The sequence below is a fragment of the Bordetella genomosp. 2 genome (genome assembly GCF_002261345.1).
In the GTDB taxonomy this organism is placed as follows: domain Bacteria; phylum Pseudomonadota; class Gammaproteobacteria; order Burkholderiales; family Burkholderiaceae_B; genus Bordetella_A.
Genome location: NZ_NEVT01000007.1, coordinates 55827 through 279402 on the forward strand (window position 1 = coordinate 55827; position 223576 = coordinate 279402).

Annotated in this window: 210 protein-coding genes, 3 tRNA genes and 6 pseudogenes (1 of these 219 running past the window's edge); 104 read left to right on the top strand and 115 right to left on the bottom strand. The window is 70.0% G+C overall.

All coding sequences use genetic code 11. The annotated features are described in order from the left end of the window. Positions 1–193: 193 nt before the first annotated feature. From CAL24_RS16980 to phnG, 7 genes are read right to left on the bottom strand one after another with little or no spacing between them, the layout of a single operon-like run. Positions 194–1381, bottom strand: a complete 1188-nt coding sequence (locus tag CAL24_RS16980) for an alpha-D-ribose 1-methylphosphonate 5-triphosphate diphosphatase (protein ID WP_028353145.1) — start codon at positions 1379–1381, stop codon at positions 194–196. Positions 1382–1383: 2 nt separating this feature from the next. Further along, positions 1384–2100 carry a phosphonate C-P lyase system protein PhnL gene (phnL, locus tag CAL24_RS16985; protein WP_028353144.1) on the bottom strand — a complete coding sequence of 239 codons (717 nt, stop codon included), beginning with the start codon at positions 2098–2100 and terminating at the stop codon, positions 1384–1386. A gap of 4 nt (positions 2101–2104) precedes the next feature. Further along, positions 2105–2881, bottom strand: coding sequence for a phosphonate C-P lyase system protein PhnK (phnK, locus tag CAL24_RS16990; protein WP_028353143.1), 777 nt, complete (start codon positions 2879–2881; stop codon positions 2105–2107). Beyond that, positions 2878–3780 (bottom strand): alpha-D-ribose 1-methylphosphonate 5-phosphate C-P-lyase PhnJ, encoded by a 903-nt coding sequence (locus CAL24_RS16995; RefSeq protein WP_094807338.1) that lies wholly within the window; start codon positions 3778–3780, stop codon positions 2878–2880. The genes phnK and CAL24_RS16995 overlap by 4 nt, the downstream gene beginning before the upstream one ends. Continuing rightward, positions 3777–4925, bottom strand: coding sequence for a carbon-phosphorus lyase complex subunit PhnI (locus CAL24_RS17000; RefSeq protein ID WP_028353141.1), 1149 nt, complete (start codon positions 4923–4925; stop codon positions 3777–3779). The genes CAL24_RS16995 and CAL24_RS17000 overlap by 4 nt, the downstream gene beginning before the upstream one ends. A 1-nt stretch (position 4926) precedes the next feature. Further along, positions 4927–5535 carry a phosphonate C-P lyase system protein PhnH gene (gene phnH / locus CAL24_RS17005; RefSeq protein ID WP_094807339.1) on the bottom strand — a complete coding sequence of 203 codons (609 nt, stop codon included), beginning with the start codon at positions 5533–5535 and terminating at the stop codon, positions 4927–4929. A 1-nt stretch (position 5536) separates the two neighbouring features. Further along, a complete protein-coding gene (phnG, locus tag CAL24_RS17010) occupies positions 5537–6004 on the bottom strand; it encodes a phosphonate C-P lyase system protein PhnG (RefSeq protein ID WP_094807340.1) in 468 nt (155 codons plus the stop codon). Positions 6005–6197: 193 nt separating this feature from the next. Here phnG and phnF point away from each other — a divergent pair, with 193 nt between their 5' ends. The 4 genes from phnF (at position 6198) to phnN (ending at position 9547) form a co-directional block, all read left to right on the top strand. Beyond that, positions 6198–6923: a phosphonate metabolism transcriptional regulator PhnF gene (gene phnF / locus CAL24_RS17015; RefSeq protein WP_028353138.1), complete on the top strand. Its 726-nt coding sequence runs from the start codon at positions 6198–6200 to the stop codon at positions 6921–6923. Positions 6924–7000: 77 nt separating this feature from the next. Beyond that, the gene (locus tag CAL24_RS17020; protein ID WP_094807341.1) at positions 7001–8197 is read left to right on the top strand and encodes an alpha-D-ribose 1-methylphosphonate 5-triphosphate diphosphatase; all 1197 of its coding nucleotides are present in this window, start codon (positions 7001–7003) and stop codon (positions 8195–8197) included. Between the two features lie 13 nt (positions 8198–8210). Further along, positions 8211–8945 carry a DUF1045 domain-containing protein gene (locus CAL24_RS17025; RefSeq protein WP_094807342.1) on the top strand — a complete coding sequence of 245 codons (735 nt, stop codon included), beginning with the start codon at positions 8211–8213 and terminating at the stop codon, positions 8943–8945. After that, positions 8942–9547 (top strand): phosphonate metabolism protein/1,5-bisphosphokinase (PRPP-forming) PhnN, encoded by a 606-nt coding sequence (gene phnN, locus CAL24_RS17030; RefSeq protein WP_051439291.1) that lies wholly within the window; start codon positions 8942–8944, stop codon positions 9545–9547. Before CAL24_RS17025 ends, phnN begins: the two co-directional genes overlap by 4 nt. 373 nt (positions 9548–9920) lie before the next feature. Here the strand turns inward: phnN and phnE are convergent, their stop codons facing one another. From phnE to phnC, 3 genes are all read right to left on the bottom strand, one after another. Then, on the bottom strand, positions 9921–10715 hold the full coding sequence (gene phnE / locus CAL24_RS17035; RefSeq protein ID WP_028353134.1) for a phosphonate ABC transporter, permease protein PhnE: 795 nt from the start codon (positions 10713–10715) through the stop codon (positions 9921–9923). 64 nt (positions 10716–10779) lie between these two features. Further along, positions 10780–11763, bottom strand: coding sequence for a phosphonate ABC transporter substrate-binding protein (gene phnD, locus CAL24_RS17040; RefSeq protein WP_028353133.1), 984 nt, complete (start codon positions 11761–11763; stop codon positions 10780–10782). Between the two features lie 37 nt (positions 11764–11800). Then, the gene (gene phnC / locus CAL24_RS17045; RefSeq protein ID WP_094807343.1) at positions 11801–12643 is read right to left on the bottom strand and encodes a phosphonate ABC transporter ATP-binding protein; all 843 of its coding nucleotides are present in this window, start codon (positions 12641–12643) and stop codon (positions 11801–11803) included. Between the two features lie 177 nt (positions 12644–12820). Between phnC and CAL24_RS17050 the strand changes: the two genes are divergently transcribed. Continuing rightward, entirely contained in the window at positions 12821–13231 is a 411-nt protein-coding gene (locus CAL24_RS17050; RefSeq protein ID WP_028353308.1) for a GFA family protein, read from the top strand. A 65-nt stretch (positions 13232–13296) separates the two neighbouring features. Here CAL24_RS17050 and CAL24_RS17055 read toward each other — a convergent pair whose 3' ends face one another. Beyond that, complete coding sequence (locus CAL24_RS17055; protein WP_094807344.1) at positions 13297–13719, bottom strand: YciI family protein; 423 nt, start codon at positions 13717–13719, stop codon at positions 13297–13299. Positions 13720–14317: 598 nt separating this feature from the next. Between CAL24_RS17055 and infA the strand changes: the two genes are divergently transcribed. Together infA and CAL24_RS17065 are read left to right on the top strand one after the other, a co-directional pair. Continuing rightward, positions 14318–14581 carry a translation initiation factor IF-1 gene (gene infA / locus CAL24_RS17060; protein ID WP_028353130.1) on the top strand — a complete coding sequence of 88 codons (264 nt, stop codon included), beginning with the start codon at positions 14318–14320 and terminating at the stop codon, positions 14579–14581. Positions 14582–14625: 44 nt separating this feature from the next. Then, a complete protein-coding gene (locus CAL24_RS17065; protein ID WP_249278583.1) occupies positions 14626–14901 on the top strand; it encodes a hypothetical protein in 276 nt (91 codons plus the stop codon). A gap of 45 nt (positions 14902–14946) precedes the next feature. Here the strand turns inward: CAL24_RS17065 and CAL24_RS17070 are convergent, their stop codons facing one another. Genes CAL24_RS17070 through mog form a run of 3 tightly spaced genes read right to left on the bottom strand, consistent with a single transcriptional unit; the run spans position 14947 to position 16851 of the window. Beyond that, entirely contained in the window at positions 14947–15789 is an 843-nt protein-coding gene (locus CAL24_RS17070) for a M23 family metallopeptidase (RefSeq protein WP_081760344.1), read from the bottom strand. A 35-nt stretch (positions 15790–15824) separates the two neighbouring features. Beyond that, the gene (locus tag CAL24_RS17075; RefSeq protein ID WP_028353127.1) at positions 15825–16163 is read right to left on the bottom strand and encodes a hypothetical protein; all 339 of its coding nucleotides are present in this window, start codon (positions 16161–16163) and stop codon (positions 15825–15827) included. 52 nt (positions 16164–16215) lie between these two features. Further along, positions 16216–16851 (bottom strand): molybdopterin adenylyltransferase, encoded by a 636-nt coding sequence (mog, locus tag CAL24_RS17080; RefSeq protein ID WP_170947116.1) that lies wholly within the window; start codon positions 16849–16851, stop codon positions 16216–16218. Between the two features lie 146 nt (positions 16852–16997). Here mog and CAL24_RS17085 point away from each other — a divergent pair, with 146 nt between their 5' ends. Continuing rightward, positions 16998–18476, top strand: coding sequence for an inorganic phosphate transporter (locus CAL24_RS17085; RefSeq protein WP_094807347.1), 1479 nt, complete (start codon positions 16998–17000; stop codon positions 18474–18476). A 15-nt stretch (positions 18477–18491) separates the two neighbouring features. Here the strand turns inward: CAL24_RS17085 and CAL24_RS17090 are convergent, their stop codons facing one another. Both CAL24_RS17090 and CAL24_RS17095 read right to left on the bottom strand, forming a co-directional pair. Next, on the bottom strand, positions 18492–18833 hold the full coding sequence (locus CAL24_RS17090) for an AzlD domain-containing protein (protein ID WP_094807348.1): 342 nt from the start codon (positions 18831–18833) through the stop codon (positions 18492–18494). Further along, the gene (locus CAL24_RS17095) at positions 18830–19549 is read right to left on the bottom strand and encodes an AzlC family ABC transporter permease (protein WP_038853028.1); all 720 of its coding nucleotides are present in this window, start codon (positions 19547–19549) and stop codon (positions 18830–18832) included. Before CAL24_RS17095 ends, CAL24_RS17090 begins: the two co-directional genes overlap by 4 nt. 141 nt (positions 19550–19690) lie before the next feature. On the opposite strand from CAL24_RS17095, the gene CAL24_RS17100 reads away from it, so the two are divergent. The 6 genes from CAL24_RS17100 to CAL24_RS17125 all read left to right on the top strand — a co-directional run bounded on the left by CAL24_RS17100 (position 19691) and on the right by CAL24_RS17125 (position 25339). Then, positions 19691–20176: a GNAT family N-acetyltransferase gene (locus tag CAL24_RS17100; protein WP_094807349.1), complete on the top strand. Its 486-nt coding sequence runs from the start codon at positions 19691–19693 to the stop codon at positions 20174–20176. Positions 20177–20179: 3 nt separating this feature from the next. Further along, positions 20180–20749, top strand: coding sequence for a DinB family protein (locus tag CAL24_RS17105; RefSeq protein WP_094807350.1), 570 nt, complete (start codon positions 20180–20182; stop codon positions 20747–20749). Further along, positions 20746–21075 carry a DHCW motif cupin fold protein gene (locus CAL24_RS17110; protein WP_028353120.1) on the top strand — a complete coding sequence of 110 codons (330 nt, stop codon included), beginning with the start codon at positions 20746–20748 and terminating at the stop codon, positions 21073–21075. The genes CAL24_RS17105 and CAL24_RS17110 overlap by 4 nt, the downstream gene beginning before the upstream one ends. 113 nt (positions 21076–21188) lie before the next feature. Continuing rightward, on the top strand, positions 21189–21845 hold the full coding sequence (gene yfcF, locus CAL24_RS17115) for a glutathione transferase (RefSeq protein WP_094807351.1): 657 nt from the start codon (positions 21189–21191) through the stop codon (positions 21843–21845). After that, the gene (locus tag CAL24_RS17120; protein WP_028353118.1) at positions 21845–22237 is read left to right on the top strand and encodes a VOC family protein; all 393 of its coding nucleotides are present in this window, start codon (positions 21845–21847) and stop codon (positions 22235–22237) included. Before yfcF ends, CAL24_RS17120 begins: the two co-directional genes overlap by 1 nt. A gap of 795 nt (positions 22238–23032) precedes the next feature. Further along, positions 23033–25339, top strand: a complete 2307-nt coding sequence (locus CAL24_RS17125; protein ID WP_094807352.1) for a DUF3141 domain-containing protein — start codon at positions 23033–23035, stop codon at positions 25337–25339. Positions 25340–25405: 66 nt separating this feature from the next. Here CAL24_RS17125 and CAL24_RS17130 read toward each other — a convergent pair whose 3' ends face one another. From CAL24_RS17130 to tkt, 3 genes are read right to left on the bottom strand one after another with little or no spacing between them, the layout of a single operon-like run. Then, entirely contained in the window at positions 25406–26599 is a 1194-nt protein-coding gene (locus CAL24_RS17130; protein WP_094807353.1) for a phosphoglycerate kinase, read from the bottom strand. A gap of 5 nt (positions 26600–26604) precedes the next feature. Then, the gene (gene gap / locus CAL24_RS17135; RefSeq protein ID WP_028353110.1) at positions 26605–27615 is read right to left on the bottom strand and encodes a type I glyceraldehyde-3-phosphate dehydrogenase; all 1011 of its coding nucleotides are present in this window, start codon (positions 27613–27615) and stop codon (positions 26605–26607) included. Positions 27616–27629: 14 nt separating this feature from the next. Beyond that, on the bottom strand, positions 27630–29696 hold the full coding sequence (tkt, locus tag CAL24_RS17140; RefSeq protein ID WP_094807354.1) for a transketolase: 2067 nt from the start codon (positions 29694–29696) through the stop codon (positions 27630–27632). Between the two features lie 240 nt (positions 29697–29936). On the opposite strand from tkt, the gene CAL24_RS17145 reads away from it, so the two are divergent. Continuing rightward, positions 29937–30671 (top strand): 16S rRNA (uracil(1498)-N(3))-methyltransferase, encoded by a 735-nt coding sequence (locus CAL24_RS17145; protein WP_094807355.1) that lies wholly within the window; start codon positions 29937–29939, stop codon positions 30669–30671. 60 nt (positions 30672–30731) lie between these two features. Here the strand turns inward: CAL24_RS17145 and CAL24_RS17150 are convergent, their stop codons facing one another. The 4 genes from CAL24_RS17150 to CAL24_RS17165 all read right to left on the bottom strand — a co-directional run bounded on the left by CAL24_RS17150 (position 30732) and on the right by CAL24_RS17165 (position 35690). Further along, the gene (locus tag CAL24_RS17150) at positions 30732–31196 is read right to left on the bottom strand and encodes a barstar family protein (protein ID WP_028353107.1); all 465 of its coding nucleotides are present in this window, start codon (positions 31194–31196) and stop codon (positions 30732–30734) included. After that, positions 31193–32356 carry a patatin-like phospholipase family protein gene (locus CAL24_RS17155; RefSeq protein ID WP_094807571.1) on the bottom strand — a complete coding sequence of 388 codons (1164 nt, stop codon included), beginning with the start codon at positions 32354–32356 and terminating at the stop codon, positions 31193–31195. The genes CAL24_RS17150 and CAL24_RS17155 overlap by 4 nt, the downstream gene beginning before the upstream one ends. A gap of 43 nt (positions 32357–32399) precedes the next feature. After that, positions 32400–34688, bottom strand: coding sequence for an NADP-dependent malic enzyme (locus CAL24_RS17160; RefSeq protein ID WP_094807356.1), 2289 nt, complete (start codon positions 34686–34688; stop codon positions 32400–32402). Positions 34689–34820: 132 nt separating this feature from the next. Then, entirely contained in the window at positions 34821–35690 is an 870-nt protein-coding gene (locus tag CAL24_RS17165) for a hypothetical protein (RefSeq protein ID WP_094807357.1), read from the bottom strand. 31 nt (positions 35691–35721) lie between these two features. On the opposite strand from CAL24_RS17165, the gene CAL24_RS17170 reads away from it, so the two are divergent. Continuing rightward, positions 35722–36876 (top strand): pyridoxal phosphate-dependent aminotransferase, encoded by a 1155-nt coding sequence (locus tag CAL24_RS17170; protein ID WP_094807358.1) that lies wholly within the window; start codon positions 35722–35724, stop codon positions 36874–36876. 25 nt (positions 36877–36901) lie between these two features. Here the strand turns inward: CAL24_RS17170 and CAL24_RS17175 are convergent, their stop codons facing one another. After that, positions 36902–37738 (bottom strand): lytic transglycosylase domain-containing protein, encoded by an 837-nt coding sequence (locus CAL24_RS17175; RefSeq protein ID WP_028353102.1) that lies wholly within the window; start codon positions 37736–37738, stop codon positions 36902–36904. A gap of 81 nt (positions 37739–37819) precedes the next feature. Between CAL24_RS17175 and CAL24_RS17180 the strand changes: the two genes are divergently transcribed. Continuing rightward, positions 37820–39364, top strand: coding sequence for a UbiD family decarboxylase (locus tag CAL24_RS17180; protein WP_094807359.1), 1545 nt, complete (start codon positions 37820–37822; stop codon positions 39362–39364). 23 nt (positions 39365–39387) lie between these two features. On the opposite strand, the pseudogene CAL24_RS17185 reads toward CAL24_RS17180, so the two are convergent. From CAL24_RS17185 to CAL24_RS17200, 4 genes and pseudogenes are all read right to left on the bottom strand, one after another. Beyond that, a pseudogene (locus CAL24_RS17185) lies at positions 39388–39738 on the bottom strand (hypothetical protein); the annotation flags it as partial. 1 nt (position 39739) lies between these two features. Next, positions 39740–40156, bottom strand: a complete 417-nt coding sequence (locus tag CAL24_RS17190) for a phage holin family protein (protein WP_028353099.1) — start codon at positions 40154–40156, stop codon at positions 39740–39742. Positions 40157–40196: 40 nt separating this feature from the next. Further along, positions 40197–40514, bottom strand: a complete 318-nt coding sequence (locus CAL24_RS17195; protein ID WP_028353098.1) for a DUF883 family protein — start codon at positions 40512–40514, stop codon at positions 40197–40199. 81 nt (positions 40515–40595) lie between these two features. Further along, complete coding sequence (locus CAL24_RS17200) at positions 40596–41321, bottom strand: hypothetical protein (RefSeq protein ID WP_038853108.1); 726 nt, start codon at positions 41319–41321, stop codon at positions 40596–40598. Between the two features lie 210 nt (positions 41322–41531). On the opposite strand from CAL24_RS17200, the gene CAL24_RS17205 reads away from it, so the two are divergent. Further along, entirely contained in the window at positions 41532–42242 is a 711-nt protein-coding gene (locus tag CAL24_RS17205) for a hypothetical protein (RefSeq protein ID WP_249278567.1), read from the top strand. Between the two features lie 13 nt (positions 42243–42255). Here the strand turns inward: CAL24_RS17205 and CAL24_RS17210 are convergent, their stop codons facing one another. From CAL24_RS17210 to CAL24_RS17235, 6 genes are read right to left on the bottom strand one after another with little or no spacing between them, the layout of a single operon-like run. Then, positions 42256–44979, bottom strand: a complete 2724-nt coding sequence (locus tag CAL24_RS17210; RefSeq protein ID WP_094807360.1) for a nitrate reductase — start codon at positions 44977–44979, stop codon at positions 42256–42258. A gap of 5 nt (positions 44980–44984) precedes the next feature. Next, positions 44985–45323: a nitrite reductase small subunit NirD gene (gene nirD, locus CAL24_RS17215; protein WP_028353095.1), complete on the bottom strand. Its 339-nt coding sequence runs from the start codon at positions 45321–45323 to the stop codon at positions 44985–44987. An 8-nt stretch (positions 45324–45331) separates the two neighbouring features. After that, the gene (gene nirB / locus CAL24_RS17220; protein ID WP_028353094.1) at positions 45332–47770 is read right to left on the bottom strand and encodes a nitrite reductase large subunit NirB; all 2439 of its coding nucleotides are present in this window, start codon (positions 47768–47770) and stop codon (positions 45332–45334) included. 31 nt (positions 47771–47801) lie between these two features. Continuing rightward, positions 47802–48647 (bottom strand): ABC transporter ATP-binding protein, encoded by an 846-nt coding sequence (locus CAL24_RS17225; RefSeq protein ID WP_094807361.1) that lies wholly within the window; start codon positions 48645–48647, stop codon positions 47802–47804. Positions 48648–48650: 3 nt separating this feature from the next. Then, positions 48651–49478 (bottom strand): nitrate ABC transporter permease, encoded by an 828-nt coding sequence (ntrB, locus tag CAL24_RS17230; protein WP_028353093.1) that lies wholly within the window; start codon positions 49476–49478, stop codon positions 48651–48653. Between the two features lie 12 nt (positions 49479–49490). Next, the gene (locus CAL24_RS17235) at positions 49491–50789 is read right to left on the bottom strand and encodes a CmpA/NrtA family ABC transporter substrate-binding protein (RefSeq protein ID WP_249278585.1); all 1299 of its coding nucleotides are present in this window, start codon (positions 50787–50789) and stop codon (positions 49491–49493) included. Positions 50790–51145: 356 nt separating this feature from the next. On the opposite strand from CAL24_RS17235, the gene CAL24_RS17240 reads away from it, so the two are divergent. Next, positions 51146–51742: an ANTAR domain-containing response regulator gene (locus tag CAL24_RS17240; RefSeq protein WP_028353091.1), complete on the top strand. Its 597-nt coding sequence runs from the start codon at positions 51146–51148 to the stop codon at positions 51740–51742. Positions 51743–51865: 123 nt separating this feature from the next. Then, positions 51866–53281, top strand: coding sequence for a siroheme synthase CysG (gene cysG / locus CAL24_RS17245; RefSeq protein WP_094807363.1), 1416 nt, complete (start codon positions 51866–51868; stop codon positions 53279–53281). 45 nt (positions 53282–53326) lie between these two features. Here cysG and upp read toward each other — a convergent pair whose 3' ends face one another. Continuing rightward, on the bottom strand, positions 53327–53965 hold the full coding sequence (gene upp / locus CAL24_RS17250) for a uracil phosphoribosyltransferase (RefSeq protein ID WP_094807364.1): 639 nt from the start codon (positions 53963–53965) through the stop codon (positions 53327–53329). A gap of 82 nt (positions 53966–54047) precedes the next feature. Continuing rightward, positions 54048–55493, bottom strand: coding sequence for a D-alanyl-D-alanine carboxypeptidase/D-alanyl-D-alanine endopeptidase (gene dacB, locus CAL24_RS17255; protein WP_094807365.1), 1446 nt, complete (start codon positions 55491–55493; stop codon positions 54048–54050). Positions 55494–55644: 151 nt separating this feature from the next. On the opposite strand from dacB, the gene queA reads away from it, so the two are divergent. The 6 genes and pseudogenes from queA to CAL24_RS17285 all read left to right on the top strand — a co-directional run bounded on the left by queA (position 55645) and on the right by CAL24_RS17285 (position 62233). Continuing rightward, the gene (gene queA / locus CAL24_RS17260; protein ID WP_028353087.1) at positions 55645–56697 is read left to right on the top strand and encodes a tRNA preQ1(34) S-adenosylmethionine ribosyltransferase-isomerase QueA; all 1053 of its coding nucleotides are present in this window, start codon (positions 55645–55647) and stop codon (positions 56695–56697) included. Positions 56698–56699: 2 nt separating this feature from the next. Beyond that, a pseudogene (gene tgt / locus CAL24_RS17265) lies at positions 56700–57827 on the top strand (tRNA guanosine(34) transglycosylase Tgt); the annotation flags it as partial. 309 nt (positions 57828–58136) lie between these two features. Continuing rightward, the gene (gene yajC / locus CAL24_RS17270) at positions 58137–58478 is read left to right on the top strand and encodes a preprotein translocase subunit YajC (RefSeq protein WP_028353085.1); all 342 of its coding nucleotides are present in this window, start codon (positions 58137–58139) and stop codon (positions 58476–58478) included. A gap of 66 nt (positions 58479–58544) precedes the next feature. Then, the gene (secD, locus tag CAL24_RS17275) at positions 58545–60425 is read left to right on the top strand and encodes a protein translocase subunit SecD (RefSeq protein WP_094807366.1); all 1881 of its coding nucleotides are present in this window, start codon (positions 58545–58547) and stop codon (positions 60423–60425) included. A 50-nt stretch (positions 60426–60475) separates the two neighbouring features. Further along, a complete protein-coding gene (gene secF / locus CAL24_RS17280; protein ID WP_094807367.1) occupies positions 60476–61408 on the top strand; it encodes a protein translocase subunit SecF in 933 nt (310 codons plus the stop codon). A gap of 87 nt (positions 61409–61495) precedes the next feature. Next, on the top strand, positions 61496–62233 hold the full coding sequence (locus tag CAL24_RS17285) for an ABC transporter substrate-binding protein (RefSeq protein ID WP_094807368.1): 738 nt from the start codon (positions 61496–61498) through the stop codon (positions 62231–62233). Positions 62234–62285: 52 nt separating this feature from the next. Here CAL24_RS17285 and CAL24_RS17290 read toward each other — a convergent pair whose 3' ends face one another. Next, complete coding sequence (locus tag CAL24_RS17290) at positions 62286–62987, bottom strand: phosphatase PAP2 family protein (RefSeq protein WP_249278568.1); 702 nt, start codon at positions 62985–62987, stop codon at positions 62286–62288. 231 nt (positions 62988–63218) lie between these two features. On the opposite strand from CAL24_RS17290, the gene miaB reads away from it, so the two are divergent. The 9 genes from miaB to CAL24_RS17335 all read left to right on the top strand — a co-directional run bounded on the left by miaB (position 63219) and on the right by CAL24_RS17335 (position 70404). Continuing rightward, the gene (miaB, locus tag CAL24_RS17295; RefSeq protein WP_028353080.1) at positions 63219–64637 is read left to right on the top strand and encodes a tRNA (N6-isopentenyl adenosine(37)-C2)-methylthiotransferase MiaB; all 1419 of its coding nucleotides are present in this window, start codon (positions 63219–63221) and stop codon (positions 64635–64637) included. Next, positions 64634–65668, top strand: coding sequence for a PhoH family protein (locus CAL24_RS17300; RefSeq protein WP_094807370.1), 1035 nt, complete (start codon positions 64634–64636; stop codon positions 65666–65668). The genes miaB and CAL24_RS17300 overlap by 4 nt, the downstream gene beginning before the upstream one ends. Further along, entirely contained in the window at positions 65658–66125 is a 468-nt protein-coding gene (ybeY, locus tag CAL24_RS17305; protein ID WP_094807371.1) for an rRNA maturation RNase YbeY, read from the top strand. The genes CAL24_RS17300 and ybeY overlap by 11 nt, the downstream gene beginning before the upstream one ends. A gap of 81 nt (positions 66126–66206) precedes the next feature. Beyond that, positions 66207–67106, top strand: a complete 900-nt coding sequence (locus tag CAL24_RS17310; protein ID WP_094807372.1) for an HlyC/CorC family transporter — start codon at positions 66207–66209, stop codon at positions 67104–67106. Continuing rightward, a complete protein-coding gene (gene lnt / locus CAL24_RS17315; RefSeq protein ID WP_094807373.1) occupies positions 67103–68743 on the top strand; it encodes an apolipoprotein N-acyltransferase in 1641 nt (546 codons plus the stop codon). The genes CAL24_RS17310 and lnt overlap by 4 nt, the downstream gene beginning before the upstream one ends. Positions 68744–68910: 167 nt before the next feature. Next, positions 68911–68986 (top strand) — tRNA-Ala (locus tag CAL24_RS17320). Between the two features lie 41 nt (positions 68987–69027). Beyond that, positions 69028–69103, top strand: a tRNA-Glu gene (locus tag CAL24_RS17325). Between the two features lie 28 nt (positions 69104–69131). Then, positions 69132–69208, top strand: a tRNA-Asp gene (locus CAL24_RS17330). Between the two features lie 227 nt (positions 69209–69435). Beyond that, positions 69436–70404 carry a LysR substrate-binding domain-containing protein gene (locus CAL24_RS17335; protein ID WP_094807374.1) on the top strand — a complete coding sequence of 323 codons (969 nt, stop codon included), beginning with the start codon at positions 69436–69438 and terminating at the stop codon, positions 70402–70404. Here the strand turns inward: CAL24_RS17335 and CAL24_RS17340 are convergent. From CAL24_RS17340 to CAL24_RS17375, 8 genes are all read right to left on the bottom strand, one after another. Further along, the gene (locus CAL24_RS17340) at positions 70401–70784 is read right to left on the bottom strand and encodes a RidA family protein (RefSeq protein WP_028353074.1); all 384 of its coding nucleotides are present in this window, start codon (positions 70782–70784) and stop codon (positions 70401–70403) included. The genes CAL24_RS17335 and CAL24_RS17340 overlap by 4 nt on opposite strands. Positions 70785–70845: 61 nt before the next feature. After that, on the bottom strand, positions 70846–71628 hold the full coding sequence (locus CAL24_RS17345; protein WP_038853022.1) for an ABC transporter permease: 783 nt from the start codon (positions 71626–71628) through the stop codon (positions 70846–70848). Between the two features lie 8 nt (positions 71629–71636). Next, positions 71637–72512 (bottom strand): ABC transporter permease, encoded by an 876-nt coding sequence (locus tag CAL24_RS17350; protein WP_028353072.1) that lies wholly within the window; start codon positions 72510–72512, stop codon positions 71637–71639. Continuing rightward, complete coding sequence (locus CAL24_RS17355; protein ID WP_038853020.1) at positions 72505–73530, bottom strand: ABC transporter ATP-binding protein; 1026 nt, start codon at positions 73528–73530, stop codon at positions 72505–72507. Before CAL24_RS17355 ends, CAL24_RS17350 begins: the two co-directional genes overlap by 8 nt. Next, positions 73527–74606, bottom strand: coding sequence for an extracellular solute-binding protein (locus tag CAL24_RS17360; RefSeq protein ID WP_081760331.1), 1080 nt, complete (start codon positions 74604–74606; stop codon positions 73527–73529). Before CAL24_RS17360 ends, CAL24_RS17355 begins: the two co-directional genes overlap by 4 nt. 13 nt (positions 74607–74619) lie before the next feature. Next, complete coding sequence (locus CAL24_RS17365; protein ID WP_094807375.1) at positions 74620–75855, bottom strand: NAD(P)/FAD-dependent oxidoreductase; 1236 nt, start codon at positions 75853–75855, stop codon at positions 74620–74622. A gap of 300 nt (positions 75856–76155) precedes the next feature. Next, on the bottom strand, positions 76156–77037 hold the full coding sequence (locus CAL24_RS17370) for a MurR/RpiR family transcriptional regulator (RefSeq protein ID WP_094807376.1): 882 nt from the start codon (positions 77035–77037) through the stop codon (positions 76156–76158). Positions 77038–77065: 28 nt separating this feature from the next. Continuing rightward, complete coding sequence (locus CAL24_RS17375) at positions 77066–78397, bottom strand: aspartate aminotransferase family protein (RefSeq protein ID WP_094807377.1); 1332 nt, start codon at positions 78395–78397, stop codon at positions 77066–77068. Between the two features lie 145 nt (positions 78398–78542). On the opposite strand from CAL24_RS17375, the gene CAL24_RS17380 reads away from it, so the two are divergent. From CAL24_RS17380 to CAL24_RS17390, 3 genes and pseudogenes are all read left to right on the top strand, one after another. Further along, complete coding sequence (locus CAL24_RS17380; protein WP_170947118.1) at positions 78543–79361, top strand: carbon-nitrogen hydrolase family protein; 819 nt, start codon at positions 78543–78545, stop codon at positions 79359–79361. Between the two features lie 49 nt (positions 79362–79410). After that, entirely contained in the window at positions 79411–80403 is a 993-nt protein-coding gene (locus CAL24_RS17385) for a Bug family tripartite tricarboxylate transporter substrate binding protein (RefSeq protein ID WP_094807379.1), read from the top strand. A 68-nt stretch (positions 80404–80471) separates the two neighbouring features. After that, positions 80472–81779, top strand: a pseudogene (locus tag CAL24_RS17390) (M81 family metallopeptidase); the annotation flags it as partial. Between the two features lie 188 nt (positions 81780–81967). Here the strand turns inward: CAL24_RS17390 and CAL24_RS17395 are convergent. Then, positions 81968–82861 carry a LysR family transcriptional regulator gene (locus tag CAL24_RS17395; protein ID WP_051439279.1) on the bottom strand — a complete coding sequence of 298 codons (894 nt, stop codon included), beginning with the start codon at positions 82859–82861 and terminating at the stop codon, positions 81968–81970. A gap of 135 nt (positions 82862–82996) precedes the next feature. On the opposite strand from CAL24_RS17395, the gene CAL24_RS17400 reads away from it, so the two are divergent. The 9 genes from CAL24_RS17400 to CAL24_RS17440 all read left to right on the top strand — a co-directional run bounded on the left by CAL24_RS17400 (position 82997) and on the right by CAL24_RS17440 (position 92698). Next, positions 82997–83968: a Bug family tripartite tricarboxylate transporter substrate binding protein gene (locus CAL24_RS17400; RefSeq protein WP_094807381.1), complete on the top strand. Its 972-nt coding sequence runs from the start codon at positions 82997–82999 to the stop codon at positions 83966–83968. A 1-nt stretch (position 83969) separates the two neighbouring features. Then, positions 83970–85142: a CaiB/BaiF CoA transferase family protein gene (locus CAL24_RS17405; RefSeq protein ID WP_094807382.1), complete on the top strand. Its 1173-nt coding sequence runs from the start codon at positions 83970–83972 to the stop codon at positions 85140–85142. A gap of 10 nt (positions 85143–85152) precedes the next feature. After that, on the top strand, positions 85153–86028 hold the full coding sequence (locus CAL24_RS17410; protein WP_094807383.1) for an HpcH/HpaI aldolase/citrate lyase family protein: 876 nt from the start codon (positions 85153–85155) through the stop codon (positions 86026–86028). Positions 86029–86201: 173 nt separating this feature from the next. Further along, on the top strand, positions 86202–86486 hold the full coding sequence (locus CAL24_RS17415) for a hypothetical protein (RefSeq protein ID WP_094807384.1): 285 nt from the start codon (positions 86202–86204) through the stop codon (positions 86484–86486). Beyond that, the gene (locus CAL24_RS17420) at positions 86476–86784 is read left to right on the top strand and encodes a hypothetical protein (RefSeq protein ID WP_141218095.1); all 309 of its coding nucleotides are present in this window, start codon (positions 86476–86478) and stop codon (positions 86782–86784) included. Before CAL24_RS17415 ends, CAL24_RS17420 begins: the two co-directional genes overlap by 11 nt. Positions 86785–86793: 9 nt before the next feature. Beyond that, complete coding sequence (locus tag CAL24_RS17425; protein WP_094807386.1) at positions 86794–88419, top strand: PepSY-associated TM helix domain-containing protein; 1626 nt, start codon at positions 86794–86796, stop codon at positions 88417–88419. After that, positions 88416–90539: a TonB-dependent receptor gene (locus CAL24_RS17430; RefSeq protein ID WP_094807387.1), complete on the top strand. Its 2124-nt coding sequence runs from the start codon at positions 88416–88418 to the stop codon at positions 90537–90539. The genes CAL24_RS17425 and CAL24_RS17430 overlap by 4 nt, the downstream gene beginning before the upstream one ends. A gap of 276 nt (positions 90540–90815) precedes the next feature. Continuing rightward, positions 90816–91844, top strand: coding sequence for a biotin synthase BioB (bioB, locus tag CAL24_RS17435; protein ID WP_094807388.1), 1029 nt, complete (start codon positions 90816–90818; stop codon positions 91842–91844). After that, positions 91841–92698: a DMT family transporter gene (locus tag CAL24_RS17440; RefSeq protein ID WP_170947124.1), complete on the top strand. Its 858-nt coding sequence runs from the start codon at positions 91841–91843 to the stop codon at positions 92696–92698. The genes bioB and CAL24_RS17440 overlap by 4 nt, the downstream gene beginning before the upstream one ends. Before the next feature lie 850 nt (positions 92699–93548). On the opposite strand, the gene CAL24_RS17445 is transcribed toward CAL24_RS17440, so the two are convergent. Together CAL24_RS17445 and CAL24_RS17450 are read right to left on the bottom strand one after the other, a co-directional pair. Then, positions 93549–94907 (bottom strand): MFS transporter, encoded by a 1359-nt coding sequence (locus CAL24_RS17445; RefSeq protein ID WP_028353054.1) that lies wholly within the window; start codon positions 94905–94907, stop codon positions 93549–93551. 77 nt (positions 94908–94984) lie between these two features. Then, the gene (locus tag CAL24_RS17450; RefSeq protein WP_028353053.1) at positions 94985–95488 is read right to left on the bottom strand and encodes a peroxiredoxin; all 504 of its coding nucleotides are present in this window, start codon (positions 95486–95488) and stop codon (positions 94985–94987) included. 189 nt (positions 95489–95677) lie between these two features. Here CAL24_RS17450 and CAL24_RS17455 point away from each other — a divergent pair, with 189 nt between their 5' ends. Continuing rightward, positions 95678–96091: a hypothetical protein gene (locus tag CAL24_RS17455; protein WP_028353052.1), complete on the top strand. Its 414-nt coding sequence runs from the start codon at positions 95678–95680 to the stop codon at positions 96089–96091. A gap of 37 nt (positions 96092–96128) precedes the next feature. On the opposite strand, the gene CAL24_RS17460 is transcribed toward CAL24_RS17455, so the two are convergent. Then, positions 96129–99614 carry a DUF748 domain-containing protein gene (locus tag CAL24_RS17460; protein WP_094807390.1) on the bottom strand — a complete coding sequence of 1162 codons (3486 nt, stop codon included), beginning with the start codon at positions 99612–99614 and terminating at the stop codon, positions 96129–96131. A 129-nt stretch (positions 99615–99743) separates the two neighbouring features. On the opposite strand from CAL24_RS17460, the gene moaC reads away from it, so the two are divergent. Genes moaC through CAL24_RS17480 form a run of 4 tightly spaced genes read left to right on the top strand, consistent with a single transcriptional unit; the run spans position 99744 to position 102180 of the window. Further along, positions 99744–100232, top strand: a complete 489-nt coding sequence (gene moaC / locus CAL24_RS17465; RefSeq protein ID WP_028353050.1) for a cyclic pyranopterin monophosphate synthase MoaC — start codon at positions 99744–99746, stop codon at positions 100230–100232. Next, positions 100213–100464, top strand: coding sequence for a molybdopterin converting factor subunit 1 (gene moaD, locus CAL24_RS17470; RefSeq protein WP_028353049.1), 252 nt, complete (start codon positions 100213–100215; stop codon positions 100462–100464). Before moaC ends, moaD begins: the two co-directional genes overlap by 20 nt. 3 nt (positions 100465–100467) lie before the next feature. After that, complete coding sequence (locus CAL24_RS17475; protein WP_028353048.1) at positions 100468–100941, top strand: molybdenum cofactor biosynthesis protein MoaE; 474 nt, start codon at positions 100468–100470, stop codon at positions 100939–100941. Positions 100942–100974: 33 nt separating this feature from the next. Next, the gene (locus tag CAL24_RS17480; protein WP_094807572.1) at positions 100975–102180 is read left to right on the top strand and encodes a molybdopterin molybdotransferase MoeA; all 1206 of its coding nucleotides are present in this window, start codon (positions 100975–100977) and stop codon (positions 102178–102180) included. A gap of 17 nt (positions 102181–102197) precedes the next feature. Here CAL24_RS17480 and CAL24_RS17485 read toward each other — a convergent pair whose 3' ends face one another. The 9 genes from CAL24_RS17485 to CAL24_RS17525 all read right to left on the bottom strand — a co-directional run bounded on the left by CAL24_RS17485 (position 102198) and on the right by CAL24_RS17525 (position 110919). Further along, complete coding sequence (locus tag CAL24_RS17485; RefSeq protein WP_028353046.1) at positions 102198–102818, bottom strand: cysteine dioxygenase; 621 nt, start codon at positions 102816–102818, stop codon at positions 102198–102200. Next, on the bottom strand, positions 102818–103810 hold the full coding sequence (locus tag CAL24_RS17490; RefSeq protein ID WP_094807391.1) for an MDR family oxidoreductase: 993 nt from the start codon (positions 103808–103810) through the stop codon (positions 102818–102820). Before CAL24_RS17490 ends, CAL24_RS17485 begins: the two co-directional genes overlap by 1 nt. A gap of 101 nt (positions 103811–103911) precedes the next feature. Beyond that, positions 103912–104658, bottom strand: a complete 747-nt coding sequence (locus CAL24_RS17495; RefSeq protein WP_028353044.1) for an enoyl-CoA hydratase/isomerase family protein — start codon at positions 104656–104658, stop codon at positions 103912–103914. Beyond that, positions 104655–106166 (bottom strand): class I adenylate-forming enzyme family protein, encoded by a 1512-nt coding sequence (locus CAL24_RS17500; RefSeq protein ID WP_051439276.1) that lies wholly within the window; start codon positions 106164–106166, stop codon positions 104655–104657. The genes CAL24_RS17495 and CAL24_RS17500 overlap by 4 nt, the downstream gene beginning before the upstream one ends. After that, positions 106163–107134 (bottom strand): tripartite tricarboxylate transporter substrate binding protein, encoded by a 972-nt coding sequence (locus CAL24_RS17505; protein ID WP_028353042.1) that lies wholly within the window; start codon positions 107132–107134, stop codon positions 106163–106165. The genes CAL24_RS17500 and CAL24_RS17505 overlap by 4 nt, the downstream gene beginning before the upstream one ends. A 65-nt stretch (positions 107135–107199) precedes the next feature. Next, positions 107200–107541 (bottom strand): carboxymuconolactone decarboxylase family protein, encoded by a 342-nt coding sequence (locus CAL24_RS17510; protein WP_028353041.1) that lies wholly within the window; start codon positions 107539–107541, stop codon positions 107200–107202. A gap of 55 nt (positions 107542–107596) precedes the next feature. Then, the gene (locus tag CAL24_RS17515) at positions 107597–108799 is read right to left on the bottom strand and encodes a mandelate racemase/muconate lactonizing enzyme family protein (RefSeq protein ID WP_094807392.1); all 1203 of its coding nucleotides are present in this window, start codon (positions 108797–108799) and stop codon (positions 107597–107599) included. A 294-nt stretch (positions 108800–109093) separates the two neighbouring features. After that, on the bottom strand, positions 109094–109870 hold the full coding sequence (locus tag CAL24_RS17520) for an IclR family transcriptional regulator (protein ID WP_028353039.1): 777 nt from the start codon (positions 109868–109870) through the stop codon (positions 109094–109096). Positions 109871–109938: 68 nt separating this feature from the next. Further along, positions 109939–110919, bottom strand: a complete 981-nt coding sequence (locus CAL24_RS17525) for a tripartite tricarboxylate transporter substrate binding protein (protein ID WP_094807394.1) — start codon at positions 110917–110919, stop codon at positions 109939–109941. Positions 110920–111046: 127 nt separating this feature from the next. On the opposite strand from CAL24_RS17525, the gene CAL24_RS17530 reads away from it, so the two are divergent. The 5 genes from CAL24_RS17530 (at position 111047) to CAL24_RS17550 (ending at position 116594) form a co-directional block, all read left to right on the top strand. Continuing rightward, on the top strand, positions 111047–112207 hold the full coding sequence (locus tag CAL24_RS17530; protein WP_094807395.1) for a CaiB/BaiF CoA transferase family protein: 1161 nt from the start codon (positions 111047–111049) through the stop codon (positions 112205–112207). A 5-nt stretch (positions 112208–112212) separates the two neighbouring features. Further along, positions 112213–112935, top strand: a complete 723-nt coding sequence (locus CAL24_RS17535; RefSeq protein WP_419670590.1) for an enoyl-CoA hydratase/isomerase family protein — start codon at positions 112213–112215, stop codon at positions 112933–112935. 33 nt (positions 112936–112968) lie between these two features. Next, positions 112969–113796 (top strand): CoA transferase subunit A, encoded by an 828-nt coding sequence (locus CAL24_RS17540; RefSeq protein ID WP_028353035.1) that lies wholly within the window; start codon positions 112969–112971, stop codon positions 113794–113796. After that, complete coding sequence (locus tag CAL24_RS17545; protein WP_094807396.1) at positions 113793–114527, top strand: CoA-transferase subunit beta; 735 nt, start codon at positions 113793–113795, stop codon at positions 114525–114527. The genes CAL24_RS17540 and CAL24_RS17545 overlap by 4 nt, the downstream gene beginning before the upstream one ends. A gap of 579 nt (positions 114528–115106) precedes the next feature. Further along, positions 115107–116594: a class I adenylate-forming enzyme family protein gene (locus tag CAL24_RS17550; protein ID WP_094807397.1), complete on the top strand. Its 1488-nt coding sequence runs from the start codon at positions 115107–115109 to the stop codon at positions 116592–116594. Positions 116595–116602: 8 nt separating this feature from the next. Here the strand turns inward: CAL24_RS17550 and moaA are convergent, their stop codons facing one another. Then, positions 116603–117703 (bottom strand): GTP 3',8-cyclase MoaA, encoded by a 1101-nt coding sequence (moaA, locus tag CAL24_RS17555; protein ID WP_028353032.1) that lies wholly within the window; start codon positions 117701–117703, stop codon positions 116603–116605. 21 nt (positions 117704–117724) lie between these two features. Beyond that, on the bottom strand, positions 117725–118819 hold the full coding sequence (locus CAL24_RS17560) for a substrate-binding domain-containing protein (RefSeq protein ID WP_028353031.1): 1095 nt from the start codon (positions 118817–118819) through the stop codon (positions 117725–117727). A 160-nt stretch (positions 118820–118979) separates the two neighbouring features. On the opposite strand from CAL24_RS17560, the gene CAL24_RS17565 reads away from it, so the two are divergent. The 7 genes from CAL24_RS17565 to CAL24_RS17595 all read left to right on the top strand — a co-directional run bounded on the left by CAL24_RS17565 (position 118980) and on the right by CAL24_RS17595 (position 128420). Continuing rightward, positions 118980–119534 carry a formate dehydrogenase subunit gamma gene (locus CAL24_RS17565; protein WP_094807398.1) on the top strand — a complete coding sequence of 185 codons (555 nt, stop codon included), beginning with the start codon at positions 118980–118982 and terminating at the stop codon, positions 119532–119534. Continuing rightward, on the top strand, positions 119531–121099 hold the full coding sequence (locus CAL24_RS17570; protein ID WP_094807399.1) for a formate dehydrogenase beta subunit: 1569 nt from the start codon (positions 119531–119533) through the stop codon (positions 121097–121099). The genes CAL24_RS17565 and CAL24_RS17570 overlap by 4 nt, the downstream gene beginning before the upstream one ends. A 17-nt stretch (positions 121100–121116) precedes the next feature. After that, on the top strand, positions 121117–123993 hold the full coding sequence (gene fdhF, locus CAL24_RS17575) for a formate dehydrogenase subunit alpha (RefSeq protein ID WP_094807400.1): 2877 nt from the start codon (positions 121117–121119) through the stop codon (positions 123991–123993). Positions 123994–124007: 14 nt separating this feature from the next. Then, on the top strand, positions 124008–124844 hold the full coding sequence (gene fdhD, locus CAL24_RS17580; protein ID WP_094807401.1) for a formate dehydrogenase accessory sulfurtransferase FdhD: 837 nt from the start codon (positions 124008–124010) through the stop codon (positions 124842–124844). A 6-nt stretch (positions 124845–124850) separates the two neighbouring features. Next, positions 124851–125102 carry a formate dehydrogenase subunit delta gene (locus CAL24_RS17585; protein ID WP_028353027.1) on the top strand — a complete coding sequence of 84 codons (252 nt, stop codon included), beginning with the start codon at positions 124851–124853 and terminating at the stop codon, positions 125100–125102. Positions 125103–125236: 134 nt separating this feature from the next. After that, the gene (locus CAL24_RS17590; protein WP_094807402.1) at positions 125237–126367 is read left to right on the top strand and encodes a methyltransferase; all 1131 of its coding nucleotides are present in this window, start codon (positions 125237–125239) and stop codon (positions 126365–126367) included. Positions 126368–126503: 136 nt separating this feature from the next. Beyond that, positions 126504–128420, top strand: a complete 1917-nt coding sequence (locus CAL24_RS17595) for a bifunctional metallophosphatase/5'-nucleotidase (RefSeq protein ID WP_094807403.1) — start codon at positions 126504–126506, stop codon at positions 128418–128420. A gap of 823 nt (positions 128421–129243) precedes the next feature. On the opposite strand, the gene CAL24_RS17600 is transcribed toward CAL24_RS17595, so the two are convergent. After that, a complete protein-coding gene (locus CAL24_RS17600; protein WP_094807404.1) occupies positions 129244–130152 on the bottom strand; it encodes a LysR substrate-binding domain-containing protein in 909 nt (302 codons plus the stop codon). A gap of 102 nt (positions 130153–130254) precedes the next feature. Here CAL24_RS17600 and CAL24_RS17605 point away from each other — a divergent pair, with 102 nt between their 5' ends. From CAL24_RS17605 to CAL24_RS17620, 4 genes are all read left to right on the top strand, one after another. Then, a complete protein-coding gene (locus CAL24_RS17605) occupies positions 130255–133797 on the top strand; it encodes an indolepyruvate ferredoxin oxidoreductase family protein (protein ID WP_094807405.1) in 3543 nt (1180 codons plus the stop codon). An 88-nt stretch (positions 133798–133885) separates the two neighbouring features. Beyond that, complete coding sequence (locus CAL24_RS17610; RefSeq protein WP_094807406.1) at positions 133886–134788, top strand: LysR substrate-binding domain-containing protein; 903 nt, start codon at positions 133886–133888, stop codon at positions 134786–134788. Positions 134789–134910: 122 nt separating this feature from the next. Beyond that, positions 134911–135885 carry a Bug family tripartite tricarboxylate transporter substrate binding protein gene (locus CAL24_RS17615; protein ID WP_094807407.1) on the top strand — a complete coding sequence of 325 codons (975 nt, stop codon included), beginning with the start codon at positions 134911–134913 and terminating at the stop codon, positions 135883–135885. 12 nt (positions 135886–135897) lie between these two features. Continuing rightward, complete coding sequence (locus tag CAL24_RS17620) at positions 135898–137886, top strand: aconitase family protein (RefSeq protein ID WP_094807408.1); 1989 nt, start codon at positions 135898–135900, stop codon at positions 137884–137886. Between the two features lie 4 nt (positions 137887–137890). Here the strand turns inward: CAL24_RS17620 and CAL24_RS17625 are convergent, their stop codons facing one another. The 3 genes from CAL24_RS17625 to CAL24_RS17635 are packed head-to-tail and all read right to left on the bottom strand — an operon-like array spanning position 137891 to position 139594. Continuing rightward, complete coding sequence (locus tag CAL24_RS17625) at positions 137891–138451, bottom strand: hypothetical protein (protein WP_094807409.1); 561 nt, start codon at positions 138449–138451, stop codon at positions 137891–137893. A gap of 40 nt (positions 138452–138491) precedes the next feature. Beyond that, positions 138492–139022, bottom strand: coding sequence for a chromate transporter (locus CAL24_RS17630; protein ID WP_028353019.1), 531 nt, complete (start codon positions 139020–139022; stop codon positions 138492–138494). After that, the gene (locus tag CAL24_RS17635) at positions 139019–139594 is read right to left on the bottom strand and encodes a chromate transporter (RefSeq protein WP_028353018.1); all 576 of its coding nucleotides are present in this window, start codon (positions 139592–139594) and stop codon (positions 139019–139021) included. Before CAL24_RS17635 ends, CAL24_RS17630 begins: the two co-directional genes overlap by 4 nt. A 179-nt stretch (positions 139595–139773) precedes the next feature. Between CAL24_RS17635 and CAL24_RS17640 the strand changes: the two genes are divergently transcribed. The 3 genes from CAL24_RS17640 to hutG all read left to right on the top strand — a co-directional run bounded on the left by CAL24_RS17640 (position 139774) and on the right by hutG (position 142215). Continuing rightward, positions 139774–140592, top strand: coding sequence for an EamA family transporter (locus CAL24_RS17640; RefSeq protein ID WP_094807573.1), 819 nt, complete (start codon positions 139774–139776; stop codon positions 140590–140592). A gap of 72 nt (positions 140593–140664) precedes the next feature. After that, complete coding sequence (locus tag CAL24_RS17645; protein WP_094807410.1) at positions 140665–141369, top strand: SDR family oxidoreductase; 705 nt, start codon at positions 140665–140667, stop codon at positions 141367–141369. 51 nt (positions 141370–141420) lie between these two features. Next, positions 141421–142215 (top strand): N-formylglutamate deformylase, encoded by a 795-nt coding sequence (hutG, locus tag CAL24_RS17650; protein WP_028353015.1) that lies wholly within the window; start codon positions 141421–141423, stop codon positions 142213–142215. 13 nt (positions 142216–142228) lie between these two features. Here the strand turns inward: hutG and CAL24_RS17655 are convergent, their stop codons facing one another. From CAL24_RS17655 to CAL24_RS17670, 4 genes are all read right to left on the bottom strand, one after another. Beyond that, on the bottom strand, positions 142229–143041 hold the full coding sequence (locus tag CAL24_RS17655; RefSeq protein ID WP_028353014.1) for an anti-sigma factor family protein: 813 nt from the start codon (positions 143039–143041) through the stop codon (positions 142229–142231). Position 143042: 1 nt separating this feature from the next. Then, positions 143043–143555 carry an RNA polymerase sigma factor gene (locus CAL24_RS17660; protein ID WP_094807411.1) on the bottom strand — a complete coding sequence of 171 codons (513 nt, stop codon included), beginning with the start codon at positions 143553–143555 and terminating at the stop codon, positions 143043–143045. Between the two features lie 18 nt (positions 143556–143573). Continuing rightward, a complete protein-coding gene (locus CAL24_RS17665) occupies positions 143574–143954 on the bottom strand; it encodes a COG4315 family predicted lipoprotein (RefSeq protein ID WP_028353012.1) in 381 nt (126 codons plus the stop codon). Between the two features lie 72 nt (positions 143955–144026). After that, positions 144027–144509 carry a YajQ family cyclic di-GMP-binding protein gene (locus CAL24_RS17670; protein WP_094807574.1) on the bottom strand — a complete coding sequence of 161 codons (483 nt, stop codon included), beginning with the start codon at positions 144507–144509 and terminating at the stop codon, positions 144027–144029. A gap of 143 nt (positions 144510–144652) precedes the next feature. Between CAL24_RS17670 and CAL24_RS17675 the strand changes: the two genes are divergently transcribed. Further along, positions 144653–145120 (top strand): CopD family protein, encoded by a 468-nt coding sequence (locus tag CAL24_RS17675; RefSeq protein ID WP_028353010.1) that lies wholly within the window; start codon positions 144653–144655, stop codon positions 145118–145120. 222 nt (positions 145121–145342) lie between these two features. On the opposite strand, the gene CAL24_RS17680 is transcribed toward CAL24_RS17675, so the two are convergent. The 8 genes from CAL24_RS17680 to CAL24_RS17715 form a co-directional block, all read right to left on the bottom strand. After that, the gene (locus CAL24_RS17680; protein ID WP_094807412.1) at positions 145343–146332 is read right to left on the bottom strand and encodes a Bug family tripartite tricarboxylate transporter substrate binding protein; all 990 of its coding nucleotides are present in this window, start codon (positions 146330–146332) and stop codon (positions 145343–145345) included. Positions 146333–146401: 69 nt separating this feature from the next. Next, a complete protein-coding gene (locus CAL24_RS17685) occupies positions 146402–147631 on the bottom strand; it encodes a pyridoxal phosphate-dependent aminotransferase (protein WP_094807413.1) in 1230 nt (409 codons plus the stop codon). A gap of 43 nt (positions 147632–147674) precedes the next feature. Beyond that, positions 147675–148025 carry a RidA family protein gene (locus CAL24_RS17690; protein WP_028353007.1) on the bottom strand — a complete coding sequence of 117 codons (351 nt, stop codon included), beginning with the start codon at positions 148023–148025 and terminating at the stop codon, positions 147675–147677. Continuing rightward, a complete protein-coding gene (locus CAL24_RS17695; protein WP_094807414.1) occupies positions 148022–148945 on the bottom strand; it encodes an NAD(P)-dependent oxidoreductase in 924 nt (307 codons plus the stop codon). The genes CAL24_RS17690 and CAL24_RS17695 overlap by 4 nt, the downstream gene beginning before the upstream one ends. A 38-nt stretch (positions 148946–148983) precedes the next feature. Beyond that, positions 148984–149715, bottom strand: coding sequence for a GntR family transcriptional regulator (locus CAL24_RS17700; RefSeq protein ID WP_094807415.1), 732 nt, complete (start codon positions 149713–149715; stop codon positions 148984–148986). Positions 149716–149736: 21 nt separating this feature from the next. Then, entirely contained in the window at positions 149737–150531 is a 795-nt protein-coding gene (locus CAL24_RS17705) for an amino acid ABC transporter ATP-binding protein (protein ID WP_028353005.1), read from the bottom strand. Next, positions 150528–151193: an amino acid ABC transporter permease gene (locus tag CAL24_RS17710; RefSeq protein WP_028353004.1), complete on the bottom strand. Its 666-nt coding sequence runs from the start codon at positions 151191–151193 to the stop codon at positions 150528–150530. Before CAL24_RS17710 ends, CAL24_RS17705 begins: the two co-directional genes overlap by 4 nt. Positions 151194–151205: 12 nt before the next feature. Further along, positions 151206–152069 carry a transporter substrate-binding domain-containing protein gene (locus CAL24_RS17715; RefSeq protein ID WP_094807416.1) on the bottom strand — a complete coding sequence of 288 codons (864 nt, stop codon included), beginning with the start codon at positions 152067–152069 and terminating at the stop codon, positions 151206–151208. Between the two features lie 192 nt (positions 152070–152261). Between CAL24_RS17715 and CAL24_RS17720 the strand changes: the two genes are divergently transcribed. The 8 genes from CAL24_RS17720 to CAL24_RS17755 all read left to right on the top strand — a co-directional run bounded on the left by CAL24_RS17720 (position 152262) and on the right by CAL24_RS17755 (position 158762). Continuing rightward, positions 152262–153923: a thiamine pyrophosphate-binding protein gene (locus CAL24_RS17720; RefSeq protein WP_094807417.1), complete on the top strand. Its 1662-nt coding sequence runs from the start codon at positions 152262–152264 to the stop codon at positions 153921–153923. Then, positions 153920–155188 (top strand): NAD(P)/FAD-dependent oxidoreductase, encoded by a 1269-nt coding sequence (locus CAL24_RS17725; protein ID WP_094807418.1) that lies wholly within the window; start codon positions 153920–153922, stop codon positions 155186–155188. The genes CAL24_RS17720 and CAL24_RS17725 overlap by 4 nt, the downstream gene beginning before the upstream one ends. A gap of 32 nt (positions 155189–155220) precedes the next feature. Then, positions 155221–155961 (top strand): aspartate/glutamate racemase family protein, encoded by a 741-nt coding sequence (locus CAL24_RS17730; protein WP_038853008.1) that lies wholly within the window; start codon positions 155221–155223, stop codon positions 155959–155961. An 85-nt stretch (positions 155962–156046) separates the two neighbouring features. Beyond that, positions 156047–156736 carry a GntR family transcriptional regulator gene (locus CAL24_RS17735; RefSeq protein WP_028352999.1) on the top strand — a complete coding sequence of 230 codons (690 nt, stop codon included), beginning with the start codon at positions 156047–156049 and terminating at the stop codon, positions 156734–156736. A gap of 219 nt (positions 156737–156955) precedes the next feature. Continuing rightward, positions 156956–157273, top strand: coding sequence for a DUF4148 domain-containing protein (locus CAL24_RS17740; protein WP_028352998.1), 318 nt, complete (start codon positions 156956–156958; stop codon positions 157271–157273). Between the two features lie 79 nt (positions 157274–157352). Further along, positions 157353–157667 (top strand): DUF4148 domain-containing protein, encoded by a 315-nt coding sequence (locus CAL24_RS17745; RefSeq protein ID WP_028352997.1) that lies wholly within the window; start codon positions 157353–157355, stop codon positions 157665–157667. Between the two features lie 73 nt (positions 157668–157740). Then, a complete protein-coding gene (locus CAL24_RS17750; protein ID WP_094807419.1) occupies positions 157741–158073 on the top strand; it encodes a DUF4148 domain-containing protein in 333 nt (110 codons plus the stop codon). A gap of 116 nt (positions 158074–158189) precedes the next feature. Further along, entirely contained in the window at positions 158190–158762 is a 573-nt protein-coding gene (locus CAL24_RS17755) for a TetR/AcrR family transcriptional regulator (RefSeq protein WP_028352996.1), read from the top strand. Here CAL24_RS17755 and CAL24_RS17760 read toward each other — a convergent pair. After that, complete coding sequence (locus tag CAL24_RS17760) at positions 158740–159462, bottom strand: GntR family transcriptional regulator (RefSeq protein ID WP_028352995.1); 723 nt, start codon at positions 159460–159462, stop codon at positions 158740–158742. The genes CAL24_RS17755 and CAL24_RS17760 overlap by 23 nt on opposite strands. A gap of 125 nt (positions 159463–159587) precedes the next feature. Between CAL24_RS17760 and CAL24_RS17765 the strand changes: the two genes are divergently transcribed. From CAL24_RS17765 to CAL24_RS17775, 3 genes are read left to right on the top strand one after another with little or no spacing between them, the layout of a single operon-like run. Further along, positions 159588–160928 (top strand): class-II fumarase/aspartase family protein, encoded by a 1341-nt coding sequence (locus tag CAL24_RS17765; protein ID WP_028352994.1) that lies wholly within the window; start codon positions 159588–159590, stop codon positions 160926–160928. A 38-nt stretch (positions 160929–160966) separates the two neighbouring features. Next, positions 160967–161947, top strand: coding sequence for a Bug family tripartite tricarboxylate transporter substrate binding protein (locus CAL24_RS17770; RefSeq protein ID WP_094807420.1), 981 nt, complete (start codon positions 160967–160969; stop codon positions 161945–161947). A gap of 23 nt (positions 161948–161970) precedes the next feature. Continuing rightward, positions 161971–163464: a fumarate hydratase gene (locus tag CAL24_RS17775; protein WP_094807421.1), complete on the top strand. Its 1494-nt coding sequence runs from the start codon at positions 161971–161973 to the stop codon at positions 163462–163464. On the opposite strand, the gene CAL24_RS17780 is transcribed toward CAL24_RS17775, so the two are convergent. Next, a complete protein-coding gene (locus CAL24_RS17780) occupies positions 163451–164023 on the bottom strand; it encodes a TetR/AcrR family transcriptional regulator (protein WP_028352991.1) in 573 nt (190 codons plus the stop codon). The genes CAL24_RS17775 and CAL24_RS17780 overlap by 14 nt on opposite strands. Before the next feature lie 122 nt (positions 164024–164145). On the opposite strand from CAL24_RS17780, the gene CAL24_RS17785 reads away from it, so the two are divergent. Further along, positions 164146–164796 carry an HD domain-containing protein gene (locus CAL24_RS17785; protein WP_094807422.1) on the top strand — a complete coding sequence of 217 codons (651 nt, stop codon included), beginning with the start codon at positions 164146–164148 and terminating at the stop codon, positions 164794–164796. 458 nt (positions 164797–165254) lie between these two features. Here the strand turns inward: CAL24_RS17785 and CAL24_RS17790 are convergent, their stop codons facing one another. From CAL24_RS17790 to CAL24_RS17815, 7 genes and pseudogenes are all read right to left on the bottom strand, one after another. Continuing rightward, complete coding sequence (locus tag CAL24_RS17790) at positions 165255–165968, bottom strand: haloacid dehalogenase type II (protein WP_094807423.1); 714 nt, start codon at positions 165966–165968, stop codon at positions 165255–165257. 96 nt (positions 165969–166064) lie between these two features. After that, entirely contained in the window at positions 166065–166205 is a 141-nt protein-coding gene (locus CAL24_RS24350) for an alpha-hydroxy-acid oxidizing protein (RefSeq protein WP_249278569.1), read from the bottom strand. Positions 166206–166239: 34 nt separating this feature from the next. Further along, positions 166240–167232 (bottom strand): annotated as a pseudogene (locus CAL24_RS17795) (alpha-hydroxy acid oxidase); the annotation flags it as partial. Positions 167233–167240: 8 nt separating this feature from the next. Continuing rightward, positions 167241–168218 (bottom strand): Bug family tripartite tricarboxylate transporter substrate binding protein, encoded by a 978-nt coding sequence (locus CAL24_RS17800; RefSeq protein ID WP_038853002.1) that lies wholly within the window; start codon positions 168216–168218, stop codon positions 167241–167243. A 74-nt stretch (positions 168219–168292) separates the two neighbouring features. Further along, the gene (locus CAL24_RS17805) at positions 168293–169204 is read right to left on the bottom strand and encodes a fumarylacetoacetate hydrolase family protein (RefSeq protein ID WP_094807425.1); all 912 of its coding nucleotides are present in this window, start codon (positions 169202–169204) and stop codon (positions 168293–168295) included. Further along, positions 169201–170079, bottom strand: coding sequence for a TauD/TfdA dioxygenase family protein (locus CAL24_RS17810; protein ID WP_094807426.1), 879 nt, complete (start codon positions 170077–170079; stop codon positions 169201–169203). The genes CAL24_RS17805 and CAL24_RS17810 overlap by 4 nt, the downstream gene beginning before the upstream one ends. Before the next feature lie 27 nt (positions 170080–170106). Further along, positions 170107–171270 carry an iron-containing alcohol dehydrogenase family protein gene (locus CAL24_RS17815; protein ID WP_170947119.1) on the bottom strand — a complete coding sequence of 388 codons (1164 nt, stop codon included), beginning with the start codon at positions 171268–171270 and terminating at the stop codon, positions 170107–170109. 137 nt (positions 171271–171407) lie between these two features. Between CAL24_RS17815 and CAL24_RS17820 the strand changes: the two genes are divergently transcribed. From CAL24_RS17820 to CAL24_RS17830, 3 genes are all read left to right on the top strand, one after another. Further along, positions 171408–172325, top strand: coding sequence for a LysR family transcriptional regulator (locus CAL24_RS17820; RefSeq protein ID WP_094807428.1), 918 nt, complete (start codon positions 171408–171410; stop codon positions 172323–172325). A 139-nt stretch (positions 172326–172464) separates the two neighbouring features. After that, entirely contained in the window at positions 172465–173457 is a 993-nt protein-coding gene (locus CAL24_RS17825) for a Bug family tripartite tricarboxylate transporter substrate binding protein (protein WP_249278570.1), read from the top strand. A gap of 2 nt (positions 173458–173459) precedes the next feature. Further along, positions 173460–174536, top strand: coding sequence for an NADH:flavin oxidoreductase/NADH oxidase (locus CAL24_RS17830; RefSeq protein WP_094807429.1), 1077 nt, complete (start codon positions 173460–173462; stop codon positions 174534–174536). Positions 174537–174646: 110 nt separating this feature from the next. Here CAL24_RS17830 and CAL24_RS17835 read toward each other — a convergent pair whose 3' ends face one another. The 6 genes from CAL24_RS17835 to CAL24_RS17860 are packed head-to-tail and all read right to left on the bottom strand — an operon-like array spanning position 174647 to position 183387. Then, the gene (locus tag CAL24_RS17835) at positions 174647–175888 is read right to left on the bottom strand and encodes an MFS transporter (RefSeq protein WP_094807430.1); all 1242 of its coding nucleotides are present in this window, start codon (positions 175886–175888) and stop codon (positions 174647–174649) included. Positions 175889–175925: 37 nt separating this feature from the next. Beyond that, positions 175926–176672, bottom strand: a complete 747-nt coding sequence (locus tag CAL24_RS17840; RefSeq protein WP_094807431.1) for a peptidylprolyl isomerase — start codon at positions 176670–176672, stop codon at positions 175926–175928. Between the two features lie 8 nt (positions 176673–176680). Next, a complete protein-coding gene (gene narI / locus CAL24_RS17845; RefSeq protein ID WP_028352980.1) occupies positions 176681–177367 on the bottom strand; it encodes a respiratory nitrate reductase subunit gamma in 687 nt (228 codons plus the stop codon). 10 nt (positions 177368–177377) lie between these two features. Beyond that, a complete protein-coding gene (gene narJ, locus CAL24_RS17850) occupies positions 177378–178049 on the bottom strand; it encodes a nitrate reductase molybdenum cofactor assembly chaperone (RefSeq protein ID WP_094807576.1) in 672 nt (223 codons plus the stop codon). Between the two features lie 13 nt (positions 178050–178062). Continuing rightward, on the bottom strand, positions 178063–179613 hold the full coding sequence (gene narH, locus CAL24_RS17855) for a nitrate reductase subunit beta (RefSeq protein WP_094807432.1): 1551 nt from the start codon (positions 179611–179613) through the stop codon (positions 178063–178065). 15 nt (positions 179614–179628) lie between these two features. Then, entirely contained in the window at positions 179629–183387 is a 3759-nt protein-coding gene (locus CAL24_RS17860) for a nitrate reductase subunit alpha (RefSeq protein WP_094807433.1), read from the bottom strand. A 241-nt stretch (positions 183388–183628) separates the two neighbouring features. Between CAL24_RS17860 and CAL24_RS17865 the strand changes: the two genes are divergently transcribed. From CAL24_RS17865 to CAL24_RS17875, 3 genes are all read left to right on the top strand, one after another. After that, positions 183629–183979, top strand: coding sequence for a VOC family protein (locus CAL24_RS17865; protein WP_094807434.1), 351 nt, complete (start codon positions 183629–183631; stop codon positions 183977–183979). A gap of 6 nt (positions 183980–183985) precedes the next feature. Continuing rightward, the gene (locus tag CAL24_RS17870) at positions 183986–184552 is read left to right on the top strand and encodes a GNAT family N-acetyltransferase (RefSeq protein ID WP_094807435.1); all 567 of its coding nucleotides are present in this window, start codon (positions 183986–183988) and stop codon (positions 184550–184552) included. Between the two features lie 78 nt (positions 184553–184630). After that, on the top strand, positions 184631–185944 hold the full coding sequence (locus CAL24_RS17875) for a hypothetical protein (RefSeq protein ID WP_094807436.1): 1314 nt from the start codon (positions 184631–184633) through the stop codon (positions 185942–185944). Between the two features lie 17 nt (positions 185945–185961). Here the strand turns inward: CAL24_RS17875 and CAL24_RS17880 are convergent, their stop codons facing one another. From CAL24_RS17880 to CAL24_RS17890, 3 genes are read right to left on the bottom strand one after another with little or no spacing between them, the layout of a single operon-like run. Continuing rightward, positions 185962–186576: a hypothetical protein gene (locus tag CAL24_RS17880; RefSeq protein WP_094807437.1), complete on the bottom strand. Its 615-nt coding sequence runs from the start codon at positions 186574–186576 to the stop codon at positions 185962–185964. Then, positions 186573–187163, bottom strand: coding sequence for a hypothetical protein (locus CAL24_RS17885; RefSeq protein WP_028352972.1), 591 nt, complete (start codon positions 187161–187163; stop codon positions 186573–186575). Before CAL24_RS17885 ends, CAL24_RS17880 begins: the two co-directional genes overlap by 4 nt. Next, the gene (locus tag CAL24_RS17890) at positions 187160–187762 is read right to left on the bottom strand and encodes a hypothetical protein (protein ID WP_094807438.1); all 603 of its coding nucleotides are present in this window, start codon (positions 187760–187762) and stop codon (positions 187160–187162) included. Before CAL24_RS17890 ends, CAL24_RS17885 begins: the two co-directional genes overlap by 4 nt. Before the next feature lie 183 nt (positions 187763–187945). Here CAL24_RS17890 and CAL24_RS17895 point away from each other — a divergent pair, with 183 nt between their 5' ends. The 7 genes from CAL24_RS17895 (at position 187946) to CAL24_RS17925 (ending at position 197627) form a co-directional block, all read left to right on the top strand. Then, entirely contained in the window at positions 187946–189055 is a 1110-nt protein-coding gene (locus CAL24_RS17895; protein WP_094807439.1) for an NAD(P)H-dependent flavin oxidoreductase, read from the top strand. A 4-nt stretch (positions 189056–189059) separates the two neighbouring features. Further along, complete coding sequence (locus CAL24_RS17900) at positions 189060–189866, top strand: AraC family transcriptional regulator (protein WP_094807440.1); 807 nt, start codon at positions 189060–189062, stop codon at positions 189864–189866. An 82-nt stretch (positions 189867–189948) separates the two neighbouring features. Then, the gene (locus CAL24_RS17905) at positions 189949–190824 is read left to right on the top strand and encodes a DMT family transporter (RefSeq protein WP_094807441.1); all 876 of its coding nucleotides are present in this window, start codon (positions 189949–189951) and stop codon (positions 190822–190824) included. A 70-nt stretch (positions 190825–190894) separates the two neighbouring features. Then, entirely contained in the window at positions 190895–192301 is a 1407-nt protein-coding gene (locus CAL24_RS17910) for a cytochrome ubiquinol oxidase subunit I (protein WP_028352967.1), read from the top strand. After that, on the top strand, positions 192291–193298 hold the full coding sequence (gene cydB / locus CAL24_RS17915; RefSeq protein WP_094807442.1) for a cytochrome d ubiquinol oxidase subunit II: 1008 nt from the start codon (positions 192291–192293) through the stop codon (positions 193296–193298). The genes CAL24_RS17910 and cydB overlap by 11 nt, the downstream gene beginning before the upstream one ends. A 1-nt stretch (position 193299) precedes the next feature. Further along, positions 193300–193431, top strand: a complete 132-nt coding sequence (locus tag CAL24_RS17920; RefSeq protein WP_249278571.1) for a DUF2474 domain-containing protein — start codon at positions 193300–193302, stop codon at positions 193429–193431. Between the two features lie 74 nt (positions 193432–193505). Continuing rightward, positions 193506–197627 carry a CheR family methyltransferase gene (locus CAL24_RS17925; protein ID WP_094807444.1) on the top strand — a complete coding sequence of 1374 codons (4122 nt, stop codon included), beginning with the start codon at positions 193506–193508 and terminating at the stop codon, positions 197625–197627. 28 nt (positions 197628–197655) lie between these two features. Here the strand turns inward: CAL24_RS17925 and CAL24_RS24065 are convergent, their stop codons facing one another. Further along, positions 197656–198027: a hypothetical protein gene (locus CAL24_RS24065; RefSeq protein ID WP_141218096.1), complete on the bottom strand. Its 372-nt coding sequence runs from the start codon at positions 198025–198027 to the stop codon at positions 197656–197658. A 125-nt stretch (positions 198028–198152) separates the two neighbouring features. Between CAL24_RS24065 and CAL24_RS17935 the strand changes: the two genes are divergently transcribed. From CAL24_RS17935 to CAL24_RS17945, 3 genes are read left to right on the top strand one after another with little or no spacing between them, the layout of a single operon-like run. Then, positions 198153–198890 (top strand): gluconate 2-dehydrogenase subunit 3 family protein, encoded by a 738-nt coding sequence (locus CAL24_RS17935; protein ID WP_028352963.1) that lies wholly within the window; start codon positions 198153–198155, stop codon positions 198888–198890. Then, positions 198883–200655, top strand: a complete 1773-nt coding sequence (locus CAL24_RS17940; RefSeq protein ID WP_094807446.1) for a GMC family oxidoreductase — start codon at positions 198883–198885, stop codon at positions 200653–200655. The genes CAL24_RS17935 and CAL24_RS17940 overlap by 8 nt, the downstream gene beginning before the upstream one ends. Next, a complete protein-coding gene (locus tag CAL24_RS17945) occupies positions 200652–201545 on the top strand; it encodes a c-type cytochrome (RefSeq protein ID WP_094807447.1) in 894 nt (297 codons plus the stop codon). The genes CAL24_RS17940 and CAL24_RS17945 overlap by 4 nt, the downstream gene beginning before the upstream one ends. 4 nt (positions 201546–201549) lie before the next feature. On the opposite strand, the gene CAL24_RS17950 is transcribed toward CAL24_RS17945, so the two are convergent. The 9 genes from CAL24_RS17950 to CAL24_RS17990 all read right to left on the bottom strand — a co-directional run bounded on the left by CAL24_RS17950 (position 201550) and on the right by CAL24_RS17990 (position 208930). After that, the gene (locus tag CAL24_RS17950) at positions 201550–202077 is read right to left on the bottom strand and encodes a GNAT family N-acetyltransferase (protein WP_094807448.1); all 528 of its coding nucleotides are present in this window, start codon (positions 202075–202077) and stop codon (positions 201550–201552) included. 9 nt (positions 202078–202086) lie between these two features. Continuing rightward, entirely contained in the window at positions 202087–202662 is a 576-nt protein-coding gene (locus CAL24_RS17955; protein ID WP_028352960.1) for an XRE family transcriptional regulator, read from the bottom strand. Between the two features lie 92 nt (positions 202663–202754). Next, entirely contained in the window at positions 202755–203180 is a 426-nt protein-coding gene (locus CAL24_RS17960; protein WP_094807449.1) for a CBS domain-containing protein, read from the bottom strand. A 65-nt stretch (positions 203181–203245) separates the two neighbouring features. Continuing rightward, positions 203246–203551, bottom strand: a complete 306-nt coding sequence (locus CAL24_RS17965; RefSeq protein ID WP_094807450.1) for a hypothetical protein — start codon at positions 203549–203551, stop codon at positions 203246–203248. A gap of 105 nt (positions 203552–203656) precedes the next feature. Then, entirely contained in the window at positions 203657–205714 is a 2058-nt protein-coding gene (locus CAL24_RS17970; RefSeq protein ID WP_094807451.1) for a TonB-dependent copper receptor, read from the bottom strand. A 149-nt stretch (positions 205715–205863) separates the two neighbouring features. Continuing rightward, a complete protein-coding gene (locus CAL24_RS17975) occupies positions 205864–206253 on the bottom strand; it encodes a DUF2946 family protein (protein ID WP_094807452.1) in 390 nt (129 codons plus the stop codon). 108 nt (positions 206254–206361) lie between these two features. Beyond that, positions 206362–207342 carry a glycerophosphodiester phosphodiesterase family protein gene (locus CAL24_RS17980; protein ID WP_249278572.1) on the bottom strand — a complete coding sequence of 327 codons (981 nt, stop codon included), beginning with the start codon at positions 207340–207342 and terminating at the stop codon, positions 206362–206364. Positions 207343–207369: 27 nt separating this feature from the next. Beyond that, complete coding sequence (locus CAL24_RS17985) at positions 207370–208032, bottom strand: thiopurine S-methyltransferase (protein WP_028352955.1); 663 nt, start codon at positions 208030–208032, stop codon at positions 207370–207372. A 16-nt stretch (positions 208033–208048) separates the two neighbouring features. Further along, positions 208049–208930 (bottom strand): alpha/beta fold hydrolase, encoded by an 882-nt coding sequence (locus tag CAL24_RS17990; RefSeq protein WP_051439269.1) that lies wholly within the window; start codon positions 208928–208930, stop codon positions 208049–208051. Positions 208931–209008: 78 nt separating this feature from the next. Between CAL24_RS17990 and CAL24_RS24355 the strand changes: the two genes are divergently transcribed. After that, positions 209009–209629, top strand: a complete 621-nt coding sequence (locus tag CAL24_RS24355) for a CGNR zinc finger domain-containing protein (RefSeq protein ID WP_170947120.1) — start codon at positions 209009–209011, stop codon at positions 209627–209629. Here CAL24_RS24355 and CAL24_RS18000 read toward each other — a convergent pair. Beyond that, positions 209626–210633, bottom strand: coding sequence for a DMT family transporter (locus tag CAL24_RS18000; protein WP_094807454.1), 1008 nt, complete (start codon positions 210631–210633; stop codon positions 209626–209628). The genes CAL24_RS24355 and CAL24_RS18000 overlap by 4 nt on opposite strands. A 96-nt stretch (positions 210634–210729) precedes the next feature. On the opposite strand from CAL24_RS18000, the gene CAL24_RS18005 reads away from it, so the two are divergent. After that, complete coding sequence (locus CAL24_RS18005; protein WP_094807455.1) at positions 210730–211581, top strand: LysR family transcriptional regulator; 852 nt, start codon at positions 210730–210732, stop codon at positions 211579–211581. Here CAL24_RS18005 and CAL24_RS18010 read toward each other — a convergent pair. From CAL24_RS18010 to CAL24_RS18020, 3 genes are all read right to left on the bottom strand, one after another. Next, positions 211571–212023 (bottom strand): hypothetical protein, encoded by a 453-nt coding sequence (locus CAL24_RS18010; RefSeq protein WP_094807456.1) that lies wholly within the window; start codon positions 212021–212023, stop codon positions 211571–211573. The genes CAL24_RS18005 and CAL24_RS18010 overlap by 11 nt on opposite strands. Further along, positions 211998–212390 carry a phage holin family protein gene (locus CAL24_RS18015; RefSeq protein WP_094807457.1) on the bottom strand — a complete coding sequence of 131 codons (393 nt, stop codon included), beginning with the start codon at positions 212388–212390 and terminating at the stop codon, positions 211998–212000. Before CAL24_RS18015 ends, CAL24_RS18010 begins: the two co-directional genes overlap by 26 nt. Before the next feature lie 67 nt (positions 212391–212457). Beyond that, the gene (locus tag CAL24_RS18020; RefSeq protein WP_094807458.1) at positions 212458–213039 is read right to left on the bottom strand and encodes a YceI family protein; all 582 of its coding nucleotides are present in this window, start codon (positions 213037–213039) and stop codon (positions 212458–212460) included. 158 nt (positions 213040–213197) lie between these two features. On the opposite strand from CAL24_RS18020, the gene CAL24_RS18025 reads away from it, so the two are divergent. Then, positions 213198–213572, top strand: coding sequence for a hypothetical protein (locus tag CAL24_RS18025; RefSeq protein ID WP_094807459.1), 375 nt, complete (start codon positions 213198–213200; stop codon positions 213570–213572). Positions 213573–213594: 22 nt separating this feature from the next. On the opposite strand, the gene kdpE is transcribed toward CAL24_RS18025, so the two are convergent. The 6 genes and pseudogenes from kdpE to kdpF form a co-directional block, all read right to left on the bottom strand. After that, complete coding sequence (gene kdpE, locus CAL24_RS18030; protein WP_094807460.1) at positions 213595–214287, bottom strand: two-component system response regulator KdpE; 693 nt, start codon at positions 214285–214287, stop codon at positions 213595–213597. A gap of 7 nt (positions 214288–214294) precedes the next feature. Next, positions 214295–216779: pseudogene (locus CAL24_RS18035) on the bottom strand (DUF4118 domain-containing protein). 44 nt (positions 216780–216823) lie between these two features. After that, a complete protein-coding gene (gene kdpC / locus CAL24_RS18040; RefSeq protein ID WP_028352948.1) occupies positions 216824–217432 on the bottom strand; it encodes a potassium-transporting ATPase subunit KdpC in 609 nt (202 codons plus the stop codon). A gap of 23 nt (positions 217433–217455) precedes the next feature. Next, a pseudogene (kdpB, locus tag CAL24_RS18045) lies at positions 217456–219498 on the bottom strand (potassium-transporting ATPase subunit KdpB); the annotation flags it as partial. A 58-nt stretch (positions 219499–219556) separates the two neighbouring features. Then, positions 219557–221305, bottom strand: a complete 1749-nt coding sequence (gene kdpA / locus CAL24_RS18050) for a potassium-transporting ATPase subunit KdpA (RefSeq protein ID WP_094807462.1) — start codon at positions 221303–221305, stop codon at positions 219557–219559. Next, complete coding sequence (kdpF, locus tag CAL24_RS24070) at positions 221305–221394, bottom strand: K(+)-transporting ATPase subunit F (protein WP_038852987.1); 90 nt, start codon at positions 221392–221394, stop codon at positions 221305–221307. Before kdpF ends, kdpA begins: the two co-directional genes overlap by 1 nt. A 301-nt stretch (positions 221395–221695) precedes the next feature. Between kdpF and CAL24_RS18060 the strand changes: the two genes are divergently transcribed. Then, positions 221696–222415 (top strand): aldolase, encoded by a 720-nt coding sequence (locus tag CAL24_RS18060; protein ID WP_094807464.1) that lies wholly within the window; start codon positions 221696–221698, stop codon positions 222413–222415. A 15-nt stretch (positions 222416–222430) separates the two neighbouring features. Here the strand turns inward: CAL24_RS18060 and CAL24_RS18065 are convergent, their stop codons facing one another. After that, positions 222431–223576, bottom strand: partial view of an amidase gene (locus tag CAL24_RS18065; protein ID WP_094807465.1) — the 3' portion only. It continues 315 nt past the right edge of the window; only the last 1146 of its 1461 coding nucleotides appear in the window; the start codon falls outside the window, past its right edge; the stop codon is at positions 222431–222433.

A 223576-nucleotide genomic window follows, 5' to 3' on the forward strand; every position in this document is an offset into this window, starting at 1 on the left:
TGATTGGTTGGAGCCTTGCTGAACAGCGGGATTTTAGCCGGGATTCCGGCCGCCTCCCGGCGCGGGGCCGGCCAGGACGTAACCAACTTCATCAAAAGGACGGCACGCGGGCGCCGCGCTTGTCAGGGCTTGACCGTCTGTAAGGAATTTGCGCGGGCGCGACAGACAGCCGCGCCCGCGCCCAGGCGGCCGCTCAGGCGGCCACCGCCTCGCGCTGGACGGCGCGCGAAGCCGGGTGGTAGTGGGCGGCGAACACCAGGCGGCCGGCCGACCAGGCGCGGCTGACCAGCGGCAGTTGGCCGACCAGCGCGACCGCCACCAGGTCGGCGCGCAGCCCCACGGCGATGCGGCCGCGGTCGTCCAGGCCGCAGGCGTCGGCCGGGTTGGCGGTGACCAGGGCCACCGCCTGCGACAGCGTCAGGTCGCTCTGCGCCGCCACGGCGAACGCCGCGGCGATCAGGGTCGAGGGCTGGTAGTCCGAGCACAGGCAGCTCGCCACGCCGGCGCGCACCGCGTCGATGGCCCGCATCGAGCCGCTCTGGCTCTGGCCGCGCAGCACATTGGGCGCGCCCAGGATGGTCGGCAGGCCGCAGGACACCGCGGCGGTGGCGGTGTCCAGGTTGATCGGGAATTCGCTCATCGACACGCCCAGGTTGCGCATGGTGGCGATGCGCTGCACCGAATCGTCGTCATGGCTGGCGGTCGGCACGCCCAGGCGGCGCGCATGCGCCAACAGGGTCTCGACCCGCAAGGCGGCGCCGTCGCGCGCGCGCAGCTTGGCGCGGGCGGCTTCCTCGGCCTCGTCGCGGCTCATGGCGTGGTTGCCCATCATGTATTGCAAGTAGGCTTCCAGGGTCTTGAACTGGCCTTGCCCCGGCGAGTGATCCATGACCGACAGCAAATCGACCACGCCGTCGTCGAGCAGCGCCTGCAACACCGGCATGGCCGTCTCGTCGGTGATCTCGTAGCGGCAGTGCACCCGGTTGTCCACCAGGCTGTGGGCGCGGAAGGCATGCAGCGCGCGCGCCACCTGGGCGGCGGTCTGGTTGTTGCGCACGCCCCATTCGTTATTGGCGAACGACAGCGCGTGAAATGGCGTGGTGATGCCGGCCGCGGCGTTGCGGCGGTCCACCTGGGCCACGGCGAAATCCAGCGGGAACAGCACGCGCGAGCGCGGCTCGGCTTCCTTCTCGATGGCGTCGCAGTGCACGTCGATCAGCCCGGGCAGCAAGGTCTGGCCTTCCAGGTCGATCTCGGCCGCGCCGCGCGCGCCGTCGGGCTCGATGGCGGCGATCACGCCGTCCTCGATCAGCAGCGCGGCATCGGACAGTACCGCGTCGGGCAGGACGACGCGGGCATGGGTCAGGTACAGGGCGGACATGGTTACTCCAGGGCGTCGGCCGGGACGGCCGGACGGATGGGCAGGATACGCGTGGCGACCTGGTCGCGCACGGCCTCGTCATGGAAAATGCCGACCAGGCAGCGGCCGGCGGCCACCGCCTCGCGGATCAGGGCCACCACCACCGCGCGGTTGTCGGCGTCCAGCGAAGCGGTGGGTTCGTCCAGCAGCAGCACCGGGTGGCCGCCGATGAAGCCGCGCGCGATGTTCACGCGCTGCTGCTCGCCGCCGGAGAACGTCGCCGGCGGCAGGTTCCACAAGCGTTGCGGCACGTTCAGGCGCGCCAGCAGCTCGGCCGCCCGGTCGCGCGCCTGGCCGGCGTCGACGCCGCGCTCGCGCAGGGGCTCGGCCACCACGTCCAGCGTGGCGACCCGCGGAATCACGCGCAGGAACTGGCTGACGTAGCCGATCACATCGCGCCGCAGGCGCAGGATGCGCTGCTCCGGCGCGCCGGTCAGCTCGACCCAGTCGGCGCCGTCGCGCACGCGGATGCTGCCTTCGGTGGCCAGGTAGTTGCCGTACAGGCAGCGCAGCAGCGTGCTCTTGCCGGTGCCGGACGGACCCGCCAGCACCAGGCAGTCGCCCGGCCCGGCCTCGAAGTCCACGCCTTGCAACACGGGCAGCCGGATGCCGCCCTGGTTGTGCAGCGTGAACATTTTGCCCAGGCCGCGCACCTCGATCAGGGAAGTAGAGGCATTCATCGAATCAACTCTGCAAAATGGAGGACACCAGCAACTGGGTGTAGGGATGCTGGGGGTCGTCGAGGATCTGGTCGGTCAGGCCGCTTTCGACCACGCGGCCGCCCCGCATCACCAGCGTGCGGTGGGCCAGCAGCCGCGCCACGGCCAGGTCGTGGGTGACGACGATGGCCGCCAGCTTCAGGTCGGCCACCAGTTGGCGCAGCAGGTCGAGCAGGCGAGCCTGCACCGAGACGTCCAGCGACGCCGTGGGCTCGTCCATGAACACCATGCGCGGGTGCGTGACCAGGTTGCGGGCGATCTGCAGGCGCTGCTGCATGCCGCCGGAGAACGCCGCCGGAGCATCGTCCAGGCGGCCGGCGTCGATCTCCATCTTGTGCAGCCAGCTGCCGGCCACGCGCCGCAATTCGCCGTAGTGGCGCCCGCCCACGGCCATCAGGCGCTCGGCGATATTGGCGCCGGCGCTGACCTGCATGCGCAGGCCATCGCGCGCATTCTGCCGCACGAAGCCCCAGTCGGTCCGAGCCAGCACGCGCAGGTGCGCGGCCGACAGCGACGCCAGGTCGACGAAGCCGCGGTCGCGGGTGTCGTACCAGACACTGCCGGACTCGGGCCGGGCCTGCCACGACACTGCCTGCAGCAGCGTGCTCTTGCCCGAGCCGGACTCGCCCACCACGCACAGCACTTCGCCGGGGTGCAGGTCGAAGCTGATGTCGCGGCAGCCGTGCACGCCGTCCCAGGTGCAGGTCATGTCGCGCACGGAAAGCAGGGGTTGGCTGTTCATGCTGCGGCCTCCGGAGCGGCCGGCGCGGCGGCGCCGAGGTGGCCCTGGGCGCGGCGGTCGGCGCAGTACTCGGTATCCGAGCAGACGAAACGCCGCGTGCCCTGGTCATCCAGGATGATCTCGTCGAGGTAGCTTTCGCGCGAGCCGCACAGGTCGCAGCACTGGTCCCACTGCTCGACGCGGAACGGGTGGTCGTCGAAGTCCAGGCTCTTGACGCGCGTATACGGCGGCACCGCATACACGCGCTTCTCGCGGCCGGCGCCGAACAGCATCAGCGCCGGGCTGCGGTCCAGCTTCGGATTGTCGAACTTGGGGATCGGCGATGGCCGCATCATGTAGCGGCCGTTGACGATGACCGGGTAGTCGTAAGTGGTGGCGATGTGGCCGTGCTGCGCGATGTCCTCGTACAGCTTGACGTGCATGCTGCCGTACTCGGCCAGCGCATGCATGGTGCGGGTCTCCGTCTCGCTCGGCTCCAGCCAGCGCAGCGGCTCGGGAATCGGCACCTGGTACACCATGATCTGCCCTTCGCACAGCGGCGTCTCGGGAATGCGGTGGCGGGTCTGCACGATGGTGGCCGCGCGGGTGGACTCGGTGGTGCGCACGCCGGTGACGCGGCCGAAGAAACGGCGGATGTTGATGGCGTTGGTGGTGTCGTCGGAACCCTGGTCGATCACTTTGAGCACGTCGGCCGGCCCGATGATGGCCGCCGTGACCTGGATGCCGCCGGTGCCCCAGCCGTAGGGCAGCGGCATTTCGCGGCTGCCGAACGGCACCTGGTAGCCGGGGATGGCGACCGCCTTGAGCAGCGCCCGGCGCAGCATGCGCTTGGTGGACTCGTCCAGGTACGCGAAGTTGTAGTGGTCGTCGCGCGCGACCGTCTGTGTAGCGGAATTCATGACGACAGGGCCTCGTCGGCGAGGGTGGCGGGGGCCGCGGCGGGCGCGGCGGCGGAGGGCGCGGGCGGCGCGGCGGCGGCCTGTTCCTGGCGCAGGCGGCGCAGCAGTTCCAGGTTGGCCTGGAAGTCCACGTAATGCGGCAGTTTCAAGTGCTGCACGAAGCCGGAGGCCTCGACGTTGTCGCTGTGATACAGCACGAACTCGTGGTCATTGGCGGGCGAATCGGCGGCCTCGCCCAGCTCCGCGGCCTTGAGCGCGCGGTCGACCAGCGCCATCGACATGGCCTTGCGCTCGCCATAGCCGAAGGTCAGCCCGTAGCCGCGCGTGAACTTCGGCGGCTCGTGGGCATTGCCGGCGAACTGACTGACCATCTGGCATTCGGTCAGCTCGATCTCGCCCACGGTAACGGCGAAGCCCAGTTCTTCGATGAACATCTCCACCTCGAGCGTGCCATAGCGGATCTCCGCGGCGAACGGGTGGGTATTGCCGTAGCCGCGCTGCGTGGAATAGCCCATCGACAGCAGAAAGCCCTCGTCGGCGCGCGCCAGGTTCTGCAGGCGCGCATCGCGCCCGGCGGGAAAGGCAAGCGGCTGGCGCGTCAGGTCGAACGGCGCCGGATCGCCCGGCGGCACCGGCTCCTGGTCGATCAGGTCGTCGTGCTGCAGCAAGTCGGTGACGCGCGGCATGGACGCGGGCAAGGGCTGGTCGGCCGGCGCCAGCGGCTCGGCGGCCGCGCCCTCTTCTTCCAGCGAGAAATCCAGCAGCCGCTGCGTGTAGTCGTAGGTGGGGCCGAGTATCTGGCCGCCCGGCACATCCTTGAAAGTGGAAGAAATACGGCGCGCCAGGCGCATGCGCGCCGTGTCGACCGGCTGCGTATAGCCGAAGCGCGGCAGCGTGGTGCGATAGGCGCGCAGCAGGAACACCGCCTCGATCACATCGCCGGCGGCCTGCTTGATGGCCAGCGCGGCCAGTTGCGGATCGTACAGCGCGCCTTCGGCCATGACGCGCGACACCGCCAGCGGCATCTGCTGGCGGATCTGCGCCAGCGTCAGCTCGGGCACGCCGGTATCGCCGCGCCGGTAGGCGTCCAGCATGCGGTAGGAATTCAGGATGGCGCGCTCGCCCCCTTTGACAGCGACGTACATGTCAGTCCTCCACGATGACCGTGCGGGGCAGCCCGCACAGCCGGTTGCCCTGGATTAGGAACACGTCCACGCCCAGCGGAAACAGCTGATGATTGGCGCGCCACTGCGCCCAGAAGCCGGCCGGCAGGCCGGCCGCGCGCAGCGTGCGCCGGGTCGCGATGCCGGGGCCGGCAAGCGTCACGGCCGCGCCCGCCGCGAGCGATTCCACTTCCAGCAGCACGGTGGCCGACAAATCGGGATAGGCCGGCTCGCCCGGATGGCAATGCGCCAGGTCGGGCGCCGCCGCGCCGGCGGGCGCCACGACGAAGCGGGCCTGCGCCGGTTCGTCGACCAGCGGGCAGCCGCAATGAAAGCGCAGGAAGCGCCGCACTGCCTCGTCCACGCCGGCCGGCAGCCAGACGGGCGTGTCGACGTCGGCCAGGGCCAGCAGCATGGCCGTCATGGCGGGCGACAGGCCGGGCGGCACGCCGCATTCGGCGGCGATCTCCTGGATATCGCCGGGATGCGCCAGCGCATGCAGGGCGGCGCGGAAGGTTGCCTGGGACTGCGCCACGGCATCCTGGAAGCCGGGCAGCGGCGCGGCCTCGACGGCGCTCGATAAGGTTTGCATGTCAGTCCTCGCCTCGCACCATGGTGAAGAATTCCACTTGCGTCCGGGCCGCCACGCGCGAGCGCTGCTCGGCGCGCTCGGCCAGGTCGCGCGAAAGCGGCTCGATGACCTCGGCTTGCACCCTGGCGCGCCAGTCGTCGCGCTGCAGCAGCGCGTCCAGCAGCGCCGCCTGCTCGGCATGGCGGCGTCCGCGCCCGGGCACGTAGCTCACGCCCATGACGCCGCCGTCCAGCGTGACGGCGCAGCGGGTCACGCTCATTTCGCCCAGGTTGAACTGTGCGCCGGTGCCGCCGCTGCGGGCGCGCACCATGGCCATGCCGTTTTCGGCCGCCCGCAGCGTGCGGTGCGCCGGCAGGGGCCCCAGGCCTTGCACGGCCCGCTCCAGCGCGGCCGGCTCGGCCAGCGCCAGGACCCGCATCCAGGCAGCGCGAGCCGCCGTGTCGGCGGAGAGTGTCGGAGTCGCTTGCATTCGTTGGCTTCCTCTAAACGTCTAGACGACTAGATGCGCTATGATACGAAAGGAATGGCGGCCAGTACACCATCGGCGCGTGAATTTTTGATGACACCGTGGCAAGCTGTCACAGCGCCCCACGAAGGCGCGCGACTGATGCACAATCATGGCCGTCCAGCATGAAGCTGCCATTACGGAACGGATTATCACCATGGTCGAACGAGGCTCCGGTGTCGCGGTATGGCGACAAATCGGTGAACTGCTGGCGGACGAGATCCGCAACAAGCTCTACGCGCCCGGCGAACGCCTGCCGCCCGAGCCCGAGCTGGCGGCCAAGTTCTCGGTCAACCGCCACACCATCCGGCGCGCCATGGGCGAACTCGAGCAAAGCGGCCTGGTGCGCATCGAGCAGGGCCGCGGCACTTTCGTGCAGGAACACGCCATCGACTACGCCATCGGGCGGCGCACGCGCTTTTCCGAGAACCTGCGCAGCCAGGGCATGCTGGGCTACATCGAGGTAATGGGCAGCCAGAGCGTGCGCGCCGCCGAGGCCGCGCGCCACCTGGGCCTGGCCCGCACCGCGCCGCTGCTGCGCGTGCAGTCGCTGGGCAAGGCCGAGAACCGCTGCATCGATGTCTCGGAACACTACCTGGACGAAAGGCGCTTCCCGGATTTCGCCGACATCCTGCGCAAGCTGCGCTCCATTTCGCGCGCTTACGCCCACTATGGCGTGTCGGACTACACGCGCAAATGGTCGCGCATCACGGCGGCCATGCCCACGCCCGAAGTCGCGCGCCTGCTGGGCCAGCCCAAGACCCGCCCCATCCTGCAAGTGGAGTCGCTCAACGTCGACGGCGACGGCGCGCCCCTGCAATACAGCGTGACGCGCTTTGTAGGCGACTGGGTCCAGTTGATGGTGTCCGACGAGGCCGCCTGAACGCGCACGGGCCCGCGCCCGTCCGCCTATATTCATCTAGACATCCGGCTGTCATAGAACCTCGATAAATTGCCCGCATGAACCCCGACTCCCCCTCCCCCGCACTGGCCGGCATCTCCGGCAATCGCGTGTTGACGCCCGCCGGCCTGGGCGGCAGCCACCTGGTTTTTCGCGACGGCCGCATCGGCGATCCCGGCACGGCTCCCGCCGCCGGCGGCGCCTGGCTGGATGCCGGCGACCTGCTGGTGCTGCCCGGCATCGTCGACCTGCACGGCGACGCTTTCGAACGCGCCGTCATGCCCCGCCCCGGCGTGACCTTTCCGTACGACGCTGCCCTGCACGACGTCGACCGCCAGCTGCTGGCCAACGGCATTACTACCGAATTCCACGGCGTCACGCTGTCCTGGGAAGGCGGGTTGCGCGGCGAGCCTTACGCCGAGCGCATGTTCGAATGCCTGGAACGCATGCGCGAGGCGCTGGGCGCGCGGCACCACGTGCACCTGCGCTTCGAGACGCATCACGTCGACGGCGTGGGCATCGCGCAGCAGTGGATACGGGCCGGCCGCGTGCAATTCCTGGCCCTGAACGACCACTTGCCCGGCATGGCCCGCCGCCTGGGCGACGACCGCAAGCTGCTGCAATACGCCGACCGCGCCGAATGCGACCTGGACACCTTCCAGGCGCGCATCCGGCAAGCCATGGCGGCCGCCGACGACGTGGGCGACGCCATGCGCGAACTGGCCCGCAGCGCGCGCGAAGCCGGCCTGAGCGTCGCCTCGCACGACGATCCCGATGCGGCCACGCGCCGCTATTACCATCAGTTGGGTTGCCGGGTGGCCGAGTTCCCGCTTACCGCCGAGGCGGCCCGCGTGGCGCGCGACCTGGGCGACGCCATCGTGTTCGGCGCGCCCAACGTGGTGCGCGGCCGCAGCCACACCAATGCCCCCAACGCCGCCGAAATGGTGCGCGCCGGGCTATGCGACATCCTGACCTCCGACTACTACTATCCCGCGCCGCTGGCCGCCGCGCTGCGCCTGGCCGACCAGGGCATCCTGCCGCTGCCGCAGGCCTGGCGGCTGGTGTCGGCCAACCCGGCGCGCGCCGCCGGCCTGGCCGACCGCGGCACGCTGGCGGCGGGCCAGGCGGCCGACGCCATCGTGGTCGACGACAGCCTGCCGGGCCTGCCGCGCGTCTGCGCCGCCATCGTCGGCGGCGTGCTGCGCCATGCCACGCGCAGCTTCGAGGCCGCGCACGCGCAGCGCATCGCCGCCTGACCGGGGCGCCGCCATGCCGCAAGCGCACCGCTATGCCGTCTACCTTGCGCCGGTCGGACCGTGGCGCGATCTCGGCCGGCGCTGGCTGGGCCGCTGCGAGGAAACCGGCGCCTCGCTGGCGCCGCCCGCCGGCGCCGATCCGCGCCAGGCGGCCTGGACCCTGGCGCCGCGCCGCTACGGCCTGCATGCCACCTTGAAACCGCCATTCCGGCTGCGCGACGGCACGCGCCCGGCCGAGCTGGACCGGGCCATGCGCGCGCTCGCCGGCGGTCGCCAGGCGTTCGGCATTCCGCTGCGGCGCGAACGGCTGCGCGGCTTCCTGGCCTGGTGCATCGACGACGAGCGCGCGCGCGGCCGCATGAACGCCCTGGCCGCCGCGGCGGTGGCCGAGCTGGACACGCTGCGCGCCCCACCCTCGCCCGCCGAGCTGGCGCGCCGCCGGCCGCAATCATTGAGCCCGGCCCAGCGCGCGATGCTGGAGCGCTGGGGCTATCCCTACGTATTCGAGACCTTCACCTTCCACATCACCCTGACCGGCCAGCTCGACGCCGCCGAGCTGGCCGCCGCCGATGCGCAGATCGAGGCGCTCGGCGGGCCCGCGCTGCAAGCCCCAATGCCGGTGCGCGCGCTCAGCGTCTATGTGGAACCCGAGCCGGGCGCCGACTTCGTGGTGGCGCGCCACTACGATTTCGACGGGGCCACGCGCGACGGCGCGGGCGCGCGCTTCCTGGAGGACCGCACGCCATGAAGCAGGCGCTCGCCACCGGCCCGGCCGCGCCGGCCGCGCTCTTGCGCGGCAGCCGCCTGGTGTACCTGATGGGCGCCTCGGGCAGCGGCAAGGACACCCTGCTGCGCGGCCTGCGCGCGACCCTGCGCCCGGACGAGCCGGTACTGGTCGCGCACCGCTACATCACCCGCCCCAGCGGCGCGGACGAAGCCTCGGTCAGCCTCAGCGCGGCCGAATTCGCCCGCCGCGTGGCGCTGGGCTGTTTCTCGCTGCACTGGGACAGCCATGGCCTGCGCTATGGCATCGGCATCGAGATCGACAGCTGGCTGGCCGGCGGCGCCGTGGTGGTGGTCAATGGCTCGCGCGCCCACCTGGCGCAGGCCTGGGCCCGCTATCCGGACCTCGCCGCCGTCGAAGTGGTGGCGGACCCGCAAGTGCTGGCGCAGCGCCTGGCGCAGCGCGGCCGCGAGACGCGCGAACAAATCGCCGAGCGCCTGCGCCGCGCCGGCCGCGCGGTCGAGGCGCCGGCCGATTGCGCGGTGATCCGGCTGTCCAATGACGGCGCGCCCGCGGAAGCCGCCGGCCGGCTGCTGGCGCTGGTGCGCGAGCGGCTGGCGGCGTAGCCGGGCAAGCCCCGGAGCCGCTGCACGGCGCGGGCAGCGCAGTCCGTCATGCAGTCATGAGGTGTCAGACACCCGAAAGGGTGTCTGACACCTGGCCACGAGCGGCGGCGGCATAGCCTGGAAGCCCCAGGGCCGTTGCCGCGGCGTGGACAGCTCGGTCCGTCATGAAGTCATGAGGTGTCAGACACCCGAAAGGGTGTCTGACACCTGGCCACGAGCGGCCGGCGGCATAGCCTGGGAAGCCCCAGGGCCGTTGCCGCGGCGTGGGCAGCGCGGTCCGTCATGAAGTCATGAGGTGTCAGACATCCGAAAGGGTGTCTGACACCTGGTCACGTCGGCCTGGAGCGGCGCGTCAGCCGCGCCGCCGCCGACTCTAGATCAGCGTCTTCCGGATCCGCGCCGAAAGCAGGTCGATCACCACCACGAACGCGACCACGATGATCATCACGGCGCAGGTCTCGGCGTACTGGAAGCTGCGGATGATTTCCCACAGTACCGTGCCGATGCCGCCCGCGCCGACGATGCCGACCACGGACGCCGAACGCACATTGGATTCGAACCGGTACAGCGAGAACGAGATCCACAGCGGCAATACCTGCGGAATCACCCCGTACACCACCTCTTCGACCGCATTGGCGCCGGTGGCGCGCACCCCTTCGACCGGGCGCGGGTCGATGGCCTCGACCGCCTCGGCGAACAGCTTGGCCAGTACGCCGGTGGTGTGCACCCACAAGGCCAGCACGCCGGCGAAGGGGCCCAGGCCCACCGCCACGATGAACAGCATGGCGAAGACCATTTCGTTGATGGCGCGGCACGCGTCCATCAGGCGCCGCATCGGCTGGTAGACCCAGGGCGGCACGATATTGGCCGAGCACAGCAGGCCGCACGGCACCGCCACCACGATGGCCAGGAACGTGCCCCAGATGGCGATCTGCACCGTCACGAGCATTTCGCTCATGTACATGCGCCAGTCGCGGAAATTGGGCGGGAAGAAGTCGGCCGCATAAGCGGCCATGTTGCCGGACTCGCTCAGCAAGTCCAGCGGACGCATATCGGCGCCGCGCCAGGACAGCATCAGCAGCGCCAGGACCACCGCCCAGACCAGCAGGCCCGGCAGGGACGATCGCGCCGCGGCGGGATGACGGGCAGGAGAAAGAGCAGCGCTCATGAAGGGGAATCCGTGCTTGGGCAAAGGAAGGCGCCGGCCCCGCCGCCGGGGCCGGCGCGGCGGTTTATTGCGGCTTGGCGGCCAGCTTGTCGAGCTCGTCCAGCTTGCGGTCCAGCTCGGCCAGCTTGGCCTTCTTGTCGGCCGCGCTCAGCGTGGTGTCGGTCTCGACGTGGATCTTCTGCTTGGCCAGCTCCATCTGGCGGATCGGCACGAGCTGCGCGTTGCTCGAGGCGCGGAAGCCCTTGTAGGTCAGCCCGGCCAGGATCTTCTGCTCGCGCTCGGCGTCGGCTCCCTTGCCATAGTTGACGAAGAATTCCTGGATGCGCTTCTTGATGTCGGCCGGCACGTCGCTGCGCACGACCATCGGGTCGGCCGGGATCAGCGGCGACTTCCACAGCACGCGCACCGACTCGGTAGCGTCCTTGCCGGTATTCACGCGATACCGCTCCAGCATCTCGGTATTGTTGATGGCCACGTCCACCTGCTTGTTGATGACCGACAGCAGGTTGGTCTCGTGGTTGGCGGCGCGCACCGTCTTGAAGAAGGTCTTGGGGTCGATCTTGTGGGCGCCCCACAGGAAGTAGCCCGGCACCAGCGTGCCCGAAGTCGAGTTGGGATCGCCCGCGCCGTAGCTGAGCTGCTTGCCGTTCTTCAGCACGTCGTCCAGGGTCTGCAGATTGCTGTCCTTGTTGACCAGCAGCACCGACCAGTAGCCCGGGTTGCCGTCCTTGTCGATCACCGACGCGAACACTTCCCCGTTGGCGCGGTCCACCGCTTCCATGGCGGACTTGTTGCCGAACCAGCCGAGCTGCACCTTGTTGAAGCGCATGCCCTCGATGATGCCGGCGTAGTCGGAGGCGAAGAACGGCTTGATGGGCACGCCCACCGCCTTGCTCAGGTCGTCGATCAGCGGCTGCCAGGCCTGTTTCAGATTGGTGGACGATTCAGTGGAGATAATGCCGAAATTCAACGGCTTGCCGTCCTGCGCGAAAGCGGGGGACGACAGCGCCGCGGCGGCGACCAGGGCACAAAAGGTTCTGCGTAGCATGAGTCGGGATTCCGTCGGGTAACAGGGCTTGAAGGTCTCAGGCCGCGGCGGCCAGCGGCCGCGGCGTGATCAGGGGAGGCTGGGATACGGGCGCCGCGGCGTCCGGCGGCAGCAGCTCGGCGACGTCGGCGCCGCACAGGTCGCGCAGCATGGCTTCGGTCAGCGCCGCGGACGGGCCGTCGTACACCACGCGGCCATGGCGCAGGGCCACCACGCGCGCGCAATAGCGCAGCGCCACGTCGACCTGGTGCAGCGACACCACCACCGCCACCTGGCGGCTGCGGTTGATGTGCGCCAGCGTGTCCATCACGCGCCGCGAGGACTCGGGATCGAGCGAGGCGATGGGCTCGTCGGCCAGGATCACCCGCGCGTTCTGCACCAGCGTGCGCGCGATCGCGGCGCGCTGCTGCTGGCCGCCCGACAGCGTCGAGGCGCGCTGAAACGCGTAGTCGTCTATACCAACCTGGGCCAAGGCGTCGAGGCCGACCTGCACTTCGGCGCGGCGGAAGTAGCGCAGCAGGCTGCGCCACAGCGGCACGCGCGGCAGCATGCCGGTCAGCACGTTGGTGATCACCGGCAGGCGGCCCACCAGGTTGAACTGCTGGAACACGAAGCCGATGCCGGCGCGCGCCGCGCGCACGCGCGGGCTGATGCGGCCATCGCGCTGGATTTCCTGGCCGTTGACCGTGACGCTGCTGCTGCCGGGATCGGCGGCGACGAAGCCGGCCAAGTGGCGCAACAGCGTGGATTTGCCGGAGCCCGAGGCGCCCAGCAAAGCCACCATCTCGCCCGGCGCCACCGCCAGGCTCACCTCGTCGAGCGCCTTGCTGCCGGCGCGGAAGGACTTGCTGAGGCCGCGCACCTCGATCGCATAGGTCATGTGGGATCCCCTTGTCGAACCATGGAGGGCATTCTGTGGACAGGGGGTGACAGGGTGATGACCGGCGCCGCCATGCCGGGCGCCATGGCGGGCGGGGGACGCATATCCTGCAATCAAACGGTCATGAAGCGGCGCGGGCGCGCGCCGGTATATATTCGGGTTTTACAGGAGCGCGAGATGCTGAAAGGTTCCTGCCTGTGTGGCCGCGTAGCCTATGAGATAACCGGCCCGTTGACGCAGGCCGTGAATTGCCATTGCGTCATGTGCCGCAAGGCCCATGGCGCGGCCTTCCGTACCCGGGCGACGGTGCGGTCCAAGGACTTCGCCTGGACCCGCGGCGCCAACCACGTCACCTGGTACAGCTCGTCGCCGGGCAATTACCGGGGCTTCTGCGGCGCCTGCGGCACGCCGCTGCTGTCGCGCTTCGACCAGACGCCCGAGGTCTACGGCCTGCCGCTGGGCGCGCTGGACGACAACCCGGGCATCAAGCCGGCCTGCCACGTGCACGTGGCCAGCAAGGCGCCCTGGTACGACATCACCGACGACCTGCCTCAGTACCCGGAAGGCGGGCCCGGCCTCGCCGACTGATCCAGGCCGCCCGCCGTCCGGCGCCGCAGCCGGCCTCCCCCGGGGGAGGCCGCTTCCTGCCCGTCTTACTGCCCCTCCAGCTTTTCGCGCAAGCGATCGAACTGCGCCGTGATCTCCGGTGTCAGCGCCGCCTCGAAATCCGCCATTTCATAGAACGGCCTGATCTCGATCTCGCTCGGTCCGGGCATCGGGTTGGGGCAGCGCTTGACCCATTCGACCGCCTCGGCCAGGCCCTTGACTTCCCATACCCAGAATCCGGCCACCAGCTCGCGGGTTTCCGCAAAGGGGCCGTCGATGACGGTGCGGCGCGCGCCGTCGAACGCCACCCGCTTGCCGTACGACGAAGGCTTGAGCCCGTCGCCCGCCTTGATGATGCCGGCCGCCGCCAGCTGCTCGTTGAATTTGCCCATGGCTTCCAGCAATTCGCTGGAGGGCAGCAGGCCCGCCTCGCTGTCCGGGGTTGCCTTGACTAGAACCATTACACGCATGTCGTCTCTCCTTGGTGTCCGGGAAGGCCGGATCCGGCTTCCTGTCTACACGACGAATGGGCGACGGCGGAATCGACACCGGCCGCCACCGGCAGGCAAAAACACCACGCGCCCGCCGCCGACCACGGGAAAACCCTGGCCAAATGCGTGTGACAGGAGTATTATGTCTAGTTGTTCCGTGAATGGCCTAGCCTCATAAAGCACCCCTTGCTCCAGATCCGTCCCCATACCCGCTCCGTCCGGCCCCGCCGCCTTCCAGGCTGCCGCGGCCTGTCGTTCCAGGCGGGAAGCGCCGGCCCTGCAAGGCAAGGGAGCGCAAGGGGCGGAAACCTCACGGCCCGGTTCCAACCCGCTTCTTCCGTTGGCGCGCCCCAGGCTCGCCAACGCGACCAAGCCGCGCCCCGCGCGCACACCGCCCCAGCGGCGTGAGTACCCGCCCAGCGTCTGCCCCAGACCGCCACGGCCCGTACCCGTACCAGCCGGGACGTTCACGTTCCACCGCTGGCCCAAGTCCGCTTGGGTCCCGCGCATGCCGCCTCCGGGCGGCGCGTGCGCCGGCCTGCCGGCGCACGGGCGCATCGACCAAGGAGAGTAATACATGGCCAAAGAAGAATTGATCGAACTGGACGGCATCGTCGACGAAGTGCTGCCCGACAGCCGCTACCGCGTCACCCTGGACAACGGCATCGAAGTCGGCGCCTATGCGTCGGGCCGCATCCGCAAGCACCGCATCCGCATCCTGGCGGGCGACCGCGTCACCCTGGAAATGTCGCCCTACGACCTGACCAAGGGCCGCATCAACTTCCGCCACAAGGACGAGCGCGCCCCCAGCACCGCGCGTCCACCGCAGCGGCGCCGCTGAGGCCCGCGCCACGTCGCTGCCGCGCATGGCGCGCCATGCCTGTCATGGACACCGTCGAATCGCCGCAGGCCGCCGCCGAACGCGTGGCCCGGGCACGCCGCATCGTCGCACAGGGCGAGGAAGGCCTGCGCCTGCTGCGCCAGTCGCGTCCCGCCTTCATCCAGAGCCTGCGGGCCACCGGCCTGAGCTATGCGCAGGCTTGCATCAAGTACGACAATTGCCTGGACGAGCAGCTTCGCCTGCACCAGGCAGCCACCCACGAACTGCAATACGCCGAACGGCGCCAGCAGCGCCTGGCGGCATCCGCCGCCAACGGCTGACGCCCGGCCTGCCGGCGGCACGCGCCGGCCGCCCGGGCGGCGCGCTCACGGGCCAGTCGCGGCCCCGATGAAGATCGCGGGATCCACCCGCGCATCATTCAGGCTGACATTCCAGTGCAGGTGCGGCCCGGTCGCGCGGCCGGTGGCGCCGACCTTGCCCACCACGGCGCCGCGCGCGACCTCGTCGCCCACTTTCACGTCGATCGCCGACAAATGGCAGAACATGCTGATGAAGCCCTGCCCGTGGTCGACGAACACCGTGTTGCCGTTGAAGAAGTAATTGCCCACCAGCACCACGCGGCCGGCGGCCGGCGCCTTGATCGGGGTGCCGGCCGGCACGGCGAAGTCCAGCCCGGAATGCGGGTTGCGTTCCTGCCCGTTGAAAAAGCGCCGCAGCCCGAACGGGCTCGACAGCCGCCCGTCCACCGGTCGGTCGAGCATGACGTTGCTGGGAATGATGCCGGCGCGGAAGGTGCGATAGGCGGCGAGCTGCTCGTCCAGTTCGCGCTCGATGCGCTTGAGGTCGTCGGGGTTGGGCGTGACCTGCCGGCGGTTCTTCAGCTTGATGTGCTGCGCGGCGTATTCCTTGGGGCGCACCTGGAATGCCACCGGCGCGCCGCCCTGCACCTGCAGCGTCTGGCGGCCGGGCTCGGTGCCCAGCGGGATGCCGACCACGGCGATCCACTGCGCGTCGCTGTCGCGGATCACCATGACGCGGCGGCCGCCGTAGCTGGCCTGCGGCGCCTGCTCGCCCGCGCCCAGCCCCACCACGGCCACGCCGCCCGGCACCGGCACGTCGAGCTTGCGGCTGATGTAGCCCTGCGCATGGGCCGCCAGGGCGCCGCACGCCGTCACCGCGGCCAGCACCACGCGGGCCGCCAGGCGCACTATCGGGCCTGCGCCCGCCGGCTTGCGGATGCGGCCTACAGGCACAGGTTGGCGGCCTCGGAGAGCGACGTGCTGCGGCGCTGGATGCGGGTGGACAGGCGCACGTCGGTCTTGCCCTGCCAGGTGGTGGCGCTCAGCACGGCCTCGACGCCCATCGAGCCTTGCACCACGAGCTCGTAGCCGTTGTGGATGGGCTGCCGCTCGGACTCCGTGCCGATGCCCTTCCAGGCGGTGGCCACGCATTCGGTGTATTGCTCGGCGGGACGCGCGGTGGAACCGAAGAACACCGGATCGCGGTCGCGAATGTCTTTTACGCTGGCGCAGCCGGCCAGCACGCCGGCCAGCGCCAGCGGCGCAAGAGCACGCAGATTCATGAACGATTCATCCAGAAAAAACCAGGCCGGCCAACTATAACGCAGCGCGCCATCAGGCTGCCGGCTTGCGCAGTGCAGACTTCGGCCGGAACGCCTTGACCACGGCCTCGTGCGTTTCCGCATAGGGGCCGCCGATCAGGTCGATGCAGTACGGCACGGCGGCGAACACGCCGGCCACGCTCACCGCGCCGGCCTCGTCGCGCAGGCCTTCGAGCGTTTCCCGGATGGCCTTGGGCTGGCCGGGCAGGTTGATGATGAGCGCTGCGTGGTCGGCGGTCTCGCGAATGACGGCGACTTGGCGCGACAGGATGGCCGTGGGCACGAACTTCAGGCTCACTTGGCGCATCTGCTCGCCGAAACCGGGCATTTCCTTGGTGGCGACCGCCAGCGTCGCTTCGGGCGTGACGTCGCGCCGCGCCGGGCCGGTGCCGCCGGTGGTCAGCACCAGGTCGCAGCGGCAGGCGTCGACCAGTTCGACCAGCGCGGCGGAAATGGACGGCGCCTCGTCGGGCACCAGCCGCTCGACCGCCTGCCATGGCGAGGCCAGCGCCGTGCCCAGCCACTCACGCAGGGCCGGCAGGCCCTGGTCCTGGTAGACGCCGGACGAAGCGCGGTCGGAAATGGACACCAGGCCGACGACCAGTTCGTCGGGATGGCGGCGGACAACGGATTGTGCGGAAACGGACATGGCGGTGAGCAGGCGGGAAAAACCCCGATGCTATCGCACGCGGCGGCGCCTGTCCCGTGCCGGCCCGGCCAGCCCGGCGGGCGTCACAAATCTGCAATAATCGAGCCTATTGCCTGCCCACCGCCCCCATCCCCTTCCCCCTTCCCATGTTTCATCTCTTCTCCGGCCTGGATTTCTGGATCGGCGTCAGCCTGGTCCTGGCGCTGACGTTCGTCCTGGCGTTCGAATTCATCAACGGCTTCCACGACACCGCCAATGCGGTCGCCACCGTCATCTACACCAAGGCGATGCCGCCCCACCTGGCGGTCGTGCTGTCCGGCATATTCAATTTCCTCGGCGTGCTGCTGGGCGGCGTGGGGGTGGCCTACGCCATCGTGCACCTGCTGCCGGTCGAGTTGCTGATCAACGTCGATACCGGCCAGGGCCTGGCCATGGTGTTCGCCATGCTGACGGCGGCCATCGCCTGGAACCTGGGCACCTGGTACTTCGGCATCCCGGCCTCCAGCTCGCACACCCTGATCGGCTCCATCCTCGGGGTGGGCCTGGCCAATGCGCTGCTGACCGAACTCTCGGTGGCCGACGGGGTCAACTGGAACAAGGCGATCGACATCGGCCTGTCGCTGGTGATCTCGCCCGCCGCCGGCTGCCTGGCCGCCGGCTGCCTGCTGCTGCTGTTCAAGCACTGGTGGCCGGTGTCGAAGATGCACAAGACGCCCGAACAGCGCCGCGAACTCGACTCGAAAAAGCACCCGCCCTTCTGGAACCGCCTGGTGCTGGTGCTGTCGGCCATGGGCGTGAGCTTCGTGCACGGCTCCAACGACGGCCAGAAAGGCATCGGGCTGATCATGCTGGTGCTGATCGGCATCGTGCCCGCGCAGTTCGTGCTCAACGAGAACAGCACCACCTACCAGATCGACCGCACCCGCGACGCCGCCACCCACCTGGCGGCGTTCTACCATCGCAACGAGGCCGCCCTGGGCGACTACCTGGCCCTGTCGAAGGGCCGCAACGGCACCACCGACCTGCCCGAGCAGTTCCGCTGCCATCCGCAACTGACGCTGGCCACCATCGACGCCCTGCTGGAAGACCTGCGCGGCGTCACGCACTACGCCGAGCTGCCGGCCGCCAAGCGGGTGGACATCCGCCGCTATCTGCTGTGCCTGGACGACACCGCCAAGAAGGTGGCCAACCTGGACGGCCTGCAGGACCGCGACCGCGCCGACCTGCACCGGCTGCGCGCCGACCTGACCGCCACCACCGAATACGCGCCGCTGTGGGTGATCGTGGCGGTGGCCCTGGCGCTGGGCATCGGCACCATGGTCGGCTGGCGCCGCGTGGTGCTGACCGTGGGCGAGAAGATCGGCAAGCAGGGCATGACCTACGCCCAGGGCATGGCGGCCCAGCTCACGGCGGTGGCGGCGATCGGCATGGCCAATGTGTTCAGTCTGCCGGTCTCGACCACCCATGTGCTGTCGTCCGGAGTGGCCGGCACCATGATCGCCAACAAGAGCGGCCTGCACCACGGCACCGTCCGCACCATCCTGCTGGCCTGGGTCCTGACCCTGCCGGCGTCCATGCTGCTGGCGGCCGGGCTGTTCTGGCTGGGCGTGACCATCGCCGGCTGAACGCCCGCGGCCGGCCTAGCCGGCCGCCGCCATCAATACTCCATATACCGCCACCCCGACGATCACCGCCGCCCCCGTGTTGCCCAGCCGGCGCGCGGCCAGGGCGGTGGCGAGCAGCCCACCGGCATAGGGCGCCACCTCGGCCGCCCCGCGCAGCGCCATCAGATCCGGCACGATGACCGCCGCGGCGATGCCGGCCAGCAGCGCCGGCCCCAGCGCCGCCAGCGACGACCCCTCGGCCAGCCGCCGCTGCAGCCGGCTGCGCGCCGACAGCAGGAACGGCAAGGCGCGCGTCAGGTAGGTGATGACGGCCATGGCGATGACCGCGGCCCAGAAATCCAGCCCGGCGCCGCTCATGGCGCGCTCCGCGGACGGTGGCAGACGCAGCCGGCCACCGCCCCCGCCAGGATGGCCAGCGTGGCGTGGCCGGCCGCGGCAAAGGCGGCGCCGACCGCCAGCGCCGCCACGATCGGCCAGCGCAGCGCGCGGCTGGCGCTCTGGCACACCAGGGCCAGGAACAGCGCCGGCAGCGCAAAGCGCATGACCTGCGACAGCATCGGGAAATGGCGCTCCAGCCCGTCGCCCGCATATACCCCCACCGCCGTGCCGGCGATCCAGGTCAGCCAGGCGCCCACGCCCAGCAGCGTCATCCAGCGGTTGCGGTGCGCCGGGGCGACATGCTCGATGCGGTTGAGCGCGGTGGCGAACACTTCGTCGGTCAGCAGGAAGGCGATCTTCAGGCGGGCGCGCAGCCGCTCGGGCAGGAAGCGCGCCAGCAGCGGGCCGTACAGCAAGTGGCGGGCATTCAGCAGCGAGCACAGCGCCACCACCCACAGCCACGGCGTGCCGGCCTTGATCGAGGCCAGCAGCAGGAACTGGCTGGCGCCGGCATACACCAGCGCCGAGATCAGCACCACTTGCATGGGCGACAGGCCGGTGGCCAGCCCGGCAATGCCGAATGTGACCGCGACGGGAAAATACCCGATCATCACGGGCACACAGGCCTTCAGGCCGCCCAGGCCGGCGCCGGCCGGCAGGGCCAGGTGCGGCGCGGAAGTGGAGGGGCGATTCATGGACGGCAATGGTGCGATGAGGGTGCGGGCAGTTTACCCGCGGCGATGGCGAAACCCGCTCAGCGCGTCATAATAGCAACCGCCCTCATTCAATCCTCGGTCAATACGCGCCGCCACCGGCGCCAGGAACGGAACCCCATCGTGCTGGACATCATCGACGCCGATTTCACCAATCCCGCCCACGGCGACATGGTCGTGGCGCTGCTCGACGAATACGCCCGCGGCCCCATGGGCGGCGGCCAGCCGCTGTCCGACTACGCGCGCGCCAACCTGGCGGCCGAACTGGCGCGCCGCCCCGCCGCGGGCGCGCTGGTGGCGCTGCAGGACGGCGTCCCGGCCGGGCTGGCGATCTACTTCGAGGGCTTTTCCACCTTCGCCTGCAAGCCGCTGCTGAACCTGCACGACCTGATGGTGTCCGAGCGCTTCCGCGGCCGGGGCATCGCCCGGCAGTTGCTGGCGGCGCTCGACGAGCGCGCCGCGCGGCGCGGCTGCTGCAAGATCACGCTGGAAGTGCTGCAAGGCAACGAGCCGGCCAAGGCGCTGTACCGCAAGATCGGCTACCAGGGCTATGAACTGGCGGGCGACGCCGGCCAGGCCATGTTCTGGCAAAAGAAGCTGGCGGCCTGACCCATGCCCACGGTCGCCGACCTGCGCCTGCTGGCGGACTACAACGCCTGGATGAACGCGCGCATCTACCAGGCCGCCAGCCTGCCCGCCGCCGGCGCGGCCGCGCCGCGCGGCGCCTTCTTCGGCTCGCTGCTGGGCACGCTCAACCATATCGCGGTGGGCGACATCCTCTGGCTCAAGCGCTTCGCGCAGCACTCGGCCGACTACTCCGCGCTGGACCCGGTGCGCGCCCTGCCCATGCCGGCCGGGCTGGACCAACTGCTGCGTCCCGACCTGGCCGGCCTGGCGGCGCTGCGCCGCCTGCTCGACCAGGCCATCGTGGGCTGGTCGGCGCAAGTCCGGCCGGCCGACCTGGACCGCGAACTGGCCTACACCAGCTCGCGCGGTGTCTCGTCGCGCCGCCCGTTCGGCAGCGTGGTCATGCATTTCTTCAACCACCAGACCCACCATCGCGGGCAGGCCACCACCCTGCTCAGCCAGGCCGGCATCGACATGGGCCCCACCGACCTGCTGTTGCGGGTCCCCGACGCCCTGGCCGACGCGCCGCCCGCCCCTACCGAGATCCAACCATGAAGATGCACGACATCCCGTTCGGCACGACCGACTGGCAAACCATCGAGCGCACCGAACATCCCGGCGAGACCGGCACCGCCTACTGGCGCACGCGGCAGTTCGGCGACATCCGGGTGCGCATGGTGGATTACTCGCCCGGCTACCTGGCCGACCACTGGTGCAGCAAGGGCCATATCCTGTTCTGCCTAGAAGGCGAGCTGCACACGGAACTGGAAGACGGCCGCCGTTTCGTGCTGACGCCCGGCATGAGCTACCAGGTGGCCGACCAGGCCGAAGCGCACCGCTCGTCCACCACGACGGGCGCCCGCCTGTTCATCGTCGACTGAACGCGACACGCGCGCCACGGCCCGGTGGCCGGCGGCAGGCCGATTGCGTTACGCTGTAGGGCACGACGGCCGGCCCGCCGGCCGCCCCTCCCCACGCCGCACCGGAGACCGCCTTGCCTGCGCCGCTTGCCTCGCCGCTTACGCTGTACGTCGATTCCCAGCTGCTCAGCCCCTATGCCATGGCGGCTTACGTGGCGCTCGCCGAGAAGGGCCTGCCGGTCGAGCTGCGGCTGGTGGACCTCCATGCCGGCGAACAGCGCATGCAGCCATATACCAGCCGCGCGCCCACCTGTCGGGTGCCGGCGCTGGCGCACGACGCCTTCCACCTGACCGAGTCCAGCGCCATCATCGAATACCTGGAGGATGTCTTTCCAGCCCCGGACTATCCCGCGCTGTATCCGGCCGCGCCGCAGCAGCGCGCCCGCGCGCGCCAGATCCAGGCCTGGCTGCGCAGCGACCTGGCGGCGCTGCGCCAGGAGCGCCCGACCGAGGTGGTGTTCCATAATGCCGCGGGCGCCCCGCTGGGCAACGCCGCGCAAGCCGACGCCGCCAAGCTGGTGCGCGTGGCCCAGGCCCTGCTGCCCACGGAAGGGCAGTCGCAACTGTTCGAAGCCTGGTGCATCGCCGACACCGAGCTGGCGCTGATGCTGCGCCGGCTGGCGGGCCCCGGCGACGACCTGCCCGAGGCCCTGCGCGCCTACGCCGACGCCCAATGGCGACGCCCGCCGGTGCAGACCTGGCTGCAGTTCAACCAGGACGCGCGCGCATAGTGCAGTTGCTCGACCATGTCTCCATCGCTGTGCCCGACCTGGACGCGGCCCGGCCGTTCTACGATGCCGTGATGGCCGTCCTGGGCGCCGCCAAGGCCTACGACCGCCCCGACGGCCTGGGCTACGGGGAGCGCTGCAGCGCGGCGGCGCCCGGCCATACTTACCTGTCGGTGCTGCGCTCGGCCGCGCCCAACAGCGAGCCGCGCCGGCACTGGTGCTTCAAGGCCCCCAGCCGCGCCGCGGTCGATGCCTTCCACCAGGCCGCCCTGCGCCATGGCGGGCGCGACGAAGGCGGCCCCGGGCTGCGGCCCGATTACCATCCGCACTATTACGCCGCCTTTGTCACCGACCCGGCCGGGAACCGGCTCGAGGCGGTCTGTCACCTGCCTTAGCCCAGTTGCTTCAGTCGCTCGTTGCTTCCATGGATGGCGCGTGGCTGTTGTCTTCTTGGCGCTGTCTCCTCTTATGGACAAGGGCTTGCTCGTAGGGCGTCCTGGGCGGGGCTGGCAGTGCGGGCCGGCCACGTCGCTCGGCTCGGGCGCGCCACCAGGCGCCCTCGGCCCCCTGCGGGGGCTCCCCTCCCTCCAACTGGCCGTCCCGCACTGCCAGCCCCGCCCAGGACTCACAACGGTGGCATGCGGCGGTCCGCTGTAATGCATTGCGCGTTGGTGTTGGACGACGATGTTGCACGTGGGTCTTGCACGTCGGTGTCAGACACCCCTTGCGGCACTCCCGCCTACCTGCGCCACTGGTTCAGGGGGTGTCTGACACCTGGGAAATGCCTGGCCCGCATCGCCGTCATCACCACTGCCCACCCCAACGCAAGACCCAAGACCCGAACCCGAGATATTGCGAGCCCGCGCCTGCCGGTGAGGCCCGGGCGGCCAGTTGGAGCGAGGGGAGCCCCCGCAGGGGGCCGAGGGCGCCTGGTGGCGCGCCCGAGCCGAGCGACGTGGCCGCCCGGGCCTCACCGGCAGGCGCGGGCGCCCCAAGAACTCAAACCCTTGGCCATCCACCAGCCCAATCCCCCCGATACCCCCAAACAGCCCCCTCAAGACCATCCACAGAAACACCCCGATGTTGCATTGCAACATTGATTGCGCTGTAATTGAGTCCTGTTTTTCGTTCTGTTCCCCCGCCCGTACACGACGCGCGGCAGAACCTTCCCCCTTTCTACGGAGATCGCCGTGGCCGCAACCGCCAACGATCGCAGCGCCCCTCCCGCCTCGTCCGCCAACCCCTGGCTGGCCGCCTACGAATACGCCGTCGACACCCTGCAGCGCAGCGTCCTGTACACCGACGTCATGCGCCAGCGCGGCAACCAATACCATAGCCACATGGCCAAGCGCGCCCCCAACGTGCTCAGCATGAAATCCGAACTGATCCTGGACGGCCGCGAATTCGACCGTCCGGTCAACTACGGGTTGCTGCGCATCCTGCCGCCCGCCGACGTCCAAGTGGACCCGCAAAAGCGCCCCTTCCTGGTGGTCGACCCCCGCGCCGGCCATGGCCCCGGCATCGGCGGATTCAAGCCGGAAAGCGAAATCGGCGTGGCCGTGCGTGCCGGCCATCCCTGCTACTTCGCCTCCTTCCTGCCGCAGCCCACCGCCACCCAGACAGTCGAGGACGTGATGCGCGCCGAGGCCCGCTTCCTCGAGGAAATCATCGCCCGGCATCCCGAATCCGAAGGCAAGCCCGTCGTCGTGGGCAACTGCCAGGCCGGCTGGCAGATCATGATGACGGCCGCGATGCGGCCCGAACTGTTCGGCCCCATCATCGTCGCCGGCGCGCCCCTGTCCTACTGGGCCGGCTGGCGCGGCAAGAACCCGATGCGCTACAGCGGCGGCCTGACCGGCGGCAGCTGGCTCACCGCCCTGGCCAGCGACCTCGGCGACGGCAAATTCGACGGCGCCTGGCTGGTGCAGAACTTCGAAAACCTGAATCCCGCCAACACGCTCTGGAGCAAGCAATACAACCTGTACTCCAAAGTCGACACCGAAGCCTCCCGCTACCTGGGCTTCGAAAAATGGTGGGGCGGACACGTCTACCTGAACGGCCCGGAGATCCAGTACATCGTCGACAACCTGTTCATCGGCAACCGTCTGGCCACCGCCGGGCTGGTCACTTCCGACGGCATCCGCATCGACCTGCGCAACATCCGTTCGCCCATCATCGTGTTCTGTTCCAAGGGCGACAACATCACCCCGCCGCCCCAGGCGCTGGGCTGGATCCCCGACCTGTACCAGGACGACGCCGAAGTCGTGGCGCACGACCAGACCATCGTCTACGCCGTGCACGAAAGCATCGGCCACCTGGGCATTTTCGTGTCCGGCAGCGTGGCGCGCAAAGAGCACCAGGAATTCACCGCCAACATCGACCTGATCGACGTGCTGCCGGCCGGCATCTACCAGGCCGAGATCGCCGACAAGACCCCGGACACGCTCAACGCCGACCTGGCGCCCGGCGATTATGTGCTGTCGTTCGCGCGCCGCAAAGTCGACGACGTGCGCGCCATCGTCGAGCGCAAGGAAGAAGACGACCGGCGTTTCGCCGCCGTGGCGCGCATCTCCGACATCAACCTGGGCCTGTACCGCAGCTTCATGCAGCCCTGGGTACGCGCCGCCGTCACGCCGCAGACCGCCGACTGGATGCAGCGCCTGCACCCGCTGCGCCTGCCCTACGAACTGATCTCCGACCGCAACCCCTGGATCGCCCCGGTCGCGCAGGCGGCCGCGCAGGTGCGCCAGCATCGCCAGCCGGCCGCGCCGGACAATCCGTTCGCAGTCATGGAACGCATGGTTTCCAACACGATCGAGGCCAGCCTCGACATCTGGCAGGAACTGCGCGACGCGGCGGGCGAGCAACTGTTCATGACCGTCTATGGTTCCCCGTTGGTGCAGGACTGGGCCGGCCTCGGCGCCAAGACCGATGCGCCGCGCAAGCATCCCGGCGTATCGCCGGAGCACCGCCGCTTCATGGAAGAGCGCGCCGGCGAGCTGCGCGCGCTGATGGACCAGGGCGGCGTGCGCGAAGCGGGCATGCGCATGCTGCTGTACGTCGCCGGCGCCGAAGGCAGCATCGACGAACGCAGCTTCGCCATGCTGCGCAAGATGCGCGCCGACGCCGATTCCAGCCTGGCGCTGCAGGAATTCAAGAACGTGGCGCGCGATCAGGCCTTGATGATGCGGCTGGACGGTGCGGCCGCGCTGGACGCCATGCCGCGCCTGCTGGAGCAGGCCTCGGCCGAGGAAATACGCAATGCGTTCGGCACCATGCGCCACGTGCTGGAAGCCACCGGACCGCTCAACGAGCGGGCGCGCGAGTGCCTGCTCGAAATGGAACAGATCTTCCGCGCGGCGGCGCAGCGCGCGCTGGCGCGCGAGAAGAAAGCGCAGGCGGGCAGGCCGGCCGCCGCTCGCAAGGCCGCGCCACGGCGCCGTGCCGCGGCAAGCAAGGCTGCCAGTAGCCGGCGCCCCGGCCGCGACGACGCGTAACGCAAGAAAAACGGGCGCACAGGGCGCCCGTTTTTCTTGCCACGGCCGGAAACGACCGGACTGCGCTCAGTCCGCGCGCTCCTCCAGGATGGCCACCGCGGGCAGCGACTTGCCTTCGAGGAATTCCAGGAACGCCCCGCCGCCGGTGGAGATGTAGCCCACCTTGTCGGCGATGCCGTACTTGGCGATGGCCGCCAGGGTGTCGCCGCCGCCGGCGATCGAGAAGGCCGGCGACGCGGCGATGGCCTGTGCCAATACCTCGGTGCCGTGCGCGAAGGCGTCGAACTCGAACACGCCCACCGGGCCGTTCCAGACAATGGTGCCGGCTTGCTGCAGGATGCCGGCCAGGCGCTGCGCCGTCTGCGGGCCAATGTCGAGGATCATGTCGTCCTCGGCCACCGCGTCAGCCACCTTGACGGTGGCTTCGGCATCGGCCGCGAACGACTTGGCGCACACCACGTCGGTGGGAATGGGCACCTCGGCGCCGCGCTTTTTCATGATCTCGATCACGGCTCGGGCCTCTTCGACCTGGTCGGGCTCGGCCAGCGACTTGCCGATGGACAGCCCGGCCGCCAGCATGAAGGTGTTGGCGATGCCGCCGCCCACCACCAGCTGGTCGACCTTGTCGGCCAGCGACTGCAGGATCGACAGCTTGGTCGACACCTTCGAGCCGCCCACGATGGCCACCAGCGGCCGCTTGGGCTCGTGCAGCGCGCGGCCCAGGGCCGTGAGCTCGGCCTCGAGCAGCGGGCCCGCGCAGGCCACCGGGGCGAAGCGCGCCATGCCGTGCGTGGTGGCCTCGGCGCGGTGCGCCGTGCCGAACGCGTCGTTGACGTAGACGTCGCAAAGCGCCGCCATCTTGCGCGACAGCGCCTCGTCGTTCTTCTTCTCGCCGGGGTTGACGCGGCAGTTCTCCAGCAGCACCACCTGGCCCGGGTCGACGTTGACGCCGTCGACCCAGTCCTTGACGAGCTGCACGGGCATGCCCAGCAGCTGCGACAGGCGCCGGCCCACGCGGTCGAGCGAATCGGCCTCGGTCAGCACGCCCTCGGTGGGACGGCCCAGGTGGGACGTGACCATGACCGCCGCGCCGCCGTCGAGCGCCAGACGGATGCCGGGCACCGAGGCGCGGATGCGGGTGTCTTCGCTGATCTGGCCGGCGTCGTCGAACGGCACGTTGAGGTCGGCGCGGATGAACACCCGCTTGCCGTGCAGCGCGCCGGCCTTGGCCAGCGCGGACAGGGTATTGACCTTGGCCATGCCGCTTACTTGGCCGACATCAGCGCGACGGTGGTGTCGAGCATGCGGTTGGAGAAGCCCCATTCGTTGTCGTACCAGGACGACACCTTGACCAGCTTGCCCGACACCTTGGTCAGGGTGGAGTCGTAGGTGCTGGAGGCGGGGTTGTGATTGAAGTCGACCGACACCAGGGGCTCGGTGTTGTAGTCCAGGATGCCCTTGAGCTCGCCTTCGGAAGCGGCCTTCAGGATGCTGTTGACTTCTTCGACCGTGGTCTCGCGCTTGGCCACGAACGACAGGTCGACGATCGACACGTTGATGGTGGGCACGCGGATGGCGAAGCCGTCGAGCTTGCCGTTCAGTTCGGGCAGCACCAGGCCGACCGCGGCAGCCGCGCCGGTCTTGGTGGGGATCATGCTCATGGTGGCCGAACGGGCGCGGCGCAGGTCTTCGTGATAGACGTCGGTCAGGACCTGGTCGTTGGTATAGGCGTGCACGGTGGTCATCAGGCCGCTTTCCAGGCCCAGCTTGTCGTGCAGCGGCTTGACCAGCGGGGCCAGGCAGTTGGTGGTGCACGAGGCGTTCGAGATGACCGTGTCGGAGGCCTTCAGCACGCCGTGGTTGACGCCGTACACGATGGTGGCGTCGACGTCCTTGCCGCCGGGGGCCGAGATGATGACCTTCTTGGCGCCGCCCTTCAGGTGCGCGCTGGCCTTTTCCTTGGAGGTGAAGAAGCCGGTGCACTCGAGCACCACGTCGACCTTCAGCTCGCCCCAGGGCAGCTCGGCCGGGTTGCGGTTGGCCAGCACGCGGATCTTGTCGCCGTTGACCACCATGTAGTCGCCGTCGACCTCGACGGTGCCGGGGAACTTGCCGTGGGCGGTGTCGTAGCGCGTCAGGTGCGCGTTGGTCTTGGGATCGCCCAGATCGTTGATGGCGACGATTTCGATGTCGTGCTTCTTGCCGGCTTCGTAGTGGGCACGCAGGATGTTGCGGCCGATGCGGCCGTACCCGTTGATGGCGACGCGGATGGTCATGACTAGAGCTCCTTTTACAAAACTTGCTTGACGGCCTCGGCCACCTTGTCGGCGGTCAGACCGAAGAACTTGAACAAGGCCCCTGCGGGCGCGGACTCGCCGTAGCGGTCGATGCCGACCACGGTGCCTTCCAGGCCCACGTACTTGTGCCACAGGTCGGTCGTGCCGGCCTCGACGGCCACGCGCGGCAGGCCCGGGGGCAGCACGGCGCGCTTCCAGTCGGCGTCCTGGCGGTCGAACACGTCGGTGCTGGGCATGGACACCACCCGCACCGCGATGCCCTGCCCGGCCAGCTGTTCCTGCGCGGCCAGCGCGATGGCGACTTCCGAGCCCGTGGCGATGATAACGGCACGCGCGTCTTGTGCGTCTCGCAGAACGTAACCGCCGCGGACAATCGCTTTCAGCGTGTCGGCGTCGCGCGGCACGAACGGCAGGTTCTGGCGCGACAGCAGCAAGGCGGTCGGGCCGCCGTCATTGACATCCATGCCGATGCTGGCCGGGCGGGCGACGGCGGCGCCCCAGGCGACCGCGGTCTCGGCGGTGTCGCACGGACGCCAGACCGACAGGTTGGGGATCAGCCGCAGGCTGGCGGCGTGCTCGATGGACTGGTGGGTGGGTCCGTCCTCGCCCAGGCCGATGGAGTCGTGCGTGAACACGTGCACCACGCGCTGCTTCATCAGCGCGGCCATGCGGATGGCGTTGCGCGAGTAGTCGGAGAAGGTCAGGAAGGTGCCGCCGAACGGCAGGTAGCCGCCGTGCAGCGCGATGCCGTTCATGATGGCGGCCATGCCGAACTCGCGCACGCCGTAGTTGATATGGCGGCCGAACTGGATGCCCTGCGCGCCGGCGCGCACCGGCGCCACGCCCTTCCAGTCGGTGTAGTTGGAGCCGGTCAGGTCGGCCGAGCCGCCCAGGAGTTCGGGCAGAACCTCGGCCAGCGCCGCGATGGCGAACTGCGAGGCCTTGCGGGTGGCGACGGTCTCGGCCTTCTGGTCGGTGGCCTGTACGAAGGCCTGCAGCCTGGCGGCGAAGTCGGCCGGCAGCTCGCCCTTCATGCGGCGCGTGAACTCGGCGGCCTCGGCGGGATACTTGGCGGCGTAGGCGTCGAACGCGGCCTGCCAGGCGGCCTGGGCCTCGGCGCCCTGCTTGCGGGCGTCCCAGCCTTCGCGCACGGCCTGGGGAATCTCGAACGGCGCGGCGGTCCAGCCCAGCGCGGCGCGCGTGGCGGCGACTTCCTCGGCGCCCAGCGGCGCGCCGTGCACATTATGGGTACCGGCCATGGCGGGCGAACCCTTGCCGATGATGGTGCGGCACACGATCAGGGTGGGCTTTTCCGACTGCGCGCGCGCCTGGCGGATGGCGGCGTCGACGGCGGCCACGTCGTGGCCGTCCACGCCGCGGATCACATTCCAGCCGTAGCCTTCGAAGCGGGTGGCGGTGTCGTCGCCGAACCAGTGCTCGACATGGCCGTCGATGGAAATGCCGTTGTCGTCGTACAGCACCACCAGCTTGGACAGCTTGAGCGTGCCGGCCAGCGAGCAGGCCTCGTGCGAGATGCCTTCCATCAGGCAGCCGTCGCCGGTGAACGCATAGGTGTAGTGGTCGACGATGGGCAGGCCGGGCTTGTTGAACTCGGCGGCCAGCAGCGCTTCGGCCAGCGCCATGCCCACGGCGTTGGCCAGGCCCTGGCCGAGCGGGCCGGTGGTGGTCTCGACGCCGGGGGTGATGCCGACCTCCGGGTGGCCCGGCGTGCGCGAATGCAACTGGCGGAACTGCTTGAGCTCTTCGATGGGCAAGTCGTAGCCGGACAGGTGCAGCAGCGCGTAGATGAGCATCGAGCCGTGGCCGTTGGACAGCACGAAGCGGTCGCGGTTGGCCCAGGCCGGATCGGCCGGGTTGTGGCGCAGGTGGCCGAGCCACAGCGCCTGGGCGATTTCCGCCATGCCCATGGGGGCCCCGGGGTGGCCGGAGTTGGCTTGTTGGACGGCGTCCATCGCAAGGACGCGGATGGCATCCGCCAGGGCAAGTTGATGGGCGGTGGATTGGCTCATGCGGAAAAGGCTCGTAGGCTCCGGCAACATGTTCCGACTGGTGTCAGACACCCTGGCGAGCCCGTACCCGCCCGTGGGCGCGCATCGCCGCGCCGGGGTGCCCGGCGCCCGGGGAAATGGGGCCAGGTAGAGAGGTTGTGAAGCTCATGATTTTAGCATCCGGGAATAACCCGGGTCGGGAGGCCCCGGGGCCGCGCCCGGGCCGCGCGGGGGATGGTAGGCTACGCGCTTGACCGGACCTTGCCGCCCCGCCGCGGCCCTGATCGATCCATGCCCCTGCCGCGTTTTTTTTGCGACGCTCCCCTGTCCGCCGGCGCCCGCATGGCGCTGCCCGACGCCCTGGCGCACCACGCCGTGCGGGTGCTGCGCTTGCGCGCCGGCTCGCCCATCGTCCTGTTCGACGGCGCCGGCGGCGAATACCCCGCCACGCTCGAAATCGACGGCAAGGCCGCCTACGCCCTGCTGGGCGCGCACGACCCGCGCGAGGCCGAACTGGCCGGCCGCATCATATTGGTGCAAGGCCTGCCGTCCGGCGACAAGATGGACTGGGTCGTGGAAAAGGCGGTCGAGCTGGGCGCCAGCCGGGTCTGCCCGATCGCCGCGCAGCGCAGCGTGCTGCAACTGGGCGGCGCGCGCCTGGAAAAACGAGTGGCGCACTGGTCTCGCATTGCCCAGGCGGCATCGGAACAATGCGGACGCAATCGCCTGATGGCGGTCGATGCGCCGGTCGGCCTGCGCGAATGGCTGGAACAGCCGGCCGAGGGCCTGCGCCTGCTGTGCCACCCGGAGGCCGGGCCCGGCCTGGCCGAGGCGCTGCACGCGCAGCCGGGCCCGCGGACCTTGAGCCTGCTGGTGGGGCCGGAGGGAGGCTGGTCGGACGCCGAACTGGCCCTGGCGGCCGGGCACGGCGTGCAGGCCGTGCGCTACGGGCAGCGCGTGCTGCGCACCGAGACCGCCGGGTTGGCGCTGATCGCCGCCGCCACCGCCCTGCTGGGGTGGCAGTAGGCCGCGCCTACCGGTCTGCAGGTGCCTGACACCCAAGGGGTGTCGGCACCTCTTGCTGGCTCACCCTTCCCCGTAGGGCGCCGCGGCGACGCCGGGCTCCGGGTCGGGATGCTTGCCGGCGTGCTCGATGACGTAGGTGAAGACCCTGCCGTTGTCGCGCGCGAATTCGGCGGCGTCGGCGCATACGGCTTCGATCTGGGCGGCGTCGGCTTCCAGGGCCGGATCGCCCGAGTGCAGCTTGTACAGCCACAGCACCACGCCGGTTTTCTGGTCCAGCACGGTGTCGCACAGGCAGTCGTACAGGGCGTCCAGGTTGCCGCCGAAGTACTCGGGGAAATCGACCGCCTTGGCAATGGCGCGCAGCACCGCGGAACGGCTGCGCGCCCGGTCGCAGTCGGCCACCATGAGGGCCAGTCCGAGCTGATGCGCGGCCTCAACCACGGCTTCTTTCTGCAAACCGTCATGATCGATCGCGCCCCCGCGGCCCAATTGGCGCTGCAGAGCAGACTGGCCATTCCGCGTCATGCCTGGCCCTCCTTGAAAAAGCCAACCACCTCTTCGATACGCCGCATCGTATCGGCATAACCCAGTTCGATCAATCGTCGCGTGTAAGCGCTTTCAAAGAGCAAATAGGACATCAGCGCACCGCCGCCCGACCGGTCTGGGTCGGACGATACACCGAGTACGCGAAAAAGGGTACGTGCCTCGAGTGGCATTTCTTTCAGGTAATCGAGCGCGAGCAAATCCAGCGACTGGCTGGGGGTCAGCGTCAGCACGTTCACGCGCCGGACACTCAAGCCCGTGGCCGGGTCGCGCGAGGTGTGGTCGACCAGGTCGTTGATGCGTTCCAGGCGCTCGATGTCGGCCGACAGGCCGTCCAGGAAGATGCTCGACAGCACGTGCCCGCCCACCTGCGCCAGCGACGGGTACGGCGGCGCCTTCTCGCGCTTCTCGGGGTGCGTGTCGTCCCGGTAGCCGGTGCCGATCACCAAGACGCGCTCGGCCCCCAGGTGGATGACCGGGCTGATGGGCGCGAGCTGCCGCATCGAGCCGTCGCCGCACCATTCGGTCTGTCCCTGCACATCCACCGCCTGCGCCGGGAATACGAACGGGATGGACGACGAAGCCATCAGGTGCTCGACGCCGATGCGGGCGGGCACCGCGCGCCGCAGCGAACGATGCCACGGCTCGATCTCCCGGTGCGACTGGTAGAAAGTCAGGTGCTCGCCGCTGGTGAAACCCGAGGCGGTGATGGCCAGCGAGGACAGCGCATTGCGCTCCAGGTTGACGCCCAGGCGGTCGAAATCCAGCACGCGCGCCAGCAGGTCGGCCAGCGGCCGGTTGTCCAGCAGCGACTGGGGCCGCTTGCCGGACAGGCCGGAGAACATCCAGCCCAGCGCCAGCAGCCCGAGCCAGCGGACGCCGGTCTTGATCAGGCCGGGCGCGTCGGCGCGGTACACCATGCCGGTTTCGAGCGACTCCCAGAGCCGGCGGATGCGCCGCGCCGCCAGGTGCGGACGGTCGGCCCGGCACGCCAGGGCGGCGGCATTGATGGCGCCCGCCGAGGTGCCGCTGATGATGGGAAAAGGATTACGGAACTCGGGCCGCGACGCGGGGTCGAGGATCTCGAAAATGGCGCCCAGCACGCCGACCTGGTAGGCCGCGCGGGCGCCGCCGCCGGTCAGCACCAGCCCCGTCACCGGTCCGGACGGGGCGGCGGCTGTCCTGTTACCTGGGGACGTTGGCATCGACGACGACCAGGGCGGTCATGTTGACGATGCGGCGGACAGTGGAGCTGGACGTCAGGATATGCACCGGCGCGTTGGCGCCCAGCAGGAACGGGCCGATGGCGACATTGCCGCCGGCCGCCGTCTTCAGCAGGTTGTAGGCGATGTTGCCCGAATCGACATTGGGGCACACCAGTAGGTTGGCTTCGCCCTTGAGCGTCGAGGACGGCAGGATGCGCAGGCGCTGCGCCTCGTCCAGCGCGCAGTCGCCGTGCATTTCGCCGTCCACTTCCAGGTCCGGGGCGACGGCGCGGATCAGCGCCAGGGCCTCGCGCATCTTGGCGCCCGAGGCCGAGCTGCCGGTGCCGAAGTTCGAGCGCGACAGCAGCGCCACCTTGGGCGCCAGGTTCAGGCGCGTCATTTCCTCGGCCGCGGCGATGGTGAACTCGGCGATCTGCTCGGCGGTGGGCTCGTCGTTGACGTGGGTGTCGACCAGCGCCACCGTGCGCTCGTTGAGCAGCAGCACGTTCATCGCGGCATAGACCTTGGCGCCCGGCCGCATGCCGATGACCTGGTCGACGAAACGCAGGTGCTCGGCATACGAGCTGACGGTGCCGCAGATCATGCCGTCGGCGTCGCCCAGGTGCACCATCATGGCGCCGATCAGGGTCAGGCGGCGGCGCATCTCGACGCGCGCCATCTCCTTGGTGATGCCGCGCCGGCACATCATTTCCCAGTAGGTGGTCCAGTAGCGGTGGAAACGCTCGTCGTACTCGGGGTTGGTGACCTCGACGTCCTCGCCCAGCCGCAGGCGCAGGCCGTATTTCTCGATGCGGGCCGCCAGCACCGCCGGGCGGCCCACCAGGATGGGCTTGGCCAGGCCTTCGTCGACCACCACCTGCACGGCGCGCAGCACGCGCTCGTCCTCGCCCTCGGTGAACACCACGCGGGCCTTGCCGCCTTCGCGCACGAAGCTCTTGGCGGCCGAGTACAGCGGCTTCATGAAGGCGCCGGAGTGGTACACGAACTGCTGCAGCTGTTCGACGTAGGCCTCCAGGTCGGACAGCGGACGCGTCGCCACGCCGCCGTCCATCGCCGCCTTGGCCACGGCCGGCGCGATGCGGGTGATCAGGCGCGGATCGAACGGCTTGGGAATCAGGTAGTCGGGGCCGAAGCTGATGTCATACGTGCCATAGGCCGCCGCGACCACCTCGTTCTGCTCTTCCTGGGCCAGCTTGGCGATGGCGTACACCGCCGCCATTTCCATTTCGCGCGTGATGGTGGTGGCGCCCACATCCAGCGCGCCGCGGAAGATATACGGGAAGCACAGGACGTTGTTGACCTGGTTCGGGTAGTCGGAACGCCCGGTGGCCATGACCACGTCGTCGCGCACCGCGTGCGCGTCTTCGGGCAGGATCTCGGGGTTGGGGTTGGCCAGCGCCAGGATGACCGGGCGGGCCGCCATGGCGGCCACCATTTCGGGCTTGAGCACGCCGCCGGCCGACAGGCCCAGGAACACGTCGGCGCCCTGGATCACGTCGGCGAGCTTGCGGTGGTCGGTCTTCTGGGCGAAGCGTTCCTTGTCGGGGTCCATCAGCGCCGTGCGGCCCTGGTACACCACGCCTTCGATGTCGGTGACCCAGATGTTCTCGATGGGCACGCCCAAGTCCACCATCAGGTCCAGGCAGGCCAGCGCCGCGGCGCCCGCGCCGGAGGTCACCACCTTGACCTTGTCGATGTCCTTGCCCACCACTTTCAGGCCATTGATGAAGGCGGCCGAGACGCAGATGGCCGTGCCATGCTGGTCGTCGTGGAACACCGGGATCTTCATGCGCTCGCGCAGCTTGCGCTCGACCGTGAAGCACTCCGGCGCCTTGATGTCTTCAAGGTTGATGCCGCCGAAGGTCGGCTCCAGGCCGGCGATGATCTCGACCAGCTTGTCGGGGTCGGTCTCGTTGATCTCGATGTCGAAGACGTCCAGGCCGGCGAACTTCTTGAACAGCACCGCCTTGCCTTCCATGACCGGCTTGGAGGCCAGCGCGCCGATGTTGCCCAGGCCCAGCACCGCCGTGCCGTTGGTGATCACGCCCACCAGGTTGCCGCGCGCGGTGTAGCGCACCGCGTTGACCGGATCGCTGACGATCTCTTCGCAGGCCGCGGCCACGCCCGGCGAGTAGGCCAGCGCCAGGTCGCGCTGGTTGGACAATTGCTTCGTCGGGGTGACGGAAATTTTGCCGGGGCGGCCGGACTCGTGGTATTCAAGCGCGGCTTTGCGAAAGTTGGCGTCCATAAGGCGGGCTACTCGGGTGGGTACACGGAAAGTGAAGGATTCTAGCTCAGCGCGGCAGCTATCTTACTCCTCGCTTACTTCCATGCCGTGCCACGCCATCGCCGGGCCGGGCGCCCGCGCCGGCGGACGCCGTCAGGGCGCGTACAGGCCCTGCGGGTCGAAGGCGTCCTGCACGCGCATGGCGAGCCGGTGGGCCGCGGCGGCGACGCCAGGCGGCGGCGCCGGCGCGGCCGCCACCGCGCCGGCAGCCTGCCCGGGCGCCAGCAGCGCGCCCTCCACCCAGGCCAGCGTGCCGCCATGCCCCAGCAGCAATTGCGCCAGGTTCACGCCGGCCGGCGGCTCGGGCGCCAGCGCGTCCAGCCGGTAGCGGCACGGCCAGGCGGCATGCGCGCGGCAGGCCGCGGCATCGGCCGAGCCGGCCAGCTGGAACAAGGCGGGCACCAGCCGCTGCACCGCGGCCGAGCGCAACGGCTGCACATCGTCCTGGCCGAACGGGCCGAGCGTCTCGGCGGTGCCGTCCGACAGCAGCAGGTCGATGCCGACCAGGCCGCTGACGGCCGTGCCACCCGGCGGCCAGGCGCCGGCCCCGGCCAGCCAGCCGGCCAGCGTCTGGGCCGGCGGCGCCTGGGCGAACTGCGGCAACCCGGCGGCGGCCAGGTCCGCGGCCCGGCAGCCCGGCTGCGCGCGCCACTGCCCCGCGCGCGGCCCCGGCGCCAATTCCGTGAGCGCCGACGGATCCACTTCCAGCACCGCGCGGCCGGCCGGCGTGCCGGACGCGTCCGTCCCCGCCAGCACCAGCGCCACCCCGTACTCCACGCACAGGGCGCGCGCATGCCGCACATCCTCGGGCCGCGCCGGCCGCAGCCTGGCGCGGCCCGGCGGCGCCGCGTCGAGTTCCTCCAGCGGGCCATGCGCCGCGCGGGCCAGGCGCTGGCGGAACATGTCCCACGGCGTGCGCGGCAGCCGCCGGCCGAACAGGAATGCGCGCCGCGATGACTGCATCTACAATCCCTTTTTCGTTTTGAGAACCATCATGCTGCGCCTCGCATCACGCGCCCACGACTTCCTGACCTTTCACGTCGTCGAACTCTTCAAGCAAGCGCAGGCGCTGCAGGCGGCGGGCCGGGACATCATCAGCCTGGGTATCGGCGAACCGGACTTTACCGCGCCGCCCCAGGTCGTGGAAGCGCTCGAACGCGCCGCCCAGGCCGGCCTTAGCGGCTACAGCGCGCCGGCCGGGCTGGCCGCGCTGCGCGAGGCCATTGCCCAATTCTACGCAAGCGAGTTCGGGGCCGCGGTCGATCCCGCCCGCGTCATCGTCACGGCCGGCGCCTCCGGCGCCCTGTCGCTGGCCTGCTCGGCCATCGTCGAGCCCGGCGCCGAGGTGCTGATGCCCGACCCGTCTTATCCCGCCAACAGCAATTTCATCCTGGCCGCCGGCGGCCGGCCGCGCCTGATTCCCAGCCATGCCGGGCAGCGCTTCCAGCTGTCGGCGCAGGACGTGCGCGACCACTGGACGTCCGCCACGCGCGGGGTGCTGGTGGCCTCGCCTAGCAACCCCACCGGCACCAGCATCGCGCGCGACGAACTGGCGGCGCTGCTGCACGCAGTGCGCGAACGGCAGGGCTTCGCCATCGTGGACGAAATCTACCTCGGCCTGAGCTACGAGGGCCAGCCCCGGTCGGCGCTGACCCTGGACGACGACATCATCGTCATCAACAGCTTCTCGAAGTACTTCCACATGACGGGCTGGCGGCTGGGCTGGATGATCGTGCCCGAGCGGCTGGCCGCGCCCATCGAGAAAATGGCCGCCAGCCTGGCTATCTGCGCGCCGACGCTGGCGCAGCACGCGGCGCTGGCCTGCTTCGCGCCCGATACGCTGAAGATCTTCGAACATCGCCGCGACGCCTTCCGGCAGCGGCGCGACTACCTGCTGCCCGAGTTCGAGCGGCTCGGCCTGCATGTGCCGGTGCGGCCCGACGGCGCCTTCTATATTTACGCCGACATCGCCGCGCTCGGCGCCGACAGCGCCGCGCTGTCGCAGCGGCTGCTGCACGAAGCGGGCGTGGCCGTGGTGCCGGGCCTGGATTTCGGCCCGGCGCACGGCGGCCACACGCTGCGGTTCTCGTACGCCACGGGGCTGGACCGCCTCGAGGAGGCGGTCCAGCGCATGGGGAAAGTGCTCTAGGAAGCGGCGCCCGGCGCCGCGCCGCTTACTCGCGCGCCAGCGCGATGCCGGCGGCCAGCGCCAGGCGGCGGCGTTCGGCCTGCACCTTGGCGCCGTAGCCGCCGTCGCTGGGGCCGGTGGCGCCCACGTAGCAGGCCAGGCCGCCGTCGATCGAGCCGCGCCGTTCGATGCAGTCTTTCAGGATGGTGGTGCCGACGCGGATGTTCGCGATCGGGTCGAGCGGGTTGTTCATGCCGTCGCCCAGCCTGTCGAACTTGTCCTGGTGCACGCGCGTCATGACCTGCATCAGGCCCTGCGCGCCCACCGAGCTCTCGGCGAACGGGTTGTAGCGCGATTCAATGGCGATCACGGCCAGCAACAGCAAGGGGTCGAGCTCTTTTTCGCGCGCGACCTTGTAGACAGTACTGACGAGCACGGACGTCGCGTCATAGGCGACGCGATACTTGCGCGAGATATAGTTGCGCAGTGCCTCGACTTGCGGTCCGGACACGGTGCTGCGCGCCCGCTTCTTGGGCGGGGCGGGCGGCAGGTCGCTGCGCAGCGGCCCCAGGAAACCTGTGGCATTACTGACGGGCGCAGCCGGAATCGCCATGGCTACCGCTGAAGGGGTGTCATAGGCGGGGTCGTAGCCGGGTTCGGCGGATGAACCGGGCGGCACGGATGTAGGCGCTAGGGCGGTCAACAAGGCTTTGTGCACCTGCAAGGCCTGGTCGCGCAAACCAGGCAAGGCGAAGCCCATGCTTACCGTAACGATCACTGCGATGCCCAGATAGGTACAGCAGATACGCAACCACTCGGCAAGATGGTGGTGCACTCCTTGGGCGGTCTGGCGGAACAGGCCGGCCACTGACGCATCGGGCATGGGGACCTCCTGCGTTAAGAGAGGACTGGATGTTAACCTCTGTTCCACCGTAAAAATGTAACGAATTGACCGGGATCTGTAGTGAAATACCGCGACCTTAGAGACTTTTTGCAGCAGTTGGAACTGCGCGGCGACCTCAAGCGCATCGCCGCGCCGGTCTCGACCCGCCTCGAAATGACCGAGATTGCCGACCGGGTGCTGCGCGCCGCGGGCCCCGCCCTGCTGTTCGAGCATGCCACGCATGATGGCGAGCGGGCCGCCATGCCGGTGCTGGCCAATTTGTTCGGCACGCCGCGCCGCGTGGCCTGGGGCATGGGCGCCGACGAGGTCGGCGCATTGCGCGAGACCGGCGAACTGCTGGCCTCTCTGCGCGAACCGGAGGCGCCGCGCGGACTGCGCGACGCGCTGGGCAAGGTGGCCATGCTGAAGTCGGCGCTGTGGGACATGGCTCCCAAGCGCGTGCGCGGGCCGGCCTGCCAGGAAGTCGTCTGGGAGGGCGCCGACGTGGATTTGTCCCGCCTGCCCATCCAGACCTGCTGGCCGGGCGACGTGGCGCCGCTCCTGACCTGGGGCCTGGTGGTCACGCGCGGGCCCAATGCGCGTCGCCAGAACCTCGGCATTTACCGGCAGCAGCCCATCGCGCGCAACAAACTGATCATGCGCTGGCTCTCGCACCGCGGCGGCGCGCTGGATTTCCGCGATCACGCCCGCGCGCACCCCGGCACGCCCTTCCCCGTGGCGGTGGCGCTGGGCGCCGACCCCGCCACCATCCTGGGGGCCGTGACGCCCGTGCCGGACAGCCTGTCCGAATACCAGTTCGCCGGCCTGCTGCGCGGCTCGCGCACCGAAGTCGCGCAGGCGCTGGGCAGCGAGCTGTCGGTGCCGGCGCGCGCCGAGATCGTGCTGGAAGGCCACTTGCTGCCGGCGGGCGATCCGCGCGCCGTCGCGCCCAGCGTGCCCGACGGCGCGCCGCCGCCGCCCGACACGGGCTACGAAATGGCCCTGGAAGGCCCCTACGGCGATCACACCGGCTACTACAACGAGCAGGACTGGTTCCCCGTCTTCACGGTAGACCGCATCACCATGCGGCGCGATCCGATCTATCACTCCACCTACACCGGCAAGCCGCCCGACGAGCCGGCCGTGCTGGGCGTGGCGCTGAACGAGGTATTCGTGCCGCTGCTGCGCCGCCAGTTGCCGGAGATCGTCGACTTCTATCTGCCGCCGGAAGGCTGCAGCTACCGGCTGGCGGTGGTGTCGATCCGCAAGCAGTACGCCGGCCATGCCAAGCGCGTGATGTTCGGCCTGTGGAGCGTGCTGCGCCAGTTCATGTACACCAAGTTCATCGTGGTAGTGGACGAGGACATCGATCCGCGCAACTGGACCGAAGTGGTGTGGGCCATCACCACCCGCATGGACCCGGTGCGCGACACTGTCCTGGTGGAGCGCACGCCGATCGACTACCTGGATTTCGCGTCGCCGGTGTCGGGGCTGGGCGGCAAGATGGGAATGGACGCCACCAACAAGTGGCCGGGCGAGACCGACCGCGAATGGGGCCGCCCCATCGTGATGGACGCGGCGGTCAAGCAGCGGGTGGACCAGATGTGGGGCGACCTGGGGCTGTGATCAGGGGGCCGGCGGGGGGCGCCGGCGTCGCGCGATGAGCGCGAATCGCGCCAGCCCTTGAACACCTGCCAGCCCAGCAGCGCGCCGCCGGCCAGCCGCAGCAGGCGCGAGCGCTTGCCCCGCCCCATGATGAGCGCCGACAGCGTGGAACTGATGAACGGGTAGCGGCGCGCCAGCGAGACGCCCTGCCACAGCAGCCGCGACACGTTGCCCTTGGCCAGGCCGGGCAGCCAGCGCTTGAGCAGGTTGGCCGGCTCGAGCGAGCGGCCGGCCGCGGCGATGTCATGGGCCAGGGATTCGCGTTCCAGCGCGGCGCGAGCGCGCAGCAGCTCGATGCGCACGGCGCGGTCGATGGCGGGCGTGGACTTGGCCATGTCAGCGGGGCTCCCGGAGGTCGTCCTGGGCGTCCTGCTGCGCCTGCGCCACGCGCACGCTGTCGAGCAGGTCGGCATCGCGGCCGAGCTCCTCGAACGTGGCGGAGAACGGCACCGGGCCGGACACCAGCTCGCGCCGCACGGCCAGCAGCAACCCCAGGCCGATGACGGCATACAGCGCCGCCAGCAGGCCCAGCGCCAGGTAGCGGTCCTCGGTGGGCCAGAACGCCACCGCGATGGTGACGCTGAACACCAGCACCGCCAGCGTCAGGAACAGCAGCGCGGCGAATGCCATGCCGAGCAGCTTGACCAGGCGCGCCTTTTCCTCGGCGGCTTCCAAGGCGAACAATTCGAGGCGCGTGCGCAGCAGCCCGACCAGGCTGCCGGCCACGCCGAATACGGATCTGCGCAGGCCCATGGGCAAGAGCGGGCCGGCCGCCAGGGGCCGGCCCCGCGCTTCAGCGGCGGGCGATCAGCAGGCCGAGCAGCAGGCCGGTCACGCCCGCGATGCCGATGGCTTGCCAGGGATTGTCGTGCACGTAGTCGTCGGTGGCGCGCGCCGCCTTGCGGCCGCGTTCGAGCACGGCATCCTGGGCGTCGTAGAGCGCTTCGCGGGTGCGCTTGAGCGAGGCCATGGCGCGGTCGCGCAGTTCGGAGGCTTTCTCGCCCGAACTGGAGGCCGCTTCGCGCAGCAGGTTTTCTGCATCGTTCAGGCTGCTTTTGACGCTGTCGATGAGTTTTTCTTTGGCGACTTCCTCGGATCGTCGGGTGGTCATAAAGGCTCCTGTTGATGTGTCGAAGACGAGATCATCATACCAGCCGGGCAATACAATCGCAGCCCCGCTTGCTACCGGCTGCTACTTGATCTGCGTAATCTCAACGGCGGATTTCACGCCGTTCTGGTCGATGTCCTGGCGCATGACCAGGTTCACAGCCGGGCAATACCAGTCGGTCACGGTGGTGTTCATGCCCGGGATGGGCAGCGTGATGCCCTGGAACGTCGCCATGGTGGGATCGGTATTGCGCGCGTAGCGGATCGGCCAGCACGACTGGCGGCCCAGCGCCGTGTCGAGGGTCTGCCTGGCGCCGATGGATTTCTCGCCGATGCGCACGACGGTGGTGGGCTGGCCGCCCACCGGAGCGTCCTTGCCGATGTTCAACCGGTAGGTGGCGCCAGGCAGGCGCTGGCCTTCGGCGACTTTGCCGTCGTAGGCGAACAGCCCCAGCATGCGCAGGTCGAACTGGCCGCCGTCCTGCGGTTTTTCACCCGCCTTGGCATAGCGCACGAACTCCGCCTTGCCGCCCTTGATGGTCATCAGGTAGTCCAGCTTGGACTTGCCGGCCGGCAGGCCCGCGTAGCTGAAACTGGCGGTGCCCTGGACACGCGCGCGGCAATTGGCCGCGTCCGTCTTGGCGACTTCGGCGAAGGTCAGGTCGGCGCCCAGGCTCAGGTTGCCGGAGCCGGTCAGCTGCACGGCGCCGCCGTTGCGCATGAACTGCGCATCGCACACGCCGGCCAGGGCCGGGGCCGACAGGCTCGCCGCCCCTGCCACGAAGAGATAAGAAAAAAAGCGTGCCGCCACCGGGTGCTCCTGGAAACTCAAAAAAGCCATGCGCTCGGGCATGGCTTTTCGATACTACACCGGTTGGCCGGCAGGCGGCCAACGCGGCCAGCACCTCGGAAACAATGGATACCGATCGGCATGCAAAAGACTGAAATCCATACATTGATAAATTTTTTGTTCTATTTTGTATAGAATTGTGCCCCCGCCATCCTCCTCCTGCGAATTCCCATGTCGTTCTCGTCACGCCGCTTTTCCGCGCCGCTGCGCCGGGCCCTCTGCTGGGCCGCCCTGGCCGGCGCGGCAACCCTGGCCGGCTGCGCAAATGTGCCCAACACGCTTCCGGTTACCTATTCGCCGTCGTCGGTACTCAGCGCCGAGGGCGCGGTCGAGGTGGGCGCCTTCACCTACGAGCCGAACAAGGCCGACGACAATGCGCCGGCTCCCAAGAACGACCGCTATGCCAACGCCGGCCTGTCTTCGTCGCAACAGGCCAGCGGCGGCTCGCCCGGCAGCTACCGGCCGGCCAGGATCGAGCCGAACCAGATCCGCAACACGGCCATGGGCAGCATCCTGCTGGAAAAAGACATCAAGGACCTGGTGCGCGACGCCACCTTCGCCGAACTGCGCTTCATGGGCGTGCAGGTCAACGGCACCGCGCAGCCCGCCCGCCTGAGCGGCGACATCCAGGAATTCCTGATCGACGACCTGGGCTATTCGGTGGACTGGACCCTGCGCATTGCCTACCTGGTAGTCGACAAGGCCAGCGACAAGCAGGTGTACCAGGCCACCAAGGAAATCAAGCGCCGCACCACCAAGTTCGCCAATTTCTTCGGCGCGCTCAACGACACGATCCGCCTGAACATCGAAGAGCTGGTGAAAGATCCCGCCTTCCTGGCGGCCATCAAGCAGCCCCAGCCGGCAGCGAAAACCCAGCCCTGAAGCGCTGCGCGCGTCAGGCGCCTGCTGCGCTTGCCGCATGCGGCGCGGCCAGGCGGCGCACTTCGGGCATGCACGAGCCGCAACCGGAACCGCAGCCCAGGCGCGCCTTCAATTCCTCGGCGCCCAGGCCCCCATCGACGCCGGCCTGGATGGCCTGCTCGGTCACGCCGGCGCAGGCGCATACCGTGCGCGAACGCGGCGACGCCTGGGTGCGCCCCATCAGCAGCAGGGCCAGGCTGGCCGGCGCCTGGCCGCCGTCCGCCCAGGCCAGCAGGCCATCGTTGGCACGCACATCGCCGGCCAGCAGGAAGGCCGCGGGCGCGCCGGCCGACATCCGCACACGCCGCAGGATCCCACGGGCCGGGTCGTCGAAGGCGGCGTCGGGCTGCCCGACGTCCAGGACCTGGGCCAGGGCATCCAGCACATGCGCGGGCGGCGCCGATTCGGCGGCCAGCCGCAGCCGGACGCCCGGCCCGGCCGCGCAGGGCGCCACCACCGCATAATCGAAGCGCCGCAGCCACGGCGCCAGTACGGCGCGCAGGCGCGCGGCGTCGCCGGCCGCCCAGCCCATGGCCTGCCACGGCAGGCGGGCCGGCGCCACGGCCACGGCCGCGTGCTTGAGTTCGGGCTGGCGCGACACCGCGTCGCGGCTGGGATTGGTCAGCGCGTTCACGCCCAGGCCCGCCATGAAGGCGCTGCCCCAGTGCATGGGCAGGAAGGCATGCCCCGGCTTCAGGCTGTCGTCGGGGTGCGCCGGCAGCACGATCGCGCCGCGCCGGGAGCGGATGCGCGCCAGCGCGCCGGGCGCCAGTTTCAGGCGCTCCAGGTCGAGCGGATGCAGCGACAGCCCGGGTTCCTCGACATGGCGCGTCAGCGCCGGGGCCAGGCTAGTGCGCGCCAGGGTGTGCCAATGGTCGCGCAGGCGACCGGTGGTCAGGCGCAGCGGATATTGCGCCGAGACCGCCTCGGCGACCGGCGTATAGCCGGTATCGAAGAAGCGCGCCCGGCCGTCGTCGGTGGCGAAGCGCCCGTCGGCGTACAGGCGCGCCACGGCGGCGCCGGCCCGGTATGGCCATTGCACCGGGCCCTGGCGCTCCAGCAAGGCGTAGTCGACCGCGCTGTAGTCCAGGTCGCGCCCGGCGGTCATGCGCGCATGCTCGGCGAATACGGCGCTCTCGTCCGCGTAGTCGAACAGCGCCGCCTTGCGCGGCGCAATCAACCCGGCCAGCCGGCGCGCCACCGCGGCCGCCAGGCGCCAGTCCGGGCGGGCCTCGCCGGGTGGGGCCACGGCCGCGCGCACGCGGCTGATGCGGCGTTCCGAGTTGGTGACAGTGCCCGACTTCTCGGGCCAGGTGGCGGCCGGCAGCACCAGGTCGGCGTAGGCCAGCGTCTCGGTGCCGGCATAGGCTTCCTGCACGATGACGAACTCGGCCTGCTGCAGCGCGGCGCGCACGCGGGTCTGGTCCGGCAGCGACTGGGCCGGATTGGTGGCGGCGATCCACAACACCTTGATGCGCCCTTCCAGCACCGCGTCGAACATCTCGAGCGCCGGCTTGCCCGGGCTGGCCGGCAGGCTGTCCACGCCCCACAGCGCCGCCACCTCGCGCCGGTGCTGCGGGTCGGCGGGATCGCGATGGCCCGGCAGCAGGGTCGCCATGCCGCCGGCCTCGCGCCCGCCCATGGCGTTGGGCTGGCCGGTCAGCGAAAACGGCCCGGCGCCGGGCCGACCGATCTGCCCGGTGGCCAGGTGCAGGTTGATCAGCGCGCCGTTCTTCGCGGTGCCGCTGCTGGACTGGTTCAGGCCCATCGTATACAGCGACAGGGCGGCGCCGGCCTGGCCGAACCAGCGCGCCGCCTGCACGATGTCGGCCGCCGGCACCCCGCACACATCTTGCGCGGCGCGCGGGGTGAATTCATGCACGCGCGCCTTCAGGGCCGCGAAGCCCGCCGTGTGCGCCGCCAGGAAGGGCTGGTCCACCAGCCCTTCCCAGATCATGACATTGAGCATGGCATGAAACAGCGCCACGTCGGTGCCGGGCAGGATGGGCAGGTGCAGGTCGGCCAGCGCCGCCGTGTCGGTCCGGCGCGGATCGACCACCACGATCTTGAGCCCGGGACGGGCCGCCTTGGCGGCTTCCAGCCGGCGGAACAGCACTGGATGCGCGTACGCCATGTTGGCGCCGGCGATCAGCACCGTATCGGCCAGCTCCAGGTCGTCGTAGCAGGCCGGTGGCGCGTCGGCGCCGAGCGTCAGCTTGTAGCCGGATACCGCGCTGGACATGCACAGGCGCGAATTGGTGTCGATATTGTTGGTGCCCACCAGCGCGCGCGCCAGCTTGTTGAAGACGGCGTAGTCCTCGGTGAGCAGTTGGCCCGACAAGTAGAAGCCGATCGCATCGGGGCCGTGCAGGCCGATGGCGGCGGCGAGCCGGGCGGCGGCCAGGTCGAGCGCATCGGACAACGGTACCGCGACGCGCTCGCGGCCGCGCTCGGCGCGCCACTCCGCGCGCAGCACGCGCGCCGCGTCGCGTCGCACCGTGTCGGCCAGCGCCAGCCCCTTGCTGCACAGGCGGCCGCGGCTGGACGGATGCGCCGGGTCGCCGGCCACCGCCACGACGCGCTGGCCGCGCGCCGTCACGCGCACGCCGCAGCCGGTGCCGCAATAACAGCAGACCGAATCGACGGTGCGCTCGGCCGCGCCGGCGCGCGGATCGACAGGCAAGACGGCGGTGTCCATCGGGCTCAGCCCTCGCCTTGCAGGCCCAGATACACCGCGCCGCCCTCCAGCTTGACCGGCAGGGTGCGCACGCAGCCCTGGTCCGGCGCCTGGGCCTGGCCGCTTTCCAGGTCCAGCACCCAGCCATGCAGCGGACATGCCACCGAGCGGCCGTGCACCAGCCCGGCCGACAGCGGGCCGCCCTTGTGCGGGCAGCGGTCCACCACCGCGTAGAGCTGGCCGTCGCCGGTGCGGAATACCGCCACGTCGTCCTGGCCGGGCCGCCGCACCACGCGGGCGCCCTGGGGGGGAATGTCGTCGATATGGCAGACGTTGCGCCATTGGCAGGTAGCGGTTTGCGGCATGGTGGGTCTCATACGGTCAAGGATTGGAATTCGCGGGAAGCCGGCGCGGCGGCGCGGCGCGCTTGCCATGGGTCGGTTTCGAACGACAGGGCGAACTTCAGGCGCGCATAGAGCTCGGCCCGGTTGGCGGCGTCCTCGACCACGCGCGCCTTGGCGTACTCCAGTCCGACGCGCGCCAGGTAGTGGACGGTGCGCTCCAGGTAGAAGGCTTCCTCGCGATACAGCTGCAGGAACGCGCCGCTGTACTCCAGCACCTCCTCGGCCGTCTTCACCTTGGCGAAGAATTGCGCCACTTCGGTCTTGATGCCGCCGTTGCCGCCCACGTAGAGCTCCCAGCCCGACTCGACCGCGATGATGCCGACGTCCTTGATGCCCGATTCGGCGCAGTTGCGCGGGCAGCCGGAGACGGCCAGCTTGACCTTGTGCGGGCTCCACATGCCCACCAGGTCCTTCTCCAGGGCGATGCCCATGGCGGTGGAATCCTGCGTGCCGAAGCGGCAGAACTCGCTGCCCACGCAGGTCTTCACGGTGCGCAGGCTCTTGCCGTAGGCATGCCCGGAGGGCATGTCGAGGTCGGCCCACACCTTGGGCAAGTCCTCTTTCTTGACGCCCAGCAGGTCGATGCGCTGCCCGCCCGTCACCTTCACCAGCGGGATGGCGTACTTGTCGGCCACATCGGCAATGCGGCGCAGCTCGGACGGGTTGGTGACCCCGCCCCACATGCGCGGCACCACCGAATAGGTGCCGTCCTTCTGGATGTTGGCGTGCATGCGTTCGTTGGCCAGGCGCGACTGGCTGTCGTCGCGCGCCTCGCCGGGCCAGGTCGACAGCAGGTAGTAGTTCAGCGCCGGCCGGCAGGTGGCGCAGCCGTCGGGCGTGCGCCATTCCATGAAATGCATGGCATCGGCGATCGTCACCAGGTGGTGCTGGCGGATGGCCTTGCGCACCTCGCCGTGGGTCAGGTCGGTGCAGCCGCAGAGCGGCTTCTCCGACTTGGGCTTGACGTCGGCGGCGCCGCCCACGCAGTTGATCAGGATCTGTTCCACCAGCCCGGTGCAGGATCCGCACGAGCTGGCGGCCTTGGTGTGCTTCTTGATCTCATCGACGGTGAACAGGCCCTGCTCGCGAATCGCCTTGACGATGGTGCCCTTGCATACGCCGTTGCAGCCGCACACCTCGGCGCTGTCGGGCATGCCGATGGCGCGGTTCTCGCCGGCGTGGCCGGTGTCGCCGCCGATGGCGCTCTCGCCGAACATGAGCTGGTCGCGCAGTTCGTCCACCCGCTTGCCTTCGCGGATGAGCCGGAAATACCAGGCGCCGTCGGCAGTGTCGCCGTACAGGCAGGCGCCCACCAGCTTGTCGTCCTTGAGCACCAGTTTCTTGTAGACGCCGCCCACCGGATCGGCCAGGGTGATTTCCTCGGTGCCCTGCCCGCCCATGAAGTCGCCGGCCGAGAACACGTCGATGCCGGTGACTTTCAGCTTGGTCGAAGTGACGCTGCCCTCGTAGCGGCCGATGCCGTGCATGGCCAGGTGATTGGCCGCCACCTTGGCCTGCTCGAACAGCGGCGCCACCAGTCCATAGGCCGTGCCGCGATGGCTGACGCATTCGCCCACCGCGTAGATGAGCGGGTCATAGGTCTGCAGCGTATCGCTCACGACCACGCCGCGGTTGACATACAGGCCACAGCTCTCGGCCAGCTCGGTGTTGGGCCGGATGCCCACCGCCATCACGACCAGGTCGGCCTCGACCTCTGCGCCGTCGGCAAAGCGCACGGCGCGCACCCGGCCGTCGGCATTGCCCAGCAAGGCTTCGGTCTGGCGCGGCATCAGGAACTTCAGCCCGCGCGCCTCCAGGCTGCGCTGCAGCAGCAGCGCGGCCTGAGGATCGAGCTGGCGGTCCAGCAGGCCGGATCCCAGGTGCACCACCGACACGTCCATGCCGCGCGCGGCCAGGCCGCTGGCCGCCTCGAGCCCGAGCAGGCCGCCGCCGATCACCACGGCGCGCCGGTGCGCGCGCGCCGCCTCGATCATCAGGTTGACGTCGCGGATATCGCGGAAGGTCACCACACCGTCCAGGTCCTTGCCGGGAACCGGCAAGATGAACGGATTGGACCCCGTCGCCAGCAGCAGCCGGTCGTACGGGACTTCGCTGCCGTCCGCGCCGATGACGATGCGGCGCGCCCGGTTGATGCGCTCGACCTTGCAGTTCATGCGCAGGTCGATGCCATTGGACCGGTACCAGTCCACGTCATTGAGCACGATGTCCTGCAGGGTCTGCTCGCCAGTCAGGACGGGCGACAGCAAGATGCGGTTGTAGTTGGGATAAGGCTCCGAGCCGAACACGGTGATGTCGTACAGGTCAGGGGCCAGCTTGAGCAGTTCTTCCAGCGTGCGCACGCCGGCCATGCCGTTGCCCACCATCACCAGCTTCAGTTTCTTGTCCATGATGTCTCTCGTGTTGCTTGCGGGCCGGCCCTCAGGCGTCGGCCGTTTCGATGACGGCGGCCGGCTCGGGCCGCGCCGCCGCCTGGCCCGGCGCCGGATTGCCGTGGCGCCGGTGCAGGAAATCGACCACCGCGGCGCGGCAGGCCAGGTAATCGCGATCGCCGGCCAGCGCGACGCGGTCGCGCGGCCGGGCCAGGGGCACGGGCAGGATCTGGCCGATGGTGGCCGCCGGGCCGTTGGTCAGCATGACAATGCGATCCGACAGCAGGACGGCCTCGTCGACATCGTGCGTGACCATGATGGCGGTGCTGCGGGTGGCGGCCACGATCTTCAGCAGTTCGTCCTGCAGGTGCGCGCGGGTCAGCGCGTCCAGGGCGCCGAACGGTTCGTCCAGCAGCAGCACCTTGGGCTCGATCGCCAGCGCCCGCGCGATGCCCACGCGCTGCTTCATGCCGCCGGAAATCTCGCCGGGCAGCTTGTCCTGCGCGTGCGCCAGCCCCACCAGTTGCAGCGCGGCGCGCGTGCGCTCGGCCAGCTGCGCCTTGGTTTCCCGCGCGCCGAATACGCGCTGCACCGCCAAATGGACATTCTGGAAACAGGTCAGCCAGGGCAACAGCGAATGGTTCTGGAACACCACCGCGCGGTCGGGCCCCGGCCCGGCGATCTCGCGCTCGGCGCACAGCAACACCCCCGCGGTGGGCCGCGTCAGGCCCGCCACCAGGTTCAGCAGCGTAGACTTGCCGCAGCCCGAATGGCCGATCAGCGAGATGAATTCCCCCTGCGCGACGGTCAGGTTGATGTCGCGCAAGGCGACGAAGCTGCCCCGGGCGGTGACGAACGTCTGGCCGACATTCTCGATGCGCACGAACTTTTCCATGGCTTACTCCTCGGTATAGGCGAAGCGGCGGGCCAGGCGCACCAGGGCGGTCTCCAATGCCAGGCCAACGATGCCGATCACGAAAATGGCGACGACAATGTGCTCGACCTTCAGGTTGTTCCACTCGTCCCATAGCCAGAACCCGATGCCCGTGCCGCCGGTCAGCATTTCGGCCGCCACGATCACCAGCCAGGCCGTGCCGATCGACAGCCGCACGCCCGTCAGGATGTGCGGCAGCACCGCTGGCAGCAGCACCTTGGTGACCACCTGCCATTCCGACAGATTCAACACCCGGGCCACGTTCAGGTAGTCTTGCGGCACGCGCGCCACGCCGGCCGCGGTGTTGATCACCATGGGCCAGATCGAGCAGATGAAAATCGCCCAGATGGCGGCCGGGTCGGCGCCGCGGAACAACAGCAGGCCGAGGGGGAGCCAGGCCAGCGGCGACACCGGCCGCAGCAGGCTGACGATGGGCGCGAACATGGCGTTGGCGGCGGCGTAGCGGCCCATCACGAAACCGGCCGGGATGCCCACCACCGCCGCCAGCCCAAAGCCGATGCCGACCCGCCGCAGCGAAGCCAGGACGTTCCAGCCTATGCCCTGGTCGTTGGGGCCGTTGTCGTAGAACGGGTCGGCAAACAGCAGGCGCGCCGCGTCCCAGGTGGCGCCGGGAGTCGGGATGTCCGGAATCGCCATGGCGATGGCCTGCCACACCAGCACGAACAGCGCGAAGCCGGCCGCCGGCCCGACCGCGGCGCGCACCGCGCCTTCAAGGGTCCCGCGCCAGGCGGCGCCGCGCGAGAAAGTGGCGGAGAGTGTGGTCGTCGGCATAGGGCGCTCCTGTCAGGCCTTGATCTTGAAGCCGTCGGCGTAGGCGGCCGGGTCGCTGCCGTCCCAGCGCACGCCGTCCATCAGGGTGGACCCGCGCATTTCGCCTTGCGGCAGTGGCGCGCCCGCCGCGGCGGCGGCCTGCCGGTAGACATCGATGCGGTTGACGGCGCGCGCCACGCCCAGGTAATCGGGATGCGACTTCAACAAGCCCCAGCGCTTGTGCTGGGTCAGGAACCACATGCCGTCGCTCAGGTACGGAAAGCAGGCGGCGCCGTCGGCGTAGAAGCGCATGGGGTGCGCGTCGTCCCAGGTCTTGCCCAGGCCGTCGGCATAGCGGCCCAGCATGCGGTCGACGATGGCGTCGGCGGCGGTGTTCACGTACGACTTGGCGGCGATCGTCTCGGCGGTCTTGCGGCGGTTCTCGGCCGACGCGTCGATCCACTTGCCGGCTTCGATCACCGCCGCGGTGACGGCGCGCGCCGTATTGGGATGCGCCGCCACGAAGTCGCCCGTGGCGCCCAGCACTTTTTCGGGATGGTCGGCCCAGATCTGCTGGGTGGTCGCCGCGGTAAAGCCGATGCGGTCCATGATGGCGCGCGCGCCCCAGGGCTCGCCCACGCAGAAGCCGTCCATGTTGCCGACCCGCATGTTGGCCACCATCTGCGGCGGCGGCACGGTGATCACGCGCGCGTCGCGCATGGGATCGATGCCGTGCGCGGCCAGCCAGTAATACAGCCACATGGCGTGCGTGCCGGTGGGAAAGGTCTGCGCGTAGGTGTAGGCGCGCTGCTCGGCCTGCATATGTTTGCGCAGCGAATCGCCGTCGGCCACGCCGGCCTCGCGCAGCTTGGACGACAGCGTGATGCCCTGGCCATTCTGGTTGATGCCCATCAGCACCGCCATGTCCTTCTGCGGCCCGCCGATGCCCAGGTGCACGCCGTACACCAGGCCGTACAGCACATGGGCGAAATCCAGTTCGCCGTTGATCAGCTTGTCGCGCACGCCGGCCCACGAGGCCTCCTTGGACGGCACGATCCGCACCCCGTGCTTCCGGTCGAGGCCCAGCACCGAGGCCATCACCACCGAGGCACAATCGGTCAGCGGGATGAAGCCGACGCGCACCTCGGGTTGCTCGGGCGCGTCGCTGCCGGCCGCCCAGGCGCCGGCCCGCACCAGCGGATCGACCAGGCCGAGCAGCCCTGCCCCGGCCACGGCCTTGGCGGTATTGCCCAGCCACTTGCGACGCTGGGCATTGGCGGCCTCGGCCGGCTCGATGGCCGGCGCGGCGGCCGGTGCGGACTTGCGGTGCATCGCGGACATCGTTGCTCCATAAAAGAAAAGCGTTCCGCGCGCCGCCGGGCCGTGCCAGCCTGGCGGATCGCAGAACGCCGTTGTCCTGAGCGCGGCCGCCCCAGCGGCGGCCGTGGCGACCACCGTTGGCCGCCCTCCTCCACCAAAGCAAAGCCCATGCCAACTTCGCCCGCCCCGGGAACCGAGGGCAGCGGCGGCTGCCCGGCACAGAAATGGTGCAGGCGCACATGCCGCAGCGCACCATCGCTGTGCCGCGCGCCCCGCCGTCGCGCCATGCGCACCGCGCCGCCCGCGCCGCGGCCCGCGCGGGCCGATGGCATGGATGTTGCTTTTTCTCGCTACGAATGGGAGCCATCATGCTGAAGGTCATGCTTCTGAACGACGGGGACGGACGCGCGGCGGCCTTGCGCCAGACGCTGGCGGCGGCGGGCGTGCAAGTCGTGGCCGAGCGCGCCGCCGGCATGGACCTGGCCGAGGCCATCACCCTGCTGGCGCCCGACGTGGTGCTGATCGACGCCGACGCGCCGGCCCGCGACACCCTCGAGGACATCTGCGTGGCCAGCGAGCACAGCGCGCGGCCCGTGGTGATGTTCACCGACGACGGCAACCGCGCCACCATCCGCGCCGCCCTGCGCGCCGGCGTGGCGGCCTACGTCGTGGGACAAGTGCCGCCGGAACGCATCCAGCCGCTCTTGACCGTGGCCATCGAGCGCGGCGCGGTCGAGCGCGCGCGCCGCGAAGAGCTGGCCGAGGCGCGCCAGCGCCTGGCCGACCGGCAAGCGGTGGAAAAAGCCAAGGGCTTGCTGATGCAGCTGCGCGGTGTCTCGGAGGAACAGGCGCATCGCCTGCTGCGCGAGCGCGCCATGCAGCGCCAGCGGCGGCTGGGCGACGTGGCGCGCGAAGTGATCGAAATGGCGCAGTGGATGGGCGGCAAGCCGGGAGACGTCGGATAGGCATGCCGCGCTCCCTAATCACTTATCGCTATATCAATCCAATTAATCAAAAGTTGTAGGGATGAGGGGCTGTCCCTATGATCGATTGACATATCGCGGGCTCGTCCCGCCAGGCTGATCTTGATGAAGCTTTTCCCCTTATTCGCCGATCTGCAGGGCCGCCGTGTCGTGGTGGTGGGCGGCGGCGAGGTCGCCGCCCGCAAGGCGCAAGTCCTGCTTGAAGCCGGGGCCGACGTGCAAGTGGGCGCGCCCGCGCTCGCCCCCGAACTGGCCGGGCTGGCGGCAGAGGGCCGCATCCGCCATCTGCCAGGCGAGTTCCGGGCCGAATGGCTGGACGACGCCTGGCTGGTCGTGGCCGCCACCGACGACCGGGCGGTCAATGCCGCCGTCTCGCGCGCCGCCGCGCAACGGCGGGTATTCAGCAATGTGGTCGACGACGCCGAGCTGTCTTCGTTCCAGGTGCCGTCCATCGTCGACCGCTCGCCGCTGATCGTGGCCATCTCGTCGTCGGGCGTGGCGCCGGTGCTGGCGCGGCGCCTGCGCGAACGCGTGGAATCGCTGTTCGACCATTCGCTGGGCGCGCTGGCCGGGCTGGCGGCCCGCTACCGCCCGCGCATCCGCGAGCGCCGGCCGGACCTGAAACAGCGCCGGCGCTTTTACGACTGGCTGCTGGACGGGCCGGTGGCCGGGCTGCTGCGCCAGCAGCAGCCGGCCGAGGCCGAACGGGTGCTGAACGACGCGCTGGACGCCCCCGAGGACGCCAGCCAGGGCAGCGTGGTGCTGGTGGGCGCCGGCCCCGGCGACCCCGGGCTGCTGACCTTGAAGGCGCTGCGCGCCCTCAACGAAGCCGACGTCATCCTGTACGACCGCCTGGTCAGCCCGGCCGTGCTGGCGCTGGCGCGCCGCGATGCCGAGCGCGTGGCCGTGGGCAAGCGGCCGGGCGAGGATCACGACGCCACGCAGGCGCGCATCCACGCGCTGCTGGCCGAACATGCCCGCGCGGGCCGGCGCGTGGTGCGCCTGAAGGGCGGCGACGCCTTCATCTTCGGACGCGGCGGCGAAGAACTGGAATACCTGCGCGCCCAGGGCGTGCGCTACGAGGTCGTGCCGGGCATCACGGCGGCGCTGGCCTGTGCCGCCTACGCCGGCATCCCCCTGACCCACCGCGACCACGCGCAATCGGTGCGCCTGGTGACGGCGCATTGCCGCGAAGACGAGGACTCGCTCGACTGGCCCGGCCTGGCGCGCGAGCACCAGACGCTGGCGTTCTACATGGGCGTGGGGCAACTGGAAACCCTGTCGGCCCGCCTGATCGGCCACGGCCGGTCGGGCGCCACGCCGTTCGCGCTGATCGAGAACGGCAGCCGGCCCGAGCAGCGCGTGGTGACCGGCCAGCTGGCCGACCTGGCCGGCGTGGCGCGCAGCCACGAGGTGCGCGCCCCGGCGCTGCTGATCGTCGGCGAAGTGGCCGGGCTGGCGCGCCAGCTGCACTGGTTCGGCGCGTACCAGGAAGGCCGGCGCGAGCCGCTGGCCGCCTGACGGGCGCGCGCCGCGGCGGCGCGCCGGCCCGCCGTCAGTGCGCCGTCATTCGGTCTTCTGCTTGGTGCCGAAAATGCGGTCGCCGGCGTCGCCCAGGCCCGGCATGATATAGCCGTGCTCGTTGAGCCCCTGGTCGATGGAAGCGGTATAGATGTGCACGTCGGGGTGGCGGTCGAGCACCGCCTCGATGCCGGTCGGCGCGGCCACCAGCACCAGCGCGCGGATTTCGCGGCAGCCGGCGCGCTTGAGCATGTCGATGGTGGCCAGCATGGAACCGCCGGTGGCCAGCATCGGGTCGACGATCAGCGCCAGGCGCTGGTCCAGCTCGCCGACCAGGCGTTCCAGGTAGGTGTGGGCCTGCAGGGTTTCCTCGTTGCGGGCCACGCCCACCACGCTGACCTTGGCGCCGGGGATCAGGCTGAGCACGCCGTCGAGCATGCCGATGCCGGCGCGCAGGATGGGCACCACGGTCACTTTCTTGCCGGCGATCTTCTCGACCTGCACCGTGCCGCACCAGCCCTCGACCGTCGACTGGGCCAGCGGCAGGTCCTTGGAGGCCTCGTAGGTCAGCAGCGCGCCCACTTCCTGGGACAATTCACGGAAACTCTTGGTGCTGAGGTCGGCGCGGCGCATGATGCCGAGCTTGTGGCGGATCAGCGGGTGGCGGATTTCATGCACGGGCATGTGCGGCAATCTCCAGGATGCTAGGAACGGCGGCGCGCGGGCGCCGACAGCGCAATCGTAAACCGTTTGGGCGCGGCGCGGCTTACTGGGTGGCCAGCCAGGCGACCAGGGCGTCGTCGAAAGCGCGCACCGCCACCGCGTTGGGATGGTTGACCATGCTGACCACCACGTAGCGCTTGCCGCTGGCGCCCAGCACATAGCCGGCCACCGCCCGCACGTCGCGCAGCGACCCGGTCTTGAGATGCGCCATGCCGGCGGTTTCCTCGCCCTTGAGCCGGCGCCGCATGGTGCCGTCCACCCCGGCGATCGACAGCGACGAGAGGAATTCCGGCATCAGGGGCGAATGCCAGGCCAGCGTCAGCATCGACGCCAGGCTCTCGGCCGACACCCGCGCCGAGCGCGACAGGCCGGCCCCGTTGTCCATGACGAGCTCGGGCATGTGCAGGCCCTGCCCCGCCAGCACCGCCTTGGCGACGGCCTCGCTGCTCTCGGTGGTGGCGGGCCGGCGGCCACGCTCGGCGCCCAGCGTGAGCAGCACGGCGCGGGCCATGACATTGTTGCTGCGCTTGTTGATCTGCCGGATCGCCTCGCCCAGCGGCGGCGACTCGTGCGAGGCCAGCAGCACGGCGTCGGGCGGCACCATGCCGGCGCGGATCTTGCCGGAGAAGCTGCCGCCCAGCTCGCGCCACAGCAGCCGGAACAGGGATTCGGCGAATTCGGGCTGCGACACCGCCAGGCGGTACAGGCTGAACTCGCCGCACGAGCCCGCCACCGTCCCGCCCAGGCGGATCGACACGCCCTGCTGGGTCAGCACCGGGTCGGTGGTGACGACCGGCGGGCCGGGGCAGCGGGCGCTGCTCCATTCCACCTGCCCCTCCAGGCGCAGCCCCGGCAAGGGAGGATCGATGATGGGAATCCATTTCTGCGCCGCCGGGTCGGGGCTGAACAGCAGGCGCAGCGCACCGAACCCCACCATCAGGGCGTCGGGGCTGGCGTTGTAGGCGCGGTCCGGCGCCCCGTCGAAAGCGCCCGGGTCGGTGGCGACCTGCCCGAAAATGCTGCGGTCGACCACCAGGTCGCCGATCTTCTTGACGCCGCGCAGGCGCAGTTCGCGCAGCATGGTCCAGAGATCCTGCACCATCAGGTGCGGGTCGCCGGAGGCGCGCAAGTAGAGGGGCCCGGACAGGGCGCCATGCTGGTCGGGCCGCACGCCGGGCTCGGTCAGGAATTCGGTGCGCCATACGTAATTGGGCCCCAGCTCGGACAGCGCGGCCCAGGTGGTGACCAGCTTCATGACCGAGGCGGGGTTGCGCGGCTCGTTGGCGTTGATGGACAGCATGCGCTGGCCGCCCAGTTCCTGGACCACCAGCGACATCGACGACTCGGGCAGGCCCGAGGCCTTCCAGGCGCGCGCCAGCTCGTCGGGCAGCAGGCCCTGCGCCCGCGCCGCCATCGCGCCCGCCAGCAGCATGCCCGCCGCCAGCCATCGTTTCCATCGCCCGCCTCGTGTGTCCCTGGGTACCGCCATGCCGCGTCCGCCACGCATTGTTCCGATAAAGACGCAAGCATACCGAACCCGGCCGGCCCGTGGATGAAAGCGGCCCGGGCAGCCGGCTCCGCATACAATAGCGGGTTGTCCGAGCCCGCCCTGGCGGGCCCTCTTTCGAGTTGCCAGCCGCGTGTCTTCCTCCCTTACCGTTTCCGATTTCGACTATTTCCTGCCGCCCGAACTGATCGCCCAGACACCGGCGGCGCAGCGCGGCGGCAGCCGGCTGCTGCACCTGGATGCCGCCGGCGCGCTGCACGACCGCCAATTCCCCGACCTGGCCACCCTGCTGCGGCCGGGCGACCTGCTGGTGTTCAATGACACGCGCGTCATCAAGGCGCGCCTGACCGGCCAGAAGGCCAGCGGCGGCAAGGTCGAGGTGCTGGTCGAGCGCATCGTCGAAGCGGACCGGGCCCTGGCGCACGTGCGCGCCAGCAAGTCGCCGGGCGCGGGCACGACGCTGCGGCTGGCCGGCGCCTTCGACGCCACCGTGCTGGGCCGCGCCGGCGAGCTCTACGACTTGCGCTTTCCCGCGCCGGTACTGGACCTGCTCGACGCGCACGGCGCCACGCCGCTGCCTCCGTATATCTCGCACGCCGCCGACGCCACCGACGAAGCCCGCTACCAGACGGTCTACGCGCGCGAACCCGGCGCGGTGGCCGCCCCGACGGCCGGCCTGCACTTCGACGAGGCCATGCTGGAACGCCTGGCCGGGCTGGGCGTCGAGCGCGCCTTCGTCACCCTGCACGTGGGCGCCGGCACCTTCCAGCCGGTGCGCGTCGACAAGCTCGACGACCACGTCATGCACGCCGAGTGGTACACGGTGGGCCCGGCGGTGGTCGAGGCGGTCGCCCGCGCGCGCGCCCGCGGCGGCCGCGTGGTGGCCGTCGGCACCACCAGCGTGCGCGCCCTCGAATCGGCCGCGGCGCACAACCCGGCCGGGCCCGATGCGCCGCTGGCGCCGGCCCAGGGCGACACCCGCCTGTTCATCACGCCCGGCTACCGTTACCGGGTGATCGACGCGCTGGTCACCAATTTCCACCTGCCGCAATCCACCCTGCTGATGCTGGTGTCGGCCCTGGCCGGCATCGAGCCCATCCGCCGCGCCTACGCGCACGCCGTCGCCCAGCGGTACCGCTTCTTCAGCTACGGCGACGCCATGTTCATCGAATCGCCCGCCCCCTGATCATGCCCGGACTCAATTTCGAACTGCTGGCCACCGACGGCCAGGCCCGCCGCGGCCGCATCACGCTGAACCACGGCGTGGTCGAGACGCCCATATTCATGCCGGTCGGCACCTACGGCAGCGTCAAGGCCATGCTGCCGCACGAACTCAAGGATATCGGCGCCCAGATCGTGCTGGGCAACACCTTCCACCTGTGGCTGCGCCCGGGCACGGATATCCTCGACGCGCACGGCGGCCTGCACGGCTTCATGCAGTGGGACAAGCCGATCCTCACCGACTCGGGCGGCTTCCAGGTCTTCAGCCTGCAGGGCATGCGCAAGATCACCGAGGAAGGCGTCAAGTTCGCCTCACCCATCGACGGCGCGCGCCTGTTCCTGACGCCCGAGGAATCCATGCGCATCCAGCGCTCGCTGAATTCCGACATCGTCATGGTGTTCGACGAATGCACCCCCTACCAGATCGACGGGCGCCCGGCCACGGCCGAGGAAGCGGCCCGCTCGATGCGCATGTCGCTGCGCTGGGCGCGCCGCTCGCGCGAGGAATTCGACCGGCTGGGCAACCCCAATGCGCTGTTCGGCATCGTGCAGGGCGGCATGTACGAGCACCTGCGCGACGAATCGCTGGCCGGGCTGACTGACATCGGCTTCCATGGCTACGCCATCGGCGGCCTGTCGGTGGGCGAGCCCAAGGAAGACATGATGCGCATCCTGGCGCACGTCGCGCCGCGCCTGCCGGCGCAGGCGCCGCGCTACCTGATGGGCGTGGGCACGCCGGAGGACCTGGTCGAGGGCGTGGCGCGCGGGGTGGACATGTTCGATTGCGTCATGCCCACCCGCAATGCCCGCAACGGCTGGCTGTTCACCCGCTACGGCGACCTGAAGATCCGCAACGCCAAGTACCGCGACGACACCCGGCCGCTGGACCCGAGCTGCGCCTGCCACACCTGCGCCCATTTCTCGCGCGCCTACCTGCACCACTTGCAGCGCGCCAACGAGATCACCGGCGCGCGGCTCAACACCCTGCACAACCTGCATTTCTACCTGACGATCATGGCCGAAATGCGCGAAGCCATCGCCGGCGGCACGTTCGACGCCTGGCGGGAGCAGTTTGCGGCGGACCGGCGGCGGGGGGGGTGGAATAGTTTTTCTCGGCAGGTCGGGCTCTCTGCGAAAGGTGTCAGACACCCCTCGAGACGCTCCGGGCAGGCCTGCAGCGCCGCGAGGGTGTCTGACACCTGTCCCGCCCGATGAGGTGTCTGACACCTGCCCCCCGGGCGCCCCGCGAAGGCTGGCGCCCGAATCCGTCCCCCGGCAGGACGCCCTCCCCCCATAACCTAGCTACAATAGTCGGCTTGCCCTGTCCAAGGCTCGCGCGGGGACGGGCGCAGAAAACAAATTGCCATAACCTGCTCCCAACCATCCAAAATTCAGGAGATTTTCATGTCCGTTATCGATACCGCTGGCCTCGTCCTGGCCCAGGCTGCCCCGGAGGGCAGCGCGCTGATGGGGATGCTGCCCATCGTGCTGATGTTCGTGATCCTCTATTTCCTGATGATCCGTCCGCAGATGAAGCGCCAGAAGGAACACCGCAACCTGGTCGCCAACCTGGCCAAGGGCGACGAAGTCCTGACCGCCGGCGGCCTGCTGGGCAAGGTTTCCAAGGTCACCGACACCTACATCACCGTCGAAGTCGCCGAGCTGGCCGACAAGCCGGTCGAGGTGCTGATGCAGAAGACTTCCGTGTCGACCGTGCTGCCCAAGGGAACCATCAAGGCCCTGTAAGCGTCTTATCCGGCCCCCCATTCGCGGGGGCCTTTTCTCGCTCCATCTCGCATGAACTAGCCGCCAATGAACCGCTATCCCCTCTGGAAGTACATCACGGTGCTGGTTGCGGTCGTCATCGGCCTGCTCTATACCCTGCCCAATTTCTACGGCGAATCCCCCGCCGTCCAGGTGTCCAGCGCGAAAGCCACCATCAAGGTGGACAACGCCACGCTGGCCCGGGTCGAACAGATCCTGGCCTCGGCCAACGTGCCGGCCACCAACGTCTACTATGAACAGAACGGCACGCTCGGCACCGTGCGGGCGCGCTTCCCGTCCACCGACGTGCAGCTGCAGGCGCGCGACCTGCTCGACAAGGCGCTCAACACCACGCCGGACGACCCGCAATACACCGTGGCCCTGAACCTGCTGCCCGCCTCGCCCCCGTGGATGCGCGCGCTGGGCTGGTTCGAGCCCAAGCCCATGTACCTGGGCCTGGACCTGCGCGGCGGCGTGCACTTCCTGCTGCAGGTCGACATGCAGGGCGCCCTGACCGCCCGCTACGACTCGCTGGCGGCCGACGTGCGCACCGTCCTGCGCGACGAGAAAATCCCCGTCGCCGGCGTCGAGCGCGCCGGCACCTCGGTGGTGGCCAGCTTCGCCAACGCGGACGAGCGCGACCGCGCGCACAGCCTGCTGCGCGGCCGCCTGCCCGACCTGCAGTTCACCGAAGGCGAGGAATCCGGCCGCCCCACCCTGGTCGGCATGCTGAGCCCCACCGCCGTCACCCGCGTCCAGGACTCGGCGCTCAAGCAGAACATCAACACCCTGCACAACCGCATCAACGAGCTGGGCGTGGCCGAGCCGGTCATCCAGCAGCAGGGCGCCGACCGCATCATCGTCCAGCTGCCCGGCGTGCAGGACGTGGCCAAGGCCAAGGAACTGCTGGGCCGCACCGCCACCCTGGAAATCCGCATGGTGGACGACTCCCCGGCCGCCCAGTCGGCCCTGGCGGGCGGCTCGGTGCCGTTCGGCCTGGAGCGCTACACCGACCGCGACGGCCGCCCCATCCTGGTGCGCCGCCAGGTCATCCTGACCGGCGAGAACCTGCAGGACGCCCAGCCGGGCCGCGACTCGCAGACCCAGCAGGCGGCCGTGCACCTGACGCTCGACAGCAAGGGCGCGCGCATCTTCCGCGACGTCACGCGCGACAACGTCGGCAAGCGGATGGCCATCCTGCTGTTCGAGAACGGCAAGGGCGAAGTCGTCACCGCGCCGGTCATCCGCAGCGAGATCGCCGGCGGCCAGGTGCAGATCTCCGGCAGCATGACCGCCGAGGAAGCCGCCGACACCGCCCTGCTGCTGCGCGCGGGCGCGCTGGCCGCGCCGATGTCCATCATCGAGGAACGCACCATCGGCCCCAGCCTGGGCGCCGACAACATCGCCAAGGGCTTCCACTCCACGCTGTACGGCTTCCTGGCCATCGCGGTGTTCATCATCCTGTACTACCACCTGTTCGGCGTATTCTCGACGCTGGGCCTGACGATGAACGTGCTGCTGCTGCTGGCCCTGCTGTCCATGCTGCAGGCCACGCTTACGCTGCCGGGCATCGCGGCCATCGCGCTGACGCTCGGCATGGCGATCGACTCGAACGTGCTCATCAACGAGCGCATCCGCGAGGAACTGCGCAACGGCGCCTCGCCGCAGCAGGCCATCCACCATGGCTTCGAGCGCGCCTGGGGCACCATTCTCGACTCCAACCTGACCACGCTCATCGTCGGCCTGGCGCTGCTGGCCTTCGGTTCCGGCCCGATCCGCGGCTTCGCCGTGGTGCACTGCCTGGGCATCGTCACCTCGATGTTCAGCTCGGTGGTGGGCGTGCGGGCACTGGCCAACCTGTGGTATGGCCGCAAGAAGAAGCTCGCGAGCATTTCCATCGGCACCGTCTGGAAACCCAAGGCAAACTGACCCTGGCGGGCGGCCCGTCCGCCCGCCGTCGATAGGACTCAAGGCGAAACATGGAATTTTTCCGTATCCATCGCACCATCCCGTTCATGCGCCACGCGCTGGTGCTGAACATCATCAGCCTGGTCACGTTCCTGGCGGCCGTATTCTTCATTGCGACGCGGGGCTTTCACCTGTCGATCGAATTCACCGGCGGCACGGTCATGGAGGTCAACTACGCCCAGACGGCGCAGCTCGACAGCGTCCGCAGCGCCGTGTCCAAGCTGGGCTACACCGACTTCCAGGTGCAGAACTTCGGCACTTCGCACGACGTCATGATCCGGCTGCCGCTCACCGAGGGCCAGACCTCGGCCACCCAGAGCGAAGCCGTCATGGGCGCGCTGAAGGCCGCCGACCCGTCCGTCGAACTGCGCCGCGTCGAATTCGTGGGCCCGCAGGTCGGCCAGGAACTGCTGCACAACGGCCTCATGGCGCTGCTGTTCGTGGTGATCGGCATCATGGTGTACCTGGGCATCCGCTTCGAATGGAAGTTCGCGGTGGCCGGCGTCATCGCCAACCTGCACGACGTGGTCATCATCCTGGGCTTCTTCGCGTTCTTCCAGTGGGAGTTCTCGCTGTCGGTGCTGGCCGGCGTGCTGGCGGTGCTGGGCTACTCGGTGAACGAATCCGTGGTCATCATGGACCGGATCCGCGAGAACTTCCGCAAGTACCGCAAGGCCACCGTGCACGAAGTCATCAACAGCGCCATCACGCAGACCATCTCGCGCACCATCATCACCCACGGCTCGACCCAGATGATGGTGCTGGCCATGCTGTTCTTCGGCGGCCCGTCGCTGCACTACTTCGCCCTGGCGCTGACCATCGGCATCTGGTTCGGCATCTACTCGTCGGTGTTCGTCGCCGCCGCGCTGGCCATGTGGATGGGAGTCAAGCGGGAAGACCTGGTCAAGCCGGTCAAGAAGGAAGGGGATCCGGAAGTCGCCTGACGGCCCTCCAGGGTGTCTGGCATCCTTCGGGCGCCAGACACCGCGCTTGAGCTACGCTGCCCGTACAGCCCCGACCTGGACCCGACCATGACGCTCGACCCCACGATCATCCAAGCCTTCACCCCCACCGGCAAGCTGCGCGCCTCCATCAACCTGGGCAATCCCATCCTGGCCGGGCGCGACCCGGCCAGCGGCGAGCCCGCCGGCGTATCGATCGACCTGGCGCGCGCCTTCGCCGAACGGCTGGGCGTCGAGCTGGAACTGGTGGTCTGGGACAGCGCCGGCAAGTCGGTCGACGCCGTGACCAACGAGCAGGCCGACATCGGCTTTTTCGCCATCGACCCGGTGCGCGGCGCGGGCATCGCCTTCACCGACGCCTATGTCCTGATCGAGGGCGCCTACGTGGTGCGCGACGGCTCGCCCCTGCGCGAGCGCGACGCGGTGGACCGCGAAGGTGTCAGCGTCATGGTCGGCAAGGGCAGCGCGTACGACCTGTATCTGACGCGCGAACTCAAGCACGCGCGGATCCTGCGCGCGCCCACCTCGCCGGCGGTGGTCGAGGCTTTCCTGGCCGAGAACGCCGACGTGGCGGCCGGCGTCAAGCAGCAACTGGAAGCCGACATGCGGCGCCTGCCCGGCCTGCGCATGCTGCCCGGCAGTTTCATGACCATCCGCCAGGCCATGGGCACGCCCAAGGGCCGCGGCCCGGCGGCCGCGGCGGCGCTCGCCGCATTCGTCGAGGACATGAAGGCCGGGGGTTTCGTGGCGCAGGCCCTGCAGCGCCACGGCATCCAGGGCGCGGCGGTGGCGCCGCCCGCGGCCTAGCGGCCATCCGCGCGGCCGGCAGCCCGGCGCCGGGCGGGTGCCGGCGGCCGCCCTAGCGGCCCGGCGCCTCGCCCTGCCGCCAGCGCCACGGCGCGCGCAGCATCCAGCGATAGCGTTCGCCCAGGATGTACGGCGCCAGGTAATGCGCCACCATGATGCCGACGAAGGCCGCCGCGGTGACGTCCGACAGGAAGTGATCGCGGTTGATCACGCGGCTGGCCGCCACCACGGCGGCCACCAGCAGCAGCGGCAGGCGCCAGCGCGGCGCGATCTCGCCGATGACGGCGGCCACCGCGAAAGCGGTCAGCGTATGGCTGGACGGAAAGGAATCGTACGGGTCGCCGGCGAACGGCACGCCCAGGCCGTGCCAGCCCTGCTCCAGCAGCACTTCCGGGCGGGCGCGCGACACCACTTTCTTCAGCACCAGGGTGATCAGCCCGCCGATGCTCATGGTGGCCAGCAGCAGCATGCTGTAGCGCGCCAGGCGCTCGAAGCCGGCCCGCAGCGGGCAGGTCCAGCCGCGCCGCATGCCGACCAGCGACACCACGTACAGCAGCAGCCCGGCCAGGATGTAGCCCTCGCTGTCGCCCAGGTCGCCGATCTGGTCGAACACGTCGTTGACCAGCGGCGGCACGTGGCGCTCGATGGCGTGGGTCAGCGGCAGGTCGATCCAGCGGCTCATCAGCAGCAACAGCACGGCGAAGCAGGCGGTGAGCGCCACGCCGCGGAACGGCCGGTGGGGGAGCGGTGCCATGGGCAGCGGAGCGGAAACGGGCAATTGCGTGGAGGAAAGGCCGCGATCGAGGGTCATGGGCGTCAAAAAAGGGGGACGATATATCCCGCGATGCGCCTGGGCACAGTCGCGCGGCTGACATCGTATACGCCAATTGCGTCGGCACCAAGACTGCGATTGCATCCACGCGTTAAAATCCGCGTTTTCCGTCCATTTCCGCCCCCGGGATCTACACCCGTCACGGCGCACGCCATGCAAGAAACCTCCATCAAGCGCGCCGGCGCGCCCGCCGCCGCGTCCGGCCCTTCCGCCGCCTCCGCCCGCAAGCTGTACATCCGCACCTTCGGCTGCCAGATGAACGAGTACGACTCGGACAAGATGGTCGACGTATTGCGCGGCGACCAGGGCCTCGAACTGACCGACAACCCCGAAGACGCCGACGTCATCCTGTTCAACACCTGTTCGGTGCGCGAAAAGGCGCAGGAAAAGGTGTTCTCCGACCTGGGCCGGGTGCAGCACCTGAAGAAGCTCAACCCCGACCTGGTCATCGGCGTGGGCGGCTGCGTGGCCAGCCAGGAAGGCGAGGCCATCGTCAAGCGCGCGCCCTACGTCGACGTGGTGTTCGGCCCGCAGACGCTGCACCGCCTGCCCGAACTGATCGCGCGGCGCCGCGCCTCCGGCGCCTCGCAGGTGGACATCAGTTTCCCCGAGATCGAAAAATTCGACGCCCTGCCGCCGCCGCGCGTCGATGGCGCCACCGCGTTCGTGTCCATCATGGAGGGCTGCAGCAAGTATTGCAGCTTCTGCGTGGTGCCCTATACCCGCGGCGCCGAAGTCTCGCGCCCGTTCGACGACGTGCTGGTCGAAGTGGCCGACCTGGCCGACCAGGGCGTCAAGGAAGTCACCCTGCTGGGGCAGAACGTCAACGCCTACCGCGGCGCCATGGGCGACAGCGGCGAAATCGCCGATTTCGCCATGCTGCTCGAGTACGTGCACGAAATCCCCGGCATCGAGCGCATTCGCTACACCACCTCGCACCCCAAGGAAATGACCCAGCGCATGGTCGAGGCCTATGCGCGCCTGCCCAAGCTGGTGTCGTTCCTGCACCTGCCCGTGCAGGCCGGCAGCGACCGCGTGCTGGCGGCCATGAAGCGGGGCTACACGACGCTGGAATTCAAGTCGGTGGTGCGGCGCCTGCGCGCCGCGCGCCCGGGGCTGACGCTGTCGTCCGACTTCATCGTGGGCTTTCCCGGCGAAACCGAAGAAGACTTCCAGAAGACCCTCAAGCTGATCGAAGACGTGGGCTTCGACACCTCGTTCTCGTTCGTCTATTCGCGCCGCCCCGGCACGCCGGCCGCCGACCTGCCCGACGACACGCCGCAGGACGTCAAGCTGCGCCGCCTGCAGCAGTTGCAGGCCCTCATCAACCGCCAGGCCGCCGAGATCGCCCGGGCCATGGTGGGCACGCGCCAGCGCCTGCTGGTCGAAGGCCCCTCGCGACGCGATCCCAACGAACTGATGGGCCGCACCGAAAACAACCGCATCGTCAACTTCCCCGCCCCGCCGCGCCTGATCGGGCAAATGGTCGACGTGATCATCACCGAAGCCTATCCGAACTCCCTGCGCGCTCGGGTGGCGGACGTCGACGGCACCGCACAAGGCACCGCATGACGCCAACCCGTAGCCGTACCCGCCGCAGCATGCCCACCGTGATCAACCTCGAGGGCGACAACACGCACCTGGCCAACCTGTGCGGCCCGCTCGACGAAAACCTGCGGCAATTGGCCGACGGCATGGGCGTCACGCTGGCCCGACGGGGCAGCCGCGTCACGCTCGAGGGCGAGCGCGCCGAACTGGCCGGCCGCGCGCTGCGCCGCTTCCACGAACAGGCCGTGCACCGCGCGCTGTCGGTGGACGACATCCAGCTCGGCCTGGTCGAGATGGGCGTCGGGCGCGCCGACGCCCAGCAGGCCGGCGACGATGCGCGCGGCGTCGATCCGGCCGCGCTGCCGACCGGCGACGGCGAGGACGGCGACAGCATCGTGCTGCGCACCCGGCGCAGCGACCTGCGGCCGCGCACGCCGCGCCAGCGCGACTACCTGAACAACATCCTCAAGCACGACATCACCTTCGGCATCGGCCCGGCCGGCACCGGCAAGACCTGGCTGGCGGTGGCATGCGCCATCGACGCCATGGAGCGCGATTCCGTGCAGCGCCTGGTGCTGACCCGCCCGGCGGTCGAGGCGGGCGAGCGCCTGGGCTTCCTGCCCGGCGACCTGGCCCAGAAGGTCGACCCGTACCTGCGGCCGCTGTACGACGCCCTGTACGACCTGATGGGCTTCGACAAGGTGCAGCGCCTGTTCGAGAAGCAGACCATCGAGATCGCCCCGCTGGCCTACATGCGCGGCCGCACGCTCAACCATGCCTTTGTCATCCTGGACGAGGCGCAGAACACCACGCCCGAGCAGATGAAGATGTTCCTGACCCGCATCGGCTTCGGCAGCAAGGCGGTGATCACCGGCGACCCGTCCCAGGTCGACCTGCCGCGCGGCCAGCAAAGCGGGCTGGCCCATGCGGTGCGCGTGCTCGACGACGTGCAGGGCATCGCCACCACCCGCTTCACCAGCCGCGACGTGGTGCGCCACCCGCTGGTGGCGCGCATCGTCGACGCCTACGACCGCGCGGCCGAAGATGAATCCTGAGCTGTCGCTGTCGGTGCAATACAGCGTGGCCGAGCCGCGCCTGCCGCGCTGGCGGCTGCGCCGCTGGGCGCGCCGCGCGCTCGACGGCGCCGCGCGCGACGGCCTGGCGCCGTTCGCGCGGGCCGAACTCAGCCTGCGCCTGGTGGGTCAGGCCGAGGGACGCCGCCTGAACCGCGACTACCGCGCGCGCGACTACGCCACCAACGTGCTCACCTTCGAGTACGGCACCGACCCGCTGGGCACCGCGCGCGGCGATATCGTCATCTGCGTGCCGGTGCTGGCGCGCGAAGCGCGCGAACAGCGCAAGCCGCTGCTGGACCACGCCGCCCACCTGACGGTGCACGGCGTGCTGCACGCGCTGGGCTACGACCACATCAAGGCGCGCGACGCGCGCCGCATGGAAGCGCTGGAAACCGCCATCCTGGCGGCGATGCGCATTGCCGACCCCTACGCCTGAGACGGCCGGTCGCCGCGCCGTAACAATTGGCAGCCGATATTCGGTTATGCTGACCTTTCCCTAACTTGTCCGCTTTGGACGATGTCCGACCCTTACCCTGCCAACGACGCGCAACCCGCGCGACCCGCAAAAACCTCGACCAAATCCCTGCTAGACCGCCTGCTTGCCCTGGTGCGCCGCGAACCTGAAGACCGCGAAGGCATCAAGGCCGTGCTCGATGCCGCCCACGACCGCGACCTGCTCGACGTGGAATCCTACGGCATGATCAAGGGCGCGCTGGCCATGTCCGACCGCACCGTGGCCGACATCATGGTGCCGCGCTCGCGCATGGACCTGCTCGACGTGGCCCAGCCCCTGTCCCAGCAACTGGCCTTCATCATCGAAGCGGCGCATTCGCGCTTCCCGGTCTACGAAGACGACCGCGACAACATCATCGGCATCCTGCTCGCCAAGGACCTGCTGCGCTGCATGCTCGAACCCGGCATCGAACTGCGCTCGCTGATCCGGCCGGCGGTATTCATCCCCGAAGCCAAGCGCCTGAACGTGCTGCTGCGCGACTTCCGCGCCAGCCACAACCATCTGGCCATCGTCATCGACGAGCACGGCGGCATCTCCGGGCTGGTCACCATGGAAGACGTGCTGGAGCAGATCGTCGGCGACATCGAAGACGAATTCGACGATGACGACGAAGAGAGCATCTTCCCCGAAGGCGAGAACCAATGGCGCCTGATGGCCACCACTGAAATCAGCCATTTCAACGAGACGTTCGCCACCGACCTGCCCGACGACGAATACGACAGCGTCGGGGGCTGGCTCGGCGGCCAGCTGGGGCGCATCCCCCGGCGCGGCGACAGCGCGCGCCATGGCGACCTGCAGATCGAGGTGCTGCGCGCCGATGCGCGCCGCGCGCTGTGGCTGCGCGCCAAGCGCCTGCCGGCCTCGGCCCTGCCCCCGTCGGACCCGGCCACGCCCGGCCCATGAGCGCGCGTCCGAGCCGCGCCCCGCGCTGGGCCGCCATCGGCCTGCTGGCGGCGGGCGCCATTCATGCCCTGACCTTCGCGCCCGGGCCGCTGCCCGCCTGGGCGCTGGCCCTGGTGCAGGTGCTGGCGCTGGCCTGCGCCGCCCACGCCACCCTGCACGCTCCCGGCATCGGCCGGGCGCTGCTGCGCGGCTGGTGGTTCAGCTTCGCCAGCTACTCGCTGGGCCTGTACTGGATTTTCATCAGCCTGCACCGCTACGGCGGCCTGGCCGCGCCGCTCGCGGTGGCCGGGGTGCTGGCCTTGTCCGCCTTCCTGGCGCTGTTCCCGGCCGCGGCCTGCGCGCTGGCGCGCTGGCTCTGCCCGCCGCCGGCCATGGACGAGCCGGATCCGGCCCCGGCCCGCCGCATGGTGGTGGCGGCGCTTGCCTGGGCGGCCGCCTGGGCGCTGCTGGAGTGGCTGCGCGCCACGGTGCTGACCGGTTTTCCCTGGCTGAACATCGGCTACGCCCATGCCGACAGCCCGCTGGCCGGCTGGGCGCCCGTGCTGGGCGTGCATGGCATGGCGCTGCTGGCGGCCTTCGCCGCGGCCGCCCTGGCCGGACTGTGGCAGGCCGCGCGCGGCGCCGGCGCCCGCACCGACGCCCGGCGCGGGCTGGCATTGGCCGTGGCGCTGGTGCTGGTGGCCGCCGGCTGGCCGCTGCGCGGCATCGGCTGGTCGCGCCCGGCCGGCGAGCCGCTGCAGGTGCGGCTGGTGCAGGGCAATGTCGAACAGTCGCAGAAATTCGACCCGGCGCTGCTGGAACTGGGCGTGCGCCGCCACCTGGAACTGGCCTCGCTGCCCGCGCCGCCGGCCGACCTGATCATCCTGCCCGAGACCGTGCTGCCGGTCTTCCAGGACCAGCTCGATCCGCGCGTCTGGGAAGCCTGGCGCGAGGTCGCCGCGCGCACCCAGTCCACCATCGCCATGGGCGTGCCGCTGCGCGAACGCGCCCCGGATGGGCAGACCCGCTACACCAACAGCGTCATCGGCTTCGACGCCGCCACGCCGCTGGCGCAATTGCGCAGCGGCGCCACCCCGCTGCGCTATGACAAGCACCACCTGGTGCCGTGGGGCGAATACGTGCCGCCCGGCTTCCGCTGGTTCGTCGACATGCTGAACATCCCGCTGGGCGACTTTGATGCCGGCGCAACCCGCCAGCCGCCGTTCCAGGTGGCCGGCCAGTACGTGGCCTTCAATATCTGCTACGAAGACCTGTTCGGCATCGAGCTGCTGCCGGCGCTGCACCCCGGCCCCGGCGGCGAGCCGGGCGCGACCATCCTGGCCAACGTCAGCAACCTGGGCTGGTTCGGCAATACCTGGGCGCTGCGCCAGCATTTGCAGATTGCCCGGCTGCGCACCCTGGAAACGGCGCGCCCCATGCTGGCCGCCACCAACACCGGCATCACCGCCGCCATCGACGCGCGCGGCCGCGTCGCCGCGCAATTGCCGGCGCACCAAGCCGGCATCCTGCCGGTCTCGGTACAGGGCATGACCGGCCTGACGCCCTACGCGCGCTTTGGCGACACCCCGGTGCTGGCGCTGGTCGCCATGGCGCTGGTCGCCGCCGCCGCCCTGGGCCGCCGCAAGCCCGGCCGTTGAAGCGCAGGCTGGCCGGGAGTACATTTTTTTGGATTTTGCTGATTTTTCTTCGCCCAACTTGCACACCAAAAAAAACTCGTGCATAATCTCGTTTCTTCGCCAACGGCACTAAATAAAACCTGCAGCGACAGCGTAAAAACTGAAGTTTGCAGGCGGTTTTAGGAAACGGGGGTATAGCTCAGCTGGGAGAGCGCTTGCATGGCATGCAAGAGGTCAGCGGTTCGATCCCGCTTACCTCCACCAGTCGAAAGCGAAGTGGTAGTAAAGCAGTACAGTAAGTCCAAGTCCCCTTCGTCTAGAGGCCTAGGACATCACCCTTTCACGGTGAGTACAGGGGTTCGAATCCCCTAGGGGACGCCAGTCTACCTGGCATGTAGTACACCGCTGCGGAGCGGTAGTTCAGTTGGTTAGAATACCGGCCTGTCACGCCGGGGGTCGCGGGTTCGAGCCCCGTCCGCTCCGCCACCAATTCAAAGGGCCAGCGCGCTTCACGCCGCTGGCCCTTTCCCTTTTCCGGAAGCGGCATCTTCATGATACGGCCGCCACGCGCGGGGCCGCTCGGATGACGCGACAGCGGGAGGCAACCCCAATTGCGCCGCTCGCGGGGTGCTGCCTAGAATGCCATGCCCCCGCGGTAACCCACCAAAGCGACAACCATCCGCACGGGGTCTGTCATCCCAGGGGAGAATCGCTTGAGTCGAGGCCTGAGCTTCCGGCATGTGGAGGTCATCCGCGCAGTTGTGCTCACCGGCACGGCCACCGGCGCCGCGGCGCAACTGCACGTTACGCAGCCCGCCGTCAGCAATGTGCTGAAAGACGCCGAGGAACGCCTGGGTTTCGTCCTGTTCGAACGGGCCGGCGGGCGCCTCATCCCTACGGAAAAAGCAAAGCTGCTGGTCGCCGAAATCGAACGCGCGTTCACCGGCCTGGACACCATCAATGAAGTGGCGGCGCTGCTCGGCCACAACGAAAACCGGCGGCTGCACATCGTTACCACCCCCTCTTTTGGAGCCGCGGTATTGCCGCGCGTCATCCAGCAGTTCCGCGCACGGTATCCCAACGTGCGCATGTCGCTGTCTTCGCGGGCATCGAACTTGGTGCAATCCATGGTCGTATCGCAGAAGGCGGATATCGGTTTCGGGTTGGAAGTTCCCGCCATCCCGGGAGTCCGGCAAGAAGGCATCCTGCGCACGCCCCTGCACTGCATCGTGGCGCACGACCATCCGTTGGCCGGCCGCGACCGGGTCGATGCGCTCGACCTGCACCGCTATGACATGGTCAGTTTCTCGCACTTGAGTGAAGGCACGGAAGACCAGATATCGTGTCTGTTCGACCGGGCCCCCTCGCCGCCCGAATCGATTGTCGACTGCGCGACATCCATCACAGTCTGCGCCCTGGTCGAAAGCGGCGTCGGCTTTGCGCTGTCGCATTCCCTGGTGCTGCACCTGTTCCGGCATGCCGCACTGCGCGCGCTGGCCTTCTCGCCCGAGACCCATCTTGGCATTTGCGCCTACCGGGCCGATTGCAGCCAGTATCCGGCCGCGGAACTTGACTACCTGGTCGAGCTGGCGCGCGAGGAATCACGCGCCATCGATGTGGATTTTCACCGGCGCATGCAAGCCGCAAATGACCGGCCCGAGCCAGGCCGCGCCAGCCGTTAGCCGAGCATCGCGTGCGCCACCATTTCAATGCGCATGCCCGGGGCCAGTAGTTCTTTCACCACCACCGTGGCGCGATTGGGATAAGGCGGGGTGAAAAATTCGGCGTAGACGCGGTTCATGACGGGCGCGTCGGCGCCGTCGACCAGGTAGATCAGCACCTGCGCCACATTCGCCATCGAACCGCCTGCCGCTTCCACGGTCTGCTTCAAGTTGGACAACGCCTGGCGGGCCTGCGCTTCGATATCGCCCGCCACGATTTCCCCCGTGGCGGGATTCTTGGGCACCTGCGCCGTATAGAGGATGCGGCTGCCGGCAGCCACGACCGCGCCCGAGATCGGGCCCTTGGATTTAGCGATACCGGTATCGACGACTTCGATCATGAGAACTCCAGGTACAGTGGGGGAGAAAAAGGCGCCCTGCGCACGGGGCGGCACGCCGCGGTCAGAGCCGGCGCGCGCGCATTCGTCGCAGGCTGGCGTCCAAGGCCAGGAACAGGACCGTTGCCATGATGAGTAGCGCGCTGACAGCGGCGATGATGGGTTCGGCGTCCATCAACAGGCTGTTCCAGATGCGCACTTGCAGGGTCTCGGCGGACAAGCCCGCCAGGAACATGGCTATGATCAGCTCGTCGAACGAGGTGAGAAAGCTGAACAGCACGGCCGACACCACGCCCGGCAACGCCAGGGGAATCACCACGCGACGGAATGTGGTCCAGCGGCTCGCGCCCATGCTGTAGGCGGCGCGCTCGACGTTTTCATCCACGCTCTGCAGCGCCGACACCAGGATCAGCACTACGATGGGCAGGCCGATGACGGCATGGGCGACGCTGATCCATGGACGCACCCCGATCAACCCCAGCTTGCTCGACAGGAAGTACAGTGCGATGGCACTGATGACGTGGGGAATGATGAGCGGCAACAAGATGAACGACAGCGCCAGCTTCTTCGCCTTGAACTTGCCGCGCACCAGCGCATAGGCCGCCAGGAAGCCCACGCTGGTGGCGATCAGGCACGCGCCCAGCCCGATGACCAGGCTGTTGTACAGGGCATCGCGCCAGCGGCTGTCGCCGAAGAAGTTCTCGTACCAGCGCAGCGAGAACGAACGCGGGGGGAACTGCAGCAGCGCGTCGCCGCTGAACGACAGCACCATCACGATGAAGATGGGGGAAATCAGGACGACGCACAACAGTGCGGTAAACGAATTGACCCAGGGGAGTGCTTTCATGCGGCGCCTCAGTGCTTGCCCATCATGCGGTCGATCTGGGTGTAGCGGCAATAGATCACATACAACAGCATGGTGATCACCAGCAGCACCAGCGAAAGCACGGCCGCCAGGCCCCAGTTCAGGTTCGTCTCGATCTCGCGCTGGATCAGCATGGCGATCATCATGTCCTGCGCGCCGCCCATCAACGCGGGGGTAATGAAGAATCCGATAGCCAGGATGTAGACGATCAGGCAGCCCGAGATGACGCCCGGCATGCTGAGCGGCAGGAATACGCGCCAGAACGTGAACAGCCCGGACGCGCCCATGCCGCTGGCAGCGCGCAACAAGTTGGTGTCGATGCTTTTCATGGCCGCATACAGGGTCAGCACCAGGTAGGGAAGCAGGACGTAGACCATGCCGATCAGTACGCCGGTGCGGTTGTACATGAGGCCGACGGGCGCGTCCGCCAGGCCCGTGCTCATCAATAGCTGGTTGACGAGGCCGTTGCGCCCGAGGATGACCATCCAGGAATAGGTGCGCACCACTACCGAGGTGAAGTACGGCACGATCACGCAGATAAAGATGAGCGCCGCCGCGCCGCGCGAGACATGGCACAGGCTGTAGGCAATGGGATAGGCGCACAGCAGCGCCAGCAGCGTGACCGCCGCCGATATCCAGACTGTGTTCCAGATGACCTGCAGCATGACGGGCGACAGCACCAGGGCGCTCACCTGCTGGAGAAAGCCCTCCTCGACATCGGCGAAGGTCTGGAAAAAGAACCAGAGCATGGGACCGATATGCACGAGCAGCAACATCAGCAGCAGCGGCATGAGCATGCCGCTGGCTCCGTCCAGGCGCGGACGCGCGGCGGGCCTGGGGCGGGCGAGCAACAGGGCGTCAGCCATTTGCCAATATCCTCGTATCGGCGGGGCGCCATTGCGCCGCGACCTCCGCCCCCATGTCGAACGGCGGGGCATCGCCCGAGTTGGGCGCGTCCACGGTCAGGCGATGGCCGGACCGGGTCTCGACGCTGTAGCGCACGATATGCCCCAGGAACGAGGCGCGCGTCACCAGGCCCGGTACACTGATCATGCCAGCGCTGGCCGGGCCGCGGGCCGCTTGCAGGCGGACTCGCTCGGGCCGCACGAACACTGCGGTGTCGCGGTGATGCTCGTACCCTGGAACCGCCTGCGCCGGCAACAGGTTTGCCTCGCCCAGGAACTTGGCCACGAAGCAACTATTGGGGTCTTCATAGACCTGGCGCGCGCTGCCCATCTGGGCGATGCGCCCCCGGTCCATGATCGCGATGCAGTCGGACATGTTCATCGCCTCCTCCTGGTCGTGCGTCACGTAGACAACGGTCATGCCCAGGCGCTGCTGGATTTCCTTGATCTCGACTTGCATGCGGTAGCGCAGGTTCTTGTCGAGCGCGCCAAGCGGCTCGTCCATGAGCACTACGCCGGGTTCGAAGGCGATGGCCCGCGCCAGGGCCACCCGCTGCTGCTGGCCGCCCGACAATTGCCGGGGCCGGCGCGACGCCAAGGCCGACAGTTGCACCACGTCCAGCGCCCAACGGACCTTGTCGCGGATCTCGGCGGGCTTGCACCGGCGGACCTGCAGCGGGAACGCCACGTTCTGTTCCACGCTGAGGTGCGGAAACAAGGCGTAGTTCTGGAACACCATGCCCAGGCCTCGCTGCTGCGGAGTCTGTCCGGTGATATCCCGCCCGTCCAGCAGCAGCCGCCCGTCGTCGGGAGCGGCGAAGCCCGCGATCATCATGAGCGTGGTGGTCTTGCCGGAGCCGCTCGGACCGAGCAGCGAAAAGAAGCTGCCGGCCGGAATGGCGGCCGATATCCGATCCACCACGGCCTGCCCGGCGTATCTCTTGGTCAGTCCCTCCAGGACGATGCCGGCGCCTTTCATCGGCTCAACACCCATTTGGACCAGGCCGCGCTGACCTTGCCGCGGTTGTCTTCCCACCATTGGGCATCGAGGATGAAGCCGTTCCTGGCGGTGCGCTCGCCGCCCGGGATCTGGGCCCGGCGTTCGGCGCTGAGGTTCTTGTAAGCCGTCTTGGTGACCGGCCCGCCCTTGTAGCGCTCGAAATAGCGCTGCTGGACATCCTTGCTGAGGCAATAGTCCACCAGTTTCTTGGCGCCTTCCACATTCGGGCCATCCTTGAGGATCGAATAGGCCTGCACGTGTACGCAATGCTGGTTCCAGCTGGCCGCCACCGGCGCGCCGGCCTCGGCCGCAGCAATCAGGCGCGGACTCCAGATCGACCCCAGCACGGCCTGCTTGCTGCTCAACATCTGGGCGGACAACGAGCCGGTATCCCAGAACTTCGGAATGGCGGGCCGCACGCGCGACAGCGAGTCAAAGGCGCGTTCGATATCGAGGGGATAGAGCTTGTCCAATGCCACGCCGTCCGCCAACAACGCAAACTCGAGGTCGGGCGTTCCTACGCTCATGTCGGCCAGCATGCGTGGGCCGGGGAAGGCCTGGGCGTCCCAGAACTCGGCCCAGCTCTGCGGCTCCTTGCCGGCGGCGTAGGCTTCGGTGTTGTAGCCCATGACGACGCCATAGATAAAATTCCCGACTATGTACTCGTACTTGTAGTTTTCGTCGATGTCATCGGGATCGGTGTACTTGAATTCGCGGTATGGAATGGGCAGCAACGCGCCGGCGCGCTGGAAGGCCATGAGTTGTGGCACAGTGATGTCCACGATGTCGAGCTCCATGTTGCCCGACTTCAGCATGGTCATCAGTTTGGCGCCGGTGGTGGCCACGGGCACCACCTCGATGCCAGTCTCCTTGCGGAACGGCTCATATATCGTTTCACGGCGGATGTCGTCGTAAACGCCGCCGGGCGAGCGGATGATCACGCGCCCGGCCGCGTCGGCGCGGGGAATCCAGATATGCGGCATGACCATTGACGCGCCAGCCAGTTGCAACACGCGGCGACGGGAGACGACCTGCTTGTCGGGAATAGATGTCATGGCGGACCTCGGTTCAGGAGAAGCGTTCCAGGCGATAGGGGGCTGGGTCGATGAACGGCTGGACGCCGGCGACCAATTCGGCGACCAGGCGGCCGCTAACGGCGCCCGCGGTGACGCCGGTATGGCCGTGGCCGCAAGCGATGTACACCCCCGGATGGCGGGCGGAGGCGCCCAGCACCGGCAAAGTGTCGGGCGTGGAAGGGCGGTATCCCATCCACATCTTGTACTCGCCGACCTCCAGGCGCGGCAGCAGCCGCCTGGCATTCTTGATCAGCGCTTCGGCGCGGCGCGGCTCGGGCGGATTGTGCAGGCCAGCGATCTCGACCGTGCCGGCAATGCGCAGGCCCGTCTCCATGGCGCATGCTCCGAAGCCGCGCCCCTTGTGCAGCACGGGATACGGCACCTGGATGTTGGCCGACGCAATTTGTACGTGATAGCCGCGCTCGGTTTCCAGCGGAAAGCCCAGGCCCAGGGGCCCCAGCAATTCCAGCGACCAGGCCCCCGCGGCTACCACGAGCTTGTCGAAGCAATGGTCGCCGCGGTTGGTCAGCAGGCGGTAGCGGCTGCCCTCGGGCACGATGCGCGCCGCCTTCTCGTGCACGATACTCCCGCCCGCTTCGGCAAATATGCCGGCGATGGTTTCCGTCAGGCGCAGAGGATTGATGGTATTGCCGTTTTGCGGCAGGTACAGGGCGCGGCTGATATCGTGCGTCAATTCAGGCACCATCTCGCGCAGCCGCGCCGGCGACAGGATCTCGGCGGGAATACCCAGCTCCTCGCGTATGGCCGCGCCGATCCGCTCTGACGCGGATGGCGTGGGACTGTCCCATACATGGATCTGCCCGATTGTCTGAATAAGGCTGCTGAAGTGGGCCGCCCCAAGCAACCGGCGGTACTCGTCCAGCGCATGGCGGTGCAATTGCCACAGTCCCTGGGACGAACGTTTCACCTGCCCGGCGGCGCCCGCGCGCACCCAGCGCAGCAGCCAGGGCAGCGCCGCGGGCAGGTAGCGGGGATTTATGAACAACGGTCCCTCCGGGTCGCGCAGCCACCGCGGCACATTGCGCAGCATGCCAGGCATGGCCATCGGCATGGCCGCCGCGACGCTGACCATGCCGGCATTGCCATAGCTGGTGCAGTTGCCCGGTGGAAGCGCGTCGAAGACGGTCGTTGCCAGCCCCATGCGCTGCAAATTGGCCGCCGTGCTCAAGCCAATAATGCCCGCCCCCACTACTGCGACAGACGTCATCTTTCTTTCCCCTTGTCCACGCTGGGCGCCTGCACGCGCCCCGCGGAGATGTCCATCAATTGTCGGAATGAGATGTTCGCGGACGATGGTACCGGCGCGGCGCGCGGGTGCCTAATCAGTTTTTCTGATGCGCGATAGCGAGAGGTAATAGGCGCTTGCGCGCGGCATGGCGAAGGTCCGCGCGCACGGCGCGCATGCGCCACTGCACATAGCTGCTCGTGACGCTACGGACCATGGGCCCATCCGAGACCCACCTCCAGCCAATCGTTCTCGCGCAAATCCGGCGCCGCGCCGGTCGCGTTATGACCTGGGGCGATCCTTCAGGTACACCGCGAACTCGCGCAACTGCCCTTCGCTTTTCTCGATTTCTTCCAGGCTGGCATTGCCGCCGCTGGCCACTAGCAAAGCCACCAGGGTCTGGGCAATCGACAAGGCCGGCACCACGGACGGAAACAGCGAGGGCGTGGCGTTGCCGGCCACGATCAGCGCGGCGGCCTGCGCGGCGATGGGCGACACGGCGCTGTCGGTAACGCTGACGATGCGCAGGCCGCGCGCGCGGGCAAAGCTCACCGCCGACACCGCATCGCGCGCATAGGGTTCATAGCTGAACACCAGCAGGGCGTCGTCCGGCCCGGCGCGGCGCAGGTCGTCGGCGAAGGTGCCGGCGATGCCCGACAACAGCGTGGTGTTGTGCTGGAACATGCCGCAGGCGTAATGGAAATAGAACGCCGCCGGGAACAGGCTGCGCAGGCCCGCCACGTAGATGTGGCGCGCGGCGGCCAAGACATCGGTGGCGGCGCGAATGGCATCGAGCGTTGCGGGCTGCAGCATGGACATCAGGTTGCCGCTGTCGGCCTGCACCAGTTCGCGCACCAGGCTTTCGGTCTTGTCGCGCGCGCCGCGCCGCTGCAACGCGGTGGCGCGTTGCGCGAACGACCCGGCGTCTTGCGCCAGCCAATCGCGGTAGACGGCGCGCATGGCCTCGTAGCCGTCGAACCCCAGCTGGCGCGCCAGGCGGTGCATGGCGCTGGACTGCAGCCCGGCCTCGGCGGCGACGGCGCGCATGGAATGCAGCGCGATGGCCTTGGGATTGTCGATGGCGTAGCGCGCGGCGCGCTGCAAAGTGGGGGGCAGGCTCGGGTACTGCTCCTCGATGAGTTTGTCGACCGCGCGCTTGTCCATCGGGGTTCCTGTGTTGCCGGTGAGGCAGCTATTTTACGGTGGCGATCGCGGCGTCCACGGCCTCGCCCAGCGCCTCGACCGCCGCATCCAGTTCGGCGCGCGTCGTCAGGTACGGCGGCGCCAACAGCACGTGGTCGCCGCGTTCGCCGTCGATCGTGCCGCCGCCGGGGTAGCACAGCAGGCCGCGCGCCAGGGCCTGCTGCTTGATGCGCGCATGCAACTGCAAGGCCGGGTCGAAGGCGGTATCGGCATCGCGCCGCGCCACCAGCTCGATCGCCTGGAACAGGCCGCGCCCCCGGATATCGCCGACATGCGGATGCTCGGCGAAGCGCGCGCGCAGTTGCGCCTGCAGATACTCGCCCAATTGCGCCGACTGCCGGACCAGCCCATCGCGCGCCACGATCTGCTGCACCGCCAGCGCCCCCGCGCAGGCCACGGGGTGTCCCACATAGGTGTGGCCGTGCTGGAAGGCGCCCGAGCCGCCGACGATGGCCTCAACGACCTTGTCATGCGCCATCACCGCGGCGATCGGCTGATAGCCGCCGCCCAGGCCCTTGGCCAGGCATAGCAGATCGGGCACCACGGCTTCGCGCTCGAACGCATGGTACGAGCCGGTACGCCCCAGGCCCGACATGACTTCGTCGAGGATCAGCAGCACGCCATGGCGATCGCACACGGCGCGGATCTTGCGGAAGTAGCCCGGCACGGCGCAGACCGCGCCCGCCGTCGCGCCCACCACGGTTTCGGCAATAAAGGCGCTGACCGTGTCCGGCCCCAGCGCCAGGATGGTCTGCTCCAGCTCGTCGGCCAGCCGGGTGCCATAGGCATCGTCCGATTCGCCCGGCAAGCGGTAATGGCGGGCGAAGCACGGCGATACATGGTGACTGTCCGGCAGCAGCGGCTGGTACAAGGCCTTGCGGCCGCGATGCCCGCCAATGGCCAGCGCGCCCAGCGTATTGCCGTGGTAGCTCTGCAGGCGCGCGATATGGTGGCGGCGCCCCGGCGCGCCGCGCTCCACATGGAATTGGCGCGCCATTTTCAAGGCGGTTTCCACCGCTTCGGAACCGCTGGACAAGAAGTACACGTGCGCCAGCCCGGCCGGCGAGCGCTGCGCCAGTACGTCGGCCAGGCGCTCGGCCGGCTCGGACGTGAAGAAGCTGGTGTGCGCGTATTCCAGCTGGCGGATCTGCGCGATGACGGCTTCGGTCACCTCGGGATGGGCATGCCCCAGGCACGACACCGCCGCGCCGCCGGAACCGTCGTAATAGCGCCGCCCGGCGCCGTCGAACAGGAAACTGCCCTCGCCGCGCACGGCCAGCGCCGGCGGTTTACGAGGGGTGCGATGAAAAATGTGGGTCATGGGAGCAGGAACGGGGACCGGTTGACTCGGCCGCCCGAAAAGTGGATCATATGATTCATACTATCAGAAAATAGATCATATGTTCACTTCCCTGCCTTCCCCCCCAGGACCAGGCAGGCGACCGATCCCGCACAGGAGCATGGCCATGAGAATCGCGTGTGTGCAGATGCGCAGCACTGAAGACCTGCAGGGCAACCTGGCCCAGGCCGCCGCCTATATCGAGCAGGCGGCCGGCCAGGGCGCCGAGCTGGTCGTGCTGCCGGAATTCTTCAACACCATCTTCTTTGCCCAGTACCAGGACAGCAAGTACCACGCGCTGGCCGAAACCGATGCCGGGCCCAGTATCAGCGCCATGCGCGAGGCCGCCCAGCGCCACGGCATCGCCGTGGTCGCCACCATTTACGAGAAAGTGGAAGCCGGCCTGTATTTCGATACCGCCATGCACATCGACCCGGCGGGCGAGATCGTCTTCAAATACCGCAAGGTGCATCCGGCGGCCGTGCACAGCCTGGAGAAAATCTACTTCCGCTATGGCACGCGCTTCGACACCTACAAGCTGGCCGACTGGCGCGTCGGCATCGGCATCTGCTATGACATGGGTTTTCCGGAAACCGCCCGCTGCCTGGCGGTGAACGGCGCCGAACTGCTGCTCGCGCCCTATGCCACCTCGCGCGTGAACATGTTCCAGGAGGTGCTGCGCACACGCGCCTTCGAGAACGGCTGCTTCCTGGCGGCGGCCAACAAAGTGGGCCGCGAGGGCGATTGGCACATGGGCGGCGGCAGCCTGATCGTGGCGCCGGACGGCACGGTGCTGCAAAGCGCCGACACGGCCAGCAACGCCCTGCTGGTGGCCGACATCGACCGGGCGCACGTCGAACAGGCGCGCATTGCCTACCCGTCGCGACGCGACCGGCGCCCGGACCTCTACAGCAGCCTGGCGCGCGAAGTCGATGCCGCGTTGTAGCCAGCTTTTCTTCCATTACGCACGACACCAACACAAGGGGCAGCCCACCATGCGCAAGCACACACCACCGGTCCGCCGGGCTTTCAAGAATCTTGTCCTGCCGCTGCTGGCGGCCGCGCTGGCGCTGCCGGCCGCCGCGGCCGGCGACTGGCCTTCCAAGCCGATCCAGCTGATCGTGCCGTTCGCCGCGGGCGGCACCACCGACCTGCTGGCGCGCCTGGTGGCCGACGGCCTGTCCAAGGGCCTGAAGCAGAACGTCATCGTCGAGAACAAGCCGGGCGCCGGCGCCAACATCGGCGCGGCCGAAGTGGCGCGCGCCGCGCCGGATGGCTACACGTTGCTGATGGGCACGCCCGGCCCGCTGGCCATCAACCCATACGTGTATCCCAAGATGCCGTTCGACCCGGCCAAGGACTTCGCCGCCGTGTCCTATGTGGCCGACGTGCCCAACGTCATCCTGGCCAATCCGGCCACCGGCCTGAAGAACATTCCCGACCTGCTGGCGCAGGCCCGGGCCAGGCCCGGCCAGCTCAACTGGGGTTCGCCGGGCGTGGGCAGCACCGGGCACATCCAGCTGGAACTGCTGAAGCAGTTGGCGGGCGTGGATATCGCCCACGTGCCCTATAAAGGCGCATCGCAGGCCTCGGCCGACCTGATTGCCGGCCATATCCAGCTGGCGGGCGACAACGTGCCCACTGCCCTGGAGAACATCCGGGCCGGCAAGCTGGTGGCGCTGGGCGTGGCCAGCAATGACGCACTGGAAGTCCTGCCCGGCGTGCGCCCGGTGCGCGAAGCCGTGCCCGGCTACCTGCTGCCGTCCTGGTTCGTGATCGTGGCGCCGGCCGGCACGCCGCAGCCCATCGTCGATAAAATCGCCGCGGTGATCGACGCCTACGAGAAAGAGCCCGCCACCATCGAGAAATTCCGCGCCCTGGGCGCGGTGCCGGTGGGCGGACCGGCCGAACGCCTGGCCAAGCACTTGAAAGCCGAGCAGGCGCGCTACGGCGAAGTCTTGAAGAACATCCCGGGGAATGCCCAATGAAGCGTAAACGCCTGGCGGTGGCGCGGCTCTGGTTCGAAGGCAATGCCTTCGGGCCGGTGCCGGCCGGCATGACCCAGTTCGAGCAATATGAATGGCAGTCGGGGCCCGCCGTGCTGCCGGCCATGCGCGGCACCGCCACCGAGCTGGGCGCGGTGGCCCGCTTTGCCGACACCCGCCCGGATTGGGACGTGACGGTGCTGCGCTGCGCGGCGGCCCTGCCGGCCGGCCCCATCGACGACGCCGTCATGCAACGCTATATGCGCGACGTGCAGGAAGGCCTGCGGGCCGGCATGGCGCAAGGCGGCTGGGACGCCGTCTACCTTTCGCTGCATGGCGCGGCCATCACCGCTACCTGCGAAACGCCGGAACTGGAGGTGGCGCGCATGGTCCGCCGCCTGCTCCCCGACGTGCCGCTGGGCGCCAGCTTCGACCTGCACGGCAATATGCCCCCGGCCTGGGCCGAGGTCCTCGACATCGCCTCGGTGTACCGCACCCATCCCCACGTGGATATGGACGAGACCGCCGAACGCGTGCTGCAGGGCCTGCTGCGCATGGCCGATGACGGGCTGCGTACGCGGCGGGTGCTGCTCAACGAAGGGATCGTCCTGCCCAGCATCAACATGCGCACCGCGCCCGGCGGCCCGATGCACGCATTGGAACAGGCCGCCCGCGACGCCACCGTGGGGCCGGTGCTGGATGTGTCCGTGTTCGGCGGCTTTCCCTATGCGGATACCGCCGCGACGGGGGCGGCGGTCTTCGTGGTCAGCGATGCAGCCGGCGATCCCGATGGCCAGGCGGCGCGCGCCGCGGCCGAGCAAGTCATGGCCGCCATCCGGCAACGGGCGGAAGACTTCCGCATGCGCCTGCCGTCGCCCGCCGCGGCGTTGGCCAGCGCCCTGGCCAGCGCCAAGCCGGGCCTGATCGCCGTCACCGACTCGGGCGACAATCCGCTGTCGGGCGGCGGCGGCGACACGCCCGGCCTGTTTCGCGCCGTCATGGACGCGCAGCCGCAGGTGGCCACGCTGTTCGCCAGCTTCGCCGACCCGGCCACGGTGCAGGCCGCGCGGCAGGCCGGCGTGGGCCAGCAAATCGAAGCGACGCTGGGCGGCCGCAACGGCCCGCAGTTTGGCGCCGGCGTACCGGTGCGCGCCACCGTGGAACGCCTCACCGATGGCGTATTCCTGAATAGCGGTCCGATGCAGACCGGGGTGGAGCGACGCTGCGGCCCGAGCGCGGTGCTGCGCATCCAGGGCCTGCCGTCGCTGCGCGTGATTGTCACCGAGCGCGTGGTGGCGGCCGACGACCCGGCTTTCTATGCCCTGCATGGCATCGACCCGGCAACGCTGCGGCTGCTGTGCGTAAAAGCCAAGAACCATTTCCGCGCCGCGTTCGCGCAACGCTGCGCCGAGATCATCGATTGCGACGTTCCGGGCCCGCCTGCCTGGATTTGTCGCAGTTGCCGTTCAAGAATCGTCATATCCCGGTGGGATATTGATCCGGGCCTGCCCCGCCCGTTTTGCCGACGCACGATGGCGAGGGGTAGTGGGCGCGTGCCGGCACTCCCTCAGCCGGCCGCCAGCACCGCGTCCACCACCCGGTGCACGGCGCGCACGGCCGCGTCGGCGGCGCGATTGGGATGCGTCACGAGGTTGATGGTGCGCGTGATGGGCGGATCGGCGATCGGAGTGAGCGCCAGCTCGCCGCGCCGGATCTCGTCGCCGACCGAATGCACGGACAGGATACTCTGGCCCTTGCCGGCCGACACCAGCTTCTTGATCGCATAGGTGGAGTCCACGTCGAGCAGGACTTTGGGCGCCTTGCCCAGGTGGTCGGCGAAGGTCTTTTCTATCATCAGCCGCAGCGTCTGCGGGAACGCCGGCAGGATGAGCTCCAGGTCGATGAGATCCGCCAGCGAGACGGTCGGGGCCAGGCGCCGCTTGAATGCCGGGTCGGAGACCAGGTAGAGGTCCTCGCGGCCCAGGCTGTGCACGGCCAGCGGCGTGTCGGTGGGCACGTCGTAGACCACCGCCAGGTCGATGCGGCCGGCCTGCGTCCATTCGAGCAGGGTGCCGCTCATGTGTTCGGTCAGGGCCAGCCGGATGTTCGGATAGGCCTGGGTGACCCGCTCCAGCACCGACACGCAGAACTTGGTGTTGACGGCGGTGGACATGCCCAGCGTGACATTGCCGAAGGGATTGGTGTCCGACGACTTGAGATCATCGTGGACCGAATCCACCCGCCGCAGGATTTCCAGCGCGTGTTCCTTGAGATAGTGCCCGGCGGGGGTGAGTTCGATGCCGCGCGGCAGCCGCTTGAACAGCACCTGGCCCAGTTCTTCTTCGAGCTGGCGCAGGCGCTGCGAGATGGCCGGCTGCGCCACGTGGATCTGCGCGGCGGCGCCGGAAATGCTGCCGCAGCGGATGATGGCCAGGAAATACCGTAGTTGGGTGAGCGTCATGACATTGCACCGCCGTCCGGCGTGGCGCCGCGCGCAAACATACATGAATATGTATGTAGACCATATTTTTATACTATTTTACCTATGTCAACTTTGAGTGAAGAATAGGCCCAAACCATTCCAAGGAGACACCCCATGTCGTTCAAGAAACTGGCGGCCGGCCTGGCCGCCGCCGCGAGCTTCAGCCTGGCACCCGCGGGCGCGCACGCCGCCTATCCCGACAAACCCGTCACCGTGGTGGTGCCGCAAGCCCCCGGCGGCACCAACGACATCGTCGCGCGCATCGTTGCCGAGCAGCTGGCGCAGCAGCTCGGCCAGCCCTTCGTGGTGCAGAACAAGCCGGGCGCCGGCGGCAATATCGGCACCGCCCAGGTGGCGCGCGAGGCGGCCGACGGCTATACGGTGCTGTTCACCATCAGCAGCGCCCAGGCGATCAACCCGGCCATCTACAAGGACCCCGGCTTCGATCCGGTGCAGGACTTCGCGCCGGTGGCGGCGGTCGGCTCGGTGCCCAACGTGCTGTGCGTGCATCCGTCGTTTCCAGCCGGCACGCTCAAGGAATTCATCGAGCTGGTCAAGGCCAACCCCGGCAAGTACCAATATGCCTCGGCCGGCAACGGCACGCTGAACCACCTGCTGGGCGCCATGCTCGACGAGAAAGGCGGCCTGAAACTGCAGCACATTCCATACCGCGGCGTGGCCCCGGGCATGACCGACGTGCTGGGCGGCCAGGTGCCGATCATCTTCGCCAGCCTGCCTTCGGCGATGGCCAACATCCAGTCCGGCAAGCTGCGCGCGCTGGGCGTGAGCACGCGGGAGCGCAACCCCGCCCTGCCCGACGTGCCGGCCATCGGCGAGCAGATTCCCGGCTACGGCGGCGAGCTGTGGATCGCCATGTATGTGCCGAAGGGCACGCCCAAGGCGACCGTCGACGCGCTCTACCAGGCTACCCGCAAGGCCCTGGCCAGCGACGACATCAAGCAGAAGTTCGCCGAACTGGGCGTGCAGACCCTCAACGACGATCCGGCGCAACTCGCGCGGCGCCTGGAAGAAGACCTCGCCCTGTGGGCGAACATCGTCAAGACCTCCGGCGCGCAGATCAACTGATATGAAAGCATGCGATCCCGGGCTGCAGGGCCCGCTCAAGGACGTACGGGTGGTGGACCTGTCGCGCCTGGTGGCCGGCAATATGCTGTCGCTGTTCCTGGCCGATTTCGGGGCCGACGTCATCAAGGTGGAACGGCCCGGCAAGGGCGACGACCTGCGCCATTGGCGCGAGGGCGGCCAGCCGGTCTACTGGAAGGTCTATGGCCGCAACAAGCGCTCGCTGGAGCTGGACATCAAGTCCGAGCAGGGCCTGGCCCAGCTCAAGAAGCTGATCAAGACCTCGCAGGTGCTGATCGAGAATTTCGTGCCGGGCGGACTGGAGAAGATGGGCCTGGCGCCGGAGGTACTGCATGCCCTCAATCCCGCGCTGGTGATCGCGCGCGTGTCGGGCTGGGGCCAGACCGGCCCCTACAGCGGCAAGCCGGGCTTCGGCACGCTGGTCGAGGCCATGTCCGGCTACGCCTACCTGAACGGCTTTCCCGACAAGCCGCCGGCCCTGCCGCCGCTGGCGATGGCCGACATGATCGCCGGCATCTACGGCGCGGCCGGCGTGCTGACGGCCCTGCGCTCGGCCGAGCGGACCGGCGCGGGCCAGGTGGTGGACCTGTCGCTGTTCGAGCCGATCTTCTCGCTGATCTCGTCCGAGGCCGCCAAGTTCCAGGCCACCGGCACGCCCACCCTGCGCTCGGGCAACCAGTCGGCCCACACCGCGCCGCGCAATGTGTACGTGTGCCGGGACGGCAAGCACATCGCCATGTCGGGCTCCATGCAGTCGATGGCCATGCGCATCTTCGACACCATCGGCCGGCCCGAGCTGAAGACCGACCCGCGCTTCGAGAACAACGACGCGCGCGTGCAGAACAAGGACCTGCTGGACGGCATCATCCAGGACTTCGTCGCGCAGCGCGGCCAGGAAGAGAACCTGGCGCTGTTCGAGCAGGCCGGCGTTACCGCCGGGCCGGTGTATTCGGTGGCCGACCTCATCGGCCACCCCTACGTCACCGGCCGCGAGGCCATCGTCGAGCTGGCGGACGCCGACATGGGCAGCGTGCCCATGCACAACATCATCCCGCGCCTGTCGTCCAGCCCCGGCGGCTTCCGCCGCCCGGCCCCCGCCCTGGGCGAGCACACCGCCGACATCCTGGCCGAACTCGAACGCGTCGCGCTGAACTGAAGGACTCCCCATGAGCCAAGTCTTTGCATGGCGATCGATGCTGTTCGTGCCGATCGTCAACGACCGCTTCATCCAGAGCGCGCTGAAGCAGCCCGCCGACGCCATCCAGCTGGACCTGGAAGACAGCGTGGCGCTGGACCAGAAAGCCCTGGCGCGCGAGCGCGTGGCGGAGGTCGCCGGCTTGTGCGCCGGTCACGGCAAGGACGTGATCGTGCGGGTGAACCGGCCCTGGCGGCACCTGCTGCGCGATATCGAGGCCAGCGTCGGCCCGCACGTCAAGGCGCTGACGCTGCCCAAGGTGCCCAACGCCGCCTTCGTGCAGTCGGTGGCCGAGATCGTCGACGAGCTGGAGCGCGAACGCGGCATGGCGCCGGGCGCCACGCGCCTGATCGTCATGGTCGAGGACGCCGAAGGGCTGCATCACATGCACGACATCGCGGCGGCGCATGCGCGCGTCTGCGGCATGATCGTCGGCGCCGAGGACCTGGCGGTGTCCATGCAGATGGCGGTCACCCCCGACACGCTGTATGTGCCCAACGTCATGGCGGTGGCCGCCTGCCGGCGCGCCGGCATCGCCCCCATCGGCTTCGTGGGTTCGGTGGCCGATTTCGCCGACCGCGAGGCGTTCCGGCAGACGGTCGAGCGCGGCGCGGCGCTGGGGTTCGAAGGAGCATTCTGCATTCATCCGGCCCAGGTGCCCATCGCCAACGCCGCCTTCGCCCCCAGCGCGGCCGCCGTGGCGCGGGCGCGCGCGCTGATCGCCGCTTTCAAGGAAGAAGAAGCCAGGGGCCGCTCGGCCTGCACGTTCGAAGGCCGGATGGTGGACGCGCCGGTAGTCAAGCAGGCGCAGCGGGTAGTGGCGAAGGGCGAGGCGTTCGGGATTTGAGCGGGACGGCCGGACCGCGCGTCGGCCGCCCGCGCCAGCGGGCTGGGCCGTCACGGCGGCAAATCAGGCTCGACAATGACGCGGCGCAACTGCCGCCCCCGGCAGCCGGGTTTACAGTCTGCCCGGCATTAATTAACATTAATAATTATTCTCATAATTAATCACAATACTGTATGGCATCCCCGCTGTTCAGCCTGCTGTTGCTGGCGCTCGCCAGCATCCTGGCCAACCTGTCGACGCAACGAGCCTCGCCGCGCGTCCCCGCCGCGCTGGGCTGGCCGCTGGTCCTGGCGCTGGCCGCCGGCGCGACGGTCTTGCTGGCCGGCAATCTGAGCCTGGCGGTAGCCATATCGGTCACGCTGCTGTACTTGATGACGGGCATTCCGCTGGTGTCCGCCCTGCTCGGCTATCGCAACCGCTCGCGCGCCCGCCCGCGTCTAGCACGCCATGAAAGCTGATCCGCCCCGGCGCCGGCGCGCCCGGGCCGAGCCGGTTGCCGAGCCGATGCTGCTGCACCACGGCCTGGTGGGCGCCGTGCTGGGCCTGCCGCTGGCCTTGCTGCTGAGCGGCTGCCTGAATCTCATGCTCGGCCTCGGCCAGGATCCGGCGCAGTACCAGCTCGTCATGTGGAGCGTCCCGCCGGTGTGGGTGGCGGTGATCTCGCTGTCGTTCCTGGCGCCCGACCGCAAGTCGTGCTGGCTATGGCTGTTGCTGGCCAACGCGGCCGCGGCCCTGGTGCTGTACGCAACCAGGTAGGAAGCGCGCATGGCCATCGACAGCGGCATTGTCCGCAAATACAAGATCGTGCACACCTGGACCGGCATCGTGTCCAGCGTGGTGCTGTTCATCGCGTTCTACGCCGGCGCGCTGGCGATGTTCAAGCCGGAGATCACGCAATGGACGCAGGCGGCCAGCAAATTGCCGGCCGGCGGCGCCAACATCGACGCGCTGGCGGCCGCCTTCTTCGCTGAAGAGCCGCGCGCGCCGGGCCGCGCCTACCTGGCGCTGCCCGGCCGCGAGGACCCGACGGCCCGCATCTACTATTCGCGCGAGGGCGGCCACTGGACGGCCTATCTCGACCCCGCCGGGCAACTGCGCCATGTCGGCGGCGCCGCCGCCGGCGCCGACCTGCGCAGCGGCCGCACCGCCGGGGACTTCGTCGACGACGTGCACCGCACCGGCGGGCTGCCGATGGACCAGGACAGTTCCGAGCTCATCATCGGCATCGTCAGCCTGGTGTACGCAGTAGCGCTGGTATCCGGGGTGGTGGCCCTGCTGCCCTCGCTGGTGAAGGACCTGTTCCTGCTGCGCATCAGCCACAACGTCAGGCGCATGTGGCTGGATGCGCACAACGTGCTGGGCATCAGCAGCCTGCCGTTCCATATCGTCATGGCGCTGACGGCGGCGGTGTTCGGGCTGCATGAATGGATCTTCGAGGCCCAGGCCAAGGTGATCTATCCGCCCGGCAAGGATCCCTACGCCGCCGCCCTGACGGACGCCGGGCCGCCACAGGCGGGCCAGGCCATGCGCGAACTGCCGCCTTCGGAACTGCTCGCCCGGCTGCGGCAAGCCGCCCCCGCCTTCGAACCGAAGGCGCTGAACTATTCGATCGGCCGCGACGGCCAGAAGAAGCCCGAAGTGTGGGTGGCCGGCGCCGACGACCGGCATTTCCTGCGCGACGGCCATGTCGGCTATGCCATTGTCGACGTCTTTTCCGGGCAGGTGACCGGCACGACTTACCTGCCGGGGCACCAGACCGCCATGGCGGCCACGCTGAGCAGTTTCTTCGGGCTGCACTTCGGCAATTACGGCGGGCTGCCGGTCCGCATCCTGTATGTAGTGCTGGGCGTGCTGGGCGCCCTGCTGTTCTATTCCGGCAATCTGCTGTGGATCGAGGCCCGCCTGAAGAAGGAGCGTCCCGGCCTGCCGGCGGCGGCGCAGCCGCGCCATGTGCGCTGGCTGGCCGCGCTGACCGTCGGTGCCTGCCTGGGCTGCGTGGCGGGGGTGCCGGCCGGCATCCTGGCGGCGCGCTGGCTGGCCGATGCGCCGGCGGCGCAAGCGGGGACCGCGGCCTATGCCTACTACGCCGTGTTCTGCGCTTATCTCGGCGCGGCGTTCGGACTGGGCGCCGCGCGCGCCGCGGCGGGCCTGCTGCTGGCCGCCGCCGCGCTCTGCGCGCTGGTGCCGCTGTCCAGCGCCCTGTCCGCGCTGGCGGCCGCATCGGCCACGGCGTACCTGCCCGCTTATTTCTACATCGACAGTTTCTTCGCCATCGCGGCCGGCCTGCTGTGCTACCTGGCATACCGCGCGCGCCGGCGCTATCGGCAAGGGCCGCGCCTCTTTCCCGCCGCGGCCGCCCGTTGCCATCCTTGCTCCGTCCCTCCGACATGAAAACCATCGCGATCGCGCGCCGCATGGCGCCCTCGGCCTGCGCCTGCCTGCTCACCACCCTCGCCGTCCCCGCCCAGACGATGGCGCAAGCCGCCACCACCCTGGCGCCGATCACGGTGCAAGGCCTGGCCGACCCCGAGGCGCTGCCGCCGGCCGCGCCCGGCGGCCAGGTGGCGACCGGCTCGCGGCTGGGCATTCTGGGCAACCAGGACGTGATGGACACCCCGTTCAACACCACCTCGTACACCTCGGAGCTGATCCAGGACCAGCAGGCCCGCACGGTCGGCGAAGTGCTGCTCAACGATCCGTCGGTGCGCACCACCACCAATGCCGGCCACATGTACGAGCACTTCACCATCCGCGGCTTGCGGGTAGACGGCTCCGACATGGCGTTCAACGGGCTGTTCGGCGTCATGCCGTTCGCCCACGTGCCGATCGAGTTCGTCGAGCGCGTCGAGGTGCTGCGCGGCCCGAGCACCATGCTGACGGGCATGGGGCCGGCCTCCAGCCTGGGCGGCATGATCAACCTGGTGCCCAAGCGGGCCGGCTCCCGGCCGATCACCGAGCTGACCACTTCGTACATCAGCAAGGGCTACGGCCAGGCGCACGTGGATATCGGCCGGCGCTTCGGCGACGAGGAACGGCTGGGCATACGCTTCAACGGCGTCTACGGCAATGGCGAGACCGGCGTGTCGGACCAGCGCAAGGGCCGCGAACTGGGCGCGCTGGGCCTGGATTACGTGGGCGACGGCTGGCGCCTGTCGCTGGACGCCTACAGCAGCCGCGAGGACATCGAGAACGGCAGCCCCGCCATGTACGAAATGGCGCAGCTGGGCAGGCTGGTGACGCCGCCCAATAATTCGTCCAACCTGTTCCGCGGCACCAGCGGCGTGCAGCGGGACTATGGCTTCGCGTTGCGCGGCGAGCTCGACCTGACCGACAACCTGACTGCCTACGCGGCATTCGGCGGCTCGAACTCGCGCGGCCGCGGCCTCATGTTCGGCACGCGCACGGTGGTAACCGGCGAGGACGGCTCGGCGATCGGCTACGTGTACAACGTCGATTCGAGCGAACAGAGCCGGGTCGGCGAAGTCGGCCTGCGCGGCCGGTTCCAGACGGGCGCCATCTCGCATGCAGTGACGCTGGCGGGCAACGTGGCGAGCTATGAGCAGGATGTCTACAACCGGGCCAACACCGGCTATCCGCAGAACATCTACGATCCGGTCAAGCCGGTGTTCCCGGATAGCCCGGTGCGCATGGGCGGCGCCGGCTACGACAATCTGATGAGCTCGGTGGCGCTGGCCGACACACTGGGCTTCGCGCAGGACAAGGTGCTGCTGACACTGGGCGGGCGCTATCAGCGGGTCCGGCAGTCGCGCAATACCGATTACGACGAATCCAAGGTCACGCCCATAGCGGCCATCGTGGTCAAGCCCTGGGGCGAGGATACGTCGCTGTATGCCAACTACATCGAAGGGCTGCAACCCGGCCAGACGGTCGGCCTGGGCTACCTGAACGAGGGCGAGACCTTCAAGCCGACCAAGTCGAAGCAGCTCGAATTCGGCGTGAAACTGCGGCGCGGCGATTTCCTCCACACGTTCAGCGCCTTCCAGATCGACAGGAGTTTTCTCGGCAGCATCGCCGAAGCCGGCGGCAACCGCCTGGCCACCGGCAAGCAGCGCAACCGCGGGCTCGAATGGACGGTCAGCGGACAGTTGACGCGCACGCTCACGGTGCTGGGCGGCGTGTCGTACCTGACTTCCGAGCAGCGCTCGGCGGCAGGCAATAACGAGGGCAACGAAGTGTTCGGTTCGCCGAACTGGCTGGCGAACCTGGGCGTGGAATGGGCCACGCCCGTGCAGGGGCTGAGCGTGAACGGCCGCGTGACCTATACCGGCCCGCAATGGCTGGATTCGCGCAACGAGGTGCGCATGCCTTCGTGGACGCGGGTGGACGTGGGCGCCAAGTACGCCACGCGCGTGTCCGGCACGCCGGTCACCTTCTACGCCAACGTCGACAACCTGTTCGACCGCGACTACTGGGACGGCACGTTCTCCGACGGCTTTGCCACCTTGTCGCCCCAGCGCACGCTGCGCCTGGGGGCGACGATTTCGTTCTGAGCAGGGGCGGCGGGCAACATCGCGCCGCGGCCGGCGGCCCGGCGCAGTTTTACAAAACGATACAAAAAATCCATGCATTGCGCTGGACGGAGATGGCGTCGCATTACCGACAGAGACATGCCAATGCGCGGCCATTTGCGTCCAAATCATCTCAACGCGCGGCCATTTTGCCGTCTTGTCGCGCCATTGCGCGCACGATGCCGGCGTTCTTACGATCCGCCCCATTGGCCTGCCCCGGTTTCGCCGCGGCGCCATGACGATCCACCGGAGAACGCCATGCACACCTCGACCATTCCCGTGTCCGACATCGCCAGGCCGGCCGCCCCCGCGCCGCAGGCCTGGCGCGCCGACGACATCCTGGCCCTGTACGAACTGCCGTTCATGGACCTGCTGTACCGGGCCCAGCAGACGCACCGGCAGCATTTCGACGCTAATGCGATCCAGTTGTCCAGCCTGCTGTCCATCAAGACCGGCGGCTGCCCGGAAGACTGCGCCTACTGCCCGCAGTCGGCGCACTACGACACCGGCCTGGCGGCCGACAAGCTGATGCCGCTGGACGAGGTGCTGCAGGCGGCCCGCGCCGCGCAGGCGGGCGGCGCGCAGCGCTTCTGCATGGGCGCGGCCTGGCGCAGCCCCAAGCCGCACCACCTGGAGCAGGTGGCCGAGATGATCAGCGCGGTCAAGGCGCTGGGCCTGGAAACCTGCGTCACGCTGGGCATGCTGCGCGAAGGCCAGGCCGAGCAACTGAAAGCGGCCGGCCTGGACTACTACAACCACAACCTGGATACCTCGCCCGAGTTCTATGGGCAGATCATTTCCACCCGCACTTACCAGGACCGCCTGGACACGCTGGAACGCGTGCGCGACGCCGGCCTGAGCGTGTGCTGCGGCGGGATCGTGGGCATGGGCGAGTCGCGCCGCGAGCGCGCCGGCCTGATCGCGCAACTGGCCAGCCTGGACCCTTATCCCGAGTCGGTGCCGATCAACAACCTGGTGCAGGTCGAGGGCACGCCGCTGGCCGGCACGGAGCCGCTGGACCCGTTCGAGTTCGTGCGCACCATCGCGGTCGCCCGCATCGCCATGCCGCGCGCGCGGGTGCGGCTGTCGGCCGGCCGCGAAGCCATGAGCGACAGCCTGCAGGCGCTGTGCTTCCTGGCCGGAGCCAATTCGCTGTTCTGCGGCGACGTGCTGCTGACCACGGCCAACCCGCAGGTGGCGGCCGACCAGCAACTGCTGGCGCGCCTGGGCATGCATGCCGAGGGCCTGCCGCCGCCATCGCCCGGGAGCGCCGCCGCATGTTCGTGACGCCGGGATTGCTGTACCTGCTGGCCAGCGTGGCTTTCAGCGTGACCGTGGCGGTGCTGCTGAAGCTGGCGCGACGCCACGACATCGATGTCCGGCAGGCCATCGCCGCCAACTACGCCGTCACGGCGGCACTGACCTGGCTGATGCTGAACCCGTCGACCAAGCAGCTCGCGTCGGCGGGACAGGCTTGGGGCCTGCTGTTGGCGCTGGGCCTGCTGCTGCCCAGCGGCTTCATGGCGATGGCGCAGTCGGTGCGCCATGCCGGCATCGTGCGCAGCGACGCGGCGCAGCGCCTGTCGCTGTTCCTGCCGCTGCTGGCGGCTTTCGTCCTGTTCGGCGAGCCGCTCACGCTGCGCAAGGCCGGCGCCATGGCGCTGGCTTTCACCGCGCTGTTCTGCGTGCTGCGGCGGCGCGCGCCGGCGGCCGCCACCTCGGCCGACGGCCGCGCCTGGCTGTGGCCGCTGGGCGTTTGGCTGGCGTACGGAGTAGTGGATGTGCTGTTCAAGCAGGTCGCCAAGACCGGCGCGGCGTTCCCGGGCGCGCTGCTGATCGCCTTCGCGCTGTCGGGCGTCTTCATGACCGGCTACCTGCTGCTGCGACGCACCGAGTGGCAGGTGCGCCACCTGCTGGCCGGCGTGGCGCTGGGCGCGGCCAACTTCGGCAACATCGTGACCTACATCCGCGCCCACCAGGCGCTGCCCAACAATCCCGCGCTGGTGTTCTCGACCATGAACATGGGGGTGATCGCCGTGGGCACCGTGGTGGGGGCGCTGGTGTTCCGGGAGAGGCTCAGCGGCTTGAACCTGCTGGGACTGGTGTTGGCGGGGGCGGCCATCTTGATGATGATGCCATGAAGGTCATGTGGGGTTGACGGATTCTATTGGCGTCGGGGCGGATGGGCGGGGCCGGCGGGGCTTCCGTGGCCGTCCGGGCGCCCAGCGCGCCCGGCACCGCATCGCTCGCCTCGTCCGGCCCCTCCGGGCCTCCCTACGGCATCCGCTCGCTCGGCCCCGAGGCGCCCCGCCGGCCCCGCCCATCCGCCCCGACTCGCAACAACGCCAAACCGCCACGCCGCTGCCACCAATACCGTTCTTGCGCTTCGTCGGCCGCGCCTGGGGGGGGAGAAAAACATCTTGCAGGGCCGCGTTTTCAAGCCGCCCTGCGCGGCTTGAAAACGCATTCGGGCGGGATGCGGGGTGGGTGGGTTTTCATGGACGTTGCCAAGCCCTACCAGCCAGGCCGGTAATGGTGCGATGTGCAGATGTTGGCGCGCGTTGTCGTTATCGGGCGTCCGGAAGCTTCCAACGCTCATCGTGCAACATACGAATCACGACCCCGTCCTTCGACACCAGCCTTTCGCCCGCCACCGGCCGAAAGCGTGTTCCAGCCGCGCAGGGCGGCTGGAACACGCGGCCCTGCAAGATGCTTTTCTTCTCCTCGCCGCGGCCGACGAAGCCTACGAGCCCATATCGTGCCGGCGGCGTATCGAGGTTGGTCAGGTGCGAGTCGGGCCGTGGCGCCGGGGTGGCAGGGCGCCTCGGGGCCGAGCGAGGGAAACCGAAGGAGCGTAGCGACGAGGTTGACGAAGCGGTGCCGGGCGCTGAGGGCGCCCGGACGGCCACGGAAGCCCCGCCGCCCCCGGCGCCACGGCCCAACGCCAATAGAAAGAACAGAGAACGACACCCTCCAGGCAGCCCGCGCCGATCAGGTACCCGTCCGCACCTCGCCCGCCTCCGGCTCCGCCCCGGTGCTGGCGGCATCGGCGGCCACTTCCGGCCCCTGCACCACGCCCGGCTCGGGCGAAGCCATCTCCATGGTGACATCGATCTCCGGATCCACCCGCGGGTCGAGCGCCGCCGCGGCGGGCGAGCTCTGCAGGTTGTCGGGCAGCGGCACGAAATGCACCGGCGCCTCGTCCACCTGGTGCGCGCCCGTCACGCGGGCCGGCCGCACCTGCCATACCAGGACCAGCGCGCACACCGATACGAATACGTAGTACATGCTCGGCCCCGCCGCCGACATCAGCAGGCCGGCCACCATGGGCCCCAGGCACGCCCCCACCCCGTAGGTCATCAGCAGGATGGCGCTCAGGCCGACGCGGCGCTCGGGCTCGACGTGGTCGTTGGCGAATGCCGCGCCGAGCGGATACAGCGTGAACTGGAGCACGCCGAATACGCATGACAACAGCACCAGCAGCCAGTACGGCAAGGTGAACCAGCCCCACATGGCCACCGGCAGCAAGGCCAGCAGCAAGGCGTTGAAACGGATCAGGCCGGCGCGGTTGATGCGGTCGGACAGCCAGCCCATCGGCCATTGCGACAGCAGGCCGGCGGTCACGCCCGCGGCCACGAAGATGGCCGATTGCGAAGTCGTCATGCCGTACTTGGCGGCGTAGACGGGCGCCAGGCCGTAGAACGCGCCCGACAGGTTGCCGGCCACGAACAGCACCGTCAGCGACAGCGGCACGCGCTGGCGGAAGAAATGCAGGTCCAGCGGCGCCGGCAGCGGCGTGGGCGGGTGCGAGCGCGCCGTCACCGCGATCGGCACCAGGCACAGCACCAGGCAGGCCGCCACCAGGGTCAGCGGCCCCTGGTCGAGCGAGGCGTAGGCGGTCAGCACCAGTTGCCCCAGCACCGTGCCCAGGCCCGACACGACCATGTAGACCGAAAACACGCGGCCGCGCTGGTGGTTCTCGGTCTGCTCATTGAGCCAGCTCTCGATCACCATGAGTTCGGTCACCATGACGATGCCCGACACCAGGCGGAACAGCAGCCAGACCGGCATGTAGTCGACCAGCATCTGGGCCAGGATCATGCTGGTGGAAATGGCGGCGCACGCGACGAAGGCGCGGATGTGGCCGACGCGGATGATCAGCTTGTGGCCCAGGCGCGCGCCGCACACCAGGCCCAGGTAGTAGCCGGCGATCAGCGCGCCGATCCAGATTTCGCTGACCGATTCGGCGGTCAGCCGCAGCCCCATGTAGGTATTGAACAGGCCGGTGCCTATCAGCATCAGCAACGTCGCCAGGTACAGCGACGAAAACGAGGAAATGGTGGATAGCATGGGTGCGGGGAACGCCGCTCGCGTGGGCGGCGCCGCGGGCGCTGCGCGCACCCGCGGCGTACGGCAACAACAATAGACTAGATCTGCGACAGCATGGTGGCGGCGTCGCTGACTTCGAACTTGCCATGCGCCTCGATGTTCAGTTTCTTGACCACGCCGTCTTCGAGCAGGGCCGAATAGCGTTGCGAACGCACCCCCATGCCGCGCGCGTCCAGGTCGAGCTCGAGGCCCAGCGCGCGGGTCCAGTGCGCCGAGCCGTCGGCCAGCATGCGCACCTTGCCGGCGGCCTTCTGCTCGCGGCCCCAGGCGCCCATCACGAAGGCGTCGTTGACGGCCACGCACCAGATCTCGTCCACGCCCTTGTCCTTCAGGGCCTGGGCCTGCTCGACGTAGCCGGGCAGGTGCTTGGCCGAGCAGGTGGGCGTGAAGGCGCCCGGCACGGCGAACAGGGCGATGGTCTTGCCCTTGACCAGGTCGGCGACCTGGAAGGCATTGGGGCCGAGCGCGCAGCCGTCGGCCTCGGTGTCGAAGAATTCTGTCAGGGTGCCGTCGGGCACGCGGTCGCCCACTTTGATGGTCATGTACCTCTCCATGTACAAGCAGAAAACGGGCGGGAATCGCCCGGCAAACCCTCATCATAGTGCCAAGTCGGACGGTTGCGGTGACGGCCGCCCGGCTGGGCGCCGGCGGGAAAGAAACACGCACAGTCTGATACGACTCCACACCGCGGCGGGGGTGCCGGCGCGGCAGGGCCTTGCCATAATGGAGCCATGCGCATCCTGCTGACCACCGCCGCCGGGCTGGCCCTGGGCTGGGCCGCCCTGCCCGCCCTGGCGCAGAACCAGGCGGAATTCGATCAACTCGTGACCACGGCCGGCGCCACCAACGGCGCCGCGCAGGCCTGCGGCGCCGCGGCGCCCGACCTGGCGCGGCACCAGGCCACGGCGCGCGCCAACCTGCAGCGCTACGCGGCCGAGTTCGGCTATTCGGCGGCGCAATTCGACCCGCTGTTCCAGAAGGGGCGCGGCGAAGGCCAGAAAATGATGACCGACATGCGCGAGTCCGGCGTGGACGGCTGCGCCGGCATGCTGGGCAGTTTCCAGCATGAGCGCGACATCGGCTACGACGAGATGAAGGGCGCCATCGCCGAAGTCACCGACGGGCTGCCCGAGCCCAGGAAATAGGCCGGCGACGCGGCAAGCGCCGCCGGCCTGGCGCGCGTCATTGCAGCGCGAAGTCCACCCGCGACGGCGCGGCATCGCCCTCGCCCGCCGCGCCGTCTAGCTCCGGCGCCACGATGAAGATCCGGTCGGCCGGCCCGCTTTCCTGCAGCTTTTCGTACACCGCCTGGGCGCGTGCCTCGGCGAGCTGCCGCAGGTCGTCGTCGCCCACCGGCGCGGCCTCGCGCAGCAGCGCTTCCATTTGCTCGGGCGGGATCGATTTGGCGAAGCCGATGAAATTGCGCGGCTTGTTCTCGATGTCGGTGTCGTCGTAGACCTCTTCGAGGTATTCCGCCCGCTCGGCGTCGGTCAACGTGACGCCGGCCGGGTCGGGCTGCTTGCCGCGGCCGCCGCTGTCGGCCGCCTTGGCCTTGCGGATCTGCAGATCGACCCAGGCCTGCCGCAGGCCTTCCGTGTCGGTGGCCGGATCGGCGCGGCCGATGATGTCGAGCTTGAGGCCCGGGCGGTCGTTCAGGGCCTTGGCCAGGGTGGCGATGCGTTCGTCGGCCTCGGCGGCAAGCACCGCGCTGCCCGGCTCGAAGTTGATATAGGACAGCTCCTCGCCACCGCCGAAGGCCGACGCCAGCAGCGAGAACGGCGACGTGACCGCCTTCACGACCAGGTTGACCAGCACCCGCACGATGATGCCGCCCACCGAGAATTGCGGGTCGTCCAGCGAACCGGAGATCGGCAGGTTGATATCGATATTGCCGCGGCTGTCCTTGAGCAGCGCCACCGCCAGCATGACGGGCAGGTCGGTGGCGTCGGGGCTGTTGGTCTTGTCGCCGAAGGTGAGCTGGTTGAGCACCACGTGGTTGCTGGCCTGCAGGGCGCGGTCTTTCAGCTTGTATTCGAGGTCCAGCGACAGCTTGCCGCGCTTGATCGGATAGCCGACGTACTTGGCCGAATAGGTGGTGAAGCGCGGCAGGTCGACGCCCTTGGCGGACGCCTTCAGGTCGAGCGACAGGTATTCGGCGAACGGCTGCACGCTGCCGCTGATGGACAGCGGCGCGGTGCCGTAGACCCGCCCGGTGACCTTGACATTGGCCGGCTTGGGACTACGCGACGACACCGCGGACAGGCCGCCCTCGATGCGCGAGAGCTCGGCCGTGTAGTTCGGCTTGACGAAGCGGTCGGTGAAGGTCATGCGGCCGCTCTTGAGCGTGACGCTGGCGATGGAGATGTCGGGCAGTTCGCCCGATTTGTCCGGCTGGCGCGGCGCGCGGCCGCGCGTCTGGGTGTCCTGGGTGATGGACCCGCCGGCCTGGCCCGGCTCGGCCACCAGGTCCATCACGTTCAGCCGGCCCTCGGCGCTGAGCAGGATGCGGCCGTAGAAATCGTCCAGCGTGATGTCGCCCAGGTTGGCGGCGAACTTCGCGCCGTCCATCGACACCTGCATGCCTTCCAGGCCGAGGCGCTTCCATTTGAGGAAGTCGTCGCGGTTGACGCGGTCGGCGAGGTCGAGGCCGGTGACGTCCACGGCGCCCTGCCAGCTGGCCTTCATGGGCGCGCGGCCGGCGGCGGCGGCGAACGCGGCCTGGCCGCGCGCGCCCACCGTGACGGCGCGCACCGTGGCGTTCAGGCTGGAGGCCACATACGGCGCCAGCGAGGCCAGGTCCAGTTCCGCCAGGTCGACCTGGGTCTGCAGCGCCAGCGGCTGCGGGGTGAGCGTGCCCTTCAGGGCGAGCCGGCCATTGCCCTGGATGCCGGAGGCGTCCAGCGTGAAGGGCGTCGGCGTCGCGTCGAGCGCGAGGCGGTCGGCCGCCAGGGTGAGCTGGTCCAGGGCCAGCGCGACGGCGGGCTTGACCGATTCGTCGCGCACTGACAGTTTCGACAGGTCGGCCTTGACGCCGGTCGCCCATACCTGCGTCGCGCCGTCTTTCTCGGCCACGTTGACGCGCGCCTGCAGGCCCAGCAGGCCATCGAGCAGTTGAATGGGCGCCTGGCTGCGCACCGCCGGGGCGAACGGCGCCAGCGCGAGGTGGCCGGCCCGCAGGTCCAGGTCGAGCGCCAGCGGGTTGAGCATCAGCGGCCCCTTGGCGCGGATCCAGCCGCCGTCGGCGGGGTTGTCCATGGTGAGCCAGAGATGGATCGGCCGGTCCGGCGGCTGGGGGAACTGCACGTTCTCGACCGTGACCACCATGCCCGCCAGGGCGTAGTCGAGTTGCGTCGCGGCGTCGCGCAGGCGCAGGCCGAAATCGTTGATGTTGATGGCGTCGACGGAAATGCGCCAGCCGTCCGGGGCGGGGGCGGGCTGGCCGGCGTCGGCCGGCTGGGGCGCGGCCGGGGCAGCCGGCTTGGCCGCATCGGTGTGCGCCTCCGGCGCGACGGGATCGGGTTCGGCGGCGGGCGCCGGCGCGGCCACCGGCGTGGGCTTGGGCGCCGGCGCGGGCTTGGAGGCCGGCTGGCCGCCGCCCAGGGCCTGCAGCTTGTTGATGATCTCCAGCCAGTTCACCCGCTGGCTGGCGTCGCGCCGCGTGTGCGCCTGCGGCGACCAGAGCTCGACCTGTCCCACCGCCAGGCGGCGCTCGACCAGGTCGAAGGCGATGCGGCGCACGTCCAGCGTGCTCCAGGCGAGCAGGGGCTCGCCGGAGGTTTCGCGCACGTCCAGCTGGCGCAGGCCGAGGTCGCCCACCACCTTGATGCGCGGCGCGGCATCGCGCGGCTGCTCGAACACGACCTGCAGGTCGGAATCGAGCAGCGCCCGCTCGACCTTGACCGGCAGCGGCGCGGGCCAGGCGTCGGCCCATTTTTCCAGTTCCAGGCCCTGGAACGCCACGTTCAGCGTCGAGGCCGGCACCACGTCGAACGGCCGCGCCACGCCGGTGAGGTCGAACGGGCTGCCGTTGATACGCAGGTGCACGCGCGGCTGCACGTCGATGTCGGTGGCATAGCCGAAGGTCGAGATGAAGGGCACGCCCAGCGCGATCTCGTCGACCTGCTGCTTGCGGCCGGTGACCCGGTCGTCCAGGCTGATGGAGCCTTCCTCGAGCACCAGGTTGTTGAGCGAGAAGCGAGGCAAGCCTTCGTCTTCGGCGTCCGGCGGCGGCCCCGGGCGGGCCGCCGCCATGTCCGCCAGCTTCTGCTGGATGTCGGAGAAATTGAAGCGGGTCACGTCTTCGCGCACCAGCGCGATGCGCGGGCGCTGCACGCGCAGCGAGTCGACCACCGGCGCGAACCAGAACAGCGACATCCAGGAAGCGCTGACATCGACCTGGCCGATGTCCAGCAGCGGCGCGGCCCCGCCGGGCTGCGCCACGGAGAGATCATGGGCGCGCACGGTGAGCGTGAAGGGATTGAAGCTGATGTCGCCCACCTGCACCTGGCGGCCCAGCAGGCCGGCCACGTCTTCGGTGAGCGCGCTGCGCAGCACCTTGGGAACTTGCCAGGCGGCGATGCCGCAGAGGATCAGGATGACGGCCAGTGTAGCCAGTAGGATTTTTCCGATTCGCCGGGTAAACCTCAACCTGGGCATCCTGAGGGGCATGCGTGATCTCCTGGTACGGGCACGGGGATTATCGCGCCCCCGGCAGAGCTCGTCTATCATAGGGCGTGGGCGCGACGGTCCCCGCCCGAAACCGTCCCGCATTTTCAATCGTTAACATTTTTTCTGCCCATGTCTTCCCCTTCTCCCACGCTCAGCCACCTGGACGAGTCCGGCCAGATCCGCATGGTCGATGTCGGCGCCAAGACCGACACCGACCGTGTCGCCATCGCGCGCGGCAGCGTGCGCATGAACGCCCAGGCCTATGCCCTGCTCACGCAGCCCGGCCAGGGCAAGGGCGAAGTGCTCAACACCGCGCGCGTGGCGGCCGTGCTGGCGGCCAAGCGCTGCGCCGAGCTCATCCCGCTGTGCCACAGCCTGCCGCTGGCCTTCGTGGGCGTGGAATTCAACCTGCACGACGCCGCCCACACCGTCGAGGTGCGCGCGACCTGCCGCACGCACTACAAGACCGGCGTCGAAATGGAAGCCATGACAGCCTGCAGCGTGGCGGCCCTGACCATCTACGACATGTGCAAGGCCGCCGACAAGGGCATCGTGATCGAACAGGTACGCCTTGAATACAAGGCAGGAGGTAAAAGCGGTGAGTGGCGCAACGATTAACCTGCTGTATTTCGCGCGCGTCGCCGAGCTGGTCGGCAAGCGCGCCGAAGCCTGGCCGCTGCCCGAACAGGCCACCGGCGCCGAACTGCTCGCCGCGCTGCAGGCGCGCTACCCGCAGCTCGAGCCCGCCGCGCGCCTGAAGCTGGCCATCAACCAGACCCATGCCAAGCCGTCGGCGCCGATCCGGCCGGGCGACGAAGTGGCCATCTTCGAGCCGGTCACCGGAGGCTGAGCCATGATCACCGTCCAGGAAGCCGATTTCGACGGCGCGGCCCTGCTGGCCGCCCTGCGCGAACAGGCCGGCGCCGAGGCGGGCGCCATCGTGTCCTTCACCGGCTACGTGCGCGACTTCGCCCCGGACCAGGCCACCGACACGCTGTTTCTCGAACACTATCCGGGCATGTGCGAGCGCGAGCTGCACGAAATCGCCGACACGGCGCGCCAGCGCTGGAACTTGGCCGGCACCGTCATCGCCCATCGCGTGGGCGCCCTGCCGCGCGGCGCGCAGATCGTCTTCGTGGCGGCCGCCAGCGCGCACCGCGGCGACGCCTTCCGCGGCTGCGAATACATGATCGACGCCCTCAAGACCCGCGCGCCCTTCTGGAAACGCGAAACCCTCGCCGGCGGCCGCAGCTTCTGGGTCGAACAGCGCGAGGCCGACGACGCGCGCACCCGTTCCTGGGACGCCGGCGGCACGCCGCGCGACTGACCACCCGTCCATCCGAACCCAATGAACAACGATCTGCTCGACTTCGACCGCGCCCAGGCGCTGCTGGCGCAGGCCGCCGCTCCCCTCGACCGCCGCCAACTGGTAGCCCTGGCCGACGCCGCCGGGCGCGTGCTGGCCAACGGCCTGTCGGCCACGCTCGACCTGCCGCCGGCCGACAACAGCGCCATGGACGGCTACGCGATCCGCCACGCCGACTACCAGCCGGGCGCCAGCCTGCCCGTGCAGCAGCGCAGCTACGCGGGCGAGATGCCGCAGCCGCTGCTGCCCGGCCAGGCCACGCGCCTGTTCACCGGCAGCCTCATCCCGGAAGGCGCCGATACGGTGGTCATGCAGGAACACGCCCGCGAATCGGACGGCCACGTGCAGATCCTCGAAGCGCCCGCGCCCGGCCAGTTCGTGCGCAAGCGCGGCATGGACACCACCGCCGGCCAGCCGCTGCTGGCGGCCGGCACCCTGCTCGAAGCCGCGCACATCGCGCTGCTGGCGTCGCAGGGCCTGACCCACGTGCAGGTCTATGACCGCCTGCGGGTCGGCATCCTGACCACCGGCGATGAACTGGTCGCGCCCGGCGCCGAGCGCGCCGCGCAGCAGATCTACAACTGCAACGGCCCGATGCTGGCCGCGCTGGTGCAAAAGACCGGCGCCCACACGGCGCACGTCCTGCACGCGCGCGACAACGAGGCCGACCTGCGCGCCGCCCTGACGACCATGCTGGCCGACTGCGACCTGGTGCTCAGCATCGGCGGCGTGTCGGTGGGCGAGAAGGACCTGGTCAAGCCCGTGCTGGAATCGCTGGGCGGCAAGCTGGCGCTCTGGAAGGTGCGCATGAAGCCCGGCAAGCCGGTGGCGCTGGCGCATATCGGCGGCAAGCCGGTGGTGTGCCTGCCCGGCAATCCCGTGTCGGTGTACGCCGTGTACGCCATGCTGGTGTCGCCCCTGGTGCGCCGCATGCAGGGCCGCGCGACGCTGTTCCCGCCGGTGGGCGCGGCCGCGCTGCGCACCGAGCGCCCGCGCCAGGACAACCGCGAGGAATTCCTGCGCGTGCAATGGCGCCAGCAACCGGGCGGCGCGCCCGAACTGGTGCCCTACCCCAACCAGGATTCGTCCGTGATCAGTTCCATGCCGTGGGCCACGGGGCTGGCGCGCATGCCGGCCGGGCGGGAAGTGCGCGACGGCGACGTGGTGGCCTATTACGACGTGGCGCACTGGCTCGCCTGAAGGCGGCCCGGCGGCGCCTACCGGCCCTGGCCGGCCAGCCCCCGGCGCACCTCGGCCGAGCGATCCCACACGTTCGGCAGCGCAGCGTTCGAATAGCCCGACACGAACGGCTTGGCCTGGCCGGTGTCCGGGTCATAGACATGCCGCGCGATGGCGCCGATGTTGCCGCCGTACAGGTGCACGCTGATCGACACCGCATCGGCATGGGCATTCCACACGCGGTGGATGTCGCCGGCGGCGGGCGACAGCACTTCGATCTGGCCCGGCTGCAACGCCACCGGCGGCCCCTCCGGTGCATAGCCGGGCGCGGCGGCCCGGTAGCGCTGGCTCCACTCGCTGCCGCGCAGCATCGCCACGTAGCCCCATACGGTGTGGTCGTGCACCGGCGTGGCCTGCCCCGGCCCCCACACGAAGCTCACCAGGCTGAAGCGCTCCAGCGGATCGCAATGCAGCAGGTACTGCTGGTAGTGCTCGGGATGCGGCACGGCGCAGGCCTCGGGCAGCCAGTCGTCGTGCGCCACCAGCGCCGCCAGCTCGGCCTGCAGCGCCGGCCCGGCCATGCCGGCGGCGCCGTGCCGGTCGGCCAGGCGGGTGGCGCTGACGATGAAATCGCGCAAGCGTTCCGGACCGGTCGCCATCAGGATTCCTCCACCCGCACCAGCACGCGGCCGTGCGGCAGCTTGCCGGCCAGCAGCGGCGCGGCGTAGTCGATGGCTTGCGCCAGCGGGACTTCCTCGGCCATGGCGTCGATGCGTTCGCCCGGCAGGCTCGCGGCCAGGTCGTCCCAGGCGGCCTGGCGCTGCGCCATGGGAGCATAGACGCTGTCGACGCCGGCCAGCGTCACGCCGCGCAGGATGAACGGCGCGACCGAGGCCGGCAGGTCCATGCCCTGCGCCAGGCCGCAGGCCGCGACCACGCCGCCGTAGCGCGTGGCGGCGCAGGCGTTGGCCAGCGTGTGGCTGCCCACGCTGTCGACCACGGCGGCCCAGGTTTCTTTCTGCAGGGGCTTGCCGGGCTCGGACAGCTGCGCGCGCTCGATGATGCGCTGCGCGCCCAGGTCCTTGAGCCGCTGGTGCGCGTCGGCGCGCCCGGTGCTGGCCACCACTTCGTAGCCGCGCCGCGCCAGCAGGGCGATGGCGGTGCTGCCCACGCCGCCGTTGGCGCCGGTGACCAGCACCGGCCCGCTGTCCGGACGGATGCCCAGAGCCTCGAGCCGGCGCACGCACAGCATGGCGGTGTAGCCGGCCGTGCCCAGCATCATGCAGCGGCGCGGCGTCAGGCCCTGCGGCACATGCTGCAGCCATTCGGCGGGCACCCGCGCATAGCCGGCCAGCCCGCCCCAGCGTGTCTCGCCCAGGCCCCAGCCGTTGAGCAGCACCGCATCGCCCGGCGCGAAACCGGGATCGTCGGACTGCTCCACCACGCCGGCGAAGTCGATGCCCGGCACCATCGGGAACTGCCGCACCACCGGCGCCTTGCCGGTGATCGCCAGGGCGTCCTTGTAGTTCAGCGTGGAATACTGCACGCGCACGGTGACCGCGCCGTCCGGCAACTGCCCGGGTTCGACGCGGGCCAGTCCGGCGTGCGTGGTCTTGTCCTGCTGCGTCAGCATCAGCGCCGCAAAGCTCATTGCTAGCTCCTCATGGGTTGCCGCGCGCGGCGACGGGCATCGCGGATGCCCGTCGCCGGCGGGATCGATTCAAGATGGCCGCTTGAATGCAAGCATAGCCCTCAACGGCCGGCGAAGCGCGGGTCGCGCTTGTCGCGGAAGCTGGCCAGGCCTTCCTGGTAGTCGGCGCTGCGGAACACGCGCTCGGTCTCGCGCCAGGCCAGGCCGGCCGTTTCCACCGGGCTTTGCGGCACGGTGGCGGCGGCGAAACGCTTGAGCATCGCCATCACCAGCGGAGCGTTGGCGGCCAGCCGGCGCGCCAGCTTCATGGCCTCTTCCAGGTGCGCGCCGGGCTCGGCCAGGCGGTTGACCAGGCCGACCTCATAGGCGCGCTGCGCGTCCAGTACCTCGCCCAGCAGCATCAGTTCCATCGCCACTTTGTGCGGGATGCGCGCGGCCAGCGAGGCGATCATGCCGCCGGCGAAGCCGAGCTTGGGTTCCGGATAGGTAAAGCGCGCGTCGCGGGTGGCGACGCACAAGTCGCACATGGCCACCAGCACCAGCGCGCCGCCCACGCACCAGCCGCTGACCGCGGCGATCAGCGGCTTGTCCAGCGCCACGCCGACATTCGGGGTGAAGCTGCGATAGTCGGGCGGGCTCTGGGCGTCGCGGTCGCGCCCCGACGAGAAGGCCCGGCTGCCCGCCGCGGTCAGGATGCCGACGCGGTCGTCGGGACTGTCGTTCAGCCGCATCCATGCCGCGGCCAGGCCGGCCTCGACCTCGGGGCCGATGGCATTGAGCCGTTCGGGACGGTTGATGGTGATGACGGCGATGCCGTCCCGCGATTCGTACGTCACCGCATCGCTCATAGCAGGTCTCCTATCTGTTGCAGTAACTGGGGTTTCAGGACTTTGCCGTTGGGCGCCACCGGCAGCGCCGGCACGAACAGGATGCGCCCGGGCCGCTTGTAGGGCGACAGCCGCTCGGCCAGGTGGGCCCGCAGCGCGGCTTCCTGCGGCTGGCGGCCGGGGGCCGGCTCGACCACCGCGACGATTTCTTCGTTGCCGGCCACCGCGTGACCGAACACGGCCGACAACTGCACGTCGGCATGACTGTTGAGAGCCTGCTCCACCTCCAGCGGCGAGACGTTGAAACCGGACCGGATGATCAAATCCTTGGCGCGGCCGACGATCTCGATGCGTCCGTCCGGCAGGCGGCGCGCCAGGTCCTGGCTGTTGAACCAGCCGTCCGGCCGCAGCACCGCGGCGGTCTGCCCGGGCGCGCGGAAATAGCCCAGCATCACGTTCGGCCCGCGCAGCCACAGTTCGCCTTCTGCGCCGTCGGGCACCTCGCGCCCCTCGGCGTCGCAGATGCGCACGCTCATGCCGGGGGTGGGCGGCCCCACCGCAGTGCCGGGATCGGGGTCTTCGAGGCGGGTCCAGCAGGTTCCGGAGGCCTCCGTCAGGCCGTAGCCGTTGTGCAGCGGCAGCCCGAACAGGGCGCGCGCTTGCGCGCGCAGCGTCGGATCCAGCGGCGCGCCCCCCGCGGCGATGAAGCGCAGCGCCGGCGCGGCGGCCCCGTCCGGGGCGGCCTGCACCAGGCGCGCGAACATGGCGGGCGCGCCCTGCAGGATGCTGATGCGCTCGCGCGCCAGCGCATCCAGGCAGCGGCGCGGCTCGAAGCGCGCCACCAGCCGGATGTGCGCGCCCGACGACAGCGTGCCGAGCAGGCCGGACGACAGCCCCATCACGTGCGTGATGGGCAGCACGCCGTACACCCGGTCCGCGGGGGTGACCTGGCGCAGCGTGCGCATCAGGCCGCCGATGTGCAGCAAGTTGGCGTGGCTCAGCATCACGCCCTTGGGCGTGCCGGTGCTGCCGGTGGTGTAGATCAGGGTGGCGACCTGCCGCGCGGCGTCGGCCTGCACGGGTTCGGCGGCACTGGCCGGATCGGCCGCGCCCACCGCCACCGCCCCGAACGGGGTGGCGTGCGCGGCGGCGCCATGGCGGCGGGCATGGGCGGCCGCGTCCGGCGAGGTGTCCAGCGCATACAGCAGGCGGCGCGGCTGCGCCAGGCGCGCCACCGTGTCGACCTCCAGCGGCGCGCGGCGGGCATTCTCGAGCACCGCCCACAGGTCGAGCCGGCCCGCCGCCAGGATGAGCGCGGCCAGCGTCGCGCCGTTCTCGCCCACCAGCATGACGCGCTCGCCGGGCGCGAGGCCGAGCCCGCGCAGGAACGCCTCGGCCTCGTCCACGCGCTGCGCCAGCTCCGCGTACGTCCAGTCGACATGCGCATCGGACAACGCCGGCTGCCGCGGCGCGCGGCGCGCCCAATCGGCCAGGCAATCGGCCAGCCGGCGCGGCGCGGGCGCGCTCATTGCGGCTCCACCTTCATTTCGCGGGTCAGCTTCTGCCAGCGCTGCATTTCCGCCTCTACATACGCGCCGAAGGCCTGCGGGGTCGAGCCGGCGGGCTCGGCGCCCAGCGTGGTGAGCGTCTTGCGCACCCCCTCGGTCTGCAGCATGGCATTGATGTCGGCGCTGACCCGCTCGAGAATCGGCTGGGGCGTGCCGGCCGGCGCCCACACGCCGTACCAGGCGGTCACGTCGTAGCCCGGCAGGCTCTCGCCGATGGCCGGCACGTCGGGCAGGTAGCTGGACCGCTTGGGCGTGGTCACGCCCAGCACGCGCACCTGGCCCGCCGCGATATACGGCAGCGCCTCGTTGGCGAAGAACATGGTGGACTGCCCGCCGATCACCGACTGGATCGCCTGGGTGCCGCCCTTGAACGGCACGTTGACGATCTGCGCGCCGGACAGCACCTTGAACAGCTCGCACGACAGATACGGCGACGAACCCACGCCCGACGTCGAGCAGCTCAGCGATTCGGGCTCGCGCTTGGCCAGCGTGATCAGTTCGCCGAGCGTGCGCGCGGGCACCTTGGGCCCGACGGCCAGGTAGTTGGGCACCGACGTCACCTGCGCGACCGGCGCCAGGTCCTTGCGCAGGTCATACAACGGCTCTTTATAGAAGAAGTTGTTGAGCACATTCGAGATGCTGCCGAGCAGGAAGGTGTAGCCGTCGGGCTCGGCGCGGGCGACGAATTGCGAGCCCAGCATGCTGCCGGCGCCGGGCTTGTTCTCCACCACCACCGTCTGCTTGAGGCTTTCGGTCAGGCGCGCGGCGATCATGCGCCCCAGGGTGTCGGATGCGCCGCCGGCGGTGTACGGCACGATCATGCGGATCGGCTTGTCCTCGGGCCAGGCCGCCTGCGCGGCGAGCGGCGCCAGTCCCAGCAACAAGAGCGATGACAACAGGCCGCGGCCGCGGCGCGCAAGATGATTCATGGTTGTCTCCTCCGCCTGCGTTCATGCGCAGGCGTGTGGTTGTCGGAAAGGCGGGCGGCGCCCGCTCAGCGCTGGAACTGGCCGAAGGCTTCCAGGGCGCGCACCGAATACACATAAGCGGCGCCGGCATTGAGCGCCACCGCGGTGCCCAGCGCCTCGGCGACTTCCTCGGCGGTGGCGCCGGCCTGCTGCGCCGCCGCCGCGTGCGAGGAAATGCAGCCGTCGCAGCGCGTGGTCACCGCCACGGCCAGCGCGATCAGTTCGCGGGTCTTGGCGTCGAGCGCCTGGCCCTTGCCGAGCGCCTCGTTGAGGCCGCGATACGCGCCGACCACCGGCGGATTGGCCTCGGCGAACGCGCCGGCGGCCTTGCGCAGGTTGGTCAGCGTGTCGGTCCAGTTATTCATCATGGTGCTTGTCTCCTTGGGTACGGGGGATGAAGGCGGGCCGCGGCCCGCCGCGGGTTCAATGGCGCGGGCGCGGCTGGATCAGGCCGCCGCCGGCCTTGGGCGGATGCGCGCGCAGCGCCTCCTCGATCGGGTCGGTGCCCCAGCCGGGCCGGTCCGGCACCAGCAAGTGGCCGTCGCGGTATTCGGGCGCATGCGTGAACAGCTCGTCGTCCCAGGCGAGCCGGTCGATGTCGGTTTCCATGATGCGGAAGTTGGGCACCGCGCAGGCAAAATGCGCGTTCATGAAGGTGCACAGGTGGCCATAGAAGTTGTGCGGCGCCACGTTGACCTCGTGCGTCTCGGCCAGGTCGGCGATCTTCATCGACTGCCACACGCCGTTCCACACCGCGTCCACGATGGCCACGTCGACCGCGTTGCCGCGCAGGAACGGCAGGAACTCGCGGGTGCCGAACAGCGTCTCGCAGGAACTCACCGGATGGGGGCTGTGCTGGCGGATGTAGGCCAGGGCGTCGGGGCTGTAGCTGTCGATCTCGACCCAGAACAGGTCGTGGTCGGCGATGGCCCGCAACAGCTTGAGATAGCCCTCGGTCTTGGCGTTGAAGTTCAGGTCCAGCAGGATGTCCATGTCGGGGCCGGCGCCGTCGCGCAGTGCCTCGAGGTTGTCGCGCAGGTTGCGGATCAGCCGGCGCTCGACGTTCAGCTCGGGGTAGAACGGCGCCGCGAAGCCCGGCCGCCAGGCATGCGCGGGGCCGTCGTCGAACAGGAACAGGTTGGTCTTGAGGGCGCTGAAGCCGCGCTCGCGCGCCTCGGCGCCCATGGCCTTGACGCCGTCCAGGCCGGTGACGGGCGGGCCGAAGTACTTGGGATGGTTGATCCGCCACGCCGGGCAATGCGACCAGTACACGCGCAGCCGGTCGCGCAGCTTGCCCCCCAGCAGCTCGTAGCACGGCACGCCGAGCGCCTTGGCGCGCACATCCAGCAAGGCGTTCTCGAGCGCGCCGATGCCCTCGCCCACCACCCCGCCGGCCGCCGGGCGGGTCCGGCTGTACGCCTCGGCATAGAAGCGCTGCGGGCCGGGCACGGGCTGGCCGACCAGGCCCTGCGCCAACTGCGCGATGACGGCGCTCACGCCCGGCGAGCCGAACCCTTCGTCGTATTCGCTCCAGCCGACGATGCCCGCGTCGGTCTCGATCTTCAGGAAGTGATAGTTGCGCCAGCCCGCGTCGCACGCGAGGGTTTCGACATTGACGATCTTCACGCAGTCTCCTTATTTCCCAAAATTTAGGACTTATATCTTTTTATTCAGGACTTAAATTCATACTACGCGCAAAATCCGCGTCGTTCAACCTTTTGGATATTGCGTCCTGTTATTTGGGATTAACGAGCGCTTGCATGGTGGGTGTCGGACACCCATGCGAAAACAGGCCAGACGGCCAAGGTGCCAGACACCCTGTGGGTGTCTGGCACCTATGCGAAGAGGAGAGGCGCCATGCGCGCGCATGGCGGGGCAAGAAAAGCAGAAGGCCGCGCGCGGCTGGCGCGGCGGCCGGCGTCAGGCCGTGCCGGCTGGCGTGGCGTAGGGGCCGGAGTAGCCCAGCTGCCGCGAGATGGCCTCGGCGGCTTCGAGGATGAGCGGGACATACTGGGCCATCTTGACCGAGGTCAGGCGGTCCAGCGGGCCGGAGATGCCGAGCGCCGCCACCGGCCGCTCCAGGCCGCTGAAAATCGGCGCGGCCACGCCGCCGATGCCGTCGCGCCATTCGCCCCGGTTGATGGCGTAGCCGGCGCGCGCGACCTCGGCCAGTTCCTGCTTGAGCACGTCTTCCGTGGCGCGCGTGGTCTGGGTGTGCGAATGCAGCTGGCTCTTGTAGTGCGAGATGTAGTCGAGCTGCTGGAACGCCAGCAGGGCCTTGCCGGTGGCCACGGCATAGGCCGGCGCGCGGCCGCCGATCACCGAATAGGCGCGGATGGGCTGCGGGCTGTCGATCTTGTCGATGTAGACCACGTCCAGCCCGTCGAGCACCGACAGGTGCACGGTCTCGCCGGTCTGGATCGCCAGGGCGCGCATGAAGGGCGGCGCGTAGCTGCGGACATCCATGTTCGACAGCTGCCGCGCGCCCAGCTCGAACATCTTCAGCGTGCTGCGATAGCTGCCCGTGTCCTGGTCGCGCACCACGTAGCCGGCATGGGCCAGCGTCTGCAGGGTCCGGTGGGTGTTGCTGCGCGACAGCCCGCACACCTTGGCGATCTCGTCCAGCGTATGCGCCCGGCCGTCGAGCTTGCTGACGGTCTCGAGCACCATCAATCCCTTCAGTAGAGTCTTGTCCATGTACGGTTACCAGATTGCCACGCACGCCATTGTATGCGCTGCCCCCCGGGCATCCCGGCCGCTTGCGGTCACTTGAGGTCGGCGTTCTTGACCACGTCGGCCCAGATGGCGATCTCGTCGCGCAATGCCTGGTCGGTCTGTTGCGGCGTGGTCGGCACGGCCGTGGCGCCCTGCCCCGCCATGGCCTGGCGCACCGATGGCTGCCCGGCGGCCTGCCGCATGGCGGCCGACAGGCGCTGCACCACCTGGTCCGGCGTGTCGCGCGGCGCCAGCATCGCATAGCGCGTGCTGAGGTCATAGCCGGCGATACCCTGTTCCTGCAGGGTCGGCACGTCCGGCAGCGCCGGCGCGCGCGCCGCCGTGGTGACGCCGATGAAGCGCAGCTTCGGGTTGGCGACCTGCGACATCAGCGTCGGCATGGTGTCGAACACCATGTCGACCTGCCCGCCCATCAGGTCGGCCAGGGCCGGGCCGCTGCCCTTGTAGGGCACGTGCAGCAGGCGCGTGCCGGTGGCGAGCTGGAATTTCTCGGCCACCATGTGCTGCGACGAACCGTAGCCGGCCGAGCCGTACGACAGCTCGCCGGGCCGGCGCTTGGCCAGCGCGATCAGTTCCTGGATGTCGCGCGCCGGCAGGTCGGCGCGCACCACCACGGCCAGCGGCGTGGTGGTGGCCATGGAGACGCCGCGCAGCGATTCGGGGAACGCGTATTGCTGCTGCTTCGACGGCAGCAGCGAATTGATCGCCAGGCTGCCCACCGCGCCCAGCAGCACGGTGTATCCGTCCGGCTTGGCGTTGACCACCGCCTGGGCGCCGATCTCGCCGGCCGCGCCGGCTTTGTTCTCGACCACGACCGGCTGGCCCAGGATGCGGGCCAGTTGCTCGGCATAGACGCGCGCCGAGAAATCGGTGGCGCCGCCGGGCGGATAGGGCACCACCATGCGGATGGGGGCGGCGGGCCAGGAACCGGCGAACGCGGTGGTGGCGGCGGCGGCGGCGGCGGCGGCGAGCAGCAGGATGCCGCCCAGGCGGGAAATGAATGCGGCCATGTCAGTCTCCTTTGAGGGTTATCCCAATTTTTGGGATTTAAATTCTATTATTTGATTTTTTATAGGCTCCCATATAACATTTCAGGCGTCAATCGCATTCGGCCGGGGACGGCCCACAGGAGCACAAATGAAGCAGGAATCCACCCTGGCGGGTGTACGGGTCATCGAAATCTGCAATGTGGCGGCCGGGCCGTTCTGCGGCCTGCTGCTGGCCGACATGGGGGCCGACGTGGTCAAGATCGAACCCCCCGGCACGGGCGACACCCTGCGCAGCTGGGCGCCCATCACCGATGGCTACAGCGAGAATTTCGCCTCGCTGAACCGCAACAAGCGCTCGGTGGCCCTGAACCTGAAGGACGAGGCCGACCGCCAGGTGGCGGCCGACCTGATCGCGCATGCCGACGTGCTGATCGAAAACAACCGGCCCGGCGTCATGGACCGGCTCGGCCTGGGCTACCAGGCCATGTCGGCGCGCAACCCCAGGCTGGTCTATTGCTCCATCTCGGCCTACGGGCAGAGCGGCCCGCGCAGCCAGGAAGGCGGCTTCGACCTGACCCTGCAGGCCATGAGCGGCCTCATGAGCGTCACCGGCGAGCCGGACGGCGCCCCGGTCAAGTGCGGCGTGCCGGTCTGCGATTTCACTGCCGGGCTGTACGGCGCCTTCTCGGTGGCGGCCGCGCTGCGCGCCGTGCAGGCGGGCCAGCCGGGCACGCACATCGATGTCTCGATGCTCGGCGCCACGCTGGGCATCGCCGCGCTGCAGACTTCCCAGTACTTCGGCATGGGGGTGGATCCGGTCAAGCTGGGCTCGGCGCACCCGCGCAATGCCCCCTACCAGGTGTTCCGCTGCCAGGGCGGCTATTTCGGCATGGCGGCCGGCAACGACTCGCTCTGGAAGGCCGTGTGCCAGGTGGTCGGCCGCCCGGAACTGTTCGACGACGAACGCTATGCCAGCACCACCGCGCGCGCCACCCACCAGGAAAGCCTGCGCGACACCCTGGAAGAGATCTTCGCCGGCGCGGACGCCGACACCTGGCTGGCGCGCTTTCGCGAGGCCGGCGTGCCGTGCGCGCCCATCAACCGCTATTCCGACGTGCTGGGCGACCCGCAGGTCGAGCACATGCAATGGGTGCAGGACCTGACGCTGCCCAACGGCGCGCAGACCAGGACCTTCGTCTCGCCCATCCGCTTCGACGCGCGCACCGCTGGCGTGGCGCGCCGCCCGCCCGGGCTGGGCGAGCACAACGCGGAAGTGCTGGCCGAATTGCGCGCCCGGGTGGAGCAATGACGGCCATGACCGACACCGTGCTCGCCATCGACAAGTCGCCGCAAGCCTGGACCTACACGCTCAACCGGCCCGACAAGCGCAACGCGCTGTCGGCCGAGCTGGTCGAGGCGCTGATCGAAGGCGTCGACGCCGCACATGCGGAACAGATCCCCCTGCTGGTATTCCGCGGGGCGGGCAAGAACTTCAGCGCCGGGTTCGACTTCACCGGCTATGAAGCGCAAAGCGAGGGCGACCTGCTGTTGCGCATGGTGCGCATCGAGACCTTGCTGCAACGCGTGGCCGGCTCGCCCAGCCTGACCCTGGCGCTGGCCCATGGCCGCAATTTCGGCGCCGGGGTCGACCTGGTCGCCGCCTGCAAGCTGCGCCTGTGCACGCCCGACGCCAGCTTCCGCATGCCCGGCCTGAAGTTCGGGCTGGTGCTGGGCACCCGGCGCTTCCGCAATATGGTGGGCGCCGACAATGCGCTGTCCATCCTGGGCAGCGCGCGCAGCTTCGACGCCGAGGAAGCCGCCCGCATCGGCTTCGTGCAAGGGCTCGCGGCCGACGCCGACTGGCCGGCCCAGGTGCAGCAAGCGGCCGACACCGCCACGGCGCTCGACGCGCCGACGCGCGCCAGCCTCTACCAAGCACTCGACACCAATGCGCCCGACGCCGATCTGGCGGCGCTGGTCCGGTCGGCATCGCGGCCGGGGTTCAAGGCGCGCATACGGCAATACCTGGACGGCTGACCCAGCCCGCCCGGCCACGGAGGAGGAACATTCATGTCATCCGGATTCAACCAGCAAGACAAGCAGGTGGCGCTGGCCGACCTGGCCGCGCTGATACCCGACGGCGCCTCGGTCGCGCTGGGCGGCAGCTTCCTGCATCGCGGGCCGTTCGCGTTCGTGCGCGAACTGGTGCGGCAGAACAAGGCGCGCCTGGAAATCATCAAGCAGTCGCCCGGCTACGACATCGATCTGTTGTGCCGCGCCGGCGTCGCGGCGCGCGCGCGCACCGGCATCGTCGCCATGGAAGGCAACTTCGGCCTGGCGCCCTATTACCGGAAGGCGGTCGAGACGGGCAAGCTGGAACTGGAAGAACACGCCTGCGCCACCCTGACCGCCGGCCTGCGGGCCGCCGCCTACGGGGTGCCGTTCCAGCCCTGCGCGGGGGTCGAGGGCAGCCAGCTGATCGACATCAACGGCTGGCAGCGCCTAGAAGACCCTTATGGCACGGGCAAGTCGGCCTGGGTGATCCCGGCGGTGCAGCCGGATTTCGCCGTGATCCACGCCAATGAAGTGGATCGCCGCGGCAATGTGCGGGTGCTGGGCACTTCGCACTGGGACCGCATCATGAGCCGCGCCGCGCGCAGCGTGCTGGTGGTGGCCGAGCGCGTGGTCGACAGCGAGGTGTTCGAGCGCCAGCCCGAGGTCACGCTGGTTCCGTATTTCATGGTGCAGGCCTACGCGGTGGTGCCGCGCGGCGCGTGGCCGGGCTCGTGCTGGCCGGAGTATGAAATCGATTATGCAGCGGTGGAGCATTACCTGGATCCCGCCGCGCTGCAGGCGCACCTGGACGCCGCGCCCGAAGCCTCGCAGGAGCACGCATGAGCACGCACTGGTCGCCCTTCTCGTACATCGTCACCAACCTGGCCCGCTTCATCCGCCCGGACGAGATCACTTTCAGCGGCGTGAATTCGACCCTGCCGATGCTGGCCTGCCTGCTGGCCAAGCGGGCCTATGACTGGGATTTCATCTACATCAATGTCGCCGGCGGGGTGGACCCGCGGCCCTCCAAGGTGCCGCTGTCCAGTTCGGACCCGGTGCTGGCGGAACACAGTGCGTCGATTTTCGATAACGAGGATTTCTACGACCTGTGCTGCCGCGGCCGCATGGACCTGACGTTCCTGGGCGCCGCGCAGATCGATGGCGCGGGCAACGCCAACAATTCCTGCATCGGCGACTGGCACCAGCCGAAGGTGCGGCTGCCGGGCGGCGGCGGCGGCGCGGTGATGCTGCCCACCGCCAAGCGGGCCTGCACCTGGCGCACCGAGCACTCGCGCCGCACGTTCGTGGAACAGCTGCATTTCCGCACCTCGTGGGGCGGCTTCCACGGCGTGGCCACGCCGATCGCGGTGTTCGTCAAGCGCGACGGCCGGCTGGCCCTGCAATCGTGGCACCCGGAATCGAGCTTGCGGGAAGTCCAGGAACGCACCGGTTTCAGCTTCGATCACACCGGCGCCGCGCCGACCGAACCGCCCACCGAGCGCGAAGCCCGCGCCCTGACCGAACTGGACCCGGACGGCACGTTCGAGCGCGATGCCGCAGTGACGCTACGGTAAGGGGGGTGGGCCCCGGGGCTTGAGATGAGGGGGGGCATCGGTGGAGGAGACAGTGGGGTTGGGTTCTTCAGGCGCCCGCGCATGGCGGCGGGACCCGGGCGGCCACGTCGCTCGGCTCGGGCGCGCCACCAGGCGCCCTCGGCCCCCTGCGGGGGCTGCCCTCGCTCCAACTGGCCGCCCGGGTCCCGCCGCCATGCGCGGGCTCGCGATGTCTCGGGTTCATACCCCGTGCCTTGTGCGGGTGTCTGGCACCTGCTTGCGGGGCAACGCCCGGGGCCTCATGCAGGTGTACCTACGTCCGCCATCGCCGACGGCTCGGCCTCGCGCATGCCGTTGCCGTGAGTCCTGGCCGGGGCTGGGCGGTGCGGGCCGGCCAGTTGGAGCGAGGGCAGCCCCCGCAGGGGGGCCGAGGGCGCCTGGTGGCGCGCCCGAGCCGAGCGACGTGGCCGGCCCGCCCCGCCCTGCCCCGGCCAGGACGCCCGACGAACACCGCACTCCGCACGAAACGCCCCCCCCCACGAACCCAGACACGAAACAATCCCCCGCTGCCGCCTAAGTAAACAAAGAGAGGAACCCGCCATGCCCCTCCCCCCCACCCTGTGCGCGGCCTACCCGGACCTGTGGCGCAGCCAAGCCTGGGCGAACCGCCCCGCGCTGATCGACGCGCGCGGCGAGACGACGCTTTCGTATGGGCAGTTGCATGACGCGGTGGCCGCGATGGCGGGCCGGCTGCGGCAGGCGGGGGTGGCGCCGCGCCAGCGCCTGGCCATCGCCATGGAGCGCACGCCGGCCGGCGTGACCGCCATACTCGGCGCCATGGCCGCCGGCGCCTGCCCCTGCCCGCTGGAACCGCGCCTGACGCGCGACGAAATCCTGGCCCGGCTCGCCACCGCCGGCATCGGCATCGTGCTGGCCGACCGCGCCAACCGCGCCGCCTATGCCGGCATGCCCGGCATCCGGCTGCTCGACGCCGACGCGCTGGAACCGGCCGCGCCCTTCTGGAACCCGGACATCGCCGCCGACGACCCCGGCCTGCTGCTGTTCACCTCCGGCAGCACCGGCCGCCCCAAGGGCGTGCTGCAAAGCCACCGCGGCCTGCTCAACAACGCGCGCGGCATCATCCCCGCCACCGGCCTCACCGAGGCCGACAAACTGCTGCACGTCATGCCGCTGTATCACACCAACGGCCTGAACAACCAGCTCTTCAGCCCCCTGCTGGCCGGCGCGTGCATCGTGCTGGGCGACCGGTTCCGCGCCCAGGACATGCCCGCGCTGATGGACCTGCACCGCCCCACCCTCATCACCGGCGTGCCCACCATGTACTCGCGCATGCTCGACCACCCCTGCACGCCGGCCAGCCTGGCCGCCCTGCGCTTCGCGCGCTGCGGCTCGGCGCCCATCACGCGCGAGCTGCATGCCCGCATCGAAGCCATGCTGGGCTGCCCGCTGATCGTCTCGTACGGCTTGTCCGAAGCCACCTGCACCTCCACCATCAACCCGCCCGGACAGCGCAGGATCGGTTCCATCGGCCTGCCCCTGCCCCGCCAGCGGGTCTTCCTGCGCGGCCCCGAAGGCCGGGAAATCGCTAGCGCGGACATGGATGGAGAAATCTGCATCGCCGGCGACAGCCTGATGCTGGGCTACGTCGGCGCCGCGGCCGACGGCGTGCTGGAGCGGGCGCCCGCCGTGCTGCGCACCGGCGACCTGGGACGCCGCGACGCCGACGGCTATTTCTATATCACCGGCCGGCTGAAAGACGTGATCATCCGCGGCGGGGAGAACATTTCCCCCATGCTGATCGAGCAGGCGCTGTGCGCCAGCCCGGCGGTCCACAGCTGCTGCGTGGTGGGCAGACCCGACGCCGACCTGGGCGAAGTGCCCGTGGCGTTCGTGGTGCCGGCGCCCGGGGCGCGCGCCGGCGCGGCCGACCTCAAGGCGCTGGTGGCGGACCGGCTGTCGCGCATCCACCAGCTCGAGGACGTGATATTCGTGCAGGCGCTGCCCGAGAACTCGGTGGGCAAGGTCGACCGCAAGGCGCTGGCGCGGGCGCTCGCCGCGCCAGCCTGAGGCGCGGCTCAGCCGCCGATGTAGCTCATCTCGACCCGGCGCTCGCCGTCCGCCGGCGCGGTGCCGCGGCCGCGCAGCTCGGAATAGCGGTCGTCGCGCTGCGCCCAGATGCCGGCGATGGCCTCGGCCAGCTGCGCATCGCTGGCGCCGCCGCGCAGCAGGCCGCGCAGGTCGTGCCCGTGCGAGGCGAACAGGCACAGGAACACCTTGCCCTCCGGCGACAAGCGCGCGCGCGTACAGCCGCCGCAGAACGCGTGGGTGACGCTGGAGATGACGCCGATCTCGCCGCCGCCGTCGGCATAGGCCCAGCGTTCGGCCACGCGGCCCATGATCTCGCTTTCGAGCGGACGCAGCGGATGCGCCGCGCCGATCACGCGCAGCACTTCGTCGCTGGGCACGACTTCCGTCAGGTTCCAGCCATTGGTGGTGCCGACGTCCATGTATTCGATGAAGCGCAGCACGTGGCCGGAATGGCGGAAGCGCCGCGCCATGGGCAGGATCTGGTCGTCGTTCAGGCCGCGCCGCACCACCATGTTGACCTTCACGGGCGCCAGCCCGGCCTCGGCCGCGGCGTCGATGCCGTGCAAGACGTCGTCGGGCGTGAAGGTGCTGTCGCTCAGGCGCGCGAACATGTCGGCGTCGAGGGCGTCCAGGCTGACCGTCACGCGCGTCAGGCCGGCCTGCTTGAGGGCGGCCGCCTTGCGGCGCAGCAGCGTGCCGTTGGTGGTGAGGGTCAGCTCCAGCGGCCGGCCGGCCGGGGTGCGCAGCTCGGCCAGCATGCCGACCAGGGCCTCGATGTTCTTGCGCAGCAGCGGCTCGCCGCCGGTCAGGCGGATTTTCTCGACCCCCAGCTGCGTGAACTGGCGCGCCAGCCGGGTGATTTCCTCGAACGAGAGCAGCGCCGACTGCGGCATGAAGACATAGTTGCCGTCGAACACTTCACGCGGCATGCAATAGGTGCAGCGGAAGTTGCAGCGGTCGGTGACCGAAATGCGCAGGTCGCGCATGGGCCGCGCCCGCGCGTCCAGCGCGGGCTGCCCGGCGGGCGGCAAAGGCGCCTGCGGCACGCGCGGGGCGGTGCGGTCGGCCAGGAAGATGACTTTGCTCATGCAGACATCATATCGCGCAAATCACTGCCATGTGGTTCGGCCAAACGCCTCCTGCAGCGTCTGGAGCCGGCCGGTGTCGGTGGCATCGTAGCCCGCCAGCTGGCTGACGTAGGACAGGTATTCCCGGCCGCGCATGATGCCGAGCAAATCCTGCATGGCCGGCGTATCCAGCGAAGCGCGGCGGATGGCGAAGAAATAGCGCTCGCGCACCAGCGGGATGAAATCCAGGCCGAAGCGCGAGGCGGCCGTCTCGACGCCCACCCCGGTGTCGGCCATGCCGCTGGCGATGTGGGCGGCGATGGCCATGTGGGTGAATTCATTGGTCTCGTAGCCCTGCACGGCGCCGGTCGACACGCCCGCCTGCTCCAGCATGAGCCCCACCAGATAGCGGGTGCTGGAACCGATCTGCCGGTTCACGAACCGCACGTCGGGGCGCGCCAGGTCGGCCATGCCCTGGATGCGCTTGGGATTGCCCGCCACCACGAACAAGCCGGTATTGCGCACCGCGAGATGGATCAGCAGGTAGTCGTCGGGCGCCAGCCATTGCGCGTAGCGCGCCATGATGGGCGCCTCGAACGGCCCGCTGGGCACCTGGAAGCCGGCCAGGTCGCACTCGTGGCGCTCCAGCGAAGCGAGCGCCTCGATGGCGGTGCGGTAGCGCAGCTCCAGCCCCGGCTGGCGGCCGCTCATGTGCTGCATCAGGGACTCCACCGCGAAGCCGTGGCTGGCATGCAGCCGCAGGTGCGGAACGGCCTCGGGCAGCAGCTTTTCGAGCTCTTCCTGCAATTCGGAGGCCAGGCTCTCCAGGGTCGGCATCAGGCGCGCCTCGATGCGGCGGTTGGCCCACAGCAGGCGCTGGGCGAACGGCGACAGTTCGGTGCCCTGGCGCCTCCGGGTGATCAGCAGTTGCGTGCCGAACAGGTCTTCGAAGCGGCGCAATACCCCCCAGGCATGGCGGTACGACAGGCCGCAGGCGCGGCAGGCGCCCGCGATATTGCCGGTGGCGTCGATGGCCGACAGCAGCGACAGCATGTCTTGCAGCGGCTGGCCGGGCTCGCCGGCGGCGCCTTCCAGGAGCCATTGCGGCTGCAGCCCGATGCGGAATTTATATGTCATTAATTTCTTATTGAACCTGGTCAGATTGGCGTTTAGAGTACGCTGATCCAGCGAAGCCCGGCATATTTATATGTTTTATAAAACATATTATCAAGCCCGCCGGGGCGCCACAAGAACGCCATGCGCCCTGCCCACGGCAGGCCGCCACCAGGAGACCGCCATGCCGATTTCCCCGGCCGAACAAAACCCGCCCGGCAGCGCCCGCGGCGGGCCGCCGGCCGTGCCGGCGCGCCAGTCCGGCCCGGCCGCCGTGGCCGCGCGCGCCGCGGCGCGCCTGCGCGACCAGCCCGGCGCCCTGCTGCCCATCCTGCATGCCGTGCAGGATGAACTGGGCTGTATCCCGGCCGACGCGGTGCCCGCCATCGCCGAGGCCCTGAACCTGTCGCGCGCCGAAGTCCATGGCGTGATTACCTTCTACCCGCATTTCCGCGCCGAGCCGGCCGGCCGGCATGTGCTGGCAGTGTGCCGCGCCGAGTCCTGCCAGGCGATGGGCGGCGACGGCCTGGCCGATCATGCGCGCCGGGCGCTCGGCTGCGACTTCCACGGCACCACCGCCGACGGCGAGTTCACGCTGGAACCGGTCTATTGCCTGGGCCTGTGCGCCCAGTCGCCGGCGGTGATGCTCGACGGCCAGCCGCACGCGCGCGTCACGCCAGACAAGCTGGGCCGGCTGCTGGCGCGCGCCGCGCAGGGCGACGCGGAGACCCGGCCATGAACGCGCCGGTCACCGTCTACCTGCCGCGCGACGCGGCCGCGCTGGCCATGGATGCCGACGCCGTGGCGCGCGCCATCGAGCACGAAGCCGCCCGGCGCGGCCAGCCAGTGCGCCTCGTGCGCAACGGCTCGCGCGGCCTGCTGTGGCTGGAACCGCTGGCCGAAGTCGCCACGCCGGCCGGCCGCATCGCCTACGGGCCGGTGCAGCCCGACGACGTGGCCGGCCTGTTCGAGGCCGGCTGGCTGCAGGGCGGCGCGCACCGCTTGCGCCAGGGGCCGACCGAGGACATCCCCTACCTGAAGCGGCAGCAGCGCCTGACCTTCGCGCGGGTCGGCGTCACCGACCCGCTCTGCACCGACGACTACCTGGCGCACAGCGGGCTGCAGGGCCTGCGGCGCGCGCTGGCCATGACGCCGCAGCAGATCGTCGACGAGGTCATCGAATCGGGCCTGCGCGGGCGCGGCGGCGCGGCCTTTCCCACCGGCATCAAGTGGAAGACCGTGCTGACCACGCCGGCGCCCCGCAAATACATTGTCTGCAATGCCGACGAAGGCGATTCCGGCACGTTCTCCGACCGCCTGCTGATGGAAGGCGACCCCTACGTGCTGATCGAGGGCATGGCGATCGCCGGCCTGGCCGTGGGCGCCGCCTACGGCTACATCTATGTGCGCTCGGAGTATCCGCACGCCATCGCCGCGCTGGAGCAGGCCATCGAGCGGGCGCGCCGCGCCGGCTGGCTGGGCGACGACATCCAGGGCAGCGGCCGGCGCTTCGACCTGGAAGTGCGCAAGGGCGCCGGAGCCTATATCTGCGGCGAAGAAACCTCGCTGCTCGAAAGCCTGGAGGGCAAGCGCGGCGTGGTGCGCGCCAAGCCGCCGCTGCCGGCCATCGCCGGCCTGTTCGGGCAGCCCACTGTCATCAACAACGTCATCTCGCTGGCGTCGGTGCCCATCATCCTGGCGCGCGGCGCGGCCTACTACCGCGACTACGGCATGGGGCGCTCGCACGGCACCCTGCCGTTCCAGCTGGCCGGCAACCTCAAGCGCGGCGGCCTGGTGGAAGCGGCCTTCGGCGTCACGTTGCGCGAACTGCTGTACGACTACGGCGGCGGCAGCGCCTCCGGGCGGCCGCTGCGCGCGGTGCAAGTGGGAGGCCCGCTGGGCGCCTACCTGCCCGAATCGCAATGGGACGTGCCGCTGGACTACGAAGCCTACGCCGCCATCTCGGCCATGATCGGCCACGGCGGCATCGTGGCGTTCGACGACACGGTCGACATGGCGCGCATGGCGCGCTACGCGATGGAGTTCTGCGCGGTCGAATCGTGCGGCAAGTGCACGCCGTGCCGCATCGGCGCGGTGCGCGGGGTCGAGACCCTGGACAAGATCGCCGCGCGCGGCCCGCAGCACGAGCAGCAGGTGCACCTGCTGCGCGACCTGTGCGACACCATGCTGGGCGGATCGCTGTGCGCCCTGGGCGGCATGACGCCCTACCCGGTGCTGTCGGCACTGGACCATTTCCCAGAAGACTTCGGGGTGGCCGCGCGCGCGGCCGCACACCCGGCCTGACCACCACGAGGCCAGCCATGCTCGAAACCGTCATCAAGCGCGACCGCGACCTGGGCACTCCCGCCCGCGTGGCGGACACGCTCGTCACCCTGACCATCGACGGCCAGCCGGTCACGGTGCCGGCAGGCACCTCCGTGATGCGCGCCGCGGCCGAAGCCGGCATCAACATCCCCAAGCCGTGCGCCACCGACAGCCTCGAGCCGTTCGGCTCGTGCCGCCTGTGCCTGGTGCAGATCGACGGGCGGCGCGGCTATCCCGCGTCGTGCACCACGCCGGCCGAGGACGGCATGGTGGTCTACACCGAGACGCCCAAGCTGCACGAGCTGCGGCGCGGCGTCATGGAGCTGTATATCTCCGACCACCCGCTCGACTGCCTGACCTGTCCGGCCAATGGCGATTGCGAGCTGCAGGACATGGCCGGCGTGGTGGGGCTGCGCGCGGTGCGCTACGGCCACGACGGCGCCAACCACCGGCACGACCGCACCGACGACTCGAACCCGTATTTCTCGTACGACCCGTCCAAGTGCATCGTCTGCAACCGCTGCGTGCGGGCCTGCGAGGAAACCCAGGGCACGTTCGCCCTGACCATCTCCGGCAAGGGCTTCGCCTCGCGCGTGGCGGCCGGGCAGGACCAGCCGTTCCTGGACAGCGAGTGCGTGTCCTGCGGCGCCTGCGTGCAGGCCTGCCCGACCTCGACCCTGCAGGAAAAGACCGTCATCATGATGGGCCAGGCCGAGCATTCGGTGATCACCACGTGCGCGTACTGCGGCGTCGGCTGCGGCTTCAAGGCCGAAATGAAGGGCCAGGAAGTGGTGCGCATGGTGCCCTGGAAAGACGGCCAGGCCAACCGCGGGCACGCCTGTGTGAAAGGCCGCTTCGCCTGGGGCTACGCCACCCACAAGGAACGCGTGCTCAAGCCGATGATCCGCGCGCGCATCACCGACCCGTGGCGCGAAGTCTCGTGGCAGGAAGCGATCGACTACGCGGCCGCCGAATTCCGCCGCATCCAGGCCAAGCACGGCCGCGACGCGGTCGGCGGCATCACGTCCTCGCGCTGCACCAACGAGGAAACCTGGCTGGTGCAGAAACTGGTGCGCGCCGCCTTCGGCACCAATAACGTCGACACCTGCGCGCGCGTCTGCCATTCGCCCACCGGCTATGGCCTGAAGCAGACGCTGGGCGAATCGGCCGGCACGCAGACCTTCGATTCGGTCATGCACACCGACGTGGTGATCCTGATGGGGGCCAACCCCAGCAGCGCGCATCCGGTGTTCGCCTCGCGCCTGAAGCGCCGGCTGCGCCAGGGCGCGCGGCTGATCGTCATCGACCCGCGCCGCACCGAGCTGGTCAGCTCGCCGCACGTCAAGGCCGCGTTCCACCTGCCGGTGCGCCCCGGCACCAACGTGGCGCTGCTGACCGCCATGGCGCACGTGATCGTGACGGAAGGGCTGGTCGACGAGGACTTCGTCGCGCGCCGCTGCGAAACCAAGGCCTTCGAGCAGTGGCGCGAGTTCGTCGCGCGGCCCGAGCACGCGCCCGAGGCCACCGAGGCGGTCACGGGCGTGCCGGCCGCGGATGTGCGCGGCGCGGCGCGCCTGTACGCCACCGGCGGCAACGGCTCGATCTACTACGGGCTGGGCGTCACCGAGCACAGCCAGGGATCCACCGCGGTGATGGCCATCGCCAACCTGGCCATGGCCACCGGCAACATCGGCCGCGAAGGCGTAGGCGTCAACCCGCTGCGCGGCCAGAACAACGTACAGGGCTCGTGCGACATGGGCTCGTTTCCGCACGAGCTGCCGGGCTACCGGCATATCTCGGACGACGCCGTGCGCGGCGCCTTCGAGGCCGACTGGGGCGTCACCCTGCAGCCCGAGCCCGGGCTGCGCATCCCCAACATGTTCGAGGCGGCGCTGGCCGGCAGCTTCAAGGGCCTGTACTGCCAGGGCGAGGACATCGTGCAGTCCGATCCCAATACGCAGCACGTGGCGGCCGCGCTGGCGGCCATGGAATGCATCGTGGTCCAGGACCTGTTCCTGAACGAGACCGCCAAGTACGCGCACGTGTTCCTGCCGGGCTCGTCGTTCCTGGAAAAGGACGGCACCTTCACCAACGCCGAGCGCCGCATCTCGCGCGTGCGCAAGGTCATGGAGCCCAGGAACGGCCTGTCCGACTGGCAGGTGACCGCGGCGCTGTCGAACGCGCTGGGCTACCCCATGGACTACCGCCACCCCAGCGAGATCATGGACGAGATCGCCCGCCTGACGCCGACCTTCGCCGGCGTCACCTACGAAAAGCTGGACCGGCTCGGCAGCCTGCAATGGCCGTGCAACGACGTCGCGCCGGACGGCACGCCGATCATGCATATCGACGAATTCGTACGCGGCAAGGGCAAGTTCATGATCACCAAGTACGTGCCCTCGGACGAACGCAGCACCCGCGAATTCCCGCTGCTGCTGACCACCGGCCGCATCCTGTCGCAGTACAACGTCGGCGCGCAGACGCGCCGCACCGCCAACGTGGCCTGGCACAGCGAGGACGTGCTCGAGATCCATCCGCAGGACGCCGAGGACCGCGGCATCGCCGAAGGCGATTGGGTCGGCGTGCACAGCCGGGCGGGCCAGACGGTGCTGCGCGCCACGCTGACCGACCGGGTGCAGCCCGGCGTGGTCTACACCACGTTCCACTTCCCCGAATCGGGCGCCAACGTGGTCACCACCGACAGCTCCGACTGGGCCACCAACTGCCCGGAATACAAGGTGACGGCGGTGCAGGTGATGCGCGTGACGCAGCCCTCGGAATGGCAGCGCCAGTGGTCGCGCTTTTCGGACATCCAGCACAAGCTGCTGCGCGAGCGGGCCCGCGAGGCCGAGGCCGCGCTGAGCGGCAAGTGAGCCGAGCGCGCCCCATGGACGACCGCCTGTACCGCCGCCCGCCCGCCGGACGCGCCGATTGCGCCGAAGCGGCGGTGCTGCGCGTGCGCGGCGGCGCCCCCGACGCCGCCACCCAGACCGACCGGGTCGCCGAGGAAACCCCGGTGGCGCTGGAATACAACGGCATCAGCCACGCCACCATGCTGGCCTCGCCGGCCGACCTGGAAGATTTCGCGCTGGGCTTCTCGCTGACCGAAGGCATCGTCGACCGGCCGGCCGACGTGCGCGGCATCGAGGTGGCGCCGCAGTTCAACGGCATCGTGGTGCAGATGGAGATCTCCAGCGCCTGCGCCGCGCGCCTCAAGGCGCGCCGCCGCGCCATGGCGGGCCGCACCGGCTGCGGCCTGTGCGGCGTCGAGACGCTGCCCGAAGTGCTGCGCCAGCTGCCGCCCGTGCCGGACGCCGCCGCCGTGCCGCTTGCCGCGGTGCTGGGCGCCATGCGGGCGATGCGCGGCAGCCAGGCGCTGCACGACCTCACCGGCGCCACTCACGCCGCGGCCTGGGCCGACGCCGGCGGCCAGGTGCGCCTGGTGCGCGAGGACGTGGGCCGCCACAATGCGCTGGACAAGCTGATCGGCGCGCTGGCCCGCCAGGACGTCGACGCGCGCGCCGGCCTGGTCCTGGTATCCAGCCGCGCCAGCTACGAGATGGTGCAGAAATGCGCCGCCGCCGGCATCGGCATCCTGGCGGCGGTATCCGCGCCCACCGCGCTGGCCATCCGCGTGGCGCAGCACACCAATGTCGCGCTGCTGGGCTTCGTGCGCAACGCCGACGCCGCCATCTATGCGCATGCCGAACGCATCCTATCCTGAACGCCCATGGACATCGCCAACCTGATCCGCATGGCCAATCGCATCGGCGATTTCTTCGACGCCCTGCCCGACCGCGAAGAAGCGATCGAAGGCGTGGCCGGCCACATCCACAAGTTCTGGGAGCCCCGCATGCGCCGCGCGCTGCTGGATTTCCTCAGCCAGCACGCCGACGGACAGGCGGGCGAGGTGCGCCTGTCCGGGCTGGTGCTGGAAGCCGTCACCCGCCACCGCGCGCGGCTCGCGCCCCGCGCCGCCTGAGGGCGGGCGCCGGCCGGCGCGCCTGCACGGCGTCAAATGGCCCCGGGCGGGCGAAGCCGCGCCACGGCCGGCGCCGGACCCGCGCGGCACGGGAACTGCTACATTGGCGGGCCAGCCGTCCCAATGCCGCCCGCATGTCCATCCCGCCCACCGTCCACTGGATCGAATCCGGCCAACCCCGTTCCGCGCTCTGGCGCTCAGAAAGCGCCGCGCCGCCGCCCGCCCGCATCCAGGTCGCCGACGACCGGCTGCGCGCCGACGCGGCCTACCGGCTGATCTGCGAAGGCACCGCGCTGCTGTGGCGCGGCGACTTCCACAACGCCCGCCAGTTGCTGCAGGCCCTGGCGCGGCGCATCGACAAGAAGCCGCGCAAGCCGGCCGACAATGCCCTGGACGCCTTCAACCGCCACCGCCAGGCGCAGTCGCAGCGCGCGCGCCTGCTGGGCAGCCTGCTGCTGTCGTTCGACGCCGACCACGGGCTGGACCTGCGGCGCGCGCCGGACGTGCGGCAAGCCTGCCTGCAGGCCTACGGCCCGGCCGCCGGTCCGTACCTGGCATCGCTGCGCGAACTGCAGGGCGTGGTCGGCGCGCACGAGTGGCGCAGGAAAGGCGTGCCCATCCCGGCGCTGGGCGGCGCGCGCATCCATCCGCACTATGGCGTCTTCTCGCCGGTGCGCGGCGAATACCTGGACCTGGCGGCGCGCGCGCCGCTGCCGGGCGGCCAGGCCGCGCTGGCCTACGACATCGGCACCGGCACCGGCGTACTGGCCGCCGTGCTGGCGCGCCGCGGCGTCGAGCGCGTGGTCGCCACCGACCAGGGCCCGCGCGCCCTCGCCTGCGCGCGCGACAACCTCGACCGGCTGGGCCTGGGCGCGCGCGTCGAGGTCGTGCAGGCGGATCTCTTCCCGTCCGGCCAGGCGCCCCTGGTCGTCTGCAATCCGCCCTGGCTGCCGGCCCGGCCCAGCTCGCCGGTGGAGCATGCGGTCTACGACCCCGACAGCCGCATGCTGCGCGGCTTCCTGCAAGGGCTGGCGCCGCACCTGGCGCCGCGGGGCGAAGGCTGGCTGATCCTGTCGGACCTGGCCGTGCACCTGGGCCTGCGCCAGGCCGACGAAGTGCCGGCCCTGATCGCCCGGCACGGCCTGCGCGTGCTCGACCGGCTGGATGCGCGCCCGGTGCATCCGCGCGCCTCCGACCCGGACGACCCGCTGCACGCGGCGCGCGCGGCCGAGATCACGTCGCTGTGGCGGCTGGCCGCCGCCTGAGCCGGCGCCCGCACAACCTCGCTGTCATGTTGGCCGCCGTCGCGGCGCGCCGTCACAGTCATGTCCTGTTGCATTCATCGCGGCGTCATCTGCGTCGTCAATCATTCCGCTTCCTTTTCCCATGGCACGCGGAACGATGAAAACCTGGCAGAAAAACACGAGCGCCCTGCTGTTCGGCTCCCTGGCGCTGCTGGCCGGCTGCGGCAGCGGCAGCGATGACGACGACGATGCTCCCCCGCCATCGCCGCCGGCGGCGAGCCGGCCGATGGAGTTGACCATCCTGCACATCAACGACCATCACTCCAACCTGGATGCCAAGTCCCGGACCTTGCAGCTCAAGAACGCCGCCGGCGCCGCCACGGCGGTGAGCGTGGACGCCGGGGGCTTCCCGCGCGTGACGGCCGCCATCGAGGAGCTGGCGGGACAGTCGGCCAATGTACTCAAGCTGCACGCCGGCGATGCCATGACCGGCACGCTGTATTTCAACCGCGCGGGCGAACCCGGCGAAGCCGACGCGGCCCTGATGAATACGGTGTGCTTCGACGCGATGACACTGGGCAACCACGAGTTCGACAAAGGCGACAGCGGCCTGCACCGCTTCATCGAACTGCTGCATGCCGGCGCCTGCCAGACGCCGCTCTTGAGCGCCAACGTCAGCTTTGGCGCCGACTCGCCGCTGAACCCCTCGCGCGCGCCGGGACTGGTGCAGCCGTCGATCGTCGTGCAGCGCGACGGCCAGCCGATCGGCCTGGTCGGCCTGACCATCGCCAACAAGACGCAGCAGTCGTCCAGCCCCGATCCCGGCACCGTGTTCTCGGACGAGACCGCCGCCGCCCAGGAGCAGATCAACGCGCTGCGCGCCCAGGGCGTGAACAAGATCATCGTCATGAGCCACATCGGCTATGGCTACGACAAGCAGGTGATCGCCGGATTGAGCGGCGTGGACGTGGTGGTGGGCGGCGATTCGCATACCCTGCTGGGCCCCGACACCATGTCCGCCTATGGCGTGGGCACGCCGAGCGGCGCCTATCCGACCGAACTGACCGACAAGGACGGCAAGCGGGTCTGCCTGGTGCAAGCCAGGGAATACTCGCAAGTGGTGGGCGAGCTGAAGGTCAGCTTCGACGCCAACGGCGACGTCACCGCCTGCGCGGGCACGCCGCACGTGCTGATCGGCGACGCGCTCGAAGTCGGCGGCACCGCCCCCAACCCGGCCGACGAGGCCGCCATGCGGGCCGACATCGCCGCCAGCGGCTTCCTGCGCGTGCAGGCCCCGGACCCGGAGGCCACCGCGGTGCTGCAGCCGTACAAGGACAAGGTCGACGCCTACAGCCAGAGCGTGGTGGCCTCGGTGCCCGAGGAACTGTGCTCGCGCCGCGTGCCCGGCGGCCCCGGCTCGGTGGATTACGGCCGCTCCAGCGCGGCATGCAACGCGCTGGGCAGCGTCAGCGTGCGGGGCGGCGACATCCAGCAACTGGTGGCGCAAGCCTATGTGGAAGTGGCCAACGCCCTGTACGGCGGCGCCGACATTTCGCTGCAGAGCGGCGGCGGCGTGCGCATCCCGCTGGAAGGCGAGGTGACCGCGGCCCGGGTGATCGAAGTGGTGCCGTTCGGCAACATGCTGTGGCGCCTGGACGTGACCGGCGCCGAGGTCAAGAGCATGCTGGAAGACGGCCTGCAGGCGGTCTACGGCCCGGGCGGCAGCACCGGCCCGTACCCGTACACCGGCGGCCTGCGCTTCGACGTGAACAGCCTGCAGACCCAGGGCAACCGCGTGTCCAACGTGGAAGTGCGCGACGCCGCCACCGGCGCGTGGCAGCCGCTGGATCCGGCCCGCACCTACAAGCTGTTCGTGCTGAGCTTCAACGCCACCGGCGGCGACGGCTACAAGACCCTGGCCAACGTGCCCGCCGAACGCCGCCAGGACATCGGCGTGCTCGACGCCGACGTGCTGCAGACGTACATCGACATGCAGGCCAAGGACGCGAGCGGCTTGCCGGTGCTGCGGAAACTGCCGGTGGAGTTGTATAGCACCAAGAGCTATATCGAGTAGGGGCGCGGTGGTGCCACGGCGGCGGTGAAAGTTCTTCTGGCGTCGGGGCCTGGTCCGGGGAGCGGCCGGGCTTCCGGGGCCGTCCGGGCGCCCTGCGCGCCCGGCGCCGCTTCGTCAACCTCGTCAGCCTGCGGCTTCCTTCGGTTTCCCTCGCTCGGCCCCGAGGCGCCCGGCCGCTCCCCGGACCAGGCCCCGACTCGCGCCAATGCCGATTCCACCATCGACGGGACGGTTGGGGTTCTTGAGCTTCGTGGGTGGCGCTGGGGAGGGAAGAAAAATCGTGCAGTGCCGCGAATCCGGGCCGCCCTGCGCGGCCCGGATTCGCATTCAGGCTCGGAATGGCGGGGGGCGGATCGGGTTTGTGTTGTTGTTGTGGCGGAGTATCGGCGCTCCCTCCGATATTGTCTGCGAGCCTTATCGGTGGCATCCGCAATACGCGGCGCATCGAACAGTTGGGTCAAGATCCACACACGCACTCAGCCCTCTCCCCGCGCCACCGCACGAATGCGTCTGCAAGCCGCGCAGGGCGGCTTGCAGACGCGGCCCCGCAAGACGTTCTTCTTGTCCCCCGACGCCGCGACGAAGGGCCAAGCACGCGGTCGGCCCCGGCGGCGTGGCGGGTTGCAACCGATGCGAGTCGTGGCGGGAGGCGGAGAGCCGGCGGGGCGCCTCGGGGCCGAGCGAGGGAAACCGAAGGAGCGTAGCGACGAGGTTGACGAAGCGGCGCCGGGCGCGCAGGGCGCCCGGACGGCCCCGGAAGCCCCGCCGGCTCTCCGCCTCCCGCCACGACGCCATGAGAAAACCCACCCTCCACGGCCCAAAGTCACTGCCACCCACACGCATGGATCATGAATTGCCGCGCCGCTTCGGCCGGCCTGGCCAGCGCCGCGCGCGGATGCCAGATCAAGCCCGCTTCCATGGGCGGCACAGCATCGGCGATCGGCACTGCCTCGATCTTCTTGCCCTCCAGCGACCACGGCCGGTACACCATGTCCGATAGCACGGTCACCCCGAAGCCGTGCGCTACCAGGCCGCGCAAGGCTTCCATCGAACGAGTGCGGAAAGCGATGTCGGGCCGCAGGCCGTGCCGTTGCCAGTACGCCAGCGTGGAGCGCTCGCCCTCGTCCATCTCCAGCAGGATGTACGGGCATGCCGCGATGTCCGCCAGGGTGGGCACCGGCCGCGCCAGCAGCGGGTGCCCGGCCGCCGCCCACAACTGGCGCCGCGAGCGCACCAGCACGTGGTGGCCGAAGCGGGCACGCCTGTCCATGTTGGACACCAGGGCCACGCCCAGCTCCACCTCGCCGCTGGCCACGGCGGCTTCGATGGCCGGGCGGTCCATGTCGACCAGGTCCAGCACCACGTCCGGATAGCGCTTGCGGAAACGCGCCAGCAGTTCGGGCAGGAAATAGCCCAGCACCGTATACGACGCCGCAATACGCACCGAGCCGCGCAGCGCGTAGCGCTGGAAGCCGGGCTCGCGCAGGGCGTCGTCGAGCGTGTCCAGCACTTCGCGGGCGCGCTGGTGGAAATTGTGGCCCTCCGGCGTCAGGGTGACGCCGTGCGGATGGCGGTCGAACAGCCGCACGCCCAATTGCCCTTCCAGCGCCAGGATGGCGTTGGTGACCGCCGACTGGGACACGTGCTCGTCGGTGGCGGCCATCGACAGGCGGCCTGTGCGGGCCGCCGCGACGAAGTAGCGCAACTGGCGCAGCGTGACATCCTTGGACATATATTTTCCACATACCTGCTAGCTGAATATATGAATATACGATAACCAGGCGGCTCTCTACACTGCCGGAAAAAACACTCATCCGGCCACGAGGAGACACGCATGAACGCCCCCTTCCCCGCCGGCGCGGCCGGCCTGCCCGCCCCCGCCCTGGACGACAAATACACCCTGGACACCGGCCGCATCTACCTGAGCGGCACCCAGGCGCTGGTCAAACTGCCGCTGCTGCAGCGGTCGCGCGACCGCCTGGCCGGACTCAATACCGCCGGCTACATATCGGGCTACCGGGGTTCGCCCCTGGGCGGCCTGGACCTGGCGCTGTGGAAAGCCAAGCACCACTTGCAGGCGCACGACGTGGTGTTCCAGCCGGGCCTGAACGAGGACCTGGCCGCCACCGCGGTCTGGGGCACCCAGCAGCTCAACCTGTTCCCCGGCGCCACGCGCGACGGCGTATTCGGCATGTGGTACGGCAAGGGGCCCGGCGTGGACCGCTCCATCGACGTGCTCAAGCACGCCAATTCGGCCGGCACCGCGCCCCACGGCGGCGTGCTGCTGCTGGCCGGCGACGACCATGCGGCCAAATCCTCGTCGGTGGCGCACCAGTCGGAGCACGTGCTGATCGCCAGCGGCATTCCGGTGCTGTACCCCTCGAACGTCCAGGAATACCTGGACTACGGGCTGCACGGCTGGGCCATGAGCCGCTACACCGGCTTGTGGGTGGCCATGAAGTGCGTGACCGACGTGGTCGAATCGAGCGCCTCGGTGGAAGTCGACCCCGCGCGCGTGCGCGTGGTCCTGCCGGACGAGCCGCTGCCCGATGGCGGCCTGAACATCCGCTGGCCGGATACGCCGCTGGCCCAGGAAGCGCGGCTGCTGGACCACAAGTGGTATGCGGCGCTGGCCTACGTGCGCGCCAACCGGCTGAACCGGGTGGTGCTGGACAGCCCGACGGCGCATTTCGGCATCATGACGGCGGGCAAGGCCTACCTGGACGTGCGCCAGGCGCTCAACGACCTGGGCCTGGACGAGGCGGCCTGCCGGGCGGCGGGCATCCGGCTCATGAAGGTGGGCTGCATCTGGCCGCTCGACGCGCAGGACGCGCGCGCCTTCGCCACCGGCCTGAAGGAAATCCTGGTCGTCGAGGAAAAACGCCAGATCCTCGAATATGCCCTCAAGGAAGAGCTCTACAACTGGCGCGACGATGTGCGGCCGCGCGTGTACGGCAAATTCGACGAGCGCGACAACGGCGGCGGCGAATGGTCCACCCCTCGCGGCGGCTGGCTGCTGCCGGCGCGCCATGAACTGTCGCCCGCGCTGATCGCGCGCGCCATCGCGGCGCGGCTCGACAAGGCCGGCCTGCCGGCGGCGCTGCGCGCCCGCATCGCGGCGCGCCTGGCGGTGATCGACGCGAAAGAACGCGAGGCGGCGCGGCCGGTCCTGACCGAGGAGCGCAAGCCGTGGTTCTGCTCCGGATGCCCGCACAACACTTCCACGCGGGTGCCGGAAGGCTCGCGCGCGGTGGCGGGCATCGGCTGCCACTACATGGCGATGTGGATGGACCGCAATACCGACACCTTCAGCCAGATGGGCGGCGAAGGCGTGGCCTGGCTGGGCCAGAAGGACTTCACCACGGAACGCCACATCTTCGCCAACCTGGGCGACGGCACCTACTTCCATTCGGGCCTGCTGGCGATCCGCGCGGCAGTGGCGGCGCGCGCGCCCATCACCTACAAGATCCTCTACAACGACGCGGTGGCCATGACGGGCGGCCAGCCGGTGGACGGGGTGCTGACCGTGCCGCAGATCGCCGCGCAGGTGCGGGCCGAAGGCGTGGCGCGGGTCGTCGTGGTGACCGACGAGCCGGACAAGTACGCGCGCGGGCCGGCCCTGCCCGCCGGCGTGGCTGTCCATCACCGCAGCGCGCTCGACGCGGTGCAGCGCGAACTGCGCGAGATCGCGGCCACCACCGTGCTCATCTACGACCAGACCTGTGCCACCGAGAAGCGCCGTCGCCGCAAGCGCGGCACGTATCCGGCGGCGCCGCGCCGCGCCTACATCAACCCGGCGGTGTGCGAGGGCTGCGGCGACTGCTCGGTGCAGTCCAACTGCCTGTCGGTGGAGCCGCTCGATACGCCGATGGGCACCAAGCGGCGCATCAACCAATCCTCCTGCAACAGCGACTATGCCTGCGTGGACGGCTTCTGCCCGAGCTTCGTCACGGCCGAGGGCGCGGTCGTGCGCAAGGCGCGCGGGGCCTCCGCCGCGGCCGAGCCGGCCGCGACGCCGCTGCCGCCGCCCGCCGCCATCGAGGCGGGCGGCGCCTACCGGCTGGTGGTGGCCGGCGTGGGCGGCACCGGCGTGGTCACCATCGGCGCGCTGCTGGGCGCCGCCGCGCACATCGAGGGCAAGGGCGTCACGGTGCTGGACATGGCGGGCCTGGCCCAGAAAGGCGGGGCGGTGCACAGCCACGTGCAGCTCGCCAACCGTCCCGAAGACCTGTACGCCACGCGCGTCGCGGTGGGCGAGGCCGACCTGGTGATCGGCTGCGACGCCTTGACCGCGGCATCGCCCGAAGTGCTGTCGCGGCTGCGGCCCGAGCACGGCCGGGCGGTGGTCAACAGCACCGCCGCGCCCACGGCGAGCTTCCTGGCGCAGCCGGCCTGGCGCTTTCCCGGCGCGCAGGCGGAGCAGGCGCTGCGCCGAAGCACCGGCGGCCATTGCGATTTCATCGACGCCGGCCGACTGGCCGAGACCCTGCTGGGCGACGCCATCTACGCCAACCCGCTGCTGCTCGGCTACGCCTGGCAGCAGGGCGGCCTGCCGCTGGCCTGCGACAGCCTGCGCCGCGCCATCGCCCTGAACGGCGTCGCGGTGGAAAAGAACCTGGCGGCGTTCGAGATCGGCCGCCAGGCGGCGCATTGCGGCGCGGCGTCGCTGCTGCCGGCGGCGCCGGCGCGCGTGGTGGCCATGCCGGAATCGCTCGACGCGCTGGTGCGGCGCCTGTCGGCCCACCTGCGCGCCTACCAGGACGAGGCCCATGCGGCGCGCTACCGCGCCGCCGTCGAGGCGGTGCGCGCGCGCGAGTCGCAGTTGCCCGGCGCGGGCCGGCTGGAGGTCACGCTGGCGGTGGCCCGCAACCTGGCCCGGCTGATGAGCTACAAGGACGAGTACGAAGTCGCGCGCCTGCATGCCGATCCCGCGTTCAAGGACGGCCTGCGCGAGCAGTTCGAGGGCGAACCGGGCCGCGACTACCGCCTGACCTACTATCTGGCGCCGCCGTTGCTGGCGCGGCGCGACGCCCAGGGCAAGCCGCGCAAGCGCGCGTTCGGGCCATGGATCGAGTATGCGTTCCGCGCGCTCGCGCCGCTCAAGCGCCTGCGGGGCACCCGGCTCGACCTGTTCGGACAGACCGCCGAGCGGCGCCTGGAACGCCGGCTGATGGAGGACTACCTGGAGCTGGCGGCGGAGTTCGCCGGCACGCTACGCGCGGACAACCGCGACGTGGCGCGCGAGCTGGCGACGTTGCCCGACACCATACGCGGCTACGGGCATGTAAAGGAACGCAGCATGGACCGGGCGCAGGCGCGCCGGGCCGCGCTGCTGCGGCGCTATCGCGGCGAGCCGCCGGCCAGCCTGGCGGCCTGAGGCCGCGCGGGCGGCGCGCCTTGGCATCCGGCCGGCGCGCCGCCCTGTAGTACGATGGCCCGCTACCGGTCGCCGGCAGGGGCCCGCCATGGAAAACATCCTCCGCAAACTCGACTTCACCACGCTGCGCCTGTTCGTCACCGTCTGCCAGGAGAACAGCATCGCGCGCGCGGCGGAGCGCGAGTTCATCGCGCATTCCGCCGTCAGCCGCCGCATCGCCGACATGGAATCGCTGGTGGGGCTGCCATTGATCACGCGGCACACGCGCGGGGTCGCCATCACGCCGGCCGGCCAGACGGTGTTGCGCCACGCCCGCCGGATCATCGGCGACGTCGAGGCCATGGGTGCCGAGCTGTCGCGGCTGTACGCCGGCGTGAAAGGCCACGTGCGCGTGGTGGCCAACCTGTCGGCCATCGTGCAGTTCCTGCCCGAAGACGTGGCCGCCTTCCAGCGCCTGTTCCCCGAAGTCGACATCGACCTCGAAGAGCAGCACAGCCCCGACGTGCTGCGCCTGGTGCGCGAACGGGCCGCCGACTTCGGCATCTGCAACCGGATCGCCGGTGCGCAGGGGCTGGAGCTGCTGCCGTATCGCCGCGACCGGCTGGCCGTCATGCTGCCGGCCGGCCATCCCAAGGCGGCGGCGCGCCAGCTCAGCCTGCGCGATATCGCCCAGGAGACGTTCGTCGGCCTGCGCGAGAACAGCGCGCTGACGCAGTTGCTGGCCGCCCAGGCGCAGGCGCTGGACACCACGCTGGCCGTGAAGATCCGCGTGGCGAGCCTGGACGCCTTGTGCCGCATGGCGCATGCGGGGCTAGGCATCGCGATCATGCCGCAACAAGTGGCCGAACTCTATTTGCAGGCGCTCGATGTCGCGGTGCGGCCGCTGGCCGATGCCTGGGCGCAGCGCGAGATCTGCATCGTGCATTCCGGCGCGGCCCAGCTGTCGGCCACGGCCGGGGCGCTGGTGCGCTTCCTGACCCAGCAGCCCTGATGCCGCGTTTCGCGGCAGCCGGCGTGCCGAAACGGTACTTCGGCGCACCGCGGCGACTCTCTATATTGCCAACCCAGGCGTGGGCGCGCAGACCCCGCCACGAGAGCAATGGAGACAACGCAATGACCACAGCCAGATTCCTGGCGGGCTGCATGCTCGCCCTCGGCGCCCTGGGCCAGGCACTGCCGGCGCTGGCCGCCGGCTACCCCGAGCGCGCCATCCGCCTGATCGTGCCGACCTCGCCCGGCTCGACCGCCGATGTGGTGGCGCGGGTCGTCGCCGAGAGCCTGGGCAAGGAACTGGGCCAGGCGCTGATCGTCGAGAACCTGTCGGGGGCCGCCGGCATCCCGGGCACGCGCCAGCTGGTGTCGGCCCGGCCGGACGGCTACACGCTGGGCATGGTGTCGTCCAACCACGCCATCAACCCGAGCCTGTATCGCAGCATGCCCTACGACGCGGTGCGCGACGTCACCCCGATCTCCATCATCGGCACGACGCCGCTGGTGCTGGTAGTGGCGCAGGACTCGCCGTATCGCAGCATCGGCGACCTGCTGCAGGCCGCGCGGGCGCAGCCCGGCAAGATCAACTACGGTTCGTCGGGCACCGGCAGCGTGCTGCACCTGGCGGGCGAGCTGCTGAAGGCCAAGGCGGGCATCGACATGATGCACATCCCCTACCGGGGCGGCAATGCGCTCATCACCGATGTCATGTCGGGACAAGTCCAGACGGCGTTCCTGGCGGTGCCTTCGGTGGTGGCGCAGATCCAGGCCGGCCAGCTGCGCGCCCTGGCCGTCAGCACGCCGCAGCGCGTGCCGGTCCTGCCCGGCGTGCCGACGCTGGACGAGTCCGGCGTGCGGGACTATTCCTACGATGCCTGGATCGCCCTGATCGGCCCGGCCGGCCTGCCGGCCGATATCGTGCGCCAATTGCAGGCGGCGACGCAGCAGACCATGCGCGCGCCCCAGGTGACCGGCACGCTCGGACCGCAGGGCTTTGTTTCGCTGGGCAGCAGCACCCGCCACGCCGACGACACGCTGGCCGCGGAGATCGCCAGGACCAGGACCCTGGTGAGCGCCGCGGGCATCGCCCCCGAATAACCACGGCACCCCATGAGCGAGATTTTTTCCGTAGACGGACCGGCGCGGCTGCTGTTGCTGTCGCGCGACCCCGCCCGCATCGCGGCGCAGCTGGCCGGCCAGGCGCTGGCCCTGTGCGACGCCGCGCCGCTGCGCGACGATATCTCGACCGACGAGATCACGCCGCTGCCGATCATGACGCATTTCGACGAGCAACTGGGCCGCTATCCCTATACCGGCCTGCTGGTCGGCGGCGCGCGCCCCATCGGGGTGGACGCCATCCGGCAGGCGGGCATCAACGTGATCGTGGCGGGCAAGCGCTATGGCAAGGGCTCATCGCGCGAGCACAGCCCCATGGCGGAAAAATCGGCCGGCGTGCGGCTGGTGATCGCCGAGAGCTTCGAGCGCATCTACCGGCAGAACGCCGACAACATCGGGCTGTACACCAGCACCGACCTGGGGCTGGTCGAGCGCCTGCGGCGCGGCGAGGCCATCGCCGTGGACGAACTGGTCGCCGGACGCGACGCGCTGGCGGCCGCCATCGTGCGCGCCGGCGGCCTGCTGGCCTTCGGCCAGGCCGAGCTGCATGGCGGGCAGCCCGCGCCGGCGCCGCGCGCGGCAGCGGCGGCAGAGCCGCCGCGCACCCTATTCGAGAAAATCGTGCGGCGCCACCTGCTGGCGACCCCGGTCACGCCGGCCGATCCCGGCCAGGGCGACGGCGTGTTCATCCAGGCCGACTGGCGCTTCATCCACGAGTACTACACCGGCATGGCGGCGCACCTGCTGCGCGGGCGCTTCGGCCGGCAGCCGCGCCTGGCGGATCCGGCCCGCATCGTCGTGTTCGAGGACCACACCTCGTACGTGGAAGAAAGCCCCAATCACGTCCGCATGGGCATCGTCCCGCAGGTGCGCGCCATGTGCCAGGCGCAGAGGGACTTCGTCCGGACCCACGGTCTGCGGCAGCACCGCACGCTGACCGAGGCCGAGGCCGCGCGCGACGCCGGCGGCAATGCCGCGGGCATTTCGCACGCCATGATGACCGAGCACTATGCGCTGCCGGGCCAGATCGTGGTGGGCACCGACTCGCACACGCCGCACAGCGGCGCCCTGGGCTGCGTGGCGTTCGGCGTGGGCACCACCGACATGGCCAACGCCTTCGTCACCGGCGCGGTCCGGCTGGCCCTGCCCGCCTCGCTGCGCGTGGAACTCGCCGGCGCGCTGCCGCCCGGCGTGACGGCCAAGGACGTGGTGCTGCACCTGCTGGCCCTGCCCGAGATCCGCGCTGGCGCGGGCGTCGGCAAAGTCTTCGAGTTCGTCGGCGAGGCCGTCGAAGCGATGTCCATCGACGAACGGGCCACCCTGACCAACATGACGGCCGAGCTGGGCGGCCTGACCGGCATCGTGGCGCCGGACCAGCAGACCCTGCGCTTCCTGCGCGAGCGGCGCGGCGTGGCGATGACGCTCGAACCCTGGATGCGCAGCGATCCGGACGCCGCCTACGCGGGGCGGCTGCGCGTCGATTGCGCCGCGCTATCGCCCATGGTCGCGGCGCCGGGCGACCCCGGCAACGGCGTGCCGCTGGCGCAGCTGCGGGACCGGCCCCGGGTCGACATCGCGTATGGCGGCTCCTGCACGGCCGGCAAGCGCGAGGACTTCGACCACTACCACGAGGTGCTGGCCTGGGCGCTGGCGCGCGGCCTGCGCCTGCCGCCGGGCGTGACACTGTACCTGCAATACGGCACCACGGCCGTGCGCGATTACTGCGTGGCGCGCGGCTATCACCGCACCTTCGCCGCCATCGGCGCGCGCATCCTCCAGCCGTCGTGCGGCGCCTGCGCCAATTGCGGGCCGGGCTCCTCGACCGCGCCCGAGCAGATAACCGTCAGCGCCATCAATCGCAATTTCCCCGGCCGCTCGGGCCCGGGCAGCGTATGGCTGGCCAGCCCGCCCACCGTGATGGCCAGCGCGCTGGCCGGCGAACTGCTGTCGTACGCCGAACTGCGCGCCCGCCACGCGCCCTGACGCCTCAGGACGCGGGCGCCTGCGCGGTGTGGCGCCGCGCCATCAGCACGATGCCGTCGGTATCGACGTAGGCCCAGTCGCCGTCGCGCACGTCCAGCCCATGCAAGGTGATGGCGTCGCGCGGCAGCGCGGGCGCCATGGCGGCCGGCCGGTTCGGCATGGCGCCCAGGGCATGCACGCCGAGCGGCAACCGCGCCAGCGTGGCGGTATCGCGCACGTAGCCGTGGACCAGCACGCCGCTCCAGCCATTCTGCACCGCCATGCAGGCCATGCGGTCGCCGAAGACGGCATGCGCCGCGTTGCCCAGCGCATCCACCACCAGTACGCGCCCCGCCCCGGGGCCGGCCAGCACGCCGGCCAGCGACAGCGCCCCGTCGGGACCGGGCGCCGCGACGACCTGCACCTGCCCGAAGTACCACTCGCGGCCGCCATAGGAGCGGTACACGGGCGGCAGCACGCGCAGCCCGCAGGCGGGGTCGCGCAAGGCCGCGTCGCATAGATCGGCGGTGGACCAGGTGACGTCCGGCGCGTTGCCGTAGCTGGGAGGGGTGAAGGAATCCGACATGGACGAGCCTTTGAGTAGTTGGCGGCGGGGCAGGCGCCGTTCAGGGCTGGCCGATGCCGGTGAGGCCGACCAGCGCGCCCACCAGCAGCATCCACAGGGGATGCACGCGGGTGTACAGCGTGACCAGCGCCACCAGCGCCGTGATGCCGCCCAGCATCCAGGTGTGCACCGAGGCCTCGGTGATGAGCGCCGCGCTGGCGGCCATCAGCCCGGCGGTCATGGGGAAGATGCCGGCCTGCACCACGCGGCGCCAGGGCTTGTCCTTGAAGCGTTCCCACAGCCCCAGCGCGACGACGGCCAGCACCGAGGACGGGCCGAACTTGGCGATGGAGGTGACCAGCGCGCCTTGCCAGCCGGCCACGTGCCAGCCCACCAGCGTCACGATCATCAGGTTGGGCCCCGGCGCGGCCTGGCTCAGCGCGAACAGCGCGCTGAAATCGGCGGCCGACATCCACTGGTGCACTTCGACCACCTGCCGCTGCATTTCGGGCAGGATGGTGTTGCCGCCGCCGAAGGCCAATACCGACAGCTGGGTGAAGATCACCAGCAGCGAAATCAGTACCGGGGTCATCGCGTCGTCCTCCAGGTCAGGAAGATGCTGAGCGGCGTCAGCACCAGCATGGTCGGCAAGAGCGGCAGGCGCAGCACGGCGATGCCGACGAAGCAGGCCAGCGCCACCGCGATGCCGGCCCATTTGCCGCGCAGCGGCCGCGCGATCTTCACCGCCATGGAGATCAGCAGGCCGGCGGCCGCGGCGGCCAGGCCGGCGAACAGGTGCTGGATGCGCGGGTCGTCGGCATAGCGCTGGTACACCATGCCCAGCGCGATCACGATCAGCGAGGGCGCGGCGATCAGCCCCATCAGCGCCGCGAACGCCCCCTTGGGGCCGCGGAACTTCATGCCGAGCGCCACCGACATGTTGATGATGTTGCCGCCCGGCAGGAACTGGCACAGCCCCAGCAGCTCGGTGAAGTCCTCTGGCGATAGCCAGCGGTTCTTCTCGACCACCATGTGGCGGGCCAGCGGCAGGGCGCCGCCGAAGGCGCTCAGCCCGAGCCAGAAGAAACCTTTGAAAAGCGCCCAGGAAGTGGGCGGGGAAGCGAGAGCGGCGGCGTCGGGGCCGGCGGGAGGCGAGGCGTTCATGATGGGCGGCTGTTGACAGGGGCCAAAGCCTACTCCTGCGCGCGCCGGATCGCAATCGCCCGGCACGCCTGCCGTAGAATGGCGGGCCGGCCGCCTTCTGCGGCCGGCCGCGCAGCATGCCCACCTCCGCCTCCCGCCTTTCCTCGCCGCTCTACCCCGTCGTCCTGCTGATGATCGCCATGGTCTCCATGCAGGGCGGCGCGGCGCTCGCCAAGAGCCTGTTCCCGGCGGTCGGCGCGCCCGGCACGGCGGCCCTGCGCCTGCTGTTCTCGGCGCTGATGCTGCTGGCCTATTTCCGGCCGTGGCGCCTCCGCCTGGCGCCCTCGGGATGGCGCCTGATCGTGGCCTACGGGCTGGCGCTCGGCGCCATGAACCTGCTGTTCTACCTGTCGCTGCGCACCATCCCGCTGGGCATCGCGGTGGCGCTGGAGTTCACCGGCCCGCTGGCGGTGGCGCTGCTTGCCTCGCGGCGGCTGGCCGACTTCGGCTGGATCGCGCTGGCGGCGGCCGGCCTGTTGCTGCTGGTCCCGCACGGCGCCGACATCCGCACGCTCGACCCGGCCGGCATGGCCTATGCGCTGGCCGCCGGCCTGTGCTGGGCGCTGTACATCGTGTTCGGCCGGCGCGCCGCGCTGCGCCACGGCACGCACAGCGTGGCGCTGGCGGCCTGCGTGGCGGCCGCGGCGGTGCTGCCGTTCGGCCTGGCGCACGCCGGGCCGGGCATGTTCGCGCCCGCTATCCTGCCGCTGGCCATCGGCGTGGCGATCCTCTCCAGCTCGCTGCCCTATGCGCTGGAGATCACCGTGCTGGCCCGCATGCCGGTGCGCACCTTCGGCACGCTGCTCAGCCTGGAGCCGGTGTTCGCCGCGCTGTCGGGGCTGGTGTTCCTGGGCGAGGCGCTGACGCTCATGCAGTGGGCGGCCGTGGCGGCCATCGTGGCGGCCTCGGCCGGCATCACGGCGGGCAGCCGGCCCGCGCCGCCCCGCCAGCCGGATTGACGCGGGTTTATCATGGCACCGACCGGCCGGCCGCGCCCGGCCTGCTTCCCCATTTTCCCTACAGGAGCTGACATGTCCAATCAGAAAGTCGCGCTGATCACCGCCGGTGGCAGCGGCATGGGCGCCGCGGCGGCGCGCAAGCTGGCCGAGGACGGCTTCCAGGTCGCCATCCTGTCGTCGTCGGGCAAGGGCGAGGCCCTGGCCGCCGAACTGGGCGGGCTGGGCGTGACCGGCTCCAACCTGAAGCCGGACGACATCGCCCGGCTGGTCGATGGCGCCATGCAGCGCTGGGGCCGCATCGACGCGGTCGTCAACAGCGCCGGCCACGGCCCGAAGGGCAAGCTGCTGGACATTCCCGACGCCGACTGGCAGCTCGGCATGGAATACTACCTGCTGAACGTGGTGCGCATCGCGCGGCTGGTCACGCCCATCATGCAGCGGCAGCGCGCCGGCGCGTTCGTCAATATCTCCACCTACGCCACCTTCGAGCCCGAAGCGCTGTTTCCCACCTCGGGCGTGTTCCGTGCCGGCCTGGCGGCCTTCACCAAGGTCTATGCCGACGACTACGCCGCCGACAATATCCGCATGAACAACGTGCTGCCCGGCTTCATCGACAGCCTGCCCGAAAAAGACGACCGCCGCCGGCGCATTCCCATGGGCCGCTACGGCCGCGCCGACGAAGTCGCCGAGCTGATCGCCTTCCTGGCCTCGGACCGGTCCAGCTACATCACCGGGCAGAACATCCGCATCGACGGCGGCATCACCCGCTCGGTCTAGGGCCCGGGGCGACCCGCCATCCCGATTTCTTTCACTGCAACACCCGCACGCATGACCACGCTTTACACCCTCGCCCGCGGCGACGCGCCGCTTGTCATCAACATCCCGCACGTCGGCACCTGGGTGCCCACCGAGCTGCGCCCGCTCATGACCGCGCAGGCGCTGGGCGTGCCGGACACCGACTGGCACGTGGACCGCCTGTACGACTTCGCGCGCGCGCGCGGCGCGACCCTGATGGCCGCCACCCATTCGCGCTACGTGGTCGACCTGAACCGCGACCCGGAAGGCGCGGCGCTCTATCCCGGCGCCTCGAACACCGAACTGTGCCCCACCGGCCGGTTCGACGGCGGCCCGGTCTGGCGCGACGGCGTGGCGGCCGACCCCCTGCTCGACGTGGCGGCCCGCCGGCGTGCCTACTTCGACCCCTACCATGCACAACTGCGGGCCGAACTGGACCGCGTGCACGCGCGCCACGGCTACGTGGTGCTGCTGGACGGCCATTCGATCATCTCGCGCTGCGCGCGCTTCTTCGAGGGCCGCCTGCCCGACCTGAACCTGGGCACGGCCGACGGCGCGAGCTGCGCCGCCTCGCTGCAGGACGCGGCGGCGCGCGTGCTGGCCGCCGCGCCGGCGTTCTCCCATGTGGTCAACGGCCGTTTCAAGGGCGGCTGGATCACCCGCCACTACGGCCGGCCGCAAGACGGGTATCACGCCCTGCAACTGGAAATGGCGCTCGAGGCCTACATGACCGAAGCCGAGCCCTATCATTGGGATGCGCAGCGGGCCGAGCCGCTGATCGGCGTGCTGCGCGCGCTGGTCGACGCGCTGCTGGCGTGGCGGCCCTGAGCCGCGCGGCGCCTCAGCCGGCGGGCCGGCCGTCCAGCTGCCGGTAGACCTCGGTGGACACGCGCATCAGTTCGCCGCGATCCACCTCGCCCGACAGGGCATAGCCGAACCGGCCGTCGACCCAGTAGAACACCCGCACCGGGCCATCCTGCGCGAACTGGAAGGCGGCCTGGCCGCCGGCGGCTTCGCGCGTGACATACAAGGTCAGGCGGCGCCCGTCGGCCGAGGCGTACATGAATTGCGCCACCGGCCCCTGCCCGCCGGGCAGCAGGCGGCCGCCCACCAGGTCGTACCCGGCCCGGGCCAGCGCCGGCGCCCGGACCGGGGCGCCCAGCCGCTTGGTCAGCCAGGCGACCAGCGCCTGTTCCTGGTCGGCGCCGATCTCCACCGGACGCCGCGCGTCGGCGGCGTACACGGCGTGGGCCACCGCGGCGCGGTGCGCGAACCCCGCGCCGGCGGCCGCCACGGTCGCCGGCGCGGCCCGGCGGTCGAGTTCGCCGCGCACCAGCCATGCCGCGGCGGCGCTGCATACGGCCAGCGCCACGCCGGCCGCCAGGCCCGGCCAGCGGCGCCGGCGCCGGGGCGGCGCCAGCGGCAGCCGCAGCGGCAAAGGCTCGTCGGCCACCGGGCCGAGCCATTCGCGCAGGCGCCGGTTCTGTTCGCGCCAGGCCTGCACGCGCGCGCGCGCCCCGGCATGCTGCTCCAGCCAGGCGGCCACCTCCGGCACGCGCCCGGGGGGTAGCTGGCCGTCGGCATAGGCGTGCAGGTCGGCCTCGGTAATCGGCGCGCCCGGGCCGGACACGGCGTGCAGCGTTTTGTCGTTCATGTCATTTGACCCGGTGGATGAGCGCGGCCGCCGGGCGTCCGTCCAGCAGCGCGCCCAGCCGCTCGCGCGCCCGCGACAGGCGCGACATGACCGTGCCGATCGGCACGTCGAGGGCCAGCGCCGCCTCGCGATAGCTGAACTCCTCGACGCCCACCAGCAGGATCACGGCGCGCAGGTCGGGCGGCAATAGCTGCAGGCAGCGATCCAGGTCGCGCACCTCCAGGCCATCCGCCTGGGTGGCCCGCACGGGGATCTCGGCCAGCTCGGCGTCGGCCTGCCAGTCGGCCTGGCGGCGCTGCGCGCGCAGGCCGTCGATGAACTGGTTGTGCATGATGCCGAACATCCAGGCCCGCAGCTCGCCGCGCCGCTGCCAGCGCGAGAAGCGGCTCCAGGCGCGTTCGAGCGTGTCCTGCACCAGGTCGTCGGCCCGCTCGCGGTCGCCTGTCAGCCCGCGGGCGTAGCGCCGCAGGCTGGGGATGCAGGCGACGATCAGCGCCTCGTCGTCGGCGCGCATGCGGGCGGCCGGCCGGGCTCAGGGCTTGACGATATGCCAGACGTCCTTGACGTTGTCGCCCTGCTTGTCGCCGGGCTTGGCGTCCTTGACGAACAGGTACAGCGGCTTGCCCCGGTAGGCCCACTGCTTCGAGCCGTCGTCGCGCGTGACGATGCTGTAGTCGCCTTGCGCCTTGGCGTCGGCCGACGCGGCCAGCGGCGGCCAGGCCTTGGCGCACTGGTCGTTGCACACGCTCTTGCCGGCGCTGTCCTTGTCGAAGGTATAGAGGGTCATGCCGGACTGGTCGACCAGCATGCCGTCCTGGGTCTTGACGGGCGCCTGGGCGTGGGCGGCGGCGGCGAACAGGGCGCAGGCCGCCAGGACGGCGGCATGGCGGGCGGTGGCGATACGGATGGTCATGGTGGGCTCCTGAAAAGGGATACGGCACTGCTACAGACGTCCGCCCTGCCCGACTTATTCCATCCGGCCGGCTCAGTCGCGGAAATTCTGGTACTGCAGGGGCAGGTCCACGTCGGTCTTGCGCAGCAGCGCGATGACCTCTTGCAGGTCGTCGCGCTTCTTGCCGCTGACGCGCAGCTTGTCGCCGTTGATCTGGGTTTCCACCTTGAGCTTGGCGGCCTTGACGGCGGCGATCAGCTTCTTGGCCACCGGCTGCTCGATGCCCTGGCGCACGGTGATCTTCTGGCGCGCCCCGCCCAGGTTCTCGAGCGGATCGGCGACTTCCAGGCAGCGCACGTCGATGCCGCGCGCCGACAGGCGGCCGCGCAGGATGTCGAGCATCTGCTTGAGCTGGAAGGCGCTGGGCGCGGTCTGGGTGACCACGAAGCCCTCGAGCTCGAACTTGGCGTCGGTACCCTTGAAATCGAAACGGGTGGCCAGCTCGCGATTGGCCTGGTCGACCGCGTTGCTGAGTTCGTGTTTGTCCACTTCGGAAACCACGTCGAAACTGGGCATGGCCTGCAACCTATGAAAAAAAACAATCAACGGCGGCCCTCCTGCCGCCGGCGCATGCTCCAGTTTATGTCGATTTCGGGGTCGCGGCGATATCATCTGGGCTGGGCGGCGCGCTCCCGGCGCCGCCGCTTCCGGGAATCGCCATGTTCTACAACGTCCTGAAGTTCGCGCACCTGCTGGCCATCATCGTCTGGGTCGGCGGCATGATCTTCGCGTACTGTTTCCTGCGGCCGGCGGCCGCGGCGCTGGAACCGCCGCAGCGGCTGCGCCTGATGCAGGACGTGCTGGGCCGCTTCCTGAACGCCGTCTTGTGGGCGGTGGTGGTGGCCTTGGCCAGCGGGGCCTGGATGGTCGGCCGCTCGGCGCGCCAGGCGGCCGAGTCGGGCGGCAATTTCCACATGCCGCCCTCCTGGATGGCCATGGCGGTGCTGGGCCTGCTCATGACCGCCATCTTCGGCCATGTCCGCTACATCCTGTACCCGCGCCTGGCGCGCGCGGCCCAGGCCGGGCAATGGCCCGCCGCCGGCGCCGCCATGGGCGCCATCAAGACCTGGGTGGGGGTCAACCTGGCGCTGGGCCTGCTCACCGTGGCGGTGGTCCTGCTCGGCTGACCGCCGCAGCCGGCCGCGGGCCTGCAGATCCGCAGGCGTCTCTGCAGGTGTCTGACACCCCATGCGGTACTGTGCGCCAGCATGCGGTCTCGCCAGGGGGTGTCAGACACATTCCCTGCGACACTGCCACAGGTGTCTGACACCCCATCCGGCACTGTGCGCCAGCACGCGATCTCGCCAGGGGGTGTCAGACACCTTCTTAGCCGGCCGCGGCCCCGGCGCTCAGTCCACTCGCGCGCCGGACTGCTTGACCACTTCGGCCCAGCGCTTGATGTCGGCCTTGTGCACGCGCTCGAAGGCCGCGGGGCTGGGGTCGGTCGGCGGGGTGATGCCCTGCGAGTCGATCAGCCAGCGCTGGAATTCGGGCTTGGACATTTCCTTGATGACCGCGTCGCTGAAGCGCTTCTGGATATCGGCCGGCAGCTTGGCGGGACCGAACAGGCCATACCAGGTGCTGCTTTCATACCCCGGCAGGCCGCAGCCCTCGGCCACGGTGGGCACGCCCGGCAAGGCTTCGAGCGGCTTCGAGGTGGTGACGCCCAGGGCGATCACCTGGCCGGATTGCACCGCGGCGATGCTGGGCGCGCTCTGGTTGAAGAAGAAATCGACCTCGCCCGACAGCAGCGCCGTCATGGCCGGGCCCTGGCCGCGATACGGCACGTGCATGATCTGCACCTTGGCCTGATTGGTGAATTGCGCGCCGGCCAGGTGGCCCGAGGTGCCGTTGCCAGTGGACGAGTAATTCATCTTGCCGGGATTCTTGCTCGCCAGCGCGATCAGGTCCTTGCAAGTCTTGATATCCGGATGCTTCTTCGGGTTGACCAGCAGCACGTTCGGCACGTCGCCCAGCAACGCGATATGGCTGAAGTCGTTCCAGACATCGAAGCTCAGGCTCTTGTACAGCGCGGCGTTGATGGCATGCGTGCCGGCGGTGCCGAACAGGAACGTGTAGCCGTCGGGCGCCGCGCGCGACACCACGTCCGACGCCACATTGCCACCCGCCCCGGTGCGGGCTTCGACGACCACGGGCACGCCCAGTGTTTCGGTCAGGCCCTGGCCCAGCTTGCGCGCGTACAGGTCGACCCCGGATCCGTTCGGGAAGCCGCCGACGATCGTGATGGGCCGCGACGGCCATTTGTCCTGCGCGGCGGCCGGCACGGCGGCCGCCAGGCTGGCCGCGGCCAGGGTGGCGATGCTCAGGATACGCAACATGGTTTATTCCCCTTGTGAAGTTGGTGCTGCGATAGGCCGCCCGCCGTGGCGGGCGGCGTTTTGTGAAAATCAGCACAATTGCGCCACCGCCCGGCCGATGCGTTCCAGGGCGGCCTGCAACTGCGCCTGCGAAGTGGCGTAGCTGATGCGGAAATACGGCGCCAGGCCGAATACCGTGCCCGGCACGACGGCGACATCATGCTCGTGCAGCAGATATTGGCAGAAGTCGGCGTCGGTCTCCAGCTTGCGGCCGCCGGGCGTGACGCGGCCCAGCACGCCGGCGCAGCTGGCGTAGGTGTAGAACGCCCCTTCGGGCCGGCGGCAACTGAGGCCGTCGATGGCGTTGAGGCCGTCCACCACCAGGTCGCGCCGCGCCTGGAACGAGCGCCGGCGCTCGGCCAGCACGTCCTGCGGGCCGTCCAGCGCCTCGATGGCGGCGGCCTGGCTGACCGAGCACGGGTTGGAGGTGCTCTGGCTCTGCACGACCGCCATCGCGCCGATCAGCTCTTTCGGGCCGCCGGCGTAGCCGATCCGCCAGCCGGTCATGGCGTAGGCCTTCGACAGGCCGTTGATCGTCAGCGTGCGCGCCTTCAGGCGCGGCTCCACCTGCGCCATGGTGCGGAAGGCGAAGTCGCCGTAGATGAGGTGCTCGTAGATGTCGTCGCAGATCAGCCAGACATGCGGGTGGCGCAGCAGCACATCGGCCAGCGCGCGCAAGTCGGCCTCGCCGTAGGCCGCCCCCGTGGGGTTGGACGGCGAGTTCAGCATGACCCAGCGCGTGCGCGGGGTGATGGCGCGTTCCAGGTCGGCCGGATCCATGCGAAAGCCGTTGTCTTCGCGGCACGCCACTTCCACCGTCTTGCCGCCGGCGATGGCGATCATGTCGGCATAGGACGTCCAGTACGGCACGCCCACCACCACTTCGTCGCCGTCGTCCAGCGTGGCCATCAGGGCGTTGTGGATGACCTGCTTGGCGCCCGCCCCCACGGTGATCTCGTCCAGGCCATACGACAGGCCATTGTCGCGCTCGAACTTGCGGGCGATGGCCGCCTTCAGGGCCAGCGTGCCGTCGAGCAGGGTGTATTTGGTCTCGCCGGCCCGGATGGCGCGGACGGCGGCCTCCTTGACGTTGTCCGGCGTGTCGAAGTCGGGCTCGCCGGCGCCCAGCACGATGACGTCGCGCCCTTCGCGCTTGAGCTGGGCGGCCCGCGCGCCGATGCGCAGGATCTCGGACACCGCGATGCGGGCGATGCGGCCGGCGCGCCGGAACGCGGGCGCCGCGGAATGATCGGTAGACATGCTTGCTGTTGAATCCATGTTCGGTGAAAGAAACCGGCGCCGCCTACAGCGCGGCCGTGACCATGATCTCGACCAGGATGTCGGGCGCGGCCAGCTCGATGGCGCCGCAGCAGCGCGCCGGCGCCTGGCCGGGCACGATCCAGGCATCGTAGACCGAATTCATGGCCTGGAAATCGGCCATGCTCTTGAGCCAGATCGTCACGTTCAGCACCTTCGACTTGTCGGTGCCGGCGGCCGCCAGCATCTCGTCGACCTTGGCCAGCACCTGGCGGGTCTGGCCGGCCGCGTCGGCGCCGCGGTCGTCGGCGGTATGGCCCGCCAGGTACACGGTGCCGTTGTGGATCACCGCGCGCGCGCGGCGGGTATTCTGGTCGAGCCGGGTAATGGCGCTCATTGCTGCACCCCCTGGCCGGAAATGCGGCGGCAGTGGTTCAGCGCCGCCTGGATCAGGTTGTCGCTGGCCTCCGGCGTGCGGAACGCCGAATGCGCCGGCAGCGTCACGTTGTCCAGGCGCGTCAGCGGATGGTCCTTCGGCATGGGCTCGGTGACGTAGACGTCCAGGCCGGCGTGGCCCAGCTTGCCCGATTCCAGCGCCTCGATCATGGCGGCCTCGTCGACCAGCGCGCCGCGCGCGGTATTGACCAGGATGGCGCCGTCGCGCATGCGCGCGATGCGCTCGCGCGAGATGATGCCGCGCGTCTCGTCGGTCAGCAGCAGGTGCAGGGACACCACATGGCTCTGCGCCAGCAGCTCGTCCAGCTCGACGAAGCGCACGCCGGGATGCGTCTTGGGGCTGCGGTTCCAGGCGATCACCTGCATGCCCGCGCCGCCCGCCAGGCGCGCCACCTCCGCGGCGATGCCGCCGAAGCCCACCAGCCCGAGCGTCTTGCCGGTCAGCTGCACGCCGTCCGAGCGCAGCCAGTTGCCGGCGCGCATGCCGCGGTCCATGCGGCCGAATCCCTTGGCCGACGCCCACATCAGCGCGAACGCGCATTCGGCCACGGCGGTGTCGCCGTAGCCCTTGATGATGTGCACCTGGATGCCGATATCGGCCAGTTCCTCTGGGTTCATGTACGAACGCGGGCCGGTGCCGAGGAACACCACGTGCTTCAGGCCGGCGCACTGGCGCGCGATGTCGGTCGGCAGGTGGGTATGGTCGATGATGGCGATTTCGGCGTCGCCCAGCACGCCCGGCAACTGGTCGGACGTGATGTCGGGCTGGCGGTTGATGGTCAGCGGCAGGTCGTCGGCGCGATGCAGGCGCTCGGCCACGGCCGACAAAGTGGGGTTGGCGTCGACAAAGATAGCTTTCATGTGGTGTGGATCCTGGGTGAGGGTTCGGAACAAAAGGGTCAGGAAGCAGCGGGCGCGGCGCCGGCCTCCAGCAAGCGCGACTCCGCGTAGTCCGCCAGCGCGTTGCCCATGTAGATCTCGGCGTAGCCGGCGCGGGTCAGTTCGACCACGTGGTCGAGGTGCTTGTCGATGTGCTGGCTCATCAGCGCCTGCACCGCGGCGACATCGCGCGCCTGCAGGGCGCGCACGATGTCGGGATGGTCGTTGCGGGTCTGGCTGCGGCGCGCCTTCAGGTCGATCCAGCGCGGGAAGCGGATGCGCTCGTTGATGGAGCGCACCGAGCGCACGAACTCGGGGTTGCCGGCCAGCCCGGCCAGGCGCTCATGGAACGCCTCGTCGCGCCACAGCAGGTCGAGCGCCTGGGCGTCGGTGTCGATCTCGTCGCGGCTGCCCGCCACCGACGCGGCCAGGTCGGCCAGGGCCTGGTCCGACGCGCGGGCGCAGACCAGCCGGACCACGCCCAATTCGACAGTGGCGCGATACTCGTACAAGGCCATCAACTGCCGCGCGTCGAGCGGCCGCACCGTGTAGCCGCGGTTGGGCGTGGCCACCAGGAAACCCTCCGCCGCGATGCGGTTCAGCGCCTCGCGCACCGGCGTGCGGCTGACCCCCAGCTGGCGGGCCAGCTCGAGCTCGTTGACGCGCTCGCCGGGCCGCAGCCGGAAGGTCGTGGCCATGGCCTTGATGCGGTCGTACACCGGGACCGGGGAGGTGGACGGGAGGGAAGTCATGGCAAGCATCGGAAGGCGGCCTCAGGCGGGCCCGACGGCATGGACGGCCTGGCCGTGGTGGAACCGCTGCAGGAAGGACTTGAGACGCTCGTTGCGCGGATGACGGAAGATCTCTGCCGGCGTGCCGATCTCGGCCATGACACCGTCCAGCATGAAGCCGACCCGATCCGATACGTCCGCCGCGAATGCCATCTCATGCGTTACCAATACCATGGTCATCCCCTCGGCCGCCAGCTCCTTGATGACGCCCAGCACTTCGGACACCAGTTCGGGGTCGAGCGCCGAGGTGACTTCGTCGAACAGCATGACGGCGGGCCGCATGGCCAGCGCCCGGGCGATGGCGACCCGCTGCTTCTGGCCGCCGGACAGCCGGCTGGGATAGGCGTCCACCTTGTCGGCCAGGCCGACCTTGGCCAGCAGCTCGCGCGCCAGCTCGCCCGCCTCGGCGCGGCTCATGCCCTTGACCTGCATGGGCGCCTCGATGACGTTCTGCAGCACCGTCATGTGCGGGAACAGGTTGAAGTGCTGGAACACCATGCCGATGTCGCGCCGCAGCGCCGCCAGGCTGGCGTCGCCGGGCGGCTTGTGGCCGGCGTCGAAGTCGAAGGCGTGCGCGCCCACCGCCAGACGCCCCGCCTGCGGCATTTCCAGCAGGTTCATGCAGCGCAGGAAGGTCGACTTGCCGGAGCCGCTGGCGCCGATCAGCGTCACGACTTCGCCCTTGGCGACGTCCAGCGACACGCCCTTGAGCACATGGTGGCTGCCGAACGATTTGTGGATCGCGGCCGCCTGCAGGATGGGGGTGTGCGGGTTCATCGATGCGCTCCCATGCGGGCTTCCAGGCGCTGCGCCGCCAGGGTCAGCGGGAACAGCACCACGAAATACACGACCGCCACCACGGTGTAGGTTTCCAGCGGCCGGTAGATGGCGGCGGTGATGACCGAACCCTGGTACAGCAGGTCGCCCACCGCCACGGTGGATACCAGCGAGGTGTTCTTCAGCTGCAACACCGTCTGGTTGATGAAGGACGGGATCATCACCCGCACCGCCTGCGGCAGGATCAGGCGCCGGAAAATGCGGCCGCGCCGCATGCCCAGCGCGCGGCCGGCCTCCCACTGGCCGCGCTCGACCGCCTCGATGCCGCCGCGGAAGATCTCGGCGTAGAAAGCCCCGCCGTACAGCGACAGTGTCAGGAAGCACGCCATGCCGGGCGACATCTCCACCTGGATCAGCACCGGCAGCGCGTAGTACATCCAGACCAGCTGCACCAGCAGCGGGGTGCAGCGGAACACCTCGATGTACGCCACCACCGGCACGTTGACCCAGCGCGGCGCATTGGTGCGCAGCACCCCGGCGACCAGCCCGATGGCCAGCCCGGCCAGCGCCGTGGTGACGGTGAACACGATGGTGATCCACAGTCCCTTCCAGAGCAGGCCGGTATAGGGCGCCAGGGCCTCGAAGCTCCATGCGTACTCCATGGCGCGGCCCGCTCAGAACTGCACTTCGGGCGGGATGTCGTCTTCCTGCACGCCGAGCTCGGCCAGGCTTTGCAGGAACCATTCGCGGGTCTGCGCCATCGAGCGGTTGTAGTCGGCCCATACGCTCAGGAAGTCGCGCCAGCTCGGGTCGGCCTCGCGGCGCACGGCGATGTTGGTGGGCAGCGTCAGGATCGGGCGCGGGATGGCGATCTCGCCCAGCGCCGGGTTCTTCTTCAGCATGGGCAGCGCCAGGATGGCCAGCACCACATTGCAGTCGGCGCGCCCGGTGGACACCGCCAGCACCGCCTCGTCGCGCGTCTTGAACGCCAGGATATTGGCGCGCGGCGCGTAGCGGCGCGCGATCAGCTCGTGCGCCGAGCCCATGTCCACCGAAATGCGCACCTCGGGCTTGTTCAGGTCCTGCCAGGTGGCGGGCTTGGCAAAGCCCTTGCGCGTGACGGCCGTGAACGAATGCACCAGGATGGGCGTGGCGAAATCCACCATCAGCGCCCGCTCGGGCGTGGGGTTGACGGCGAAGGCCAGGTCGATCTTGTTCGATTGCAGGTCGAGGATCTGGTTGCCCCAGGTGGTTTCCACCGTCTCGACCTTGACATTGAGGATGCGGGCGATGTCGGCGGCCATGCTCAGGCAGGCGCCCGACCAGGTGCCGTCGGCCAGGTTCTTGGTGAAGTACGGCGCCTGGCCGACGATCACGCCCATGCGCAGAGCCCCCGCCTTGCGCACCCGCTCCATGGTGGAGCCGGCGGCGGGCGCGACCGGCGCCGCCTGGGCGAAGGCGCGGGCGGGCAGCGCGGCCGTCGCGGCCGTGGCGGCACCCAGCAGGGCGGCATGACTCAACATCTCTCGGCGCTTCATATATAACCCCTTGAATTTTCAGTTGAAATAAACGAATCCCAGCTGCCTTGCCGGCCAGGTGTCCTAGCCAAATTGCACACTCACGTGTAGACATATGATGAATATTGTTCTGTATGCAGTCAAGTGTTATGCTTCGCCGTGTCGGGCGCCATCGTCTGTGCGCCCTCCTTCCCATACGGCGAGAGACCGCACATGACCACCGGCCTTCCCGTCCGCACCGGCGGACAAATCCTGATCGATCAATTGCGCCGCCAGGGCGTCGAGCGGGTCACCTGCGTGCCCGGCGAAAGCTACCTGGCCGCCCTCGACGCGCTGTACGACAGCGGCGTCGATGTGGTCATCTGCCGCAATGAAGGCGGGGCCGCGATGATGGCCGAGGCCTACGGCAAGCTCACCGGGCGGCCCGGCGTGTGCTTCGTCACGCGCGGCCCGGGCGCCACCAACGCCAGCCACGGCGTGCACATCGCCATGCAGGACTCCACCCCCATGCTGCTGTTCATCGGCCAGGTCGACCGCTCCATGCGCGAGCGCGAGGCCTTCCAGGAAGTGGACTACCGCGCCATGTTCGGCGCCATGGCCAAGTGGGTGGTGGAAATCGACCGCGCCGAGCGCATCCCGGAACTGGTGGCGCGCGCCTACCGCGTGGCCATGCAGGGCCGCCCCGGCCCGGTGGTGATCGCGCTGCCCGAAGATATGCTGGTGGACACTTGCGCCGTGGCCGACGCGCCGCGCGTCGAGCCGGCCCAGGCCTGGCCGGCGCCGCACGACCTGCGCGCGCTGGAAGACATGCTGGCGCAGGCCCGCCGCCCCATCGCCGTGCTCGGCGGCTCCGGCTGGGACGAAACCGCCTGCCGCCAGTTCGCCGAATTCGCGCAGCGCGCGGGCTTGCCGGTGGCCACCTCGTTCCGGCGCGCCTCGCTGTTCCCGGCCGACCACCCCTGCTATGCCGGCGACCTGGGCATCGGTCCGGACGCCCGCCTGAAGGCGCGCGTGGCCGAGGCCGACCTGATCCTGCTGGTGGGCGGGCGGCTGTCGGAAATGCCGTCTTCCTCGTACACGCTGCTGGACGTGCCCGTGCCGCGCCAGCAACTGGTGCACGTGCATGCCGGCGCGGAAGAACTGGGCCGCGTCTACCAACCGGCGCTGGCCATCCAGGCCGGGCCGCGCGCCTTCAGCGCCGCGCTGGCGGAACTGGCCGTGCCGGCCGCGCCGGCCTGGCAAGGCAGCGCCGAACAGGCGCATGCCGACTACCTGGACTGGACCGAAACGCCGCGCAACCTGCCGGGCGACTTCCAGTATGGCCAGGCGCTGGCCTGGCTGCGCGAGCGCCTGCCGCGCGACGCCATGGTGTGCAATGGCGCGGGCAACTATGCGGGCTGGCTGCACCGCCATCACCGCTTCCATGCCTTCGGCACCCAGCTGGCGCCCACCAGCGGCTCGATGGGCTACGGCGTGCCGGCCGCGGTGCTGGCCAAGCTGCAATTCCCGCAGCGCACGGTGCTGGCCTTCGCCGGCGACGGCTGCTTCCTGATGAACGGCCAGGAGTTCGCCACCGCCGTGCAGTACGATGCCGCCATCATCGTCATCGTGCTGGACAACAGCCAATACGGCACCATCCGCATGCACCAGGAACGCGACTACCCCGGCCGGGTGGTGGGCACGCAATTGCGCAACCCGGATTTCGCCGCCATGGCGGTGGCCTTCGGCGGACACGGCGAACGGGTCGAGCGCACCGAAGACTTCGCCCCCGCGTTCGAGCGCGCCCTGGCTTCCGGCAAGCCCGCCATCCTGCACTGCATGCTGGACCCGCGCGCCCAGTCGCACGCGCGCGACTTCACCCCGTCCGCCTCATGAGCGCCGCCCCGCACGTCGTCGTGATCGGCGCCGGCGCGGTGGGAGCCGCGACCGCCGTCCAGGCCCGCAACGCCGGGCTGCGCGTCACCCTGGTGGAATCCGGCGAACCGGGCGGGCGCCAGGCGGCCAGCTACGGCAATGCCGGCTGGCTGTCGTCGCACTCCATCCTGCCGCCGGCCGCGCCAGGGGTGTGGAAACAAGTGCCCAAATGGGTGCGCGACCCGCTCGGACCCCTGGCCGTGCGCGCCGGCTACTTGCCGCGCGCCCTGCCCTGGCTGGCGCGCTACCTGGCCTCGGCCTGGACCTGGCCGCGCGTCGAGCGCACCGCCCATGCCCTGCGCACGCTGCTGGCCGACGCGCCGGCGCTGCACCAGGCGCTGGCCGCCCAGGCCGGCGTGCCGCACCTGATCGAACAGCGCGGCCTGCTGCATGCCTATTTGTCCGAACAGCAGTTCCGCGCCGACGCGCGCGCCTGGGAAATCCGCCGCCGCGAAGGCATCCAGTGGCAAGAGCTGGACACCGCGGCGCTGCGCGCGCGCGAACCCGACCTGCATCCGCGCTACACCTTCGGCGTGCTGGTGCCCGAGACGGGCCATTGCCGCGACCCGGGCGCCTACGTGGCGGCGCTGGCGCGCCTGGCGCGCTCGCTGGGCGCCGACCTGCGGCGCACGCGCGCCACCGGCTTCGCCATCGAAAACGGCCGGCTGCGCGCGGTGCGCACCGCCGATGGCGACATCGCCTGCGACAAGGCCGTGATCGCCGCCGGCGGACACTCGCGCGAGCTGGCCCGCCAGGCCGGCGACCGCGTGCCGCTGGGCGCCGAGCGGGGCTACCACGCGGTGGTCCGGCAGCCCGAGGCCGGGCCGCGCACCTCGACGATGTTCGCCGACTGCAAAGTGGTGGTCAACGCGATGGAGCCCGGCCTGCGCGTGGCCGGCCAGGTCGAGATCGCCGACATCGATGCCGCGCCGGACTGGCGCCGCGCGCACATCGTGCGCGACCTGCTGCTGTCGATCTATCCGTCGCTGCCCGACCCGCTGCCCGAAGAGCGGGTCGAATATTGGCAAGGCGCGCGCCCCAGCATGCCCGACGGCCTGCCCTGCATCGGCGCGGCCTCGGCCAGCGCCGACATCGTGCACGCCTACGGACACGGCCATACCGGACTGGTGGGCTCGGCCCGCACGGCCGAGCTGGCCGTGCAGTTGCTGCAGGGCCGCCCGCCCGCCATCGCGCTGGCGCCGTTCGACCCGCGCCGCTTCGCCTGAACCTCAACTCTCATTGCGCAAGGATCCCGTCCATGTCATCCGCTTCCTCTTCCGGCCGCATCGCGCGCGGCGGCAAGTCCCTGTACGGCGCGCCGCTCGGCATTCTCATGCTGGACGCGCGCTTCCCGCGCATTCCCGGCGACATGGGCAACGGCCAGACCTGGCCGTTCCCGGTGCTATACCGCGTGGTGCGCGGCGCCAGCCCGGAAAAAGTGGTGCTGCGGGGCGCAGAGGGCACGCTGGACGCCTTCATCGAGGCCGGCCGCGAACTGGTCGACCTGGGCGCGGAAGCCATCACCACCAACTGCGGCTTCCTGGCGCTGTTCCAGCAGGAGCTGGCGCAGGCGCTGGGCGTGCCGGTGGCCACTTCGTCGCTGATGCAGGTGCCGTGGGTGCAGGCCACGCTGCCGCCCGGCAAGCGCGTCGGCCTGGTCACGGTCAGCGGCTCGACCCTGTCGCCGGCGCACTTGGCGGCGGTCAATGTGCCGGCCGATATCCCGCTGGCCGGCACCGAGAACGGCCGGGAATTCTTCCGCGTGCTCATCAAGGCCGAGAAACACGACATGGACATCGGCCTGGCCGAACAGGACATCCTCGATGCCGGCCGCGACCTGGTGCGGCGCCATCCCGAGGTGGGCGCCATCGTGCTCGAATGTACTAATATGCCACCTTATGCCGCCGCCCTGCAGGCCGCCACCGGGCTCCCCGTCTACGACATCTATTCGATGATCACCTGGTTCCACGCCGGACTGCGGCCGCGGGCATTCGGCTAGGGCCTGCCCTCCGCTACCCCGGAACGGCATCGCCCGGCCGTCCGCCGCCGCATCCGCCGGCGGCCGTCATTTCACCGGAGATCCCGTGAGCACCGTCCCCGACAGTACCGTCGACCGTGTCTACAGCCAGCTTCGATCCATGGCCATCGGCTACGAGTTCAAGCCCGGCGAGAAACTCAATGAAGTGGCGCTGGCCAAGCGGCTGGAAGTCAGCCGCACGCCGCTGCGCGAAGCGCTGAACCGCCTCGGCATCGAAGGCCTGCTGCGCTTCCAGCCCGGCAAGGGCTTCTTCTGCCGCGACCTCGACGTGCACGAGATCTTCCACCTGTACGAACTGCGCAAGGTCGTGGAAGTGGCCGGCGCGCGGCTGTCGATCGAACGTGCGCAAGACGCGGATATCCGCGAGCTGCTGGCCTTCCTGGACGCCACCGGCCCCGAGCCGGGCGACCGCGACGTGGCCGAGCTGGTCGACCTGGACGAGACATTCCACGAGCGCCTGCTGGCCATGTCGGGCAATACCGAGATGCTGCGCGTGCTGCACAACGTTAACGCCCGCATCCGCTTCGTGCGCTGGATCGACATGCGGCGCGGCGACCGCCGCAACTCGCAGCTCGAGCACCGCCAGATCCTCGAAGCGCTGCTGGCGCGCGACGAGGCAAGCTGCGTCGCCCTGCTCGAAAAGCACATCGGCCGCCGGCTCGACCAGATCACCTCGGCGATCCGCGAAGGCTACGCGCAGATCTACATGGGCGCGCAGGCCCAGGCGGCGGCCTGACGGCCGGCCGGGGCGCCCGCGCCACACCCACCTGAAAAAAAATCCAAAAAGCGCTTGACTTATCTATCTACTAGTAGATAACATACGTCTCATGGTTGGAATGCAAGCGGTACCGCCCTCCAGCCAGCGCTTCTGGCGCGTTTTTATTTCCCTGTTTATCTATCTACATATAGGTAAATTTACTAAACCCGCTGCTGACACTCTGGAACTGGAACCATCATGAAAACCCTTGCTTCGATCCTGCTGATCTCCGCCGGCCTGGCCGGCACCACCGCCTATGCCCAGGAACCCTCGGGCGAACTGGACTATCCCCCCGCCGTGGCGCAGACCTCCTCGCTGACCCGCGCCCAGGTCGTGGCCGAACTGCAAGCCGCCCGCGCCGCCGGCCAGGTCACCTTCGGTGAAACCGAACAGGCCGCCACCCCCGTCGCCTCCAGCACGCTGACCCGCGCCCAGGTCCAGGCCGAAGCCGCCGAGGCGCGCGCCCACGGCGCCTACGCGTTCGGCGGCGAAGGCTATCCGAACACCGGCGCCTGAGCCTCTTTTATTTTCCCTGTCCACCTATCTACAAATAGATAGCTTTATTCCGCAAGTCCTACCTTTACGGAGCATCACCATGAAGACCCTTGTTTCCGCCGCGATGATTTCGATGACCATGATGGGCGCCGCCTACGCCGCCGAGCCTTCGGGCGAGCTGGACTATCCGCCCGCCGTCGAGCAGACCTCTGCGCTGACCCGCGCCCAGGTCGTGGCCGAGCTGCAAGCCGCCCGCGCCGCCGGCCAGGTCACTTTCGGTGAAACCGAACAGGCCGCCGCCCCCGTCGCCTCCAGCACGCTGACCCGCGCCCAGGTCCAGGCCGAAGCCGCCGAAGCGCGCGCCCACGGCGCCTACGCGTTCGGCGGCGAAGGCTATCCGGACACCGGCGCCTGAGCCCGTTTTATTTTGGCCATAACCCTACCTGCAAATAGATAGTTCAACGATTGATCCCTTACGGAGAATTGCCATGAAGACCCTCGTTTCCGCCGTGCTGATGTCGATGACCATGATGGGCGCCGCCTACGCCGCCGAACCCTCGGGCGAGCTCGACTATCCGCCCGCGCATGATTCGTACAGCACCGTGACCCGCGCCGAGATCCAGGCCCAGTTGCAAGCCGCCAAGGCGGCCGGCCAGGTCACGTTCGGCGAACAGGAGCAGCCCGCGGCCTACGCCGCCGGCCCCGCGCCCACCCGCGCCGAAGTCCGCGCCGAAGCGCGGGCCGCGCACGCCAACGGCGCCGACGCGTTCGGCGAACTGGACTACCAGGCCAGCTACGACGTGGCCGGCCAACGCGGTTGAGCGCGGCGCATGCGCCGCGCCGCGGCGGCGCCGCCCCTGCTTCGGCACGGCGGCCCGCCCGCGCATTCTTCATCCAACAGGAGCCTGACCGCCCCGCAGCCAGACGGTGACCCACCATGAATACTGAAACCATCCGCACACAGATCATGCAGCACGCCCAGCGCCTGATCCAGGAGCGCGGCTACAACGGCTTCAGCTATCGGGACCTGGCCGCGCTGATCGGCATCAAGACCTCCAGCATTCACTATTACTTCCCGTCCAAAGAAAACCTGCTGCTGGCCGTGGTCCAGGAATACGAGGCGCGCTGGCATGCGGCGATGCGCGACATCGATCCGGCGCTGACCGCCGACGCCAAGCTGCGCGCCTATGTGGACGCGCACCGGCGCGCCTTCTGCGGCACCGAGCGCATCTGCCTGGGCGCCGCGCTGGCCGCCGAAGTGGCCAGCCTGCCGGATTGCGTGCGGCAATCGCTGCAGGACTTTTATCGCGCCAACGAAGACTGGCTGGTCGCGCTGCTGGAACAGGGCGCGCGCGAAGGCAGCCTGCGGGTGCCCGGCGACCCGCGTCCCGCGGCGCGCGCGCTGTATGCCGCCTTGCAGGGCAGCGTGGTGGGCGCCCGGCTGTTCCAGAATGACGACCGGGTGCAGGACCTGCTGCCGGTGGCGCTCAGCGTTCCCGAATCAGCGTGAGCGAGAACTGGTAGCGGCCCGCCGGATGATATGAGGTGGACGCCTCGACCACGTTGCCGGCCTGGTCGCGGTACTGCCGCAATATGAACAGGCCGGCGGAGTCCGGCTCGACATCCAGTTCGCGCGCGATCGCGGCCGGAATGGCGCGCGCCGTGATCATCTGCTCGACCGTCGCGATGCGCCTGCCGTAGTGCGCCTCGATCAGCTCGGAAACCAGCCGGTCGGGATGCTGCTGCGCCAGCTTGCGTATGCCGCGGTAGTGCGCGTCGACGTAGAGGTCGGTCCATACCATGGGAGGCCGGCCCGGCTCGCCGCGCTTGGAACTGATGCGCAGCCAGCGCGTGCCCGCCGCGACGCCGAGCTGGCCGGCGAGCTCGATGTCGGCGACGATTTCCTGCATCTTCTGAATGTCGCGCGGCGTGCGGGCGGCCAGTTGCACCAGGTCTTCCAGCGACGACAAGGACTGGCTGAAGCCGGCCTTCGGGCGCACCGCCTCGACCGTGGTGCCGCTGCCGCGGCGGCGCGCGATCAGCCCCAGGTCCTGCAATTGCCGCAGGGCCGCGCGCACCGTGTGGCGGCTGGCGCCGAACTCCTCGGCCAGCGCATTTTCCGGCGGAATAGCGGTGCCCACGGGATATTCCTGGCTGGCGATGCGGCGCGCGAGCTCTTCAGATATCTGGGTGTATAGCGAAATCGGCATGGGGCGGCGGTCGATGAACGGTACGCCATTCTATCGTCCGCCCGGCCGGCGCCGGCGAGGCCTGTTGACGATCCGGAAAAGCGCCCCTAATATGTACGTACATTTGTTTTAGAGCGTACTTTTAGATGCCTATTTCCGTGCTCGAATCCGCGATTTTCAAGGACATGTTCGGCACCGCCGCGATGCGCGCCGTGTTCGACGACCGCGCCACGGTGGCGCGCTATGTCGAGGTCGAGGTCGCACTGGCGCGGGTGCAGGGGCGCCTGGGCATCATCCCCGCCGACGCCGCCGACCGCATCGCCGAAGCCGGTGTGGCGGCCCAGGTCGACCTCGCCGCGCTCAAGGCCGAGACCGAAATCGTCGGCTATCCGATCCTGCCGCTGGTCCACCAGCTGGCCGCGCTGTGCGGGCCGGCGGGCCAGTACGTGCACTGGGGCGCCACTACCCAGGACATCATGGACACCGCCACGGTGCTGCAGATCCGCGCCGCGCTGGAGCTGATCGACAGCGACCTGGCGCGCCTGGACGCGCTGCTCGATCAACTGGCCGCGCGCTACCGCGACACGCCCATGGCCGGCCGCACCCACCTGCAACATGCGCTGCCGGTCACCTTCGGGTACAAGGCCGCGGTGTGGCTGCTGATGATCCGCCGCCACCGCGAGCGCCTGGCGCAGTTGCGGCCGCGCGTGCTGATCGGCCAGTTCGGCGGCGCGGCCGGCACGCTGGCCTCGCTGGGCGACCGCGGCCTGGAAGTGCAGGCGGCGCTGATGCGGGAGCTCGGCCTGGCGGCGGCGCCCATCACCTGGCACGTGGCGCGCGACGGCCTGGCCGAAACGGTCCAGTTCCTGGCCCTGGTGGCGGGCAGCCTCGGCAAGATCGCGCTCGACATCATGCTGATGATGACCAATGAGCTGGCCGAGGCCTTCGAGCCGTTCGTCAAGGGACGCGGCGCGTCCAGCACCATGCCGCAGAAGCGCAACCCGATCTCGTGCGAGCTGATGTGGAGCGCGTCGCGAACGGTGCGCCAGCATGCCGGCCTGGCGCTCGACGCCATGCTGCACGACTTCGAGCGCGCCACCGGCCCGTGGCACGTGGAATGGAGCGCCATCCCCGAGGCCTTCGTGCTGACGGCCGGATCGCTGCACCAGGCCTGCTTCATGCTCGGCGGCCTGGAAGTCGACACCGCCCGCATGGCCCGCAACCTGGAGCTGACCAACGGCCTGATCGTCGCCGAGGCGGTGATGATGGGGCTGGCCCCGCACATCGGCCGCCAGGTCGCGCACGACGTGGTGTACGAAGCATGCCGCCAGGCGCACGCCCGGCAGCGCCCGCTGGCCGACATCCTGCGCGCCGACCCCCGCGTCGCCGCGCGCCTGGATGGCGCGGCCATCGACCGCCTGTGCGATCCGTCCCGCTACCTGGGGCAGGCCCCCGCCATGGTGGACCGGATGCGCAGCGCCGGCTGAACGCCGGCGGATTTTTCCACAAGAACCAGGAGACAAGCATGAAGAAATGGCTTGCGGCCGTGTCGGCCGCGCTGATCCTCACCCCGCCCGGCGCGGCCATGGCCCGCGACAGCTATCCCGAGCGCGCCATCACGTGGATCGTGCCGTTCGCCGCCGGCGGCCCGACCGACGCCATGGCGCGCAACATCGCCAACGAGGTCTCGAAGCAGCTCGACCAGACCATCCTGATCGAGAACGTGCCGGGCGCGGGCGGCACCATCGGCGCCACCCGCGCCGCGCGCGCCGCGCCGGACGGGTATACCTTCCTGGTCGGCCACATCGGCTACATGGCGGCCGCCCCGACGCTGTATCCGCGCCTGGCCTATGACCCGGTGCGCGATTTCGACGCGGTGTTCCGCTTCCCCGACACGCCGCTGGTGCTGCTGGTCGGCGCGCAATCGCCTTATCGCAGCGTCCAGGACCTGATCGCCTATGGCAAGGCCAACCCGGGCAAGCTCAATTTCAGCAATGCGGGCGTGGGCTCGACTTCGCACCTGGTCGCCTCGCTGTTCACCAGCCAGGCCGGCATCGAGATCACCCCGATCGCGTACAAGGGCGCGGGCCCGGCATTGAACGACCTGATGGGCGGACAAGTGGATGCCATGTTCGACCAGACCAACACGGCCCTGCCGCAGACGCGCGGCGGCAAGGTGCGGGCGCTGGGGCTGACCTCGGCCGCGCCGATGCCGCAGTTCCCCGGCGTGGCGGCCATCGGCGCGCAAGCCATTCCCGGCTTCCAGGTATCGACCTGGTACGGGTTGTACGCCCCCAAGGGCACGCCGGCGGCAGTCATCCAGACGCTGTACTCGGCATACCAGCGGGCCCTGCAGAATACCGGCTTCACGCGCCAAATGAGCGACCAGGGCATCCTGCTGCTGGCGGCCGACGATTATGCGCCGCAAGCCCTGCAACGCCACACCGAGGCCGAGGGCAAGCGCTGGGCGCAAGTCATCGAACAAGCCGGCATCAGCCTGCAATAGGCGGCGCGGCCAGGAGCCCGGACATGCGCACCTATGCGGCAGAACATATCGTCGCCAGCATCGCCGGCGCGCTGCAGTTCGTCAGCCACCACCATCCGCCCGATTTCGTCGCGGCGCTGCAGCGCGCCTATCGCGCCGAAAGCCAGCCGGCGGCGCGCGATGCGCTGCTGCAGTTGCTGGTGAACAGCAAGCTGGCGGCGCGGGCCGCGCGGCCCGTCTGCCAGGACACCGGCGTGGCCCACGTGTACTTCGAGCTGGGCATGGACGCCCGCATCGACGGCGGCGGCGCGACGCCGACCCCGCAGGCGCTGGCCGACCGCGCGGTGGCGCGCGCCTACACCGACCGCGCCAACCCGCTGCGCGCATCGATGGTGCGCGACCCACTGGGCCGGCGCGCCAATACGCGCGACAACACGCCCGCCATCGTGCACAGCGAACTGGTCGAGGGCGACGGGCTGCGCATCACCGTGGTCGCCAAGGGCGGCGGCGGCGACGCCAAGACCCGCTACGCCATGCTCACGCCCAGCGACTCGGTGGCCGACTGGGTGGCGGCGCAGCTGCCCGGCATGGGCGCCGGCTGGTGTCCGCCCGCGGTGCTGGGGGTGGGCGTCGGCGGCACGCCGGAGCAGGCCATGCTGGCCGCCAAGCGCGCCCTGTTCGCGCCGATCGATATCGAGCAGCTGCGCGCGCGCGGCCCGCGCGATGCGCGGGAACGGCTGCGGCTGGAACTGTACGAGCGCATCAATGCGACGGGCATCGGCGCGCAGGGCCTGGGCGGCGACACCACCGTGCTCGATGTCAAGGTGGCGGCCCTGCCCTCGCACGCCGCGCTGCTGCCCGTGGCCATGGTGCCGAACTGCGCGGCCACCCGCTATGTGGCGTTCGAGCAGCCCGAAAACGGACCGGCCGTGTTCACGCCGCCGGACGCCTCGCTGTGGGACGGCGTACCGGACGCCCTGCCCCCGACCGGCACGCCGGTCGACCTGGATACCCTGACGCCGCGCCAGGTGGCGGGCTGGCGCGCCGGCCAGCAGTTGTTGCTGTCGGGGCGGCTGCTGACGGCGCGCGACGCGGCGCACAAGCGCCTGGCCGATCTACTGCGCCAGGGCGCGCCGCTGCCGGTGGACCTGCGCGGCCGCGCCTTGTACTACGTGGGGCCGGTCGACGCGGTGGGCGACGAAGCGGTCGGGCCGGCCGGTCCGACCACCGCCACGCGCATGGACAAGTTCATGCCGGCCCTGCTGGAACGGACCGGGCTGCTGGTGACCATCGGCAAGGCCGAGCGCGGCCCGCAGGCCATCGAGGCGATCCGCCGGGCGGGCGCCGCGTACCTGAGCGCGGTGGGCGGCGCCGCCTACCTGGTGGCGCGCGCGGTGCGGTCGGCCCGCGTGGTGGCATTCGCCGATCTCGGCATGGAGGCGATCTACGAATTCGAGGTGCGCGACATGCCCGTCACGGTGGCGGTGGATGCGCAAGGCGAGTGCGCGCACCGCCGCATCGCCATCAGGCCGGGCTAGGGTCGGGCTCGCGCTGGACGGCGGCCACCACGTCGCGCAGGCGCGCCGGGTCCTGGAACAGGCGCGACCCCATCAGCGCGCCCTGGAAGGTCGCGAACAGCCAGCGGCCGTCGGCCTGGGGGTCGCCCGAGGATCTTAGCGTGCCTTCGCGGGCGCCGTCGGCCATGACCTTGGCCAGCCAGGTTTCGTGCATGCGGAAGAACGCCTGCAGCGACTGGCGCGCGCGCTCGGACAGCGAGGCGAAGTCGGCGGCCAGCATGCCGCACAGGCAGACCCGGTCGCACGGCGTGTCGCGGAACAGCGCCGCATAGCGATCCAGCCGTTCGCGCGCGGGCAGCGCGGCGTCGATGGCCTGGACCTTGGCGGACGCGTGGGCCGCGTAGGCTTCGATGGCCTCGATCAGCAGGTCGTCCTTGCAGGGGAAGTAATAATGGATGCTGGCCGTCTTCACCCCCACGCGCTCGGCCAGATCACGGTAGCTGAAGCCGTTGTAGCCTCGCTGCATGATGAGCGCCTGGGCGTGGTCCAGGAGTTGGTCGCGGGTGGTGGCGGTAGTCATGCCATGATTGTTATCTACTAGTAGATTGGGGTCAAGGAGCGCGGCGGCGTCCCGGGGGCAAGCGTATGCTTGAGGGAAGCGATCCCCTCTGTCATTAATTCGTCCCTATTTCTGGAACCCGCATGCCCGATACTCCTGCCGCCTGGATCCCCCGCCTGACCGCCATTGCCACGGCAGAGGGCCAGGAGGACGGCGCGCACGACCTGAACCACTTGCACCGCGTCTGGCAGGCGGCCCGCGCGCTGCTGGCCAGCCATCCCGAGGCGGACGCGCTGGTGGTGCTGGCCGCCTGCTATTTGCACGACCTGGTCAATCTGCCCAAGAACCACCCCGAACGCGCGCAGGCCTCGCGCATGGCGGCCGGCCTGGCGCGCAGCCGTCTGGCCGAGGCCGGCTTCCCGGCCGACAAGCTCGACGCGGTGGCGCATGCCATCGAGGCGCACAGTTTCTCGGCCGGCATCGCTCCCGCGACCCTGGAGGCCATGATCGTGCAGGACGCCGACCGTCTCGATGCGCTGGGCGCGGTGGGGCTGGCGCGGCTGTTCTATACGGCCGGCCGCATGGGCTCGGCTTTCGCGCACCCCGACGATCCGCTGGGCCGGCGCCGCGCGCTGGACGACCGCGCTTATGCGCTGGACCACATCGAGGTCAAGCTGGCGACCCTGCCCGCCGCCATGCACACGGCCGCCGCGCGCGCGCTGGCAGACCAGAGGTTGGCGTGGCTGCGGGAGTTTCGCGATGCGTTCGTGCGGGAATGGGGGGTGGTTGGTTGATTGGCTGCCGGGGGGGGGGGGGGGGGGGGGTTCTTGGGCACGGTCGGGGTTTGGATGGGTGGGCCGGTGCGGGGTTCTTGGACACGATCGGGGATTGGATGGATGGGCCGGTGCGGGGTTCTTGAGACGCCCGCGCCTGTCGGTGGGGCCTGGACGGCCACGTCGCTCGGCTCGGGCGCGCCACCAGGCGCCCTCGGCCCCCTGCGGGGGCTCCCCTCCCTCCAACTGGCCGCCCAGGCCCCACCGACAGGCGCGGGCTCGCAGGATCGTCCAAGTGTCGGGCACTTCCATTTAGGGAGCCCTTTGTATCTCTTCCAGGTGTCTGACACCCCGCAGATCTCCGGGCTCCTCCAGGTGTCTGACACCCCGATGAGACGGCCTCGATCCTCACGGCGTACCGGCGTGGGGTGTCGGACACCTTGCAGATGCCCGCGCCCGTGCGATGCCGGGCGCTGTGCTCAGGGCAGCTTGGCGACCAGTTCGGTCAGGGAGTCGGCGGCGTAGTCCCAGCCGGCGGGGCGCGGGGCGGCGCCGGCTTTGGACGGGTCGCCGGCATGCGGGCGGTGGACATAGGCGGTATGCAGGCCGCAGCCGCGCGCCGCGTCCAGGTCGTAATCGTGGGCGGCGACCAGCATTGCCCGGTCCGGCGTCACGCCCAGCAGTTCGCAGGCGCGCAGGTACACCTGCGGCGCGGGCTTGTAGGCGCCGGTGATGTCGGCGCCCAGGATCGCGTCCCAGGGCAGCCCGCCATGCTTGGCCATGTCCGCCAGCAGGCGCGTGTTGCAGTCGGACAGCGGCGCCACGATGTAGCGTTCTTTCAACCGCGCAATGCCTGGCACCGAATCCGGCCACGGGCGCAGGCGATGCCAGGCCTGGTTGAGGGTCTCCAGCTCGGCAGCGGGAAACGAGGCCGGCGCCAGCCCGAATTGGTCCAGGCTGGCATGCAGGTTTTCCAGGTTGAGCTGGTCGAGCGGCACGAACGGCCGCTGGCCGCTGCGCACCGCCGCGGACGATGCGCTGTAGCGGCCGATCCAGGCATCGGCCAGCGCGCGCGCATCGATGCCCGCGGCATCGTGGCGCTGCAGGAATGCCTGCGCGTCGGTCGCGATGCTGCCGCGCCAATCGACCACGGTCCCCAGGACATCGAAAAACAGGACTTCGACCTTTGCCATTGCGCTCCTCCGTGGGCAGCACGAGAACCCGGCGCGGCGCGAGCCCCGCGCGTCGCCGCGCACTGCGGTAAGCCATGCGGATGTGGTCGGACGATTCTACAGGACCGTTTGCGGCGGCGGCTCGCGGAACAAGAGGTCCGGGCCGATGCCGGCCACCTCGCACACGCCGCACAGTTGCATCGTGCGCTGCAGCTCGTCGCGCAGGATGGCCAGCGCGCGCCGCGCCCGGCTCGCCACCGGCCACCGCGCCCCACAGCGTGGCGCGCCCCACCAGCGCCGCCTGCGCGCCGAGGGCACGCGCCTTGAGCAGGTCGGCGCCGCGCCGCACGCCGCCGTCGACCAGCACGGGCACGCGCCCGCCGACGGCGCGCACCACGGCCGGCAGCGCGGCGAGCGTCGCCGCCGCGCCGTCCAACTGGCGGCCGCCATGGTTCGACACCACCACCGCATCGCAGCCCAGCGCGGCCAGCCGCTCGGCATCGTCCGGGCGCAGGATGCCCTTGACGATCAGCTTGCGCGGCCACGCATCGCGGATGGCGCGCAAGCGGTCCCAGTCGAACGAAGGGTCATAGCTGCGCCCCACCGACGAGGCCAGCCGGGTCGCGCTGGCGGCCGGCGCTTCCAGCCCCTTGAGGTTCTCCATCACAGGCAGGCCGTGCCGCAGCACCGCCACGGCCCAGGCCGGCCGGCTGGCGAAATCCAGCAGGTTGCGCGCCGTATAGCGGAACGGAAAGGACAGGTGGTTGCGCGCGTCGCGTTCGCGCTTGCCGCCCACGGGCAGGTCCACCGTGATCATCAGCGCCTCGTAGTCGGCGGCGCGGGCGCGGGCGATCAGGGCATCCAGCAGTTCGCGGTTGCGCAGGATATAGGCCTGGAACCACAGCCGTCCCGGCGCGGCGCGGGCAATCTGCTCGATGGACGCGGTGGCCGAGGTCGACAGGGTATAGGGCACGCCGGCCGCCGCTGCGGCGCGCGCGATGGCGATGTCGCCGCCGGGCCGGCCATAGCCGACCGCGCCGGTGGGCGCCACCGCCAGCGGCATCGTCGCCGGGCCGCCCGCCACCTCGGCGTGCGTGCTGACCTCGGCGACGTTCACCAAGGCGCGCGGCGCCAGCCGCACCTGGGCGTAGGCGGCGCGGTTGGCCGCCAGCGTCAGTTCGTCTTCGGCGCCGCCGTCGAAAAAATCGAAGATGGCGCGCGGCAGGCGCCGGCGCGCGGCGCGGCGCAGGTCCTCGATGCTCTGGGCCCGGATGGCTGCGGTCATGGTTCTGCCTATTGCGCCGTAATGCCGGCGGCCTTGATCACCGCTGCCCAGCGCTGCTGGTCCGCGACCAGGAACTCGCGGAAGTGCTGCGGCGAATCGCCGATGGGCAACGCGCCCAGGTCCTTCAGGCGCGCCTGCACCTGCGGCTGCCGGAGAGCCTGCACCATGGCCTGGTTGAGCTTCTGCACCACCGCGTCCGGCACGCCGGCCGGCGCCAGCAGGCCGACCCACGGCGCGGTGTCCTGGAAATCGGCGAAACCGATGTCGGCCATGCTGGGCACACCGGGGAAGTCGGCGCTCGCCTCCGGGCTGCCCAGGGCCAGCACGCGCAGGCGCCGGGCCTGCACGTTCTCGGCCACGCCGATGATGGGATAGAACATGAACGACACGCGGCCGGCCATCACCTCGGTCAGGGCGGGCCCATTGCCGCGGAACGGCACGTGGATCATCTGCAGCCCGGCCATGGCGCCCATCATGGCCGCCGCCAGGTGGGCCGAGCCGCCGTTGCCGGCCGAGCCGTAGCTGATGCTGTCCGGCTTGGCGCGGGCCTGCTCGACCAGTTGCTTCATCGAACGGATCGGCGAATCGTAGGCCGTCACCGCCACCATGGGCAGCGACGCCGCGTTGGAGACCGGCGCGAAATCCGCCAGCGGATCGTAGCCGGCCTTGTCGCCGAGCAGCAGGCGGTTGACGTTGTGCGACAGCGAGGCGAACAGCACCGTGTAGCCGTCCGGCTGGGCGGCCGCGACCTCGCGGGTGGCGATCAGCGAATTGGCGCCGGTCTTGTTCTCGACCACCACCGATTGGCCCAGTGCGCGGCCCATGTGTTCGGCCAGCAAGCGCGCGATCACATCGGTGGGGCCGCCGGCGGCGAAGCCGACGATCATGCGCACCGGCTGGGCCGGGTAGCCGTCGGCGGCGCGGGCCAGCGGCGCCGCGGCAATCAGCGCGGCCGCACAAGCGGCGCGCAACAGCAGTCTCCTCATGGTTCTCTCCTTGTGTTGTCGTAGTACTTGCCCAGGGCCTGTCCAGGCGGGGCTCATCTTGAGGTGGACAGGCCCTAGGCGATGGCATGCTCCAGCACCCCGACGCGCGCAACCTCCATGCGCAGGCGGTCGCCCGGCTGCAGGTAGCGCGGCGGATCGCGGAACGCGCCGATGCCGGCCGGCGTGCCGGTGGCCAGCACGTCGCCCGGCTCCAGCGTCATGTAGCGCGACACGTAGGCGATCAGCGCCGCCACCGGGAACAGCATGTCCGCCGTGCTGGCGTCCTGCATCAGTTCGTCGTTGAGCCAGCTGCGCACGGTGAGCGCCTGCGGGTCGCCCACCTCGTCGGCGGTGACGAGCCACGGCCCCATGGGCGCGAAGCCGTCCATGCTCTTGGCGAACGTGGTCTGCGCCGGCGCGACATCGAACTGGAATTCGCGCGCGCTGAGGTCGTCCAGCACCGTGTAGCCGGCCACGTGGGCCAGCGCGTCGGCCGCGGCCACCGCGCGGGCCGGCCGGCCGATCACCACCGCCAGCTCCGCCTCGAAATCGAGCTTGGCCACGCCGGCGGGCCGCGCCACCGCCCGCCCCGGCGCGCATACGCAGGACGGCAGCTTGCTGACGATGCGCGGCTGCTCGAAAGGATCGACGCCGGTTTCCTTGGCGTGGTCGGCATAGTTGCGCCCTACCGCCACGATCTTGCCGGGGCGCGGCACCGGCGCCAGCAGCTCCACGTCGGCCAGGCCAGGGCCGGCGGGTGCCTGCTCCGCCACATGGCGCCGCAATGCCCGCAGGGCGGCCGGACCGGCTTGCAACAGCCGCAGCATGCCGTGGGAGGCGGGCTCGACGCCGGCCTGCGCCAGGCAGTCGCGCGCCGCCGCATCGGGCTGCAGGGCCGCCACCCAGCTGGTCAAGTCCACCACGCGCGCGTCGCGCACGGCGCCCACCGCCAGCCGGCCGCCGGCGCGATAGCTGATCAGCTTCATGGCGCGGCCCTGCCGAAATAGCGATCGGCCATGACCTGGCAGCGCTTGATCAGCCGGTGCTCGTGCGGCGCGTAGTCGGCCACGGCGTTGTGGATGGTGCCCATGTTGTCCCACATCAGCACGTCGCCCACGCTCCAGCGGTGCCGATAGCGAAACTTCTCCTGCAATTGATGCCGGAACAGGAATTCCAGGGTGCGTTCGCTCTCGTCCGGCGGCAGTTCGTTGATGCGCACCGAATAGCCCGGGTTGGCATACAAGACCTTGCGGCCGGTGATGGGGTGCGTCAGGAAGACGGGATGCGAGACCGGCGGCTTGGCGCGGCGCTGCGCCTCGGTCAGCGGCGGACGGGTGCTGCCCTTTTCCTGCCGCATGCGCTCCCAGAACTTGTTGAAGTCGTGCAGCACAGTCATGCCGTCCAGCCGCGCCTTCAGGCTGTCGGGCAGTTCGTCGTACGCCGCGTGCATGTTGCAGAACTCCGTGCAGCCCAGCGGCTCGCCGTCGCGGAACGGGATCTCGATGCCGTACAGGATGTTGGCGAACGCGATCATGTTGCTGTAGGACATGTCGGTGTGCCAATCCTGGCCGGCATCGGCCAGGCCGATCGGCTTGCCGTCCTGCAGCTTGTTCGACAGGATCATCACCTCGGGCAGGCCGGGCTCCTGGTAGTTGTTGGCGACGTTGACCTCCAGCGTGCCGAACTGCTGCGCGTAAGCCTTCAGCTGCGCCGGCGTCAGGGTCTGGCGCGGGAAGCTCAGCACCCCGTGGCGCCCCAGCAACTGCTCCACCGCGCGGAACGTGGCGGGCGGCAGCGGCCGCGACAGATCCAGCCCCTCGACCCGGGCCCCCAGGCTGTATCCGCTTTCGACGACTTCCATATGTCTCTCCGTATCAGGCGAACACCGCTACCACGCGGCATCCAGCAAAGCTTCCAGTTCGGCGGCCCCGCGCACGCGGCGTGGATTGCACGCCAGGCCGCGCTCGCGCAGGACGCGCGCGGCAACGGCGGGCAGGACGGCGCGCGCCACGCCCAGCTCGCGCAGGCGGCGCGGCACGCCCAGCGCCGCCTGCAGCGCCACTACCTGGTCGATGGCGGCCTGCGGCGCCTGGCCAGCGTCCCAGGCGCGCGCCAGCGCGGCCAGGGGCTCGCGCGCGGCGGGCAGGTTGTAGCGCAGCGCGTGCGGCAGCATCACCGCGTTGAGCGCGCCGTGGGCCGCGCCGCAGGTGGCGCCCAGCACATGGCACAGCGCGTGGTGCAGGCAACTGCGGGCGGTGGCCAGCACCATGCCGGCCATGTGGGCCGCCTCCAGCAGCGCGCCGCGCGCCTCGGCGTCGCGCGGGTCGGCGGCGACCCGCGGCAGCGCCTGGCGCAGGCGGCGCGCGCCCTCCAGGGCCAGCGTCGCGGCAATCGGCGAACCCTGTGTGGAATACAGTCCCTCTATGCAATGGGCCAGCGCGTTCATGCCGGTCTCCAGCATGATGGAGGCCGGCACGGCCAGGTTCAGCGCCGGATCCAGCAACACCACCCGGCTGGCCAGCCGGGGATCCCAGAACAGCAGCTTCTCGCCTGCGGCGGTGCGCACGCCGCACGACGGCGTGACCTCCGCCCCGGAGGCGGTCAGCGGCACCGCCACGATCGGCAACTTGGCGCGCAGCAGCGGCGGCGCATGCAGCGTGGCCGGCGCCTCGAAGCGGGTGGCGTGCGCCGCCAGGTCGCCGCCGTCGGCCGCCAACAGCGCGGCGCCCTTGGCGGTGTCGACGACGCTGCCGCCGCCGAACGCCACCAGACAGTCGGCGCCGTGCGCGGACAAGGCCTGCGTCGCGGCAGTCACCGCCTGCGGCGAAGAATGGGCAGGCACGTCGACGCTCTCGGCGACCTCGGCGCCGGCCAGCGATGCCAGCAGCCCGGCGTAGGCCGGCATGGCGCGCGAACGGCGGCTCGCCAGCACCAGCGGCCGGCGGCAGCCGAGCGCGGCGACTTCGCGCCCCGCCTCGGCCAGCACGCCGGGCCCGAATACGAGACGGGTGCGCAAGGCCTGGTGAACGTAGCGGGCGGATTCTGTCGGCATGGTCGGCAATGGACGCGGCGTAGCGGCCTGGCGGCCGGCACACATGATCGACGGGCAGTGTATCGACGCCCCGCCGGCCGGGATAGAATCGGGACGGGAATTTATCGTTTCCAAAACGAAAACAAAAGGAGACCGCCATGGACAAGCTCCGCTGCATCGAAGTGTTCATCGAAGTGGCCCAGGGGCTGAGTTTCTCGGGCGCCGCGCAGCGCCTCGGCATGGCCAAGGGCAACGTGACCAAGCACGTCAACTGGCTCGAGCATCACCTGGGCGTGCAGTTGCTGATGCGCACCACCAAGAGCGTCAGCCTCACGGAATCCGGCCTGGCGCTGCTCGAGAACGGCCGCGACCTGCTCGAGCGGGTGGAAAACGTCGAGGCCGCCGCGCGCCGCTGCGCCAAGGAGCCCAAGGGCATGCTGCGGGTGGGCACGCCGCCGTCGTTCGGCGCGTTCCACCTGGTCCCGGTAATCACCGCGTTCGCGGCGGCGCACCCGGATATCCAGGTAGTGCTGTACCTGGATGACGGCCGCACCGACCTGGTGGCCGAAGGCCTGGACATGTCGGTGCGCATCGCGCCGGCGCTCAAGGACACCAGCCAGATGGCGCACCGGCTGGCGGTGGCCCCGCAGGTGCTGGTGGCCACGCGCGGCTATCTCAAGCGGCGCGGCCGCCCGGCCGGCGTGGCGGACCTGGCGGAACACGATTGCATGGTGCACGCGCTCAAGGCGCCCACCAATACCTGGACTTTCCAGGACCCGCAGGGCAAGCCGTGCTCGGTGCGGGTGGGCGGCACCATCCGCGCCAATTTCGGCGAGCCCCTGCGCCACGCGGCGCTGCTGGGCCACGGCATCTCGATGCATCCCACCTACATGGTGGCCGACGATATCCGCCACGGGCGGCTCGAGATCGTGCTGCCGGCGTACCGCCCCACCGGGCTGGACATCTATGCCGTGTTCCCCAGCCGGCGCAACCTGCCGCTGCGCGTGCGCACCTTCCTGGACTTCCTGAAGGAATGGTTCAAGCGTCCCGACTGGACCGGCATCGGGCCGGCATAGTTTCCACACCGGAAACAACAAGTTCTTGATCCGGCCCTATGCCAGGGCCGGCTGCGTTCCTATACTGCCGCCGGTAAACAGCGCCGGCTACAGGCGCGCGGCCAGGCATTCCGCCTGCGCCCGACCGAGAGGAGCCAAGATGAACCTGCCCGCCATGCGCCCATGGAGGCGCCTGCTGCATGCCTGCGCCTGCCTGCTGGCCGCCGGCGCGATGCTGCCCGCCGCCCGCGCCGCCTATCCCGACCACCCGATACGCATCATCGTGCCGTTCTCGGCCGGCGCCACGCTGGACCTGATGACCCGCGCGGTCGCCGAGCAACTGGCCGGCGAGCTGGGCCAGCAGGTCATCGTGGAGAACCGCCCCGGCGCCAGCGGCATCATCGGCGCCGACGCCGCGGCCAAGGCGGCGCCCGACGGCTACACCTACATGATGGCGCCGTTCAGCGTGCTGGCGGTCAATGCCAGCCTGCACCAGAACCTGCCCTACGACAACCTGCGCGACTTCGCGCCGGTGGCGCTGGTGGCGGCGGCGCCGCACGTGCTGCTGGCCAGCGCGCAGTCGCCGTTCAAGACGCTGGGCGAACTGATCGCCTATGCCAAGGCGCATCCCGGCGAACTATCGTATGCCTCGGCCGGCGCCGGCAGCTCGGCGCACCTGGCGACCGAGGTGCTGCGCTACATGACGGACATGAACCTGACGCACGTGCCGTACAAGGGCACGGCGCCCGCCTACAGCGACCTGATCCCCGGCCGGGTGGCGGTGATGGTCGACGGGGTGGGCGCCGCCCTGCCGCGCATCCAGTCGGGCCAGGTGCGCGCGCTGGGGGGCACCAGCCCGCAGCGCGTGCCGGTGCTGCCGGATGTGCCCACGCTGGCGGAAGCCGGCGCCCCCGGGTACGATGTGACGCCATGGTATGGCATGGTGGCGCCGCGCAATACGCCGGCCGCCGTGGTCGACACCATGAACGACGCAATCAATCGCGCGCTGCGCAGCGCCGCGCTTGGCAAGCGCTTTGCCGACATGGGACTGCAGCCGCGCGGCGGCACGCCCGCCGACTTCGGCGCGTACCTGGCCAGCGAAACCGCCAAATGGCGCGAAGTCGTGCGCAACGCCCACGTTACAGTGAACTGAGCATGCCCAGCCTGTTGTTTACCCCGCTGCAACTGCGCAGCGTGACGTTCAAGAACCGCATCGGCGTCGCGCCGATGTGCCAATATTCCTGCCGCGACGGCCTGGCCAGCAACTGGCACCTGGTCCACCTGGGCAGCCGGGCGGTGGGCGGCGCCGGCATGGTCATGGTGGAAGCCTCGGCCGTGTCGCCCGAAGGCCGCATCAGCCCCGCCGACCTCGGCATCTGGAGCGACGCGCACGCGGCCGCGCTCGCGCCCATCGCGCAGTTCATCGCCGAACAGGGCGCGGTGCCCGCCATCCAGCTGGCCCACGCCGGCCGCAAGGGCTCCACGCAGGTGCCGTGGCAGGGCCGCCAGGCCGTGGCGCCGGAACAAGGCGGCTGGCCGGTGCGCGCGCCCAGTCCGGTGCCCTTCAACGATGTCTACCCGCTGCCGGCGGAAATGAGCGAGGCCGACATCACCCAGGTCGTCGACGATTTCGCCGCGGCGGCCCAGCGCAGCCGCGCCGCCGGCATGCAAGTGGTCGAACTGCACATGGGGCACGGCTACCTGATGCACCAGTTCCTGTCGCCGCTGAGCAACCGCCGCGCCGACGCCTACGGCGGTTCGTTCGATGCGCGCATCCGGGCGCCGCTGCGCGTGGCGGCCGCGGTGCGCGAGGCATGGCCGCGGGACCTGCCGCTGTTCGTGCGGCTGTCGGCCACCGACTGGCTCGAAGGCGGCTGGGATGTGGCGCAGTCGGTCGAGCTGGCGCGCCGCATGAAGGCCCTGGGCGTGGACCTGGTGGATTGTTCCAGCGGGTCGATCGTGCCGGGGTCGCAGGGCGAGGCCGCGCCGGGCTACCAGGTGCCCCTGGCCGAACGGATCCGCCGCGAAGCCGAGGTAGCCACCGCCGCGGTGGGGCTGATCACCCAGGCGGCGCAGGCCGAGCAGATCCTGCGCGACGGCAGCGCGGATATGGTGCTGCTGGCGCGCGAACTGCTGCGGGACCCGTATTGGCCCCTGCGGGCGGCGGCGGAACTGGATGCGCCGACGCAATGGCCGGTGCAGTACCTGCGGGCAGTGGCGGCGCGCGGCTGACGCGGCGCCGGGTTGTCACGCAACATCGGGCCCCGGGCTGCCGCGCCGCTTGCTTACCGAGGTGTCTGACACCCTTGCGGTGTCAGACACCTGCCAAGGGCTGGGAGGGTTCAGGGTTCCCGCGCCACTGCGCCGGAGATTTCCACCTTCCTGACCTCGGCGACGTACATCACGATCAGCGACACCCACACCACGCCGTAGAGCAGCATGAAGCAGCTGGAGCGGATCTGCAGCAGGTCCGCCATGGCGCCGAACATCAGCGGCAGGAGGAACCCGCCCACGCCGCCGGCCAGGCCCACGATGCCGGTCACCACCCCCATGTTGTCGGGAAAATCGTCGGCCACGTATTTGAAGGTGGACGCCATGCCGAACGCGAACATCGCGCCCAGCACGAACAGCAGCAGCGTGAACAGCCAGACCGGCAGGTAAATATGGAAAGCCTCCGGCCCGTGCAGCGTCTGCACGGTCAGGGTGGTGTTGGGATAGGACAGCAGGAACAGGCAGATCCACGCCACCCACAGGCACCACCAGGTCATCTTGTGGGCGCCGAAGCGGTCCGCCAGGCCGCCGCCCACGGCGCGCAGCACCGCGCCCGGCAGCGAGAAACCGGCCGCCAGCGCCGAGGCGGCCACCAGCGTCAGGTTGTACTCGGCCTGGAAGTACTGCGGTATCCACAGCGACAGCGCCGTGAAGCCGCCGAAGGTGATGGAGTAGTACTGGCAATAGCGCCACACCCGCGGGTTCTTCAGTACCTTGAACTGGTCGGCCAGCTTGCCGCCGGCCTGCCCCGCCCCGGGATCGGGCGCCGCGACCAGCCAGAAGAGCGCGGCCGTGACCAGCAGGGACACCGCGTAGATCTTCGGCACCATGCGCCAGCCGTAGGTTTCCAGCAGGACCGGCGTGATGAACAGGTTGACCGCCGCCCCCACGGTGCCGGCGCCGAAGAAGCCCATGGCGAAGCCCTTGCGCTCCGGCGAGAAAAAGCGCGATACATACGGCGTGCCGACGGCGAACGACGCGCCCACCAGGCCCAGGAACAGGCCGATCACCAGGAACTGCCACAGCGCCTCGGCGTAACTGACCAGGTACACCGGGATCGCGCAGCCCGCCAGCAGCACCGTCATCACGATGCGGCCGCCGTAGCGGTCGGTCCACAGGCCGAGCGGCAGGCGGAAAATGGCGCCGGTCAGCACCGGCGTCGAAGTCAGCAGGCCGAACTGGAACGCGTTCAGGCCCAGCTCCTGGCGAATGCGGATGCCCAGCACGCCGAACATCATCCACACCACGAAGCACACCATGAATGCGAAGGTGCTGCTGTACAAGACCGCATAAGCCCTGGGGCGGTTGCTCATCGCGCTCTCCCTGGTCGGTGGAAGGAGGAAAACCGGGTTATTGCAGCAGGGGCGAATCGGCACCGGGCATGTCCAGGCCCTCGATGCGGGCCTGCCCCACCAGCCACCGCAGGTACTGGTGCGTGGCGCGCCGCTCGGAGGCCTGCGCCAGCCACCCGGCAATACGCGCGTGCACGTCCTCGAAGGCCATCGGCGCGCCTTCGACCTTGCGCCCGCTGCGCACGATATGGAAGCCATGGCGGGTCTGCACCAGCCGGTCCAGCAAGGTGTGCGCCGGCATGGCGAACACCACCTGCTCGAACTCGGGCACGGTGGCGCCGCGGCTGACGTCGCCAAGCCGGCCGCCTTGCTGCGCCGAGGGGCAGTTGGAATACTGGCGCGCGAAATCGGCGAATGCGCCGGGCGCGGCGCCGTGCAGCTGCTGCAGGATCTCGCCGGCGCGCGCGCGCAGTTGCTGGGGATTCACGCGCGGCGTCAGCTGGAATAGGATGTGACACACCTCCACCAGCGCGCCGCTCAGGAACTGCGCCGGATGCTGCTCGTAGTAGCGCCGGCAGGCGGCCTCGTCGGCCTCCGGGGTGCGGACCTCGGCCGCCAGCACGGCGCGCACCGCCGCCTCTTCGTCATGCCCGGCCAGGCCCAGCGCGCGGGCGCGCTGCAGCAGCAGTTCGCGCAGGACCAGTTCACGGCCGGCGCTCTGCAGCGGATCGGCCTCGTCCTGGTGGCGCGGCAGTTCGGCCTGCAGCCGCGCCTCGTCGATGGCGACGCCGTTGACGGAAATCATGCGCGCCCTCAACGCGACCGCACCAGTTGCCAGGCCCGGCCCAGGTAGCCCAGCGACGCGAAGCCGCTCCACACGTGCACCAGCCGCGTGAACGGAAAGATCAGGAACAGCGTCATGCCCAGCACCATGTGCCACTGGTACACCCATGGCACGCCGGCCACCACGTCGGCGGCGCCGGCCCGGAAGGTGACGATGCGCTGGGCCCACTCGCCCAGCAGCAGCATTAGCGCGCCGTCCTCGTGCTTGGCCGAGGTGAAGATGGACAACAGGCCCAGCGACAGCACGATCAGAATCCAGAACAGCGTGAGCCAGTCGGAAAAGCGCGACGTGGCCACCAGGCGCGGCTCGGACAGGCGCCGGTAGATCAGGATGAGCAGGCCGGCCAGGCACACCACTCCCAGGACCGCTCCCACCACCACCGCCAGCATCTGCTTGAATCCCGTGCTCAGGCCCAGCGCGTGGTAGACGGCCGGCGGGGTCAGCAGGCCGAACAGGTGCGTGAAGAACAGCGCGATGATGCCGATGTGGAACAGGTTGCTGCCCCAGCGCAGCGCGCCGCGCTTGAGCATCTGGCTGGAATCGCTCTTCCACGTGTACTGTTCGCGCTCGAAGCGCGCCAGGCTGCCGAACAGGAACACCGCCAGGGCGATGTAGGGATACACGCCGAAGAAGAAGTAATGGACATGAGCGGCCATGCTGTTCTCCTTACCGTTGCGCGGGCGCGGCCGGCGCCCGCCTGGGGTCGGTATCGTAGAAATGCACCGGCTGCGCCGCCGGGGCGGCGGGACGCAGCGCCGGCTCGGTGCCGCCGGCGCCGGGACCGAATGTCACCATGGTTTCTTCCAGCTCGCCCTCCGGCGGCTCGGGCAGCGGCTGCGGCACCGTGTCCGTCAGGCCGCGCAGCACCGCGAACACCGCCGCATAAGGGCTGCCGGCCTCGGCCAGCTTGCCGCCGATGCGGGCCAGCACGTGGATCGCGTCGCCCAGCAGCGCGGCCGCCGCCGGCGGCGGGATCTGGGCCAGGAACTCCAGGAACAGCGGCACGTAGTCGGGCAGTTCGGTGGTGTCCAGCACCAGCCCGTGGCGCAGGTATTCCTCGCGCAGCTCGACCATGGCCTGGCCGCGGTCGCGCGACTCGCCGTGGATGTGCTCGAACAGGTACAGGGAATGGGCCGGCCGCCGGTCGAACGTGGCGACGTATTGCTCCTGCAGCTCGATCAGGTCGCCCCCGCTTTCCAGCAGGGCGAAGACCGGCTCCAGTTCGGCGCGGCGCGCCGGCTCCAGCGCGGCGCGCAGCTCGGGCAGCGCCGCCAGCAGCTCGGCGTCCGGATACGCCAGCAGCGCCGACAGGACGGCGTAGACGGGAGTGGCGGGCATCGTCATGGCCGCGCTACCCCGCTACCTTGTCGCGCTGGACTTCCATGAACACCACCTGCTGGGCGTCGCCGCGCGGCTTGCTGCCGAACAGGCTGCCCTGCGACACGCCGCCCGAGCAGCCGTTGCCGAACGAGAAGCCGCAGCCGCCGCGCATGTCGAAGGCATTCTCGGCATACTCGCGGTGCGAGGTGGGAATGACGAAGCGGTCTTCGTAGTTGGCGATCGCCAGGTAGCGGTACATGTCCTCGACCTGCGCGGTGCTCAGCCCCACCTGGCGCAGGATGTCGGCGCGCTCCTCGCCGTCCACCGTGCGGGCCCGCATGAAGGCGCGCATGGCCAGCAGGCGCTCCAGCGCCAGCGCCACCGGCGCCTCGTCGCCGGCGGTCAGCATGTTGGCCAGGTAGCGCAGCGGGATGCGCAGCGATTTCACGTCGGGGATCTCGCCGAAGGCGCCGATATCGCCGCTGTTGGCGGCCGCCTGGATCGGCGACAGCGGCGGCACGTACCACACCATGGGCAGGGTGCGGTACTCCGGATGCAGGGGGAAGGCGATGCGCCATTCCACCGCCATCTTGTAGGTGGGCGAGTGGCGCGCCGCGTCCAGCCAGGACTGCGGCACGCCGTCGGCCAGCGCCTGCGCGATTACCGCCGGGTCGCCCGGGTCCAGGAAAACCTCCAGCTGCGCCTCGTACAGCGCCTTTTCGTCCTCGACCGAGGCGGCGCGCTCGATGCGATCGGCGTCATACAGCAGCACGCCCAGGTAGCGGATGCGGCCCACGCAGGTCTCCGAACAGACGGTGGGCTGGCCGGCCTCGATGCGCGGATAGCAGAAGATGCACTTCTCGGCCTTGCCGCTCTGCCAGTTGTAGTAGATTTTCTTGTAGGGACAGCCCGACACGCACATGCGCCAGCCGCGGCACTTGTCCTGGTCGATCAGCACGATGCCGTCTTCTTCGCGCTTGTAGATTGAGCCGGACGGACAGCTCGCCACGCAGCTCGGGTTCAGGCAATGCTCGCACAGCCGCGGCAGGTACATCATGAAGGTATTCTCGAACTGCCCGTAGATATCCTTCTGCACGTCCTCGAAGTTGTAGTCCTGCGAACGCTTGGCGAACTCGCCGCCCAGGATCTCCTCCCAGTTGGGGCCCCACTCGATCTTCTCCATGCGCCGGCCGGTGATCAGCGAACGCGGCCGCGCGGTGGGCGCGGCCTGCAGCTCGGGCGCGTTGTGCAGATGCTCGTAGTCGAAGGTGAATGGCTCGTAGTAGTCGTCGATCTCCGGCAGATTGGGGTTGGCGAAGATATTGGCCAGCAGCCGCAGCTTGCCGCCCTGGCGCGGCTCGATGCGGCCGGCGGCGGTGCGCTTCCAGCCGCCGTTCCAGCGGTCCTGGTTTTCCCAGTCCTTGGGGTAGCCGATGCCCGGCTTGGTCTCGACGTTGTTGAACCAGGCGTATTCCATGCCGCCGCGCGAGGTCCAGACGTTCTTGCAGGTGACCGAACAGGTATGGCAGCCAATGCATTTGTCCAGGTTCAGCACCATGGCGATCTGCGCTCGTACTTTCATGGTCGTCTCCGCTGCTCAGGCATGGGCCTGGCCGGCCGGCGCGCTGCGCGGCTGTTCCAGCCAGTCGATCCGGTTCATCTTGCGCACGATCACGAACTCGTCGCGATTCGAGCCCACCGTGCCGTAGTAGTTCAGCCCGTACGACAGCTGGGCATAGCCGCCGATCATGTGGGTGGGCTTGAGCACCGCGCGCGTCACGGAGTTGTGGATGCCGCCGCGCGCGCCGGTGATCTCGGAACCCGGCACGTTCACGATCTTCTCCTGCGCGTGGTACATCAGCGTCATGCCTTCCGGCACGCGCTGGCTCACCACCACGCGCGCCACCAGCGCCCCGTTGACGTTGTAGGCCTCGATCCAGTCGTTGTCGACGATGCCAGCCCTGGCCGCGTCCTTTTCGGAGATCCACAGGATCGGCCCGCCGCGCGACAAGGTCAGCATGATCAGGTTGTCGGTGTAGGTGGAGTGGATGCCCCACTTCTGGTGCGGCGTGATGAAGTTCAGCACCACATGCGGGTTGCCGTTGCCGAAGCGCTCCTCCAGCATGGGGCTGATCGACTTGGTGTCGACCGGCGGGCGGTACACGCACAGCGCCTCGCCGAAAGCGCGCATCCAGGCGTGGTCCTGGTAAAGCTGCTGGCGGCCGGTCAGCGTGCGCCACGGAATCAGCTCGTGCACGTTGGTATAGCCGGCGTTGTAGCTGACGTGGTCGGACTCCAGCCCCGACCAGGTCGGCGACGAGATGATCTTGCGCGGCTGGGCCTGCAGGTCGCGGTAGCGGATCTTCTCGTGCTCGCGCGGAAGGGCCAGGTGCGTGTGGTCGCGTCCCGTGAAGGCCGACAGCGCCTGCCAGGCCTTGACCGCCACCTCGCCGTTGGTCTCGGGCGCCAGGGCCAGGATGGTCTCGGCGGCGTCGATGTCGGTGTCCAGGCGCGGCAGCCCCTGGCTGACGCCCGCTTCGGCCACCTGGTAGTTGAGCTGGCCCAGCAGGTCGCATTCCTCGCCGGCCGGCCAGTTGATGCCCTTGCCGCCCACGCCCAGCTTGCGGGTCAGCGGGCCCAGCGAGGTGAACTGCTTGTACAGCCCGGGGTAGTTGCGTTCCACCACCGCCAGCGACGGCATGGTCTTGCCGGGGATCATCTCGGCCTCGCCGCGCTTCCAGTCGCGCACGCCGAACGGGTCGCCCAGTTCGGCCGGGGTGTCGTGCTGCAGCGGCGTCAGCACCAGGTCCTGGGCGGCGGGCAGCTCGGTCTCGGCGATGGCCGAGAAAGCCTGGGCGATGCCCTTGTAGATTTCCCAGTCGCTGCGCGACTCCCATACCGGGTCCACCGCCGCCGACAGCGGATGGATGAACGGGTGCATGTCCGAGGTATTGAGGTCGTTCTTCTCGTACCAGGTGGCGGTGGGCAGCACCACGTCGGAATAGACGCCGGTGGTGGACATGCGGAAATCCAGCGTCACCAGCAGGTCGAGCTTGCCCTGCGGTGCCTCGTCGCGCCAGGCGACCTCGCGGGGCTTTTCCTGGCCGTCCTGCCCCAGGTCCTTGCCCTGCACGCCGTGTTCGGTGCCCAGCAGGTGCTTCAAGAAATATTCATGGCCCTTGCCTGACGAACCCAGCAAATTGGAGCGCCACACGAACATGTTGCGCGGGTAGTTGTCGGGATGGTCGGGATCTTCGCAGGCCAGCTTCAGCCGCCCTTCGCGCAGGGCCTGCACGGCGTAGGCCGCCGGTTCCTGCCCGGCATGGCGGGCGTCGCGCACCACCTGCAGCGGGTTGGTCTGCAGCTGCGGCGCCGAGGGCAGCCAGCCCATGCGCTCGGCGCGCACGTTGAAATCGATCAGCGAACCCTGGAACGCCGCGGGGTCGGCCAGCGGCGACAGGATCTCGGACACCTTCAGTTTTTCGTAGCGCCATTGGTCGGTGTGCGCATAGAAGAACGACGTGCCGTTCATGTGGCGCGGCGGACGGCACCAGTCCAGCCCGAACGCCAGCGTGGTCCAGCCGGTCTGGGGCCGCAGCTTTTCCTGGCCCACATAATGGCACCAGCCGCCGCCCGACTGCCCGACGCAGCCGCACATGACCACCAGGTTGATGATGCCCCGGTAGGCCATGTCCATGTGATACCAGTGATTCAACCCGGCGCCCAGGATCACCATCGACTTGCCGCGCGTCTTGTCGGCATTCTGCGCGAACTGCCGCGCCACGGTGATGACGTCGTCGCGCTTGACCCCGGTAATGCGCTCCTGCCAGGCCGGGGTGTAGGGCACGTCGTCGTCGTACGAGGCCGCCACATTGGCGCCGCCCAGCCCGCGGTCGAGCCCGTAGTTGGCCATCAGCAGGTCGTACACGGTGACCGCCAGCACCTCGCCCTCGGTCGTCTGCAGGCGGCGCGCCGCCATGTTGCGCTCGAGCACCTCGGGATGGTCGGTGCCCTGGAAATAGTCGTGCTGGCGGCCGCCGAAGTACGGGAACGCCACGGGCACGACTTCGTCGTGCGCGCCCACCAGCGACAGGCGCAGGGCCAGCGGGTTGCCGTCGGCGTCCTTGGCGTCGAGATTCCACTTGCCCAGGTCGCCGCCTTCCTGCTGCCCCCAGCGGAACCCGATCGAGCCGGCCGGCGCCGTCACCTCGCCGGTGGCGTCATTACAGGCGACGGGCTTCCATACCGGGTTGTTGGCCTGCCCCAGCGCCCCCGGGAAATCGGCGGCGCGCAGCATGCGCTCGGGCACGTAGCGGTCGCCCTGGCGCACCAGCCGCACCAGGAACGGCATGTCGGAATACTGCCGGCAGTACTCGCGGAAATACTCGCTGCGGCCTTCGAGGTGGAACTCCTTGAGGATGACGTGGCCCATCGCCAGCGCCAGCGCGGCGTCGGTGCCCTGCTTCGGGTGCAGCCACACGTCGCCGAACTTCGCGCCCTCGGCGTAGTCGGGGAAGATCGACACAATCTTGGCGCCGCGATAGCGCGCCTCCACCATGAAGTGGGCATCGGGCGTGCGCGTCTGCGGCACGTTCGAGCCCCACATGATGATGAAGCTGGAGTTGTACCAGTCGGCCGACTCCGCCACGTCGGTCTGTTCGCCCCAGGTCTGCGGGCTGGAAGGCGGCAGGTCGCAGTACCAGTCGTAGAAGCTCAGGATGGTGCCGCCCAGCAGCGACAGATAGCGGCTGCCGGCAGAGAACGACACCATCGACATGGCCGGGATCGGCGAAAAGCCGACCACGCGGTCCGGGCCGTAGCGCTTGATGGTGTACACATTGGCGGCGGCCACCAGCTCATTGACTTCGTCCCAGGTGGCGCGCACGAAGCCGCCCATGCCGCGCACGCGCTTGTAGCTGTCGGCCAGGCCCGGCGCGGTGCAGATGTGCTCCCAGGCCGCCAGCGGCGCCATGGTCTTGCGCGCCTCGCGCCACAGGCGCGCCAGGCGGCCGCGCAGCATCGGGTACTTGACCCGGTTGGCGCTGTACAAGTACCAGGAATACGACGCGCCGCGCGAACAGCCGCGCGGCTCGTGGTTGGGCATGCCGGCCCGCGTGCGCGGGTAGTCGGTCTGCTGGGTTTCCCAGGTGACGATGCCGCCCTTGACGTAGATCTTCCACGAACAGGAGCCCGTGCAGTTCACCCCGTGGGTCGAGCGCACGATCTTGTCGTGCTGCCAGCGGTCGCGGTAAGCCTGCTCCCACCGGCGGTCTTCCTTGACCGTGCTGCCGTGGCCATCGGCGAAAGGTTCGCGGACGCGGCTGAAATATTTGAGGCGATCGACGAAATAGCTCACGGCAGACTCCTGGAGGCGTCAAGCGGTGCTACGACACGCTCGTGCGCCTTGGAGGAGGCCTGGGAGGCTTGCGCGGGATGAATGCCATAAAAGGGGTTCCTTCATGACGATCGCCGGACTGCAATGTGCACTTACCGTACCGCCTGCGTCAAAAGTCGTCAATATTGGCAATAATCCAGGTAGATTCATTCATGACCATGACAGCGCGCCGCCCCGCCCGGCGGCGCCGCCGGAGAACGCCATGCAAGTCAAGCGCATCGTCGCCAATATCCCGGCCCTCGACATCGCCGCGGCGCGGCGCTTCTACCACGAGGCGCTGGGGCTCGAGGTCCTGATGGACCACGGCTGGCTCGCCACCTACGGCACGGACCGCCAGGCGACCGTGCAGCTCAGCGTCGCCACGCAGGGCGGCTCGGACACCCCGGTGCCCGACCTGTCGATCGAGGTGGACGACCTGGACGAGGCGCTGCGGCGCCTGCGCGCCGGCGGCTTTCCCATCGAATACGGTCCGGCCGACGAACCCTGGGGCGTGCGGCGCTTCTATGTGCGCGACCCGTTCGGCAAGCTGGTGAACATCCTGGCGCATCGCTGAGCCGCCATGGAACTGCAAGCCTTCCTGGGCGCGGGCGCCCTGCCCGCCATCGGCAGCGACGGCCTGGCATTGCGCGTGCTGCGCCGGCAGGACGCGTCCGACTGGTACGCCTACCTCCGCGACCCGGCGGTCACGCGCCATACCAGTTGGCGGCTGGCGGGCGTGGCCGACCTGGAACAGCTGATCACCGCCTGCCTGGCCGGCCAGCCGGCCGGACCGGTGCGGCTGGCGATTGCCGACACGGCCAGCGATCGCCTGCGCGGCACGATCGGCTTCAACGAAATATCGGCCCCGCATCAACGCGCCGAGATCGCCTACGACCTGGCGCCCGAGCTATGGAACCGCGGCATCGCCTCGCGCGCCTGCGCGGCCGTCGCGGCATGGGCCCTCGGTTCGCTCGGCTTGCAGCGCGTGCAAGCCACGGTGCTGGACAGCAATCTGGCGTCGCGGCGCGTGCTCGAACGCGCCGGCTTCCACGCGGAAGGCCTGCTGGCCGCCTATCGCGTCGTGCGCGGCGAGCCGCGCGATTTCTGGATGTACGCCCGCACGCGCGATGCGCGTCCGCGGCGCTGACATCCCGAAGGAAAAAGATACAACGCCGCACGCGCGGCGCTTGCTAAGATCGCCCGGTTCCAACGGAGGGGAACCGGGATGCCAGCAGGGTCGATCGCCGCGCCGTTCGCATTGACGTTTCGCCTGTGGCTGCGCTTCTGGCCGCAGTTGATGTGCCTGGTCCTGGCCGGCGTCCTGGCGAACGACGTGCTGCTGGGGGCCGCCGTGCACACCGGCTTCGCCAATCACCTGGCCGGGCTGGCGGTGCTGACCCTGGTGGCGCTGGCCCACCTGATCGTCACGGTGCTGATGTTCCAAGTCCTGCTGCCCGCCATGCCGGCCCTCGCCGCCGCCCAGGCGGCGGCGCGAGGCGCGGCGGATACCGAACGGCCCTCCAACCGCCTGGTCTCGGCGGTCACCATCGCGCTGCTGCCCTTCTTCGCCTATTACGCCGCCTGGGGGTTCCTGGGCGATACCGTGCGGCAGTATTCGCGCCTGGCGTTCAGCCTGGACCCGCTCGGCCAGCACGGCATGATTCTCGACGCACTGGATTCGCGCTGGCTGCTCGTATCGGTAGGCATATCCTGGCTGGTGCGCAAGGTGGCCAAGCGGATGCGCGAGGCCACGGGCCGCCTGGTCTGGCAGGTGGTGGTGGTCATCTGCGAGACGAACTGGATCCTGATCGGCTTGTACGTCATCAGCCGCTGGAAAGGCGACCTGTGGACCTGGTTCTCGAACCTGGAAATCTGGCACGTGCTGCGCGCCATCCTGAACCTGCTGGCCGCGCCCATCGCCGATGCCCATGCCGCGGCCGCGGCCATGGTGCCGGCCGATGCGCTGCCGGATGCGCCTGGCACGCTGCTGGTCAAGCTGTTCTTCTACGCGCTGCTGCCGGTGGTGTGGCTGGTCATGGCCGCGCTGGTGTACGGCTACGATGTGCGCGACGACCGCGAACTGCTGCGCATCCACCACCGCATCGAGCGCTTTGGCCAGCGCTACCAGGCGATTCCGAAATTCCTGCGCGACTTCGTGATGCATTTCATCGGCGGCTACCGTTCGCGCTACCTGCCGGTGGCCAACGGCATCCGGCTGACGCTGAATTCCGGCGTGCTGCTGCTGGTGACCCTGATCGTCGGCTACCGGCTGATCGACTGGGGCAGCGCCTGGCTGTGGATCGGCGCCACCCGCCTGATCGGCGCGCACGACCTGGACAGCTGGCAGGTGCTGGCGCACGGCCTGACCCTGCTGCTGGGCAGTCCGTTCCGCGATTCTTCCACCGGCCTGCTGATCGAGCCGCTGCGCATCTGTTTCCTGGCCGCCATCCTGGAAACCGCGTTCTCGATGCCGGCGCGGCGCGCCGCGCCGGCGGCGCCGCCGCCCGGGCCGGCGCAACCCCCGCGACAGCCGGCCTGAGGCCGCCGCCGGTTCGCCTAGGGCGCCACCTGCTGGGGCGGCCGGGCAAAGCGCAGGTAATGCGGCCGCTGCGGATCCAGCGTCACGACGACGCGCACCTGGTCGGCGGCCTCGCGCGGCACCAGGAACGCCTCGCGCACGCGCACCGTGTCGCCGGCCTTGGCGCCGCCGTACATGGTGCCCACGCAGTTGCGCGCCGCCGAGCGCGGCAGGCGCAGGCGCAGCGTGTCGGCGCCGTCCCACCGGCGCCCCGCGCCGTCCTGCAGCAGGATGCCGCAGCCGCGCCAGTTGCGCGGCAGGTCGGCGTCGAGAACCTTCACCTCGAAGTCGGCGACCACGCCCATGGCGTTGTCCGGGATGCGGCCGCCGGCCGGCAGCGGCGCCATGCGCAGGGCGTTCAGTTGCCAGCGGGCGCCCCCGTACTCGACCGCCTCGCCGTCGGCGACCTCGCGCACGATCAGGTCGCGGCCTTGCCACCACGCCTGGATCGAGCCGTACGCGACCACGCCGGCCGTCAGCGGCAGGAGCAGCACCAGCAGCGCCATGCAGCGCCGCCGCCAGCGCCGCTCGATGGCGCAGGCGACCGCCCGGCCGGCGGCCTGGGCCTGGGGGTCGGCCGGGATGCCGCTCATGGCTTGGCTCCGCCGGGCGGGTTCATGTCGAGCAGGTCCTGGATCAGCAGCGCGCCGTCGGCGCCCAGCGGCAGGCGGTCGAGCGCGATCTGCGCCTGGGAATCCAGTTGCGGGAAAGGCCCTTGCGAAACCAGCAGCGTGGCGCCGCCGACCTGGTCGGGGCGGATCTCGAAAACGAAGCGGCCGCGCCGCGGCAGGCCGGGGTCCACATCGACGGGCGGCAGGTCGGGGACGAGGCTGACGCGGTCCGACAGCTCGTAGCGCATCCCGGTCGGGCCGCGCCAGGCGGCCCGGGTGACGCTGACCGACTCGGCGCGGGCGGCCAGCCGGGCCGTCACGACCGCCCAGACGCCTGCGCTCTCGCGCAGGGTCGCGCCGCCCAGGCTGCCGTGGTACTGCAGTTTGCGCGCGAACTCGACGCGCTCGACCTCGATGTCGAACGTGCGCGCGCGCACCGTTTCATGCATGCGTCCGGAAACCGGGATGGGCCCGGTCAGGTCTTCGTAGCGCGGCGTGCTGTGCTGCATGGCGAACAGCACGGCGGCCGCCACGAGAACCAGCACCAGCGTGCCCAGGCGGCGCTTCACGAAGCCTGCTCCGCCGCGCCGCCGGCGTCGGCCGGCGCTTCCAGCGGCAGCGACACCTGGCCGACCACCTTCGGATTGAACCAGCCGGGCGTGCCGTACAGGTTGTCGACCGGCTTGAAGGTCTTGGCGATCACGTCCAGCTCCAGCCTGGCCGGCGGCGCCGCCGCGCCCGGCAGCTTCCAGACGTACACGACCCGCTCGCCCAGGCCCGGGTGCAGCAGCGGCAGCACTCGCGCGTCGCGCACCAGCGCCACCTCGGGTTTTTCCAGCGCCACGCCGGGCAGCGGATGCAGGCGCAGCAGTTCGCTGTAGTCGCGGGTCGAGGCGCTGGTGCGGTTGCTGAGATCGGCTTCGAGCACCAGCGCCTGCTCGCCGTCGTCGAGCCGCACGCCATGGACTTTCTTGTCCCGGCTGACCCAGGCGCGCTGCGGCACTACCTGCCACTGCCCCGCCTCGATCGGAGTGCCGGCCTGGTACTGGGCGACGGCCGGCGGCGGGCCGCCGCTCAGCAGGGTATAGAGCGCCGCCGTACAAACCGCCACCGTCGATCCGATACCGGTCGCAAGCCGGGTCTTGAGTTTGCCGAATGCCTTGCGCATCTGCGCTCCCGTATCCGCGCGCTGGGTTGGGGGATGCTGGACAGCCCGGGATGGTAGCCGGGCCGGCAAGTGGCGTAAATTGCAGGATTGTTTCGATACGTACGCCCCTACCCGGCGCCCTTTGCATCCGGTACACATTCAAGTACCGTTGCTTGCAAATCCCCCGCCCGCACAGGAATCCTCATGCCGTCTGCCTCTTCCGCGCCCAGCCTGGTCCAGCGCCTGGGCCTGTCCACTCCCATCATCCAGGCGCCCATGGCCGGCGTCAGCACCCCGGCGCTGGCCGCGGCCGTCTCGAACGCCGGCGGGCTCGGCTCGCTCGGGCTGGGCGCTAGCGACGCGGCCGCCGCGCGGCAGGCCATCGTCCAGACGCGCGCCCTCACCGACCGGCCGTTCGGCGTGAACCTGTTCTGCCACGCGCCCGATCCCGCCGACCCGGCCCTGCAGGCGCGCTGGCTGGAATACCTGGCGCCCAGCTTCGCCGAGTTCGGCGCCCAGCCGCCGGCCACGCTGCGCGAGATCTACACCAGCTTCGTGGCCGACGACGCCATGCTGGACGTGCTGCTGGCCGAGCGGCCCGCGGTGGTCAGCTTCCATTTCGGCCTGCCCGGCGCCGACCGCATCGCGGCGCTGCGCGAGGCGGGCATCTACCTGATGGCCAGCGCCACCAGCCTGGACGAGGCGGCCCAGGTCGCCGCCGCCGGCCTGGATGCCGTCATCGCGCAGGGCGACGAGGCCGGCGGCCACCGCGGCATTTTCCAGCCGGCCGGCCACGACGAGCACCTGGGCACGCTGGCCCTGACGCGCCTGCTGGCGGCGCGCCAGGAACTGCCGGTGGTCGCCGCCGGCGGCATCATGGACGGCGCCGGCATCGCCGCCGTCCTGGCGCTGGGCGCGCAAGCCGCGCAACTGGGCACGGCCTTCGTGGCCTGCCCTGAGTCGTCCGCCGATGCGCGCTACCGTGAAGCCTTGCTCGCCCCGGGCGCCATCTCGACGGTCCAGACCCGCGCCATTTCCGGCCGGCTGGCGCGCGGCATCGCCAACCGGCTGACCGCCCTGGGCGAGGCGCCCGACTGCCCGGCCACGCCGGGCTATCCCTACACCTACGATGCCGGCAAGGCCTTGCACGCCGCCGCCAAGGCGCACGGCAGCGCCGACTTCGCCGCGCAGTGGGCCGGCCAGGCCGCGGCGCTGTCGCGCGGCCTGCCGGCGGCCGAACTGATGCGCGAGCTGCAGGCCGAGCTGGCCGCTAACGTGGACCGCCTGGCCGCGTACGGCGGCGCGCGCGGGTAGCCGCATGGCGCGCGGCGAGTTCGCGCGGCGGCCCTGCGCCCTGCCGGGCGTCGAGGCCATCGAGGCCGACACGCGGCACGCCTTCGCGCGCCACACCCACGAACATTTCGGCATCGGCCTGATCGCGCGCGGCGCGCAGAAATCGCACAGCGGACGCGGGCCGGTAGAGGCCGGGCCGGGCGACATCATCACGGTGAATCCCGGCGAAGTGCACGACGGCGCGCCGATCGGCGAGGCGGGCCGGCGCTGGGCGATCCTGTACCTCGACCCCGGCGTGGTGGCCGGGGCGGTCGCCGACATCGGCGCCGGCCGGCCCGGCTGGCGTGAATTCGGCCAGCCCGTGATACGCGACCGGGCCGCGGCCGACGGCTTCCGGCGCCTCTATGCCGCCGCCACCGCGCCGCGCCCGGGCGCGCCCACCCCGGCGGCCGAATCGCTGTTGCTGGCGCTGCTGGCGCGCACGCTGGAACTGCGCCCGGCAGGCCAGCGCGGCGCGCCGCCCGCCGCCATCGCGCGAGCCCGCGCGCTGATCGACGACGACCCCGCGGCGGCGCTGTCGCTGGCCGACCTGGCCCACGCCAGCGGCCTGAGCCGCTTCCAGGTGCTGCGCGCCTTCGCGCGCGCCACCGGCCTGACGCCGCACGCCTACCAGTTGCAGCGCCGCATCGGCCTGGCGCGGCGCCTGATCGCCGGCGGCGCGGCCCTGTCGGAGGCCGCCGCGGCCAGCGGTTTCGCCGACCAGAGCCACATGACGCGCGTGTTCGTGCGCCAGTACGGCATCACGCCGGGCAGCTACGCCGGCGCCCGCTGAGGCGCCTGCAATCGCGTTCAAGACGCGCGCGCCGCGCGCATCCTAAGCTGCGCGCTCCATCATTGACAGGACGCGGCACGGCATGACACGGCGCACACAAGGCTATCTCTATCTGACACTGGCCATGGTCACGGTGGGCAGCACGGTGGTCGCCAGCAAGCTCATCGCCGCCGGCCTGCCGCCGTTCACCGCGACCGCGCTGCGGTTCGCGCTGGCGCTGCCGCTGTTCCTGTTGCTGATGCGCGCCACCGGCACGGCCTGGCCGCGGCCCGGCGCGCGCGACTGGACGATACTGGCCATCCAGGCCGGCGCCGGCAGCGTCGGTTACACGGCGCTGCTGATACTGGGCTTGCGCCATACCTCGGCGGCCGATGCCGGCGTCATCATCGGCACCCTGCCGGTGGTGTCGACCGCGATCGCCATCCTGGTGCTGGGCGAGCGGCCGCGGCCGGCCATGCTGGCCGCCATCGCCCTGGCCGCCGCCGGCGTGTTCTTCATCGCCGCGCACGGCAACGCCGGCGCCGGCCGGCAGTCGCTGCTGGGCAATGCGCTCATCTTCGGGGCGATCGTCTGCGAAAGCCTGTTCATCTTGCTCAACAAGCGCCTGCGCCAGCCGGTGCGGCCGCTGGCGCAATCCACCTTGATGACGGCCCTCGGCCTGGCGGTGGCCGCGGCGGCGGCGCTGTTCGAAACGCCCGGCGCGCCGACACCCGGCGCGCTGGCGGCGGTGGCCTATTACGCCGTGGTGCCGACCGTGGCGGGCTTCCTGCTGTGGTACGCCGGCGCCGAGCGCGTCAGCGGCGCCGAGGCCTCGCTGTTCACCGCGGTGGCGCCCGTCGCGGCGCTGCTGCTGGCCGCGGCCGTGCTGGGCGAGACGATCGCGCCCAGCCAGTTGGCCGGCACGGCATGCGTGCTGGCGGCGGTCGGCATCATGAGCCGCGCCGCCCGGCCCGGCTGAAACCGGCACGAAAATTGCTGACGCACGCGCCATCGACAACGTCCGGACGGCCGCCCGGCCCTGGAGGGACATGGACGCGCTGCTGCTTGCCCGGATCCAGTTCGGGTTCACGATTTCCTTCCACATCATCTTCCCGGCGCTGACGATCGGCCTGGCGAGCTATCTGGTCGTGCTCGAAGCGCTATGGCTGCGCACCGGCCGCCCGGTCTACCTGACGCTCTATCAATTCTGGCTCAAGCCGTTCGCGGTGGCCTTCGCCATGGGCGTGGTGTCCGGCATCGTCATGGCCTACCAGTTCGGCACCAACTGGAGCGGTTTCTCGCGCTTCGCCGGCAGCATCACCGGCCCCCTGCTGGCCTACGAAGTGCTGACCGCCTTCTTCCTGGAAGCCGGCTTCCTGGGCGTGATGCTGTTCGGGCTGAAGCGGGTCGGGCCCGGCCTGCACTTCCTGTCAACCTGCGTGGTGGCACTGGGCACCCTGATCTCGGCCACCTGGATCCTCGCCTCGAACAGCTGGATGCAGACGCCGCAGGGCCACGAGATCATCGACGGCCGGGTCGTGCCGGTCGACTGGCTGGCGGTCATCTTCAATCCCTCGTTCCCTTACCGCCTCAGCCACATGGTGGTCGCGGCCTACCTGGCCACCGCGCTGATGGTGGGCGGCACGGCCGCCTGGCACCTGCTCAAGGGCCGCGACGCGCCGGCGGTGCGCACCATGCTGTCGATGGCCATGTGGATGCTGCTGGCCAGCGCGCCGCTGCAGGCGCTGCTGGGCGACCTGCACGGCCTCAATACCCTGCGGCACCAGCCGGCCAAGCTGGCGGCGATGGAAGGCCATTGGGAACCGACGCCGCCCGGCTCGGGGGTGCCGCTGATCCTGTTCGGCTGGCCCGACATGCAGGCCGAGACGACCCATTACAAGATCGAGATCCCGCGCCTGGGCAGCCTGATCCTGACGCACAGCTGGGACGGCCAGATCCCGGCGCTGAAATCGTTCCCGCCCGAGGACCGCCCCAATTCGACCATCGTGTTCTGGACCTTCCGCATCATGGTGGGCCTGGGCCTGCTGATGATCGCCCTGGCGCTGTGGGGCGCCTGGCTGCGGCGCGGCGCGCGGCTGTACCGCGCGCGGGCCTTCCTGCGCTGCGCGGCCGCCATGTCGCCGGCCGGGCTGGCCGCCATCCTGGCGGGCTGGTACACCACCGAGATCGGCCGCCAGCCCTGGGTTGTCTATGGATTGCAGCGCACCGCCGATGCGGTCTCGCCGCACGACGCGGGCGAGGTCGGTTTCACGCTGGCGCTGTTCGTGCTCGTCTACCTGGCCGTGTTCGGCGCGGGCACCGCCTATGGGCTGCGGCTGCTGGCCGCGGGCCCGCAGCAGGCCGGAGGCGACCCGGGGCCGGGCGGCGCCGGCGAGCCGCGCCAGCCGATGCGGCCGTTCTCGGCCGCCGACGAGGAGGCGCCCCATGGGAATTGACCTGCCGCTGCTGTGGGCCATCATCATCCTGTTCGGCGTGATGATGTACGTGGTGATGGACGGCTTCGACCTCGGTATCGGCCTGCTGTTTCCGTTCTTTCCGGACGCGGCCGACCGCGACGTCATGATGAACACCGTGGCGCCGGTCTGGGACGGCAACGAGACCTGGCTGGTGCTGGGCGGCGCCGGCCTGCTCGCGGCCTTCCCGCTGGCATATTCGGTGGTGCTCAGCGCGCTGTACCTGCCGTTGACGCTGATGCTGGTGGGGCTGATCTTTCGCGGCGTCGCCTTCGAGTTCCGCTTCAAGGCGCGCCCCGGCCGCTGGCGCCTGTGGGACCAGGCCTTCGCGGGCGGCTCGCTTGTGGCCACGATGTTCCAGGGCATCACCCTGGGCGCTTTCCTGAACGGACTGCCGGTCATCAATGACCGCTATGTCGGCGCCCCGTTCGCCTGGCTGGCGCCCTTTCCCGTCTTCACCGGCCTGGGGCTGGCGATCGCCTACGCGCTGCTGGGCGCCACCTGGCTGGTGATGAAGACCGAGGGCGCCCTGCAGCGGCAACTGCGGCGCATGGCCCGGCGCCTGGTCTGGGCGCTGCTCGCGGTCATCGCGGTCATCAGCGTCTGGACCCCGCTGGCGCACCCCGCCATCGCCAGCCGGTGGTTCAGCCTGCCCAATCTGTTCTGGTTCGCGCCGGTGCCGCTGCTGGTGGCGGTGGCCGCCTGGCGGCTGCTGGCCGCGCTGCGCGCCGACGCCCAGACCGCGCCGTTCCTGCTGACCCTCGCCCTGGTGTTCCTGGGCTACAGCGGGCTGGGCATCAGCCTGTGGCCGCATGTCACACCGCCCTCGATCACCATCTGGCAGGCGGCCGGCCCGCCGCAGAGCCTGGGCTTCGCCCTGGTCGGCGCGCTGCTCGTCATCCCGCTGGTGCTGACCTACACCGGCTGGGCCTACTGGGTGTTCCGCGGCAAGGTGCGGCATGGCGAGGGATACCACTGATATGAAACGCAACGCCCCGCTCTGGATCCGGCGGTTCGGATGGCTGGTCATCCTGTGGGCCGGCGGCGTCGCCGCGCTGTTCGGCGTGGCGCAACTGCTCAAGGCCATCATGCGCGGCAGCGGCCTGGCCTGAACCAGCCAGCGGCCACATCGCCCGGCACGCTATCATCGCGAAAACCCCCGCAGCGGCGGACCGCCGCCTCCTCCATGCCCGATACGCCATCCAAACCCGTCAACCAGAAGAGCCTGCTGCGCAGCGACCTGCCATTCCCGGTGGTCGGCATCGGCGCGTCGGCCGGCGGCATCGAAGCGCTGAAGACCTTCTTCAAGCACATGCCGGCCGAGCCGGGCATGGCGTTCGTGGTGGTGCTGCACCTGTCGCCCCACCATGAAAGCATGCTCGACCGCATCCTGCAGTCGACCACTTCCATGCCGGTGCTGGCGGTCACGCGCAGCGTGCCGGTGCAGTGCAACCATGTGTATGTCATCCCGCCGGGGGTCAGCCTGTCCATGAACGACGGCTACCTGCGGCTGACCCGCGCCGCGCGCCCGCACGGCCAGCATATCGCCATCGACGTGTTTTTCCGCACCCTGGCCGATGTGCACCAGGCGCGCGCCGTCGGCATCGTGCTCACCGGCGGCGGCGCCGACGGCTCGATCGGCATCGCCCGCATCAAGGAACAGGGCGGCGTCACCTTCGCCCAGCAGCCCGAGGACGCCGCGCACGACACCATGCCGCGCAGCGCCATCGCCACCGGCATGGTCGACATCGTCCTGCCGGTGGCCGAGATCCCGGCCCGCCTGCTGGAGTTCGCCGCCAACCAGGCGCGCATCCACATTCCCGCCCCCATCGACCAGGAAGTCCACCCGCGCGCCGACGCGCCGGCCGACGAGACGCCGGCCGACCGCAACGCCCTGCACGACATCCTGGGCCTGCTGCGCGCCCGCACCGGGCACGACTTCCGGCATTACAAGCGGGCCACGGTGCTGCGCCGCATCGAGCGGCGCATGCAGGTCACCGGGGTGCCCGACATGACGGCCTATGCGGCCATGCTGCGCGAAACCGCCGACGAAACGCCCAAGCTGCTGAGCGACATGCTGATCGGCGTGACGCAGTTCTTCCGCGACCGCGACGCCTTCCAGGCGCTCGAGCACCTGGTCGTGCCCGCCCTGTTCAACCGCGGGTCGCGCGGCGAACGCGCCGCCACCGTACGGGCCTGGGTAGCCGGCTGCTCCACCGGCGAAGAGGCCTACTCGCTGGCCATGCTGCTCAGCGACGAGGCGGAGCGGCTGGCGGCCCCGACCAAGATCCAGGTGTTCGCCACCGATATCGACGCCCACGCCCTGGCCGCCGGCCGTACCGGGCTGTATCCGCAGGCCATCGAGACCGACGTCGCCGCCGCGCGGCTGCATACCTACTTCACCAAGGAAGACGCCAGCTACCGGGTCAAGAAAGAAATTCGCGAGAAAGTCCTGTTCGCGCCGCACAACATCCTGCACGATCCGCCTTTCTCCAAGCTCGACCTGGTCACCTGCCGCAATCTGCTCATCTACCTCGACCGCGAAGTGCAGGCCGACGTGCTGCGCATGTTCCATTTCGCGCTCAACCCGGGCGGCTACCTGTTCCTGGGCAGCTCCGAATCGGCCGATGCCTGCGAGAACCTGTTCAAGGTCGTGGACAAGCGCAATTGCCTTTACCAGGCCCGGGACGCGGCCTCGCTACCGCGCGCCATCCGCATGCACGCGACCGCGCCGTTCGACAAGATTCCGCCGGCGCCGGTCGACGCGGCCGTCGGCCGGCACGGCAAGCCCTCGTTCGCCGAGCTGCACCGGCGCGCGCTGGAACAGTACGCGCCGCCCAGCGTCGTCGTCGATCTCGAAGGCAACATCGTCCACATGTCCGAGCGCGCCGGGCGCTACCTGCGCTACGTGGGCGGCGAGCCCTCGCGCAGCCTGGCCTCGCTGGTGCATCCCGAACTGCGCATGGAGCTGCGCACCGCGCTGTTCCAGGCGCTGCATTCCCGCAAGAGCATCGAGGCGCGGCGCGTCGCGCTCAGCATGGGCGAGCGGCGCGTCTACGTGAACATCGTGGTGCGGCCATTCAGCGACGCGGAAACCGGCGGCGACTTCGTGCTGGTGATCTTCGACGAAGTCGAGGACGTGCTCGACGAGACCAGCGCGGTGCGCGGCCCGCACCCGGAGCAGAGCGTACTGACCCAGATCGAGGCGGAGCTGCGCCAGACCAAGGAACAGCTGCAGCTCACCATGGAGCAGTCCGAGACCTCGACCGAGGAACTGAAGGCCTCGAACGAAGAATTGCAGGCCATCAACGAAGAGCTGCGCTCGGCGACCGAAGAACTCGAAACCGGCAAGGAAGAACTGCAGTCGGTCAATGAAGAACTGATCACCGTCAATGCGGAACTGAAGTCCAAGGTCGAGGAAACCGCCAAGATCAACGACGACCTGCAGAACCTGATCGCCTCCACCGACATCGCCGCCGTGTTCGTCGATCGCAGCATGCGGATCAAGTGGTTCACGCCGCGCGCGGCCGACATCTTCAGCGTCATCACCAGCGACGCCGGCCGATCGCTGCTGGATATCACCCACCGCCTCGATTATGCCGACCTGGCGCGCGACGCCGCCGGGGTGTTCGAATCGCTGCGTCCCATCGAGCGCGAAGTGTGCAGCATCGACGGGCGCTGGTACCTGGCGCGGCTGTTGCCCTACCGCAGCTCGGAGCACCGCATCGACGGCGCGGTGCTGACCTTCATCGACATCACCGACCGCCGCAAGGCCGAGGAGCGCATGCGCCTGGGCGAGGCGCACATGAAGCTGGTGGCCGAGAGCGCCAAGGACTTCGCCATCATGACGATCGGTCCCGACGGCACCATCGTGACCTGGAGCTACGGCGCCGAACTGATGTTCGGCTACACCGAAGCCGAGGCCATCGGCCAGTCGATCGCCATCATCTTCACGCAGGAAGATATCGAGGCGGGCGCCCCCGCGCAGGAAATGGAGCGCGCGCGCCACAACGGCTACGCGCCCGACGAACGCTGGCACCGCCGCAAGGACGGCACGCGCATCTTCTGCACCGGCGGCGTCAACCCCATGGAAGACTCCACCTTCCGCGGCTACGCCAAGATCACGCGCGACGTCACCGAGCAGAAGCGGCGCGATCACGAGCGCGAGACCACACTGGAGCGCACGCGCGCCGACAACGTCCAGAAGGACGCTTTCTTCGCTGTCATGTCGCACGAGCTCAAGCATCCGCTGAACCTGGTGCAGCTCAACACCGAACTGCTGCTGCGCATCCCGGAAATCAACGCCAGCCGGCCGGCCCGGCGAGCGGCCGAGGCCATCCAGCGCTCGGTCCAGAGCCAGGCGCGCATCATCGAGGACCTGCTCGACCTGTCGCGCGTGCGCACCGGCAAGCTCAAGCTCAATCGCGGCGTGGTCAACCTGACCGCCACGGTGCAGAGCATCGTCGACGTGCTGGCGCCGCTGGCCGCCGATGTCGGCGTGGCGCTGCAGCCGCTGTACGATGCCTCCCAGCCGCTGAACATCGATGCCGACCCGGTCCGCATCGAGCAGATCGTCTGGAACCTGGTCAATAACAGCATCAAGTTCACGCCGTCGGGCGGCACGGTCACGGTCGGGCTGTGCCGCGACGGCGAGATGGCGCGGCTCGACGTCCGCGATACTGGCGACGGCATCGATCCCGCCTTCCTGCCGAAGATCTTCGACATGTTCACGCAGGGCCAGGCGCGCCTGCACGGCCAGCGCCGCGATGGGCTGGGCATCGGTCTGGCGATCGTGCATCAGCTGGTGCTGGCGCACGGCGGCCGCATCGAGGCCGCTTCCGAGGGCGCGGGCCGCGGCGCGCTGTTCACGGTGTGGCTGGCCGGCGCGACGGCGCAGCCGGAGGCGGACGCCGCCGGCGCGTCCGCCGCCCAGGGGCAGCTGGCCAATGTGCGCATCCTGGTGGTGGACGACTCCGACGAAGTGCTCGAGACCTTCCAGGCCCTGCTCGAAATGGAGGGCGCCGTGGTCCAGGCCTACGACAACGGCGCCGCGGCGCTGGCGGCGCTCGGCCACGCCGAATTCGATCTCATCATCAGCGACATCGCCATGCCGGGCATCGACGGCTACCAGTTGCTGCGCGCCGTGCGCGAGCGCCTGCCCGACACACCCGCCATCGCCCTGACCGGCCACAGCAGCAAGGACGACGTGGAGCGGGCCATGCGGGCGGGCTTCTCCACCCACCTGAGCAAGCCGGTCCCGATGACGGCCCTGCTGGAGACCGTCAGCCGCATCCTGCAATGGTCCTAGGGCCGGCGGCGCGACGGGCCGGGCCGCCCTAGCGCAGGTCGGGCATCCCGCCGGAGCCCGACGACGCCCCCGAGCCGGGCATGCCGCCGTGGCCGGTCGACCCGGTCGTGCTGCCTGGCTGGCCTTTCGAATCGCGCGTGTCGGTACCGCCGGCCGCATCATGATCGCCGGACGCCGGCGCACGCCGCGTGTCGGGCGGTTCCTGCGCTTCGGGTTGCCGCTGGTCGCGCCCGCCTTCCTGCATTTTTTGCTTCCCGTCTTGTAAGGAAGGCGTCTGGCGGGTCGCGGCCGGGTCGGGCGCAGGGCGGGGCTTGCCGTCGCCGTGCGCCTGGGCAGGCCCGGCCGCCAGCAGCGCACCCAATAGGCAGGCGCCCGCGGCATGGATAGAATGGTTTCGCATATGCACTCCCGGTTGCGGCCTTCAGGCCGGCGAATGCCGGCAAGCGGCGTGCCGGGCAAGTGAATTGCTGCAGGGCTGCCGTTGTCGATACGGGCGCCGCCGGCGTCCGGTTACCGGAGCCGCACATGGAAGACCATCCCGCCCGCGGGCGGCGCAACGTCCTCAAGGCGCTCACCGTGGGGCTGCCGGGCGCCGCCTGGGCAGGCCGCGCCCATGGCGCCCCCCAGCAAAGCCCCCCGCCAGACCCGGCCGGCGCCGGCCGCACCTTGCGCTTCTTCAACCCGCGCGAGGCGGCGGCGATGGACGCCATCGCCGCGCGGCTCATCCCCGCCGACGAACTCGGGCCGGGCGCCAAGGAGGCCGGCGTCACCTATTTCCTGGACGGGCAGCTGGCCGGCGCGTGGGGCGCGGGCGACCAGTTCTACCGACAGGGCCCCTTCCACGAGGGCACCCCGGAACAGGGCTACCAGCTCTCGTTCACGCCGGCCGAGATGATGCGGCGCGGGCTGGCGGCGCTGGACGAGGCCTGCCGCCAGCGCGACGGCAAGCCCTACGCCGAGCTGGACGCCGGGCGGCAGGACGCCTGGCTGCGCGCCATGCAGGAAGGCGAGGCGGATTTCTCGCCGCTGCCCTCGGCCGTGTTCTTCCAGGCCCTGCTGCAGGCCACCATCGAAGGTTTTTTCTCGGACCCGCTGTACGGCGGCAATCGCGACATGGTGGGCTGGAAGCTGGTGGGTTTCCCCGGCGCCTACGCCAGCTTCTCCAATGACATCGAGCGCCATGGCGTGCAATGGGCCGGCCAGCCGGTCTCCATCGCCATGGCCAAGCCCCACGCCGCCCACCAGGAGGACGAGCATGGCTGAGAAACTGCCCCCCGTGGACGTGGCCATCATCGGCGGCGGCTGGACGGGTTCGATCATCGGCAAGGAGCTGGCCGCGGCCGGCCAGCGCGTGGTGATCCTGGAGCGCGGCGAGCCGCGCTGGCCCTCGCCCGATTTCCAGGGCCCGAACGTGCACGACGAACTGAAGTACACACGGCGGCACGCCCTGCACCAGAACGCCGCGACCGAGACCTACACATTCCGCAACAATACCGACCAGCGCGCCCTGCCGATGCGCCGCTGGCAATTCGCCTACCCCGGCACCCACCTGGGCGGCGCGAGCAACCACTGGTCGGGCGCCTACTACCGCTTCCACCCCACCGACTTCAACCTGCGCAGCCACCATGTCGAGCGCTACGGCGCCGACATCTTCGACGCCGACCTCACCTGCCAGGACTGGCCGCTCTCGTACGACGAGCTGGAGCCCTACTACGACCGTTTCGATTACCTGATCGGCGCGTCGGGCCAGGCCGGCAACCTGAAGGGCCAGAAGCAGGAAGGCGGCAACCCGTTCGAGCCCTGGCGCTCGCGGCCCTATCCCAACCCGCCCATGAAGGTGCCTTATGCGTCGGCGCTGTTCGGCGAAGCCGCGCGCAGCCTGGGCTACCACCCTTACGTGCAGCCCTCGGCGCTGGCCACGCGGCCCTATGTGAACTCGGAAGGCCTGCACATGAGCGCCTGCGTGTACTGCGGGTTCTGTTCCAACTTCGGCTGCGAGCATTTCGCCAAGGCCTCGCCGCAGGTCTGCATCCTGCCGGTGGCCATGAAAATGGACAACTTCGAGATCCGCACCGGCGCGCACGTGCTGCGGGTCGAACTCAGCGCCGACAAGCAGCGCGCCACCGGCGTGACCTACGTGGACGCGGCCGGCGCCGAGCGCTTCCAGCCGGCCGAAACCGTGGTGCTGTGCGCGTTCAGCATCAACAACGTGCGCTTGCTGCTGCTGTCCGGCATCGGCCAGCCCTACGACCCGGTCGCCAACACCGGCGTGGTGGGACGCAACTACACTCACCAGACCACGTCGGGCGTGAACCTGTTCTTCGACGAATCGGTCCACATCAATCCTTTCATGGGTGCGGGCGCGGTGGCGGTCACCATGGACGACTTCTGCGCCGACAATTTCGACCACGGCCCGCACGGCTTCGTGGGTGGCGGCTACCTGCAGATCCAGGTGGTCAGCGGCGCGCCGATCGGCTACCACCCCACGCCCAAGGGCACGCCCGCCTGGGGCCCCGAATGGAAGCGGGCGGTGCGGCGCTACTACAACCACTCCGCCTCGATCACCATCACCGGCTCGGCCCAGCCCACGCGCGGCGCCTACCTGAGCCTGGACCCGACCTACAAGGACGCCTGGGGCCAGCCGCTCCTGCGCATCACCTATGACCTGCCCGACAACGACATCCGCATGTCGGCCTTCCTGACGGCCAAGGGCGACGAGATCGGCAAGGCCATGAAGGGCGTGCAGCACACCGAGCCGGGGCCGCGCCAGCGCCCCTTCTCGGCCACCGCCTACCAGTCCACCCACCTGACCGGCGGCGCCGCCATGGGCGACGACCCGGCCACCAGCGTGGTCAACCGCTACGGGCAGGTGTGGGACGTGCCCAACGTGTTCGTGACGGGCGCCTCGCTGTTCCCGCAGAACTCCTGCTTCAACCCGACCGGCACGGTGGGCGCCACCGCGTACTGGATCGTCGAGAAAATCAAGGCGGACTACCTGCGTTCGCCGGGACCGCTGGTGTCGACATGAATGAGTCCAGAGCGGGAATACCCGTCGTCCTCGGCCTGATCCTGGCCGCGCCCGTGCTGACGCTGGTCGCGACCGCCTACCAGATGATGGCGACCGGCGGCGATGGCCTGATCCGGCCGACCGCCGTGACCGCGCCGGCGCCCGGCGCCGCCGGGCCCGCGCAGCAAGCCGGCGCGCCCGCGGCCGCCAGCACCCCGGCGCCCGCCGCGCCGCCCAAGCCGCCGGAACCGGTGCCGGGCCGCAGCGCGCAGGATTTCACGCCCTACCGCCCGGCATGGGAAGCGGCGCTGGCGCGCGCCGATCCCGAGCAAGGCCGCCAGTTGGCCCAGTCCGGCAAGCCGGGCGCGGGCGTGCAGGCGTGCGTGGCCTGCCACGGCCAGCAAGGCATTGCCACCGCCGCGGGCAACTTCCCCAACCTGGCCGGCCTGTCGGCCGACTACCTGGCCAAGCAGCTCGCCGACTATCGCGACGGCACGCGCACCCAGCCCTTGATGAACACCATCGCCAAGGGACTCAGCCCCGAAGAAGCCGCGCACTTGGCGCAGTACTACGCTGGCCTGCGGCCGCCCGCCCTGGCGCGCCCGCAAGGCCCGGAGGCGGCCCGCGCGCTCGATGTGCGCGGCGACAATGCGCGCGCCCTGCCGGCCTGCGCCAACTGCCATGGACTGGGCGGCCGCGGCGAGGGAGCGCTGCTGCCGCGCCTGGCCGGCCAGCCGGAGCGCTATTTCATCGAGCAGATGAACGCTTTCCGCAACGGCCAGCGGCGCAACGACGATGTCGGCGTGATGCGCGCCTTCGCGCAGCGCCTCACGCCGCAGGAAATCGAGGCGCTGGCCGCTTATTACGCCGGCGCGGCGCGCGACGGCTCGTCCGCGCCGCCCGGCCGGTAGCCCGTCACAGCAGCTTGTACATGATGGTGGTCGGGTCGGTGCGCCGGCCGGTGACGTCCAGGCAGAACTCCGGGATGACGCCGGCGCGCTGGTAGCCCAGCGCCGCGTACAGCGGCTCGGCCAGGTCGCCGGTGCGGGTGTCGAGCGTCAGCAGGCGGCGCCGCGCGGCGCGCGCGCGCTGTTCCAGTTCCGCCATCAGGGCGCGGGCGATGCCGCGGCGGCGCCAATGCGGATGCACCAGCAGCTTGCGCACCTCGGCCCGGTGCGGCTGGTTCGGCGGCGTGTCGCAATCGAGCTGCACCGTGCCGACGATGCGCCCGCCCGTGCGGGCCGCCAGCAGCGTGCGGGTGCCGTCGCGCACCGCGGGCAGCACCTGGCCGGCCCAGAAGGCCTCGGCCTGGCGCGGCTCGTAGGGCAGGATGAAACCGACGCTGGCGCCGTCATGCACGCAGGCGTGCAGCAGCGCGCCCAGTTCGGGCAGGCAGCCGGCGGCGTCATCCGCCGACAGCGCCGAAAACGAGAACGTATCCAAGCTCGGACCTCACACGATGAACAGCAGATAACGCGCGCCGCTGCGGGCCGGCGTGTCGAAGGCGCTGGCGCCGGACAACTGGTAGCGCAGGCAGTCGCCGGGCCGCAACGCGTGGGCGCGGCCTTCGATGGTGACCTGCAGCCGGCCCTCCAGCAGCAGGAGATGATGCTCCAGGCCTGGCCGGGGCGGCGCGCTGTAGGCGATGTGCGCGCCGGGCGCCAGGGTGCATTCGAGCACCTCGCCGGCCAGCCGCTGGGCGGGCGGCGACACGGAGCGCCGCTCGAAGCCGACGCTCGCGTCCACCCATACCGGCTGGTCGGCGCGCGCCAGCAGCGGGGCGTAGTCGTCCTCGACCAGCCGCATCAGGCGCGACAGGGTCAGGCCATAGGCGGCGCTGAGCTTGCCCAGCACGCTGGCGGTGGGACTGACGGCGGCGTTCTCCAGCCGCGACAGCGTGGCGCGGCTGACCTGGCAGCGGCTCGCCAGCTCATCGAGCGACCAGCCGCGCTCGGCGCGCAAGGCGCGCAGGCGCTGGGCGATCTGGCGATCGATCGGGTCGGCGGCAAGCGTATCCTCTTTTTCCATATTCGAGATATTCTCTCAAATACGAAAAACAAGCAAGCTCCGCCCGGATGCCGCCCGGGCGGCGAAGCCGGCCCGCGCCGGCGGCCCGCCGCTCAGCGGGCCGGCTGGGCCGGCGACGAGACGCTTGCCAGCGTGGAGCCGGCGTCGCCGGCCTTGACGGCCAGGTCGCCCAGCGCCACCACGCCCACCAGTTGCTTGTCGCGGTCCAGCACCATCAGCCGGCGCACCTGTTCGTCGGCCATCTTGGCCTTGGCGTTCTCCACCGAGTCATCCTGATAGCACCACAGCACGCGCTCGGTCATGGCGTCGCCCACCCGCGCATTGTCGGGCGATACTCCGCGGGCTGTGCAGCGCACCGTGATGTCGCGGTCGGTGATGACGCCGACCAGGCGCCGGCCGTCGCACACGGGCAGTTCGCCGATATCCAGGTCGGCCATCATCTCGGCGGCATGGCGCACCGTTTCATGGGTGCGCAGTATGGTCGCGCCGGGCGTCATGACTTGGGACAACTGCGTCATGGTTTCCTCCGTCGGTTGCGTGGATCAGGACCAGGACCGCAGCAAGCCCCATGCCGTGGCCGGGCTCAATCCTCGCCGCGCGGCGGGCGGCGGCCGCCCTTGGCGCCGGGGTCTTCGCGGCCCGTGTCCGGCGGCGTGAAATTGCCCTCGTCGGTGATGCCGCCGGTGCGGGCCGCCTGGTCGGCCGACGCCGTGCCGCGGTCGAACAAGGGCCGGTCGCCGCCGCCCGCCGGCGGCGGATGGTCCATGTCCGGACGCTGCGCCTGCTCGTCGGAGACATGGCGCGGCCGCGGCGCACCGCGGTTGGGATCGGGCTGGGGCAAGCGCTGGCCGGCGCGCGGGTTGCGGTCCGGCGGGTCGGATCGTGTCATGGCGGTCTCCTGTCTGGCTGGGAAGGCGGCGTCCGCCGCCCTCCCCCGCACGCGCGCAAGCGCCGTTCCCGGCCAGTGCGGCGCTCCTTTCAGCGTGGACAGGCCCTAGTACTTGATGCCGATGCGCGCCCACACGGTGCGGCCGGGCTCGTTGAAGCGCGTGGCCGCCGGAAACCCGAACCCGCTGTCGCCGGCCAGGTTCAGGTGCTCGCTGTAGGTCTTGTCGAACAGATTGTCCACGCCGACGGCCAGCTTGACACGCCGGTTGACGGCGTAGCCCGCATTGAGCGAGAACACGCCGAACCCGGCGCTCGGGCCGAAGTCCTTGCCGACCACGTTGCCGGTGCCGGCGGCATAGCGGTGCTGCGCCGCCACCAGCCGCCACAGTGCGCCGGCCGACCATTTGCCGTCGTCATAGGCGGCGCTGAGCTTCGCTTCCAGCGGCGGCATCTGCGGCAACGGCCGGCCGTCGCTGCGATTTTCGCCCCAGGCGTAGGCCAGCGTGGCGCCCACCGTCCAGGCCGGCGCGGCGCGGTATGACACGCCCAGCTCGCCGCCGGCGATGCGCGCATCGACGTTGCGCGCCTGCGAGGTCGCGCCCATCATCCCGCCGGCGTGGTAGTTGAACAAGATGAAATCGTCGACCCGGCCCGCGTACGCCGAGACCCACGCGTCCACCGTGTCGGTGCGGTACTGCGCGCCGATATCGACCTGCGTGGTCTTCTCGGGCCGGACGCCTTCGAACGCGTTGGCCGCACCCGCGGGGCCCTGGCTGGGCGAGAACAGCTCCCAGTAATCGGGGAAGCGCTGCACGTGGCCGATGCCCGCGTACCAGGTCGCGGGCATGTCCCGCAGGTCGCGCTCGTAGCGCAGGAAGCCGCTCGGCAGGGTATCGGTGCGGCGCTCGCCGGCGGTCGGGTTGGGCATGGCCATCATGCGGCCCACGGTCTTGCGGAAATCCTTGGCCGAGGCCCGGTCCACGCGCGCGCCGCCGATCACGCGCGCCTGTTCGTCCAGCGTCCAGGTCAATTCACCGAACAGGCCGGCGTTGTCGAATTCGGCGTCCTTGACCCACGCGTGGTTGCGGTATGAATCCATCTCGGTGCCGCTGCGCGCGCGATGGCGGCTGCGCTGGAAATCCAGCCCGCCCTCCAGGCCGAGCCGCTCGGCCAGCTGGAACTTGCCGGCCACGCGGCCGCCCCAGGTGGCGCGCTCGACCGCCGATGCCATGCCCATGGGCATGGCGCTGTGCGGATCGGGCGAACGCAGCGTGTAGTTGTCCATGACGTGATCGGCGTTGTTGTAGTAGAGCTGCGCCTCCAGTTCGCGCAGCACGGTTCCCAGATTGCGGCGCTCGGCCCGCAGGCCGAAGCTTTCGCGCTTGAAGCGCACGCCGTCCATGCCGCGGCCCGCGTAGCGCGCCTCGCCGTCGCCCGTGCCGGCGCTCAGCTCCAGCAGGGTATCGGCACCGGGCGTGAAGCCCAGCGCCACGTCGGCGTTCCACTTGTCCCAGCGCGACGGCACCCGGTCGCCATCGCCGTCGCGATAGTCCTGCGAATGCGAGTGGTTGGCCGTAATGCGCGCATAGCTGCGCGCATTGCCCACGGTCAGGTCGGCGGCCTGGTCGTTGCGGCCCCATGAGCCGGCCAGCAGGCTGCCGTCGAAGCGCACCCCCGGGGCGTCGAAGCGCGGCGTGTCGCGGTCGAATTTCACGGTGCCCGCGGATGCGCCGGGCCCCCACAGCACCGTCTGCGGGCCCTTGATGACGGTGAGCTGATCGAAGTTCTCCGGCGAGATGTACGAACTGGGCGCGTCCATGCGCGACGGGCAGGCGCCCGGCATCGAGGCGCCATTGGCCAGGATGTTCAGGCGCGAGCCGAACATGCCGCGCAGCACCGGGTCGCCGTTGCTGCCGCCGTTGCGGATGGCCGAGAACCCCGGGATCGTCCTCAGGTAGTCGGTGCCGTCGCTGGCCGGCACCGGCTGGCGGGGAATCTTGGGATCGGTGGTGAATGTCAGCGGCGCCTCGGGCGCGACGCCGGTGATGACAATGGGATCGAATTCATAAGGCGGGACCAGCCCTTGGTCGGCCCAGGCGGCGGAGACGGCCGCCGCGGCGGCGCACAGGCCCAGCGCCTGCGAAAAGCGGAAATTTCTGTCCATGATGCGTGACGTTCGAATGCCGCGGCGGCGCCGCCGCGGCGCAGGAACGCCGCCGGCAATACGCCAGCCGCATGCGGGGGATGCGAGTCGGCAGCCGCGGCGCGCCCGCGGCAGGCGGGCACGCTGGAACGGACTACCGGTGGAAGCGGTCAGGCGGACAGGGTCGGCGGGGCGCGCGGCCCGAGCGGCGGGCCGGCCGGCGGCAGCGGCCGCAATGCGCGCGCGGGCGGCGGGTCCGGCCGCATGCCGGAGAGCGCGGCCAATACCGCCACGTAGGGCGAAGGAGGAAGATCGAGCGCCTGGTGCACGACCATCCAGAACGGGCATTCCTGGGCGGTCGCGTCGTCCTGGTGCGCGTCGTGCGGCACGGTGTCGATGAGAGCCCGCAACACGGTGGGCGCGCCGCCGGCGGCCGAGCAGAAGCTGATTTCCAGCCGCCCCTGGCGCAGGGCCGCGGCATCCGGCATGTAGCCCACCGGCACCAGCGCGCGGAACAGCGTGGCCAGCGCCAGCAGGCACAGTATCGTGCGTGCGCGCATGCCTGTGCTGTAACCACGGAAGGCCGGTGCGGACATGGCGCGATTCTATCCCAGCCATGCCGGCCGCTCGGCGGCGGCATCGCGCGTGTGAGGTTCGTCTGATGCGCGTCAATCGGCGCGCGGCGGCGCCGGCGCCCGGCTCTCGCGCAACCAGCGCGCCACGGCCACGATCTCGTCGGTATAGATGCCGCCGCCGTAGCCGCGCGGCAGGCGGGCCAGGTCCTGCGCAGAGTCGAGGCCGGCCGAGAAGCCGCCGTGGTAGGGCCCCAGCGCGTACACCTCGCTGCCCGCGGCGCGCATGCGCGCCAGGAAACGATTGGGCCAGCCCCACAGCCACGGCGCGATATTGATCGGCACGAACACCGGCATATTGGCGCAGGCCGCCGGCACGATGCCGCTCCATCCGTATGCCGCATAGCGCAGCAGGCACGCCCGCAGCAATGTCCGCGACATGGCCGCGACCCGCGGCAGGCGTTCGCGCAGCCGGGCTACCGGCGCGTCGCCGCCGTACACCATGACGCGCGCCCGCGACGGCTCGGGCAAGGCCGCCAGGAACGCCGCCAGGCGCTCGCCTTCGTCCGCATCATTGCTCTTGACGTTGACCAGGAAGCGGCGCCCGGGGAAAGCCTCCAGCACCTCGTCCAGCGCGGGCATCAGGCCGACGCCCTTGCCGCGGAACGGGAAGGTGCGCCCGCCGTCGGCCGTGTAGCCATGGCCGATGTCGAGCGCCTTGAGTTGCGCCATGGAATGCTCGCGCGTCACGCCGGCGCCATCGGTGCGGCAGTCGAGCGTCCAGTCGTGGAACACCGCGAAGCGCCCGTCGGTAGTCGGATGCACGTCGATCTCGACCACATCGGCGCCGGCCGCGAAGCTGGCGCGCATCGAGGCCAGGGTGTTTTCCAGGTAGGGGTGGCGCGGCGGCAGCATGCGCGCCGCCGTGCAGGTATCGCCCGCCAGCCCGGCGGTGTCGAAGCGCTGCGCGATGCCGCGATGCGCCAGCAGCGTGGGCGCGGTGCCGGGCGCGGGCGCCAGGCTGCTGCTGTTGGCCGCGAACAATGCCGCCCCGGCCGCCAGCGCGGCGAATATCATGGCCCCGCGCCGGCTGCGCATGGCGCGCTAGCCCTGCGCGCGCTGCAACCGATAGACCAGCGTGTCGAGCCGGTCCAGGCCGCGCTCGGCGAACTTGGGCTCCTTGGCGAGGATGTCGCGCCGGTCGATCAGCAGGGCCTCGGAATGCCCGGCGTAGAGGGCCTGCACTTCGTCGTCGCGCACCGAGAACGGCGGCCCTTCCATCTGGTCCTGGTCATAGTCCAGCGTGATGAGCAGGCCGCGGTAGGAGCCGGCCAGCTGGCCATAGACGTGGCGCGCGTAGCGGGCGCGCATGTCGGCCGGCAGCGCCACCAGCGCGGCGCGGTCGTAGGCGCCGGCGCACTCGCCCAGCACGTCCGCGCCCAGCGCGAAGATGTCGCCGCAATAGATCTCGATGTCGCCCGCCGCGTAATAGCGGCCCTGGCCGGCCTCGCGCACGCTGGGCTGCAGGCCGTTCTCGGCGTAGAACTGCTCGACCGCCAGCGGCGACAACTCGACGCCCAGCACGCGATATCCCTGCTGCGCCAGCCACACCATGTCGAGCGACTTGCCGCACAACGGCACCAGCACCCGGCTGCCGGCGGGCAGCTCGAGCGACGGCCAGTACTTGGCCAACAGCGGCGTCACCCGCGTCTGATGAAAATGCGTGCGCCCGTCGCGCCAGCGCTCCAGCCAGAAATCCGCGTCCATGCAATCAGCCTCTTGCTCATCTGTACAAGTTCGAGCCGTATTGTAGAGAGCCGGCGGCGACCGCGGCCAGGAATTCCGCCAGATGCGCGGCCACGGCCTCCGGGGCATCTTCCTGCATCAGGTGGCCGGCCTGCGGCACGGGCCGGAAATCGGCCTGGCGGAAGCGGCTGGCCAGTTCGCGGCCGCGCTCGATCGGCAGCCAGGCGTCCTCGGTGCCCCACAGGATCATCACCGGGCAATCGATCTCGCCATAGCGGTGCTCGATCTCGTCGGTGTAGCGCTGGTCCGCCTGCGCGGCCTGCCGATAGAAGGCGGCCTGGCCGGCCTCGCCCATCCACGGCCGGGTATACAGCGCCATGACATCGTCCGGCAGCGGGCGGTGGGCGGCGCCCTGGATGTAGGCCTTCAGGATGGCGGCATGGATGTACGGCGGCATGCCGGCGAACGCGGCCTCGTGCGCCTTGGCGTGGCGCGCGAAGGGCGAGCCCCACGGTGCCAATGCCACCGCGTCGATCAGGGTGAGGCTGCCGTACGCGCAGCCTTCCAGCAGCGCCGCGCGCAGGGCCGTGGCGCCGCCGAAATCGTGCGCCACCACGTCGGGACGCGCCAGGTTCCAGTGGCGCAGCAGCGCGGCGAACAGGCGGCCCTGGGTCGCCAGGGATACATCCTGCCCGGCGCGCTGCTCGGACTGGCCATAGCCCAGCAGGTCGTACGCGACCACCTGCCGGCCGCGCGCCAGCAAGGGCGCGAGCTTGCGCCACACGGCGGCGGAAAACGGCGTGCCGTGCAGCAGCACCAATGGGCGGCCCTCGCCCCACACGGCGTAGCGCACCGTCTGGCCCTCGAACTCGAAGCGCTGCGGCAGCGGCGGCAGCGGATGGCTGTCAATGGATTCCATGATAACCCTTTAAGTAGATTAATACGGTTAGTTTTCCCATACCTTAAAATAACCACTCAACACGGTCAAGGCGGTTATATGGACAATTCCGGCGGACAGCGGTGGGGCCCCGAGTCCTTCGTGGGCGGGCATCCCTACCTGGATTTCCTCAATACAGGCGGCGGCAAGACCAAGGCGCGCGACGTCCGCGGCTTTGCCGACTGGGCCGGGCTGCTGGACTGGCTCGCCGCGGCCGGCCAGCTCGAGCCGGGCGAGCGCGCCGGCCTGCAGCGCCTGGCGGCCGGCCGACCGGCGCGCGCAGCGCTGGACCGGCTGGTCGCGCACCGCGAGAACGCCTATGAGGTGCTGGCGGCGGTGGCGCACGGCCTGCCCCCGCCGGCCGCCGGCGTGGCGCGCCTGGAAAACGACCTGCGCGCGGCGCTGCGGCACGCGACGCTGCGCTTGTCCGCGCCCGGCCCGGGCGCTTGGCGCGTGGACGCGGCGGCCGCCGGGCTCGACCTGCCCCGCCACCGCCTGGCCCTGGCGGCGCAGACGCTGATCGCCGACGGCCTGCTGCCGCGCCTGCGCCAATGCGAGGCCTGCAGCTGGCTGTTCCTGGACACTTCGCGCGGCGGCCGGCGGCGCTGGTGCTCGATGGCCACTTGCGGCAACCGCGCCAAGGCGCGGCGCCACTATCGCGCGCAGAGCCCGGCGGACTAGGGCTTGCCCGCCCTGAAGGAAGCCCCGCATCCGGGCGGCCGCGCCATGCCCCGGCGGGCCGGCCGGCCTGGCGGGGCCGCCGCCGGCTCGCCGCGCACCACCAGCAGGATGCCCGCCGCCGAGATGGCGAAGCCCGCCGCCATGGATCCTGTCAGCGGTTCGTCGAACATGGCCCACGCCCACACCGCCGTCACGCCCGGGCTCAGGTACAGCACGCTGGCCACGCGCGTCGCCGACGAGCGGCGCAGGCATGCCCAGTAAAGACCGTAGCCGCCCAGCGTGGACAGCAGCGCGGTCCATGCCACACTGACGGCGAAGCCGTAGCTCAAGGGCGGCGCCAGGCCGCCTTCCATACCGGCCAGTACCGCGAAGGCCGCGCCGGTGGCGACGCATTGCAGCCACAGGCCGGCGGCCAGGCCGGGCGCGTCCCGCTCCGCCTGCTCCTGCCGCCATAGCGTGGCCACCGCGAGCGACAGCATGCCCAGCACCGGCAAGGCGTAGGCGACGGCGGGCGCATCGCCCCATGCCAAGGCTCCCTGGGTCACCAGCAACACGCCGGCCAGGCCGACCAGCAGGCCGGCCCATACGCGCCGCCCGATCCGCCGGCGCAGGAACAGCGCGCCCAGCAGCGCCGTGCCCAACGGCAGCAGGTCGGCGATCAGCGCGGCCAGGGCGGCCGGCACGCCCAGTTCGACGCCTTTCACGACGCCGGCCAGATAGCCCGCCATGGCCAGCAGGCCGATGCCGGCTTGCGCCGCCAGGGCCCGCGCCGAGGCGCGCCGCAGGCTGGCCAGCGCCCAGGGCAGCAGCAGCGCCGACACGCATACGCAGCGCCAGAACACCACCAGGAAGGCCGGCGCATGGTCCACCGCGTAGCGCGCGCCCACGAAACCGGAACTCCAGGCCACCACCAGCGCGGCTTCGGCCAGCCAGAGCGGGACGCGCCGACCACGCGGGGCGCAACGGGCAGGCCAGGACCAGGGCAGGCGAAAACAGCGCGGCATGGGCGAAGAATCCGGACGGGGATGCTTGACCTTAGCCTGGCCGTCGTATTCAATAAATCAAAACCTTCATGACACGATATTCTGTTTTTTTAAACCATGTCCGCCACGCTCGACATCGAACTGCTGCGCACCTTCCACGCGGTCGCGCGCCTGGGCCGTTTCCGCGCCGCCGCGGCGCACGTGCACAAGAGCGCGGCCGCCGTCAGCGTGCACATCCAGCGGCTCGAGGCCCTGGTCGGCGCGCGCCTGCTGGAACGCGACAACCAGTCCGTGACGCTCACGCCGCTGGGCCAGCGCTTCCTGGCCCGCACCGCCGAACTGCTCGACGCCCACGACCGCGTGCTGGCCGACCTGCGCGGCGCGCCGCCGGCCGGCCGGGTGCGCCTGGGCATCCCCGACGAATACGCGGAACACGTGATACGCGACATCCTGCCGGCGTTCGCGCAAGCCTGGCCCGGCGTCACGCTGGAACTCGCCACGGCGCCCAGCCTGGTGCTGCGCGACCAGGTCGCCCGCCGCCGCCTGCACCTGGCGGTCGTGGCGCAGCCGGCGGCGGCCGGCCGCCGCGCGAGCCGGCCGCTGGCGCTGACGACGCCCTTGTGGGTGGCCGGCGCCGCGGCCGGCCCCTTGCCGGCCCCGGTTCCGCTGGCATTGCACGCCGCCGACTGCCCATACCGGACCGCCATGATCGAAGCGCTGGAACGCGCCGGCCGGGCCTGGCGCACGGTGCTGGCCAGCCCGTCGAGCCGCGCCGTAGAAGCCTGCGTGGAGGCCGGCCTGGGCATCAGCATCGTCGATCGCAGCCGGATCACGGCGCGCATGCGCGTGCTGGACGACATGCCCAAGGTAGCGCCGCATGAGGTGGTGCTGCTGCGCGACGGCTCGGCCGGCGGCCAGGCGGCCGCCGACGTGCTCGAGGAAACGCTACGACAGCATTTCAGGCTGTAGGCGCCGGCGGCGGCGCATCGGCCGGCGCCTGGCGCAAGGCCCGCAGGCGCCGCACCTGTTCGTCCAGCTGCAGCCGCAGTTGCTCGACTGCGCGCGGGTCGTCGGCCCGCTCGGCCGCCGCGCGCAGGTCGGCCACCAGCTGCGCCAGGCGCGCGATCTCGGCATCCGGCAGCGGGCCGCTGGCGCGCCGCACGCGGCGGCGCCGCCATAGCGACGCGATGCGGTCGCGCACCGCCACCGCCGCCATCGCGCGCAGCGGCTGCCGCAGGAACGGCGGCCAGCCGACCGCGGCGCCGGCCGCCAGGGCGGTGGTCGCCGCCCAGCCGCGCCCGGGCTGCCTGGCGGGCGCGGCGCGCCCGACCGCATCGGCCAGTTCGCGGCGCTCGCGCGCCATCTTGGCGAGCAGGGCTTCCTTGTCAGCCTGCGTGGTGGTCTTCGGCATAGTGGCTCCTCGCGGCATCGGTATCCAGGCGCACCTGCCGGCTCAGCTCGGCGAACGGCGACGACCTGGGCGCATTGCGGACGGCGACATACAGGGCGATAAGCGTGATCAGCAGCCAGGCGCCGGCCACCAGCCAGGCGGCCAGGCCGCGCTGCGGCGTGTCCCAGAAACTCACCACGACCGCCACCGAAACGAACGCCAGGGTACCCAGCGCGCAGAACAGCAAGGCCACGCAACTGAGCAGGGTCGTGACCAGCGCGGAACGGTACAGCGACAGCTCGATGCCCACCAATTCCACGTAATCGCCCATGCGATTGGCCGCGAACTCCGCGATGTGGCGCAAGCGCCGCAACCGTTCCGAAATCATGGCTGGCTCCCTTGAGGTTGAGACGGCCGCGCAGCAAACAGCATACCCGCCGCCGGGACGGCCGCCGCTACGGGCGGCGCAGCGCCTCGACCTGGATCTCCAGCTCGACCTTGGGATCGAAGCCCATGTCGAGCGCGAAATCCAGCCCGTAGTCGCCGCGGTTGAACGAGGTGGACACGTCGGCGCCGCAGACTTCGCGCTTCTCCATCGGGTGATGCATGCACTTGAAGTCGTCGATGTCCAGCGTGAGCGTGCGGGTGACGCCGCGCAGCGTGAATTCGCCCACGGCCTCTTCGGGACGGTCGCCGTCGAATTTGGTGAAGCGCCCCTTGAAGGTGGCGGTGGGATAGCGCGCCGCGTCGAAGATGTCGGGCGCCACGGCATGGCGGTTCATCTCGTCGTGGCCGAAGTCCACCGAATCGATCTGCACGGTCACGTCGATGGTGCCGGCGCGCGCCTCGCGGTCCAGCACGATCACGCCCGACGAGCGGTTGAACTTGCCGCGCCAGGTCGACAGCCCGCCCATGTGGTCGGCCTCGAAGCTGGGATAGGTATGCGACGGGTCGATGTCATAGGTGACGGGCGCCGCATTCGCGACGGCCGCCGTGACGATGCCGGCGGCCGACAACAACGCAAAGGCGATTCTCATGCAGGACTCCAGTAAAAGCGTGGCGGGCGCATGCCACAATACGTGCGCGCCCCGGGATGGACCGGCGCGACGCCGTTCAGTTCAACGTAAGCATAAAGCAAGCGCGCCGCCGGGCGGCAGGCCGGCCGGCGGCGCCCTTTCACGAGACGGACCGCCGCATGGATGTGAAACGCACTTACTTCCTGCAGCGCCTCGATGCCGCGGCGCTCGACCAGCTCATCGCGCAGCGCGTCTCGTTCTTCCTGGAAGACGTGGCCGATGTGGACGCCACCGCGACGCAAATGGCGCGCGCCCTCGAGGCCCAGGGCCTGGCCTGCCAGGTGCGCGACCGGCGCGCGCCGTTGCTCGACGAGGCGACCTCCGGACTCGTGCCCTGGTGGGTCGCGCTGCCGGCGCTGGCCGGCAGCATCCTGCAAGCCGCCGCCCACCGCCTGGCCCGCCCGCGCCCCCATGTGGTGATCGTGCAATCCGCACGGGCGCTGGACGTGCGATTCCATGCTCGCGCGGCCGGCGTCCGCGCCGCGCGCGCCTGACGTCCACGGCGGGGCCGGCGGCTCAGGCCGCGCAGCGGTATCCCACGCCGACTTCCGTCAGCAGGAAGCGCGGCTGCGCAGGATCGGCCTCGAGCTTGTGCCGCAGATGGCCCATGTAGATGCGCAGGTAGTGCGCATGCTCCACATGCGACGGCCCCCACACTTCGCGCAGCAGCTCGCGGTGCGTCATGACCTTGCCGCGCCGCGCCAGCAGCGCGGCCAGCAGCCGGTATTCGATGGCGGTCAGGTGCACGTGCGCGCCGCCACGCGTCACTTCGCGGCGCGCCAGGTCCACCCGCACGTCGCCGAAGGCGATCTCCGCCGGGTTGCCGGCGCCGCCGCGGGCGTGCCGCCGCAGCAATACCCGCAGGCGCGCCAGCAGCTCGCCCACGCCGAACGGCTTGGCCAGGTAGTCGTCGGCGCCGGCATCCAGCGCGGCGATCTTGTCGGTCTCGGCCGTGCGGGCCGACAACACCAGCACCGGCACTTCGGTCCAGGCGCGCAGGTCGCGTATCAGCACCATGCCGTCGGCGTCGGGCAAGCCGAGGTCCAGGATGACCGCATCGGGCTGGCGCGTGCCGGCCTCGATCAGGCCGCGCGCCACGGTCTCGGCCTCGAACGCCTCGCAGCCTTCGCCCTCCAGCGCCGTGCGCACGAAGCGGCGGATGTGCGGGTCGTCTTCGATGAGCAGGATCCGGGGCGAATAATCGAACATGGGCGCCTCAAGCGGGGTCGGGCTGGACGGCCGGCGGCTCGCCCAGCGGCAGAGTGAAGACGAAACGGGCGCCGCGCGCCTGCCCGGGCGCCGGCTCCACCCAGATGCGGCCGCGGTGCGCCCGCACGATGGCTTCGCAAACGGCCAGGCCCAGGCCGACCCCGGGGGTGGCCGACTCGCGCGCGCCGCGCGTGAACTTCTCGAAAATGCGCCGCGCATCGCCGGCCGGTACGCCGGGCCCGTCGTCGCTCACGCTTACCTGCAGGCCGGCCTCTTGCACCGTCGCCTCGAGCCGGATGGCGCCGCCGGCCGGCGTGTACTTGGCGGCGTTCTCCAGCAGGTTGCACAGCACCCGCTCGATCAGCACGCCGTCGCATTCCACCAGCGGCAAGTGCGACAGCGGCGCCACGGTCACCGCATGGCCGGCCAGCGCCTCGCGCATGGCGGCCAGGGCCGCGCCCGCCAGTTCCTCGATCCACATAGTGCAGCCGCTCCAGGGCGATGGCGATCAGCGTCGCGTACGTCTCGATCAGCCGGCGCGCGTCCGGCCCGCTGAACGCCGCCCGCGCCGGGTTCTCCACCGCCAGCACGCCGCGCGCGCGCAGCGGCGCCTTCAGCGGCAAGTACAGCAACGCGCTGGTCGCCAGCGTGGCGGTGCCGGCGCCGGCGGGCTGGCCATGGTCGTACACCCACTGCGCCACGGCGGGGTCGAGCCCGCCGGGTTCCTGCCCGGGCGCCGCCGCCTGCGCCAGGCGCTCGTCCAGGCCGAGTATGAACAAGGCGCAGCGCGCGCCGAATGCCGCCTGGATGAACGCGTCCGCCGAAGCCACGATCTGCTGCGGCTGCAGGGCCGACGACAGTTCGCGCGCGAACTCGTACAGGCCGCGCGCCTCGGCCTCGCGCCGGATCGAGGTGCGCGCCTGCAGGCGCAGCCCGGCGGTCAGCTGACCGATCAGCAGCCCCACCCCCAGCAATACCAGGAAGGTCAGCAAGTACTGCACGTCCGAAACGGCGAACGAGGCCAGCGGCTGCACGAAGAAGAAATCGAACAGCCCCACGCTCAGCACCGACGCCAGCGCCGCCGGCCCGCGGCCATGGCGCAGCGCCACCGCCACGACGGCCAGCAGGAACAGCATGACGATATTGGTCTGGTGCAGCAGCGGAAACGCCAGGGCCGACAGCGCCGTGGCCACGCCGCAGTACAGCAGCGCCCACAGGTAGCCCGCATGCAGGCGCGCGCCCGCGCCGGCCGGCGCGGCGCCTGCCGCATCGCGCGGCGGCGGTGAATGCGGCGGCGCGCCCAGGCGTATCACGTCGATATCGGGACACGCCGCCGCGAGCGCGTCGGCGAAACTGCGGCGATGCCAGATCCAGCCGGGCTCGAGCGCCGCGCCCAGCGCGGCCGACCATGACGGCCGGGCGCGCCCCGCCGCGTCGGCGCGGCCGCGCCCCAGCACGATCTTGGTGATGTTGTGGCGGCGCGCATAATTGGCCACGGCCAGCACCCGGTCGCCGCCGGGCAGGGTTTCGATGCGCGCGCCCATTTCTCCGGCCAGGGCCAGCGCGCGCTCCAGGCGCCCGCGCGCCGCCTGCGAACCGGACGTCACGCGCGGGGCGTCCAGGGTGATGACGTGCCAGTCGCAGTCCAGCTCCTGCGCCAGCCGGTGCGCGCTGCGCACCACGTGCTCGGCGTCCGCGCCGGCGCCGATGCACGCGACCAGCGCCTCGCGCGTGCGCCATACCGTCTCGATGGCGCGGTCCCGCCGGTAGCTCTGCACGTCGTCGTCGACGTGGTCGGCGGTGCGCCGCAAGGCCAGTTCGCGCAACGCGATCAGGTTGCCCTTGCGGAAGAAATGCCGGCCCGCGTGGCTGGCCTGCTCGCCCAGGTAGACCTTGCCTTCGCGCAGGCGGCGCAACAGCTCGTCGGCCGAGGTATCCACCAGGATGACCTCGTCGGCCGCATCGAACACCGCGTCCGGCACGGTCTCCCAGACCCGCACGCCGGTGATGCCGCCGACCGCCTCATTCAGGCTGTCCAGGTGCTGCACGTTCAGCGTGGTCCAGACGTCGATGCCGGCGGCCATCAGCTCGTGCACGTCCTGCCAGCGCTTGGCGTGGCGCGCTCCGGGCGCGTTCGAGTGCGCCAGCTCGTCCACCAGGATCAGCGCCGGGCGGCGCGCCAGCGCGCCGTCCAGGTCGAACTCCCGCAGCTCGCGGCCGCGATGCGGCAAGGGGCGCAGCGGCAGTTGCTCCAGCCCGTCGAGCAGACCGGCGGTTTCCTGGCGGCCGTGGGTCTCGACGATGCCGGCCACCACGTCCGCGCCGCCGGCCTGCTGGGCGCGCGCGGCGGCCAGCATGGCGTAGGTCTTGCCGACGCCAGCCGATGCGCCGAAGTAGATGCGCAGCTTGCCGCGCGTGGCCTGGCGGGCGGCCTCGTCGAGCGTGCGCAGCAGGCTGTCGGGATCGGGGCGGCGATTGTCAGGGTCGGCCATGTGTCGGCGTGGGCGGGAACGGCATCGCTACTATACGCCCGGCCTCAGCGCGGCGGCGCCAGCCGGTCCAGGTCCAGGTTGAGGGCCAGCACATTCACGGCCGGCTCGCCCAGCAGCCCGACGATGGGCCGGCCGGTGTGCGCGGCCACCAGCTGCTCCACCTGCGCGAGCGGCAGGCCGCGCAGGCGCGCCACGCGCGGCGCCTGGTACAGGGCGGCCGCCGGGCTGATATGCGGGTCGAGGCCGCTGCCCGAGGCGGTCACCAGGTCGGCCGGAATGGGCGCGGTATTGCCCGGGTCGGCCGCCCGCAGCGCGGCGACGCGTTCGCGCACCGCTTCGGCCAGCGCCGGATTGCGCGGCCCCAGGTTGGATCCGCCCGAGGCGGCCGCGTTGTAGGGCGCCGGCGCGGTGGCCGACGGCCGGCCCCAGAAGTACTGCGGCGAGCTGAACGCCTGGCCGATCAGCTCGGAGCCGACCACGCGGCCATCGCGCTCTATCAGGGAGCCCGCCGCCTGGTGCGGCAGCAGCAGCCGGGCCACGCCGGTGGTGGCCAGGGGATACAACAGGCCGGTCAGCGCCGACAGCAGGACGAACACGACCAGCGCGGGCCGCAGCAGGCCGGCGCGGCCCGTGCCGGAAGATGGGATGTGCATGATGGTGCTCCAGGATGATGAGGTCAGGCCCAGCCCATCGCGGCCAGCGCCATGTCGATGAGCTTGATGCCGGCAAACGGCGCCAGCAGGCCGCCCACGCCGTACACGAGCAGGTTGCGCCGCAGCAGCACTGCCGCGCCCAGCGGACGGTAGCGCACGCCGCGCAACGCGAGCGGGATCAATGCGACGATGATGAGCGCGTTGAATATCACCGCCGACAGGATGGCGGAGTCCGGCGTGGCCAGCCCCATGATGTTCAGCGCGCCCAGTTGGGGGTAGACCGCCGCGAACGCGGCCGGGATGATGGCGAAGTACTTGGCGACGTCGTTGGCCACGCTGAAGGTCGTCAGGGCGCCGCGCGTCATCAGCATCTGCTTGCCGACCTCGACGATCTCGATCAGCTTGGTGGGGTTCGAATCCAGGTCCACCATGTTGCCGGCCTCCTTGGCGGCCTGCGTGCCCGAGTTCATGGCCACGGCCACGTCGGCCTGCGCCAGCGCCGGCGCGTCGTTGGTGCCGTCCCCGGTCATGGCGACCAGCCGGCCCTGTTCCTGGTACTGGCGGATCAGCGCCAGCTTGGCCTCGGGCGTGGCCTCGGCCAGGAAATCGTCCACGCCCGCCTCGGCCGCGATGGAGGCGGCGGTGAGCTTGTTGTCGCCGGTGATCATGACTGTCTTGATACCCATGCGGCGCAGCTCGCCGAACCGCTCGCGCATGCCCGGCTTGACGATGTCCTTGAGCTCCACCACGCCCAGGGCGCGGCCGCCGTCGGCCACCACCAGCGGCGTGCTGCCGCGGCGCGCCACATCCTCGGCGACGCGGCCGACGGCGGCCGGCAGTTCCGCCCCCTGCTGGCGCAGCCACGCGGCCACCGCGTCGACCGCGCCCTTGCGGATGCGGCGCGCGCCGGCGTCCACCCCGCTCATGCGCGACTGCGCCGAGAACGGCACGAATTGCGCGTCCGCCAGCGGGCCGGCCGGGTCCGGCGCGACGCGCTGCGCCAGCGCCACGATGCTGCGCCCTTCCGGCGTTTCATCGGCCAGCGAGGCGTGGCGGGCCGCCTCGGCAAGCTGCCCGGCGGCCACGCCGGGCGCCGGCAGGAAGGCCGCGGCCTGCCGGTTGCCGAAGGTGATGGTGCCGGTCTTGTCGAGCAACAGCACGTCCACGTCGCCGGCCGCCTCGACCGCCCGCCCGGAGGTCGCGATCACGTTGGCCCGCATCATGCGGCTCATGCCCGCCACGCCGATGGCCGACAGCAGGCCGCCGATGGTGGTCGGGATCAGGCAGACCAGCAGCGCCACCAGCACCGTCAGGCTGACCACCGCCCCGCCGCCGGCCGCCTCGACCGCATAGACCGAGAACGGCAGCAGCGTGACAACCACCAGCAGGAATACCAGGGTGAGCCCCACCAGCAGGATGGTCAGCGCCACCTCGTTGGGCGTCTTCTGGCGCCGCGCGCCTTCCACCATGGCGATCATGCGGTCCAGGAAGCTCTCGCCCGGGTCGGCGCCGATGCGCACGAACAGCCAGTCCGACAACACCCGCGTGCCGCCGGTCACGGACGAAAAGTCGCCGCCGGATTCGCGGATCACCGGCGCCGACTCGCCGGTGATGGCGCTTTCGTCCACCGAGGCGATGCCGGCCACCACCTGGCCGTCGCCCGGGATGATGTCGCCCGCCTCGACCAGCACCACGTCGTTCTTGCGCAGCCGGCTCGATTCGCGCTCGACACTGGCGGCGCGATAGGCGGCCGGGGTGGCGGCGGCCGCGTCGGCATCGCGCCAGCCGGCGACCACCCGCGCCGCCACGGTGGTGCGCAGCCCGCGCAAGGCCGCCGCCTGCTGCTTGCCGCGCCCTTCGGCAATGGCTTCCGCGAAATTGGCGAACAGCACCGTGAACCACAGCCACGCGGCAATGGCCACGATGAAGCCGGCCTGCCCGCCGGGCGCGCGCCAGGCCGCCGCGGCCAGCAACGTGGCCAGGATGCTGCCCAGGTACACCACGAACATGACGGGATTCTTGAACTGTGCGGCCGGCGCGAGCTTGCGCAGGCTGTCGGCCAGGGCGACACGGACCGCGCCGCGGATCTGACGCTTGGACATGGTTTGCTCTTTCTCGTTCATTTCAGGGTTGCAAATGCTCGGCCACGGGGCCCAGCGCCAGGGCCGGCACATAGGTCAGGGCGCCCACCAGCAGCACCGCGCCCATGAGCAGGGCGACGAACAGCGGCCCGTTGGTCGGCATGGAGCCGGGGCCGGCCGGCAGGCGGCGCTTGGCGGCCAGCGAACCGGCCAGCGACAGGATCGCCACGATCACCCAGAAGCGGCCGAACCACATGGCCAGCCCGGTCAGCACGTTGTAGAACGGCGTGTTGGCCGACAACCCGGCGAAGGCGCTGCCGTTGTTATTGGCGGCCGAGGACAGCGCATAGAGGATCTCGGAATAGCCGTGTGCGCCCGGATTGAGCACGCCGGCCTGCCCGGCCGGCGCCGACACCGCCAGCGCGGTGCCCAGCAGCACCAGCAATGGCGTGGCCAGGATGACGATGGACACCATCTTCATTTCATGGGCCTCGATCTTCTTGCCCAGGTACTCCGGCGTGCGGCCGATCATCAGTCCGGCGATGAACACGGCCAGCATGGCGAACGCCAGCATGCCGTACAGCCCCGACCCCACCCCGCCGAACACCACCTCGCCCAACTGCATCAGCAGCAGCGGCGCGAAGCCGCCCATGGCGTTGAACGAGTCGTGCATACCGTTGACCGCCCCGCACGAGGCGGCGGTGGTGATGGCGGCGAACAGCGCGGTGGCGGCGACGCCGAAGCGGGTTTCCTTGCCTTCCATGTTGCCGCCCGGCGCCAGCGCGCTCGCGGCCGTGTCGACGCCGGGCTGCGCCACCATGGGGTTGGGCTGGTGCTCGAAATAGGCGGCGGTGGCGGCGAACAGCGCGAACAACAGGGTCATGGCCGCCAGGATGGCCACGCCCTGGCGCCGCCCGCCCACCATCTCGCCGAAGCTGAAGCACAGCGCGGCCGGAATGGCGAAAATGGCCAGCATCTCCAGCAGGTTGCTCAGCGCGGTCGGGTTCTCGTAAGGATGGGCGGAATTGGCGTTGAAGAACCCGCCGCCGTTGGTGCCCAGCAGCTTGATGGCTTCCTGGGACGCCACCGGGCCCATGGCGATGCGCTGCACGCCGCCCGCCCCGCTTTGCTGCGCAGCCGCCGGCTGCGCAGTGGCGGAGTCGAGCGTGGCCACGTCGCGATAGGCATCGAAATTCTGGACCACGCCCTGGCTGACCAGCGCCAGCGCCAGCACGAACGCCAGGGGCAGCAGCACGTACAGCGTGCTGCGCACCATATCGACCCAGAAGTTGCCCACGGTGGCGCTGCCGTGGCGCGCCAGGCCGCGGATCAGCGCGAACAGCACCGCGATGCCGGTAGCCGCCGACACGAAATTCTGCACGGTCAGCGCCAGCATCTGGGTCAGCAGGCTCATGGTGCTTTCGCCCGCATAGCCCTGCCAGTTGGTGTTGGTGACGAAGCTGATCGCGGTATTGAACGCCGAGTCGGGCGCCACCGGCCCCAGGCCGGCCGGGTTGAGGGGCAACGCCCCCTGCGCGCGCTGCAGCGCGTACACCGCCAGCACGCCCAGCACGTTGAACAGCAGCACGGCCCAGGCATACTGCTTCCAGCCCATCTCGGCCGCCGGCTCGACGCCCGCCAGCCGGTAGATGCCCCGTTCGATGGGCCGCCCCCACGCGGTGGCGCGGCTGCCGCCCTGCATGGCGAGGCGGATGTAGCAGCCCAGCAGCGGCGCGATGGCCAGCAGGATGGCCAGATAAAGCGCCAGCAGGCCTGCGAATTGCCCGTCCATCAGAACTTCTCCGGCTTGAACAGCGCGACCAGCAGGTACGCGAACAGAAAGGCGGCCAGCGCGCCGGCCAGCCAATAGAAGCCGATCATGCGCGCTCTCCTTGTTTCAGCGAGCCGCAGAACTGCAGCAGGGCCGCCGCCAGGGCGGCCATGGCCGCGAAGGCGGCGAGGTAGACGAGATCCACGTTTTTTCTCCCGGAATGACCGCCGCGCGCGGCAACCCGAAGCCGTGGCGGCGCATGCCAGGCAGATTAAGGAGACGGGGATAAAAACGGGGTAAAGCTTGGCCGGCCGGGTGTAAAGAAGATATAAAAACGCGGCCGCCCGCCGCGGGCCGCGCCGGCCGGAACTTGCTAGACTTGCTGCTCCCGGTCCCTGCCCGTCCCGCACCATGAACGAGATCTTCCATTCGCCCGCCGTGGCCGCCCTGCGCGCCGACCTGTCGCTGGCGCTGCGCGCGGCCGCCCTGCACGGCCTGGGCGAAGGCGTCTGCAACCACTTCAGCGTCGCCCTGCCCGGCCAGGAAGGCCTGTTCCTGCTCAATCCGCGCGGCCTGATGTGGGACGAGGTCGGCCCCGACGACGTCGTGCTGGTGGACGCCCTGGGCAACAAGCTGGCCGGCCGCCACGAGGTCGAACCCACGGCCATGTTCATCCACGCGGCCATCCACCGCATCGCCGGCAAGCATTGCGTGCTGCACACTCACATGCCTTATGCCACGGCGCTCACGCTGACCGACGCACGCGCGCTCGACACGACCCTGTCGCAGAACGCCATGCGCTTCCACGGCCGGCTGGCCATCGACGAACACTACAACGGCCTGGCGCTGGACAGCAGCGAGGGCGAACGCATCGCGCGCGCCATGGGCGCTGCCGACATCGCGTTCCTGGGCAACCACGGCGTGGTGGTATGCGCCGAGCGCATCGACTACGCCTACGACGACCTGTATTTCCTGGAGCGCGCCTGTGCGGCGCAGGTGCTGGCGCAGTCCAGCGGACGGCCGCTGGCGCCCTCCACGGCCGGGATGGCCGCCAAGGTGGCGGCGCAGATTCAGTCCGAGCGGCTGCAGTCCACGCTGTTCTTCGAGGCCCTGCGGCGGCGCCTGGGCTGAGCGCCGCGCGGCGCGTCAGCCCAGCAGCGGACTGCGCAGCCGGCTGAACCCGCTGGCGCGGTCATAGGCCAGGCCGACCTGTAGCACTTCCAGGTCGTGCTGGGCCGGCCCGATGATCTGGATGCCGGCCGGCAAGCCGCCCGGGCCGAAACCCGCCGGCGCCGCCAGCGCCGGCATGCCCGCCATGGTGGCGGGCACCACGGCTTCCATCCAGCGGTGATAAGTATCCATGGCGCGCCCGCCCACTTCGGCCGGCCAGTCCAGCTCGGCCGCGAAGGGAAACACCTGGGCGGCCGGCAGCACCAGGAAGTCGAACTGCTCGAACAAGCCGCGCAGCGCCGCATACCAGGACGAGCGCACCAGCGCCGCCTGGTAGACGTCCTGCCCGGACAGCCGCAGCCCGCGCTCGATCTCCCAGACCGCTTCCGGCTTGAGCAGCGCCCGCTTGGCCGCGTCGTGGTAGAGCGGCGCGTTGGAGCCGGCGAACGTGAAGCTGCGCAGGTCCAGCCAGGCCTGCCACAGCCGCGCCAGCTCGAATGCGGGCACGACGGGCTCGACCTGGCAGCCGATGGTCTCGAAGTGCCGCAAGGCGTTTTCGCACACCTGCAGCACACCGGGTTCGGTCGGCAAGTAGCCGCCCAGGTCGCCCAGCCAGCCCACGCGCAGGCCGGTGCAATCGCGCTCGAGCGCGGTGGCATAGGCGCGCGGGTCGTCGCGGCGGTGCGTCAGCGGCAGGCGCGCGTCGAACCCGGCCTGCACCGACAACAGCAGCGCCAGGTCCGGCACGTTGCGCGCCATGGGGCCGCTGACGCTGAATTGCTGGAAATGCACTTCTTCGGTGGGGCCGTGCGGCACCACGCCCGGCGTGGTGCGCAGGCCGTATACGTTGTTGAATGCCGCCGGCGTGCGCAGCGACCCCATCATGTCCGAGCCGTCGGCCACCGGCAGCATGCGCAGCGCCACCGCCACGCCCGCGCCGCCGCTGCTGCCGCCGGCCGAACGGGCCGGGTCGAAGGCGTTGCGGGTGATGCCGTACACCGGGTTGTAGGTGTGCCCGCCCAGGCCGAATTCGGGGCTGTTGGTGCGGCCCACGAACAGCGCGCCGCCGGCGCGCATGCGTTCGTACACGATGGCGTCGGCGTCCGTCACCTGCCCGGCGTA

Excerpts from the sequence above, each read along its gene's own strand:
- CAL24_RS16980 (WP_028353145.1), bottom strand. The coding sequence starts at position 1,381 with ATGTCCGCCCTGTACCTGACCCATGCCCGCGTCGTCCTGCCCGACGCG.
- phnL (WP_028353144.1), bottom strand. The coding sequence starts at position 2,100 with ATGAATGCCTCTACTTCCCTGATCGAGGTGCGCGGCCTGGGCAAAATG.
- phnK (WP_028353143.1), bottom strand. The coding sequence starts at position 2,881 with ATGAACAGCCAACCCCTGCTTTCCGTGCGCGACATGACCTGCACCTGG.
- CAL24_RS16995 (WP_094807338.1), bottom strand. The coding sequence starts at position 3,780 with ATGAATTCCGCTACACAGACGGTCGCGCGCGACGACCACTACAACTTC.
- CAL24_RS17000 (WP_028353141.1), bottom strand. The coding sequence starts at position 4,925 with ATGTACGTCGCTGTCAAAGGGGGCGAGCGCGCCATCCTGAATTCCTAC.
- phnH (WP_094807339.1), bottom strand. The coding sequence starts at position 5,535 with ATGCAAACCTTATCGAGCGCCGTCGAGGCCGCGCCGCTGCCCGGCTTC.
- phnG (WP_094807340.1), bottom strand. The coding sequence starts at position 6,004 with ATGCAAGCGACTCCGACACTCTCCGCCGACACGGCGGCTCGCGCTGCC.
- phnF (WP_028353138.1), top strand. The coding sequence starts at position 6,198 with ATGGTCGAACGAGGCTCCGGTGTCGCGGTATGGCGACAAATCGGTGAA.
- CAL24_RS17020 (WP_094807341.1), top strand. The coding sequence starts at position 7,001 with ATGAACCCCGACTCCCCCTCCCCCGCACTGGCCGGCATCTCCGGCAAT.
- CAL24_RS17025 (WP_094807342.1), top strand. The coding sequence starts at position 8,211 with ATGCCGCAAGCGCACCGCTATGCCGTCTACCTTGCGCCGGTCGGACCG.
- phnN (WP_051439291.1), top strand. The coding sequence starts at position 8,942 with ATGAAGCAGGCGCTCGCCACCGGCCCGGCCGCGCCGGCCGCGCTCTTG.
- phnE (WP_028353134.1), bottom strand. The coding sequence starts at position 10,715 with ATGAGCGCTGCTCTTTCTCCTGCCCGTCATCCCGCCGCGGCGCGATCG.
- phnD (WP_028353133.1), bottom strand. The coding sequence starts at position 11,763 with ATGCTACGCAGAACCTTTTGTGCCCTGGTCGCCGCCGCGGCGCTGTCG.
- phnC (WP_094807343.1), bottom strand. The coding sequence starts at position 12,643 with ATGACCTATGCGATCGAGGTGCGCGGCCTCAGCAAGTCCTTCCGCGCC.
- CAL24_RS17050 (WP_028353308.1), top strand. The coding sequence starts at position 12,821 with ATGCTGAAAGGTTCCTGCCTGTGTGGCCGCGTAGCCTATGAGATAACC.
- CAL24_RS17055 (WP_094807344.1), bottom strand. The coding sequence starts at position 13,719 with ATGCGTGTAATGGTTCTAGTCAAGGCAACCCCGGACAGCGAGGCGGGC.
- infA (WP_028353130.1), top strand. The coding sequence starts at position 14,318 with ATGGCCAAAGAAGAATTGATCGAACTGGACGGCATCGTCGACGAAGTG.
- CAL24_RS17065 (WP_249278583.1), top strand. The coding sequence starts at position 14,626 with ATGGACACCGTCGAATCGCCGCAGGCCGCCGCCGAACGCGTGGCCCGG.
- CAL24_RS17075 (WP_028353127.1), bottom strand. The coding sequence starts at position 16,163 with ATGAATCTGCGTGCTCTTGCGCCGCTGGCGCTGGCCGGCGTGCTGGCC.
- mog (WP_170947116.1), bottom strand. The coding sequence starts at position 16,851 with ATGTCCGTTTCCGCACAATCCGTTGTCCGCCGCCATCCCGACGAACTG.
- CAL24_RS17085 (WP_094807347.1), top strand. The coding sequence starts at position 16,998 with ATGTTTCATCTCTTCTCCGGCCTGGATTTCTGGATCGGCGTCAGCCTG.
- CAL24_RS17090 (WP_094807348.1), bottom strand. The coding sequence starts at position 18,833 with ATGAGCGGCGCCGGGCTGGATTTCTGGGCCGCGGTCATCGCCATGGCC.
- CAL24_RS17095 (WP_038853028.1), bottom strand. The coding sequence starts at position 19,549 with ATGAATCGCCCCTCCACTTCCGCGCCGCACCTGGCCCTGCCGGCCGGC.
- CAL24_RS17105 (WP_094807350.1), top strand. The coding sequence starts at position 20,180 with ATGCCCACGGTCGCCGACCTGCGCCTGCTGGCGGACTACAACGCCTGG.
- CAL24_RS17110 (WP_028353120.1), top strand. The coding sequence starts at position 20,746 with ATGAAGATGCACGACATCCCGTTCGGCACGACCGACTGGCAAACCATC.
- CAL24_RS17130 (WP_094807353.1), bottom strand. The coding sequence starts at position 26,599 with ATGGCCAAGGTCAATACCCTGTCCGCGCTGGCCAAGGCCGGCGCGCTG.
- gap (WP_028353110.1), bottom strand. The coding sequence starts at position 27,615 with ATGACCATCCGCGTCGCCATCAACGGGTACGGCCGCATCGGCCGCAAC.
- tkt (WP_094807354.1), bottom strand. The coding sequence starts at position 29,696 with ATGTTGCCGGAGCCTACGAGCCTTTTCCGCATGAGCCAATCCACCGCC.
- CAL24_RS17145 (WP_094807355.1), top strand. The coding sequence starts at position 29,937 with ATGCCCCTGCCGCGTTTTTTTTGCGACGCTCCCCTGTCCGCCGGCGCC.
- CAL24_RS17150 (WP_028353107.1), bottom strand. The coding sequence starts at position 31,196 with ATGACGCGGAATGGCCAGTCTGCTCTGCAGCGCCAATTGGGCCGCGGG.
- CAL24_RS17160 (WP_094807356.1), bottom strand. The coding sequence starts at position 34,688 with ATGGACGCCAACTTTCGCAAAGCCGCGCTTGAATACCACGAGTCCGGC.
- CAL24_RS17165 (WP_094807357.1), bottom strand. The coding sequence starts at position 35,690 with ATGCAGTCATCGCGGCGCGCATTCCTGTTCGGCCGGCGGCTGCCGCGC.
- CAL24_RS17170 (WP_094807358.1), top strand. The coding sequence starts at position 35,722 with ATGCTGCGCCTCGCATCACGCGCCCACGACTTCCTGACCTTTCACGTC.
- CAL24_RS17175 (WP_028353102.1), bottom strand. The coding sequence starts at position 37,738 with ATGCCCGATGCGTCAGTGGCCGGCCTGTTCCGCCAGACCGCCCAAGGA.
- CAL24_RS17190 (WP_028353099.1), bottom strand. The coding sequence starts at position 40,156 with ATGGGCCTGCGCAGATCCGTATTCGGCGTGGCCGGCAGCCTGGTCGGG.
- CAL24_RS17195 (WP_028353098.1), bottom strand. The coding sequence starts at position 40,514 with ATGACCACCCGACGATCCGAGGAAGTCGCCAAAGAAAAACTCATCGAC.
- CAL24_RS17205 (WP_249278567.1), top strand. The coding sequence starts at position 41,532 with ATGTCGTTCTCGTCACGCCGCTTTTCCGCGCCGCTGCGCCGGGCCCTC.
- CAL24_RS17210 (WP_094807360.1), bottom strand. The coding sequence starts at position 44,979 with ATGGACACCGCCGTCTTGCCTGTCGATCCGCGCGCCGGCGCGGCCGAG.
- nirD (WP_028353095.1), bottom strand. The coding sequence starts at position 45,323 with ATGCCGCAAACCGCTACCTGCCAATGGCGCAACGTCTGCCATATCGAC.
- nirB (WP_028353094.1), bottom strand. The coding sequence starts at position 47,770 with ATGGACAAGAAACTGAAGCTGGTGATGGTGGGCAACGGCATGGCCGGC.
- CAL24_RS17225 (WP_094807361.1), bottom strand. The coding sequence starts at position 48,647 with ATGGAAAAGTTCGTGCGCATCGAGAATGTCGGCCAGACGTTCGTCACC.
- ntrB (WP_028353093.1), bottom strand. The coding sequence starts at position 49,478 with ATGCCGACGACCACACTCTCCGCCACTTTCTCGCGCGGCGCCGCCTGG.
- CAL24_RS17235 (WP_249278585.1), bottom strand. The coding sequence starts at position 50,789 with ATGCACCGCAAGTCCGCACCGGCCGCCGCGCCGGCCATCGAGCCGGCC.
- CAL24_RS17240 (WP_028353091.1), top strand. The coding sequence starts at position 51,146 with ATGCTGAAGGTCATGCTTCTGAACGACGGGGACGGACGCGCGGCGGCC.
- cysG (WP_094807363.1), top strand. The coding sequence starts at position 51,866 with ATGAAGCTTTTCCCCTTATTCGCCGATCTGCAGGGCCGCCGTGTCGTG.
- upp (WP_094807364.1), bottom strand. The coding sequence starts at position 53,965 with ATGCCCGTGCATGAAATCCGCCACCCGCTGATCCGCCACAAGCTCGGC.
- dacB (WP_094807365.1), bottom strand. The coding sequence starts at position 55,493 with ATGGCGGTACCCAGGGACACACGAGGCGGGCGATGGAAACGATGGCTG.
- yajC (WP_028353085.1), top strand. The coding sequence starts at position 58,137 with ATGTCCGTTATCGATACCGCTGGCCTCGTCCTGGCCCAGGCTGCCCCG.
- secD (WP_094807366.1), top strand. The coding sequence starts at position 58,545 with ATGAACCGCTATCCCCTCTGGAAGTACATCACGGTGCTGGTTGCGGTC.
- secF (WP_094807367.1), top strand. The coding sequence starts at position 60,476 with ATGGAATTTTTCCGTATCCATCGCACCATCCCGTTCATGCGCCACGCG.
- CAL24_RS17285 (WP_094807368.1), top strand. The coding sequence starts at position 61,496 with ATGACGCTCGACCCCACGATCATCCAAGCCTTCACCCCCACCGGCAAG.
- CAL24_RS17290 (WP_249278568.1), bottom strand. The coding sequence starts at position 62,987 with ATGGCACCGCTCCCCCACCGGCCGTTCCGCGGCGTGGCGCTCACCGCC.
- miaB (WP_028353080.1), top strand. The coding sequence starts at position 63,219 with ATGCAAGAAACCTCCATCAAGCGCGCCGGCGCGCCCGCCGCCGCGTCC.
- CAL24_RS17300 (WP_094807370.1), top strand. The coding sequence starts at position 64,634 with ATGACGCCAACCCGTAGCCGTACCCGCCGCAGCATGCCCACCGTGATC.
- ybeY (WP_094807371.1), top strand. The coding sequence starts at position 65,658 with ATGAATCCTGAGCTGTCGCTGTCGGTGCAATACAGCGTGGCCGAGCCG.
- CAL24_RS17310 (WP_094807372.1), top strand. The coding sequence starts at position 66,207 with ATGTCCGACCCTTACCCTGCCAACGACGCGCAACCCGCGCGACCCGCA.
- lnt (WP_094807373.1), top strand. The coding sequence starts at position 67,103 with ATGAGCGCGCGTCCGAGCCGCGCCCCGCGCTGGGCCGCCATCGGCCTG.
- CAL24_RS17340 (WP_028353074.1), bottom strand. The coding sequence starts at position 70,784 with ATGATCGAAGTCGTCGATACCGGTATCGCTAAATCCAAGGGCCCGATC.
- CAL24_RS17345 (WP_038853022.1), bottom strand. The coding sequence starts at position 71,628 with ATGAAAGCACTCCCCTGGGTCAATTCGTTTACCGCACTGTTGTGCGTC.
- CAL24_RS17350 (WP_028353072.1), bottom strand. The coding sequence starts at position 72,512 with ATGGCTGACGCCCTGTTGCTCGCCCGCCCCAGGCCCGCCGCGCGTCCG.
- CAL24_RS17355 (WP_038853020.1), bottom strand. The coding sequence starts at position 73,530 with ATGAAAGGCGCCGGCATCGTCCTGGAGGGACTGACCAAGAGATACGCC.
- CAL24_RS17360 (WP_081760331.1), bottom strand. The coding sequence starts at position 74,606 with ATGACATCTATTCCCGACAAGCAGGTCGTCTCCCGTCGCCGCGTGTTG.
- CAL24_RS17365 (WP_094807375.1), bottom strand. The coding sequence starts at position 75,855 with ATGACGTCTGTCGCAGTAGTGGGGGCGGGCATTATTGGCTTGAGCACG.
- CAL24_RS17370 (WP_094807376.1), bottom strand. The coding sequence starts at position 77,037 with ATGGACAAGCGCGCGGTCGACAAACTCATCGAGGAGCAGTACCCGAGC.
- CAL24_RS17375 (WP_094807377.1), bottom strand. The coding sequence starts at position 78,397 with ATGACCCACATTTTTCATCGCACCCCTCGTAAACCGCCGGCGCTGGCC.
- CAL24_RS17380 (WP_170947118.1), top strand. The coding sequence starts at position 78,543 with ATGAGAATCGCGTGTGTGCAGATGCGCAGCACTGAAGACCTGCAGGGC.
- CAL24_RS17385 (WP_094807379.1), top strand. The coding sequence starts at position 79,411 with ATGCGCAAGCACACACCACCGGTCCGCCGGGCTTTCAAGAATCTTGTC.
- CAL24_RS17395 (WP_051439279.1), bottom strand. The coding sequence starts at position 82,861 with ATGACGCTCACCCAACTACGGTATTTCCTGGCCATCATCCGCTGCGGC.
- CAL24_RS17400 (WP_094807381.1), top strand. The coding sequence starts at position 82,997 with ATGTCGTTCAAGAAACTGGCGGCCGGCCTGGCCGCCGCCGCGAGCTTC.
- CAL24_RS17405 (WP_094807382.1), top strand. The coding sequence starts at position 83,970 with ATGAAAGCATGCGATCCCGGGCTGCAGGGCCCGCTCAAGGACGTACGG.
- CAL24_RS17410 (WP_094807383.1), top strand. The coding sequence starts at position 85,153 with ATGAGCCAAGTCTTTGCATGGCGATCGATGCTGTTCGTGCCGATCGTC.
- CAL24_RS17415 (WP_094807384.1), top strand. The coding sequence starts at position 86,202 with ATGGCATCCCCGCTGTTCAGCCTGCTGTTGCTGGCGCTCGCCAGCATC.
- CAL24_RS17420 (WP_141218095.1), top strand. The coding sequence starts at position 86,476 with ATGAAAGCTGATCCGCCCCGGCGCCGGCGCGCCCGGGCCGAGCCGGTT.
- CAL24_RS17425 (WP_094807386.1), top strand. The coding sequence starts at position 86,794 with ATGGCCATCGACAGCGGCATTGTCCGCAAATACAAGATCGTGCACACC.
- CAL24_RS17430 (WP_094807387.1), top strand. The coding sequence starts at position 88,416 with ATGAAAACCATCGCGATCGCGCGCCGCATGGCGCCCTCGGCCTGCGCC.
- bioB (WP_094807388.1), top strand. The coding sequence starts at position 90,816 with ATGCACACCTCGACCATTCCCGTGTCCGACATCGCCAGGCCGGCCGCC.
- CAL24_RS17445 (WP_028353054.1), bottom strand. The coding sequence starts at position 94,907 with ATGCTATCCACCATTTCCTCGTTTTCGTCGCTGTACCTGGCGACGTTG.
- CAL24_RS17450 (WP_028353053.1), bottom strand. The coding sequence starts at position 95,488 with ATGACCATCAAAGTGGGCGACCGCGTGCCCGACGGCACCCTGACAGAA.
- CAL24_RS17455 (WP_028353052.1), top strand. The coding sequence starts at position 95,678 with ATGCGCATCCTGCTGACCACCGCCGCCGGGCTGGCCCTGGGCTGGGCC.
- CAL24_RS17460 (WP_094807390.1), bottom strand. The coding sequence starts at position 99,614 with ATGCCCCTCAGGATGCCCAGGTTGAGGTTTACCCGGCGAATCGGAAAA.
- moaC (WP_028353050.1), top strand. The coding sequence starts at position 99,744 with ATGTCTTCCCCTTCTCCCACGCTCAGCCACCTGGACGAGTCCGGCCAG.
- CAL24_RS17475 (WP_028353048.1), top strand. The coding sequence starts at position 100,468 with ATGATCACCGTCCAGGAAGCCGATTTCGACGGCGCGGCCCTGCTGGCC.
- CAL24_RS17485 (WP_028353046.1), bottom strand. The coding sequence starts at position 102,818 with ATGGCGACCGGTCCGGAACGCTTGCGCGATTTCATCGTCAGCGCCACC.
- CAL24_RS17490 (WP_094807391.1), bottom strand. The coding sequence starts at position 103,810 with ATGAGCTTTGCGGCGCTGATGCTGACGCAGCAGGACAAGACCACGCAC.
- CAL24_RS17495 (WP_028353044.1), bottom strand. The coding sequence starts at position 104,658 with ATGAGCGATGCGGTGACGTACGAATCGCGGGACGGCATCGCCGTCATC.
- CAL24_RS17500 (WP_051439276.1), bottom strand. The coding sequence starts at position 106,166 with ATGAGCGCGCCCGCGCCGCGCCGGCTGGCCGATTGCCTGGCCGATTGG.
- CAL24_RS17505 (WP_028353042.1), bottom strand. The coding sequence starts at position 107,134 with ATGAATCATCTTGCGCGCCGCGGCCGCGGCCTGTTGTCATCGCTCTTG.
- CAL24_RS17510 (WP_028353041.1), bottom strand. The coding sequence starts at position 107,541 with ATGATGAATAACTGGACCGACACGCTGACCAACCTGCGCAAGGCCGCC.
- CAL24_RS17520 (WP_028353039.1), bottom strand. The coding sequence starts at position 109,870 with ATGGACAAGACTCTACTGAAGGGATTGATGGTGCTCGAGACCGTCAGC.
- CAL24_RS17525 (WP_094807394.1), bottom strand. The coding sequence starts at position 110,919 with ATGGCCGCATTCATTTCCCGCCTGGGCGGCATCCTGCTGCTCGCCGCC.
- CAL24_RS17530 (WP_094807395.1), top strand. The coding sequence starts at position 111,047 with ATGAAGCAGGAATCCACCCTGGCGGGTGTACGGGTCATCGAAATCTGC.
- CAL24_RS17535 (WP_419670590.1), top strand. The coding sequence starts at position 112,213 with ATGACCGACACCGTGCTCGCCATCGACAAGTCGCCGCAAGCCTGGACC.
- CAL24_RS17540 (WP_028353035.1), top strand. The coding sequence starts at position 112,969 with ATGTCATCCGGATTCAACCAGCAAGACAAGCAGGTGGCGCTGGCCGAC.
- CAL24_RS17545 (WP_094807396.1), top strand. The coding sequence starts at position 113,793 with ATGAGCACGCACTGGTCGCCCTTCTCGTACATCGTCACCAACCTGGCC.
- CAL24_RS17550 (WP_094807397.1), top strand. The coding sequence starts at position 115,107 with ATGCCCCTCCCCCCCACCCTGTGCGCGGCCTACCCGGACCTGTGGCGC.
- moaA (WP_028353032.1), bottom strand. The coding sequence starts at position 117,703 with ATGAGCAAAGTCATCTTCCTGGCCGACCGCACCGCCCCGCGCGTGCCG.
- CAL24_RS17560 (WP_028353031.1), bottom strand. The coding sequence starts at position 118,819 with ATGACATATAAATTCCGCATCGGGCTGCAGCCGCAATGGCTCCTGGAA.
- CAL24_RS17565 (WP_094807398.1), top strand. The coding sequence starts at position 118,980 with ATGCCGATTTCCCCGGCCGAACAAAACCCGCCCGGCAGCGCCCGCGGC.
- CAL24_RS17570 (WP_094807399.1), top strand. The coding sequence starts at position 119,531 with ATGAACGCGCCGGTCACCGTCTACCTGCCGCGCGACGCGGCCGCGCTG.
- fdhF (WP_094807400.1), top strand. The coding sequence starts at position 121,117 with ATGCTCGAAACCGTCATCAAGCGCGACCGCGACCTGGGCACTCCCGCC.
- fdhD (WP_094807401.1), top strand. The coding sequence starts at position 124,008 with ATGGACGACCGCCTGTACCGCCGCCCGCCCGCCGGACGCGCCGATTGC.
- CAL24_RS17585 (WP_028353027.1), top strand. The coding sequence starts at position 124,851 with ATGGACATCGCCAACCTGATCCGCATGGCCAATCGCATCGGCGATTTC.
- CAL24_RS17590 (WP_094807402.1), top strand. The coding sequence starts at position 125,237 with ATGTCCATCCCGCCCACCGTCCACTGGATCGAATCCGGCCAACCCCGT.
- CAL24_RS17595 (WP_094807403.1), top strand. The coding sequence starts at position 126,504 with ATGAAAACCTGGCAGAAAAACACGAGCGCCCTGCTGTTCGGCTCCCTG.
- CAL24_RS17600 (WP_094807404.1), bottom strand. The coding sequence starts at position 130,152 with ATGTCCAAGGATGTCACGCTGCGCCAGTTGCGCTACTTCGTCGCGGCG.
- CAL24_RS17605 (WP_094807405.1), top strand. The coding sequence starts at position 130,255 with ATGAACGCCCCCTTCCCCGCCGGCGCGGCCGGCCTGCCCGCCCCCGCC.
- CAL24_RS17610 (WP_094807406.1), top strand. The coding sequence starts at position 133,886 with ATGGAAAACATCCTCCGCAAACTCGACTTCACCACGCTGCGCCTGTTC.
- CAL24_RS17615 (WP_094807407.1), top strand. The coding sequence starts at position 134,911 with ATGACCACAGCCAGATTCCTGGCGGGCTGCATGCTCGCCCTCGGCGCC.
- CAL24_RS17620 (WP_094807408.1), top strand. The coding sequence starts at position 135,898 with ATGAGCGAGATTTTTTCCGTAGACGGACCGGCGCGGCTGCTGTTGCTG.
- CAL24_RS17625 (WP_094807409.1), bottom strand. The coding sequence starts at position 138,451 with ATGTCGGATTCCTTCACCCCTCCCAGCTACGGCAACGCGCCGGACGTC.
- CAL24_RS17630 (WP_028353019.1), bottom strand. The coding sequence starts at position 139,022 with ATGACCCCGGTACTGATTTCGCTGCTGGTGATCTTCACCCAGCTGTCG.
- CAL24_RS17635 (WP_028353018.1), bottom strand. The coding sequence starts at position 139,594 with ATGAACGCCTCGCCTCCCGCCGGCCCCGACGCCGCCGCTCTCGCTTCC.
- CAL24_RS17640 (WP_094807573.1), top strand. The coding sequence starts at position 139,774 with ATGGTCTCCATGCAGGGCGGCGCGGCGCTCGCCAAGAGCCTGTTCCCG.
- CAL24_RS17645 (WP_094807410.1), top strand. The coding sequence starts at position 140,665 with ATGTCCAATCAGAAAGTCGCGCTGATCACCGCCGGTGGCAGCGGCATG.
- hutG (WP_028353015.1), top strand. The coding sequence starts at position 141,421 with ATGACCACGCTTTACACCCTCGCCCGCGGCGACGCGCCGCTTGTCATC.
- CAL24_RS17655 (WP_028353014.1), bottom strand. The coding sequence starts at position 143,041 with ATGAACGACAAAACGCTGCACGCCGTGTCCGGCCCGGGCGCGCCGATT.
- CAL24_RS17660 (WP_094807411.1), bottom strand. The coding sequence starts at position 143,555 with ATGCGCGCCGACGACGAGGCGCTGATCGTCGCCTGCATCCCCAGCCTG.
- CAL24_RS17665 (WP_028353012.1), bottom strand. The coding sequence starts at position 143,954 with ATGACCATCCGTATCGCCACCGCCCGCCATGCCGCCGTCCTGGCGGCC.
- CAL24_RS17670 (WP_094807574.1), bottom strand. The coding sequence starts at position 144,509 with ATGCCCAGTTTCGACGTGGTTTCCGAAGTGGACAAACACGAACTCAGC.
- CAL24_RS17675 (WP_028353010.1), top strand. The coding sequence starts at position 144,653 with ATGTTCTACAACGTCCTGAAGTTCGCGCACCTGCTGGCCATCATCGTC.
- CAL24_RS17680 (WP_094807412.1), bottom strand. The coding sequence starts at position 146,332 with ATGTTGCGTATCCTGAGCATCGCCACCCTGGCCGCGGCCAGCCTGGCG.
- CAL24_RS17685 (WP_094807413.1), bottom strand. The coding sequence starts at position 147,631 with ATGTCTACCGATCATTCCGCGGCGCCCGCGTTCCGGCGCGCCGGCCGC.
- CAL24_RS17690 (WP_028353007.1), bottom strand. The coding sequence starts at position 148,025 with ATGAGCGCCATTACCCGGCTCGACCAGAATACCCGCCGCGCGCGCGCG.
- CAL24_RS17695 (WP_094807414.1), bottom strand. The coding sequence starts at position 148,945 with ATGAAAGCTATCTTTGTCGACGCCAACCCCACTTTGTCGGCCGTGGCC.
- CAL24_RS17700 (WP_094807415.1), bottom strand. The coding sequence starts at position 149,715 with ATGACTTCCCTCCCGTCCACCTCCCCGGTCCCGGTGTACGACCGCATC.
- CAL24_RS17705 (WP_028353005.1), bottom strand. The coding sequence starts at position 150,531 with ATGAACCCGCACACCCCCATCCTGCAGGCGGCCGCGATCCACAAATCG.
- CAL24_RS17710 (WP_028353004.1), bottom strand. The coding sequence starts at position 151,193 with ATGGAGTACGCATGGAGCTTCGAGGCCCTGGCGCCCTATACCGGCCTG.
- CAL24_RS17715 (WP_094807416.1), bottom strand. The coding sequence starts at position 152,069 with ATGAAGCGCCGAGAGATGTTGAGTCATGCCGCCCTGCTGGGTGCCGCC.
- CAL24_RS17720 (WP_094807417.1), top strand. The coding sequence starts at position 152,262 with ATGACCACCGGCCTTCCCGTCCGCACCGGCGGACAAATCCTGATCGAT.
- CAL24_RS17725 (WP_094807418.1), top strand. The coding sequence starts at position 153,920 with ATGAGCGCCGCCCCGCACGTCGTCGTGATCGGCGCCGGCGCGGTGGGA.
- CAL24_RS17730 (WP_038853008.1), top strand. The coding sequence starts at position 155,221 with ATGTCATCCGCTTCCTCTTCCGGCCGCATCGCGCGCGGCGGCAAGTCC.
- CAL24_RS17740 (WP_028352998.1), top strand. The coding sequence starts at position 156,956 with ATGAAAACCCTTGCTTCGATCCTGCTGATCTCCGCCGGCCTGGCCGGC.
- CAL24_RS17745 (WP_028352997.1), top strand. The coding sequence starts at position 157,353 with ATGAAGACCCTTGTTTCCGCCGCGATGATTTCGATGACCATGATGGGC.
- CAL24_RS17750 (WP_094807419.1), top strand. The coding sequence starts at position 157,741 with ATGAAGACCCTCGTTTCCGCCGTGCTGATGTCGATGACCATGATGGGC.
- CAL24_RS17755 (WP_028352996.1), top strand. The coding sequence starts at position 158,190 with ATGAATACTGAAACCATCCGCACACAGATCATGCAGCACGCCCAGCGC.
- CAL24_RS17760 (WP_028352995.1), bottom strand. The coding sequence starts at position 159,462 with ATGCCGATTTCGCTATACACCCAGATATCTGAAGAGCTCGCGCGCCGC.
- CAL24_RS17765 (WP_028352994.1), top strand. The coding sequence starts at position 159,588 with ATGCCTATTTCCGTGCTCGAATCCGCGATTTTCAAGGACATGTTCGGC.
- CAL24_RS17770 (WP_094807420.1), top strand. The coding sequence starts at position 160,967 with ATGAAGAAATGGCTTGCGGCCGTGTCGGCCGCGCTGATCCTCACCCCG.
- CAL24_RS17775 (WP_094807421.1), top strand. The coding sequence starts at position 161,971 with ATGCGCACCTATGCGGCAGAACATATCGTCGCCAGCATCGCCGGCGCG.
- CAL24_RS17780 (WP_028352991.1), bottom strand. The coding sequence starts at position 164,023 with ATGACTACCGCCACCACCCGCGACCAACTCCTGGACCACGCCCAGGCG.
- CAL24_RS17785 (WP_094807422.1), top strand. The coding sequence starts at position 164,146 with ATGCCCGATACTCCTGCCGCCTGGATCCCCCGCCTGACCGCCATTGCC.
- CAL24_RS17790 (WP_094807423.1), bottom strand. The coding sequence starts at position 165,968 with ATGGCAAAGGTCGAAGTCCTGTTTTTCGATGTCCTGGGGACCGTGGTC.
- CAL24_RS17800 (WP_038853002.1), bottom strand. The coding sequence starts at position 168,218 with ATGAGGAGACTGCTGTTGCGCGCCGCTTGTGCGGCCGCGCTGATTGCC.
- CAL24_RS17805 (WP_094807425.1), bottom strand. The coding sequence starts at position 169,204 with ATGAAGCTGATCAGCTATCGCGCCGGCGGCCGGCTGGCGGTGGGCGCC.
- CAL24_RS17810 (WP_094807426.1), bottom strand. The coding sequence starts at position 170,079 with ATGGAAGTCGTCGAAAGCGGATACAGCCTGGGGGCCCGGGTCGAGGGG.
- CAL24_RS17815 (WP_170947119.1), bottom strand. The coding sequence starts at position 171,270 with ATGCCGACAGAATCCGCCCGCTACGTTCACCAGGCCTTGCGCACCCGT.
- CAL24_RS17820 (WP_094807428.1), top strand. The coding sequence starts at position 171,408 with ATGGACAAGCTCCGCTGCATCGAAGTGTTCATCGAAGTGGCCCAGGGG.
- CAL24_RS17825 (WP_249278570.1), top strand. The coding sequence starts at position 172,465 with ATGAACCTGCCCGCCATGCGCCCATGGAGGCGCCTGCTGCATGCCTGC.
- CAL24_RS17830 (WP_094807429.1), top strand. The coding sequence starts at position 173,460 with ATGCCCAGCCTGTTGTTTACCCCGCTGCAACTGCGCAGCGTGACGTTC.
- CAL24_RS17835 (WP_094807430.1), bottom strand. The coding sequence starts at position 175,888 with ATGAGCAACCGCCCCAGGGCTTATGCGGTCTTGTACAGCAGCACCTTC.
- CAL24_RS17840 (WP_094807431.1), bottom strand. The coding sequence starts at position 176,672 with ATGATTTCCGTCAACGGCGTCGCCATCGACGAGGCGCGGCTGCAGGCC.
- narI (WP_028352980.1), bottom strand. The coding sequence starts at position 177,367 with ATGGCCGCTCATGTCCATTACTTCTTCTTCGGCGTGTATCCCTACATC.
- narJ (WP_094807576.1), bottom strand. The coding sequence starts at position 178,049 with ATGCCCGCCACTCCCGTCTACGCCGTCCTGTCGGCGCTGCTGGCGTAT.
- narH (WP_094807432.1), bottom strand. The coding sequence starts at position 179,613 with ATGAAAGTACGAGCGCAGATCGCCATGGTGCTGAACCTGGACAAATGC.
- CAL24_RS17865 (WP_094807434.1), top strand. The coding sequence starts at position 183,629 with ATGCAAGTCAAGCGCATCGTCGCCAATATCCCGGCCCTCGACATCGCC.
- CAL24_RS17870 (WP_094807435.1), top strand. The coding sequence starts at position 183,986 with ATGGAACTGCAAGCCTTCCTGGGCGCGGGCGCCCTGCCCGCCATCGGC.
- CAL24_RS17875 (WP_094807436.1), top strand. The coding sequence starts at position 184,631 with ATGCCAGCAGGGTCGATCGCCGCGCCGTTCGCATTGACGTTTCGCCTG.
- CAL24_RS17880 (WP_094807437.1), bottom strand. The coding sequence starts at position 186,576 with ATGAGCGGCATCCCGGCCGACCCCCAGGCCCAGGCCGCCGGCCGGGCG.
- CAL24_RS17890 (WP_094807438.1), bottom strand. The coding sequence starts at position 187,762 with ATGCGCAAGGCATTCGGCAAACTCAAGACCCGGCTTGCGACCGGTATC.
- CAL24_RS17895 (WP_094807439.1), top strand. The coding sequence starts at position 187,946 with ATGCCGTCTGCCTCTTCCGCGCCCAGCCTGGTCCAGCGCCTGGGCCTG.
- CAL24_RS17900 (WP_094807440.1), top strand. The coding sequence starts at position 189,060 with ATGGCGCGCGGCGAGTTCGCGCGGCGGCCCTGCGCCCTGCCGGGCGTC.
- CAL24_RS17905 (WP_094807441.1), top strand. The coding sequence starts at position 189,949 with ATGACACGGCGCACACAAGGCTATCTCTATCTGACACTGGCCATGGTC.
- CAL24_RS17910 (WP_028352967.1), top strand. The coding sequence starts at position 190,895 with ATGGACGCGCTGCTGCTTGCCCGGATCCAGTTCGGGTTCACGATTTCC.
- cydB (WP_094807442.1), top strand. The coding sequence starts at position 192,291 with ATGGGAATTGACCTGCCGCTGCTGTGGGCCATCATCATCCTGTTCGGC.
- CAL24_RS17920 (WP_249278571.1), top strand. The coding sequence starts at position 193,300 with ATGAAACGCAACGCCCCGCTCTGGATCCGGCGGTTCGGATGGCTGGTC.
- CAL24_RS17925 (WP_094807444.1), top strand. The coding sequence starts at position 193,506 with ATGCCCGATACGCCATCCAAACCCGTCAACCAGAAGAGCCTGCTGCGC.
- CAL24_RS24065 (WP_141218096.1), bottom strand. The coding sequence starts at position 198,027 with ATGCGAAACCATTCTATCCATGCCGCGGGCGCCTGCCTATTGGGTGCG.
- CAL24_RS17935 (WP_028352963.1), top strand. The coding sequence starts at position 198,153 with ATGGAAGACCATCCCGCCCGCGGGCGGCGCAACGTCCTCAAGGCGCTC.
- CAL24_RS17940 (WP_094807446.1), top strand. The coding sequence starts at position 198,883 with ATGGCTGAGAAACTGCCCCCCGTGGACGTGGCCATCATCGGCGGCGGC.
- CAL24_RS17945 (WP_094807447.1), top strand. The coding sequence starts at position 200,652 with ATGAATGAGTCCAGAGCGGGAATACCCGTCGTCCTCGGCCTGATCCTG.
- CAL24_RS17955 (WP_028352960.1), bottom strand. The coding sequence starts at position 202,662 with ATGGAAAAAGAGGATACGCTTGCCGCCGACCCGATCGATCGCCAGATC.
- CAL24_RS17960 (WP_094807449.1), bottom strand. The coding sequence starts at position 203,180 with ATGACGCAGTTGTCCCAAGTCATGACGCCCGGCGCGACCATACTGCGC.
- CAL24_RS17965 (WP_094807450.1), bottom strand. The coding sequence starts at position 203,551 with ATGACACGATCCGACCCGCCGGACCGCAACCCGCGCGCCGGCCAGCGC.
- CAL24_RS17970 (WP_094807451.1), bottom strand. The coding sequence starts at position 205,714 with ATGGACAGAAATTTCCGCTTTTCGCAGGCGCTGGGCCTGTGCGCCGCC.
- CAL24_RS17975 (WP_094807452.1), bottom strand. The coding sequence starts at position 206,253 with ATGCGCGCACGCACGATACTGTGCCTGCTGGCGCTGGCCACGCTGTTC.
- CAL24_RS17980 (WP_249278572.1), bottom strand. The coding sequence starts at position 207,342 with ATGATATTCGCCGCGCTGGCGGCCGGGGCGGCATTGTTCGCGGCCAAC.
- CAL24_RS17985 (WP_028352955.1), bottom strand. The coding sequence starts at position 208,032 with ATGGACGCGGATTTCTGGCTGGAGCGCTGGCGCGACGGGCGCACGCAT.
- CAL24_RS17990 (WP_051439269.1), bottom strand. The coding sequence starts at position 208,930 with ATGGAATCCATTGACAGCCATCCGCTGCCGCCGCTGCCGCAGCGCTTC.
- CAL24_RS24355 (WP_170947120.1), top strand. The coding sequence starts at position 209,009 with ATGGACAATTCCGGCGGACAGCGGTGGGGCCCCGAGTCCTTCGTGGGC.
- CAL24_RS18000 (WP_094807454.1), bottom strand. The coding sequence starts at position 210,633 with ATGCCGCGCTGTTTTCGCCTGCCCTGGTCCTGGCCTGCCCGTTGCGCC.
- CAL24_RS18005 (WP_094807455.1), top strand. The coding sequence starts at position 210,730 with ATGTCCGCCACGCTCGACATCGAACTGCTGCGCACCTTCCACGCGGTC.
- CAL24_RS18010 (WP_094807456.1), bottom strand. The coding sequence starts at position 212,023 with ATGCCGAAGACCACCACGCAGGCTGACAAGGAAGCCCTGCTCGCCAAG.
- CAL24_RS18015 (WP_094807457.1), bottom strand. The coding sequence starts at position 212,390 with ATGATTTCGGAACGGTTGCGGCGCTTGCGCCACATCGCGGAGTTCGCG.
- CAL24_RS18020 (WP_094807458.1), bottom strand. The coding sequence starts at position 213,039 with ATGAGAATCGCCTTTGCGTTGTTGTCGGCCGCCGGCATCGTCACGGCG.
- CAL24_RS18025 (WP_094807459.1), top strand. The coding sequence starts at position 213,198 with ATGGATGTGAAACGCACTTACTTCCTGCAGCGCCTCGATGCCGCGGCG.
- kdpE (WP_094807460.1), bottom strand. The coding sequence starts at position 214,287 with ATGTTCGATTATTCGCCCCGGATCCTGCTCATCGAAGACGACCCGCAC.
- kdpC (WP_028352948.1), bottom strand. The coding sequence starts at position 217,432 with ATGCACATCCCATCTTCCGGCACGGGCCGCGCCGGCCTGCTGCGGCCC.
- kdpA (WP_094807462.1), bottom strand. The coding sequence starts at position 221,305 with ATGGACGGGCAATTCGCAGGCCTGCTGGCGCTTTATCTGGCCATCCTG.
- kdpF (WP_038852987.1), bottom strand. The coding sequence starts at position 221,394 with ATGATCGGCTTCTATTGGCTGGCCGGCGCGCTGGCCGCCTTTCTGTTC.
- CAL24_RS18060 (WP_094807464.1), top strand. The coding sequence starts at position 221,696 with ATGAACGAGATCTTCCATTCGCCCGCCGTGGCCGCCCTGCGCGCCGAC.